General features: G+C 46.6%; 242 protein-coding genes, 1 tRNA gene, 2 pseudogenes, 9 riboswitches and 2 other annotated features (2 of these 256 cut by a window edge). Of the genes and pseudogenes, 166 read left to right on the forward strand and 79 right to left on the reverse strand.

The genetic code is table 11. The features are described from left to right. The 4 genes from ACWJJX_RS01260 to ACWJJX_RS01275 all read left to right on the forward strand — a co-directional run. Positions 1-942: the 3' portion of a carbamoyl phosphate synthase small subunit gene (locus tag ACWJJX_RS01260; protein WP_070081617.1), read on the forward strand. The gene continues 117 nt to the left of window position 1, outside the view; only the last 942 of its 1,059 coding nucleotides appear in the window; its start codon lies off the left edge, out of view; the stop codon is at positions 940-942. Beyond that, positions 935-4,030: a carbamoyl phosphate synthase large subunit gene (locus ACWJJX_RS01265; protein ID WP_454022671.1), complete on the forward strand. Its 3,096-nt coding sequence runs from the start codon at positions 935-937 to the stop codon at positions 4,028-4,030. The genes ACWJJX_RS01260 and ACWJJX_RS01265 overlap by 8 nt, the downstream gene beginning before the upstream one ends. Further along, positions 4,018-4,989, forward strand: coding sequence for an ornithine carbamoyltransferase (gene argF, locus ACWJJX_RS01270; RefSeq protein ID WP_063174200.1), 972 nt, complete (start codon positions 4,018-4,020; stop codon positions 4,987-4,989). The genes ACWJJX_RS01265 and argF overlap by 13 nt, the downstream gene beginning before the upstream one ends. 75 nt (positions 4,990-5,064) lie before the next feature. Continuing rightward, entirely contained in the window at positions 5,065-5,244 is a 180-nt protein-coding gene (locus tag ACWJJX_RS01275; RefSeq protein ID WP_003155070.1) for a YjzC family protein, read from the forward strand. Positions 5,245-5,280: 36 nt separating this feature from the next. Here the strand turns inward: ACWJJX_RS01275 and ACWJJX_RS01280 are convergent, their stop codons facing one another. Beyond that, positions 5,281-5,466 (reverse strand): YjzD family protein, encoded by a 186-nt coding sequence (locus tag ACWJJX_RS01280; protein WP_032874447.1) that lies wholly within the window; start codon positions 5,464-5,466, stop codon positions 5,281-5,283. Between the two features lie 260 nt (positions 5,467-5,726). Between ACWJJX_RS01280 and ACWJJX_RS01285 the strand changes: the two genes are divergently transcribed. From ACWJJX_RS01285 to ACWJJX_RS01300, 4 genes are all read left to right on the forward strand, one after another. Then, positions 5,727-6,461 (forward strand): lipase family protein, encoded by a 735-nt coding sequence (locus tag ACWJJX_RS01285; protein WP_156735203.1) that lies wholly within the window; start codon positions 5,727-5,729, stop codon positions 6,459-6,461. 82 nt (positions 6,462-6,543) lie between these two features. Further along, positions 6,544-7,110, forward strand: a complete 567-nt coding sequence (locus ACWJJX_RS01290) for a hypothetical protein (protein WP_077722051.1) — start codon at positions 6,544-6,546, stop codon at positions 7,108-7,110. 89 nt (positions 7,111-7,199) lie between these two features. After that, positions 7,200-8,153, forward strand: coding sequence for a BMP family ABC transporter substrate-binding protein (locus tag ACWJJX_RS01295; protein ID WP_070081621.1), 954 nt, complete (start codon positions 7,200-7,202; stop codon positions 8,151-8,153). Between the two features lie 12 nt (positions 8,154-8,165). Continuing rightward, positions 8,166-8,357 (forward strand): ComZ family protein, encoded by a 192-nt coding sequence (locus tag ACWJJX_RS01300; RefSeq protein ID WP_003155061.1) that lies wholly within the window; start codon positions 8,166-8,168, stop codon positions 8,355-8,357. A gap of 29 nt (positions 8,358-8,386) precedes the next feature. Here the strand turns inward: ACWJJX_RS01300 and ACWJJX_RS01305 are convergent, their stop codons facing one another. Further along, positions 8,387-8,605, reverse strand: coding sequence for a hypothetical protein (locus tag ACWJJX_RS01305; RefSeq protein ID WP_003155059.1), 219 nt, complete (start codon positions 8,603-8,605; stop codon positions 8,387-8,389). A gap of 167 nt (positions 8,606-8,772) precedes the next feature. Between ACWJJX_RS01305 and ACWJJX_RS01310 the strand changes: the two genes are divergently transcribed. The 9 genes from ACWJJX_RS01310 (at position 8,773) to ACWJJX_RS01350 (ending at position 18,546) form a co-directional block, all read left to right on the forward strand. Then, positions 8,773-9,711, forward strand: coding sequence for a beta-ketoacyl-ACP synthase III (locus tag ACWJJX_RS01310; protein WP_007409122.1), 939 nt, complete (start codon positions 8,773-8,775; stop codon positions 9,709-9,711). A gap of 22 nt (positions 9,712-9,733) precedes the next feature. Continuing rightward, positions 9,734-10,972 (forward strand): beta-ketoacyl-ACP synthase II, encoded by a 1,239-nt coding sequence (gene fabF, locus ACWJJX_RS01315; protein ID WP_003155056.1) that lies wholly within the window; start codon positions 9,734-9,736, stop codon positions 10,970-10,972. A gap of 83 nt (positions 10,973-11,055) precedes the next feature. Next, positions 11,056-11,841: a DUF2268 domain-containing protein gene (locus tag ACWJJX_RS01320; RefSeq protein ID WP_012117278.1), complete on the forward strand. Its 786-nt coding sequence runs from the start codon at positions 11,056-11,058 to the stop codon at positions 11,839-11,841. Between the two features lie 173 nt (positions 11,842-12,014). Then, positions 12,015-13,001, forward strand: coding sequence for an ABC transporter ATP-binding protein (locus ACWJJX_RS01325; protein ID WP_029325950.1), 987 nt, complete (start codon positions 12,015-12,017; stop codon positions 12,999-13,001). Further along, the gene (locus ACWJJX_RS01330; protein ID WP_172614589.1) at positions 12,998-13,987 is read left to right on the forward strand and encodes an ABC transporter ATP-binding protein; all 990 of its coding nucleotides are present in this window, start codon (positions 12,998-13,000) and stop codon (positions 13,985-13,987) included. The genes ACWJJX_RS01325 and ACWJJX_RS01330 overlap by 4 nt, the downstream gene beginning before the upstream one ends. A gap of 77 nt (positions 13,988-14,064) precedes the next feature. Beyond that, positions 14,065-15,693 carry a peptide-binding protein gene (locus ACWJJX_RS01335; RefSeq protein WP_003155052.1) on the forward strand — a complete coding sequence of 543 codons (1,629 nt, stop codon included), beginning with the start codon at positions 14,065-14,067 and terminating at the stop codon, positions 15,691-15,693. 66 nt (positions 15,694-15,759) lie between these two features. Beyond that, a complete protein-coding gene (locus tag ACWJJX_RS01340) occupies positions 15,760-16,710 on the forward strand; it encodes an ABC transporter permease (protein ID WP_071391997.1) in 951 nt (316 codons plus the stop codon). A 21-nt stretch (positions 16,711-16,731) separates the two neighbouring features. Next, positions 16,732-17,646 carry an oligopeptide ABC transporter permease gene (gene opp4C / locus ACWJJX_RS01345; protein ID WP_003155049.1) on the forward strand — a complete coding sequence of 305 codons (915 nt, stop codon included), beginning with the start codon at positions 16,732-16,734 and terminating at the stop codon, positions 17,644-17,646. 147 nt (positions 17,647-17,793) lie between these two features. Beyond that, entirely contained in the window at positions 17,794-18,546 is a 753-nt protein-coding gene (locus tag ACWJJX_RS01350) for a YjbA family protein (RefSeq protein ID WP_014304784.1), read from the forward strand. A gap of 33 nt (positions 18,547-18,579) precedes the next feature. Here the strand turns inward: ACWJJX_RS01350 and trpS are convergent, their stop codons facing one another. Next, entirely contained in the window at positions 18,580-19,572 is a 993-nt protein-coding gene (gene trpS, locus ACWJJX_RS01355) for a tryptophan--tRNA ligase (protein WP_454022672.1), read from the reverse strand. Positions 19,573-19,627: 55 nt separating this feature from the next. After that, positions 19,628-19,839 (reverse strand) — a binding site (T-box leader). Between the two features lie 476 nt (positions 19,840-20,315). Between trpS and ACWJJX_RS01360 the strand changes: the two genes are divergently transcribed. The 8 genes from ACWJJX_RS01360 (at position 20,316) to spx (ending at position 28,476) form a co-directional block, all read left to right on the forward strand. Further along, complete coding sequence (locus ACWJJX_RS01360; RefSeq protein WP_069013066.1) at positions 20,316-21,950, forward strand: peptide ABC transporter substrate-binding protein; 1,635 nt, start codon at positions 20,316-20,318, stop codon at positions 21,948-21,950. 106 nt (positions 21,951-22,056) lie between these two features. Next, positions 22,057-22,992: an ABC transporter permease gene (locus ACWJJX_RS01365; protein ID WP_003155043.1), complete on the forward strand. Its 936-nt coding sequence runs from the start codon at positions 22,057-22,059 to the stop codon at positions 22,990-22,992. Between the two features lie 3 nt (positions 22,993-22,995). Beyond that, the gene (gene oppC, locus ACWJJX_RS01370; protein WP_003155041.1) at positions 22,996-23,913 is read left to right on the forward strand and encodes an oligopeptide ABC transporter permease OppC; all 918 of its coding nucleotides are present in this window, start codon (positions 22,996-22,998) and stop codon (positions 23,911-23,913) included. A 12-nt stretch (positions 23,914-23,925) separates the two neighbouring features. Next, on the forward strand, positions 23,926-25,002 hold the full coding sequence (locus ACWJJX_RS01375) for an ABC transporter ATP-binding protein (protein WP_061890535.1): 1,077 nt from the start codon (positions 23,926-23,928) through the stop codon (positions 25,000-25,002). Next, on the forward strand, positions 24,995-25,912 hold the full coding sequence (gene oppF, locus ACWJJX_RS01380; protein WP_017417453.1) for an oligopeptide ABC transporter ATP-binding protein OppF: 918 nt from the start codon (positions 24,995-24,997) through the stop codon (positions 25,910-25,912). The genes ACWJJX_RS01375 and oppF overlap by 8 nt, the downstream gene beginning before the upstream one ends. 106 nt (positions 25,913-26,018) lie before the next feature. Then, complete coding sequence (locus ACWJJX_RS01385; protein WP_454022673.1) at positions 26,019-27,206, forward strand: putative glycoside hydrolase; 1,188 nt, start codon at positions 26,019-26,021, stop codon at positions 27,204-27,206. A gap of 117 nt (positions 27,207-27,323) precedes the next feature. Continuing rightward, positions 27,324-27,902, forward strand: a complete 579-nt coding sequence (locus ACWJJX_RS01390; protein ID WP_003155035.1) for a GNAT family N-acetyltransferase — start codon at positions 27,324-27,326, stop codon at positions 27,900-27,902. 178 nt (positions 27,903-28,080) lie between these two features. Beyond that, complete coding sequence (gene spx, locus ACWJJX_RS01395) at positions 28,081-28,476, forward strand: transcriptional regulator Spx (RefSeq protein ID WP_003155034.1); 396 nt, start codon at positions 28,081-28,083, stop codon at positions 28,474-28,476. A gap of 57 nt (positions 28,477-28,533) precedes the next feature. Here the strand turns inward: spx and ACWJJX_RS01400 are convergent, their stop codons facing one another. Further along, positions 28,534-29,190: a TerC family protein gene (locus ACWJJX_RS01400; RefSeq protein ID WP_003155033.1), complete on the reverse strand. Its 657-nt coding sequence runs from the start codon at positions 29,188-29,190 to the stop codon at positions 28,534-28,536. Positions 29,191-29,465: 275 nt separating this feature from the next. Between ACWJJX_RS01400 and mecA the strand changes: the two genes are divergently transcribed. From mecA to pepF, 3 genes are all read left to right on the forward strand, one after another. Continuing rightward, complete coding sequence (gene mecA, locus ACWJJX_RS01405) at positions 29,466-30,122, forward strand: adaptor protein MecA (RefSeq protein ID WP_003155032.1); 657 nt, start codon at positions 29,466-29,468, stop codon at positions 30,120-30,122. Between the two features lie 150 nt (positions 30,123-30,272). Further along, positions 30,273-31,433, forward strand: coding sequence for a competence protein CoiA family protein (locus tag ACWJJX_RS01410; protein WP_043866989.1), 1,161 nt, complete (start codon positions 30,273-30,275; stop codon positions 31,431-31,433). A 227-nt stretch (positions 31,434-31,660) separates the two neighbouring features. Then, on the forward strand, positions 31,661-33,490 hold the full coding sequence (pepF, locus tag ACWJJX_RS01415) for an oligoendopeptidase F (RefSeq protein WP_003155028.1): 1,830 nt from the start codon (positions 31,661-31,663) through the stop codon (positions 33,488-33,490). A 37-nt stretch (positions 33,491-33,527) separates the two neighbouring features. On the opposite strand, the gene ACWJJX_RS01420 is transcribed toward pepF, so the two are convergent. The 5 genes from ACWJJX_RS01420 to ACWJJX_RS01440 form a co-directional block, all read right to left on the reverse strand. Beyond that, a complete protein-coding gene (locus tag ACWJJX_RS01420; RefSeq protein WP_003155026.1) occupies positions 33,528-33,695 on the reverse strand; it encodes a hypothetical protein in 168 nt (55 codons plus the stop codon). 285 nt (positions 33,696-33,980) lie between these two features. Continuing rightward, entirely contained in the window at positions 33,981-34,883 is a 903-nt protein-coding gene (gene spxH, locus ACWJJX_RS01425) for a protease adaptor protein SpxH (protein ID WP_003155024.1), read from the reverse strand. Continuing rightward, positions 34,880-35,278 carry a globin domain-containing protein gene (locus ACWJJX_RS01430; RefSeq protein ID WP_003155023.1) on the reverse strand — a complete coding sequence of 133 codons (399 nt, stop codon included), beginning with the start codon at positions 35,276-35,278 and terminating at the stop codon, positions 34,880-34,882. Before ACWJJX_RS01430 ends, spxH begins: the two co-directional genes overlap by 4 nt. Positions 35,279-35,506: 228 nt before the next feature. After that, entirely contained in the window at positions 35,507-36,193 is a 687-nt protein-coding gene (locus ACWJJX_RS01435) for a lytic transglycosylase domain-containing protein (RefSeq protein WP_454022674.1), read from the reverse strand. Between the two features lie 4 nt (positions 36,194-36,197). Next, on the reverse strand, positions 36,198-36,773 hold the full coding sequence (locus ACWJJX_RS01440; RefSeq protein WP_146283634.1) for a CYTH domain-containing protein: 576 nt from the start codon (positions 36,771-36,773) through the stop codon (positions 36,198-36,200). 124 nt (positions 36,774-36,897) lie between these two features. On the opposite strand from ACWJJX_RS01440, the gene ACWJJX_RS01445 reads away from it, so the two are divergent. Genes ACWJJX_RS01445 through ACWJJX_RS01460 form a run of 4 tightly spaced genes read left to right on the forward strand, consistent with a single transcriptional unit; the run spans position 36,898 to position 39,652 of the window. Then, complete coding sequence (locus ACWJJX_RS01445; RefSeq protein ID WP_070081630.1) at positions 36,898-37,263, forward strand: UPF0738 family protein; 366 nt, start codon at positions 36,898-36,900, stop codon at positions 37,261-37,263. A 27-nt stretch (positions 37,264-37,290) separates the two neighbouring features. After that, entirely contained in the window at positions 37,291-37,926 is a 636-nt protein-coding gene (gene yjbM / locus ACWJJX_RS01450) for a GTP diphosphokinase (protein WP_003155019.1), read from the forward strand. A 17-nt stretch (positions 37,927-37,943) separates the two neighbouring features. Further along, a complete protein-coding gene (locus tag ACWJJX_RS01455) occupies positions 37,944-38,744 on the forward strand; it encodes an NAD kinase (protein WP_003155018.1) in 801 nt (266 codons plus the stop codon). A 14-nt stretch (positions 38,745-38,758) separates the two neighbouring features. Beyond that, positions 38,759-39,652 carry an RluA family pseudouridine synthase gene (locus ACWJJX_RS01460; protein ID WP_070081631.1) on the forward strand — a complete coding sequence of 298 codons (894 nt, stop codon included), beginning with the start codon at positions 38,759-38,761 and terminating at the stop codon, positions 39,650-39,652. A gap of 32 nt (positions 39,653-39,684) precedes the next feature. Here the strand turns inward: ACWJJX_RS01460 and prpE are convergent, their stop codons facing one another. Beyond that, positions 39,685-40,434: a bis(5'-nucleosyl)-tetraphosphatase PrpE gene (gene prpE, locus ACWJJX_RS01465; protein ID WP_173612649.1), complete on the reverse strand. Its 750-nt coding sequence runs from the start codon at positions 40,432-40,434 to the stop codon at positions 39,685-39,687. A 228-nt stretch (positions 40,435-40,662) separates the two neighbouring features. Between prpE and ACWJJX_RS01470 the strand changes: the two genes are divergently transcribed. From ACWJJX_RS01470 to ACWJJX_RS01515, 10 genes are all read left to right on the forward strand, one after another. Beyond that, entirely contained in the window at positions 40,663-42,507 is a 1,845-nt protein-coding gene (locus ACWJJX_RS01470) for a monovalent cation:proton antiporter family protein (protein WP_265210072.1), read from the forward strand. 53 nt (positions 42,508-42,560) lie between these two features. Then, a riboswitch (TPP riboswitch) is annotated at positions 42,561-42,669 on the forward strand. An 87-nt stretch (positions 42,670-42,756) separates the two neighbouring features. Further along, complete coding sequence (gene tenA, locus ACWJJX_RS01475; RefSeq protein ID WP_454022787.1) at positions 42,757-43,464, forward strand: thiaminase II; 708 nt, start codon at positions 42,757-42,759, stop codon at positions 43,462-43,464. Then, complete coding sequence (tenI, locus tag ACWJJX_RS01480) at positions 43,442-44,059, forward strand: thiazole tautomerase TenI (RefSeq protein ID WP_061890947.1); 618 nt, start codon at positions 43,442-43,444, stop codon at positions 44,057-44,059. The genes tenA and tenI overlap by 23 nt, the downstream gene beginning before the upstream one ends. Beyond that, entirely contained in the window at positions 44,043-45,152 is a 1,110-nt protein-coding gene (gene thiO, locus ACWJJX_RS01485; RefSeq protein ID WP_454022675.1) for a glycine oxidase ThiO, read from the forward strand. The genes tenI and thiO overlap by 17 nt, the downstream gene beginning before the upstream one ends. Then, positions 45,149-45,352 (forward strand): sulfur carrier protein ThiS, encoded by a 204-nt coding sequence (gene thiS, locus ACWJJX_RS01490; protein WP_103695012.1) that lies wholly within the window; start codon positions 45,149-45,151, stop codon positions 45,350-45,352. Before thiO ends, thiS begins: the two co-directional genes overlap by 4 nt. Then, positions 45,349-46,119, forward strand: coding sequence for a thiazole synthase (thiG, locus tag ACWJJX_RS01495; protein WP_088005363.1), 771 nt, complete (start codon positions 45,349-45,351; stop codon positions 46,117-46,119). The genes thiS and thiG overlap by 4 nt, the downstream gene beginning before the upstream one ends. Further along, positions 46,116-47,126, forward strand: coding sequence for a thiazole biosynthesis adenylyltransferase ThiF (gene thiF / locus ACWJJX_RS01500; RefSeq protein WP_052585700.1), 1,011 nt, complete (start codon positions 46,116-46,118; stop codon positions 47,124-47,126). Before thiG ends, thiF begins: the two co-directional genes overlap by 4 nt. A gap of 22 nt (positions 47,127-47,148) precedes the next feature. Next, complete coding sequence (gene thiD / locus ACWJJX_RS01505; protein ID WP_070081636.1) at positions 47,149-47,961, forward strand: bifunctional hydroxymethylpyrimidine kinase/phosphomethylpyrimidine kinase; 813 nt, start codon at positions 47,149-47,151, stop codon at positions 47,959-47,961. 130 nt (positions 47,962-48,091) lie between these two features. Continuing rightward, complete coding sequence (fabI, locus tag ACWJJX_RS01510) at positions 48,092-48,868, forward strand: enoyl-ACP reductase FabI (RefSeq protein ID WP_003155001.1); 777 nt, start codon at positions 48,092-48,094, stop codon at positions 48,866-48,868. Positions 48,869-48,965: 97 nt separating this feature from the next. Continuing rightward, entirely contained in the window at positions 48,966-49,574 is a 609-nt protein-coding gene (locus tag ACWJJX_RS01515) for a CotO family spore coat protein (protein WP_077722066.1), read from the forward strand. A 58-nt stretch (positions 49,575-49,632) separates the two neighbouring features. Here ACWJJX_RS01515 and cotZ read toward each other — a convergent pair whose 3' ends face one another. From cotZ to ACWJJX_RS01540, 5 genes are all read right to left on the reverse strand, one after another. Further along, on the reverse strand, positions 49,633-50,076 hold the full coding sequence (gene cotZ / locus ACWJJX_RS01520) for a spore coat protein CotZ (RefSeq protein ID WP_003154997.1): 444 nt from the start codon (positions 50,074-50,076) through the stop codon (positions 49,633-49,635). 145 nt (positions 50,077-50,221) lie between these two features. Then, the gene (locus ACWJJX_RS01525; RefSeq protein WP_003154995.1) at positions 50,222-50,704 is read right to left on the reverse strand and encodes a CotY/CotZ family spore coat protein; all 483 of its coding nucleotides are present in this window, start codon (positions 50,702-50,704) and stop codon (positions 50,222-50,224) included. Between the two features lie 150 nt (positions 50,705-50,854). After that, positions 50,855-51,355 carry a spore coat protein gene (locus tag ACWJJX_RS01530; protein ID WP_044802820.1) on the reverse strand — a complete coding sequence of 167 codons (501 nt, stop codon included), beginning with the start codon at positions 51,353-51,355 and terminating at the stop codon, positions 50,855-50,857. Between the two features lie 92 nt (positions 51,356-51,447). Continuing rightward, a complete protein-coding gene (locus ACWJJX_RS01535; RefSeq protein ID WP_003154993.1) occupies positions 51,448-51,762 on the reverse strand; it encodes a hypothetical protein in 315 nt (104 codons plus the stop codon). 37 nt (positions 51,763-51,799) lie between these two features. After that, positions 51,800-52,186, reverse strand: a complete 387-nt coding sequence (locus ACWJJX_RS01540; protein ID WP_003154992.1) for a spore coat protein — start codon at positions 52,184-52,186, stop codon at positions 51,800-51,802. Between the two features lie 170 nt (positions 52,187-52,356). Here ACWJJX_RS01540 and ACWJJX_RS01545 point away from each other — a divergent pair, with 170 nt between their 5' ends. From ACWJJX_RS01545 to ACWJJX_RS01560, 4 genes are all read left to right on the forward strand, one after another. Further along, positions 52,357-52,713, forward strand: a complete 357-nt coding sequence (locus tag ACWJJX_RS01545; protein ID WP_015388440.1) for a DUF1360 domain-containing protein — start codon at positions 52,357-52,359, stop codon at positions 52,711-52,713. A gap of 287 nt (positions 52,714-53,000) precedes the next feature. Next, on the forward strand, positions 53,001-53,198 hold the full coding sequence (locus ACWJJX_RS01550; protein WP_077722067.1) for a hypothetical protein: 198 nt from the start codon (positions 53,001-53,003) through the stop codon (positions 53,196-53,198). A 91-nt stretch (positions 53,199-53,289) separates the two neighbouring features. After that, on the forward strand, positions 53,290-53,448 hold the full coding sequence (locus ACWJJX_RS01555) for a YjcZ family sporulation protein (protein ID WP_070081640.1): 159 nt from the start codon (positions 53,290-53,292) through the stop codon (positions 53,446-53,448). Between the two features lie 166 nt (positions 53,449-53,614). Next, positions 53,615-53,869: a stage VI sporulation protein F gene (locus tag ACWJJX_RS01560; RefSeq protein ID WP_003154986.1), complete on the forward strand. Its 255-nt coding sequence runs from the start codon at positions 53,615-53,617 to the stop codon at positions 53,867-53,869. A 68-nt stretch (positions 53,870-53,937) separates the two neighbouring features. Here the strand turns inward: ACWJJX_RS01560 and ACWJJX_RS01565 are convergent, their stop codons facing one another. Then, entirely contained in the window at positions 53,938-56,223 is a 2,286-nt protein-coding gene (locus ACWJJX_RS01565; protein ID WP_173612652.1) for an ATP-dependent helicase, read from the reverse strand. Positions 56,224-56,343: 120 nt separating this feature from the next. Between ACWJJX_RS01565 and ACWJJX_RS01570 the strand changes: the two genes are divergently transcribed. Both ACWJJX_RS01570 and bla (ACWJJX_RS01575) read left to right on the forward strand, forming a co-directional pair. Beyond that, positions 56,344-56,598 carry a hypothetical protein gene (locus ACWJJX_RS01570; protein ID WP_070081642.1) on the forward strand — a complete coding sequence of 85 codons (255 nt, stop codon included), beginning with the start codon at positions 56,344-56,346 and terminating at the stop codon, positions 56,596-56,598. Between the two features lie 68 nt (positions 56,599-56,666). Continuing rightward, complete coding sequence (bla, locus tag ACWJJX_RS01575; protein ID WP_173612653.1) at positions 56,667-57,416, forward strand: subclass B1 metallo-beta-lactamase; 750 nt, start codon at positions 56,667-56,669, stop codon at positions 57,414-57,416. Between the two features lie 41 nt (positions 57,417-57,457). Here bla (ACWJJX_RS01575) and ACWJJX_RS01580 read toward each other — a convergent pair whose 3' ends face one another. The 6 genes from ACWJJX_RS01580 to ACWJJX_RS01605 form a co-directional block, all read right to left on the reverse strand. Further along, positions 57,458-58,180 (reverse strand): ABC transporter permease, encoded by a 723-nt coding sequence (locus ACWJJX_RS01580; protein ID WP_077722070.1) that lies wholly within the window; start codon positions 58,178-58,180, stop codon positions 57,458-57,460. Then, positions 58,173-58,910 carry an ABC transporter ATP-binding protein gene (locus tag ACWJJX_RS01585; RefSeq protein ID WP_060675068.1) on the reverse strand — a complete coding sequence of 246 codons (738 nt, stop codon included), beginning with the start codon at positions 58,908-58,910 and terminating at the stop codon, positions 58,173-58,175. Before ACWJJX_RS01585 ends, ACWJJX_RS01580 begins: the two co-directional genes overlap by 8 nt. Further along, complete coding sequence (locus ACWJJX_RS01590; RefSeq protein ID WP_070081644.1) at positions 58,911-59,144, reverse strand: AbrB/MazE/SpoVT family DNA-binding domain-containing protein; 234 nt, start codon at positions 59,142-59,144, stop codon at positions 58,911-58,913. Positions 59,145-59,304: 160 nt separating this feature from the next. After that, positions 59,305-59,736: a GNAT family N-acetyltransferase gene (locus ACWJJX_RS01595; protein WP_070081645.1), complete on the reverse strand. Its 432-nt coding sequence runs from the start codon at positions 59,734-59,736 to the stop codon at positions 59,305-59,307. A gap of 4 nt (positions 59,737-59,740) precedes the next feature. Continuing rightward, the gene (locus ACWJJX_RS01600) at positions 59,741-60,256 is read right to left on the reverse strand and encodes a YjcG family protein (protein WP_003154969.1); all 516 of its coding nucleotides are present in this window, start codon (positions 60,254-60,256) and stop codon (positions 59,741-59,743) included. A gap of 25 nt (positions 60,257-60,281) precedes the next feature. Then, a complete protein-coding gene (locus tag ACWJJX_RS01605; RefSeq protein ID WP_060675072.1) occupies positions 60,282-61,004 on the reverse strand; it encodes an esterase family protein in 723 nt (240 codons plus the stop codon). A gap of 174 nt (positions 61,005-61,178) precedes the next feature. Further along, a riboswitch (SAM riboswitch) is annotated at positions 61,179-61,304 on the forward strand. A 69-nt stretch (positions 61,305-61,373) separates the two neighbouring features. On the opposite strand from ACWJJX_RS01605, the gene ACWJJX_RS01610 reads away from it, so the two are divergent. From ACWJJX_RS01610 to ACWJJX_RS01620, 3 genes are all read left to right on the forward strand, one after another. After that, complete coding sequence (locus tag ACWJJX_RS01610) at positions 61,374-62,495, forward strand: methionine biosynthesis PLP-dependent protein (protein ID WP_052585709.1); 1,122 nt, start codon at positions 61,374-61,376, stop codon at positions 62,493-62,495. Further along, entirely contained in the window at positions 62,488-63,663 is a 1,176-nt protein-coding gene (gene metC / locus ACWJJX_RS01615; RefSeq protein ID WP_007409073.1) for a cystathionine beta-lyase, read from the forward strand. Before ACWJJX_RS01610 ends, metC begins: the two co-directional genes overlap by 8 nt. A 137-nt stretch (positions 63,664-63,800) precedes the next feature. Continuing rightward, a tRNA-Val gene (locus ACWJJX_RS01620) sits at positions 63,801-63,873 on the forward strand. Between the two features lie 574 nt (positions 63,874-64,447). Here ACWJJX_RS01620 and ACWJJX_RS01625 read toward each other — a convergent pair. Together ACWJJX_RS01625 and ACWJJX_RS01630 are read right to left on the reverse strand one after the other, a co-directional pair. Next, on the reverse strand, positions 64,448-64,783 hold the full coding sequence (locus tag ACWJJX_RS01625) for a tRNA-Val4 (protein ID WP_096034927.1): 336 nt from the start codon (positions 64,781-64,783) through the stop codon (positions 64,448-64,450). Positions 64,784-64,804: 21 nt separating this feature from the next. Then, the gene (locus tag ACWJJX_RS01630; RefSeq protein WP_454022676.1) at positions 64,805-66,643 is read right to left on the reverse strand and encodes a T7SS effector LXG polymorphic toxin; all 1,839 of its coding nucleotides are present in this window, start codon (positions 66,641-66,643) and stop codon (positions 64,805-64,807) included. Positions 66,644-67,161: 518 nt separating this feature from the next. On the opposite strand from ACWJJX_RS01630, the gene ACWJJX_RS01635 reads away from it, so the two are divergent. From ACWJJX_RS01635 to ACWJJX_RS01645, 3 genes are all read left to right on the forward strand, one after another. Continuing rightward, complete coding sequence (locus ACWJJX_RS01635; RefSeq protein ID WP_167860055.1) at positions 67,162-67,524, forward strand: hypothetical protein; 363 nt, start codon at positions 67,162-67,164, stop codon at positions 67,522-67,524. Positions 67,525-67,766: 242 nt separating this feature from the next. Continuing rightward, entirely contained in the window at positions 67,767-68,687 is a 921-nt protein-coding gene (gene bla, locus ACWJJX_RS01640; RefSeq protein ID WP_454022788.1) for a class A beta-lactamase, read from the forward strand. A 110-nt stretch (positions 68,688-68,797) separates the two neighbouring features. After that, positions 68,798-69,079, forward strand: coding sequence for a putative quinol monooxygenase (locus ACWJJX_RS01645; RefSeq protein WP_003154950.1), 282 nt, complete (start codon positions 68,798-68,800; stop codon positions 69,077-69,079). 99 nt (positions 69,080-69,178) lie between these two features. Here ACWJJX_RS01645 and ACWJJX_RS01650 read toward each other — a convergent pair whose 3' ends face one another. The 9 genes from ACWJJX_RS01650 to lacG form a co-directional block, all read right to left on the reverse strand. Then, entirely contained in the window at positions 69,179-70,591 is a 1,413-nt protein-coding gene (locus ACWJJX_RS01650; RefSeq protein ID WP_060657697.1) for an MDR family MFS transporter, read from the reverse strand. Positions 70,592-70,723: 132 nt separating this feature from the next. Beyond that, positions 70,724-71,197 (reverse strand): MarR family transcriptional regulator, encoded by a 474-nt coding sequence (locus ACWJJX_RS01655; protein WP_003154948.1) that lies wholly within the window; start codon positions 71,195-71,197, stop codon positions 70,724-70,726. Between the two features lie 269 nt (positions 71,198-71,466). Continuing rightward, positions 71,467-72,579: a glycoside hydrolase family 53 protein gene (locus tag ACWJJX_RS01660; protein WP_044053110.1), complete on the reverse strand. Its 1,113-nt coding sequence runs from the start codon at positions 72,577-72,579 to the stop codon at positions 71,467-71,469. Positions 72,580-72,630: 51 nt separating this feature from the next. Continuing rightward, positions 72,631-74,130 (reverse strand): UDP-glucose--hexose-1-phosphate uridylyltransferase, encoded by a 1,500-nt coding sequence (gene galT / locus ACWJJX_RS01665; RefSeq protein ID WP_213403896.1) that lies wholly within the window; start codon positions 74,128-74,130, stop codon positions 72,631-72,633. Between the two features lies 1 nt (position 74,131). Continuing rightward, positions 74,132-75,124, reverse strand: a complete 993-nt coding sequence (gene galE, locus ACWJJX_RS01670) for a UDP-glucose 4-epimerase GalE (protein ID WP_044053112.1) — start codon at positions 75,122-75,124, stop codon at positions 74,132-74,134. Between the two features lie 3 nt (positions 75,125-75,127). Then, positions 75,128-76,297, reverse strand: a complete 1,170-nt coding sequence (locus ACWJJX_RS01675; protein ID WP_069473343.1) for a galactokinase — start codon at positions 76,295-76,297, stop codon at positions 75,128-75,130. Between the two features lie 15 nt (positions 76,298-76,312). Beyond that, the gene (locus tag ACWJJX_RS01680) at positions 76,313-78,019 is read right to left on the reverse strand and encodes a PTS lactose transporter subunit IIBC (RefSeq protein WP_160249425.1); all 1,707 of its coding nucleotides are present in this window, start codon (positions 78,017-78,019) and stop codon (positions 76,313-76,315) included. A gap of 11 nt (positions 78,020-78,030) precedes the next feature. Next, positions 78,031-78,345, reverse strand: coding sequence for a PTS lactose/cellobiose transporter subunit IIA (locus tag ACWJJX_RS01685; RefSeq protein ID WP_007407323.1), 315 nt, complete (start codon positions 78,343-78,345; stop codon positions 78,031-78,033). 63 nt (positions 78,346-78,408) lie between these two features. Further along, positions 78,409-79,809, reverse strand: coding sequence for a 6-phospho-beta-galactosidase (gene lacG, locus ACWJJX_RS01690; protein ID WP_003154938.1), 1,401 nt, complete (start codon positions 79,807-79,809; stop codon positions 78,409-78,411). A 252-nt stretch (positions 79,810-80,061) separates the two neighbouring features. Between lacG and ACWJJX_RS01695 the strand changes: the two genes are divergently transcribed. Next, the gene (locus ACWJJX_RS01695; RefSeq protein WP_003154937.1) at positions 80,062-80,823 is read left to right on the forward strand and encodes a DeoR/GlpR family DNA-binding transcription regulator; all 762 of its coding nucleotides are present in this window, start codon (positions 80,062-80,064) and stop codon (positions 80,821-80,823) included. 18 nt (positions 80,824-80,841) lie between these two features. Beyond that, positions 80,842-81,525: an HAD family hydrolase gene (locus tag ACWJJX_RS01700; protein ID WP_070081657.1), complete on the forward strand. Its 684-nt coding sequence runs from the start codon at positions 80,842-80,844 to the stop codon at positions 81,523-81,525. Between the two features lie 189 nt (positions 81,526-81,714). Here the strand turns inward: ACWJJX_RS01700 and ACWJJX_RS01705 are convergent, their stop codons facing one another. Both ACWJJX_RS01705 and ACWJJX_RS01710 read right to left on the reverse strand, forming a co-directional pair. Further along, positions 81,715-82,062, reverse strand: coding sequence for a DUF3147 family protein (locus ACWJJX_RS01705; RefSeq protein WP_015388376.1), 348 nt, complete (start codon positions 82,060-82,062; stop codon positions 81,715-81,717). Next, positions 82,046-82,471: a MarR family winged helix-turn-helix transcriptional regulator gene (locus ACWJJX_RS01710; protein ID WP_063636830.1), complete on the reverse strand. Its 426-nt coding sequence runs from the start codon at positions 82,469-82,471 to the stop codon at positions 82,046-82,048. Before ACWJJX_RS01710 ends, ACWJJX_RS01705 begins: the two co-directional genes overlap by 17 nt. A gap of 361 nt (positions 82,472-82,832) precedes the next feature. Here ACWJJX_RS01710 and ACWJJX_RS01715 point away from each other — a divergent pair. After that, positions 82,833-83,229, forward strand: a pseudogene (locus ACWJJX_RS01715) (MgtC/SapB family protein); the annotation flags it as partial. A 283-nt stretch (positions 83,230-83,512) separates the two neighbouring features. Here ACWJJX_RS01715 and ACWJJX_RS01720 read toward each other — a convergent pair. The 4 genes from ACWJJX_RS01720 to ACWJJX_RS01735 all read right to left on the reverse strand — a co-directional run bounded on the left by ACWJJX_RS01720 (position 83,513) and on the right by ACWJJX_RS01735 (position 85,094). Continuing rightward, on the reverse strand, positions 83,513-83,695 hold the full coding sequence (locus ACWJJX_RS01720) for a hypothetical protein (protein WP_071543315.1): 183 nt from the start codon (positions 83,693-83,695) through the stop codon (positions 83,513-83,515). 113 nt (positions 83,696-83,808) lie between these two features. Then, positions 83,809-83,982 carry a YjfB family protein gene (locus ACWJJX_RS01725; RefSeq protein WP_012117340.1) on the reverse strand — a complete coding sequence of 58 codons (174 nt, stop codon included), beginning with the start codon at positions 83,980-83,982 and terminating at the stop codon, positions 83,809-83,811. Positions 83,983-84,025: 43 nt separating this feature from the next. Continuing rightward, the gene (locus tag ACWJJX_RS01730; protein WP_015388374.1) at positions 84,026-84,427 is read right to left on the reverse strand and encodes a ribosomal maturation YjgA family protein; all 402 of its coding nucleotides are present in this window, start codon (positions 84,425-84,427) and stop codon (positions 84,026-84,028) included. A gap of 97 nt (positions 84,428-84,524) precedes the next feature. Beyond that, the gene (locus tag ACWJJX_RS01735; protein WP_003154930.1) at positions 84,525-85,094 is read right to left on the reverse strand and encodes a YjgB family protein; all 570 of its coding nucleotides are present in this window, start codon (positions 85,092-85,094) and stop codon (positions 84,525-84,527) included. A gap of 121 nt (positions 85,095-85,215) precedes the next feature. On the opposite strand from ACWJJX_RS01735, the gene fdhF reads away from it, so the two are divergent. From fdhF to ACWJJX_RS01755, 4 genes are all read left to right on the forward strand, one after another. Then, on the forward strand, positions 85,216-88,173 hold the full coding sequence (gene fdhF / locus ACWJJX_RS01740) for a formate dehydrogenase subunit alpha (RefSeq protein WP_139885222.1): 2,958 nt from the start codon (positions 85,216-85,218) through the stop codon (positions 88,171-88,173). Further along, on the forward strand, positions 88,166-88,708 hold the full coding sequence (locus ACWJJX_RS01745; RefSeq protein ID WP_012117344.1) for a DUF1641 domain-containing protein: 543 nt from the start codon (positions 88,166-88,168) through the stop codon (positions 88,706-88,708). Before fdhF ends, ACWJJX_RS01745 begins: the two co-directional genes overlap by 8 nt. A 207-nt stretch (positions 88,709-88,915) precedes the next feature. Further along, complete coding sequence (locus ACWJJX_RS01750) at positions 88,916-90,136, forward strand: cytochrome P450 (protein ID WP_176283272.1); 1,221 nt, start codon at positions 88,916-88,918, stop codon at positions 90,134-90,136. Continuing rightward, entirely contained in the window at positions 90,133-91,317 is a 1,185-nt protein-coding gene (locus ACWJJX_RS01755; RefSeq protein WP_071391970.1) for a macrolide family glycosyltransferase, read from the forward strand. The genes ACWJJX_RS01750 and ACWJJX_RS01755 overlap by 4 nt, the downstream gene beginning before the upstream one ends. A gap of 42 nt (positions 91,318-91,359) precedes the next feature. On the opposite strand, the gene ACWJJX_RS01760 is transcribed toward ACWJJX_RS01755, so the two are convergent. After that, complete coding sequence (locus ACWJJX_RS01760) at positions 91,360-91,545, reverse strand: hypothetical protein (RefSeq protein WP_003154919.1); 186 nt, start codon at positions 91,543-91,545, stop codon at positions 91,360-91,362. 175 nt (positions 91,546-91,720) lie between these two features. On the opposite strand from ACWJJX_RS01760, the gene ACWJJX_RS01765 reads away from it, so the two are divergent. After that, complete coding sequence (locus ACWJJX_RS01765; RefSeq protein ID WP_454022677.1) at positions 91,721-92,539, forward strand: uroporphyrinogen-III synthase; 819 nt, start codon at positions 91,721-91,723, stop codon at positions 92,537-92,539. A 24-nt stretch (positions 92,540-92,563) separates the two neighbouring features. On the opposite strand, the gene ACWJJX_RS01770 is transcribed toward ACWJJX_RS01765, so the two are convergent. The 3 genes from ACWJJX_RS01770 to ACWJJX_RS01780 are packed head-to-tail and all read right to left on the reverse strand — an operon-like array spanning position 92,564 to position 95,073. Further along, the gene (locus tag ACWJJX_RS01770) at positions 92,564-93,325 is read right to left on the reverse strand and encodes an ABC transporter permease (RefSeq protein ID WP_003154915.1); all 762 of its coding nucleotides are present in this window, start codon (positions 93,323-93,325) and stop codon (positions 92,564-92,566) included. A 1-nt stretch (position 93,326) separates the two neighbouring features. Then, complete coding sequence (locus tag ACWJJX_RS01775) at positions 93,327-94,064, reverse strand: ABC transporter ATP-binding protein (RefSeq protein WP_073982149.1); 738 nt, start codon at positions 94,062-94,064, stop codon at positions 93,327-93,329. Between the two features lie 25 nt (positions 94,065-94,089). Then, positions 94,090-95,073 (reverse strand): DMT family transporter, encoded by a 984-nt coding sequence (locus ACWJJX_RS01780; RefSeq protein ID WP_073982150.1) that lies wholly within the window; start codon positions 95,071-95,073, stop codon positions 94,090-94,092. A 129-nt stretch (positions 95,074-95,202) separates the two neighbouring features. Here ACWJJX_RS01780 and ACWJJX_RS01785 point away from each other — a divergent pair, with 129 nt between their 5' ends. The 8 genes from ACWJJX_RS01785 to ACWJJX_RS01820 all read left to right on the forward strand — a co-directional run bounded on the left by ACWJJX_RS01785 (position 95,203) and on the right by ACWJJX_RS01820 (position 104,801). Beyond that, complete coding sequence (locus tag ACWJJX_RS01785; RefSeq protein WP_015388368.1) at positions 95,203-95,700, forward strand: cupin domain-containing protein; 498 nt, start codon at positions 95,203-95,205, stop codon at positions 95,698-95,700. A 386-nt stretch (positions 95,701-96,086) separates the two neighbouring features. Next, on the forward strand, positions 96,087-96,503 hold the full coding sequence (locus tag ACWJJX_RS01790) for a DUF1641 domain-containing protein (protein WP_003154908.1): 417 nt from the start codon (positions 96,087-96,089) through the stop codon (positions 96,501-96,503). Positions 96,504-96,542: 39 nt separating this feature from the next. Next, positions 96,543-97,721, forward strand: a complete 1,179-nt coding sequence (locus ACWJJX_RS01795; RefSeq protein ID WP_003154907.1) for an NAD(P)/FAD-dependent oxidoreductase — start codon at positions 96,543-96,545, stop codon at positions 97,719-97,721. A gap of 186 nt (positions 97,722-97,907) precedes the next feature. Further along, a complete protein-coding gene (uxaC, locus tag ACWJJX_RS01800; protein ID WP_454022678.1) occupies positions 97,908-99,305 on the forward strand; it encodes a glucuronate isomerase in 1,398 nt (465 codons plus the stop codon). Positions 99,306-99,329: 24 nt separating this feature from the next. Further along, positions 99,330-100,721 (forward strand): MFS transporter, encoded by a 1,392-nt coding sequence (locus tag ACWJJX_RS01805; protein ID WP_050569566.1) that lies wholly within the window; start codon positions 99,330-99,332, stop codon positions 100,719-100,721. Between the two features lie 70 nt (positions 100,722-100,791). Beyond that, complete coding sequence (locus tag ACWJJX_RS01810; RefSeq protein WP_204530471.1) at positions 100,792-101,790, forward strand: LacI family DNA-binding transcriptional regulator; 999 nt, start codon at positions 100,792-100,794, stop codon at positions 101,788-101,790. A 75-nt stretch (positions 101,791-101,865) separates the two neighbouring features. Continuing rightward, positions 101,866-103,311, forward strand: a complete 1,446-nt coding sequence (locus ACWJJX_RS01815; protein WP_454022679.1) for a tagaturonate reductase — start codon at positions 101,866-101,868, stop codon at positions 103,309-103,311. After that, positions 103,308-104,801, forward strand: a complete 1,494-nt coding sequence (locus ACWJJX_RS01820; RefSeq protein ID WP_102421811.1) for a UxaA family hydrolase — start codon at positions 103,308-103,310, stop codon at positions 104,799-104,801. The genes ACWJJX_RS01815 and ACWJJX_RS01820 overlap by 4 nt, the downstream gene beginning before the upstream one ends. Positions 104,802-104,834: 33 nt before the next feature. Here the strand turns inward: ACWJJX_RS01820 and ACWJJX_RS01825 are convergent, their stop codons facing one another. Next, on the reverse strand, positions 104,835-105,599 hold the full coding sequence (locus ACWJJX_RS01825) for a sulfite exporter TauE/SafE family protein (RefSeq protein ID WP_015388360.1): 765 nt from the start codon (positions 105,597-105,599) through the stop codon (positions 104,835-104,837). A 148-nt stretch (positions 105,600-105,747) separates the two neighbouring features. Beyond that, complete coding sequence (locus tag ACWJJX_RS01830) at positions 105,748-106,215, reverse strand: DinB family protein (protein WP_017417598.1); 468 nt, start codon at positions 106,213-106,215, stop codon at positions 105,748-105,750. A gap of 204 nt (positions 106,216-106,419) precedes the next feature. On the opposite strand from ACWJJX_RS01830, the gene ACWJJX_RS01835 reads away from it, so the two are divergent. From ACWJJX_RS01835 to ACWJJX_RS01845, 3 genes are all read left to right on the forward strand, one after another. Next, positions 106,420-107,556: a response regulator aspartate phosphatase gene (locus tag ACWJJX_RS01835; RefSeq protein ID WP_454022680.1), complete on the forward strand. Its 1,137-nt coding sequence runs from the start codon at positions 106,420-106,422 to the stop codon at positions 107,554-107,556. Next, entirely contained in the window at positions 107,546-107,680 is a 135-nt protein-coding gene (locus ACWJJX_RS01840) for a PhrA family phosphatase inhibitor (protein ID WP_003154881.1), read from the forward strand. The genes ACWJJX_RS01835 and ACWJJX_RS01840 overlap by 11 nt, the downstream gene beginning before the upstream one ends. 141 nt (positions 107,681-107,821) lie before the next feature. Beyond that, a complete protein-coding gene (locus tag ACWJJX_RS01845; protein WP_003154880.1) occupies positions 107,822-108,775 on the forward strand; it encodes an N-acetylmuramoyl-L-alanine amidase in 954 nt (317 codons plus the stop codon). A gap of 37 nt (positions 108,776-108,812) precedes the next feature. On the opposite strand, the gene ACWJJX_RS01850 is transcribed toward ACWJJX_RS01845, so the two are convergent. Beyond that, positions 108,813-109,190, reverse strand: coding sequence for a PH domain-containing protein (locus ACWJJX_RS01850; protein WP_007610770.1), 378 nt, complete (start codon positions 109,188-109,190; stop codon positions 108,813-108,815). 109 nt (positions 109,191-109,299) lie between these two features. On the opposite strand from ACWJJX_RS01850, the gene ACWJJX_RS01855 reads away from it, so the two are divergent. Further along, the gene (locus ACWJJX_RS01855) at positions 109,300-109,905 is read left to right on the forward strand and encodes a poly-gamma-glutamate hydrolase family protein (RefSeq protein WP_032858666.1); all 606 of its coding nucleotides are present in this window, start codon (positions 109,300-109,302) and stop codon (positions 109,903-109,905) included. Between the two features lie 153 nt (positions 109,906-110,058). Here ACWJJX_RS01855 and ACWJJX_RS01860 read toward each other — a convergent pair whose 3' ends face one another. After that, complete coding sequence (locus tag ACWJJX_RS01860; RefSeq protein WP_003154873.1) at positions 110,059-110,649, reverse strand: ImmA/IrrE family metallo-endopeptidase; 591 nt, start codon at positions 110,647-110,649, stop codon at positions 110,059-110,061. Positions 110,650-110,797: 148 nt separating this feature from the next. After that, a complete protein-coding gene (gene xre, locus ACWJJX_RS01865; RefSeq protein WP_003154871.1) occupies positions 110,798-111,136 on the reverse strand; it encodes an HTH-type transcriptional regulator Xre in 339 nt (112 codons plus the stop codon). Positions 111,137-111,327: 191 nt separating this feature from the next. On the opposite strand from xre, the gene ACWJJX_RS01870 reads away from it, so the two are divergent. From ACWJJX_RS01870 to ACWJJX_RS02045, 36 genes and pseudogenes are all read left to right on the forward strand, one after another. Further along, on the forward strand, positions 111,328-111,507 hold the full coding sequence (locus tag ACWJJX_RS01870) for a hypothetical protein (RefSeq protein ID WP_104843288.1): 180 nt from the start codon (positions 111,328-111,330) through the stop codon (positions 111,505-111,507). Next, positions 111,497-112,324, forward strand: a complete 828-nt coding sequence (locus ACWJJX_RS01875) for a phage portal protein (RefSeq protein WP_165408938.1) — start codon at positions 111,497-111,499, stop codon at positions 112,322-112,324. The genes ACWJJX_RS01870 and ACWJJX_RS01875 overlap by 11 nt, the downstream gene beginning before the upstream one ends. Further along, positions 112,224-113,024, forward strand: coding sequence for an ATP-binding protein (locus ACWJJX_RS01880; protein WP_063174228.1), 801 nt, complete (start codon positions 112,224-112,226; stop codon positions 113,022-113,024). The genes ACWJJX_RS01875 and ACWJJX_RS01880 overlap by 101 nt, the downstream gene beginning before the upstream one ends. Next, positions 113,024-113,191 carry a hypothetical protein gene (locus tag ACWJJX_RS01885; protein WP_095836059.1) on the forward strand — a complete coding sequence of 56 codons (168 nt, stop codon included), beginning with the start codon at positions 113,024-113,026 and terminating at the stop codon, positions 113,189-113,191. Before ACWJJX_RS01880 ends, ACWJJX_RS01885 begins: the two co-directional genes overlap by 1 nt. 97 nt (positions 113,192-113,288) lie before the next feature. Further along, positions 113,289-113,630 carry a hypothetical protein gene (locus ACWJJX_RS01890; protein WP_039251797.1) on the forward strand — a complete coding sequence of 114 codons (342 nt, stop codon included), beginning with the start codon at positions 113,289-113,291 and terminating at the stop codon, positions 113,628-113,630. Further along, the gene (locus ACWJJX_RS01895; protein ID WP_003154859.1) at positions 113,620-113,823 is read left to right on the forward strand and encodes an XtrA/YqaO family protein; all 204 of its coding nucleotides are present in this window, start codon (positions 113,620-113,622) and stop codon (positions 113,821-113,823) included. Before ACWJJX_RS01890 ends, ACWJJX_RS01895 begins: the two co-directional genes overlap by 11 nt. 113 nt (positions 113,824-113,936) lie before the next feature. Beyond that, complete coding sequence (locus ACWJJX_RS01900; protein ID WP_044053122.1) at positions 113,937-114,449, forward strand: sigma-70 family RNA polymerase sigma factor; 513 nt, start codon at positions 113,937-113,939, stop codon at positions 114,447-114,449. A 112-nt stretch (positions 114,450-114,561) separates the two neighbouring features. Further along, positions 114,562-115,359 carry a terminase small subunit gene (locus tag ACWJJX_RS01905; protein WP_025851819.1) on the forward strand — a complete coding sequence of 266 codons (798 nt, stop codon included), beginning with the start codon at positions 114,562-114,564 and terminating at the stop codon, positions 115,357-115,359. Continuing rightward, complete coding sequence (locus ACWJJX_RS01910; RefSeq protein WP_454022681.1) at positions 115,356-116,654, forward strand: PBSX family phage terminase large subunit; 1,299 nt, start codon at positions 115,356-115,358, stop codon at positions 116,652-116,654. Before ACWJJX_RS01905 ends, ACWJJX_RS01910 begins: the two co-directional genes overlap by 4 nt. 48 nt (positions 116,655-116,702) lie before the next feature. After that, complete coding sequence (locus tag ACWJJX_RS01915; protein ID WP_146284607.1) at positions 116,703-118,094, forward strand: phage portal protein; 1,392 nt, start codon at positions 116,703-116,705, stop codon at positions 118,092-118,094. Positions 118,095-118,113: 19 nt separating this feature from the next. Next, on the forward strand, positions 118,114-118,959 hold the full coding sequence (locus tag ACWJJX_RS01920; RefSeq protein ID WP_015417286.1) for an XkdF-like putative serine protease domain-containing protein: 846 nt from the start codon (positions 118,114-118,116) through the stop codon (positions 118,957-118,959). Positions 118,960-118,985: 26 nt separating this feature from the next. Then, entirely contained in the window at positions 118,986-119,921 is a 936-nt protein-coding gene (locus tag ACWJJX_RS01925) for a phage major capsid protein (RefSeq protein WP_007407274.1), read from the forward strand. 16 nt (positions 119,922-119,937) lie between these two features. Next, positions 119,938-120,321 carry a protein YqbG gene (gene yqbG, locus ACWJJX_RS01930; RefSeq protein WP_070081674.1) on the forward strand — a complete coding sequence of 128 codons (384 nt, stop codon included), beginning with the start codon at positions 119,938-119,940 and terminating at the stop codon, positions 120,319-120,321. Further along, complete coding sequence (locus ACWJJX_RS01935; protein WP_454022682.1) at positions 120,318-120,674, forward strand: DUF3599 family protein; 357 nt, start codon at positions 120,318-120,320, stop codon at positions 120,672-120,674. The genes yqbG and ACWJJX_RS01935 overlap by 4 nt, the downstream gene beginning before the upstream one ends. Beyond that, positions 120,671-121,174: an HK97 gp10 family phage protein gene (locus ACWJJX_RS01940; protein ID WP_454022683.1), complete on the forward strand. Its 504-nt coding sequence runs from the start codon at positions 120,671-120,673 to the stop codon at positions 121,172-121,174. The genes ACWJJX_RS01935 and ACWJJX_RS01940 overlap by 4 nt, the downstream gene beginning before the upstream one ends. Further along, positions 121,171-121,617 (forward strand): hypothetical protein, encoded by a 447-nt coding sequence (locus ACWJJX_RS01945; protein ID WP_039251775.1) that lies wholly within the window; start codon positions 121,171-121,173, stop codon positions 121,615-121,617. The genes ACWJJX_RS01940 and ACWJJX_RS01945 overlap by 4 nt, the downstream gene beginning before the upstream one ends. Further along, a complete protein-coding gene (locus ACWJJX_RS01950) occupies positions 121,614-121,823 on the forward strand; it encodes a hypothetical protein (protein WP_003154839.1) in 210 nt (69 codons plus the stop codon). The genes ACWJJX_RS01945 and ACWJJX_RS01950 overlap by 4 nt, the downstream gene beginning before the upstream one ends. Further along, positions 121,823-123,220, forward strand: a complete 1,398-nt coding sequence (locus ACWJJX_RS01955) for a phage tail sheath family protein (protein ID WP_044053125.1) — start codon at positions 121,823-121,825, stop codon at positions 123,218-123,220. The genes ACWJJX_RS01950 and ACWJJX_RS01955 overlap by 1 nt, the downstream gene beginning before the upstream one ends. Before the next feature lies 1 nt (position 123,221). Next, positions 123,222-123,665: a phage tail tube protein gene (locus ACWJJX_RS01960; protein WP_003154837.1), complete on the forward strand. Its 444-nt coding sequence runs from the start codon at positions 123,222-123,224 to the stop codon at positions 123,663-123,665. Between the two features lie 75 nt (positions 123,666-123,740). Beyond that, entirely contained in the window at positions 123,741-124,187 is a 447-nt protein-coding gene (locus ACWJJX_RS01965; RefSeq protein ID WP_032874591.1) for a phage tail assembly chaperone, read from the forward strand. A gap of 41 nt (positions 124,188-124,228) precedes the next feature. Next, complete coding sequence (locus ACWJJX_RS01970; protein WP_015239684.1) at positions 124,229-124,381, forward strand: hypothetical protein; 153 nt, start codon at positions 124,229-124,231, stop codon at positions 124,379-124,381. Then, positions 124,369-129,411, forward strand: a complete 5,043-nt coding sequence (locus ACWJJX_RS01975; RefSeq protein ID WP_454022684.1) for a transglycosylase SLT domain-containing protein — start codon at positions 124,369-124,371, stop codon at positions 129,409-129,411. Before ACWJJX_RS01970 ends, ACWJJX_RS01975 begins: the two co-directional genes overlap by 13 nt. Beyond that, positions 129,404-130,063: a LysM peptidoglycan-binding domain-containing protein gene (locus tag ACWJJX_RS01980; protein WP_077722098.1), complete on the forward strand. Its 660-nt coding sequence runs from the start codon at positions 129,404-129,406 to the stop codon at positions 130,061-130,063. The genes ACWJJX_RS01975 and ACWJJX_RS01980 overlap by 8 nt, the downstream gene beginning before the upstream one ends. Before the next feature lie 13 nt (positions 130,064-130,076). Beyond that, entirely contained in the window at positions 130,077-131,054 is a 978-nt protein-coding gene (locus ACWJJX_RS01985; RefSeq protein WP_146276581.1) for an XkdQ/YqbQ family protein, read from the forward strand. Then, a complete protein-coding gene (locus ACWJJX_RS01990; protein ID WP_146276583.1) occupies positions 131,054-131,320 on the forward strand; it encodes a DUF2577 family protein in 267 nt (88 codons plus the stop codon). Before ACWJJX_RS01985 ends, ACWJJX_RS01990 begins: the two co-directional genes overlap by 1 nt. A gap of 103 nt (positions 131,321-131,423) precedes the next feature. Further along, a complete protein-coding gene (locus tag ACWJJX_RS01995) occupies positions 131,424-131,849 on the forward strand; it encodes a DUF2634 domain-containing protein (protein WP_454022685.1) in 426 nt (141 codons plus the stop codon). Continuing rightward, positions 131,842-132,888: a baseplate J/gp47 family protein gene (locus ACWJJX_RS02000; protein WP_070081679.1), complete on the forward strand. Its 1,047-nt coding sequence runs from the start codon at positions 131,842-131,844 to the stop codon at positions 132,886-132,888. Before ACWJJX_RS01995 ends, ACWJJX_RS02000 begins: the two co-directional genes overlap by 8 nt. Next, the gene (locus ACWJJX_RS02005; RefSeq protein ID WP_007407262.1) at positions 132,872-133,450 is read left to right on the forward strand and encodes a YmfQ family protein; all 579 of its coding nucleotides are present in this window, start codon (positions 132,872-132,874) and stop codon (positions 133,448-133,450) included. The genes ACWJJX_RS02000 and ACWJJX_RS02005 overlap by 17 nt, the downstream gene beginning before the upstream one ends. After that, positions 133,447-133,719, forward strand: a complete 273-nt coding sequence (locus tag ACWJJX_RS02010; RefSeq protein WP_003154822.1) for a hypothetical protein — start codon at positions 133,447-133,449, stop codon at positions 133,717-133,719. The genes ACWJJX_RS02005 and ACWJJX_RS02010 overlap by 4 nt, the downstream gene beginning before the upstream one ends. Before the next feature lie 2 nt (positions 133,720-133,721). Then, positions 133,722-133,985: pseudogene (locus ACWJJX_RS02015) on the forward strand (hypothetical protein); the annotation flags it as partial. Between the two features lie 1,338 nt (positions 133,986-135,323). After that, complete coding sequence (locus tag ACWJJX_RS02020; protein ID WP_454022686.1) at positions 135,324-135,749, forward strand: XkdW family protein; 426 nt, start codon at positions 135,324-135,326, stop codon at positions 135,747-135,749. A 4-nt stretch (positions 135,750-135,753) separates the two neighbouring features. Continuing rightward, on the forward strand, positions 135,754-135,951 hold the full coding sequence (locus ACWJJX_RS02025; RefSeq protein WP_070081682.1) for an XkdX family protein: 198 nt from the start codon (positions 135,754-135,756) through the stop codon (positions 135,949-135,951). A gap of 56 nt (positions 135,952-136,007) precedes the next feature. Next, positions 136,008-136,769, forward strand: a complete 762-nt coding sequence (locus ACWJJX_RS02030) for a phage portal protein (RefSeq protein WP_070081683.1) — start codon at positions 136,008-136,010, stop codon at positions 136,767-136,769. Positions 136,770-136,820: 51 nt separating this feature from the next. Further along, positions 136,821-137,084 carry a hemolysin XhlA family protein gene (locus tag ACWJJX_RS02035; protein ID WP_003154815.1) on the forward strand — a complete coding sequence of 88 codons (264 nt, stop codon included), beginning with the start codon at positions 136,821-136,823 and terminating at the stop codon, positions 137,082-137,084. Between the two features lie 13 nt (positions 137,085-137,097). Then, positions 137,098-137,361, forward strand: coding sequence for a phage holin (locus tag ACWJJX_RS02040; protein WP_003154813.1), 264 nt, complete (start codon positions 137,098-137,100; stop codon positions 137,359-137,361). 13 nt (positions 137,362-137,374) lie between these two features. Beyond that, a complete protein-coding gene (locus ACWJJX_RS02045) occupies positions 137,375-138,253 on the forward strand; it encodes an N-acetylmuramoyl-L-alanine amidase (protein WP_024085195.1) in 879 nt (292 codons plus the stop codon). 34 nt (positions 138,254-138,287) lie between these two features. Here ACWJJX_RS02045 and ACWJJX_RS02050 read toward each other — a convergent pair whose 3' ends face one another. From ACWJJX_RS02050 to ACWJJX_RS02075, 6 genes are all read right to left on the reverse strand, one after another. Continuing rightward, the gene (locus ACWJJX_RS02050; RefSeq protein ID WP_003154809.1) at positions 138,288-138,413 is read right to left on the reverse strand and encodes a hypothetical protein; all 126 of its coding nucleotides are present in this window, start codon (positions 138,411-138,413) and stop codon (positions 138,288-138,290) included. Between the two features lie 96 nt (positions 138,414-138,509). After that, entirely contained in the window at positions 138,510-138,680 is a 171-nt protein-coding gene (locus tag ACWJJX_RS02055) for a type II toxin-antitoxin system SpoIISB family antitoxin (protein ID WP_003154807.1), read from the reverse strand. Further along, positions 138,681-139,427: a type II toxin-antitoxin system SpoIISA family toxin gene (locus ACWJJX_RS02060; protein ID WP_057079950.1), complete on the reverse strand. Its 747-nt coding sequence runs from the start codon at positions 139,425-139,427 to the stop codon at positions 138,681-138,683. 104 nt (positions 139,428-139,531) lie between these two features. Next, the gene (locus ACWJJX_RS02065) at positions 139,532-140,530 is read right to left on the reverse strand and encodes an inorganic phosphate transporter (protein WP_003154805.1); all 999 of its coding nucleotides are present in this window, start codon (positions 140,528-140,530) and stop codon (positions 139,532-139,534) included. A gap of 12 nt (positions 140,531-140,542) precedes the next feature. Further along, positions 140,543-141,160, reverse strand: a complete 618-nt coding sequence (locus ACWJJX_RS02070; RefSeq protein ID WP_003154804.1) for a DUF47 domain-containing protein — start codon at positions 141,158-141,160, stop codon at positions 140,543-140,545. A gap of 285 nt (positions 141,161-141,445) precedes the next feature. After that, entirely contained in the window at positions 141,446-142,762 is a 1,317-nt protein-coding gene (locus ACWJJX_RS02075; protein WP_165408947.1) for an APC family permease, read from the reverse strand. A gap of 323 nt (positions 142,763-143,085) precedes the next feature. On the opposite strand from ACWJJX_RS02075, the gene ACWJJX_RS02080 reads away from it, so the two are divergent. The 3 genes from ACWJJX_RS02080 (at position 143,086) to ACWJJX_RS02090 (ending at position 147,344) form a co-directional block, all read left to right on the forward strand. Continuing rightward, positions 143,086-144,036: a ring-cleaving dioxygenase gene (locus ACWJJX_RS02080; RefSeq protein ID WP_454022687.1), complete on the forward strand. Its 951-nt coding sequence runs from the start codon at positions 143,086-143,088 to the stop codon at positions 144,034-144,036. A 183-nt stretch (positions 144,037-144,219) separates the two neighbouring features. Continuing rightward, positions 144,220-146,361, forward strand: a complete 2,142-nt coding sequence (locus tag ACWJJX_RS02085) for a glycosyltransferase family 39 protein (RefSeq protein WP_454022688.1) — start codon at positions 144,220-144,222, stop codon at positions 146,359-146,361. Positions 146,362-146,372: 11 nt separating this feature from the next. Further along, positions 146,373-147,344: a glycosyltransferase family 2 protein gene (locus ACWJJX_RS02090; RefSeq protein WP_454022689.1), complete on the forward strand. Its 972-nt coding sequence runs from the start codon at positions 146,373-146,375 to the stop codon at positions 147,342-147,344. An 86-nt stretch (positions 147,345-147,430) separates the two neighbouring features. On the opposite strand, the gene ACWJJX_RS02095 is transcribed toward ACWJJX_RS02090, so the two are convergent. Together ACWJJX_RS02095 and htrA are read right to left on the reverse strand one after the other, a co-directional pair. Then, entirely contained in the window at positions 147,431-147,607 is a 177-nt protein-coding gene (locus ACWJJX_RS02095; RefSeq protein WP_014417532.1) for a hypothetical protein, read from the reverse strand. A gap of 100 nt (positions 147,608-147,707) precedes the next feature. Further along, positions 147,708-149,057, reverse strand: a complete 1,350-nt coding sequence (gene htrA / locus ACWJJX_RS02100) for a serine protease HtrA (protein WP_180992940.1) — start codon at positions 149,055-149,057, stop codon at positions 147,708-147,710. 288 nt (positions 149,058-149,345) lie between these two features. Between htrA and ACWJJX_RS02105 the strand changes: the two genes are divergently transcribed. The 10 genes from ACWJJX_RS02105 to ACWJJX_RS02150 all read left to right on the forward strand — a co-directional run bounded on the left by ACWJJX_RS02105 (position 149,346) and on the right by ACWJJX_RS02150 (position 160,427). After that, complete coding sequence (locus ACWJJX_RS02105; RefSeq protein ID WP_454022690.1) at positions 149,346-150,905, forward strand: MFS transporter; 1,560 nt, start codon at positions 149,346-149,348, stop codon at positions 150,903-150,905. A 155-nt stretch (positions 150,906-151,060) separates the two neighbouring features. Continuing rightward, positions 151,061-151,885, forward strand: coding sequence for a M55 family metallopeptidase (locus ACWJJX_RS02110; protein WP_007407248.1), 825 nt, complete (start codon positions 151,061-151,063; stop codon positions 151,883-151,885). A gap of 14 nt (positions 151,886-151,899) precedes the next feature. Continuing rightward, complete coding sequence (locus ACWJJX_RS02115; RefSeq protein WP_044053133.1) at positions 151,900-152,826, forward strand: ABC transporter permease; 927 nt, start codon at positions 151,900-151,902, stop codon at positions 152,824-152,826. Positions 152,827-152,831: 5 nt separating this feature from the next. After that, positions 152,832-153,779, forward strand: a complete 948-nt coding sequence (locus tag ACWJJX_RS02120) for an ABC transporter permease (RefSeq protein ID WP_024085201.1) — start codon at positions 152,832-152,834, stop codon at positions 153,777-153,779. A 5-nt stretch (positions 153,780-153,784) separates the two neighbouring features. Further along, positions 153,785-154,813, forward strand: coding sequence for an ABC transporter ATP-binding protein (locus ACWJJX_RS02125; protein ID WP_021493815.1), 1,029 nt, complete (start codon positions 153,785-153,787; stop codon positions 154,811-154,813). Beyond that, positions 154,810-156,429, forward strand: a complete 1,620-nt coding sequence (locus ACWJJX_RS02130; protein ID WP_454022691.1) for a peptide ABC transporter substrate-binding protein — start codon at positions 154,810-154,812, stop codon at positions 156,427-156,429. The genes ACWJJX_RS02125 and ACWJJX_RS02130 overlap by 4 nt, the downstream gene beginning before the upstream one ends. A gap of 87 nt (positions 156,430-156,516) precedes the next feature. Next, positions 156,517-157,452, forward strand: coding sequence for a S66 peptidase family protein (locus ACWJJX_RS02135; protein WP_146276599.1), 936 nt, complete (start codon positions 156,517-156,519; stop codon positions 157,450-157,452). 36 nt (positions 157,453-157,488) lie between these two features. Then, a complete protein-coding gene (locus ACWJJX_RS02140; protein ID WP_217365440.1) occupies positions 157,489-158,556 on the forward strand; it encodes a dipeptide epimerase in 1,068 nt (355 codons plus the stop codon). Next, the gene (locus ACWJJX_RS02145; RefSeq protein WP_454022692.1) at positions 158,553-159,452 is read left to right on the forward strand and encodes a C40 family peptidase; all 900 of its coding nucleotides are present in this window, start codon (positions 158,553-158,555) and stop codon (positions 159,450-159,452) included. Before ACWJJX_RS02140 ends, ACWJJX_RS02145 begins: the two co-directional genes overlap by 4 nt. 3 nt (positions 159,453-159,455) lie before the next feature. Next, positions 159,456-160,427, forward strand: coding sequence for an ABC transporter ATP-binding protein (locus ACWJJX_RS02150; RefSeq protein WP_007610864.1), 972 nt, complete (start codon positions 159,456-159,458; stop codon positions 160,425-160,427). A 26-nt stretch (positions 160,428-160,453) separates the two neighbouring features. Here ACWJJX_RS02150 and ACWJJX_RS02155 read toward each other — a convergent pair whose 3' ends face one another. Both ACWJJX_RS02155 and ACWJJX_RS02160 read right to left on the reverse strand, forming a co-directional pair. Beyond that, entirely contained in the window at positions 160,454-161,503 is a 1,050-nt protein-coding gene (locus tag ACWJJX_RS02155; protein WP_173612684.1) for a lactonase family protein, read from the reverse strand. 70 nt (positions 161,504-161,573) lie between these two features. Next, positions 161,574-162,434 (reverse strand): dimethylarginine dimethylaminohydrolase family protein, encoded by an 861-nt coding sequence (locus tag ACWJJX_RS02160; protein WP_156735140.1) that lies wholly within the window; start codon positions 162,432-162,434, stop codon positions 161,574-161,576. A gap of 188 nt (positions 162,435-162,622) precedes the next feature. On the opposite strand from ACWJJX_RS02160, the gene ACWJJX_RS02165 reads away from it, so the two are divergent. The 8 genes from ACWJJX_RS02165 (at position 162,623) to ACWJJX_RS02200 (ending at position 168,866) form a co-directional block, all read left to right on the forward strand. Then, positions 162,623-163,141 (forward strand): acyl-CoA thioesterase, encoded by a 519-nt coding sequence (locus ACWJJX_RS02165; protein WP_017417623.1) that lies wholly within the window; start codon positions 162,623-162,625, stop codon positions 163,139-163,141. A 99-nt stretch (positions 163,142-163,240) separates the two neighbouring features. After that, positions 163,241-163,786 carry a GNAT family N-acetyltransferase gene (locus ACWJJX_RS02170; RefSeq protein WP_094247010.1) on the forward strand — a complete coding sequence of 182 codons (546 nt, stop codon included), beginning with the start codon at positions 163,241-163,243 and terminating at the stop codon, positions 163,784-163,786. Between the two features lie 12 nt (positions 163,787-163,798). Continuing rightward, positions 163,799-163,907, forward strand: a riboswitch (guanidine-I (ykkC/yxkD leader). Between the two features lie 66 nt (positions 163,908-163,973). Further along, positions 163,974-164,312, forward strand: a complete 339-nt coding sequence (locus tag ACWJJX_RS02175; RefSeq protein ID WP_071391946.1) for a DMT family transporter — start codon at positions 163,974-163,976, stop codon at positions 164,310-164,312. Next, entirely contained in the window at positions 164,312-164,626 is a 315-nt protein-coding gene (locus ACWJJX_RS02180) for a DMT family transporter (RefSeq protein ID WP_003154765.1), read from the forward strand. The genes ACWJJX_RS02175 and ACWJJX_RS02180 overlap by 1 nt, the downstream gene beginning before the upstream one ends. A 73-nt stretch (positions 164,627-164,699) precedes the next feature. Then, a complete protein-coding gene (purU, locus tag ACWJJX_RS02185; RefSeq protein ID WP_065180414.1) occupies positions 164,700-165,602 on the forward strand; it encodes a formyltetrahydrofolate deformylase in 903 nt (300 codons plus the stop codon). Positions 165,603-165,688: 86 nt separating this feature from the next. Then, positions 165,689-165,901 (forward strand) — a binding site (T-box leader). Between the two features lie 69 nt (positions 165,902-165,970). Next, a complete protein-coding gene (proB, locus tag ACWJJX_RS02190) occupies positions 165,971-167,083 on the forward strand; it encodes a glutamate 5-kinase (protein ID WP_173612686.1) in 1,113 nt (370 codons plus the stop codon). Further along, positions 167,080-168,327, forward strand: coding sequence for a glutamate-5-semialdehyde dehydrogenase (gene proA / locus ACWJJX_RS02195; protein ID WP_454022693.1), 1,248 nt, complete (start codon positions 167,080-167,082; stop codon positions 168,325-168,327). The genes proB and proA overlap by 4 nt, the downstream gene beginning before the upstream one ends. Before the next feature lie 113 nt (positions 168,328-168,440). Next, positions 168,441-168,866, forward strand: coding sequence for an organic hydroperoxide resistance protein (locus ACWJJX_RS02200; protein ID WP_070081698.1), 426 nt, complete (start codon positions 168,441-168,443; stop codon positions 168,864-168,866). 27 nt (positions 168,867-168,893) lie between these two features. On the opposite strand, the gene ACWJJX_RS02205 is transcribed toward ACWJJX_RS02200, so the two are convergent. Next, the gene (locus ACWJJX_RS02205; RefSeq protein WP_070081699.1) at positions 168,894-169,340 is read right to left on the reverse strand and encodes a MarR family winged helix-turn-helix transcriptional regulator; all 447 of its coding nucleotides are present in this window, start codon (positions 169,338-169,340) and stop codon (positions 168,894-168,896) included. Between the two features lie 137 nt (positions 169,341-169,477). On the opposite strand from ACWJJX_RS02205, the gene ACWJJX_RS02210 reads away from it, so the two are divergent. The 4 genes from ACWJJX_RS02210 to ACWJJX_RS02225 all read left to right on the forward strand — a co-directional run bounded on the left by ACWJJX_RS02210 (position 169,478) and on the right by ACWJJX_RS02225 (position 172,229). Then, complete coding sequence (locus ACWJJX_RS02210) at positions 169,478-169,888, forward strand: organic hydroperoxide resistance protein (protein ID WP_454022694.1); 411 nt, start codon at positions 169,478-169,480, stop codon at positions 169,886-169,888. A gap of 140 nt (positions 169,889-170,028) precedes the next feature. Continuing rightward, positions 170,029-170,613, forward strand: a complete 585-nt coding sequence (locus ACWJJX_RS02215) for a hypothetical protein (RefSeq protein WP_217365424.1) — start codon at positions 170,029-170,031, stop codon at positions 170,611-170,613. Between the two features lie 19 nt (positions 170,614-170,632). Then, positions 170,633-171,097 (forward strand): hypothetical protein, encoded by a 465-nt coding sequence (locus ACWJJX_RS02220; protein ID WP_077722112.1) that lies wholly within the window; start codon positions 170,633-170,635, stop codon positions 171,095-171,097. A 4-nt stretch (positions 171,098-171,101) separates the two neighbouring features. Further along, on the forward strand, positions 171,102-172,229 hold the full coding sequence (locus tag ACWJJX_RS02225; protein ID WP_071391940.1) for a glycosyltransferase: 1,128 nt from the start codon (positions 171,102-171,104) through the stop codon (positions 172,227-172,229). Between the two features lie 20 nt (positions 172,230-172,249). On the opposite strand, the gene ACWJJX_RS02230 is transcribed toward ACWJJX_RS02225, so the two are convergent. Both ACWJJX_RS02230 and ACWJJX_RS02235 read right to left on the reverse strand, forming a co-directional pair. After that, a complete protein-coding gene (locus ACWJJX_RS02230) occupies positions 172,250-173,365 on the reverse strand; it encodes a BclA C-terminal domain-containing protein (protein WP_077722114.1) in 1,116 nt (371 codons plus the stop codon). Between the two features lie 297 nt (positions 173,366-173,662). Next, on the reverse strand, positions 173,663-174,847 hold the full coding sequence (locus ACWJJX_RS02235) for an MFS transporter (protein WP_182068807.1): 1,185 nt from the start codon (positions 174,845-174,847) through the stop codon (positions 173,663-173,665). An 81-nt stretch (positions 174,848-174,928) separates the two neighbouring features. On the opposite strand from ACWJJX_RS02235, the gene yeiL reads away from it, so the two are divergent. Then, positions 174,929-175,600 (forward strand): transcriptional regulator YeiL, encoded by a 672-nt coding sequence (yeiL, locus tag ACWJJX_RS02240; protein ID WP_094247004.1) that lies wholly within the window; start codon positions 174,929-174,931, stop codon positions 175,598-175,600. A 48-nt stretch (positions 175,601-175,648) separates the two neighbouring features. Here the strand turns inward: yeiL and metE are convergent, their stop codons facing one another. Together metE and ACWJJX_RS02250 are read right to left on the reverse strand one after the other, a co-directional pair. Further along, entirely contained in the window at positions 175,649-177,937 is a 2,289-nt protein-coding gene (gene metE, locus ACWJJX_RS02245) for a 5-methyltetrahydropteroyltriglutamate--homocysteine S-methyltransferase (protein WP_454022695.1), read from the reverse strand. A gap of 83 nt (positions 177,938-178,020) precedes the next feature. Further along, positions 178,021-178,175, reverse strand: a riboswitch (SAM riboswitch). 139 nt (positions 178,176-178,314) lie between these two features. After that, the gene (locus ACWJJX_RS02250) at positions 178,315-179,274 is read right to left on the reverse strand and encodes a S8 family peptidase (protein ID WP_232213435.1); all 960 of its coding nucleotides are present in this window, start codon (positions 179,272-179,274) and stop codon (positions 178,315-178,317) included. Between the two features lie 219 nt (positions 179,275-179,493). On the opposite strand from ACWJJX_RS02250, the gene ACWJJX_RS02255 reads away from it, so the two are divergent. Further along, positions 179,494-180,327, forward strand: coding sequence for an STAS domain-containing protein (locus ACWJJX_RS02255; RefSeq protein ID WP_146276620.1), 834 nt, complete (start codon positions 179,494-179,496; stop codon positions 180,325-180,327). A gap of 45 nt (positions 180,328-180,372) precedes the next feature. On the opposite strand, the gene ACWJJX_RS02260 is transcribed toward ACWJJX_RS02255, so the two are convergent. The 3 genes from ACWJJX_RS02260 to ACWJJX_RS02270 are packed head-to-tail and all read right to left on the reverse strand — an operon-like array spanning position 180,373 to position 183,332. Beyond that, complete coding sequence (locus ACWJJX_RS02260; protein ID WP_022553447.1) at positions 180,373-181,134, reverse strand: energy-coupling factor transporter transmembrane component T family protein; 762 nt, start codon at positions 181,132-181,134, stop codon at positions 180,373-180,375. Then, complete coding sequence (locus ACWJJX_RS02265) at positions 181,109-182,746, reverse strand: ABC transporter ATP-binding protein (RefSeq protein ID WP_454022696.1); 1,638 nt, start codon at positions 182,744-182,746, stop codon at positions 181,109-181,111. Before ACWJJX_RS02265 ends, ACWJJX_RS02260 begins: the two co-directional genes overlap by 26 nt. Beyond that, positions 182,733-183,332 carry an ECF transporter S component gene (locus tag ACWJJX_RS02270; protein WP_003154744.1) on the reverse strand — a complete coding sequence of 200 codons (600 nt, stop codon included), beginning with the start codon at positions 183,330-183,332 and terminating at the stop codon, positions 182,733-182,735. Before ACWJJX_RS02270 ends, ACWJJX_RS02265 begins: the two co-directional genes overlap by 14 nt. 182 nt (positions 183,333-183,514) lie before the next feature. Beyond that, positions 183,515-183,628: riboswitch (TPP riboswitch) on the reverse strand. Positions 183,629-183,776: 148 nt separating this feature from the next. Between ACWJJX_RS02270 and ACWJJX_RS02275 the strand changes: the two genes are divergently transcribed. The 3 genes from ACWJJX_RS02275 (at position 183,777) to mgtE (ending at position 187,129) form a co-directional block, all read left to right on the forward strand. Further along, positions 183,777-185,039, forward strand: coding sequence for a glycoside hydrolase family 18 protein (locus ACWJJX_RS02275; protein ID WP_070081707.1), 1,263 nt, complete (start codon positions 183,777-183,779; stop codon positions 185,037-185,039). Positions 185,040-185,129: 90 nt separating this feature from the next. After that, the gene (locus tag ACWJJX_RS02280; protein WP_003154740.1) at positions 185,130-185,267 is read left to right on the forward strand and encodes a transcriptional regulator SplA domain-containing protein; all 138 of its coding nucleotides are present in this window, start codon (positions 185,130-185,132) and stop codon (positions 185,265-185,267) included. A 106-nt stretch (positions 185,268-185,373) separates the two neighbouring features. Next, positions 185,374-185,539: riboswitch (M-box (ykoK) riboswitch) on the forward strand. A gap of 234 nt (positions 185,540-185,773) precedes the next feature. Beyond that, the gene (gene mgtE / locus ACWJJX_RS02285) at positions 185,774-187,129 is read left to right on the forward strand and encodes a magnesium transporter (RefSeq protein ID WP_014304888.1); all 1,356 of its coding nucleotides are present in this window, start codon (positions 185,774-185,776) and stop codon (positions 187,127-187,129) included. Between the two features lie 35 nt (positions 187,130-187,164). Here the strand turns inward: mgtE and tnrA are convergent, their stop codons facing one another. After that, positions 187,165-187,497, reverse strand: coding sequence for a MerR family transcriptional regulator TnrA (tnrA, locus tag ACWJJX_RS02290; protein WP_003154734.1), 333 nt, complete (start codon positions 187,495-187,497; stop codon positions 187,165-187,167). Between the two features lie 194 nt (positions 187,498-187,691). Here tnrA and ACWJJX_RS02295 point away from each other — a divergent pair, with 194 nt between their 5' ends. The 4 genes from ACWJJX_RS02295 (at position 187,692) to ACWJJX_RS02310 (ending at position 189,459) form a co-directional block, all read left to right on the forward strand. Continuing rightward, complete coding sequence (locus ACWJJX_RS02295) at positions 187,692-187,847, forward strand: hypothetical protein (protein ID WP_454022697.1); 156 nt, start codon at positions 187,692-187,694, stop codon at positions 187,845-187,847. A gap of 88 nt (positions 187,848-187,935) precedes the next feature. After that, positions 187,936-188,118 (forward strand): Fur-regulated basic protein FbpA, encoded by a 183-nt coding sequence (locus ACWJJX_RS02300; RefSeq protein ID WP_003154731.1) that lies wholly within the window; start codon positions 187,936-187,938, stop codon positions 188,116-188,118. Positions 188,119-188,260: 142 nt separating this feature from the next. Next, the gene (locus tag ACWJJX_RS02305; protein ID WP_007610911.1) at positions 188,261-188,725 is read left to right on the forward strand and encodes a MarR family winged helix-turn-helix transcriptional regulator; all 465 of its coding nucleotides are present in this window, start codon (positions 188,261-188,263) and stop codon (positions 188,723-188,725) included. A gap of 179 nt (positions 188,726-188,904) precedes the next feature. Beyond that, positions 188,905-189,459, forward strand: a complete 555-nt coding sequence (locus ACWJJX_RS02310) for a YkoP family protein (protein ID WP_454022698.1) — start codon at positions 188,905-188,907, stop codon at positions 189,457-189,459. A gap of 9 nt (positions 189,460-189,468) precedes the next feature. Here ACWJJX_RS02310 and ACWJJX_RS02315 read toward each other — a convergent pair whose 3' ends face one another. Then, complete coding sequence (locus tag ACWJJX_RS02315) at positions 189,469-191,304, reverse strand: DNA ligase D (RefSeq protein ID WP_454022699.1); 1,836 nt, start codon at positions 191,302-191,304, stop codon at positions 189,469-189,471. 2 nt (positions 191,305-191,306) lie between these two features. Further along, the gene (gene ku, locus ACWJJX_RS02320; RefSeq protein ID WP_003154722.1) at positions 191,307-192,188 is read right to left on the reverse strand and encodes a non-homologous end joining protein Ku; all 882 of its coding nucleotides are present in this window, start codon (positions 192,186-192,188) and stop codon (positions 191,307-191,309) included. 666 nt (positions 192,189-192,854) lie between these two features. Between ku and ACWJJX_RS02325 the strand changes: the two genes are divergently transcribed. From ACWJJX_RS02325 to ACWJJX_RS02340, 4 genes are all read left to right on the forward strand, one after another. Then, positions 192,855-193,424, forward strand: a complete 570-nt coding sequence (locus tag ACWJJX_RS02325; protein WP_454022700.1) for a DedA family protein — start codon at positions 192,855-192,857, stop codon at positions 193,422-193,424. A 246-nt stretch (positions 193,425-193,670) separates the two neighbouring features. Next, entirely contained in the window at positions 193,671-194,453 is a 783-nt protein-coding gene (locus ACWJJX_RS02330; RefSeq protein WP_025851720.1) for a TerC family protein, read from the forward strand. 276 nt (positions 194,454-194,729) lie between these two features. Next, complete coding sequence (gene sigI, locus ACWJJX_RS02335; protein ID WP_003154719.1) at positions 194,730-195,485, forward strand: RNA polymerase sigma factor SigI; 756 nt, start codon at positions 194,730-194,732, stop codon at positions 195,483-195,485. Further along, complete coding sequence (locus tag ACWJJX_RS02340; protein ID WP_003154718.1) at positions 195,482-196,660, forward strand: anti-sigma-I factor RsgI family protein; 1,179 nt, start codon at positions 195,482-195,484, stop codon at positions 196,658-196,660. Before sigI ends, ACWJJX_RS02340 begins: the two co-directional genes overlap by 4 nt. A 6-nt stretch (positions 196,661-196,666) precedes the next feature. On the opposite strand, the gene ACWJJX_RS02345 is transcribed toward ACWJJX_RS02340, so the two are convergent. Both ACWJJX_RS02345 and ACWJJX_RS02350 read right to left on the reverse strand, forming a co-directional pair. Continuing rightward, positions 196,667-196,861 (reverse strand): alpha/beta-type small acid-soluble spore protein, encoded by a 195-nt coding sequence (locus tag ACWJJX_RS02345; RefSeq protein WP_003154717.1) that lies wholly within the window; start codon positions 196,859-196,861, stop codon positions 196,667-196,669. Between the two features lie 134 nt (positions 196,862-196,995). Next, the gene (locus ACWJJX_RS02350) at positions 196,996-197,697 is read right to left on the reverse strand and encodes a DUF1836 domain-containing protein (RefSeq protein WP_025851714.1); all 702 of its coding nucleotides are present in this window, start codon (positions 197,695-197,697) and stop codon (positions 196,996-196,998) included. Between the two features lie 148 nt (positions 197,698-197,845). Between ACWJJX_RS02350 and htpX the strand changes: the two genes are divergently transcribed. From htpX to ACWJJX_RS02370, 4 genes are all read left to right on the forward strand, one after another. Beyond that, positions 197,846-198,739, forward strand: coding sequence for a protease HtpX (gene htpX / locus ACWJJX_RS02355; protein WP_007407207.1), 894 nt, complete (start codon positions 197,846-197,848; stop codon positions 198,737-198,739). A 159-nt stretch (positions 198,740-198,898) separates the two neighbouring features. Further along, positions 198,899-200,251, forward strand: a complete 1,353-nt coding sequence (locus tag ACWJJX_RS02360; RefSeq protein ID WP_014304894.1) for a TrkH family potassium uptake protein — start codon at positions 198,899-198,901, stop codon at positions 200,249-200,251. A 95-nt stretch (positions 200,252-200,346) separates the two neighbouring features. Continuing rightward, positions 200,347-201,021 (forward strand): DUF421 domain-containing protein, encoded by a 675-nt coding sequence (locus tag ACWJJX_RS02365; RefSeq protein ID WP_326374949.1) that lies wholly within the window; start codon positions 200,347-200,349, stop codon positions 201,019-201,021. A gap of 1 nt (position 201,022) precedes the next feature. Further along, a complete protein-coding gene (locus ACWJJX_RS02370; RefSeq protein ID WP_003154711.1) occupies positions 201,023-201,193 on the forward strand; it encodes a hypothetical protein in 171 nt (56 codons plus the stop codon). Between the two features lie 41 nt (positions 201,194-201,234). Here the strand turns inward: ACWJJX_RS02370 and ACWJJX_RS02375 are convergent, their stop codons facing one another. Next, positions 201,235-202,257: an acyltransferase family protein gene (locus tag ACWJJX_RS02375; RefSeq protein WP_454022701.1), complete on the reverse strand. Its 1,023-nt coding sequence runs from the start codon at positions 202,255-202,257 to the stop codon at positions 201,235-201,237. A 255-nt stretch (positions 202,258-202,512) separates the two neighbouring features. Between ACWJJX_RS02375 and ACWJJX_RS02380 the strand changes: the two genes are divergently transcribed. Further along, on the forward strand, positions 202,513-204,732 hold the full coding sequence (locus ACWJJX_RS02380) for a PAS domain S-box protein (RefSeq protein ID WP_454022702.1): 2,220 nt from the start codon (positions 202,513-202,515) through the stop codon (positions 204,730-204,732). After that, positions 204,729-205,226 carry a methylated-DNA--[protein]-cysteine S-methyltransferase gene (locus ACWJJX_RS02385; protein WP_146276632.1) on the forward strand — a complete coding sequence of 166 codons (498 nt, stop codon included), beginning with the start codon at positions 204,729-204,731 and terminating at the stop codon, positions 205,224-205,226. The genes ACWJJX_RS02380 and ACWJJX_RS02385 overlap by 4 nt, the downstream gene beginning before the upstream one ends. Before the next feature lie 241 nt (positions 205,227-205,467). Here ACWJJX_RS02385 and mtnA read toward each other — a convergent pair whose 3' ends face one another. The 3 genes from mtnA to ACWJJX_RS02400 form a co-directional block, all read right to left on the reverse strand. Next, the gene (gene mtnA / locus ACWJJX_RS02390; RefSeq protein WP_003154704.1) at positions 205,468-206,529 is read right to left on the reverse strand and encodes an S-methyl-5-thioribose-1-phosphate isomerase; all 1,062 of its coding nucleotides are present in this window, start codon (positions 206,527-206,529) and stop codon (positions 205,468-205,470) included. A gap of 6 nt (positions 206,530-206,535) precedes the next feature. Beyond that, positions 206,536-207,720: an S-methyl-5-thioribose kinase gene (gene mtnK / locus ACWJJX_RS02395; protein WP_454022703.1), complete on the reverse strand. Its 1,185-nt coding sequence runs from the start codon at positions 207,718-207,720 to the stop codon at positions 206,536-206,538. Positions 207,721-207,829: 109 nt separating this feature from the next. Beyond that, positions 207,830-207,985: riboswitch (SAM riboswitch) on the reverse strand. A 91-nt stretch (positions 207,986-208,076) separates the two neighbouring features. Further along, positions 208,077-208,856 (reverse strand): carbon-nitrogen family hydrolase, encoded by a 780-nt coding sequence (locus ACWJJX_RS02400; RefSeq protein ID WP_101562952.1) that lies wholly within the window; start codon positions 208,854-208,856, stop codon positions 208,077-208,079. A 92-nt stretch (positions 208,857-208,948) separates the two neighbouring features. Here ACWJJX_RS02400 and ACWJJX_RS02405 point away from each other — a divergent pair, with 92 nt between their 5' ends. The 6 genes from ACWJJX_RS02405 to ACWJJX_RS02430 all read left to right on the forward strand — a co-directional run bounded on the left by ACWJJX_RS02405 (position 208,949) and on the right by ACWJJX_RS02430 (position 213,958). Next, complete coding sequence (locus ACWJJX_RS02405) at positions 208,949-210,121, forward strand: aminotransferase class I/II-fold pyridoxal phosphate-dependent enzyme (RefSeq protein WP_454022704.1); 1,173 nt, start codon at positions 208,949-208,951, stop codon at positions 210,119-210,121. Between the two features lie 60 nt (positions 210,122-210,181). Further along, a riboswitch (SAM riboswitch) is annotated at positions 210,182-210,281 on the forward strand. Between the two features lie 81 nt (positions 210,282-210,362). After that, complete coding sequence (gene mtnW, locus ACWJJX_RS02410; RefSeq protein WP_454022705.1) at positions 210,363-211,577, forward strand: 2,3-diketo-5-methylthiopentyl-1-phosphate enolase; 1,215 nt, start codon at positions 210,363-210,365, stop codon at positions 211,575-211,577. Further along, on the forward strand, positions 211,574-212,278 hold the full coding sequence (gene mtnX / locus ACWJJX_RS02415; protein ID WP_454022706.1) for a 2-hydroxy-3-keto-5-methylthiopentenyl-1-phosphate phosphatase: 705 nt from the start codon (positions 211,574-211,576) through the stop codon (positions 212,276-212,278). The genes mtnW and mtnX overlap by 4 nt, the downstream gene beginning before the upstream one ends. Beyond that, positions 212,236-212,865: a methylthioribulose 1-phosphate dehydratase gene (locus ACWJJX_RS02420; RefSeq protein ID WP_046341248.1), complete on the forward strand. Its 630-nt coding sequence runs from the start codon at positions 212,236-212,238 to the stop codon at positions 212,863-212,865. The genes mtnX and ACWJJX_RS02420 overlap by 43 nt, the downstream gene beginning before the upstream one ends. A gap of 15 nt (positions 212,866-212,880) precedes the next feature. Next, positions 212,881-213,417 carry a 1,2-dihydroxy-3-keto-5-methylthiopentene dioxygenase gene (locus tag ACWJJX_RS02425; protein WP_317461413.1) on the forward strand — a complete coding sequence of 179 codons (537 nt, stop codon included), beginning with the start codon at positions 212,881-212,883 and terminating at the stop codon, positions 213,415-213,417. 280 nt (positions 213,418-213,697) lie between these two features. Beyond that, entirely contained in the window at positions 213,698-213,958 is a 261-nt protein-coding gene (locus ACWJJX_RS02430) for an aspartyl-phosphate phosphatase Spo0E family protein (protein ID WP_003154690.1), read from the forward strand. Between the two features lie 210 nt (positions 213,959-214,168). On the opposite strand, the gene ACWJJX_RS02435 is transcribed toward ACWJJX_RS02430, so the two are convergent. Further along, entirely contained in the window at positions 214,169-215,686 is a 1,518-nt protein-coding gene (locus ACWJJX_RS02435) for an ATP-binding protein (protein WP_454022707.1), read from the reverse strand. Between the two features lie 198 nt (positions 215,687-215,884). On the opposite strand from ACWJJX_RS02435, the gene ACWJJX_RS02440 reads away from it, so the two are divergent. Continuing rightward, positions 215,885-216,331 (forward strand): MarR family winged helix-turn-helix transcriptional regulator, encoded by a 447-nt coding sequence (locus ACWJJX_RS02440; RefSeq protein ID WP_003154686.1) that lies wholly within the window; start codon positions 215,885-215,887, stop codon positions 216,329-216,331. A gap of 35 nt (positions 216,332-216,366) precedes the next feature. Here ACWJJX_RS02440 and motB read toward each other — a convergent pair whose 3' ends face one another. The 3 genes from motB to clpE all read right to left on the reverse strand — a co-directional run bounded on the left by motB (position 216,367) and on the right by clpE (position 220,205). Continuing rightward, on the reverse strand, positions 216,367-217,152 hold the full coding sequence (motB, locus tag ACWJJX_RS02445; RefSeq protein WP_069473375.1) for a flagellar motor protein MotB: 786 nt from the start codon (positions 217,150-217,152) through the stop codon (positions 216,367-216,369). Next, positions 217,124-217,939, reverse strand: coding sequence for a flagellar motor stator protein MotA (motA, locus tag ACWJJX_RS02450; protein ID WP_003154684.1), 816 nt, complete (start codon positions 217,937-217,939; stop codon positions 217,124-217,126). Before motA ends, motB begins: the two co-directional genes overlap by 29 nt. 169 nt (positions 217,940-218,108) lie before the next feature. Further along, on the reverse strand, positions 218,109-220,205 hold the full coding sequence (gene clpE / locus ACWJJX_RS02455) for an ATP-dependent protease ATP-binding subunit ClpE (protein WP_070081723.1): 2,097 nt from the start codon (positions 220,203-220,205) through the stop codon (positions 218,109-218,111). A 401-nt stretch (positions 220,206-220,606) separates the two neighbouring features. On the opposite strand from clpE, the gene ACWJJX_RS02460 reads away from it, so the two are divergent. The 5 genes from ACWJJX_RS02460 to queE all read left to right on the forward strand — a co-directional run. After that, positions 220,607-221,644 (forward strand): YkvI family membrane protein, encoded by a 1,038-nt coding sequence (locus tag ACWJJX_RS02460; RefSeq protein ID WP_167860090.1) that lies wholly within the window; start codon positions 220,607-220,609, stop codon positions 221,642-221,644. 97 nt (positions 221,645-221,741) lie between these two features. Continuing rightward, entirely contained in the window at positions 221,742-222,863 is a 1,122-nt protein-coding gene (locus tag ACWJJX_RS02465) for a hypothetical protein (protein WP_077722133.1), read from the forward strand. 108 nt (positions 222,864-222,971) lie between these two features. After that, positions 222,972-223,016: riboswitch (PreQ1 riboswitch) on the forward strand. Between the two features lie 96 nt (positions 223,017-223,112). Next, positions 223,113-223,772, forward strand: a complete 660-nt coding sequence (queC, locus tag ACWJJX_RS02470) for a 7-cyano-7-deazaguanine synthase QueC (protein ID WP_003154679.1) — start codon at positions 223,113-223,115, stop codon at positions 223,770-223,772. Next, positions 223,773-224,213, forward strand: coding sequence for a 6-carboxytetrahydropterin synthase QueD (queD, locus tag ACWJJX_RS02475; protein ID WP_025650398.1), 441 nt, complete (start codon positions 223,773-223,775; stop codon positions 224,211-224,213). Beyond that, positions 224,206-224,621, forward strand: partial view of a 7-carboxy-7-deazaguanine synthase QueE gene (gene queE, locus ACWJJX_RS02480; RefSeq protein WP_003154676.1) — the 5' portion only. 316 nt of this gene lie beyond the right edge of the window; 416 of the gene's 732 nt are visible here — the first part of the coding sequence; its start codon is at positions 224,206-224,208; its stop codon lies beyond the right edge, outside the window. The genes queD and queE overlap by 8 nt, the downstream gene beginning before the upstream one ends.

Here is a 224,621-nt window from a genome sequence, read left to right on the forward strand (position 1 = left end):
CTTACAGACCCGTCATATAAGGGGCAGATTATCGTCTTTACGTATCCGCTGATCGGAAACTACGGAATTAATGAAAAAGACCTTGAAAGTAAAATTCCTCAAGTCAAGGCTGTTGCCGTCTATGAAGCGTGTGAACATTTTTCTCACCATGAAGCAGTCTCAAGCTTGAGAGAGTATTTAAATAAATGGAACATCCCGCTCTTAACCGAAGTGGATACACGGGCCGTCGTCAAAACCATCCGCTCCGGCGGCACGATGAACGCTGCCGTGTCAACAACAGGAGAAATTCCCGCAGCATCCGGAACACAAAACCCGGCGGAGCTGGCGCAGTCTGAAGACATCACTTCAATGGGGAACGGAGACCGGCATATTGCGCTGATTGATTTCGGTTATAAAAAATCAATCGCCTCGTCACTTGTAAAGCGCGGCTGTAAAGTAACGGTCATTCCGTATCAGCAGATGGACGCCGTTTATGACATTCAGCCTGACGGAATCGTGCTCTCAAACGGCCCGGGCGACCCGAAAGCGATTGCGCCGTACATGAACCGGATTACATCTTTACTCAGTGATTTCCCTGCACTCGGCATTTGCCTCGGGCATCAGCTGATTGCCCTGGCTTTCGGAGGAAATACGTATAAGCTGCCGTTCGGCCACAGGGGTGCCAACCATCCGGTCATTGACCGGAAAACGAAACGGGTGTTTATGACAAGCCAGAACCACAGCTATGTCGTCGATGAAGCGTCAATTGACGAAAACGAGCTGTCCATCAGATTTCATCATGTCAATGACACATCAGTGGAAGGGCTCATTCATAAGCGCCTTCCCGTATTAAGCGTCCAGTTCCACCCTGAAGCTCACCCCGGACCGGCTGAGAGCGAGTGGATATTTGATGAATTTCTAGAGAAAGTGATACCAGCAAGGAGAGAAATCGCTCATGCCTAAAGATACAACCATTTCCAGCATATTAGTCATCGGCTCCGGCCCCATCATCATCGGCCAGGCGGCAGAATTTGATTATTCAGGAACGCAGGGCTGCATGGCTCTGAAAGAAGAAGGATACCGCGTTATTCTAGTCAATAACAACCCGGCAACGATTATGACGGATGAGGCGTTTGCCGATGAAATATATTTTGAACCGCTCACAACCGACAGCATCGAGGCCATTATTGAAAAAGAAAAACCCGACGGTCTGCTTGCCAATTTGGGCGGCCAGACGGCATTGAATTTAGCCGTTAAGCTTGAAGAAGCAGGCGTGCTGAAGAAGCATCACGTCAAGCTCTTAGGAACATCGGTGGAAACCATTCAAAAAGGCGAAGACCGGGAGCAGTTCCGCGCTCTGATGAAAGAGCTCGACCAGCCCGTTCCGGAAAGCGAAATCGTCGATAACGAAGAAGACGCCCTCCGCTTCGCTGAGTCTATCGGATTTCCGGTTATTCTGAGACCGGCGTACACGTTAGGCGGAAAGGGAGGCGGAATCGCGAAAACGAAAGAAGCGTTTCAGACGCTTATTAAACAGGCGCTGTTAGCAAGCCCGATCAGCCAATGCCTCGTCGAGAAAAGCATCGCCGGATTTAAAGAAATCGAATATGAGGTCATGCGCGACAGCAATCATACATGCATCACCGTCTGCAATATGGAAAACATCGATCCCGTCGGCGTGCATACAGGAGACTCTATCGTCGTCGCACCGTCCCAGACGTTAACGGATGAAGAATATCAGATGCTGCGTTCAGCAAGCCTGGCGATTATTTCGGCGCTGGATGTGGTCGGCGGCTGCAACATTCAATTTGCGCTGGATCCGTTCAGCAAACAGTACTATGTCATTGAAGTGAACCCGCGTGTCAGCCGTTCATCGGCCCTCGCGTCAAAAGCAACCGGCTACCCGATTGCCAAAATGGCGGCGAAACTTGCCGTCGGCTATACGCTCGACGAACTGAAAAATCCGCTGACGGGCTCTACTTATGCAAGCTTTGAACCGGCGCTTGATTATGTCATCGTCAAATTCCCGCGCTGGCCGTTTGATAAATTTAAACATGCCGACCGCACGCTCGGAACGAAGATGAAAGCGACGGGAGAGGTCATGGCGATCGAAAGAAATATGGAAGCGGCCATTCAAAAAGCGGCGGCCTCCCTTGAGCTGAAAACGATCGGCACCCGCCTGCCTGAACTCGGCGGCTGTACGATCAATCAGCTGTGGGAATTAGCGGTAACGCCGGATGACCGGAGATTTTTCGTCGTCATGGAACTGTTAAGCCGCGGTGAAACGATAGAAGATATCCATGCCAAAACGAAAATTGACCCGTTTTTTCTCCATGTATTCCGAAATATCATCACATTGGAAAACAAGCTGATGGAAGAAGGGGATCATCTGTCTGTCCCGCTTTTAAAGCAGGCGAAGGTAAAAGGCTTCACGGATGTCATGATCGCATCTCTCACGGGAAAAACGGAAGAAGACATCCGTGCTCTCAGAAAGAAATCAGGCATCGTCCCGTCGTTTAAAATCGTAGATACATGCGCCGCTGAATTTGATGCCAAGACGAATTATTTCTACTCCACCTACCTTGGGGAAAGCGACGGAGATGTCAGCCGAAAAGAGAAAAAACGCGCACTCATCATCGGCTCAGGCCCGATCCGCATCGGTCAGGGAGTGGAATTTGATTACAGCGCCGTCCACGGCGTCCTGACCCTGCAAAAGCTGGGATATGAAACGATTATGATCAATAACAATCCGGAAACAGTAAGCACGGATTATGAAATCGCCGACCGGCTTTATTTTGAACCGCTGACGACAGAACATATTTTAAACGTGGCGGAACATGAAAACATTGATTTTGCCATCGTCCAGTTTGGGGGACAGACCGCGATCAATGCCGCTGAACCGCTGGAAAAAGCGGGCATTCCGCTGCTCGGAACATCCTTTGAAACCCTTGATGCGCTGGAGGATCGGGATCTGTTTTATCAGCTGCTTGATGATCTTGATCTTAAACATGCCAAAGGCGAAACCGCTTATTCAAAAGAAGAAGCAACGGAAAAAGCAAGCCGGATCGGCTACCCCGTGCTGATCCGTCCGTCTTATGTCATCGGGGGGATGGGCATGATCGTCGTTCATTCAGAAGCGCAAATGTCAGAGCTGCTGGAAAAAGAAGCGGGCATGCCGTACCCGATTTTGATTGATCAGTACATTACAGGAAAAGAATTGGAGATCGATCTGATTTCCGACGGACATGAAGTATTCGTGCCGACTTACACAGAGCACATTGAACGGGCCGGCGTCCATTCGGGCGACAGTTTTGCGATTCTTCCGGGTCCGTCTGTCACACCTGATATGCAGCGGAATATAAAAGAGGCCGCCGAAAAAATCGCGGTAAAACTGGCTTTTAAAGGCATTATGAACATTCAGTTTGTCATTGATGACAAAGGGGATATTCTCGTTCTTGAAGTGAATCCCCGGGCAAGCCGCACGGTTCCTGTCGTGTCTAAGGTGATGGGGGTGCCGATGATCCCGCTTGCCGCCAGATTGCTGGCGGGCGCTTCCCTTAAAGACATCAAGCCCGAGGTTCAAAATCAGCACGGAACTGCAGTGAAATTCCCGGTTTTTTCTTCTCACGCCATTCAGGATGTGGACGTAAAGCCCGGGCCGGAAATGAAGTCGACCGGAGAAGGCATGTGTGTCGCGTTTGACGCAGAAAGCGCTCTGAAAAAAATCTACGCGCACGTCTGGGAGAAAAAAGGCAGCATCTATCTGGAAGGCTGTGATGCGGAATTGGAACGTCAGGCTCAAGAGGCGGGTTTTACCGTATGCAAAGATGCGTTCCCGGCATGGGCAGAGCGAAAGGATAAAGCGGTCCATATTAATTTCAATCACTCTGAAGAAGCGCGTAAACAACGGATCGAAGCCATGACGCACGGTGTGACGGTCTTTACTGAATCGGAAACCGTAAAGGCATTTTTAGCAAGCGGCTCCGGCAAACCTCAGCCTGTATCGCTCAAAGATCTTTATCAAAAGGAAGTGGCATCATGCACACAATAAAAGCGGAACACACATTAACCCATTTGTACGGCAAAGATTTTCTTTCATTAAAAGATGTCAGCCCGTCAGACATCAATGCGCTTCTGACAGAAGCTTCATTATTAAAACAACATCCGATACAGCCGATTTTCCAAGGGAAAACATTGGCGATGATTTTTGAAAAATCTTCAACCCGCACACGTGTGTCTTTTGAAGCGGGAATGGCCCAGCTCGGAGGAACGGGACTATTTCTTTCAAGCAGTGACCTGCAGCTTGGGCGGGGGGAGACGGTCGCGGATACGGCGAAGGTGCTGTCCGGCTTCGTTGATGCCATTATGATCCGCACCTTTGAGCATGAAAAAGTCGAAGAGCTTGCCGAGCATGCAGACATTCCTGTCATAAACGGGCTGACCGACCGGTATCACCCGTGTCAGGCACTCGCGGATCTGTTAACGATACAAGAAATAAAAGGAAAATTAAAAGGAGTAAAAGTCGCCTATATCGGTGACGGAAATAATGTCGCGCATTCACTTATGATCGGCTGCGCAAAAATGGGCTGTGACATTGCGGTTGCTTCGCCGAAAGGCTATGAAGCAGAGGAAGAGGCGGTGAATGCCGCGAGAGAAGCAGCGGCTGTTTCCGGAGCGAAAATCACCCTTACCGAAAATCCGCAGGAAGCGGTACGGGATGCAGACGTGATTTACTCCGACGTCTTCACGAGCATGGGGCAGGAGGAAGAGACGCAGCAGCGGCTGAATGTGTTTGCACCGTATCAAGTCAACGCCTCACTCGTCAGTCTCGCCAAACCCGACTATACATTTTTGCATTGCCTGCCGGCGCATCGGGAAGAAGAGGTCACGTCCGAAATTATCGACGGTCCGAACTCGGCGGTATTCCAGCAGGCGGAAAACCGGCTTCACGCGCAAAAAGCGCTCCTGAAAGCTCTTCTTTACAAACAGGATGAACAAAAAAACCGCTGAATCTCATTCAGCGGTTTTTGATATTTCTCCGCATACAAGCGCATACTACATAAAAAAGAAAAAGGAGGAAATGACGTGGGACAGCAGCATCAATTCCGACCGGGGCAAAAAGCGCCGAATAACGGTGTGTACGTTGAAATCGGCGAAACGGGAAGCATGGTCAAAAACCCGCAAAAAATCAAGCTTACGGTGGGAGAAATGTTCCCTGAAACTTCAAACCACAACAGATTGTGGACGTACCAGCGAAAACCGTGAACACAAAAAAACCTGCTGAATAGCAGGTTTTTTTATTTAATGCTGGTTTGCATCCTGTTTGACAGGCATGATCTCCGCAAGAACAAAGACTAGCACCGCAATAACCACGGCAATAACGGATGATTGCTTGAAATTGTACGCCGCGCTGTTCATGGAGGCGATCAAATAACAGGCCATATGTGTTAAAAGGAACGTCCAAATAAAACCGATAACTAACCGCACGTTTCCACCTCGTCCTTCATTTTATTCTACGTTGTATCATACCATACATAAAGCGCGGGCGGAAGGTCATTTTCTCATCAAAAAGCGCGCCTGAAACTGACATGTGCCCGCCTGTCCGGCCGTCTGACGGAAAATTCGGTTCCCGTGCTTGGGATAATAGCCAAAACATAGCAGCAAATAGGAGTTTAACCGATCCGTTTTCATTCTTCTTACATATGATAGCCAATAGAGAGATTAGGAGTAAAAGGAGGCGGGCAGGCATGGGGATAACGGAAAGATTTTTCCAATTCGGATCTGAGCTGAACGTCATCCATCTGCCGTATCGGCCGAACGGCTTCTGTATCTTTATTCTGGGGGACAGAACCCACTTTGTCAGCCGGGACTCGAGCTTTTGGCTCGAACATGAAGGGAGAAACCGGCTGTTAAATACGCTGCTTGACAGAGGGTACACCATTTTCAACAGCAATTTATACGGACGGCATTGGGGTTCGGAAAAAGCCGCCCTTTACGCCAGACAGCTGATTCATTATGTGCTGAAACAAGAAACCCTCAATCCGAAAATACATTTGCTCGCAGAAGGCATGGGCGCCCTCATCGCCGATCAATTGCTGCAGTCTTCACCGGAGCATATCCGTTCAGCCGCAATGTTAGATCCTTGTCTTGATCTTCAAGCCCATTTTGAATCAGAGAAAGAAAATAAGTTTTTTTATAAGCAGTTTCTGAGGGAAACGGCACAAAGCTTCGGTGTTTCTGAAAAAGAGGCAAGCTCACTGAGCTATCAGACCATTACCGGCTGCCGCACCCGCGTGCCGGTACATATATGGCAAAGAACGACCGGAGCGCCGTACCCGTACACCCTGCATGCGAACGCGTATAAAGAAGCCCGGGAAAAGACCGGAAGCAAGACTGATATCACGTATCACCTGCTTGAGAACCCTGCACGTATTTACAGAGCCATCTGCCGGTTTTTCCGCAGTCATGAAAAAGACCTGTAATGAATAGAATACAACAGCCATCTCTTTTCAGAGGGCTGTTTGGCTTGTGTGTGAATGAAAAACCGGAAAGGCGGCAGATGTGATGAAAACAGCGCTGATCATTGGAGCAGATGAATTTCTCGGCCTTTCATTGTGCGAACGGTTGATGGATGAGGGTGTGCACGTTGATGTCATTTTGGCAGAACCGGAGGACAAAACGAGGCAGCTGTATTTAGAAGAACGTTTAATGTGGCTCGCGAGGAACGGGCTTTTTCAAATAATAGGTGAAATCAGTGAAAAGGAATACGATCGTATCTGCGTTCAATACGGGAGCGGGTGTCTGCCCGAAGAAAGGGCTGAGCCTTTATATTGGATTGTTTACAGTGAGGATCAAGGAGACTGGGAAAAAAACGGTCAGCGGGATACGGCAAAAGCGATTATCCTTCCTCCCCTTTACGGTCCGTGGACGGAAGAAAAAGAAGATGGCGAAAGCAGGATCTTTTTAGAAGACGCGGTCTGCGGGCTGATGAATAAGCTGGAGGCTGACGGCACAGAAGACGAAAATCAGATTATTACCCTGGAAATAAAAGAAAAAACGCAAAAAACAGAAGCGGAAGAAAAAATTAAAGAATGGAAAAGACAATTTTCATCAATATTCGACATTTTTTAAGAAATACCTTCCATGTTATGTGCATTACCGCTACAATAAACGTATATCAATTATATATGTTATGAGTTTGAAAAGGGGTTGAACATGGCTTGATCACCAGGCTTGTCATGATCTTTTCTGTTCTCCTTTTATTGAGCGGATGCGCACAAACTCCGTTTAAAGGAAAAATTGAGAAGGTCGGAATGCTTTTTCCCGATACCATCAGTGACTTGGTATGGGGCACAAAAGGTTACAAAGGTTTATTAGCGATACAATCTGAATTTAACGTTGACGTTTATTATAAAGAAAATATCAGATCCGATGAAGATATTTTAAAAGCGATAGATGATTTTCATAAAAAAGGAGTCAATCTTTTATACGGGCACGGAAATGAATACGAGGAAATCTTCAATATGATCAGCAAGGATTATCCCGACATGGAATTCGTCGTCGCAAACGGAACGGCGAAAAGCGATAATGTCACAAGCGTTCACCTTATGGGAGAAGCAATGGGCTTTTTCGGGGGAATGACGGCCGCCCATATGTCAAAAACCAATGAGGTAGGTGTCATCGCCTCCTTTCTGTGGCAGCCTGAAGTAGACGGCTTTATCAAAGGGGCGAAATATGAAAAGCCTGATATCACCGTCAATACTGAATTTACGGACCACTGGGATAACGGCAATGAAGCGCTGCATCTTTACGAGAAGTTAAAAGCGGAAGGCACGGATGTTGTATATCCGGCCGGAGACGGGTATAATGTTCCTGTCATTCAGCAAATCAAAAAAGACGGGCTTTACGCCATCGGCTATGTCGCCGAGCAATCGAATCTCGGCAAAAACACGGTGCTGACAAGCACGGTGCAAAACGTAGATAAAGCCTATACATTAATTGCCGAGCAATATAATAAAGGTACGCTCAAGAGCGGAGATCACGACTTTGATTTCAGGGAAGGAGTCGTTGAAATGGGGACGTTCAGCCCGCTGGTGGACAAAGCGTTTCAAGACAAAATCTCAGACCTTGTAAAAACGTATAACCAAACAAATGAACTGCCGTCAAATGAATAGAGGTGGATACACATGCAGCATGAAAAGTCTCTTGAATTTATGCAGATCGCGATGAAATACCTGCCGGAAGCAAAGGCGGAGCTTGAGAAATCCGGCATAGATCTGTCTATGGAAATGATTCAGCCGTTTATGGACCTGTTTACATCGGTCATGGCGGAAGCGTATGAGCTTGGCAGATCTGATGCCGGGGAGCTGAATAAATAAAGAGAGCCACTTTTTCATGAAGTGGCTTTTCACATGATTTTTTTCTTTATGGCGGACACCATCGGCGCAAAGTCTTTAAATACGGGCTTTAATTGATCCAGGGAGTTCATGATGGACCCCAGCTGATTCAACACGTGGTTGTAATCGATCTCTTCTTCGTTTTCAGCCTGAGGCTGCTCCGGGTTTTCTTCCGGCTCTTTATCCCGGTCTCTGGAATCGCCGAACATCATTTTGGAGAAAATATCCATAGTGAAGCCTCCTTTCGTCTTCCTTTTATTCTATGAGGAGCAGCGTCCGATAGTTTAGACGAATATATTGCCAACAGAAAAAAAATAGGGTAGAATTAGTACCTGATACTAATAATTGATCATAACTAATTAGTTTTAAATTCATTATAAAAAAGGAGTCTTTTCCAATGAAAGCTGGAATTCTTGGCGTCGGCCGTTACATCCCGGAAAAAGTGCTGACAAATCATGATCTTGAACAAATGGTAGATACATCGGACGAGTGGATTCGTACGAGAACAGGTATAGAAGAAAGAAGAATTGCCGCGGAAGATATGTATTCATCCGGCATGGCCGCCGAGGCTGCTCAAAAAGCGCTTGATCAGGCCGGCATTTCCGCAGAGGAGCTTGATATGATCCTCGTGGCGACGGTTACTCCTGACCAGTCTTTCCCGACCGTTTCCTGTATGATACAAGAGAAGCTCGGGGCAAAAAAAGCGTGCGCGATGGATATCAGCGCCGCATGTGCGGGTTTTATGTACGGTATCGTAACCGCCAAACAATTCATTGAATCGCAAACATACAAACATGTCCTCGTGGTCGGCGTGGAAAAGCTCTCAAGCATTACCGACTGGGACGACCGTAATACGGCTGTGCTGTTCGGAGACGGAGCCGGAGCGGCGGTCATCGGACCGGTCAGCGACGACAGAGGCATACTGTCATTTGAGCTCGGAGCAGACGGTACAGGCGGTCAGCACTTGTACTTAGATGAAAAAGGGCATACAATCATGCATGGAAGAGAAGTATTCAAATTCGCCGTCCGGCAAATGGGTGAATCGAGTGTAAATGTTATTGAAAAAGCCGGCCTCTCCAAAGAGGACGTAGACTTTTTGATTCCGCATCAGGCAAACATCCGCATCATGGAAGCGGCACGGGAACGTTTGGAGCTTCCGGTTGAAAAGATGTCTAAAACAGTCCATAAATATGGAAACACATCCGCAGCATCCATTCCGATTTCATTAGTAGAGGAACTGGAAGCAGGCAAAATTAAAGACGGCGATGTCATCGTCATGGTCGGTTTCGGCGGAGGATTGACATGGGGCGCCATAGCAATACGCTGGGGACGATAAAAAAAGGTGAGGTGCACACAAGATGAGTAAAAAAAGAGTAGTCGTTACAGGGCTTGGAGCCTTGTCTCCGCTTGGAAACGACGCCGAAACAAGCTGGAAAAATGCAATCGGCGGCGTATCCGGAATCGGACCGATCACACGTGTTGAATCGGACGAGTATCCGGCGAAAGTAGCTGCTGAACTGAAAGATTTCAATATTGAAAATCACATGGATAAAAAAGAAGCGCGAAAAATGGACCGCTTCACGCAATATGCAGTCGTAGCCGCGAAAATGGCCGTTCAAGATGCCGGTCTGAACATCACAGACGAGATCGCGCCGAGAGTCGGCGTTTGGGTCGGATCCGGAATCGGCGGTCTTGAAACGCTTGAATCCCAATTCGAAATCTTCCTGACAAAAGGGCCGAGAAGGGTCAGCCCGTTCTTTGTTCCGATGATGATTCCGGATATGGCGACAGGCCAAATCTCAATCGCTCTCGGAGCAAAAGGAGTCAACTCCTGTACGGTGACGGCATGTGCGACGGGAACGAACTCTATCGGTGACGCGTTTAAAGTCATTCAGCGCGGCGATGCCGATGCGATGATTACGGGCGGAACGGAAGCGCCGCTGACAAGAATGTCATTTGCGGGCTTCAGCGCAAACAAAGCCCTTTCTACAAATCCTGATCCGAAGACGGCAAGCCGCCCGTTTGATAAAAACCGTGACGGCTTTGTCATGGGAGAAGGCGCGGGGATCGTCGTGCTTGAAGAGCTTGAGCATGCCCTTGCCCGCGGTGCGAAAATTTACGGGGAAATTGTCGGCTACGGCTCAACGGGTGACGCCTACCACATTACCGCGCCTGCCCAAGACGGGGAAGGCGGTGCGAGAGCGATGCAGGAAGCAATCAAAGATGCGGGCATCAAGCCTGAAGAAATTGATTACATCAACGCTCACGGCACAAGCACGTACTACAATGATAAATACGAGACAAAAGCCATTAAGACCGTTTTCGGTGATCATGCGTACAAGCTTGCCGTCAGTTCGACAAAATCAATGACGGGTCATTTGTTAGGCGCTGCCGGAGGAATTGAAGCAATCTTCTCCGTCATGGCAATTAAAGACGGCATTATCCCGCCGACGATTAACATTGAAACACCTGATGAAGAGTGTGATTTAGATTATGTACCGGACAAAGCGCGCGAGCAGGATGTCAACATCGTTCTCAGCAACTCGCTCGGCTTCGGCGGACATAATGCCACTTTGATCTTTAAAAAATATCAATAATACAGTTTTTGACCGGCTGCCTGAAAAAGGTGGCCGGTTTTTTTGTGCGTGCATATGATAACAACAAGAGGAGGCGAACCGGTATGAGCGTCAAGCAGACATATCAATGGATGGAAAAGGCGGCATCCGTAAATGACCTGGCCCCGCATCTTTTGCCGCTTTTTTCAGGGGCCGATAAGAAAGAGTGGAAGCCGATACTCGGGATGCTGCAAAACCACGGCATGTTCCGCCATCTGAAGGACGGCGTTAGGACCAGTAAACGGCTGAAAGAAAAAGGATGCTACAGCCATATACAAAAGGAGGAAGCCTATTTAAAGGAGAAGTGGAACGGGCCGGACGTGCCGATCGTAGTTTTGCCCGTCGATGAACGAAACCGGAAAATCCGTCAGGAATTCGGATCAAAATCCGGTCTGGCCTTTCGGGACAAAATGTTCCTCTTTCTATCGTCGGATAGTTCCAATTCAGCTGTATCCGCCCTTATGACACATGAATATAATCACGTCTGCCGGTTAGAACATGTGACAAAGGACGAAAAAGATGAGACATTTCTTGATACAATCATGATGGAGGGGCTGGCAGAATATGCTGTATATGAGCGGTTCGGCTCAAGTCTTACGGCGGAATGGACGTCCTACTATACGCCTGAGCAGCTTGATTTTCTGTTTGAAAAAAGAGTCAAGCCGAACCTCCGCTTAACGAGAGACAGCAGAATGTTTTCCCAGCTGTTATACGGAAAAGGATACTTCCCCTCAATGCTCGGCTATGCTGTCGGATTCAATATAGTAAAAAAATATTTAACCGATCATCAAAAAACAGTAAAAGAAGCATTGGCCATCCCTTCAAAAACCTTTCTGGAAGCAACGCTTTAATAGATTAAAAGAATGGAAATTATTTAAGGATATTACATTTATCCTAAAAAATTCTTGCTTTTGTAATAATGATGTAATAATATACAACTATAAAATTTTTCGACTATTCTATATTTTGTGATAGCGAAACGTATGTTTCCCTCTGCTTCAGCGGAATGAGAAAGGGGCGTATCATGAGCACACTCTTAGAAGTGAATAATTTAAAGACCTATTTTTTCAGAAAGAAACAGCCGATCCCCGCAGTCGACGGGGTTGATTTTCACATTAACAAAGGCGAAACCGTCGCTCTTGTAGGAGAATCCGGCTCGGGCAAAAGCATCACCTCGCTTTCTATTATGGGACTTGTCCAAGGCTCGGGCGGAAAAATTATGGACGGCTCGATTAAGCTGGAAGGCAGGGACCTGGCCTCCTTCACCGAAAACGAATATTGCAAAATCCGCGGAAATGACGTCTCTATGATCTTTCAGGAGCCCATGACTTCCCTGAATCCGGTGCTGACCATCGGCGAACAAATTACCGAAGTGCTCGAATACCATAAAAAAATGAATAAAAGAGAAGCGGCTAAAAAAGCCGTTGAGCTTCTGGAACTCGTCGGATTCTCCAGAGCGGAACAAGTAATGAAAGAATATCCGCACCGTCTTTCCGGAGGGATGAGACAGAGGGTGATGATCGCCATTGCGCTCAGCTGCAATCCGAAACTTCTGATCGCTGATGAGCCGACGACGGCGCTTGATGTGACGATACAAGCCCAAGTATTGGAGCTGATGAAAGACCTCTGCAAAAAATTCGATACTTCCATTCTGCTGATCACTCACGATTTAGGTGTGGTTTCCGAAGCCGCCGACAGGGTGATCGTTATGTATTGCGGACAAGTCGTAGAGAGTGCGAGTGTGGAGGACTTATTTTTAAACCCTCTTCATCCGTATACCGAAGGGCTGTTAAACTCCATACCGGTGATAGATGGAGAGATTGATACATTAAAAGCGATCAAAGGCAGTGTCCCGACACCGGATAATCTTCCGGAGGGCTGCCGATTCGCCCCGAGGTGTTCAAAAGCGATGGACAAATGCAAAACAGGGCAGCCGGAGCTGATAACGCATGAAAGCGGCCGTTCTGTAAGATGTTTTTTATATGAGGAAGAGGGTGCCCAATCAAAATGACAGCTGCAGGCCAAGAAACGATTTTAGAGCTGAAAGACGTGAAAAAATATTTCCCGATCCGCTCCGGTTTTTTTCAAAGGAAAGTCGGTGATATAAAGGCTGTTGACGGCGTTTCTTTTTCACTGAAGCGCGGGGAGACGCTCGGCATCGTCGGTGAATCAGGATGCGGCAAATCAACGGCGGGAAGGACGATGATCCGTTTATACAAGCCGACAGACGGCCGGATTCTTTTTAAGGGTCAGGATATCTCCGGCTTATCTGAAGAAAAGCTGAGAAAAAGCGTCCGCAAAAACATCCAGATGGTCTTCCAAGATCCCTTCGCATCCCTTAACCCAAGGAAAACGCTGCGTTCCATTATTAAAGAGCCGTTCCAGACTCACCATATGTACAGCATGAGCGAGCGGAACGAGCGAGTGGAGGAGCTGCTGGCGAAAGTCGGCCTTCACCCGAGCTTTGCAAACCGCTATCCGCACGAATTTTCCGGAGGACAGCGCCAGCGGATCGGGATTGCGCGGGCTCTGACGTTGAATCCCGAGCTGATTATTGCGGATGAACCCGTTTCCGCACTCGATGTCTCCATTCAGGCCCAGGTCATCAATCTGATGGAAGAACTGCAGGATGAATTCAACCTGACCTATTTGTTTATTTCTCATGATTTGAGTGTTGTCCGCCATATCAGCGACAGAGTCGGCGTCATGTATCTGGGAAAAATGATGGAGCTGACCGATAAACACGAGCTGTACGGCAATCCGCTTCACCCTTATACGCAAGCGCTTTTGTCTTCAGTGCCCGTCACGAGAAAAAAAGACGCCGTCAAGCGGGAACGAATCATCCTGAAAGGAGAACTGCCAAGCCCGGCAAACCCGCCGAAAGGCTGCGTGTTCCACACGCGGTGCCCGATGGCCAAACCGATCTGCAAAGAACAAGTCCCGGCATTTGAAGAAGCCGCTCCCGGCCATTATGTCGCCTGCCATTTATATGCCTGAAATGACAAGCATCGAGAGGGGGTATGCCGGATTACATAACCAGTTTGCTGCATATATATCACAAAGGGGGAATTGATATGAAATTACGTAAAAGCGCACTGATGATGCTAAGTGTTTTTATGGCGCTCGCCATCTTCCTGTCAGCCTGCTCCGGCTCAAAATCCACAAGCACCGAATCCAAACCGGCAGGAAAACCGCAAAAAGGCGGAGATTTGGTTGTCGGGTCAACCGGGGAACCCACACTTTTTAATCCACTTTATTCTACCGATGTTGCAAGTTCTGATATTGAAGGCATGATTTACAGCACATTATTGGAAACGGATGAGAAATTAAACGTCAAGCCGTCGCTGGCTGAAAAAGTAACAGAAGCTGACGGGGGATTAACGTATGATGTAAAACTGAAAAAAGGCGTTAAATTCCATGATGGGAAAGAGCTGACGGCCGATGATGTTGTTTTCACCTACAGCATCCCTCTTAACAAGGATTACAACGGTGAGCGTGGCTCGGGTTTTGAGTCCCTTAAATCCGTAACGAAAAAAGGAAAATATGAAATTCAGTTTAAAATGAAGAAAAAAGATGCCTATTTCTATAATGTCGTTCTCGACAGTTACGGCATTTTGCCAAAACATATATTGGGTAAGGTGCCGGTTGCAGATCTGGGAGAGAATGAATTTAACCGTAAAAATCCAATCGGCTCCGGTCCGTTTAAGTTTGTTGAGTGGAAAAAAGGCGAGTATGTCAAACTGGAAGCAAATGATGATTACTTTGGCGGCAGACCTTACCTTGATACAGTGACAGTCAAAACAATTCCTGATTCTAACGCGGCCGTGGCCCAGTTAAAAGCGGGAGATATTGATTTCTTCGTTGTGCCGGGCACAGATTTTGATACGGTTAAAACGTTTGGAAACGTGAAGGTCAAATCTGATCTTGGCTTAAACTACAGCTATATCGGCTGGAATGAGAAAAAAGAGCTTTTTAAGGACAAAAAAGTGCGTCAGGCATTGACTTACGCTCTTGACAGGCAGGCAATGGTGGATCAAGTGCTGAACGGAGACGGTAAGGTAGCGGATGTTCCTGAGAGTCCGCTGTCATGGAATTATCCGAAGTCTAAAGTGCCGACATTTGATTATAATCCGAAAAAAGCAAAGCAGCTGCTAAAAGAAGCCGGATGGGAAGACCATGACGGTGACGGCTACCTTGATAAAGACGGAAAAAAATTCTCATTTGAAATTAAAACGAATCAAGGCAATAAAATTCGTGAAGATTTAGCTGTTGTCGTTCAGCAGCAATTAAAAGAAGTGGGAATCGAGGCTAAACCGCGAATTGTTGAATTCAGTGCGTTAATCGAACAGACAAGTGCCCCTAATTGGGATTATGACGCTCTTCTTCTCGGATGGAGTCTTGCAACGTTCCCGGATCAATTCTCTATCTTCCATTCAAGCCAATCGAAAAACGGGCTGAATAATATCTGGTATAAAAACCCGAAAGTCGATAAGCTGCTTGAAGAAGCGAAGACAATTACAGACAGAAAAGAATACCAAAAGAAATATGAAGAGATATACAAATTGATTGCTGAAGATCAGCCGTACAGCTTCTTATTCTATTACAATTACCACAGAGCGATGCCGAATAATTTACAAGGCTATGTATTCCACCCTAAAAATGACTTGTACAATATTGAAAAATGGTGGCTGGATCAAAAATAGCAAAAGCCCTGGAGAGGGAAGGAGGTTCCTTTCCTCTCTTATCCTATTTAAAAAGGGGACAAGAATATGGTTACATATATTTTACGGCGAACATTAATGTCCTTGCCGATTCTCTTAGGCATTACAATTTTGTCGTTTGCCATCATGAAAGCAGCGCCGGGAGACCCGATGTCACTTATGATGGACCCTACAATCAGTCAAGCGGACAGGGCGAAATTCATTGAAAAATACGGGTTGAATGATCCGGAACCTGTTCAATATGTGAAATGGCTGGGGAATATGCTGCAAGGGGATTTTGGGACTTCTATCGTCAAGAAAGGCACTCCGGTTTCTGAACTTATCTTATCCCGCTTACCGAATACGATTGTGCTTATGCTTTTCTCAACCCTTGTCGCTCTTCTTATTTCTATTCCATTTGGTGTTCTGTCAGCGAAACGTCCTTATTCAAAATTGGATTACGGGATAACTGTTACTTCATTTTTAGGGCTTGCCATTCCGAATTTTTGGTTCGGTTTGATTTTAATCATGGTTTTATCTGTAAATCTGGGGTGGTTTCCCACTGGCGGAGTAAGCACTTTGAATTCTGACTTTAACATATTTGACCGATTGCATCACTTGATTCTGCCTGCTTTTGTGCTCGCCACGGCAGACATGGCAGGGATAACGAGGTACACAAGATCCAGTATGCTTGACGTGTTAAAACAGGATTATATACGAACGGCGCGTGCGAAAGGATTCCGAGATAATAAAGTGATTTTTAAACACGGTTTGAGAAACGGACTTCTTCCTGTCATCACTATTTTTGGTTTGATGATACCGTCATTTATCGGGGGAGCGGTAGTGGTAGAACAGATTTTTACTTGGCCGGGTCTCGGCAAATTGTTTATTGATTCGGCCTTTTCGCGGGATTATCCGGTTATCATGGCCATGACGGTCATTTCAGCTGTTTTGGTTGTAGTGGGGAATTTAATTGCGGACATCTTATATGCGCTGGTTGATCCCCGTATTGAATATTAACAAAGAGAGGTGAGAGGTCAAATGTTACAGCCAAATACCGGCACACCCCCCAGCGAAGTGAAATTAAAGGAAAATATTCAATCCAAACCGGAAACAATGACGAAGATTTTTTTCGAAAAGTTCTTTCAAAATAAACTAGCTGTAATCGGAGCCGTTATATTAACCATCATTATCTTGTCAGCTTTATTCGCTTCGGTAATCGCTCCTTACTCTCCGGAGAGTCAATCTCTCATCAATCGTTTGAAGCCGCCGAGCTTAAAACATCTAATGGGAACTGATAAATTCGGAAGAGACATCTTTACGAGGGTTCTGTATGGGGCACGCGTCTCCTTGCTTGTCGGATTCGCTTCTGTGATCGGCGCGATTACAATCGGGACAGTTGTCGGAGCCGTTGCCGGATATTTTAAAGGGTTTGTCGATGCCGTTCTCATGAGAACCGTTGATATCGTATTATCCATACCTGATATATTTTTGCTTATTACACTTGTTACGATTTTTCAGCCCGGAATGGATAAATTAATTTTAATTTTCTCCCTTACAGGCTGGACAACAACGGCACGCCTTGTCCGAGGGGAGTTTTTATCGCTTCGTTCCAGAGAGTTTGTATTAGCTGCAAAGACGATCGGTACAAAAAATCATCACATCATCTTTTCTCATATATTGCCGAATGCGCTCGGACCGATTATCGTCTCAGCCACATTAAAGGTGGGAACGGTTATTTTGGCGGAATCTACATTAAGTTATCTCGGTTTCGGGATTCAGCCCCCGATCGCAAGCTGGGGCAATATGCTTCAGGATGCACAGAACTTTACGCTTATGATTCAGGCTTGGTGGTACCCGTTATTCCCGGGTTTGTTGATCCTTCTTACCGTATTGTGCTTTAACTTTGTCGGAGACGGGCTGCGTGATGCGCTTGATCCGAAAAATGTGAAATGATCTCCCGGACGGAACGGGAGATTTTTTTGTTGCAATGCAGTCGGAAATCCAGCTCCGTAATACGGAAATCTCATATTGAAATGGAATAATTTATCTATCCCTTGCCTATACTGTGGACAACAGTTTTTATAAAGTGAGGGGTCGAATATGTTATTTCTTCATGATGTATGGGTCAATTGGTTTGAAGGGGAAGAAAACGGCTACAATGTATGCCATTTTCATGAATGGCGGAAGGAAGACACGGTTGAGCTTTTGGATCAGACGCCGTTGCTCAGAGTGCCGTCGGTATTATTTCATTACATAGAAAACGACTTATCAGAGCTTCCGAAAGAGCTGCTTGACCAAGTCCACCAGAAGTCATACGTGCGAAAAAATCACGAGCGGACAAAGCTGGAGTACTGTTTTGTCGTGACAGACGGGATCGGCATCATTGCCGTGGATACGATCGGGTATACCATTCCTGTCAGAAAGAGCCGCCTGATTCCGAGACAGGAGCAGCTTGTTTATGAAATGGTAAAGGATGTAGAACCGGAATCGTTTCAATTTGAGCCGTCGCAATTGGAGTCTTCAAAGGAATATCACATTTTGTCATTGGCGCCGGAGCATGTCAGAGGTCTGACGAGAAAAGAGCGGCAGATCAAGCAGCTGATGTTTATGGCGCTCGACCAGCTGAAAGGGCTGAAAAACCGTGCGGAAATTGTGTATTGGTACACGGAATGGAATCCGCATATGTATGAGCAGATCAAACGGATGAGTTTTGAAGAGATCTGGGACATGCTTTACAATGAAACAATTGAAGGCTGGTCGGATAAACATCTTGCGTTCTGTGAAAATTTGATTAAAGGGCAGCCGTTTTTCGAAAAGCTTTGGGAAATGGAACAGGAATCAAAAGTGAACTAAAAAAAGAGGCGGGGATTCTCCCGCCTCTTTTTTTTATCTTCTTTTCCGTCCGAGACCCATGGCGTTTTCCATTTTCTTCACCATTTTGCCGGCCGTTTTGTTTGCGCGCGCCGCCCCTTCGTCGAGAATGCGGTCAAGCTCGTCGCTCTCAATTAATTCACGATAGCGCTCTTGGATCGGTGTCAATGCGCCGATAACGACTTCGGCTAAATCGCTTTTGAATTCACCGTACCCTTTGCCTTCATATTTAGCTTCTAATTCTTCAATTGATGTGCTTCCTAAAATAGAATAGATCGTCAAAAGATTAGAAACGCCCGGTTTGTTTTCTTTATCATACTTTACAATGCCTTCAGAATCAGTCACGGCGCTCTTGATTTTCTTCTCGAGCTGCTTCGGCTCATCAAGCAGCGTGATGAATGCCTTTTGGTTCGGATCTGATTTGCTCATTTTTTTGAGCGGATCAGCCAGTGACATGATGCGCGCGCCTGAATCAGGAATTTTCACCTCAGGAATCGTGAAGATGTCATTGTATTTTTTATTAAAGCGTTCCGCCAGGTTGCGGGTCAGTTCAAGATGCTGTTTTTGGTCTTCTCCGACCGGAACAAGATCCGTTCCGTACAGTAAAATATCGCCGGCCATCAGCGGCGGATAGGTTAACAGTCCGGACACGACGGCTTCTTTGCCCTTTGACTTATCCTTAAATTGCGTCATCCGCTCAAGCTCGCCGATATATGCGACGCATTGGAGCATCCACCCCGCCTGGGCATGAGCGGGAACTTCCGACTGGATAAAGAGGGTCGCTTTCTCGGGATCAAGTCCGACGGCCAGGTAAAGAGCCGCGAGATTGCGGATGTTCTTCCGCAGTTCAAGCCGATCCTGCGGAACCGTAATCGCATGCTGATCGACAATACAGAAGTAGCCGTTGTAGTCATGCTGCAAATCAACAAATTGCTTCATTGCGCCGATGTAGTTGCCGAGGGTAACGGAACCGCTCGGCTGAATGCCTGAAAAAATCGTTTTCTTCATAGTTCTTACCTCATTTCTTAAAACATAATAAAAAAAGCCCATTCTTCCCGTAGAAAAAAGGGACGAATGAACCGTGGTGCCACCCTGATTATTCCATTACAATGGAATCGCTCGAGACGTTGGTAACGGAGGCTGCTCCGGCTGGGCCTACTAACGTTCGGTCAGCTGCTCAGAAGTCCATTCCACATCGCCCGTTACCTGCTCCCAGCACCGCAGACTCTCTTCAAACGGATGAAAATGTGTACTACTCTTCATCATCGCAATCACAACAAATGTATTTGATTGATCTATTATAAATCAATTATAGCCAAATGTCATCAGAGGAATACAAGCTTATTTCCAGTTTGCTTTAGGGGTGGAAATCCTCAAAAAGAACTGAAAATGCTTAAATGATAACGTATATCAACATTTCGTATAACGAATATTATATGTAAAAAGCAATATGAACTGGAAATTACATTAAAAAAATTTAGTTAGGTCATGCTTTAAACTATAGAAGTGTATCACCTTTTTGACAGAAAAACTGACCAAATTTAAATATTTTAAATTGAGAAAATAGTATTGCAATAAATTATTCATTTCATTATAATGAACTTGTTCACTCTATTGTTACAGCTTCTTTACATAAAATAATCAGAAAAGACGGAACACAATTAAAGTTTAGAAAAATATTAAGTTATTTTGTCTGATATTTCTGAGTATTTAGTAGTAAAGGCTGAAAAATTTGATTAGGGGGTTAGTGCATGAAAAAGCGTTGGTCTATTGTAGGTTTGATGCTTATCTTCTCGCTTGTATTAAGTGCGTGCGGCGGATTCAGCGGCGGATCAGGCGGCGGTAAAAAAGACACCAAAGGACAGACTTCACTTAATATCAATATTAAAACCGAGCCGTTCTCACTGCATCCGGGTTTAGCGAATGATTCCGTGTCAGGAGGCGTAATCCGACAGACTTTTGAAGGATTGACACGCGTAAACTCCAAAGGTGAGCCTGAAGAAGGAATGGCATCTAAAATTGAAACAAGCAAAGACGGAAAGACCTATACATTTACGATTCGTGACGGTGCGAAATGGTCTAACGGCGACCCTGTGACGGCGCAGGATTTTGAATATGCATGGAAATGGGCGCTTGACCCGAACAACGAATCACAATACGCTTATCAGCTCTACTACATCAAAGGCGCTGAAGCTGCCAATACAGGAAAAGGCAAGATTGATGATGTAGGCGTAAAAGCCGTAAATGACAAAACATTAAAGGTTGAACTGAATAACCCGACACCTTATTTCACGCAATTAACTTCATTCTATACGTATATGCCGATCAACAAGAAAATCGCGGAAAAACATAAAAACTGGAATACAAACGCGGGCGAAAATTATGTGTCAAACGGCCCGTTCAAAATGACGGCCTGGAAACACAGCGGTTCCATCACGCTCGAAAAGAACGATCAATATTGGGATAAAGACGCTGTGAAATTGAAGAAAATCAATATGGTGATGATTAACAATAACAACACCGAACTGAAAAAATTCCAGGCCGGTGAGCTTGACTGGGCAGGAATGCCGCTCGGCCAGCTTCCGACTGAATCTCTGCCGACATTGAAAAAAGACGGATCTCTTCACGTTGAACCGATCGCAGGCGTGTATTGGTACAAATTCAACACAGAAGAGAAACCGCTGAACAATGTCAACATCCGTAAAGCCCTTGCTTATGCGATCGACCGCTCGTCCATCGTGAAAAATGTAACGCAGGGCGAACAAATCCCGGCCATGGCTGCGGTGCCGCCGTCAATGAAGGGATTCAAGGATAACACAAAAGGTTATTTCAAAGACAATGACGTCAAATCAGCTAAAGAATTCTTAAATAAAGGACTGAAGGAATTAGGCGTCAAGAATGCCTCTGACCTTCCGGCGATCAAACTGTCCTACAATACGGATGACGCGCATGCGAAAATCGCGCAGGCCGTACAGGAAATGTGGAAAAAGAACTTGGGCGTCAAAGTTGAGCTTGATAACTCCGAATGGAATGTTTACATCGACAAGCTGCACAGCCAGAACTACCAAATCGCGCGTATGGGCTGGCTCGGCGATTTCAACGATCCGATCAACTTCCTTGAATTGTTCCGTGATAAAGAAGGCGGAAACAATGATACCGGGTGGGAAGATCCTGAGTTTAAAAAGCTGCTGAACCAATCTCAGCTTGAAACGGATCCGGATAAACGTATCGAAGAGCTGAAAAAAGCAGAAAAGATCTTTATTGACGCAATGCCGGTCGCGCCAGTTTATTTCTATACGGATCCTTGGGTGCAGGATAAAAACCTCAAAAATGTGATCTTGACAGGAACAGGCGAAGTTTACTTCAGAAACGCTTCTTTTGAATAAAAGCCGGTTCTGAAAACAAAAGACCCAAGGTATATGGGGAGGATGTCCCCATATACCTTTCTTACTGATTACGTATAAAATTGTAAAAAACATGGAGGTGTTCACCTTGCTGAAATATATCGGTAAACGATTCATTTACATGATCATCACATTGTTTGTGATTGTGACCGCCACGTTCTTCTTAATGCAGGCAGCGCCGGGAGGACCATTTTCCGGCGAAAGAAAGCTGCCGCCTGAAATTGAGGCAAACTTAAACGAACACTATGGTCTGGACAAGCCTCTTTTCGTTCAATATGTCAGCTACTTAAAATCTGTGGCGATGTGGGACTTCGGGCCTTCTTTTAAATATAAAGGCCAAAGTGTTAATGATTTAATCAATTCAGGCTTCCCCGTCTCATTCACTCTCGGTGCAGAAGCTATTCTCCTCGCTTTAGCGTTCGGTGTGCTTTTCGGGGTGCTTGCTGCCCTGTACCATAATAAATGGCAGGATTATACCATTGCGATTTTAACGATCTTTGGGATCTCAGTTCCGAGCTTTATATTGGCGACGATTTTGCAATATATTTTCTCAATTAAATTAGAACTGTTCCCGGTCGCAGGGTGGGAATCCTGGGCATACACCTTTCTGCCCTCCATTGCGCTCGCTTCCATGCCGATGGCGTTCATTGCCAGACTCTCCCGTTCAAGCATGATTGAAGTGTTAAACAGCGATTACATACGGACTGCAAAAGCTAAAGGACTTTCCCGTCCGTCAGTCACCGTGCGCCATGCGCTGCGAAACGCGCTTTTGCCGGTCGTGACATATATGGGGCCGATGGCGGCATCCATTTTAACGGGAAGTTTCATCATTGAATCCATTTTCGGAATTCCCGGTTTAGGCGCGCATTTTGTAAACAGCATTACAAACCGTGATTATACGGTCATTATGGGAGTTACCGTGTTCTTCAGCGTGCTCCTGCTTTTATGCGTATTAATTGTAGATGTGCTGTACGGATTAATCGATCCGAGAATCAAGCTTTCCAAAGCAAAGAAAGGAGCCTAGACCATGCAGAACATTCCTAAAAATATGTTTGAACCAGCTTCAGCTAATGCCGGCGATGCCGAAAAAATAAATAAAAAAAGCCTTTCCCTCTGGAAAGACGCCATGCTCCGCTTCCGCAGCAATAAGCTTGCGATGGTCGGGTTCGTACTGATCGTTCTTATTATTCTGATGGCGATTTTTGCGCCTATCTTTTCAAGATATGATTATGCCACTACCAATCTATTAAATGCGGATAAAGCGCCGTCGAAAGATCATTGGTTCGGCACGGACGACCTTGGAAGGGATATATTCGTCCGGACATGGGTGGGGGCGCGGATTTCCATCTTTATCGGTGTCGCAGCTGCCGTGCTTGATTTATTGATTGGCGTAATCTGGGGAAGCATTTCCGGATTCCGCGGCGGACGCACAGATGAAGTGATGATGCGCATCGCCGACATTCTGTGGGCTGTTCCTTCATTATTAATGGTTATTTTGCTGATGGTTGTCCTGCCGAAAGGATTGCTCACCATTATCGTCGCCATGACGATCACGGGCTGGATCAATATGGCGAGGATCGTCCGCGGACAGGTGCTGCAATTAAAGAATCAGGAGTATGTGCTTGCTTCACAGACACTCGGTGCCAAAACCGGCCGGCTTTTGTTTAAGCATATCGTCCCGAACGCGATGGGCTCTATACTCGTAACGATGACACTGACGGTTCCGACGGCGATTTTTACAGAAGCGTTTTTAAGTTATTTGGGCCTCGGCGTACCTGCGCCGCTTGCGAGCTGGGGAACGATGGCCTCAGACGGATTGCCTGCATTAACCTATTACCCTTGGCGTCTGTTCTTCCCTGCCGGCTTTATCTGCCTGGCGATGTTCGGCTTTAACGTTGTCGGCGACGGGTTAAGAGACGCGCTGGATCCTAAGTTACGCAAATAAGGAGTGATATGAGTGACACGTTTGCTAGAAGTAAAAGACTTAGCCATTTCATTTAAAACATACGGCGGAGAGGTACAGGCAATCCGCGGGGTGAATTTCCATTTGAATAAAGGAGAGACGCTGGCGATCGTGGGGGAGTCGGGTTCCGGAAAAAGTGTGACCTCCCAAGCGATTATGAAGCTGATCCCGATGCCGCCGGGCTACTTTAAAAGAGGACAGATTCTTTTTGACGGACGTGATATCGTGCCGATGTCCGAAAAAGAAATGCAGACTATAAGAGGAAAGGACATCGGAATGATTTTTCAAGATCCGATGACCTCTCTGAACCCGACGATGAGAGTCGGCAAACAAATTACGGAAGTGCTTTTCAAACATGAAAAAATCTCAAGTGAAGCGGCGAAAAAGCGCGCCATAGAGCTGCTTGATCTCGTCGGAATTCCGATGCCCGAAAAACGGATCGGCCAATTCCCCCATGAATTTTCAGGCGGGATGAGACAGCGTGTCGTCATCGCGATGGCGCTTGCGGCAAATCCGAAACTGTTAATTGCCGATGAACCGACCACAGCGCTTGATGTGACGATTCAGGCACAGATCCTTGAGCTGATGAAAGATCTGCAAAAGAAAATTGATACGTCTATCATTTTTATCACGCATGATCTCGGCGTTGTCGCCAATGTCGCCGACCGGGTCGCCGTCATGTACGCGGGTCAGGTCGTCGAATCGGGCACGGTGGATGAAATCTTTTATGATCCGCGCCATCCGTATACGTGGGGGCTGCTTGCCTCAATGCCCAGCCTGGACAGCACCGATCAGGAAAAACTGACGGCCATCCCGGGCACGCCGCCTGATCTGACGAATCCTCCGAAAGGGGATGCATTTGCGCTCCGCAGCTCATATGCGATGAAAATTGACTTTGAACAGGAACCGCCGATGTATAAAGTGTCTGACACGCATTTTGTGAAATCGTGGCTTCTGCATCCTGATGCGCCTAAGGTCGAGCCGCCTGAAGCGGTGAAGGCTAAAATCCGTCAGCTTCCGAATACGTATCAGCATCCTGTTTTAATGAAGGAAGGTGAAAAAAATGACTGAGAAACTTCTCGAAATCAAACACTTAAAACAGCATTTTTTCACGCAGAAAGGAACGGTAAAAGCCGTAGATGATTTGTCATTTGATATTTATAAAGGCGAAACGCTCGGCCTTGTCGGCGAATCGGGCTGCGGTAAATCAACGACGGGCCGCAGTATTATCCGGCTGTATGAGGCAACCGGAGGGGAAGTTCTCTTTAACGGGGAAAATGTCCATGGGAAAAAATCCCGCAAGAAGCTGCTGGAGTTTAACCGGAAAATGCAGATGATTTTCCAGGATCCGTACGCATCTTTAAATCCGAGAATGACAGTCGCCGACATTATTGCCGAGGGAATAGATATCCACCGCCTGGCAAAAACGAAAAAAGAGCGGATGCAGCGGGTTCACGAACTGCTGGAAACGGTCGGTTTAAATAAAGAGCACGCCAACCGCTACCCGCATGAATTTTCGGGCGGACAGCGCCAGCGTATCGGAATCGCCAGAGCGCTGGCGGTTGATCCGGAGTTTATCATCGCGGACGAACCGATTTCGGCGCTTGACGTCTCCATTCAGGCGCAAGTCGTCAATTTAATGAAAGAATTGCAGAAAGAAAAAGGGCTCACTTACCTGTTTATCGCCCATGATTTATCAATGGTCAAATACATCAGCGACCGCATCGGCGTCATGTATTTCGGAAAATTGGTGGAGCTTGCGCCGGCGGATGAGCTTTACGAAAACCCGCTTCACCCATATACGAAATCATTGCTGTCCGCTATCCCGCTTCCTGATCCGGACTATGAAAGAAATCGCATGCGAAAGAAATACGATCCGGCAGTTCATCAGCTCCAAGAAGGAGAAAAAATGGAATTCAGAGAAGTGAAACCGGGACATTTTGTCATGTGCACAGAAGCTGAATTTAAAACCTATCTATAAACGTATCATCCTCCAAGACTCAGTCTTGGAGGATTTTTTTGCGCACATTCAAGTTTATTAAGCCTGCTCCCGTTTTTCTATAATGGAAAAAAAGGGGGAGATCAGTATGAAAACCATTTTGTGCGCCATTTGTGCGGGACTGTTTATCAGTGCAGCCGCTTATCCGGCCCGCGCCGCTGTGAAAGAGGAGCAGCCGCTTGTAAAAATAGCGCTGGCTGAAAAAGAACTGCCGAAATCAAATGCACGGTTCGCTTATCCGTCAGGGCTGCATTTTACACATCCTGATAAGGTGCGGGGCATTTACGTCACAGGACATTCAGCGGGAGGAAGCAAATTCGGGGAGCTGACAGACTTTGTGGACAAAACGGAGCTCAATACAATGGTGATTGATGTCAAGGACGACAACGGAAACCTCACCTTTAAGCCGGACAGCCATTCTGAGTATGCCAAAATCGCCAAGCCGTACATCAAAGACCCAAAAAAGATGATGAAAAAGCTGGAGGAAAAAAAGATCTATCCGATCGCGCGTATTGTCGTATTTAAAGACAGCGAACTCGCGAACAAAAAGCCCGAGTGGTCCTTTAAAGAAAAAAACGGAAGTGTCTGGAAAAACGGCCGCGGCGAATCGTTCGTCAACCCGTTTATGAAAGAAGTATGGGATTACAATGTAAAGATTGCAAAACAAGCTGTAAAGATGGGGTTTCAAGAAATTCAGTTTGATTATGTCCGTTTTCCTGAAGGATTTGAAAAACGTGATGACGAACTGACATACGGACACGGCGATTACGGAAAAACAGCAGACAGCAATGTGCAAAAACGCGTTCACGCCGTCACCGATTTTGTCGGTTATGCGAAGAAAAAACTCAAGCCGTACGGCGCGGATGTGTCGGTTGATATTTTCGGCTATTCAGCCACGCTGCCGGAAGCGCCTGGTATCGGCCAGAATTTCAGCAAAATCTCAGAACAGGTCGATGTCATTTCATCCATGATTTATCCGAGCCATTGGACAAGCTATTTCGGCATTGATAAACCGGATCTTGAGCCTTACAATGTCGTCAAAGAATATGCGAAGGTGGAAAATAAAAAGCTGTCTAAGCTGAAACACCCGCCTGTATCGCGCCCGTGGCTTCAGGACTTCACGGCATCATATCTCGGCAGCGGAAATTATCAAAAGTACGGGAAACGCCAGGTGGAAGACCAGGTTAAAGCGCTGCATGATGAAGGAATTGACGAATTTTTATTGTGGGACGCGGCAAACCGTTATACCAAAAACGTCGATTACACACCATTTTAAAAAAATTGAAACCATGTTAAGGGATCACACGTCTTAATAGATGTAAGATTGTTTAAACAATCGGAAATGGGGTATATCTAAAAGTGTGAAGACAACGAACCCATAAGGAGCAAATGAATGAACTGGTACGAAAAGCTGAGTGAATATTTTCCGATTGAAGAAATGAAATCAAAAGCGCATATGGAAGCTCTGTTAAAGGAGCAAAGCGATGTTTATCATAAAGAAGAGGGGCAGTACCACGTGCTGATGTATGCGGAATTTGACTCTTTCATCTTTATTGATTACCTGTTTGTGTCAAAGAAATCCAGAGGACAAGGCCTCGGAAGCAAGCTGATCGGCAGACTGAAAAAGAAGAACAAGCCGATTCTGCTTGAGGTGGAGCCTGTTGACGAGGATGACACGGATACACAGAAACGCTTGCGTTTTTATCAAAGAGAGCATTTCAAGCACGCGCAGTCAATCGGGTATCGGCGCCGGTCATTGGCTACGAATGAAGTGAACAAAATGGAGATTCTGTACTGGTCACCTAAGACGGAATCAGAAGAAGAAATATTTGAAGCGATGAAACAGACATATGAAAACATTCACACTTATAAAGATGAAAAATGGTACGGAGAATCATACGAAAAAACGGATGAAGTTCTCAAAGTCATTGATGAGAAAAAACAAAAAAACATTTTCGATCAGCTGAGCTAATTGAGAATGGGGAAAAATCCGCCAGCCGTAAATTTGCCGGATTGACACATTTTTTTCTCAGGAGACTGTTCACACTTACTTTTTTATAGTATAATACCTATAAAGATTCCTTTTTTAAAGTCATTTCAATTTGAGAATACAAACATGTTCATCCTACTAATTAGAGGAGTGAAGATTAATGGTTACATTATACACATCACCTAGCTGTACGTCATGCAGAAAAGCAAGAGCTTGGCTTGAAGAGCACGAGATTCCGTTTGTAGAAAGAAACATTTTCTCCGAGCCGTTATCAATTGATGAGATCAAGCAGATTCTGCGTATGACTGAAGACGGTACGGATGAAATTATCTCTACCCGTTCTAAAGTATTCCAGAAACTGAACGTAAATGTTGAATCTATGCCGCTTCAAGACTTATATACTTTGATCAATGAGCATCCGGGACTGCTCCGCCGTCCGATCATCATTGATGAAAAACGTCTGCAAGTCGGCTATAACGAAGATGAAATCAGACGATTCCTGCCAAGAAAAGTGCGTTCTTTCCAATTAAGAGAAGCACAGCGTCTTGCCAATTGATATAAGCTTACGATAAGCATGGAAAAAGCCCAAAACCATCGCGGTTTGGGCTTTTTGTTATTTTTCAGTCTGCTGGTAAATCATACTGGCGAGGATAACAAAAACAACGGTCAAAATCGGCAGCATCATCTGTATCATGCCGTGTTCTGCCATGAAAAATGACAGCTTGCTGTCTCCGGCAATCATTTCACCGCCGGTAAATGCGAGAAGACCGCTCCCGGCATACATCAATAAAGGCATTTTTTCCATGGCGGCATGAACGAGCTTGCTGCCCCAAATAATAATCGGCACCGAGATGAAGAGACCGATCACTACTAGTGTCAGCTCACCGTGAGAAGCGCCGGCTACTGCGATGACATTGTCAAGCGACATAAAGATATCAGCCAGAACGATTGTGCGGATGGCTTTCCAAAGAGAAGAACTGCTTTTCACATGCTGCGCATCTTTCTTCTCAATCAGAAGCTGATAGCCGAGATACAATAAAAATACCCCGCCTGCGCATTGTAAAAAAGGAACATTCAATAAATAGACCGCAGCGCTCGTCAGAACGATTCTCAAGACGACTGCGATAAATGTTCCGAAGATGATCGCTTGCTGTCTTTGTTTATGGGCCAGATTCCGGCTGGCCATCGCGATGACGACGGCATTGTCACCGCCGAGAATAAGGTCAATCCCGATAATAAGCAGAAGGGACAGCAGGTAATCGTGCGGCATGGTAACACCTCGCTTATAGATCGATTGCTTGTACAGCTAATATATGAAGCAGTGCGCTATTTATGATGGGAACCGGGAGAAAGCCTGTTTTTCGGTGTTAAAATGCTTTTTTATTTCTTTTATAACTGTTTTATCATAAAATAGAAATATAAAGAATTTGCGCTGTCTTCTATAAGGTTAAGATGTGGACGGAATGGGTAAAGTGTAGTAAAGTACTATTCATCGGGAGCTTAGATGTCCCTTCAACATCTTATAAAGAAGGGAAGGTTGGCAAAATGGAAATAGAAAGAATTAATGAGCATACTGTAAAATTTTATATGTCTTATGGTGATATTGAAGATCGCGGTTTTGACAGAGAAGAAATCTGGTACAATCGCGAGCGCAGTGAAGAACTGTTCTGGGAAGTCATGGATGAAGTGCATGATGAAGAGGAATTCGCTGTCGAGGGTCCTCTTTGGATTCAGGTTCAGGCATTGGACAAAGGACTGGAAATAATCGTAACAAAAGCCCAGCTTTCCAAGGACGGACAAAAACTCGAACTGCCGATCCCGGAAGATAAAAAACAAGAGCCGGCAGATGAAAATCTCGATGCTTTACTTGATGATTTCCAGAAAGAAGAGCAGGCTGAGAGCCGGGAAGATAAGGAGCAAAAGCTTCAGTTCACTTTGCGGTTCGATGATTTTGAGGATCTCATCTCGCTATCAAAATTGAATCTTAACGGAATCAAAACGACCTTGTATTCGTTTGAAGACCGATATTATTTATATGCAGATTTTTATGAGCAAACTGATGAAGAGGTTGAAAATCAGCTAAGCATCCTGTTGGAGTACGCGCACGAATCATCAGTCAGCATTCACCGTCTTGAAGAATACGGAAAATTGGTGATCGCTGATCATGCGTTATATACAATAAAAAAACACTTTGCATCGTAACAAACCGATTTCTCTCAGCAGAAATCGGTTTTTTTTGTTCTGAATGACAGGATGAACGGCTGAAAACCGTATAACGGCTCTCATCCGCAAACAGGATTATGCCTTCTTTCTGCTGAATACAACAAGATTCAGGAAAGGAGAAGATGCAACATGTTCAGTGCAGTGACTGCCGGCGGGCGGCTCATTCAGCTGGCCGGAAGCTATTCAAAGGAAAAAGCGGCGGAGCTGAGAAAGAAACGCTGGTTCTGCCCCGTTTGCAAAAGTGAGCTTGATATCAAACTGGGACGCGAGAAACTGCCGCACTTCGCTCATAAAAAAAGCAGGCTGTGTCCCGGGGAATCCGAACCTGAAAGCGAATACCATCTGGAAGGAAAAAGACAGCTTTTTCTCTGGCTGAAGACACAAGGGTGCAGTGTCAGCCTGGAACCGTATCTGACTTCCGCTGGACAGCGGCCTGACTTGACGGCAGAAAGCGGAGAAGAAAGGCTGGCTTTTGAATTTCAATGTGCGAACCTTTCGGCGGACTCTTTAAAGAGCCGGACGGCAGGCCTGAAAAACGCCGGGTACCGGCCGGTCTGGATCATTGGGGCAAAACGGTTAAAACGGATGGCCGCGCAATTTTTCCGGCTTTCTGCTTTTCACTGGCAGTTCTTTGAAGTCAATTCATTTTCCTCCTTAATGTTTTACTGCCCCGACGTCCGCTCCTTTTACAGGCTGCATTCCATCACTCCGTTTTACACCGGCTATTCTTATGCCGGCTTAACCGCAATCCCTCTTCACAAAGCAAACCTGAAAGACATTTGTCATCCGGAAGGGCGGCACAGCGTCAGACTTTCCTCGTGGGGGCGTGCCGTTGCCGGCTTCCGCAACAAAGGCGGGCGGTTTTTATCTGAAGATGCCGGTCTTATCCGGCGTCTTTTTTACGAAAGACATCAGGTTGCATTTCCATTTCTCCCCTCTGAAGTGTTTATTCCCGTTTCAGCAGGCTTTGTGTTTGCAAGTCCCGTTTTTGTGTGGCAGGGCCATTTATACTTGCGGCTTGCGGAACTTTCTAAAAAAGGCGCGCCGATCCGATTATCCGGCATGGTTCATGATTTACGGCAAAAAATCAGGCATAAGGAGATCCGGATGCGGTATGGTTCACAAGACAGCCTTATCGGAATGGCGGTAAAACAATATGCTGATTTCTTATGCTTGCAGGATTTTTTAAGGGAAATTGAGAATGAAGTATATATGCTCTCATCTCAACAGAAGCGCCCTCAAACGGCAGAAGAGCTGCGCCGGCGGGACCTGCTCTTTTTTGGGGAATGAGAATGCTTCATTTCGTTCACCCTAACGTCAAGGTGGTGGCGAATGTGAGGGGCGTACAAGCATTTTGTTTTCGTTTTTTCACTGTATTATTGGTATGCTCGGTCTTATATGCCGCATATGATTTGACAAAAGGCAGTGAAAAGCCGGAAGATAATCACAACACAAGTTTTTGGAGAAACAATCGTTTTTTCAATTGGCTTGAAGTAAAGAAAACGAGGGGGATCACCATGACTGAGGAAAATAAAGCAGCACAGCTGCCTGACAGAAGTGAAGTAAAGGCAGAGCATACATGGAGATTAGAGGATATTTTTCCTAGTGATGAGGCCTGGAATAAAGAATTTCAAGCAGTTAAAGAATTAATTCCGAATTTATCTTCATTTAAAGGCACGCTTGCTCATTCGGCTGATAATTTATACGCGGCGCTTACGGCACAGGATGAAGTGACGAACCGCCTTGGGAAACTTTATGCATACGCACATATGCGCTCAGACCAGGATACGGGAAATTCTTTCTACCAAGGGCTGAACGACAAAGCCGCAAGCCTGTATTCTCAGGCTGCCAGCGCGACTGCTTACATTGAACCGGAAATTCTGGCGATTCAGGAGGACAAGCTGCACCAGTTTATTCTGGAAAAAGAGGAGCTTAAGCTTTACTCCCATGCAATTGAAGAAATTACAAAACAGCGTCCGCACGTGCTGAGCGAACAAGAAGAGGCCCTGCTTGCGGAAGCCTCTGAAGCGCTGTCTTCGCCTTCCAATACATTCAGTGTTTTAAATAACGCCGATATTACGTTTCCGTCGATTAAAGATGAAAACGGCAAGGAAACTCAAATCACACACGGCAACTTTATTAATTTCCTGGAAAGCAGCAATCGTGAAGTCCGCAAAAACGCATTTGAAGCCGTATATAAAACATACGGACAGTATAAAAACACGATGGCGACTACACTCAGCGGCACTGTAAAAAAAGATAATTTTTACGCCCGTGTGAAAAAGTATAAATCAGCACGGGAAGCGGCTTTATCCAATAACAGCATTCCTGAAGAGGTTTACGATAACCTTATCAAAACGATCAATAAACATCTTCCGTTATTACACCGTTACATTGACCTGCGGAAAAAGGTGCTCGGCCTTGATGAAGTCCATATTTATGACCTGTACACACCGCTTGTAAAAGATTCGGGAATGAAGGTCACATATGAGGAAGCGAAAGATTATATGCTCAAAGGACTTGCTCCGCTGGGCGAGGAATACGCGTCTATTTTAAAAGAAGGACTTGAAAACCGCTGGGTCGATGTATACGAAAACAAAGGAAAACGCAGCGGTGCTTATTCGTCCGGTACATACGGCACGAATCCGTACATCTTGATGAACTGGCATGATAATGTCAATAATCTGTTTACGCTCGTTCACGAGTTCGGCCATTCCGTGCACAGCTACTATACGAGAAAATATCAGCCGTATCCGTACGGTAACTACAGCATTTTTGTCGCTGAAGTCGCTTCAACGACTAATGAAGCGCTGCTCGGTGAATATATGCTGAACAGCTTAAAGGATGAAAAACAGCGTCTGTACCTGCTCAACCACATGCTTGAAGGATTCAGAGGCACAGTGTTCAGACAGACGATGTTCGCTGAATTTGAGCATCTGATTCATACGAAAGCGCAGGAAGGCGAGCCGCTAACGCCTGAACTGCTGAACGAACTTTATTATGATCTGAATAAAAAGTATTTCGGTGACAACATGGTGATTGATAAAGAAATCAGTCTGGAATGGTCAAGAATTCCGCATTTCTATTACAATTATTATGTGTATCAATATGCGACAGGCTACAGTGCGGCCCAAGCGCTGAGCAGCCAGATCTTAAAAGAAGGCAAGCCTGCGGTGGAGCGCTATACCGAATTCTTAAAAGCGGGAAGCTCGGAATATCCGATCGACATACTGAAAAAAGCGGGGGTCGATATGACATCGCCTGAACCGATCGAGGCGGCCTGCAAAATGTTTGAAGAGAAACTGAATGAAATGGAAGAGCTTCTTTCGAAAGTGAACCCTTCGTAATTCAAAAAAGCCTGTGCATTAAATGCGCAGGCTTTTTCTAAAACCCCTTAAACGTTTTTCGGTGATTCAGCCGGTACAGGGCAAACAATATGGACAGAAACAGCAGTGGAGATGTAATGTAAATCGGCAGCATGTGCATCATGGCCAGCAGGTTTAAAAAGAAGAAAAACACAATCATTCCGATGATCAATACGGTGCGGAGCATTGATTTCCCTCCTTGTTTATGATTGATATATTCTATGAAAACAAGCAGTCAGTTATGTTTTGTGACAAAAATATGAACATTAATCTTATGGCTTGTCAAAACTCGACAAGATTTGATATGATAAGGATGTGAAATTGATCACAAACAAACATTACCCCTTTGTTTGACCGTGAAAAATTTCTCCCATCCCCTTTGTTGTCGTTAAGACATATGAAACCGCGCTTATCCCGGCGCGGTTTCTTTATTTGCACAAAAAAAGCCGGCTCCGTAAGGAATCAGCTTTTTTTAATGATCACAACAGGTGACATCCTCCTGGGTGCCGGCCAGAGATTTCCAAAACAGACCATGCTTTGCTTCCACTCTGGCGACCTTTTTGGCGAATGCCAGTTTTTTCATTTCTTTTTCAACTTCTTCTAGACTCAAATCATAAACGAGTGCGATTTCTTTCGATGCGACAAACCGGAAATATTCAATGAAACATTCCAAAGGCGGCGTTTCAGAAGGCTTCGGTTCATCCCCGAGCATTTCGAATAGGATCTCTTCGTATACGTCATAAGAATAGTTGCCGGGAACCTTCAGCCCTTCATCATCATGCAGACTGTTAAAGAACGTCAATGTCGGGTTGACGGTGACGTCCATTTCCGCCGCGATTTTCATATCGCACTGAAGCGCTTTTACCGCGCTTTGCGAATGGAGGTCGCGCTTGAATTCTTCAACATCCAATTTCGTCTTTTCGGCAATTTCTAAAAGAACGTCTTCATCCGTAATATTCTGCTTGGAGACAAACAGGCTTTCCTGCATGCTGCGGAGAAACAGAATGCCCGCTTTTCTTCCCTGCAGTTCGGCCGCTTTTAAAGCGAGTGCGGCAAGGTAGGGCGATGAAAGAGGCTGATCCTGCTCAAGCCAAAGGCTTCCGTCACAGGGCATCCCGGAACGGTTCGCAATTTTTTCCCAAGCTTCGGCAAGAAGGTGTTTTTTCCGCTTTTGCTTATTCAGCGATGTAATGCTCGCGGACACAATGATCCGCAGCGTAAAAAAACGTCCGTATTTGATTTTTAATTTTTTTATGGCGGGCTCCAGCGACCAGCATTCAGGACATAAAGGGTCGACAAACATGTAAATTTCGAGCGGTTTTTTTGGATGTCCGTGGCAATGGGCGAAGTATTGCTCATGCTGATAATTCGTCAATATGATCGATCCTCCGCTTCTGACTGGTTTACCATATGCCTGGCCGTCAGTTCCAGACGCCCGTACAGAAATTCACGAATATCGCCCTCCAGCCCGACCTGATCCATCGCTTTGCTCATACAGCTTAGCCACGCATCAGCCCTCTCGTCCGTAATCGGAAAGGGGAGATGCCTTGCCCTGAGCATGGGATGTCCGTGCTCTTCAGTATAAAGAGGAGGTCCGCCCAAATACTGGGTTAAAAATTGCTTTTGTTTTCTGGCCGTTTCAGTCAAATCACTTGGAAATATCGGCTTCAGCAAGGGATGAGACGAGACACGCTCATAAAAAGTATCAACAAGTTGCGATAGAAGTTCCTCTCCAATCGCTTCATATGGTGCGTTAAACGATTGTCCCATGTTGACTACTCCTTTATATGGCTAATAGGAATCATAATTCCCATTGCGAATTTATCTTTCAGTTTTACTATCTTCAGTTACTGTATATTTTAGCAATAACATTTTATTTCTACAAACAAAGTGCCTTTCTGTCAGGCGCTTGTATTTCATATCATATCACATCGCCTTCATTCATGTGTAAGATTTCACTCCGCAAAAAAACCAGAGGGCGAAGGAAGCCTCTCTGGTTTACGCGTAATACTGCCGGGTTATGTTTTTGACATATTGCTGTGTTTCCTTAAACGGCGGAATGCCTCCGTACCGATCTACGTTGCCGGGGCCTGCGTTGTAGGCGGCTAACGCGAGAGATACATTTCCGTCGTATTTCGTGAGCATCTGCTTTAAGTACTTTGTGCCGCCCTCAGCGTTCTGGACGGGATCAAGCGGGTTTGACACCCCGAGTGATTCTGCCGTGGAAGGCATGAGCTGCATCAGTCCCATTGCCCCCGCACCGCTGACCGCTTTCGGATTAAAGCCTGATTCCTGTTTAATAACCGCGCGGATCAGCTTTTCGTCCACTCCGTATTTTTCGGCCGCTTTCTGAATGGCGCTGTCTATTGAAAAGTTTCCGGTGCTGATATCAGAAGCCGCATCCGGAGACTTTATGCCCGGGGAAGCGGTCTGTGAAGCAGCCGCGGTACCGGATGAAACCGGAATTCTCGGTGAATATGAAGCGTGAGCGGTCCGCACACCGTTTAAAATTCCCGATTCCGGCTGCTGCCGGACGGCTGTGTCCGTATACTGGCTGAGCAGCGCGCTGAAATTGGCAAGCGGGCTTTCTGAAGATTGTCCGCCTGAAGCCGTGCTTGTATGAGAGATTGATTGCAGCGCCATTGACTGCAGCTGGAGAAGGGCCGCCCAATTCGTTATATTCACTGTGTCATTCCACCTTTTTTTGTTTCTGTTCATAAAAACGCTGGATTTTATTTTTCGTGATCCGCTCTGGGATGCCGAATTGCTTGAGCAATTGTTCAAACGCCCGTTTTCCTTCATCCCAGTCAGCAGCCTCGAATTCCAATTCAAAGTCTTCTTTCTCTAAATATCGGCTGTGATCTAAAATGATTAAGCCTTTTTCTGATTCTTTTTCCGCGCGTGCGGTCGACAGCGTCCCGAAATAGCAAATGTGTTCTGAACGGATTCCTAGACCGTCCAGCTGCCGTTTGACGGGGCCATCCGGAATCTTGAAGACGTCAAGATCCGGTGCCGCCGCAAGCTGTTGGTGCGTTTCCAGCAGACCGACCGCGGCAGGTTCTTTTAAAGTCAGAACGAACGAGCCGTCTTTTTCTCGGATGCGGAGTGCTGATTTTTTTTGTTTCAGAGAAAAATCTTTCGTGTCGAAATAATGATTGACCTGCTGTTTAAAATCATGTTCTTTCATGCAGAGTGCTTCACTCAGCTTCAGAAATTCTGATTTTGTCAGCAGGTTTTTGAATTCAATTTCTATTTCTTGGGTCATGACAGTCTTCCTTTCAGGACGAAAAATTGTATAATTCCCATTATCTCTTTAGAGGTTACGTTTATCAATATCGACCTTGATATGATAAAATAAATGCTGTACTTTGTTAAAAAAGGAGAACATTATGCAAAAGAGAATTGAAATCCAGAATGCATCATTAACAGAAGACGCGCTCCGCTTGAAGTGCGGAGAAGACTTAAGCGGAGCGGAACGCAAAGCCTCAGGTCAAATGCTTGTTGATTCCGATCACTTTGCTTTTGTATACATACTTGAATCAGCTGACTCTTTTGAATATGTCATTATAAAAGAACATGTCTGGCCGGATCTGAAAGAAGCCTTAGACCAAGGAAAACCGGCGGTCCTTGAGGCCGGCGGGAAAACGGTTGAACTTTCAGGGCTGCATGAAGAACTCGATTATCTTCTTGAAAATATTAAAGATAATGCAAACTACGGAGATATGGAAGAAAAAGTGAAAAACGTATTTCTTTAGAACAGGTTCGGAATTGGGGGATGTACGATGGATGACAAACAATGGGAGCAATTTCTAGCGCCATACCGCCAGGCTGTTGAAGAATTAAAGGTGAAGCTGAAAGGCGTCAGAACCCTTTATGAGTATGAAGATGACCACTCACCGATTGAGTTTGTGACTGGCCGCGTGAAGCCGGTGGCGAGCATACTTGAAAAAGCGAGACGAAAAAGCATACCGCTTCATCAGATTGAAACGATGCAGGATATCGCGGGGCTGCGTATTATGTGCCAATTTGTCGATGATATCCAGATCGTCAAAAATATGCTGTTTGCCAGAAAAGATTTTACCGTTGTCGATAAGCGGGATTACATAGCAGAGCATAAGGAAAGCGGATATCGGTCTTACCACCTTGTCGTTTTATATCCTTTACAAACAACGTCCGGAGAAAAGCACGTTCTTGTGGAAATACAGATTCGGACGCTTGCCATGAACTTTTGGGCAACCATTGAGCATTCACTGAATTACAAATACAGCGGGAACATTCCCGAAAAAGTGAAGCTGAGGCTGCAGCGGGCCTCAGAAGCCGCATCCCGGCTCGATGAAGAAATGTCAGAAATCCGCGGAGAAATCCAGGAAGCCCAAGCCGCGTTCTCGCGAAAGAAAAAAGCGGGAGACCGCCAGTAGGAAAGGAGGGGAATGGCATGAAATTTGCCGTTTCTTCAAAAGGAGACGAGGTTTCAGATACACTGAAAAGCAAAATACAGGCGTATTTACTCGATTTTGATATGACCTTGGATGAAAAAGAGCCGGAAATCGTTATTTCCGTCGGCGGTGACGGAACGCTTCTTTACGCATTTCACAGGTACAGCGACCGTCTTGATAAAACGGCTTTTGTCGGAGTTCACACGGGGCATTTGGGTTTTTATGCCGATTGGGTTCCGCAGGAGATAGAAAAGCTCGTTCTGGCCATTGCCAAAACGCCGTATCATACCGTGGAGTATCCCCTTCTTGAGGTGATTGTCACTTATCATGATGAAGAGCGTGAGGAGCGGTATCTGGCTTTGAACGAATGTACAATCAAAAGCATAGAAGGCAGTCTCGTCGCTGACGTGGAAATTAAAGGCCAGCTGTTTGAAACGTTCAGGGGAGACGGTTTATGTCTGTCCACGCCTTCCGGAAGCACGGCTTATAATAAGGCGTTAGGCGGCGCGATCATCCACCCTTCCATCAGGGCGATTCAGCTTGCGGAAATGGCATCCATCAACAACAGAGTGTTCAGGACTGTCGGCTCGCCGCTTTTGCTTCCCGATCATCATAACTGTGTCATCAAACCGAGAAACGACGTCGACTTTCAAGTCACAATTGATCATTTAACCTTGCTGCATAAGGATGTCAAGTCTATTCTATGCCGTGTGGCAAATGAAAAAGTCAGATTTGCAAGATTCCGCCCTTTTCCGTTTTGGAAAAGGGTGCAGGATTCCTTTATCGGAAAAGGCGAATAGAAAGAGGAAACGGATTGGACAACTTTTTTATCCAAAAGAACATGACTGCCCGGGAAGCCGGCATGACGGTAAAAGAATATACGGCGCAGCTCGGCATTTCAAAGCGGCTTCTCGCTGACATTAAATTCGGCGGGGGAGACCTGCTTGTGAACGGAGAGCATGTAACCGTCCGCACCGTGTTAGCGGAGGGAGACGTGCTTAAGATTGAATTTCCGAAGGAGCATGTGAGTGAAACGCTTTTGCCTGAGCCGGTTCCGCTTGATATTCTTTATGAAGATGACCATGTGCTTGTGGTCAATAAACAGCCGTATGTCTCCTCAATTCCATCAAGAGAACACCCGTCGGAAAGCATCGCTAACGGAGTGATCAGCCACTACCGAAAAAGCGGCGTGCCATCAACGGTTCATCTTGTCACCCGCCTTGACAGGGATACATCGGGGGCGATGCTCATCGCCAAACATCGGCTTTCCCATTCTCTTTTGTCGGCAGCGCAGAAAAAGGGGCTTGTCAGCAGGCGGTATCTCGCTGTCGTACACGGGATCATGCTGCAGAAGGAAGGAACGGTGGACGCGCCCATCGGAAGAAAACACGACAGTATTATTGAGCGGATGGTAACGCCGGATGGACAACGAGCGGTGACGCATTTTCAAACGGAAAAAGCGGGACATGCGTTTACGCTTGCAGCCCTGCGGCTGGAAACGGGGCGGACGCATCAAATCCGGGTGCACATGAGCTACCTCGGCCATCCGTTAGTCGGTGATACACTGTACGGCGGAAAAAATGAGGGAATTGCCCGGCAGGCTCTTCACAGTGAGCGGCTTTCATTCGTACACCCCATGACCGGAGAAACGCTCGTTTTTCACGCCCCGGTGCCTGACGATATGAAAACATTAATTGAACACATGTAAAGCCCGAACCGTTTATCGGTTTCGGGCTTTTTTCATGCCTGCCTGCCGTGATCCTCGCGAAATCGTGAAGCATCATAGGGCATTGAGCTTTCCACAGAGACGGTTTCATGCTCCGGAAAACGAAAGCCTGTCAGCTGATTGCCGAAGACGCAGCCTGTATCAATGTTGATCGTATGGTTGACGATCCGGGGGCGTTTTACCGGGGTATGGCCGTACACAACCCACGCTTTACCTTCATAGTCGGCAGCCCAGTCTCTTCTGACGGGTCTGCCGTCGGGATGCGTTTCACCCGTAATATCGCCGTACAGAACAAATTCTTTTACCATACGCGAGTATTTACCGATATCGTCAGCTTTTATGCCGGCGTGAGCGACAACGAGATCGCCATTATGTAAAATATCATAAAGCGGCGCTGACTCATATAATCGGATAAATTGTCTGGAGACTTCCGTTCTGTCGGCGGGAGACAGCTCTTTCAGTTCGGCTGCCGTCGTTTCCAGTCCGTGCATCACTTTTACGGGGTTTCCTTTTAAGTAACGATACAGTTTGTTGCAATGATTTCCCGGGACATAACGGACGGCTCCTTTTTCATATGCTTTTGCCACAAAACGCATCACTTCTACGGATTTTGGGCCTCTGTCCGTTAAATCTCCCGCAAAGACAAGCGTTCTGCCTTCAGAATGGACGGGCGTTCCGTCTTTCACTTCATATCCGAGCTTTTGCATTAAGGCGATCATTTCGTCATAACATCCGTGTATATCGCTGATGATGTCGTAAGCCATTCGTGTCAGCCTCCTTATTAACGGTTTTTTATTTATTATGGGGCTAATTCCTATACCTAATTACGCTGTTTTTGCACAAATTAAAAAAGAATTAAAGAAATAAAGCCTTATCACTTTTTTTTCGCGTTCAGCCTTGTTAGAATATGCGTTATGTTTTTTAAAAAAAAGTAAGGTTTCGCCCGCTTAAAGCGGGCTTTTATAACCCTTGTTTTAAGGAGGTATTTACAAATGGAACACACATCAGTCGCATCTTTAGTCGTCGTTTTGATCGTCGCTTTTTTGACGCCGCTCCTTTTACATCGGTTTAAGCTCAGCATCCCCGTCGTCGTCGCGGAGATCATCATGGGGCTTATTATCGGAAAAAGCGGCCTGAATCTTGTCGTTCAGGGAGATACATGGCTGGAGACGCTGTCTGTTCTAGGCTTTATCTTTTTAATGTTTTTAAGCGGCTTGGAAATTGATTTTTCTTCATTTGAGAAAGGGAAGAAAAAACAATTCCTTCCGAACGGCAAGGAAGCGCCCAACACGTTTTCTGCCGCACTGATTATCTTTTTCGGCATCTTTATTTTATCATTGCTGCTGTCCTATGCCTTTGTATTAGCCGGTTTTATACAAAACGCATTTTTAATGACGCTTATTATTTCGACGATATCACTCGGTGTGGTGGTCCCGACTTTAAAGGAAGAACGGATCATGAACTCCAATATCGGCCAGATCATCCTGCTTGTCGCCGTTATCGCGGACTTGGCTACGATGATTCTGCTCGCTTTCTTCTCTTCTCTTTACGGAGAAGACAGCGGAAATATGTGGCTTCTGTTGATTCTCTTTGCCGCGGGGGTCGTGCTGTATTTCTTCGGCAGGATCTTTAAACACCGTTCATTTGTGCAGTCGATGTCTAAAGGCACCGTGCAGATCGGCACGAGAGCCATTTTCACACTGATTATCGTGCTTGTCGCTTTATCGGAATCTCTCGGGGCGGAAAATATTCTCGGCGCGTTTTTGGCAGGCGTTCTGGTATCGCTTCTGTCTCCGAATAAAGAAATGGTGGAACAGCTGGATTCCTTCGGCTACGGGTTTTTAATTCCGATCTTTTTCGTCATGGTCGGGGTGAAATTGGACATTTGGACGCTTTTCCAAGATCCGAAAACATTAACGATGATTCCGCTGCTTCTGCTTGCGCTGTTTATCAGCAAAATGTTCCCGGTGTTTTATTTAAAGAAATGGTACGACAAAAGAACCGTGTTTGCTTCGGGCTTTTTGCTGACGTCCACGCTGTCGCTTGTTATCGCGGCGGCTACGATCGGAGAAAGGCTCCACATTATCAGCGCCAATATGTCCGGCGCGCTGACTTTAGTTGCGGTTATTGCCAGCATCATCACGCCGATCGGCTTTAAGAAATTATTCAAACGGCAAAGCGCGCCGCAGGAAAAAAAGCGGATCACATTTATCGGTGCCAACCAAATGACGCTCCCGGTTACGCTGGAATTGCCAGAGGAGGAATATGAAGTACGGGTCGTCCATGTGTATCAGGAAAATGCCGGGGAAACGCTTGCGGAATCCGTTTTTTCGGTTGACACGATTTCTGATTACGAGCCCAGCACGCTTGAGTCGCACGGTATTTTTAAAACGGATATTCTTGTCGTGGCGACGGGAAATGAAGATGTGAACGCTGAAATCGCCTTACTAGCGAAAGAGAAAGGGACTGAGCGTATCATCGCAAGCGTCGGCTCGGTTGAGCATGAAACAAAACTGAAAGAAGAAGGCATCAGTATTTTTTCTATCCTTCTGTCTACAAAAACGCTGCTGCGCGCGTTAATTGAGGCGCCGGGCGTGATGAGCCTCCTGACGAATGAGGAGTCTTCGTTATATCAGATCAATCTGGAAAACCCGGCGTATAACGGCATCATTCTGCGGGAATTTCCGCTGATGGGCGATGTGATTTTCGTCCGGATTTTCAGAGGTGTGGACAGCATCGTTCCGCACGGAGACACGCGGCTGAAAACAGGAGACCGTCTCATCGTCACGGGCTCGCGCAACTACGTGTCGGAACTGAGAAAAATCCTTGAAGCTTGACCAAATTGCAATTCGTGATAATATAGAAGGCATAACAAATAAATCATTAATCGTATGACCACTAGGGGTGTCCTTCATAAGGGCTGAGATAAAAGTGAGACTTTTAGACCCTCATAACTTGAACAGGTTCAGACCTGCGTAGGGAAGTGGAGCGGTATTTTTTTGGGGTTCCTTTTATCCATTTAAATTCCAAACCACTTTTCCGATGCGGGAAAGTGGTTTTTTTATTTTATCAGGGGGGAAGACATGATGACATTTTCTGAAGAATGCAGACAGGCGGCTGCCGAATGGTGGGACGGAAGTTTTGTTCATCCGTTTGTAACGGGAATCGGTGACGGAAGCCTGCCGATAGACCGTTTCTGCTATTACGTGCTGCAAGATTCCTACTATTTGACGCATTTTGCAAAAGTTCAGGCGTTCGGCGCCGCATATGCCGAAGACTTGTTTACGACGGGCAGGATGGCGGGCCACGCTCAAGGGACATATGAAGCGGAAATGGCGCTGCACCGCGAGTTTACGGAGCTTTTAGGGATTACGGAAGAAGAGCGTGCGGCATTTAAACCGGCACCGACCGCCTATTCTTATACGTCTCATATGTACAGATCGGTGATGAGCGGGAATTTTGGAGAAATATTAGCTGCGCTTCTGCCCTGTTATTGGCTTTATTATGAAGTCGGCGAACACTTAAAAGAGTGCAAACCGGAGCATCCGATTTATGAAAAATGGATCGGTACATACGGCGGAGACTGGTTCAGACAGCAGGTCGAAGAACAGATCAGCCGTTTTGACGAGATTGCTGAAAACAGCACAGAGGAAATCCGCGCGAAAATGAAAGAGAATTTTGTGATTTCAAGCTATTATGAATATCAATTTTGGGGAATGGCTTATCAAAAAGAAGGCTGGTCCGAGAAGGACGGAAAAGAGGTGGAATCCTTTGGAGCTGCACGCGGTAACTGATAATCGCAAACCCGTTGCCGAGCTGGCCGAGGATATTCTATCGATTCAGCGCGAAGTGAGCTTTATCCATATCCGTGAGCGGGATAAAACAGCGGGAGAGATTATGCAGCTTTTGTCCCTTTTGAAAAAGGGCGGAGCGGATAAGGACAAATTGATCATCAATGACAGGGCGGATATCGCGCTTTTTGCCAACATACACCGTGTTCAGCTTCCGTCCCGCAGCTTTTCCGTAAAGCAGGTGCGAAGCAGATTTCCCCATCTTCATATCGGACGTTCGGTCCATTCGCTGGAAGAAGCCATCCAAGCTGAAAAGGAAGATGCGGATTATGTGGTGTTCGGCCATATATTTGAAACCGAATGTAAACAAGGACTTGAAGCAAGAGGCATCAGCCTGCTTTCAGAGATCAAACGCACGCTTTCCATCCCCGTTATCGCAATCGGCGGAATGACACTGCAGACGATCGGACACACAAAGCAGGCGAAGCCGGACGGAATTGCCGTCATGTCAGGCATTTTCTCAGCTGAAAATCCCGAGGAGGCGGCAAAACGGTATGCACGCGCGGTAAGGGAGGCCGATTATGAAGAAACACTATGATACGGCGGTGATCGGCGGCGGAATTATCGGGTGCGCCATTTCTTATGAGCTGGCGAAGACGCAGCAGAACGTTGTCTTGTTTGAAGGCGGAGAAGTCGGCCGAAAAACGACAAGCGCTGCCGCGGGAATGCTGGGCGCTCATGCGGAATGTGAAAAACGGGATGCGTTTTTTGATTTTGCCATGCACAGTCAAAGGCTGTATGTAGCGGCGGGGCAAGAGCTTGAGGAAGCTTGCGGCATTGACATCAGGCGCCATAACGGCGGAATGCTTAAACTGGCGTATACCGAAGAAGATATCGCCCGTTTACGGAAGATGGATGATCTGCCTTCCGTCACTTGGCTTTCAGCGGAAGATGCCCTTGAAAAAGAGCCTTACGCTTCAAAAGACATTCTCGGCGCCAGTTTTATAAAAGACGATGTCCATGTCGAACCGTACTATGTTTGCAAAGCGTATGCAAAAGGAGCGCGGCGCTATGGCGCTGACATATGTGAGCATACACAAGTCACTTCCGTAAAACGGGTGAACGGAGAATATTGCATCACAACGTCCGGCGGGGATGTTTATGCTGACAAAGTCGCAGTTGCAAGCGGTGTATGGAGCGGCCGGTTTTTCAGCCGGCTCGGCTTGGGACAGCCTTTTTTTCCTGTGAAAGGAGAATGCCTTTCCGTGTGGAATGACGATACCCCGCTGACCAAAACCCTTTACCATGATCATTGTTATGTCGTCCCGAGAAAAAGCGGCCGGCTTGTCATCGGTGCCACGATGAAACAGGGCGACTGGAGCGATACGCCTGACATCGGAGGAATTGAGGCCGTCATTGCAAAAGCGAAAACCATGCTTCCCGCCATCGAACATATGAAAATAGACCGGTTTTGGGCGGGGCTCAGGCCGGGAACAAGAGACGGCAAGCCGTTTATCGGGCGGCATCCTGAAGACAGCGGCATTATCTTCGCCGCCGGCCATTTTCGGAACGGCATCCTGTTGGCGCCGGCAACGGCTGAAATGGTGCGGGATATGATCATGGAAAGACAGATTAAACAGGAATGGGAAGAAGCGTTTCGAATCGATCGCAAGGAGGCTGTTCATATATGATCCTTCAGCTGAACGGAAAACAAATTGATTGGAATCGAAAAGAGGGGACGGTTCAGGATTTGCTTGAATTGTACCAGCTTGACCAAAGAATCGTAGTTGTGGAGAGAAATAAAGAAATCATTGAAAAAAAGAATTATGAAAATACAAGTTTGTGTGACCGCGATGTCATAGAAATTGTCCATTTTGTAGGAGGCGGATGAGGATGTTAACAATAGGCGGAAAACAGTTTCGGTCAAGATTGCTGTTAGGAACGGGAAAATATCCGAGTTTTGAGATTCAGAAAGAGGCGGTGGCCGTCTCGGAATCAGATATTTTAACCTTTGCGGTGCGGCGGATGAACATCTTTGAAGAGTCTCAGCCTAACTTTCTCGAACAGCTTGATTTGTCTAAATACACGCTTCTGCCGAATACGGCCGGCGCCGCAACGGCTGAAGAGGCGGTCAGAATCGCAAGGCTTGCCAAAGCTTCAGGGCTTTGTGACATGATAAAAGTAGAAGTCATCGGATGCAGCCGGTCACTTTTGCCTGATCCGGTTGAAACGCTGAAAGCATCAGAACAGCTGCTCGAAGAGGGATTTATCGTGCTTCCGTATACGTCGGACGATGTCGTGCTCGCAAGACGTCTTGAGGAGCTCGGAGTGCATGCCATTATGCCGGGCGCTTCGCCGATCGGTTCCGGTCAGGGAATTTTAAATCCGCTGAATCTTTCCTTTATCATTGAACAGGCGAAGGTGCCGGTCATTGTCGATGCCGGCGTCGGATCTTCAAAAGACGCCGCCTACGCGATGGAGCTCGGGGCTGACGGCGTGCTGTTAAATACCGCTGTGTCAGGCGCAGATGATCCGGTCAAAATGGCCAGGGCGATGAAGCTTGCCGTAGAAGCGGGCCGTCTTTCTTATGAAGCCGGGAGAATTCCGGTGAAAGATTACGGAACTGCAAGCAGTCCGCGAGACGGTCTTCCGGTATGACGGACAGATATTCCAGACAGGAGCTGTTTCAGCCGATCGGTCCCACCGGCCAAGAGAAGCTCCGGTCGTCTCATGCCGTGATTATCGGCGCGGGTGCGCTTGGGACGGCAAGTGCGGAGATGCTTGTCAGAGCAGGGGTCGGGAAGGTAACGATCGCTGACAGAGATTATGTGGAGTGGAGTAATCTCCAGCGCCAGCAGCTTTATACCGAAGACGATGTCAGACAGGAAATGCCGAAAGCCGCGGCGGCTGAAAAACGGCTTCGGTCTATAAATAGCGATGTAGAGGTCGAGGGATTTGTCATGGATGTCACTGCGGAAAACGCACCCGGATTGATTCGTGATGCCTCCCTCATCGTGGATGCCGCCGACAACTTTGAAACGAGGCTGATTGTGAATGATGCGGCTGTGCAGAAAGGAATTCCCTTTCTGTACGGCGCCTGTGTCGGCAGCTACGGGCTCTCTTTTACCGTCATTCCCGGTGTCACGCCGTGCCTTCACTGTCTGCTTGAGACATTGCCTTTAGGCGGTATGACATGCGATACGGCGGGAATCATCAGCCCGGCTGTATTGCAGACGGCCGTTTTTCAGGCAGCAGATGCGCTGAAGCTGTTAACGGGCGGATCTATCGAGCATGTTCTCCGTTCCTTTGATTTATGGAAAAATGAACGGTCAGAAATAAGCGTCGCCCGTCTTAAATCGGCTGATTGCCCAAGCTGCGGCACAAACGATTTTCCGTTTTTATCCTATGAAAATCAGACAAAGGCGGCGGTTCTGTGCGGACGGAACACGGTGCAGATCAGAACGGGGATTTCCGAACAGTTTGATCTGCAAAACCTTGCGGGACAGCTCAGACGGGCAGGGCTTGATGTTTCAGCCAACCCGTATTTAATTTCGTTTTGCACAGACAATTTCAAGATGGTACTGTTTCGTGACGGCAGAGCATTAATACACGGCACAAGTGATATCAGCAGAGCGAAATCCTTTTATCATAAATGGATCGGATAATGCGAAAGGAGCGAAAAACATCATGAGCATATGCAAAGCATTGACGATTGCCGGATCAGATTCAGGAGGCGGCGCCGGTATACAGGCGGATCTCAAAACCTTTCAGGAGCTCGGCGTTTTCGGAATGTCAGCCATTACAGCGGTAACCGCCCAGAACACGTTGGGCGTTCACGGCATTTATCCGCTCACCCGGGAGGCGCTGGGCAGCCAGATTGACGCGGTGGCGGAAGATTTGCGGCCTGACGCTGTAAAAACGGGAATGCTGTGGAGCGCGGAAATGATTGCGGAAATTGCGGAAAAAACGGATCAGTACGGGCTTGATCATCTCATCACCGATCCCGTCATGATTGCCAAAGGAGGCGCTTCCCTGCTGCGTGAGGAATCTCAGGCCGCGTTAAAAGAGCTGTTAATTCCGCGCAGCTATGCGGTGACGCCGAATGTTCCGGAGGCTGAGGTATTGACGGGGATGGAAATCCGCACGTTTGAGGACCGGAAAAAAGCGGCCGAACGCCTTTGCAAGCTTGGGGCAAAGCATGTCATCATAAAAGGCGGACATCAGCCTGAACAGGGGAGAATCGTTGATTTATTATTTGACGGTTCATCTTTTACCCAAATCAGCCACGCTTATATTGACACGAAACACACCCACGGAACAGGCTGCACGTTCGCAGCCGCGCTGACGGCGGAAACGGCAAAGGGGAAAAACATTCAGACCGCGTTTGAGACAGCCGTCAATTTTGTGCGGGAAGCCGTGGAACATACGCTCGGCATCGGAGCGGGACACGGCCCGACCAATCATTTTGCCTTTAAAAGGAACAGTCTGCAGACGAGATAAAAAAGAGGCCGCGTCAACATCCGCGGTCTTTTTCCCATGCTTTCAATCTGGACAAGGTTATGATATGATAAAAATTAAGATCAGGTACTAAAACTATGTCTTTAAGACGATTACAGGAGGCTTTATACATATGAATTTCTCACTTGAAGGCCGCAACATCGTTGTGATGGGCGTTGCCAATAAACGCAGTATCGCATGGGGAATCGCCCGTTCGCTACATGAAGCCGGAGCGCGCCTCATTTTCACTTACGCGGGAGAGCGCTTGGAAAAATCAGTTCATGACCTTGCGGCTACATTAGAAAGAAATGATTCCATCATCCTTCCGTGTGATGTGACAAATGACGCTGAGATCGAAACTTGCTTTGCAAGCATTAAAGAGCAGGTCGGCGTGATTCACGGCATCGCGCACTGCATCGCGTTTGCAAACAAAGAAGAGCTTGTCGGCGAATATTTAAATACGAACCGCGAAGGATTCCTGCTTGCGCATAACATCAGTTCTTACTCTCTGACAGCGGTCGCAAAAGCGGCGCGTCCGATTATGACTGAAGGCGGAAGCATCGTTACACTCACTTACCTCGGCGGAGAGCGCGTCGTTTCAAACTATAACGTAATGGGTGTGGCAAAAGCGTCTCTTGATGCGAGCGTGAGATATTTAGCCGCTGACTTAGGAAAAGAAAACATCCGCGTCAACAGCATTTCAGCAGGGCCGATCCGTACGCTGTCTGCAAAAGGAATCAGTGATTTCAACTCTATCCTGAAAGAAATTGAAGAGCGCGCGCCGCTGCGCCGCACGACAACACCTGAAGAAGTGGGCGACACGGCTGCATTCTTGTTCAGTGACCTGTCAAGAGGCATCACGGGCGAAAATCTTCACGTGGATTCAGGATTCCATATTACCGCACGTTAAATAACAAGCAGTCCCTTTCAGGGATTGCTTTTTTCTTTCTTCTGATTTTAATCATTCCGTCATATAAATAAAACATGACAGAATCGGAGGGATGAAGATGTCAAAACAAAACAGAAACGCGGAAAAAAAACCGCTCATGTATATTGTTCAGGCGGATTATTCAGACACGCAATCATCAATGCAGGACATATTAATCAAAAAAAGGAAAGCGCCGCAGCCGCCGGAAGAAGAGCCGATGCATGGAAAGCGGGAGGAAGAATGTAAAACTCAGCCTGAAGGAGCAGTGGCTGTCGAACCAGAAAAGCAAGTACCTGAACAGCACAGCCGGTCAGAAGAAGCCGTTCAAGAAGTTCCGGTGCAAGCGGAGCAGGACACTGCCAAGCCTGACGCCGCTAAAAAAGAGCCTGATGCCGCTGAAAAAGAGCCTGAAGCGGTTCACAATGCCGCCCCAGAGGAAAAGGTTCCGCCAAAGCGCGTGAAAAAGCCGATGAGCAGAATGTCCATTCTTGAAAAAATTGATTTCTTAACGAAGCTGCCGCATAATATGCCGCGGACCCTTTGTCTGATAGAAGCCAACGGAAAAACCTACAGAGGCGTAATCGTCGGCAGAAAAAATAATGCGATCTTCCTGCGGACGACAAGCAACGGAGCGCCGGCAGAACTCGCAATAGACGATATCACCTCGCTGCATCCGCTTGGATTTTAACCATACAAAAAGCTGCCTGAATTCTTTAATCCGGCAGCTTATTTTTATGCTTTTTGATTTAAGAATGTGTGCGGTTGATCAGTCTCGGGTTCAGGCAATTGATGGCGCAGAAGCTATGGAGATCGACTTCAACGCAATAGTTCGTTTTTTCTAAACGGAATACATCGCAGAGAGAGTCTTTATCTGTAAAATCAAGAATGTGCTTATGCTCGTCAAAAGCAATAAGCAGGCTTAATGTGGCACAGCCGTCACAGACCCTTTCAACTCTGAAAAAAACGGTGTTAAAACACGGACCGTTATCCAGCTCGCCGACATTTCCGAATGCGGTAAACGGTGATGATTTAGAAGTGAAAAGCACAAACGGCACTGTATCGCCTAATGAAAAACCCGGCGATAAAAGGTTGGAATAGCATCCGGCCGGGCAATCTTCCTCGACCGCATTTTGCAGGTCTTCAATATTTTCTACCGCTTCACGCACACAGTATGTTGTATGCTTGCTCATAATATCCCTCCTGACTTCACGTTTTATATACCGGATTAAACGATATCGGAGAGTCAGCCGCCCGGAAGTCCGGGCGGGCTGATGATTGCATCTGTAATAGAAGGTTGGAAGGGGATTCTTCTTTAGGAAAGATGCGAATCAATGACTATCCGTGATGCTTTTTCTCTTTGTGCGGCTCAGGCCGGTCAACAAGCTCCGGTGAAAGGCATTGAATGGCGCTGAAGCAGCTCAGATCAACTTCAATGCAAAAATCTGTTTTTTCTAAACCGAAGAAATCCGGGTCACAAGGATGGCAGACGCTGAGGGTGTCGCCGTGCACATCTACGGGGCGCAATACTGAAAGCGTCGCGCAGCAATCACAAACTCTTTCTGCCCGGAAGAAAATAGACTCGAAGCACTGGCTGTCATCCGCAAATCCTCCGACGTTCCCGAATGTGGAGAACAAACCGCCTTTTTTATCAAACAAGAGAAACGGGATGGTATCTTTACCGGTAACCGTCGGGCTTAACAGATTGGTATAGCATCCAGTCGGGCATTGTTCTTCAACAGCCTCTTGTTCTGCTAAAATCTTCTCGACTGCATCGCATACACAACTTTCATCTCGGCCATGGTGTTTTCCGCAGCTCATGGATTTCAGCTCCTTCTTTTAGGGTATTTGACTTTTGTCTTTAACAACATATGTACGCGAGCCTCACTTGGTGTGGGTGAACGTCTATATATTCATCATATGCGGAGAAAATAAGAAAAAGCAGAGCATTTTTAGCTCTGCTTTTTCTTTTTAGAGGACGAGGGTGATGACTAAGACAGCAATCAGTAAATTTGTGGCTGTTGAGATCAACACTGCGATATCGGCATCTACTGTTGTCACGTTTACGCCGCGGGAGTTTTCGATGAGCAGTTTTTGACGGTTGATTTGTTTGTTAGCTGTTAGTTGCAATAAGTCTTGTGCGACCAATTCGGCGATGACTCCGTCAGCAATTGAAGTGAGAGTGGCCGTTACGACTGCTGCATTAATCGCTGTCATGACTGAAGCGACTGCTTGAACGTCTGTTGACGTCACGTTAATATCACAAGAGTCTCTGATAATAATCGCTTCTTCAGAAACTTGTTTGTTGAGATTCGCCTGAGCCAGGTCTTGGTCAAGGAAGGCATTATCTTCGCCAAATCCATGTCCGTTACAGCAAACATTACATCTTCTTCCTTCTTTTTCTTCTTTTTCTTCTCGCGGATGTTCGCATTCAGGATCAAGTGCAACCCAAGAGTATGGTCTGCTTTCCATATCTATTCCTCCTTTTCTTTTACTATTATTAAATGAGCCGGCCTCTTATTTTGACTCAGGCATCTATCCTGATAAAAATCACTATTTTTTAGTTATTGACCGGGATTTTGGCGTCTTTGCCGGAGCTGTTCGATTAATTGTTCTCTGCGGGTTTGCGGATTTGTCTGCTGTTCTTGCGCTTTTTCCTGCTCTTTTTTCTGTTTCTGGCTTTCAAGAAAAGCTTCTGTTTTTGCCTGCATGTCTTTGACTAATGCGATCAGCATTTCTTTTTCTTCATCAGGTATTTCCCGCATTTTATCCTTTGTCACGCCGTGTTTTTTGAAGACATTGCTGACAAGCACCTTTAAAAGCGGATCCACTTCTGGTAGATTTTCGAGTTCTTTTTTTAATTTTTCGTTATCTGCCATTTGTTCTCACCTCTATTTAAATATTTGAAAAGAAAGGTTAAAGGATGTCTAGTTCAGCAAAAAGTATATTTAATAATTGAAACAAAATTTGTACAAAGGCCATGATATCGTCTGCTGTCAGTGTGATTTTAATATTGCGGCTGTTCAGGACTTGAATGACGGTCCTCTTTTTTATTTGGCAATCATCCAGGATCAGCAGTTCGGTTGCGATTTGGTCGGCTGTGTCTTCATCTGCGATCGCGAGCTGTGTCGCGAGGATAATCGCCGTAGTAACTGAGGCTTGTATAGAAAGAGCGGCCGTTATATGTGTTGTATCTATTGTGACATTTTCGCAATCAATCACTTCGATCGTCTGCTCGAATTCGTTGGATAATTGTTCGTATATTTGCGGTTGCAGTGTTTCGACTTTTTCTTCAAACGACATAACCTTCACTCCTTTCTCATTCATACTCTATATAATGCAAATGAAACGCCGAGCGGAATAAGAAAAACAACTAAACCGCACCTATTTTTTTACCGGACAAGGTGCGATTCATGAAGATCAGGGTTTTCGCATATGTATAAAGAGGTCAAGTTTTGAAAAGGAGTGAACAGGTGGTTATCAATTGGCTTTCATTTATTCTGTTATCGTTTGCCGTTTTCCGGCTGGCCAGGCTTTTCGTATTTGACACCATTATGGCGCCGCTTCGGAGCCTTTTTCACGAGGAAAAAACAGAAACCGCACCCGACGGCACGACAGAAACCTACATTGTCATAAAAGGAAAAGGCATCAGGGCATTTATCGGTGAACTTCTCAGCTGCTACTGGTGTACGGGCGTATGGTGCGCCGCCTTTTTAATTGCGGCGCAGATTGTGATCCCCGAGGCCGCGCAATGGCTGATTTTGCTGTTAGCCATAGCCGGCGCGGCCGGGATCATTGAAGCTGCGGTTTCTCGTCTTCTGCAGGAATAAGGCGGTTCCACCAGCAACTTCCCGTCACTTTCGGCATAAACTGGCATATATGACATAAGGAAAGGAAGGATCACCATGAATCAATCAAGCAAACCTTCCCAACACTCTCCATACAAATCAACTGTGCATCAGCCTTACGAAAAAAAAATTAAGAAAAAAGGCTGCGGCTGCGGCCAAAAGAAAAAACCGAAATAGCCGTTTTCTAAAAAACCGGAGCTTCCGGTTTTTTTTGTTTTATGCCGAACGCCTGCCTCTGTCCGGCATAGATCATAGGAGGAGGGGATGTTATGAATATATTTGAATCATTCATAAACGGTAAATACCGCCGGCACAATCAAAAGCAGCGGGAGCATGACAACTATATCTTATCTATTGAAAAACAGCTGTCTGAGTTTGATGAAGCGGGATCGCGCTTTGAGGAATGGATAGATGTGTTTGCCGCCGAAACAGAAGCGAAACTGAAGAAAAATGAGCATTCTCACTAAAATGAATGAAATCCGCACCGGCCCTATGCATTTATCCAAGCCAAACAAGTCGGCTCACATAGAGTATAGAGAGTAAAGGAGGTGCTTAGATATGGGATTCGGATATGGCGGATTCGGCGGCGGCTACGGTTACGGCGGCTGCGGCGGATACGGAGGCGGCTATGTCGGAGGCGGATACGGCTCAACATTTGTTCTTGTTGTCGTATTGTTCATCCTTCTGATCATTGTCGGTGCATCCTTTTTTGGCTAAACCTTAGCAAGACTTTGGATAAGCGCGGGACCGTTCAGTCCCGTGCTTCCCTGATGTATGAAGGAGTATAGAGACGGGGCACTCTGAATTTTTTCCTTGTCTTACGGGCACATGTTCCGCTCTTTATTCATACAATATCGTATTACTCCACAAAAGGAGGCACACCATGGATAATCAATTTTTCAAAAATATTGAGAAGAAAACAGGCGTCAGCATGAAGGATGTCATGAACCTTGCAGGATCATTGCAAAATGCCAATTTCAAAGATGAAAACACGGTGAGAGGCGTCATTCAGAAGGTGTCCCAGCTGGCTAACAAGCGTGTTCCGAAAGAATTGGAAGACAAAATCGTTCAATCGATTACAAGCGGTAAAGAGAAACTTGATTTTGGCACCATTTCTAAAATGTTGAACAATAAATAGGCGTCAGCCGGCCTTGCTAAAAAGGCCTTTTTATGTGAGAAAAACCCGGCAGTGATCTGCCGGGTTCTTTATATCCTGAGTGCGCTCCGTCTGTCCGTCCGGAGAAGGGGCTCGAGAAATCTTGAGCTGCGCGCTGTTTTTCCCCGCCTGTACGCGGGACAAGATACATATAAATGCTGCATGGCCCTTGTCATTGCGACATACAGGAGCCGTCTTTCTTCTTCGAGCGGAGCGGGATCGCCCTGTCTCGCCGTCTCAAGCGCGAAGTCATGGGGGATCGAGCCGTCAGCCGCGCCTAAAATATAGACCGTATTGAATTCAAGACCTTTAGAGCGGTGAATGGTCAGCAGTTCGACGCCGTTTTCATCGGTTTTCTGATTCTCAGCGGCGCGCATATGATCGACATGCGCAAGAAAATCGGGAATGGTTTTGAATTTTTTGGCGGCCACTTTGACATCCCTGAGATCATCAGAGCCTTTTTCCAGTTTGTTTCCCTCATTGCCCCGTTTTTTTAAATACTCGGAAAAACCCATTTTGCTTTCTGCAAAGGTGATGGCTTCAACCGGCTTCATTGTCCGGATGCTTGCGAAAAACGGAACGATCTGCTTGATCTTCCCTATTTGAAAAGGCTTCAGGTCAGGCAGTTTCGTCAGTGCCTTAATCATCGTGCAATCTTCCGTGATTGACAGCGCCTTTAACGTTTGCAGGGCGGATTGCTTTAAAAATAAGGCGGGCAGCAGGTCTTTCACCGCATCCGTATCATCTTCATTCTGACTCGCATATAAATAGGCGAGGATCTGGCGTACGATTCTGCGGCTGTAGAACGTCTGCACGCCACGGTCGGCATGATAAGGAATCGATGATTGGTGCAGTCTTTCATAAATGGCCCGTCCGGCGCTGTTTGTTCGGTAAAGCACGGCGAAATCGTCAGGACTCGCCCCGTTTTGAATTTTCTCTTTCATATCCGAAACGATCATGGTCGCTTCTTCTTCTTCATCGTAAGGATAAAATATCACGGGATTGTGAACGCCGTCTTTGACGGCAGAAAGTGTTTTTTCATACCGTTTTTTATTTTTCTTTACGACGGCATGAGCGCTTGAGACGATCGGATGCGGCGAGCGGTAATTTGCCGTTAAGTAAATGGTCTTTGCTGCCGGATAATCCTTTTGAAAATCAAGAATAAAAGACGGGCTGCTGCCGCGGAACGCATAAATGGATTGGTCGTCATCACCCACGCAGCACAGGTTATTCTCCGGGCTTGCGATCATTTGCATAATGTTGTACTGGACAGGATTAATATCTTGAAACTCATCAATCAAAATATGAGAAAATCTGTTTTGGTACTGCGCGAGAATATCAGGCCGGCTTTGAAACAGTTCATAACAGCCTTGGGCCATGTCATCAAAATCAAATTGCCGTTTTTCCCGCTTCTGCTGTTCGTAACGTTCGTAGAGCCGGTACACTTTTTTCTCCCAGTCGTCCGCAAGCGGAATGGTCTCATGGGGGAGATATGTGTTTTTCCAGCAGCCGATAAGCTGTAGCGCCTGGTCGACGGGAAACTCTTTTTCATCCAAATTTTCTTCATAAAGCGCCTTTTTCACATATTGCTCTTTTTGCCACTCCATTTTTAAAAGCTGGCTACCGTTCCATTTTGAAGAATCATAATGATAGAGTATTTTATAGAAAAAACTGTGGAATGTTCCGGTCACGAGACGGGAGACTTTTCCGGCTGCCAGCCCGTACTCATTCGCCATCCGCTCTTTCATTTCGGCGACGGCTTTTGTCGTAAAGGTCACAAGCAGCATATTCTCAAGTGAAATGCCGAGGTGTTCAATCATATGGGCGGCGCGGGCTGTCAGCACCCTCGTTTTTCCGCTTCCCGCTCCGGCGAGCACCAGCAGGGGCCCGTCCGTTTCAGTAACTGCCCGCATCTGTTCGCGGTTCAGGCCGATGCCGGGGAACAAAGATGTATCAGCCGCCTCGGATGTTGGTGAAAACGGTTCGGCCGCAGGCACTTTTTTCGGGCTTTTCCATTCTGAGACGATCGGTTTCGGATTCTCTGAAATCGCTTTTCCTTTCGGCAGGCGGAACATGCCTGCCTCCTTATACTCTTCTTTTTCTTTCTCCGCTTGTGGTTCCTCGGCCGCGCATGCTTTTTCACAGGCGATGAAGTCTCCCTTTTGCCGATGATAAAATGCCGGCTGCTCTAAAATCGAAAGCCGCATTAAGACAGGCTGGTCACAATGTGCGCAAAAAATATTTCCTTTCTGAGCTTCTTCAAAAAGGAATTGGTAATGTTCTCTAGAATATGTATGTAAATGTATCGTTCGGTTATTCAGTCGGGCGCATTTCAAAAAGGGGTCCTCCCATTAAAAGGTGTTCATCCATTTGATAGACAAAGAATATCATAACAAAAGAACCGCGTTTCAAAAAGTAAGATTAAGGGAAATGAAAAGCGAAGGGGAGGGGTACATATGATTTATGCAGGACGGATTCAAAACCAGCAGTATTCTCAATACGCAAACCGGGCAGCGGGTTATAAGCCTGATTACGCCGGTATTACGAAAGCGGCCGCCCTCGCCAATGACAGGGTGTACAGAGAGGTGGAGCGCCGCCAGGAAAACACCGCAGCCGCAGCAAAGAAAGTGCATGAAGAAAAACGTAAGCGCTCTCTTTCCCGTCTGCCGCAAATCATGGGAAAAGGCCGGTTGATAAATCAATACGTGTGAAAAAACCCGGAAATCTCCGGGTTTTTTTGAGCTGTATATATGAAAGATGCGGAAAGGAATGATTCAATTTGAGAAAGCTTTCATTATTAATTGCGGGGTTATTTCTATTCGGCCTCTTTACTGCCGGAATGAAACCGGCACACGCGGCGGAGAGCTCCGCAGCAAAAGATGTCACTCTCACACAGCTGGCGCCGCATGTCTGGATGCATACAAGCACCGGTACGGCAGACGGAAGTTCCGTCCCTGCGAACGGATTGCTTCTTGAAACTTCCAAAGGAATCGTACTGATTGATACTCCGTGGAATGACAGTCTCACAGAGCAATTAATGACACAAATAAAACAGCGGTTTCCCGGCAAAAGGATGACCGATGCCATTGTGACACACGCCCATGACGATCGCATCGGCGGGCTGAACACACTGTACAAATACGGTGTAAAGGTGCACAGCACGAAGCTGACCGCCGACTTCGCCCGGCAGCAGGGATATCACCGGCCGCTCGGAGATTTGAAAAACGTGACAAAGCTGCAGTTTGGCGATATGAAAATTGAAACGTTTTATCCGGGAAAAGGGCATACGGAAGACAATATTACCGTCTGGCTGCCTGAGGATAAGCTCTTATTCGGCGGTTGCTTAATCAAGGCTTTAGAAACAAAGGAAATCGTGCCAACTCCGGGCTTTTATCCGGATCAGTGGCCGCGCGCCGTCCGCAAAGTCATGAAAAGATATCAGGACATCAGCATTGTCGTTCCGGGCCATGGCAGTCCGGGGGATGACCGTCTGCTGCCGCATACGATAAGCCTTCTGAAAGAAACGTAAAAAAGAAGACCGGCGCTCCCATTACGGAGTGCCGGCTTTTTTTATCTCTTCCTGATTTTCATAAAACTGAGGAAAGCAAGTGCAAGCGCCAAAACGGTATATCCCGCTATCGGCCAAATATGCTGATGAAAGGAAGAATAATCTCCGGATATGACTTCCTGGGCCAGCTCGATCGAGTGAACAAACGGTAAGGCATAAGCGATATGTTTGAATGTGTCACCGAGCAGGCTCACCTCCATCCAAGCTCCGCCCAGAAATTGCACGAGTGTAATATAAATCGTTCCGATACCTGAAATTTGTTTGTCCGTAAACACAGCCCCTAAACATAAACCGAAGAAAACGGACATCATCGCAATCGGCAGCAAGACAGCGATACCTGCGAGAAGATTCATCCACTCGGCGGATAAACCGGCAGCAGCAGCTGCGATAAAACAAATGATGATTTGTAAAATGGCTAACGGCAGCATCGGCATTGCGTAACCGATAACATAATCGGCTGTTTTTAAAGGGGAAGCAAACAAACGGGTCAAAAGGGCGGTCTGTTTGTCTTTTGCGATCAGCAATGCAGAGAACATCGTAAGGAAAGCGAAACCGAAAACAATGAGTCCGGGTGCTAAGTGCTGAATTTTAAAGGTATCAAGTGGCGCATTTTTTTCAATTGCCGTAAACAGAAACAATAGAATAACAGGCAGTGCGATTCCAAGGATAATAGACAGGGGGTCACGAAAAATCTCTTTGCGGTTGCGAATGGCGAAATCAAGCATAAAGACCCGCCTCTCCGTCACAAATCGCTAAAAAGGCATCTTCAAATGTGGCTGAATGAGTTTGTTTTTTCAGATCCTCCGCCGTGCCCAGTGCTTTTAGAGTCCCATTTTCTAAAATGCAAATACGGTCTGCCAGGGCTTCAGCCTCTTCTAAATAGTGTGTTGTTAAAATAATCGTCATGTCTCCCTTTAATGTCTCAAGATTTTTCCACAACTCGCGGCGTGAACGGACGTCCAGCCCTAATGTCGGCTCATCTAAGAAATAAATATCCGGTTTTGTAATCATGCCCATTGCGATGCTGAGGCGGCGCTGCATTCCTCCTGATAAGGTTTTGGTTTTTGCTCTTTCTTTCTCTTTTAATTGAAACAATTCGAGCATCTCATCTGTTCTTTTTTTTGCTTCTTTTTTCGGAATTCCGTAGACTCCGGCTATAAACTCTAAGTTTTCCCGTACGGTTAGATGAGGAGCGATGGCTGTTTCCTGCGGGGACATGTTCAATTTCGGTTTTATTTTATCCAAATCAGTCAAAATACTGTGTCCAAGCACTGATGCATCACCCTCATCCGGAGAGAGGAGTCCGCAAAGCATACTGATTAATGTCGTTTTTCCGGCTCCGTTCTCACCGAGTAAAGCGAAAAATTCCCCTTTCTCAACTGAGAACTCAAGACGGTCAACGGCGGCGGTTTCTTTATAATGTTTCGTTAATTGCTTCAGCTCAATCGCGTGCATTTACTCGTTCTCGCTATCTGCGTCGATTTGCTTAGCGTTTAAAATATCTTTTGCAAACTCGAAAAAGAGTTCTTGTTTAACAAGTGCGATACCTTGCTGGTCATCCCCAAGCATAAGCAGTGAATCCCCCGGATTTATATCGAAAACATCTCTTGCTTCTTTAGGAATGACAATCTGTCCTTTTGTGCCCACTTTAACAGTCCCGAATATGTGTTTTCCTTTTGGTGCCGTCATGTTTATCCCTCCGAAATATGAATTATATTTTTTGTATGAATTGTAATACTTCGTATACTAAACATACATTAACCTTCCATAAAATGCAATAAATTTCATGAAATAGTATGATTTTCATAAAAAAAGCACTCCTGCCATATCAACAGGAGTGCTTTTGATTTTATTGTTTGTATTCCTTTATCATTTCCAGATGGGGGATGCCCGCATCGAGAAATTCTTCGCCGGAAGTGACGCGGTATCCTTGTTTTTCGTAAAACGGAACCGCCTGCGTCTGCGCATGTAAGATAAAGCTGCCGGCGCCCTTGGCTGCCGCCGCTTTTTCAAGCGCCTGCATTATGATGGCTCCGACGCCTAAAGAACGATGGCTTTTCATTACGCAGATGCGCTCTAATTTTCCATGCCCGTCTTTCAAGCGCCATCTGCCGGCTCCGACCGGCTGGCCGCCGTCATATATGACTATATGCTCTGACGTGTCTTCGAATTGATCAATTTCCTCTTCTTCCGGAACATGCTGTTCTTTCACAAAGACCTCTTTTCTGACGAAAAAAGCGTCGTTCAGCTGTTTTTCAGTTTTTGCGATGATGGATTCCAAGCAGTTATTCTCCTCCGCCTAATAAAAATGTTTCGTACACAGTCCATGAGCCGTTATCCAGCTGATAGAGCAGGTGAAAACGGTCGATGACTTCTTCGTGGGAAATGTCCTGCATTTTCAGCTGTCCGAGTACGTCGGAATGTTCATCTGACGACAGCTTCTGGCCGACCGTGACATGCGGAACGAAGCTGTATTCCGGCTCGCCGGATAATGCTCCTGAGTAGCATTTCTCACTCAGAGATTTTAATTCCTCCGTCGGCTCTGCTTTCATATATATCACATTATTCACAGGAGAAAACGAGCTGTATTTTGTAATTTTCAGAACGAGCGGATGCGACTCTTTCGCCGTCTGTCTCAGCTGTGATACGACCTGCTCGATTTCCTGTTCTGTCGCTTCAAACGGATCTCTTACCGTCAGATGCGGCGGAATGAGCGCGTAGCTCGGGTCGTAGCGTTTCCGGTACGAATTTGCGAGATCCTGTAATTTTTTTGATGGAAATAAAACAATACCGTATTTCATGAAAGTTCCCTCCTTAAATGAATGGTTACAGCATTTTTTTCAGCGCCGGCGTGATGAGCGGCTGCCAGTATGTCCATTTATGATCCCCGTCAAAGGTTTCATACGTGTATTCAGACTGTTTGCTTTCCAGCAGCTGTTTGAGCTCTTCGTTCGGCGCGGTGAAATCAAGCACCTGGCCGTCCGTCGTGTGGACGGCGGTTTCTTTTTCTCCGATTTGATGATAAACGGAAATCTGTTTGAGATCCTCCGACTGCCGGACGGCATCCAGCACGTGCCCGTCAACATACGGAGACTGCATGATGACGTTTCCAAACATGTTCGGATAGTCAATCGCCGTCATGAGCGAGACGGTTCCGCCGAGGGAATCCCCGATCATGGTGCGGCCGTATCCGACTTGATAAGTCGGGTATTCTTTGTCGATAAAAGGAACGAGCTCATTTGCGATAAACCGTTTATATGAGGCGAACTTAGAGCCTTCGGGATGGTATGTGTTTCTTCGCTCCCGCACATTTTTATATGGGACGCCGATAATGATGCAGCGGTCAATTTCCCCTTTTGACATAAGCTCTTCCGCCTGACGCCCGATTCTCCCTAATCTGAAATAATCATGGCCGTCCTGAGCGATGACCGTATGATATTTATACAGGGGGGAGAAGGTGGCGGGCAGATAGACCAAAACGGTCATTTCCTCTTCAAGCTCATGGGAGAAAAGTGTTTTCTCATGAATGATTCCGTTTTTTGATGCCACTTCGCATTCCTCCAGGCCGCGTCTTGTCTTGATGGTTTTTTCCTATTGTACCATGAATTATTAGAAATTTCTTTCTTCAGATGCACTTCTTGCGAGAGTTCAGATAAATAAAAAGTTGTTGAAATCCATTTTATAGTGCGTTAATATAGAACAATCAGAAAATACAAAACAATATTCTTATCACGAGAGGTGGAGGGACTGGCCCTTTGAAACCTCAGCAACCGGTTTGCTTTGCCGCGGGAAGGCAAAGTGCCAAGGTGCTAAATCCAGCAAGCGATTCACATGCTTGGAAGATAAGAGGAAGAGAAAAGCTCCTTCTTCTTATGAAGAGGGGGCTTTTTTATTTTTGAAAAAGGATGGTGCTTACTGATGACGCAGCATGTTGAAACAAAATTAGCCCAAATTGGAAATAGAAGCGAAGAAGCAACGGGAACGGTCAGTCCGCCGATTTATCTGTCCACCGCTTACCGCCATAGAGGAATAGGAGAATCTACAGGTTTTGATTACGTGCGCACGAAAAACCCGACACGCCAGCTCGTCGAAGACGCCATCGCCGTGTTGGAAAACGGTGCGAGAGGATTTGCTTTCAGCTCGGGAATGGCAGCCATTCAAACCATTATGGCTTTATTTAAAAGCGGGGATGAATTGATTGTATCCTCCGATTTATACGGAGGCACGTACCGTTTGTTTGAAAACGAATGGAGAAAATACGGCTTAAGCTTTATTTATGATGATTTCAGCGATGAAGACTGTTTACGCTCCAAAATAACGGAAAACACGAAAGCGGTATTTGTTGAAACGCCGACAAACCCGTTAATGCAGGAGGCGGACATTGAAAAAATCGCCCGGATTACGAAAGAAGCCGGCCTGCTTTTAATTGTGGATAATACGTTTTATACTCCGGTGCTCCAGCGCCCGCTTGAACTGGGAGCGGACATCGTCATTCACAGCGCCACAAAATATTTAGCGGGGCACAATGACCTCCTTGCCGGTCTGGCTGTCGTTAAGGATGAAGAGCTCGGCGACATCATGTTTAATCACCAAAATGCGATCGGCGCCGTTCTCCCGCCGTTTGATTCGTGGCTTTTAATGAGAGGGATGAAAACACTCGGACTCAGAATGCGCCGTCATGAAGAAAACGCCCGTGAACTTGCAGAATTTTTAGAACAGGAAGAGGAAATCGCCGACGTGTTATATCCCGGAAAAGGCGGGATGCTGTCTTTCCGGCTGCAAAAAGAGGAATGGGTCAATCCGTTTTTAAAGGCGCTGAAAACGATCTGTTTCGCAGAAAGTCTCGGCGGGGTGGAAAGCTTTATTACATACCCCGCGACACAGACGCACATGGACATTCCGGAAGATATCCGTATCGCAAACGGCGTCTGCAACCGCCTGCTGCGTTTTTCAGTGGGCATTGAACATGCAGAAGATTTGAAGCGGGATGTAAAGCAGGCATTACAGCAAGTAAAAGAGGGGGCCGTGTCATATGAGTAATCACAATTGGACGCTGGAAACCCAGCTCGTGCACAATCCATTTAAAACAGACGGAGCCACCGGAGCCGTCAGCGTGCCGATCCAGCATGCTTCGACATTCCATCAGTCTTCATTTGAAGAATTCGGGACATATGATTACAGCCGCTCCGGCACACCGACAAGAACAGCGCTTGAAGAAACGATCGCAGGTCTTGAAGGCGGAACGAGAGGTTTTGCTTTCAGCTCCGGTATGGCGGCGATTTCGACGGCATTTCTGCTCTTATCCCAAGGCGACCATGTTCTCGTCACGGAGGATGTGTACGGCGGAACATTCCGCATGGTGACTGAGGTTCTGTCCCGTTTCGGAATCGAACATACCTTTGTCGATATGACGGACACAGAAGCGGTCGCCCGCGCCATCCGTCCGAACACGAAAGCCATTTATATGGAAACACCGTCAAACCCGACGCTCGGCATCACGGATATTAAGGGCGTCGTCAAACTGGCAAAGGATCACGGCTGTCTGACATACCTTGACAATACATTCATGACGCCTGCTCTGCAGCGTCCGCTTGATCTCGGTGTAGATATCGTGCTTCACAGCGCGACGAAATTTTTAAGCGGCCACAGTGACGTGCTGTCAGGCCTTGCCGCCGTAAAAGATGAAGAGCTCGGCAATCAGCTGTATAAGCTGCAAAACTCGTTTGGAGCGGTGCTCGGTGTTCAGGACTGCTGGCTCGTATTGAGAGGCTTAAAAACATTGCAGGTCAGACTGGAAAAAGCGAGCCGGACGGCTGAGCGGCTGGCTGCCTATTTTGACGGGCATCCCGCCATCAAAAACGTTTACTATCCCGGCCTTGCCGGACACCCGGGAGCCGATACCCATAAACGTCAAGCGAGCGGAGCGGGCGCCGTCCTGTCCTTTGAATTGGAAAGCAAAGAAGCCGTCAAAAAGCTGGTCGAAAACGTATCGCTTCCGGTATTTGCCGTCAGCCTCGGCGCCGTTGAATCCATTCTCTCATACCCTGCAGCCATGTCGCATGCCGCCATGCCGAAAGCAGAGAGGGAGAAACGCGGCATCACAGACGGCCTTCTGCGCCTGAGCGTCGGAGTCGAAAACGCCGAAGATTTAGAACGCGACTTCGAACAGGCATTGAAAAAAATAACCCCCGCCCAAGTGAGATCATAAACGAAAAGGGCGCCGCCAATTGAGCGCCGCCCCTTTTTTTATTTTTGATAAAAAAAGTGTTGACGAACAGCTAAGCAGGATATATAATTATAAATGTCAGAGAGACAACAACATACCCAGCAACACATACATATCATGATTCCGTAGCTCAGCTGGGAGAGCGCTACCTTGACAGGGTAGAGGTCGCTGGTTCGAGCCCAGTCGGAATCATCCACGGCGGTTAGAGGCGTTATATCAACGTTTCTAGCCGTTTTTTATTGCGTTGACTTAGTCGTATTAAGGCGCAGGGTAGCGGTTCTACCAACGACAAGGTAGCGGTTTTTATTTCGGTAACTTAACCGAAATGGAGGCGGTAGTATGTCCGCAAATAGAACAGGAAAACGCCTCAAAAAGGAACGTACTTTACGGAAGACTACGAGTAATTTCGATGTGCTTTTCTACGGACTGAAGACAGTCTATCCTATTGAAAACATAGATAAAGCCCTTCTCATAAGAGAAGGGCTTTCTTTTATCTTGAGGGATTCAATGTGTTGTTTTATTTGTTCTGTAACTTGTTTAAGGCATTAGGAGGTCTACTATCAGGATTAGAGAGCCCTTTTTTTATTTTACTAATGTTTTTTGGATCACTCAGAACAGAACTATACTTTCCGACCTTTTCGGCAAGTGCTGTCTGACATGTTACTCAGATTTCACGCACTATATAAGCCCATCTCTTATGAGAAAGGCTTTCATATTTTGGTCTTCTGGGAAATTTGAATACCGGCTCGTAGAATAATGAATGTACTTAATCTTTGAATATCTCAGGAATTTTATTTCTCCATATTAATAATAGCTCTTTAAATTGGTCTGTTTCTATTGAGTTTTTATAAGGGTCATCGATCAAAAAAGGGTTTTCAACATCGGTAACATCTTTTTTTATCAATACACTTATCCCGTTTAAATCAATTTCAAAATCCTCATGTATCCCCTTTAAAACATTTTGAATGTATTCTATATACTCATCAGTTTGTTCTATTGTTGTAATATTTTCAATGAAGTCAGAGAAAAGACTGATTTCTTCTGGTAAAACTATTTTTATATCACCAAATGGATCTTTATCAAACCTGTATGAATATTTCATGTATCACGTTCACCTTTTAGATTATTTTTTATATAACGGATATGCTGTTGCTATTGTTCCGTCACTATTTAAATACATTTCAATTTTAATTCCTGTTGAAGTGATTCCCCTATACTTATTTGAACGTACTTGTTTTCTAGTATGATAAGCTTCGTCAATTGCTTTTAATACATCAACGCGGTTCCATTCCCTTGGAAAGAAACTTGAATCCGCTATCTTTTTTACAGACCCGACTTCAACTTTCGCCATATACACTCCATTTTTGTCAGGTTTCTTTTCTGTACCTGGTATAATCTTCCCGCCCATCATGCTTTCATGGTGGTAGCCAACTGCTTTACCGCGTTTATTAACTTCTCCATGATAAATATGTTTCATTGTACCGGCGGTATACTTGCTTTTTCCTGTACTAAAATTTGAAGTCACAGATTTACTGAGAACACTTTCTTTCTGATCTTCAATAATACTTTTCAATAAAGGCGTATTCTTCACATTGTGAGTATTTTCAATATCCTGTGCTATTCCGGCAAGCGCGGGTTGGTACTTATTTTTCGAAACGGAATTGATATAATTTTTTCCTTTTTCAATCCCGGTTTTTACATGTTTTGCAGCCGCTTTTTCACCGGCTTCCAAGACGTTATCCACTTTGGCGGCGCCTGTTTTGGCGAGCTTGCTTGATACTTTTACAGCTGAGCCGGAACCTTTTAGTCCGACGATGCTCCCGATGGCGTAGGTGATGTAATGGGATCTTGAATACGCATCCCCATTAACCATTTTATCATTCCATGAATCCGCCAGGTTTGTCCATATGATTTTTGCGTAGGAGGGTGTGTTCAATACAGCAGATATGGTTTTAGCGACTTTTTGTTCATCAGAGAGATGGTAAAAATCCCATGCGCCGACAGCGAGATCTTTGACGCCTGTTATGGTGTCTTTTCCCACATCATAAAGGCCGACGCCTATTCCTTTGACGATATCCCAAGCTGTTTCTCCGACTTCTTCAAGCTGTTTTGCTTGTTCGAGCTGCATCACATATTGCACCTGAGCGGGTTCAAGGTTTTCATAGCCGATCTTCTTCGCGATTTCCAAATACTCATCCGGATCGGTTACACCATCAGCCAGCTTTTTCTTCAGATCCTTGATTTCACGCTCTTTCGCCTCTTCCTTTTTAATCGTCAAATAAGCATCCGAATGTCTTGCAATCTCGCCTTTCTTCTTATGGATGTCGCTTTCACGGTACCCCTTGGCGTTGTAGTGAAGCGGCGTGGCGCTTTTTCCTTTGCCCGTGGCGTTTTGAAGCTGCTGGAAGTCAGCTTGGATGAACTGTTCGTTCGCTTCCGTTTCTGCGTATTCTTTCGTTAGATCGTGATCAAGCTTGCCGAGCTTATGTATGGTTTCGCTTCTTTTTTTGTCAGCTGAAGACAGCTTCTGATCCGTGCTTTCCGTTGAAAACAGATCAAGCGAGATGATGTCTTCGATCTCTCTGAGGATGGACCCCATGTCCTTTTTTTGCCCTTCCATAATCGCCTTTGATTTACTGAGGGCGTGGGTGAGTTCATGCTCCAGGAAAGATTCCTCCACATGCGAACTGGAAAGTCCGGCATCTTCGACCTTGCCGGGAAGGCTTGTGAGAAATGCGATTTTCATGTCGATCAGATCAAGCCAGCTGTCTGTGACGCCGGCGTGGTCCTGGAAAAAGGCTTTGATGTTATCTGCGCCCCGACCAGAGAAATCGCCGTCACCGAGGTCAGCCATGCCTTGAAACGCTTTTTTCAGATTAACCATCTGGCCGCGCAGTTTTTTGTATTCACCCGCGCGCTGTTTGGCGGCGGCCAGGAGGGTGGTTGCTTCGAAAACTTTCATGACCATATCCTTTCATGCGAAATACTTCAACAAGATATTACCATGGAAGAATGAAGGAAAAGCCAAATAAGTATTTTGAAAGTGCAAAATGATTAATTTGTTCTGGGTAAATTTACTTATTTTAAGATCGGGAATTGGAGTAGAGTTAGCTTTGGGTTGAATCGGTTGTTAGAACATCATGTGACGCACCTCCTTTGAAAAGCATACACACATATTAGAGGGCTGAAATTCACCCGAATGAATTAGGATACGACGGTCAAACCGCTTTTCGCATGGAACTAACATGGGCAACTGGTCAACAGCTTTAAAAACTTCATCATAACAGGGAAATGCGGCGGGCATTGGGAATATAAAGGAATATAGGCTTACAGCTATGAAAGATGTATGAAAATCCGTCAGACGGCGAAGGAAAGGCAATCTCCATGTGTTGTGACAGTTCGAATGCGGGTGTATGGAACTTCCCATTCATCCGAGTTATGTCAGAGGGACGAAAAGACTTTTTTTGAGGAGGAAGCGGAATGATTGAATTTACACGGCCATCGCCTATGAAGAAAACATGCACGATGCACCCGGGAAAGGAATCTGTCAGATCGGTTTCGTTTACTGATTTTAACGGCAATTCTGTAACAGTAACCCTTTGTCAAATGTGTCTGGCTGAATTAAAAATGAAAGCCGCGGCTGAATACAGGAGCATGACAGAGGAGCGGGCCAAACTGAATCGTTTCAAGATTGGTGATCATGTGTATTTAGAGCATTTGGGAGTCGTCAGCGAGATAAAAAACATGGAAGGCGTTCAAGTAGCAAACAGGACAGACACAGACGGAGTCCGAAAGGCTACCCCTAAGGAAATCGCAGAATACAAAAAACAGGGGAAGCAATGACGGTGAAAAAACGATTCAGTCAATTATTTATCAATTGTGTTACTTATGAGAGCGGCGGGGCGGCTCCGGCAAGAAATCAAACGCTGTATCACATGGGTTCTTCTCGAAATATCTGCCGGAAATTAAAATTTCAGCTGCTTTCCTAACTGTCACGGAAAACATCTCACAGGAAATATATTGACTTTCATCCTGTTTGTAATGTTAATTAGAAGATGTATACAAAAACATTATAATGAGGAGGCCTGAGTGTGAAAAATAAAGCGAGAATACAAGTTGGACTATGCATTGGACTTTTATGTTTAAGCTTTACCGGTTTCAGCCCTTTATTCGGCTCTACGCACGCTGAAGCAAAATCCATAGAAAACACAAAAATGTCAAGCTGTATAACGATTCAAAAATTTGTTCAGCTTGAGAAAAAATTTGATGCCAGGCTTGGGGTTTATGCGATTGATACGGGGTCAAACAAGACAATTGCCTATCGGCCGAATGAGCGGTTTGCTTACGCATCAACTTATAAAGTTCTGGCCGCAGCTGCTGTTCTGAAAAAAAGCTCAAATGAAAAACTTAATGCCATCATCCGCTACAGCAAAGACGATTTAGTTACATATTCTCCAATCACAGAAAAACACCTGGATACAGGCATGAGCCTGAAAGAAATCTCAGAAGCCGCTGTCCGTTACAGCGATAATACCGCCGGGAACCTATTACTGCAGCAGCTTGGCGGCCCTAAAGGTTTCGAAAAATCACTGAAACAGATTGGGGATCATGTAACGAAAGCGGATCGATTCGAGACGGATCTAAACTCTGCGATTCCCGGGGATCGTCGTGACACAAGCACAGCAAAGGCACTGGCAACCGATCTTAAAGCGTTCACTTTGGGTAACACTCTCACGACTGACAAGCGCACGATCTTAACGGATTGGATGCGGGGCAACGCTACCGGCGACGAACTGATTCGGGCAGGCGCTCCTGCAGGATGGGAAGTCGGCGATAAATCCGGAGCCGGAAGTTACGGGACGCGAAACGACATTGCGATCGTGTGGCCGCCTGACAGAGCTCCGATTGTTTTGGCAATCCTGTCAAACCGATTTACGGAAGATGCCGATTATCATAATGCTCTTATCGCTGAGGCTGCAAAAGTCGCTCTTCATGATCTTAAATAAACATTGCCGTTCATTTTTTATGGACGGTTTTTTATATGTTGAGAATGCGGTATGCGGGTTTCGATGTTATAATGTAAAGCCATAAAATGATGGGAAGAGGGGGAGTTTCGATGCATTACATAACGGCATGCTTAAAAATCATCAGTGATAAAGACCTTAATGAAATAATGAAGGAATTCAAAAAACTTGAGGAAGAAACGAACAAAGAAGAAGGCTGTATTCAGTTCCATGCTCATCCGCTCGAACCATCAGAACGCAAAATTATGCTTTGGGAGATTTGGGAAAACGAAGAAGCTGTTAAAGTCCATTTTACGAAAAAGCACACAAAAGACGTTCAAAAACAAGAATTAACGGAAGTAGAATGGTTAATGAAAAGCAATGTGAATGAGTAAAAGGCTTTGTCTGTTGTTGGCTGACTCTGCCGGCAACAATCATCAGTTTCATTCATTAAAACCCTTGCTGCGCAAGGGTTTTTTACTTTGAAAAGTTCTTTATATCGCAGTCTTTTTATGGGTAAGGAACAGACTTGGAATGAAGATGGCCGCAAGGATGATGACGGATACTAAGAATCCGGCATGGTAGCCTTTTAAACTGTTCGGAATCGTTGGCTGCAATCCTTGTATGACAGTTGCGGTAACGGTTGCGATCACAGCTGACCCAAAGCTGGAACCGAGGTTTTCAATCATATGAATACCGACACCTGCTTCCGGAAGCTGTTTGCTGTCAAGACCTGTATAAGCGTCACTCATTAATGGGAGCATAATTCCTCCAAAACTGGTGCCGCGGATAAATAATACGACGGAAATCCAAATCATACTTGTGTTATCGGTGATAAGAATAAGCGGGATAGATCCAATCAGCGAGAGAACAAGACTGACCGTAACCACGTATTTCGCACCGATCTTATCAATCATTTTTCCGATCAGCGGACGAGTCACGAGCATTCCGACTCCTTGAGGGATTAAAGCGAGTGCTGCTCCGACTGCCGTGAAATGACGAATGTCTTGAAAAAACAGCGGAAGTATTAACATCGGCCCCATGATGGCAACATTCGCTAAGAACAACCCGATCGAAGATGCTAAGAAGCTCTTGTTTGCAAACAAATTCATAGGCAGCACGGTTTGGTTTTTCTTGATCAGATTATATACAAGATAAATGACTGCTGAAACAAGACCGATGCCCGCCCATAAAATGGTGTCGCTATTGTTAAATGATGCATGATCCGCCGCTTTCGTAATACCGTACATCAATGCCGCGCTCATTAATGACAAATTGATAATCCCGAAAATATCGAGTTTACGAACTTTGTTGAATGGTTCAAAGTCTGGAATGGTTTTCATCATAAGCGGTGCGGCAACCAAAATGATGAACACGTTGATGTAAAAAATCCAATGCCATGAAGCGCCTTGGACGATGAAGCCTCCGATGACAGGTCCTAAGATCGGGCCGAAGATCATAGGGGTGCTGACGATTGCCATCACTTTTCCCAGGTTTTCCGGACCTGCCGTTTTAACCAAGAGTGTTGACATAAGCGGAGTGATAATGCCGGCGCTGAATCCTTGAAGCAAACGGAAGAAGATGAAGCTGGAAATGTCCCGGCTCATTCCCGCAAAAACAGAAATGACACCAAAGGCGATGACTGAGCCGATGAAGATTTTCTTACCGTTATATTTATTCATAAGCCAGCCGGATACGGGTACTGCAATCGCAAGTGCTAACATATAGCCTGTAACGGACCACTGAATGGTATCCAATGTCGTGTTGAAGTCTTTGGTCAGTTTGTCGATGGCGATGTTTACCATCGTAGAGTCAAGCATGGGAGCAATTGCTCCCAGTGCAATAGCCCAGGCGGCTGTGAGAACTTCTTTTGGCAGCAAAAGTTCCTTTCTTTTATGTGTTGACATATTATTCTCCTCTCAAAATTGCTGTATTTGTTTCCTTGTCAACAAAATAATAGAGTGATTTTGTTTCTTTGTCAACAATAAGAAGGATATAAAAAGGCAGCCCGTTTTCATGGAGCGGGGCTGCCTATGGTTTTATTCCGATTTCATGTCTGCACCAAGTTTCTTTATTTCTGAATCCAAATGCCTGCTGTATGTTTCCACGAAGCTCAGCATCGTGTCAAATTGTTCATCAGTTACTTGTTCAAACACGATTTTGTCCCGTTCTTGAAACTCTTTGTGCAATTCCTCGTGAATTTTATAAATGACTTTTCCTTGCTCGGTAAGCCTGAAATAGATTTCTTTCTTGTTAAGCGGCTTCTGATAGCTTTCGATAAGGCCTTTATTGATAAGCTTCTTCGTTAATTTACTTATAGCGCCTCTTGTCATATAAAGGGACTCCGCAAGTTTTGTCACATTGGCGTCTTCAATTTTTTCGATGAATTCGATGCAATGCACTTCAGAAGGTTTATGCCCCTTAAGGCTTTCTTCCATCTTCAGCCTATTCAGCCACACCATCTTGTTAAAAAAGTCCCTGAAATCCGTGAGGAGCTGTTCTTTTTTGTCCATGACCCGTCCTCCTGCTCGGTGGTGCTTACACAATATTATAAAATGTTTGTTTCTTTTTCAACAATCGTAAAGTTATTATTTAGGAACTGAGAGATAGTGCGCAGAAATAAGAAGGAGGGGGAACAGAAGAAGTATCCTATTTTTAACCGAAATGTGTTTTTTCGAGTATGTTTCTTTCCGTATTCGTTATTAGCTCTTCATAACAGGCTAACTCTGCAGCCTTACAAAAAAGCAGGCTGCGAAAAGAGCCTGCTTTAGAATTGCATCAATCATTTTCCTGTTGCGGCATCATAAAAAGCGTCAATTGCGGTTGTGTATTTCAAGACGTTTTTAGACACTTTTGCGGTTGCGCCTAGTGGATACGCATCTGACAGAACGCTGGAGTGAGCTTCGGGTTCCCAGTAAAATACGCCGGTTCCTTTGCCGTTCGGAACGGCTTTCACCAGTTTTATGGTGTCTTTTATGGTCCAGTAGGAATCTTTCGGATTATTTTCATCTCCGCCCAGTTCAACCACCATGACTTCCTTGTTGTAGCGTGAGGCGATGTCATTCAAATTAGATGATAAATGGCCGGTGAGCTCCCAGTACGGCTTACCTTCCCAATAGGGATAGAACGAAACGCCGATGATGTCGGTTTTCCCTCCGTTTTTAAAGAATTGATCAAACCACCATCTGAATAGGCTGTTGTCCGTGCCGTGTGCTAAATGGCTGATTACCTTGGTGGCCGGGCTGACGGATTTCACGGCGTCATAGCCTTTGTTCAGTAAGCCGGTCAATTTGCTGAAATCGCTCGTGCTGCCGTCGGGCAGTAAAATTCCTGAATTCATTTCATTCCCTACTTGCACCCAATCAGGGGAGATACCGTGATTTTTAAGTTCTTTCATGACATCGTACGTATGGTTATACACGGCTGCCTGAAGCTGGCTGTTTGAATAGCCGGTCCATTGGTTCGGCTTGATCTGGTGGCCGGGATCAGCGAACACATCACTGTAATGGAAGTCAACCATTACTTTCATTCCTAACGCTTTTGCCCTTTTGGCCGCCGCAAGTACGCCTGCTTTGTCACTATAGCCGAGCATGGTCCATGTTGTGCCGTCTTTCAGCCAATAATAGCTGCTTGGCGGATTCACAAACACTCTCAGTCTCACGGCATTTATTCCGTGATCTTTAAGAATCTGCAAGGCATCTTTCTGTTTCCCGCCGTCATCCAGCCAGCGCACACCTTCATCCTCCATTTGTTTCAGCCATCCTATATCAGCGCCATAGGCAAACGGGGCATCCGCTCTTGCTTTAGGAGACTTCTCAAGAATTGTAAAAGCGGTGAAAATGAGAGAAAGACAGATTGCGTTTACAAATACACGTTTCAATCGGTTTTTGAACATCACAATACCTCCTGATAAAAAAGATTGTTGATTGATTTCACTCTGAATGTTTCAGCTGTCATTCTCCAATAACGTCGTGAAACGCTGAAACGCCTGAATTCCTTCGGGTGTCATTTTAAAAACGCCTGCATCGGTCAGCGCGCGTAAAAATACATTCGCGGTTTCTTTTTGTAAAACAGCGGCTGCATTTTCCGGTGTCACGTCTTTATCCGCTTTGATGTTTTCAGCCCACGGAAGATGAATGTCCTTGATGTCATGAGATTCATTCAGTAAATACTTTTTCACTTCTGCCAGCTCATCTTTCAGGCGGGGAGGTAAAACGGCGAGCCCCATCACTTCAATCAGACCGATATTTTCTTTTTTGATGTGATGAACGTCTTGATGCGGGTGAAAAATGCCATCCGGATAATCTTCGGAGGTGCGGTTGTTTCTGAGAGCGAGATCGATTTCAAAATCCGTTCCCCTGCGTCTGGCAATCGGGGTGACGGTATTATGGGGTTCATTTGTCTTCGCGATGATGCTGACGGTTTCGTCTGAATATTCCCGCCACTTTTCAAAAACATAGGCAGCGGCATCTGTCAGCAAATCCGGATCTTTTGCGCGAAGGCGGATCACTGATACCGGCCACTTTACGGCTTCGGCCTGAACGTCTGGAAAATGACGCATATGAAAAGGGTAGAGGGAACCCGCTTTTGCCATGGGAAACTCATGGGCGCCGCCTTGATAATGATCGTGTGAAAGAATGGAACCTCCTACGATCGGCAAGTCTGCGTTTGATCCCGCGAAATAATGCGGGAAAATTTCCGTAATGGCCAGAAGCCTTCTGAAGCTGTCGCGGCTGATGTTCATCGGCTTGTGTACGCTTGAAAGAAAGATGGCATGCTCGCTGTAATACGCATAAGGAGAGTATTGAAAACCCCACTGTTCTCCCGCTAAGTCAAGCCTGATGATGCGGTGGTTTGAACGGGCGGGGTGATGCGGTGTTCCGGCATACCCCTCGTTTTCCATACAGAGCAGACATTTCGGATACCGGTTTTCCGGACTGTTTTTTACCGCGGCGATGTCTTTAGGGTCTTTTTCGGGCTTTGATAAATTAATGGTGATGTCCAATTCTCCAAAAGGTGTTGTTGAGCGGTACACGATATTTTTTCGAATGGCCCGCGTCTTAATATAGTCGTTGTTTTGACTCAATCTATAAAAATAATCTGTTGCTTTTTTCGGGCAATCTGATAACAATTTGCTGAATGCGGCATTGATCAGAGAAGGGGCCGGTGTGATTACGTCCATGATTCTGCTTCCCAGCATGTCTCTTTCAGCCGGCGTATCGTTTATGATTGACCGTTTTACCGCGTCTTTCACCATTTCGTCCACATAGTGAAGCCTGTTTTGTTTCTTGATACGTTTCGGTTCTGCATAATCCGTCAGTCCGAGCAGATCGAGAAGTCTGTTTCTTGTATAAATCACATCTGTTTCATTTATGTCGCCTAAGACAGTGCTTTCTTTCAGAAACCCTGCCACTGATTCAAAAACGTCAATGACCGCCGCCTCCATTTCATTTGTCCTTGTATCCGTTAGGATGATGCCGATGCCAATTCCATGCTGACGCAATGATTTCCGATATGTCCGTTTGTTTCGGATTCCAGCCGAGAATGTTCCGCGCTTTATCGCTGGAAGCGATGAGGGCGCTTGGATCACCGGGTCTTCTTGCGGACGCTCTTACTTTTATGTCTCTTTCGGTCACTTGCCGGGCCGCTTCCGCCATTTCTGATACGGAAAACCCGCTGCTTGATCCTAAATTGAAAATGCCGCTGTCTCCGCCGTTTTGCAAATATTCCAGAGCGAGAATATGGGCATCGATTAAATCGGAAACATGAACATAATCGCGGATGCACGTGCCGTCTTTTGTATCATAGTCAGTGCCGAATATCAAAACCTCCTCGCGCTGACCGAGCGCGGTTTGTAAAAGGATAGGGATAAGGTGGGTTTCCGGATGATGATCTTCTCCGATGGAACCGTCCGTTTTCGCGCCGGCAACGTTAAAATACCGAAGTGAGACATATTTTATGCCGCAGGCGGTATCGCACCACTTCAGCATTTTTTCTGCCATGAGTTTTGATTCCCCGTATGCGCTTTCCGGCTTTTCCGGCATGTCTTCTGTGATGGGCGCTTTTTCAGGTTCGCCGTAAACAGCGGCGGATGAAGAAAACACAATGTGTTTCACTTCGAATTCCTGCATGACCTCCAGCGTAATTTGCGTACCGTACACATTATTATTGAAATATGAAAGAGGGTCTTTCATTGATTCGCCGACAAGGGATTGAGCGGCAAAATGGAGAACGCCTGTTACGTTCTCCTTCGCAAATACAGAGCGAAGAAACGGTTTGTCACGGATATCTCCATGGTAAAAAACGGCTTTTTCATGAACGGCTTTCCGGTGGCCTGTCTGGAGATTATCCACAGCTATCGTTTCAAATCCTTTGTTTACTAATTGATCAACCGCATGAGAACCGATATAGCCGGCTCCGCCGAGAACGAGAATCGCCATGATTTATTTTTCCCTCCATTCAGCCGCGCCATCGCTTATATCCGCGATGTAGAAAGAAGCTTCAAGACCTGTCCTGCTGCGGTAGTGAGATGAAACGGCCCGGATAAAGCCGGCGGTTTCTTCACTTTCCACAATGGCTATGGCGCAGCCGCCGAACCCCGCGCCCGTCATCCGCGCTCCGAGTGCTCCTTCTTTCCAGGCTGCTTCAGCCAGCGCGTCTAATTCGTCACCGGTCACTTCGTAGTCATCACGTAACGAACGGTGCGACGCATTCATCAGCTCCCCGAACGTTTTCAAATCATTCGATTTGAGAGCTTCCGCCGCTGAGAGGGTCCGCTCGTTTTCATTGACCGCGTGCCGGGCTCTTTTACGCAAAGTTTCACGGGAGAGAAGAGGTTCGAGTTCGTTGAATTCTTCTCCCGTCAATTCCGCAAGTGATGCGATATTTTGATATTGCCGCAGTTCCGTGAGAGCCGCGTCGCATTCGCTGCGGCGTTCATTATACTTTGAAGCCGCCAGCTCCCGGCGCTTGTTCGTATTCATAATGACGATTTTATATCCGTTAAAAGCAGCCGGAATCATTTCGTGCTCAAGCTTATCGCAGTTTAACAGAATGGCCATGTTCTTTTTGCCTTTTTGCACTGCGAATTGATCCATAATCCCTGAATTCACGCCGATAAATTCATTTTCGACTCTTTTTCCGATAAGCGCCAGTTCAGTATCGGAAACATTCAGGCTGAATAACTTTCTTAAAATGGAACCGGTTAACATTTCAATGGAAGCAGAGGAGCTTAAACCGGCTCCGTTTGGAATCGTACCGTGAAAAAGAATATCCATTCCGCTGTCTATTTGGCCGCCGGCTTCAAGAAGGTAATGGATCATCCCCTTCGGATAATTGGCCCAGCCGTCTTCTTTTTTGTATGCAGTGGCGGAAAGATCAAGGCAGACAATGCCGCTGTCAGGAAAGTTTTCTGAGTATAACCGGATCTGGTGATCTTCGCGTTTTGCGCATACGGCATATGTTCCGATCGTGATCGCGCATGGAAGAACGTGACCGCCTATATAATCCGTATGTTCCCCGATCAGGTTGATCCGGCCGGGTGCGAAAAACAGTTCTCCGTTACTTCTCTTGAAAATGTCTTCGAATCTTGATTTCAAAAGTTTGGCATCCATGGTAAACCTCCGATTCTATTTTGAGGTATGCTCCAGTATGAACTGAATGGCTTTTTGTGAATTTCTGGTGAGACTGATATATTCCGCTCCTTTCGTTGCGATGAGTTTCACATGCAGGCGGTCCGCATCTTCTTTAATGTCATCATAATAAGAGCCGACTTGCGGAGCCAAAATGATCATATCGAAGTCTTTCATGATGTCGTAATGGGATCCGTAGGCGCCTGCTGAGGCGGTGATCGGCACGTTGTATTCTTCGGCTCCTTCGGTCAGTGCGTTCGCAAGCATAGCGCTCGTTCCCGCTCCGGCGCACAGCACTAACACATTGGTGCCGTGTTCCAAGGCGGATGAGGATTCCTGAAGATTTGTGCTGATGACGGTGGCCGCGTCTTCTGAGGCGCCGGCCATTACGGGCTGTATCTCCCGGGATTTTTGCGGCGCGGTTTCAGGTTCGGTATGTTGGGCTTCTTCCGCCGCTAATACTTTGTCATAAGCTTTACAGAATGGCAGGTATATCAGGAAATCGACAATAATTAATACAGCCGTCAGAACAAAAGCCGAGAGCCCCATGCCGGTTCCGAGAATCAAGCCGGCGGGCGCCGGGGTGGCCCACGGAAGAACATACATAAAACTGTTCATTCCGATGACATCCACGAAAAATTTAAACAGACAGACATTCACCATCGGCGTTACAACAAACGGAATGAAAAAATAAGGATTTAAAATGATCGGCGCAGCAAAGAGAAGAGGTTCGTTTACTGCGAAAGACACCGGAACCGCGGATGCTTTTCCGACTGCTTTCAATTGCTTGGATTTTGCGAAAAGCAGAAAGATAAACGGAACAACAAGGGTTGCGCCGGTTCCTCCCATTGTGCCGACGAAGTTCCCGAGTCCGACGGTCAGCACGTTGGACGCCTGCTCGCCGGCATTATGAAGCTGAAGGTTCGCCTCCACATTTGCGTAAATAATAGCTGCGATGGCCGGCTCTACAATAGAAGGCCCGTGAACGCCGACAAACCAGAACAGCGCCATCATTCCCCAAATGACACAAATCCCGAGATAACCGTCTGCGGCGGTAAAAAACGGCGATAAGAGAGAGGAGAGAGCCTCCGCAAACGATACATTCAGCGTATTCCTGATCAATAAATCAACGATCACCATGGCCAAAACGGAAAAAGCGAACGGAAAAACATCTTTAAATGTTTGTGAAATGGTACCCGGTACTTCTTTAGGCATTTTAATCGTAATATTTTTCAGCACGCAGAATCTGTAAACGTTCACCGTTATGAAAGCGGATACAAAAGCGGCTAAAAGACCTTTTGTGCCGAGATATTCCGTGGAGAACCCGCCGTCGATTTGAGTGACGCTTAAAATGAGAAACCCGACGACTGAAGCAAGCATCGCTGAAACGGGGTTGATCCCTTTGTTTTTCGGCATTTTTCGGTTCATTGATTCACTCAGGCATTTCGCACTTGTTGCCGCAACGATCAGACCGAGGGCGCCCATTGAATAGTTATAAACTTTCCAAAGCCATTCAGAAACTCTTTTAGGCCAAGTGAAACCCAACACTTCCGGCACAGCGGCGGTGAGGATGAAAATGCTGGCGAATAAAATAACAGGCATGGCAGTTAAGAAGCCGTCGCGGATCGCGCCTAAATAAATGTTTCTTGAGATTTTTTCGAAAAACGGTTTTCCCTTTTCGATTTGCTTGATGATACCGTTCATTTTTCCACTCCTTATCGGCGGCTTCGGTAGAGTTCTATAAAATCCTGAATAAGATCACGGAGCAAAAGGGTTGTCATCAAGTGGTCCTGGCCGTGAACGAAAATAAACCCTAATTCCATGTCCTTGCCGTCAGCTTCTTCAGCTAACATTTTCGTTTGCGCATTGTGGGCGAGGGTTAAATTTTCATCGGCGCTTTTCAATGCTGCTTCCGTGTTTTCGAAGTTTCCGGCACGGACTTCTTTCAGGACTTTCAATAAAGTGCTCCTGGCGTCGCCGGCATAGGCGACGATTTCAAAACCGAGCATCTGCAATTCTTCCTTTGTCATGAAAAAAACCTCCTAAAGACGGCACACATGATGAAAAGAGATTCTTTTCATCATGTATGATCGTTAAATGATTGTTTTTGTTTCACTTACAAGTTTGTACCAGTAGGCCGATTCTTTCGGATACCGTTTTTGGGTGTCGAAGTCGACGTAAAAAAGACCGTAACGTTTGTTGTAGCCGTTGGTCCATGAAAATAAATCCATTAAGGACCATAAGAAGTACCCCTTTACATTGACTCCGTCGGTAATCGCTTTACTGACGGCTTCTAAATATACTTTTAAATAGTCGATTCTTGCCTTATCCATAATGATGCCGTCTTCAAACTCATCTTTATAGCCCATGCCGTTTTCGGTAATGTAAATTTTGTTATATTGCGGATAGTCCCGTTTGATGCGCATCAGCATGTCATACATGCCTTCAGGGTAAATGAGCCAGTCCCAATCGGTCCGCTTCAGGCCTTCTTTGTAAATTCGTTCGCCGATTCCTTTTACTTTATAGACCGAAGTGCCCTTATCGCCCGTTCCGTTATGGTGAATAACGGTTTCTCCGTCGTACGCTTTGACGAAATGGCATTGATAATGATTGATGCCGAGATAATCATTGCGCGTCGAGGCTTTTTTCATCACGTCAAAGTCACTGTCTGAAAACTCGTATGAAGCGCCGTTTGCCTCACAGATTTCATCCAGAGCACGCATGGTTTCCTCAGAATAATAGCCAAGGTAGGTGGCATCGAGGAGGAATCTCACTGATAACGCGTCATCCAGAAAACAGGCGTGGCGGTCTTCTTCTGTGCCGCTGGCGGGATATTTTGTTTCCAATGAGTGGACGACCCCGATTTCTCCCGGATAACCGCCGTCTTTAAAAAGGTTGACGGTCATCGCATGCGCTACCATCATGTGATGGAGGCATTGAATGACTTTTGTGATATCACTTTTAACAGATGGCGGGAAAACCCCGAGTAAATACTGGTTGGTGGCTGTGGGATAAATTTCGTTAAACGTGCTCCAATATCTGATTTCGCTGAATTCTTTAAAGCAAAACTCCGCATAGCTGACGAACGCTTCTATTGCAGCGCGGTTGAGGAAATCTCCCTGATCAAATAATCCTTTCGGTGTATCGAAATGATGCAGCGTGACAAAAGGGGTGACGTTGCGTTTATGGCACTCTGAGAAAATACGATGATAGTAATCAACACCTTCCTGATTGATTTTGCCCGTGCCGTCAGGGAAAATTCTCGTCCAGGCTATAGAAAGGCGGATGCCGTTTATTCCGAATTTTTCACATAGTTTAATATCTTCCGGAAACTGGCGGTAAAAATCACTTGCCGGATCAGGGCTGAATCTTCCCTGTTTTTCAAGAAATTCATCCCAGGCCACAGGCCCTTTGCCGCCTTCTTTTGTGGCGCCTTCCGCTTGATATGCCGCAGTCGCCCCGCCGAAAATAAAGTCATGAGGTAATTTGAGCATTACTGAATCCTCCTTCGCCAATGTGTGAATTGGAGTTTGTTAATGTTTGTAATTGTTATCTTTTGTTTAATAGTAAACGCATACATTTTTGTTGTCAATAGCTTCATAAAGAAATAACATCTGTGTTTATAGAGGTTATATAAGTTTTTCGTTGTTTTACATGTTGATTATGTTGTTTGTTAATGTTTATTTTTGTTGACCGGATTGCCGCAGTATGTTAGATTGTGTGTAAAGTTGAGGGGATGATTGAACATGTTAAAAAAAGAGCGACTTTTAAAAATCATCGATATCGTAAACTCGCGGGGGTTTATTACGGTGAGTGATATTATCGATGAACTGGAAGTTTCTGATATGACAGTGAGAAGAGATCTGGACGAGCTGGATAAGGCCGGAAAAATCGTACGTATTCACGGAGGCGCACAGAGCATATCTTATTCCATTGATCACGAATTATCGCATAATGAAAAACTCGGTGTTCAAATGGAGGAGAAGGGGAAGATCGCGGAACTCGCAGCTTCCTATGTAAATGACGGCGATACCGTTTTTTTAGGGCCCGGCACGACGATTGAACTTTTAGCGAAACACCTGCTGCATAAGCGAATCAGGATTATCACAAATAACTATCCCGTATTTGATATTTTGAAACATGGTGACACTGCGGATACCATCCTGATTGGCGGCGACTTCCGAAAAAATACCGGTGCCTTCGTCGGCCCCATCGTGAACGGCAATCTGCAGAAATTCAATTTTACGAAGGCTTTCATCAGCGCCAACGGCATACATAATGATGAGATTTCTTCTTACAGCATTGAAGAAGGGGAAGCTCACCAAATCGCGCTGAATAATTCGCGGACGAAATTTTTGCTGGCGGATAATAAAAAATTCAACCGGGAAGATTTTTACGTGTTCTATAACTTGCACGATATGGACTATCTGATTACGGATGATAAAGTCATGAAAGATGTTCAAATTCATTACGAGCAATATGTAGATGTCAAAATCGCAAAAAAATAAAAAAAGGCGGGCGGTTCGATGAAAGGGGTTATTTTTGATTTCAACGGCACGATGTTTCAAGATTCGCATCTGCACGAAAAAGCATGGTTTTTCATGGTGAAAAAATACGCACCGAAAACCATTTCTGATGAAGACATTTTCGTTAACATTCACGGGAGAACAAACAGTGAAATCCTGACGTATTTTATTTCCGGCGATTTAACAAATGAAGAAATCAAGAAGCTGTCTTTTGAAAAAGAAGCCTACTACAGAGAATTATGCCTTGAAAACAAAGACGAGTTAAAGCTGACGAAGGGACTGACCGGCGTATTGAATCATCTGAAAAAATCGGAAACGCCGATGACCATCGCCACGGCTACGGTAAAGGAAAATGTCGAGTTTTACTTTGACGTTTTTCATTTGGATCAGTGGTTTGATTTTGACAAAGTCACGTTTGATGACGGGAGCTTCCCGGGAAAACCGGCGCCGGATATTTTTCTCATCGCATCGGAAAAATTAGGCCTCAAACCTGAAGAATGCTTAGTCATTGAAGATGCCTTTTCAGGGCTCACAGCGGCAAAAAAAGCAGGTGCGGGCAAGATTATGGCAATTGACCCGCTCGGAAAAAACCGCGCGCTATTTGAAGAAAAACAGCTGGCGGGTGACGGGATACTGACAGATTTCACCTCGTTTTTTGAGGTGATTGCCGGACATTCTGTTTGAGAGATCAGCCGGTTTTCATGCGGGTATGGCTGTACAGGCTGCAGACTCCGTTCGCAACACGGGATGTTTTTGTGTTTGGCGCTTCTCGTGAAGAAAGGAGTTTCGCTTTTTATTCGGAGTCACTTTTAAGACAGGGATATCCCTGTCTTTTTAATTCCTCGTATTTCTTCCAAAGAAGCGCCAAGGTGCCTATTGCTGACTGTTTATATGTTTCACGATAAAATCCTGAGCATACAAGAAAACCAGCCATCCTGTAAGTCCAAGCCCTGATGCGGCAATGAAAGACAGTGAATGGCGAAGGGCGATGCCGATAATGACCAGCATAATGACTGTAGAGGGGATGCCGGAAGCCACGCTGAATGCAAAATGACTTAATGTCTCCTTCGTTTCGCCTTGGATGTACAGCCAAATCATGCTCAGCATACTGACAATTGGTAAAGCCGCTATAATACCTCCATAACTCGGGCTTCTTCTTGATATTTCAGTGATAACCCCAATAATAGCAGCGGAGACAATGATTTTAACGATCGTAAACATCTTCAGCACGCTCCTTCATCAAACTGAATGCTTTTAAGACAAGTGTTCGTTCTTCATTATTCATGTTGTCAAAAAGAAGCTGTTTAAGCTTTTCTTCATCAAGACCGGAATGCCGGTAAAGGACATCCGCCCCCAAACTGGTAAGTTTTAAAATGACTTTCCTCTCATCTTCAACACTTCTGGTTTTATAAACATACTTTTTCTTCAGTAACCGCTTTATATGTTCCGAAGCGGTATTATGCGATACTTGAATCGCTCCGGCAATGTCTTTTATTCCGACTGCCTTCTCTTTTTGAATGACTTGCAGAATCCGTACACCTTGGTGAGTGATTTTTTCATGGTGCTGATAACGGAGCCGATAGTAAATATCTGTCCAGAGGTCATTTAATCGTATTATTTCGTTAGACATCATCATCCACCTTCTATCGTTTATTAAGATTATATCTTATATTACGATATATTTTCGCGGATTGAAAGCAATTTTTGAGCATGAGGGAGCGGCATTCGTTCTGTTTTTAGAAGATTGGAAGAGACAAGCAGCCGCAGCTTCAACGAATAAACTTATTTAATATACTCTCAATAAGTCATTTTCCTTATTTTAAGAAACGGCAGCTTAATACCTTCCGCATATAAATAAGAGTACTGACAATATGATAAAGAACCAAAGTATATATTCAAATGCAGTTTTTTTCAGCAGGCAGTCCTGTGCTGATTGAAAAAGATACGGGGGGTAAAAAGCGGGTAAGAAGATAAGGAAAGGAGAGAGACGGATGGAACTTGATTTTGTGATTCGTCTGGCGGTTGCGGGTCTGCTTGGGGCTCTTATTGGATTGGAGAGAGAATTCAGGGCAAAGGAAGCCGGTTTGAGGACGCATTTTTTAGTGGCCGTCGGCAGCGCCTTGATGATGATCGTTTCCAAATACGGCTTTTTTGATTTGTTATCCAACAGCCATACGTCCTTTGATCCGAGCCGGGTGGCGGCGCAGGTCGTCAGCGGCGTCGGATTTTTAGGAGCCGGCACGATTATTTTGCAGCGGCATGTCGTGCGGGGGCTTACGACGGCCGCGGGGATTTGGGCTACGTCGGGGATCGGGCTGACGATCGGGGCAGGTATGTATGTCATCGGCATCAGCGGCACGATTTTGGCGTTAATCGGGCTTGAACTGTTAAATTTTCTGTTTAAACCGGCGGCGCATTCTTTGTCTGTCAGTTTCAGGATTGAAGAGAAAGCCGTCATGCATGATATTTTAACTTCTCTTGAGGAAAAAGGAATTCTGATTACGTCCTATGAATTGAATAAGGCGGTGCTTGAAGTGAAGGGAAGGGTGAAAAGCAAAAGCGGGAAAGCAGCGGTAATGGAGAAAGTTCAAGCCCTCCCGTATATCCTGTCGGTCAAAGTTGAATAGCAGACAGGGGAAGCCTCCTGTCTGCAGTCATTTCTTTTCAAACATTAATACCAAGGATAGAACGGGATATACGGCCGCGGATAGTATGGGTATGGTCTGGGGTAATAATAAGGCGGCCGCGGATAGTATGGATATGGTCTGGGGTAATAATAAGGCGGCCGCGGATAATGATATGGCACCCGTTCGTGGCTCTCGGCTGTGTATTCATGATCGAAAGGATCGTACAAGAGGAAAACCTCCTTTTCAAATGTTGGTTCCGTTTACCTTATTCCTGTATGCCCGGTACGGTGTATGTACAATGGGCAAAAAAAAGACGCCGGTTATCATCCGGCATCTTTTTTTACACTTTCACATCAATTGAATGGCCGGCAGTCGGGTGCTGGGACGGCAGCATTTTCACTGTTTCTTCCGCCGCAGCCTGTGCATGCTGCATGACCGTTTTTGTTAAAGCGATATTTACATTCTGCGCCAGAGATGCCTGATGCATTGCGATTGATAACGCAGGGATATCCATAGCTTCCACCTCCTTATCCCTTCATATCGGCGGCGTGCTCCGATTATGAAGAGGGCTGGCGGTTTCTTTTTACGGCCCATTCTAAAAGTGCGGCAGCGCATACCCCGAGGGTATAGGCGAAAATGTCACTCCAGACAAATTGCCAGCCGAGGATCAGCCCGCCGAGCGTGCTGCTTCTGATCGCGTCAATCCATGGCGCGTGATACAGCTGGCTGCATTCAATCAGACAGCAAAACGAGAGGCTCAAAATTGCGGCTGTTTCCGTCCGGATGTGCCGTAAGAAAAGCCCGAATCCTGTAAAAATCATGGCCGCCCACAAGGCATCTCCTAAATAAGCGTTTATGATGCCGGGCAATAGGGCGGTGATGTATGCGGTTCTGGACAGCAAACCGAGGGCGATGATAAAAACGGTACATATTCCGTATGTCAATGGATGTCTATTCACTTCACACTGTTCCCCTTTTTTTGTACTCCCATGTATTGTAAGGAACGACGGAGAAGCTGTCTATGAAAAAAACGGCCCGGGAGGCCGCTTTTTTGCGTTATCTGGCTTTTAGGTTGACATGATCTGCTTTTTGATCACTGCCGATGACGAAGCGGAGCTCATACTGCCCCGTATGGTAGACGTAATCTGTTTCGCCCGTTTCTGGCACTGTCAGGATTTTGTCAGCGCTGCCGATTTGTTTGCTTAAGACGTCAGGTGTGACGCTGCCGAGGTTTAAGCGCCGCTCGACCCCCGTTCCAAAATAGCGTATTTCCGAGATTTTTCCGTTTTTATGATAGGAAAATCCATACCCGGGGTTTCCCATGTTCCAGCTGTATAAATCAAATGGATTGCGGCTGTCTGCTTTTTGTTCCGGCTCGCCGATTTTATTATAAACGTCCTGTCTTGTGCTTTGGTTGATTTTCAGGCCTTTCACATTTTGCGGCATTTCCCCTTTAAATGCCGATTGGTAAAGGCTGTTCACCAGTTCTTGTGCACGCTGGTTTTCCGTTTTTGAAGCGGCTGCGGCATGGACGGGCTGTGTATCCGAAAATGCTTCTGCTCCGAAAGCGCATCCCGTGAGCATCACTGCCGATAATCCCGTGACGAGTGTTTTTTTCTTCAACATGTGAACGCCTCCTTTTTACCGCTCATACCCGTATGTTTCCTGAGATAAACGAGATGTTTTAGTGAAAGGCCGGTTGGGAATCATAGAGGATGTATAGAGGGGTACAGAAAGGGGAAAGAAAATGGCTGATACAAAGAAAGTTACAATCAATGGGGTTGAAATGGAAGCGCCGGACGGCCAAACCGTTTTGCAGCTTTTGAACAATAGTTCAATTGACGTGCCGCACGTGTGTTATCACCCGAGTCTCGGGCCGATTGAAACGTGCGATACCTGTATCGTCAATGTTAACGGGGAACTGGTGCGTTCGTGTTCCGCGCAAATAAAGGACGGAGATGTCATTGATACGCTTTCGTCCGATGTAAAAAAAGCGCAGGTTATCGGCATGGACAACATTTTGCACAACCATGAATTGTACTGTACGGTCTGTGATTACAACAATGGGAGCTGCGAAATACATAATACCGTAAAGGAAATGAAAATCAATCATCAAAGCATTCCGTTCGATCAAAAACCGTATCCTAAAGATGAATCAAATCCGTTTTACCGATATGATCCCGATCAGTGCATTTTGTGCGGACGCTGCGTCGAAGCCTGTCAGGACGTACAGGTAACCGAAACGTTAAGCATTGATTGGGAGCGGAAACGCCCGCGGGTCATTTGGGATCAGGATGTGCCGATCAATGAATCATCATGTGTTTCCTGTGGACATTGTTCGACGGTATGTCCGTGCAATGCCATGATGGAAAAAGGCATGGAAGGCGAAGCTGGGTATTTAACAGGCATCAGCCAAGAGACGCTTCGGCCGATGATTGATATCACAAAAGGCGTCGAAACCGGATACGGATCAATTTTAGCCATATCGGATATGGAATCGGCCATGCGGGATGAAAGAATCAAAAAAACGAAAACCGTATGCACATACTGCGGTGTCGGCTGCAGTTTTGATATATGGACGAAAGGAAGAGACATTTTAAAGGTCGAGCCTCAGGCTGAGGCGCCCGCAAATGGAATTTCGACGTGTGTGAAAGGGAAATTCGGCTGGGATTTCGTCAATAGTGAAAAGCGCCTTACCAAACCGCTTATCCGGGAAGGAGACTCGTTTCGGGAGGCGGAATGGGATGAAGCGCTGCAGCTGATCGCTGATAAATTTACCGATATAAAAGAACATTTCGGCCCGGACGCGCTTGCGTTTATCACATCTTCCAAATGCACGAATGAAGAATCATACGTGATGCAGAAGCTTGCAAGAGCCGTTATCGGAACAAATAATGTCGACAACTGCTCACGCTACTGCCAGTCTCCCGCCACGGCCGGATTGTTCAGAACGGTCGGATACGGCGGTGATTCAGGGTCGATTACAGATATAGAAAAAGCTGAGCTCGTGCTGATTATCGGTTCAAATACATCTGAGTCTCACCCCGTCCTGTCCACACGCATTAAACGTTCTCATAAGCTGCACGGACAGAAGCTCGTCGTTGCTGACTTGCGAAAACATGAAATGGCCGAGCGCTCCGACGTGTTTTTCCAGCCGCGTGCCGGATCAGATATTGTCTGGCTGAATGCCGTATCGAAATATCTGCTTGATCACGATTTGGCGGATACTGCATTTCTGAAGGAGAGAGTGAACGGATTAGATGAATTCGTGAAAAGCCTTGAACCTTATACGATGGAATATGCGGAAAAACATACCGGTGTGGACAAGGATACCTTAATTAAAGTGGCCCGGATGATTCATGAAGCCAAAAGCGTATGCGCACTGTGGGCGATGGGGGTCACCCAGCATATCGGAGGAAGTGATACGAGCACGGCCATTTCCAACATGCTTCTTGTGACCGGAAATTACGGCAAGCCCGGCGCAGGCTCATATCCGCTTCGGGGCCATAATAACGTGCAGGGAGCCAGTGATTTCGGCAGTATGCCTGACAGCTTCCCCGGCTATGAAAAAGTAACGGATGAAAAAGCCCGCAAAAAGTATGAACAGGGCTGGGGAACAGACCTGCCGAAAGAAATCGGAATGACAAATCATGAAATGATCGAGGGCATCCACTCGGGAAAACTGAAGTGTATGTATGTAAAAGGGGAAGAAATGGGACTTGTCGACTCCAATATCAACCATGTTCATGCCGCCTTTGAAAAGCTTGATTTCTTCGTTGTGCAGGATATTTTTCTCTCGCGGACGGCCGAGTTCGCCGATGTGGTGCTCCCGGCAAGCCCGAGCCTTGAAAAAGAAGGGACGTTTACGAATACGGAACGGAGGGTGCAGCGCCTTTACAAAGTGTTTGAACCGCTGGGCGATTCAAAGCCTGATTGGCAGATCATTACGGACATCGCCAACCGGCTGGGCGCTGATTGGCGCTATGAACATCCGGCAGACATTATGGAAGAAGCGGCAATGCTTTCGCCGCTCTACGCAGGCGTCACTTACGAACGTCTCGAAGGCTACAATTCACTGCAATGGCCGGTAGCAGCGGACGGAACCGATTCACCGCTTTTATTTACGGACAAGTTTCCGTTTTCAGACGGCAAAGCGATTCTATATCCCGTTCAGTGGACCGAGCCGAAAGAATTTGATGAAGAATATGATATCCATGTGAATAACGGGCGGCTGCTCGAGCATTTTCACGAAGGGAATCTGACTTACCGATCAAAAGGAATATCCGAAAAAACACCGAGTGTGTTCCTTGAGGTCTCGCCCGAACTCGCCGAAGAAAGAGGGCTGGAAGACGGAACGCTTGTCCGTCTGACATCACCGTACGGAAATGTGAAAGTCAAATGCGTCATCACAGACAGGGTAAAAGGCAAACAAGTCTATCTCCCGATGAACGATTCAAAAGACGCTGCCATTAACCTTTTGACAAGCAGCTATGCGGATAAGGATACCGATACACCGGCTTATAAAGAAACATCAGCGAAGATGGAGATTTTGAAAAAAGAAGGCGTTAATCCGCTTCCGAAAATCAATTTCCGTTACGGAAACCCGCAGCCGCAGATCGGTGTCCGGGTTGATCGGAAATGGGCGCGTCAAGATTATGTATTTCCGGGAGACGCCGTAAAAAGGGGGAAACAGCAGAATGGCTAAAGCAATCAGCGGCATCCGAAAACAGACCGTCACAGAAGAAGACAAACGAAAAAAGGACTTAGAAGAGATCGAGACGGCTCTTTTACGAAATAAAGACGCGATTTTGGAATCTCTGCACATTCTTCAGCACATGAACGAGCGCGGCGTTTTGGCGCTTCTGCGCGGGCTCTTCGGCCAAGGAGACAAAGTGATGGATATCCTCGTGAAGAAGGCGAATACGCCGGAAACGGCCAATATGCTGAAAAATCTCCTGCTGTTAAGCGGCGTTCTCGGCATGCTCGATGTAAAACAGCTTGAGCCGTTTATCGTTAAAATCAATGCGGGCGTCACAAAGGCCGTCGAAGAAAAAGACAGCGGCAGGAAGACGGGGTATTTTGATATCGTCCGCGCTTTAAAAGACCCGGAAATCAACAAGGCCGTCACTCTGCTGTTTTCTTTTCTGAAAGGCATGGGCGCTGATACGGACGATATGGAAAGAAATACGCAGCCTCCTGAAGACCAAAAGCAGCACCAGAAACCGCAGACGAATGAGTGAGCATTTCTCCCGAGCCTGGCCGAAGGCTCGGGTTTTTTGTGCACTTCTGCTGTTTTCTTGGGAGAAATTTCACCTCCGGATTCATGACTTTTGTTGTGTTATGTTAATAGTTAAGGTTATGAATAGAAAAAAATTGAAAATATGTGCTAGGATAAAATTCAAGGTACGTCAACTATTCAAATATGAAACAATCAGGAGTGATGTAACATGAGTAAGCTGAGGAGCACGAGACAAGCCATCCAAAGAACCCTGATGAAAGGAAAAAACGGCCTGGACGTATACAACCCTTTTCCTTGGTATGAAAAAATGAGACGGGAAAGCCCTATATACTTTGATGAAGAGACGAAGGTTTGGAGTGTGTTTTTATACGATGATGTCAAAAAAGTCATCAGTGATAAAGAGACGTTCTCAAGCCGCATGACTGATGTGAAAAGCTCGATTGCAAAGTCCATGCTGAATATGGACCCGCCGAAACATACCCAAATCAGATCTGCCGTCAATCGCGCTTTCACTCCCCGCGTCTTGAAGGAATGGGGGCCGAGAATTAAAGACATTACCGATCATCTCCTGAAACAGGCAAAGAACAAAGGGCGGATTGATATCGTTAAAGATCTCTCTTACCCTTTGCCGGTCATGGTGATTTCAGAATTATTAGGCGTTCCGTCCGAACGTATGGATCAGTTTAAAAAATGGTCGGATATTCTCGTCAGCATGCCGAAAGATGCGAGTCCTGAAGCGGCGGAGAAAAATCAGCAGGAACGTGACCAATGTGAGGCGGAGCTGGCGGCGTTTTTTGCGGGAATAATAGAAAGCAAACGAAAACAGCCCGGCCAAGATATTATTTCTATTTTGATAAAAGAGGAAGAAGAGGGAGAGAAGCTCACGCCAGAAGATCTGATCCCGTTTTGCAATCTGCTTTTAGTGGCGGGAAATGAAACAACGACTAATCTCATTTCAAATGCGGTTTACAGCATATTAGAGACGCCCGGCCTTTATGAAGAGCTGAGACAGGACCCTTCTCTCATCGCGCAAACGGTGGAAGAAACGCTGCGTTTTCGCGCTCCCGCTCCGTTTGTCAGAAGGACGGTCCGGCACGACACTGAGCTGCGCGGACGCCGCTTGAAAAGCGGAGAGATCGTTCTCTGCTATGTTGCATCTGCCAACCGTGATGAAAACAAATTTGAGAAGGCGGGCGTATTTGATATTCATCGCCAATCGAATCCGCACCTTTCCTTCGGATTCGGCGTACACTTCTGCTTAGGCGCTCCGCTTGCCAGACTTGAAGCGGAAGCCGCGCTGAAAGGAATTGTAAAAACCTTTTCACACCTTGAGCCCGTCCGGATTGAGCCGATCCGAAACAGTGTCATGTACGGGCTGGAGTCTTTAGAAGCGGAGATAAACGAAAATGAAGGAGAAGAAAAAAGATGAGAAAAACACACATCGCCATTATTAATGTGGCCGCTCACGGTCATGTCAATCCCACGCTGCCTGTGGCTGAGGAACTTGTCAATCGCGGGTATAAAGTGACATTCGCTACGACTGAGGAATTTGAAGCTTCCGTTGCCAAAACGGGTGCTATTCCCGTTTTATACCGCACAAGCATAAAGGCGGACCCGAAGACGATAAAAGAACGGGTAAATAAAAGTGACGCGTTTGTAATGTTTCTGGAAGAAGCGGTTGAAGTGCTTCCGCAGCTGGAAGAGCTGTACAAAGACGACCTTCCTGACATCGTCCTGTTTGATTTTTTAGCGCTTGCCGGAAAATTGTTTGCGGATAATGGCGGCATCCCGGCCGTAAAGTTCTGCCCAAGCTATGCAATGAATGAGTATTTTCAATTAGGAAGAGACGAAGAAACGATGGAAGCGGCCAAACAGGCGATAGAAGAATATCAGGAGAAAATTGAAAATGAACAAGTGAAACGGATGACAATGGAAGAATTTTTCATGCCTGAAAAATTGAATATCGTCTTTATGCCAAGGGCCTTTCAGCCGAAACAGGAAACCTTTGATGAACGATTCTGTTTTGCGGGTCCGTCTCTTGGAGAACGCACAAATACGGGAAGTCTGGAAATTGATGCAGCCGATGACCGTCCGCTTATGCTCATCTCACTGGGAACAGCGTTTAACGCCTGGCCTGAATTTTACCGGATGTGTATTGACGCGTTTCGGGACTCGGACTGGCGGGTTATTATGTCAGTCGGCACAACAATTGATCCGGAAAGTTTTTCGGATGTGCCCGATCACTTTATCATCCGCCAGCACGTTCCGCAGCTTGATGTGCTGGAGAAAGCAAAGCTGTTCGTATCTCACGGCGGGATGAACAGTACAATGGAGGCGATGAATGCGGGTGTTCCGCTCGTTGTCGTTCCGCAAATGCACGAACAAGAGGTTACCGCAAAGCGTGTGGATGAATTGGGGCTTGGCGTGCATCTGCCGCCGAAAGAAGTCACTGTGGCCCGTCTGCAAAAAGACGTTCAGAACGTATACGGCGATAAAAACATCCTCAGCCGCGTGAAAAGCATGCAGCAGAAAATAAAAGAAACCGGCGGCCCTAAACAGGCTGTTTGCGCCATTGAAGAATTTTTGAAAAAGGCGGCCGTCGAAAATTGATGGAGAAACAGGCAGCGCACCGGAAGACCGCTGCCTGTTTTGTTATATATTTTTCTTCATGCCGCATCTCCGGCATTCCCTCAAAAATTTTCCGCCCTTCACTGAGCTTTTAAACAGCGTGTAGTCGCAATTGTCACATCGGCCGCTGTGAACATCAGGATATTCATTGAACTCATAAATAACCGAAGTATCGTATCCTTTTGTCTCGAACTCTTTTTTTGTTTCCATGATTGAAAGTCCCTCCGCGAATCAAATCGTTCTGCCCGGTTAATGATACAGCAACTGCACGGGGGATTCAACGGGAGCATAGCTTGATTTTCCCGGCTGATTGCGTAACAATAATAGAAATAAATGACGGCCTGCCATAGGGCGCCCGGCATCTGAAGGGAAGAAGAAAACAGCGATGGGAAAAGGATTGAACGGGAAACGGATTGCCATCGGCGGTTCGCGGAAAACAGAAGAGATCACAAAATTAATAGAAAAGCAGGGCGGAACGGCGGTCATCCGTTCCCTCCAAGGAACCGTATACCTGGCGGAGGATCAAATGGAACCCGACGTAAGAACATTTGCCGAGCAAAAAGCCGACTGGGTGATATTCACCACAGGCATCGGTACGGAAACGTTATTGTCGGTATCGGAAAAAATCGGTCTGAAAGAAGAATTTTTAGCGGCCGTTCATGAAGCGAAAATCGGCTGCAGAGGCTATAAAACATATGCGGCCTTAAAAAAGCTCGGCATCACGCCGCATGCCTCAGATGAAGACGGTACAACAAGAGGGCTGATCCGCTCCTTGGAACGATTTGACTTTAAAGATAAAAGAGTCATGATACAGCTTCATGGCGAGAAAGCGCCGGTTTTAACGGAGTTCCTTGAGAAAAACGGAGCGGAGGTATTCCCTGTTCTGCCGTATCAGCATATTCCGCCTGAAAGAGAGACGGTCGATAAACTGCTGGGAGAGCTGTTAAACGGAGAGGTCGATGCCGTATGTTTTACGACAGCCATTCAAGTGCGCTCTCTCTTTGATTATGCAAAAGAAAAAGGATCCGCAAAGGAATTGCAGCAGGCATTCGAAAAACACGTGCTTGCCGCCGCAGTCGGCAAAGTGACGGCTGAAGCGATCCGGGATGAAGGGGTAAAGAGGGTCCTTGCTCCGGACATTGAGCGGATGGGAGCGATGATTATTGAATTATCCCGTTACTATGAATCTCTGACCTTGTCATAAACCATCATTCAGCAGGGAAAAAGCTTACGCTTCCCTGCTGAATTTTTTTAATTGCCAGTGTTCCGTGAAAAGGGAAGGATATGTCAAGGCGCTGAGTATGATACACGTAAGAAGAGCGGAGGCCATCGTTGTAAAAACGATCAGCAGCTGAAAGCGCACCGCCTGTATCGGATCAGCCCCCGCTAAAATCTGCCCCGTCATCATGCCGGGAAGCTGAACGAGACCCAATGTTTTCTGGCTTTCAAGCGTCGGGATCATACTGAGCTTCATACTGGACGTCAATATCTGCCGGACGGCCTGCTTAGGCGTTCCTCCGAGAGAGAGAATCAGCTGGATTTCTTCTTTCCGCAGGTCTGCTTCCGAACTGAGCCGGCTTAAAAACAGGCTTGAGAGCACCATGGAGTTTCCGATGACCATGCCGCTTATCGGAATGACATATCTTGAAGTGAACGGAATGATGTGAAGGGTCAGTAAAAGTCCCTGCGTCACGGTTTCCGCGATCGCCAGTGTCAGAAAAACGCGCCAAAATGAGCCGATCCGCATTTTTTTCCGTTTGGCGACATTGTGCGAAGCGGCCGTGAGCATGAGAAGCACCATTAATATGATAAATATCGGGTGATCACCGCGAAAAATCAGCGACAGCACATAGCCGATGATGAGAAGCTGAATGACGGCCCTGACGGTTGCGACGATCATATCCTTTTCGACGCCGGCTTTAAAAGATTTAGACAGGAATAAAGCGATAATGACAAATATACTTGTTAGTAACAGTGAAAGATCATTCATATCAGCACCCGCTCCCTTGTAAAAGCGCCCGGGCTTTTTCGTGTTTCGGTTCCTTAAAGAACGTTTTCGTTTCCGCGGTCTCTAAAAGCCGTCCCTCAGCCATAAACCATACCGTATCGGATAATCGTTCCGCTTGTTCAAGGTTATGGGTGATCCACAGGATTGTCAGCTGTTTTTGCCGATGGAGTTTCGTAATCAGTTTCTCAATGGTGAGAACGGATGAGGGGTCGAGCGCCGAGGTGATTTCATCCAGCAGCAGGATGGACGGCAGTACGGCGAGAGTTCGCGCTAATGAGAGTTTCTGCCGCTGACCTCCGGATAATTCTTTCGCATTCCGATCCAGAAGCCCGCGCGGAAGGTCTGTAAAATCTGCGAGCTCTTCAGGGGTATAGTGCTGCGCCCCGTGGAGTTTTTCTGCGAGCAGAAGGTTGTCCCGCACCGTGCCCTCCGTGACGGGAGCTGATTGAAATGCAAGGCCCGCGGTTTTTCTGAGCTCCCTGATATCCCAGCGCCTTATTTCTTTTCCGAATACAAGCACTTCCCCTTCATCAGGCGTATTCATCAGATTGCAAAGTGACAGCAATGTGCTTTTTCCCGCGCCGGAAGGCCCTATCAACGCCGTGATAGAACCTTTTTGAATATGTCCGGTTACACGGCTTAGGACATCAAAGGACGTATTGTTTTGTTCAAAGCGTTTGCCGGCTGACAGAAAAGATATTGCCGGAATTTCTTCTTTCATATAGGATGACACCTTTCGTAAAAAATCAGGAACCGGTGAGATTGGCTGACGTTTGCTCCGCCTTTTTCTGGTCTGTCTGCCGGGAAGCGAATGTATGCATGACCATTCCCGCAATAATAATGAACAGTCCGGCAAATGAAAGAAGTGACGGAAACGCCGCGGATAAAAAGACGATTTCGCCGATCAGTGCAAAAAGAACCTCTCCGGATTGCGTCGCTTCAACAGCAGCGAGCTTCTGCGGCTCATTCCTCACCATATCGGTGGCGCGGAAAAATAATACTGTTGCGATAACGCCCGAGCTGAGTGCGACGATAAAGGATTGGAATGTCTGTCCCATTGAGGGAAGCCCGTCTCTATACCAGCCGAAAGCGGCGATCAAAAGCCAAAACGGAAGGCTTGCGAGCGTCATGCCGAGCACCCGCTGAAACGTATCGAGTTTTCCGCCGTATTGTTCCAGCATTTTGCGGTTGCCGAGCGGATAGGCAAACGCCGCGACGACGACCGGCGCCACGCTGAATAGTATCGTGCGGCCGGACAGAGAACCCGCATGCTGAAGCTGAATCAGCCCGGCTCCGATCAGGATGATGACGGAAGTAACCAGCGAAATCAGCGGGATCTTTTGTCTGACGGAAACCGGGCCCGCCGGTGAATTTTTTGTTTCGCAGAAAAACGGCGACAGAAGCACACCCGCGACAATTGTAATCTGCCACGTGCCGGCGATCAGCCAGCCCGGCCCATATGCCGCCGCAAACGTAATCGGGGCATAAAAAAGCACGAACCCGGTAAAACTCCACTTCAGCCAAAAAAACGGCTTTTTCCGGATTTCATGCCAGAGCGGCGCCCATTTTCCTTTCGCATAAACGATCAAAAATAAAAACGGAATCATAAAAAGAAAACGCAGGGAAGAGCTCCACATCCAGCTTCCGCCGGAAAGCTCCATCGCCCTGTTTAAAATAAATGTGACTGCAAAAAACAGAGATGCCAATATTCCGATCACGATGGCTTTCATTAAATCCCTCATTTTGACACATATTTTTTTATACTATACTATTCACCGGCAGGCTTCGCAATGGAATATGAGAAAATAGCGTTTTAATAAATGATGAATGGGAAACAGACATATACGGAGGTGAACACAATGCAGAAAGAGGATATTCAAGTGCTTTATTTCGAAGATGACGGCCGCATTCCGAATAACCCGAATCTTCCGCTTGTTATTTATAAAGCGGTATTTAATGAAGAAACGGTACAGAAAGCAGAGTCCGTCCTCCGCCGGCACGATTGGTCTAACAGCTGGACGGGCGGAGTATTTCCGTATCATCATTTTCACAGCACCACGCACGAAGTTCTTGTCGCGGTAAAAGGAACCGCGGTTTTGAGGTTCGGCGGGGAACAAGGGGCGGACGCCGTTCTTCAAACGGGAGACGCAGCGGTCATTCCGGCCGGCACCGGACATAAAAAACTGTCGGGCAGTTCTGATTTTACCGTGATCGGAGCTTATCCGGGCGGCCGGCAGTACGATACAAAAACGGAGAAAAATGATAGAACTTCAGAAGAAATCAGCCGCGTCCCGCTCCCGGAATGTGACCCCTTTACGGGAAAAACGGGCCCGCTTTTAAAATTGTGGGAAAAATGACAGGGGAAAAGCGGACGGTCTGTAAAAAAATAGCCTAAAAGAAACGTTATTACACCCCCGCCATATAAATAATTTCATAAACGAAACAATTCACGTTCAAATTTTGTTCAAAAAGTGTTATTATATAAGAGTAAATCAAATTGGGGTTTTTTATGTTTGCTATTTTCAGAGAGGAAAAAGAAATTTTGACTTATTCAATTGTTTTTGTTGATATAAAAATAATACTGGATATGGCAAAGTGAAAAACTGGGTAGTAAACATTTATTTTTGTAAATGATTGTGCATGAATTCACAATCTTGCTTTTTCATGCTTTTCTGCATGAAGGGGGAAAGGCTACCCTTTCCAAAAAAATCAGCATACTGCTTATAGTAAAGGAGAATCGGATATGCCAGAAACAATCGATCAAACAAATGCATCTGTCAGCCAAGGCCAACGCGATCTTATTGATCAGCTGCTAAAACCTGAAGTTCAAGAATCACTGACTGTTTTAGTGGATCAGCTTCCAAAACTGACTGAGTTAGTAAATATTTTAACGAAGTCTTATGATTTTGCACAGTCTGTAGCGACAGACGAAGTATTGAAGAGCGATACAGTGGGTGCGCTTACAGAAATTCTTGAGCCGGTGAAAGAAACAGCGAAAGAAGTTGCGGCTACTGCGATCGAAGCAAAAGACCGCGCGGATGCAAGCAATGAAACGATCGGACTTTTCGGCCTGCTGCGCATGCTGAAAGATCCTCAAGCTCAAAAGCTGTTCCGTTTTGCTAACAGCTATCTTGAAATCATGAACGAAAAACAAAAATAATCTCAGATTCAAATTGATATAAAGGACGGAGGATATACGATGTCAAAACATATTGTCATTTTAGGCGCTGGTTACGGCGGAGTTCTTTCTGCTTTAACCGTTCGCAAACATTACAGTAAAGATGAAGCACGCGTAACCGTTGTGAACAAATACCCGACTCACCAAATCATTACGGAACTGCACCGCCTTGCAGCCGGCAACGTGTCTGAACAGGCTGTTGCTATGCCGCTTGAAAAACTTCTGAAAGGAAAAGACGTCGACATTAAAATCGCAGAAGTCAATTCTTTCTCAGTTGATAAGAAAGAAGTTGCCCTTTCTGACGGTTCTAAGCTGACTTATGACGCGCTTGTTGTCGGACTTGGTTCTGTTACGGCTTATTTCGGCATTCCTGGACTTGAAGAAAACAGCATGGTGCTGAAATCTGCTGCTGATGCCAACAAAGTATACAAACACGTGGAAGACCGTGTGCGTGAATACTCTAAAACGAAAAACGAAGCTGATGCAACGATCCTTATCGGCGGCGGCGGCTTAACAGGCGTCGAGCTTGTCGGTGAGCTTGCTGACATCATGCCGAACCTTACGAAAAAATACGGCGTAGATCCGAAAGAAATCAAACTGAAATTAGTAGAAGCAGGTCCGAAAATTCTTCCTGTTCTTCCTGATGACCTTATCGAACGCGCGACAAAAAGCCTTGAAAAACGCGGCGTTGAGTTCTTAACAGGTCTTCCTGTTACAAATGTTGAAGGAAACGTTATTGATCTGAAAGACGGTTCAAAAGTCGTTGCCAACACATTTGTATGGACAGGCGGCGTACAAGGCAACCCGTTAGTCGGCGAATCCGGCCTTGAAGTGAACCGCGGCCGTGCGACGGTTAACGATTTCTTACAATCTACTTCTCACGAAGATGTATTCGTTGTCGGAGACAGCGCTGTATACTTTGCGCCGGACGGCCGTCCGTACCCGCCGACAGCGCAAATCGCTTGGCAGATGGGTGAACTTGTCGGTTACAACCTGTTCGCTTACTTAGAAGGAAAAACGCTTGAAACATTCAAGCCTGTAAACTCTGGTACGCTTGCAAGCCTTGGACGTAAAGACGCGGTTGCCATCATCGGAGCGAACTCTACTCCGCTGAAAGGCCTTCCGGCATCTTTAATGAAAGAAGCAAGTAACGTACGTTATTTAACACATATCAAAGGATTATTCAGCCTCGCTTACTAATCCTTAAGATCACACAGAAGACATTGCCGGACTTTTCTCGGCAATGTCTTTTTTGCATGAAAATGTTAACGGATGCAATTTTCTGAAAAATAAAATAAAAATAATTGATATGTGAGAAAGAGGAAGCTAAAATAAAAAAGAACCATTTTGTTAACGTTAACATTTTTTAAGAGGGAGGATGAGAGTGTGAAAGCTTTTATGGGTGATGACTTTTTACTGGATAGTAAAACGGCCGTAAAGCTGTACCGGGAATACGCAGAAAACATGCCGATCATTGATTATCACTGTCACTTAAGCCCAAAGGAAATCTATGAAAATAAAACCTTCGCAACCATTACGGAGGCATGGCTTTACGGTGACCACTACAAGTGGCGGATCATGAGGGCCAACGGCATTGAAGAGCGCTGCATTACCGGAAACGCTTCAGATGAAGAGAAGTTTTTCGCCTGGGCAAAAACGGTGCCGATGGCGATAGGCAATCCGCTGTACAGCTGGACGCATTTAGAGCTGCAGCGCTGGTTCGGCATTTATGACGTATTGAATGAAAAAACGGCCGCGGCAATTTGGAAAAAAACGAATGAGCTCCTGCAGGGAGACGGGTTTGGCGCAAGGGATCTCATTCTGAAATCAAATGTCAAAGTCATTTGCACAACCGACGATCCTGCCGATGCGCTGACATACCACGAACTGTTGAAAGAAAGTGATTTTCCGGTTCAAGTGCTGCCCGGATTTCGGCCTGACAAAGGACTGGACATCAGCAGCCCGGGTTTTGCCAATTGGGTCCGTTCGCTGGAGAGCGCTTCCGGAATGGCTGTCACCACCTACCAATCGTATTTGGATGCGTTGGAATCCCGCGTCCGCTTTTTTCACAATGCCGGGGGAAGAGTGTCGGATCATGCATTAGATCAAATGGTTTATGCCGAGACGACCGAAGAGGAAGCGGCCCGGATTTTTGCCGCGGGATTAAGCGGAGAGCATGTGTCTTTTGAAGATGAAAAGAAATTCAAAACACGGACGCTGCAATATCTTTGCGGTCTTTACGCCGAACTGGACTGGGCGATGCAGTTCCATATTAACGCGTTAAGAAATACCAATACAAATAAGTTCAGCAGCCTCGGTCCTGATACGGGATATGACTCAATTAATGATGAACGTATCGCAAAGCCGCTTGCACGGCTGTTAGATTCCGCCGAAAAAAAGCGGCAATTGCCTAAAACGATTTTGTATTCTCTGAATCCGAATGACAACTATATTATCGCCAGCATGATCAACAGCTTTCAGGATGGGAAAACACCGGGGAAAATTCAATTCGGCACAGCCTGGTGGTTCAATGACACGAAAGATGGAATGCTTCAACAAATGAAAGCGTTATCAAACACAGGCCTGTTCAGCCGTTTTATCGGGATGCTGACGGATTCAAGAAGTTTCCTGTCCTATCCCCGCCATGAATACTTCAGGCGGCTTGTCTGCACGCTGATCGGCGGCTGGGCGGAACAAGGCGAAGCGCCCTGCGATATGGAGCTTTTAGGGAGGATTGTCGAGGGAATTTGTTACCGGAATGCTGAGGAATATTTCCGCTTTTAAAAAATGGAATGAAAGAGGTGGCCTATGAGTAATGTGCCTGTCGTGACAGCACCTGCCGCAAAAGTGAAGGAGCATAAGCTGAGTCTGAAAGAAAAAGTATCCTATGGTTTCGGAGATTTTGGGAACGGATTTATGTTTGATCTCGGGCAGATCTATTTGCTGAAGTTTTTCACAGATGTCGCAGGCATTCCGGCAGCGTTCGCCGGCAGTATTTTTTTGGTCAGCAAGCTGTTTGCGGCTTTGACTGATCCGATTGTCGGCTCGGCCATTGACTACAGAAAAAAGATCGGACCCCGGGGTAAATTCAGGCCGTACTTATTATTCGGAAGTATTATTCTTGCGGTCATGACCGTATTGATTTTTGTGTCACCGGACGTGAGCGTCACCTGGAAGCTTGTGTACGCCTATGCTTCTTACATGCTGTGGGGGGTCGCTTATTCTTTCGTCAATATTCCGTACGGCTCCCTCGGTGCAGCCATTACACAGGATGCGGAGGACAGAACGGCGCTTTCCGCATTCCGCCAGATCGGCTCTCTCGGCGCGCTGCTCATTACAAGTGTCATCGTCATCCCGATTCTCGTTCATTTTGATAACGTTCACATCGGCTACCCGGCAGTCATGGGAATGATGGCCGTAATCGGAATCACGGGATTTATGATCTGCTACCGAAACTGCAAAGAAAGAATTATCGTCCGTGAAGCGCCGAAAGAAAAGCTGTCCGTCATGTCGGTTTTCAAATGCTTTATCGGCAACAAACCGCTTCTGACTGTCGTTTTCATGACGATTTTCTCAATATCGGCATATAACATTAAATCCGCTATGCTTGTTTACTTCGCCCAATACAATCTCAACAATGCGGAGCTGATGTCCTACATGAGTTTTATCATCATCGGTTCTTCATTTTTAGGTGTGTTGTTTATGCCGAAACTCGTCAAACGCTTCGGAAAAAAGCAAACAGTGATGATCGGTTTTGCCGTCAGCGCCGCGGCTGATGCGCTGAATTTCTGTCTCCCGTCAAATGTATATATCTTTACGGCGTTAGCGAGCATTGCTTTTATCGGGATCAGCATACCAAACGGCATTACGTGGGCGCTTGTGTCGGACATTATTGATTACGGAGAGTGGAAGACGGGTGAACGGAAGGAGGCGACGACATATTCGCTTTTTAACTTCTCCAGAAAACTCGCCCAATCTTTATCAGGTTTTCTTTCAGGCATCGGGCTGAGCGTTATCGGCTATATCCCGAATGCATCTCAGACAAAAGGCACGTTAATCGGGATTAAAGGGCTTCTGCTGCTGTACCCGGCTTTCGCTTTAGCGTGCGCCATGCTGATTATCGGTTTAATGTATAAACTGACGGACCGGCAGCATGCCGAGCTCGTTCAGGACTTACATCATGCAAAACCTCAACTTTAGTGATTTTATGGACTGTCCGTTAATGGTACAATAGAAATAAATGCCAGCATACAGAAAGAAAGGAAAAACGATGGTAACCATAAAAGATATCGCAAAACTCGCCAACGTATCCCACACAACCGTATCCCGGGCACTTAACGGCAGCCCCCACATTAAAGAGCATACAAAACAGAAAATATTAGAGCTCGCTTCACAGCTGAATTACACACCGAATGTAAATGCAAAAAGCCTTGCCATGCAAAAGTCCCATACGATCGGACTGTTTTTTACAAGCATCACCAACGGAACCTCACACAGCTTTTTTTCCGATACCATCAAAGGTGTAAACCGCACAATCAGTGAGGAATACAATTTGTTCGTCCGCGCGATTGACGATCTGAAAAGCTTTGAAACCATTACGCCCATGAGATATGACGGAATCATTTTAATGAGCCAAAGCGACAGTGATAATTCATTTATTTATCATATCCGCGAGAAAAACATCCCGCTCGTCGTGCTGAACCGGGACATTGATGACCGGAGCATCACGAATATCCTGTCAAACGATAAAGAAGGCTCCAGACAGGCGGTCGACTGCCTGATCGCAAACGGACACAGAGATATCGCGATCATTGAGGGAAAGGAAGGATTCAGGTCAGCTTCGCAGCGGAAAGAAGGCTATTTGACATCTTTAATTGATCATTCTATCCCGATTAAGCATGAATACAGTGTAAAAGGCCGCTATGATATGGAAAGCGGCAGTCAGGCGATGGAAAAACTTTTGGCGCTTCAATCACCGCCTACGGCTGTTTTTTGTTCAAACGATGATATGGCGATCGGGGCGATGAATACCATTTTCGCCAAAGGCCTGAACGTTCCGGAAGATATATCCGTTATCGGGTTTGATGACATCGGCATTTCTCAATACATGACACCGAGGCTTTCGACAGTAAAACGCCCGGTTGAAAAAATCAGCATACTCGGCGCAGAGAAGATTTTGGCGCTTATCACCGACCCGGATACGGCGGCGGAAAAAATATACGAAAACACCGAGGTGATGATAAGAGACTCAATTAAAAAACTCACATAACAGCCCGTCTGAATATCCGGGTTTTCGTACGGGAAAATGTTAACGTGTGCATAAATGCAGAAGGAGGCGGACAGCTTGCGGCAGCTGAATAAAAAGATGTGCATTGAATACATTCAATATCCTGAAAAAGTCCTTCAGTTCGGCGAAGGCAACTTTTTGCGGGCCTTCGCTGACTGGCAGATCGATCAATTGAATCAATTGACGGATTTTAACGGAAGCGTTGTCGCCGTACAGCCGAGAGGCTCTGAGAAAATCAAACGTTTAAACGAACAGGACGGTTTGTTTACGCTTTTTTTGCAGGGGATAAAGGACGGAAAACCGGCTGAAGAACACATGATCGTCAAATCCATCAGCCGCGGCATTGATCTTTTTTCTGACTATGATTCCTTTAAACGGCTGGCAGCACAAGAGGAGCTTCGTTTTATCATTTCCAATACGACAGAAGCGGGAATTACGTTAGAGAAAGGCGACCGGCTTGAGGATAGACCTCAAAAAACATTCCCCGGGAAATTAGCGGCGTTCCTTTATTTCCGCTATAAGGCATTTGCGGGTGACGCCGAGAAAGGGTGCATTGTGCTTCCATGTGAACTGGTCGAAGAAAACGGACGGAAACTGAAGGCGGCCGTGCTTCAATATGCCGGGCTGTGGGAGCTGGAGCCTGATTTTACTCAATGGATTCATGATGCGAACATCTTCTGCAATACCCTCGTGGATCGGATTGTTCCGGGATTTCCTGTTGATACCGCGGAAGAACTTACCGATTTTCTCGGATACGAAGACCGTCTGCTTGTGGTCGGTGAGCATTATTATTTGTGGGTGATAGAAGGGCCGGAACAGCTTCAGAATGAGCTTCCTTTTGCTGATGCCGGGCTGAACGCACTGATCACGTCTGACCTTACGCCTTACAGGACAAAAAAGGTGAGAATCTTAAACGGCGCTCATACGGCATTGGCGCCAGTGGCTTTATTATACGGACTGCTAACCGTCCGGGAAGCGGCTGAGCACGAGGTGACGGGCAGATTCATCGAAGAGCTGATCAATGAAGAAATCCTTCCCGTGCTGCAAATGGAGGGTGTCACCCAGTATGCGGCAGATGTGTTACACCGGTTTAAAAACCCTTATATCCAACATTATCTGCAAAGCATCACCCTTAACGCCGCCGCGAAATTCAAAACAAGAAACCTGCCGACGCTGAAGGCTTATATCGAACAGGAGGGCCGGCTTCCTGAGAGGCTGGTATTTTCATTCAGCGCCATGATCTATTCATACTGGAACGGGCTGAACAAACCGGCAGATGGCGAGGAGGTTCTGAACCGTTTTCAAATGGCGCGGTCCCGTTGCAAAGATGATATGTTTCAAGCGGCATTTTCTATATTAGGAGAAGAGCGATTGTGGGGAAAGAATCTGAACCATCTTCCGGGGCTGACTGAACGAACGGCTTTTTTTCTCTCTGTCATTCATAAGCGGGGGATGAAGCATGCGTTACATGAATGCTGCGGCAATAAGGGGGAAGTGAAATGAAAGAGGTCATAAAAATCCATAAAAACGATAACGTGCTTCTCGCTATGCGCCATTTTAACAAAGGGGAGCGGCTGCATACAGACGGACTGACGATTGAAGTGAAGGACCTTGTAAAGCGGGGGCATAAAATCGCGCTGCAAACCATTGAAGAAAACGGCAGCATCATTAAATACGGTTTTTCGATCGGGCGTGCGATAAGGCGGATTTCGGCCGGCGAGCATATTCATACCCATAATCTGCAAACGAATTTATCCGATGTGCAAGAATACACGTATTCACCGCGCTTCGAGGACAATCCTTTTACAAATGAGAACCGGACATTTCAAGGCTACAAAAGAGAAAACGGTACATCCGGCGTCCGGAATGAACTGTGGATCGTGCCTACAGTCGGCTGCGTAAACGGCGTCGCTGAGAAAATCCTGCAGCGCTTCGTAAAAGAGGCGAAAGACATTGCCCCCTTTGACAATGTGCTGGTTTTAAAACACCAATACGGCTGCTCCCAGCTTGGCGATGATCATGAGAATACGAAACAAATACTGATTAACGCCATTCGCCATCCAAATGCGGGCGGTGTGCTGGTTTTAGGGCTGGGCTGTGAAAATAATGAGCTGGCGGCAATTAAGGAAACGCTTTCTGAAGTGAACGGAGATCGGGTGAAATTTCTCGAATCACAGGCTGTCACAGATGAAATTGAAGCGGGGACAGCGCTTCTTAAAGAGATACACCTTGCGGCAAAGGGAGATAAACGTGAGGAGATTCCGCTGTCAGAATTGAGCATCGGATTGAAATGCGGCGGGTCGGACGGTTTTTCCGGCATCACCGCAAACCCTTTATTAGGGAGATTTTCAGATTACTTGATTGCACAGGGAGGGAGCACGGTCTTAACGGAGGTGCCTGAGATGTTCGGCGCTGAGACGATTCTCATGCAGCGTGCGGCGAGTGAAGAAGTGTTTCATAAAACAGTCCGATTGATCAATGATTTCAAGCAATATTTTATGAAGCACGAGCAGCCGATTTATGAAAACCCGTCACCAGGGAATAAGGAAGGCGGCATTTCAACGCTCGAAGACAAGTCGCTCGGCTGCACCCAAAAAGCCGGTCTTGCACCGGTTTCTGATGTGCTGACATACGGTGAAACACTGAAAACAAAGGGATTGACACTGCTCAGTGCGCCCGGCAATGATTTAATCGCTTCTTCAGCGCTCGCCGCGGCTGGCTGTCACATCGTGTTGTTTACAACCGGAAGAGGCACGCCGTTCGGCACATTTGTCCCGACTGTGAAAGTATCAACAAATACCGATTTATTTCAATCAAAACCGCATTGGATTGATTACAACGCGGGGAGATTGGCGGAAGACGAAACAACAGAAGATCACATTGTAAGAGATTTTATTCAATACATTATTAACGTTGCAAGCGGACAATTCGTCAATAACGAAAAAAACGATTTTCGGGAGCTTGCAATCTTTAAGTCCGGTGTGACGTTATAAGGGAAAAGGCGATCTGACAACAGACCGCCTTTTTTAGATTAATTTTATCCCGCTGATTAAAATAATCGCCGCCATCACAAACTGCAGCGGGCGCGGTGAGAATTTCGGCGAAAAGAAGCTGCCGAGAAGCACACCCGGCACAGAGCCGATCAACAGATTCAATACAAGCAGGTAATCGACGCTTCCGAAGCTTGCGTTTAACAGACCGGCAACAGTTACGAGCAGAAAGGCATGTGCGATATCCGTTCCCACCACTTCTGCCGTTTTCATTCTGAACAGGTATAACATGGCGATCGCAAATAATGAGCCGGACCCAATAGATGTCAGGCCGACGATGAAGCCGAAAATGACGCCGATCAGTATCATGAGTGTCCGCTTTTCTTCAAGTGTTTTTTGCTGCCAGCGGTTCGGCCGCAGTTTTTTATCGAAAAAAAGGCGGGCGATAATGGAAATAGCGACAAGGGTCAGCACGTAGCCGAGCGCCTGTTTGATAATCTGCTCCTGATGCTGGTGAAAAGCGGGAAACAAGTGAAGAATACCGATGGCGGCTGTTGCGCTGGGAATGCTCCCGAGCGCCAAGTAGCCGACAAGTTTAAATTGAACGGTGCGCTGTTTCCAATGAGAAACGACACCGAACAGTTTGGTGATGGAATTATATAAAAGGTCAGTGCCGACGGCGATTGAGGGGTTGATCCCTAAAACGATCAGTAAAGGAGTCAAAAGCGCCGCTCCTCCCACACCCGTCAATCCGACCAGCGTTCCGACAAAGAAACCCATAAACACAATGCTTACAGTCATCTGTGTGCCTCCTGAATAATCCTACTATTTTTATCAGATTATATATGATTAAGAGGCGGTAATCAATTAAATTTTCGGAAAATTTTATACAGAACAAAAAAATCCGCCTGCCTGCTGTTATTTCGCAGATCGGCGGATGATGGCCGGATTATGATTTTTGCTGATAAAACGGAAGTTCCGTGTGGCCCATTTCTCTGACATACACGAAAAGATTGCCTTTATGATGAATTTCATGCTCCATGGCAAGCTGAAGGAGAGCCGCGCCGGTTATTTTTCTGCCGAAAGAGGCAGTCAGGTCAATTTCGCGGTTCAGCTGCTCTTCAGTCAGCTGTGACAGGATGTTTGTCGTTTTTTCAGTACATGCTTCAGCCAGTTTGACGAGGTCTGTTTCCGCTTCTTCTTTCGGTTTGTTCTGGATAGCTGATCCGTTTCCGTCGTTAATGACGTTTGCAAACATAAGAAAAGAATAAACGATGTGTTTTACAAGTTCCTGAGCGGACATTGATGTCTCCGCCGGCTTGTAGTCGTAATGCTCGCGGCTGATTTTTTCTGCCAGCTCAATCGTCACGTTTCGATGTGACAGAAAGTGGCTGACCAATTGATTTTGTGCTGTCATGTGAAAACCCCCATTTAATACAGAATAAAAGCTGCAAGGATATGCTATATCAACGGCACGGAAGAAACAAGCAATAAGCTTGTGATGAAGATAAATCGTTGCGGATATCCGAAATTCGACAATTGCGGTCTTTTTGCGTTCTTCTTTTTCTAGCAATTATGATAAAATATGACATATCTCGGTCATTCCAAAAGGGGGGATTTATTGAGGATGAAGCAGACTATTCCGTCCTCTTTTGTCGGGCTCAAAATTAATGAATGGTATACCCATATCCGGCAGTTTCACGTCTTTGAGGCGGAGCGCGTCAAACGTGAAGTAGAGAGAGAGATTGAGGATATGGAAGAAGATCAGGATCTGCTGCTGTATTATTCATTAATGGAATTCAGACACCGCGTCATGCTGGATTACATCAAGCCCTTAAAGGAGGACCCTTCTCAGCCTGAGTTTTCAGAATTATTGGAAGACATTGAAGGCAACCAGTATAAACTGACAGGACTGCTTGATTACTACTTTAATTTTTTTCGAGGAATGTACGAATTTAAACAGAAAATGTTCCTAAACGCCATGATGTATTACAAACGGGCTGAAAAAAACCTTGCACTCGTTTCTGATGACATCGAGAAAGCTGAGTTTGCTTTTAAAATGGCCGAGATTTTTTACAACCTGAAACAAACCTACGTCTCCATGAGTTATGCCGTTCAAGCCCTTGAAACGTACCAATCGTATGAGACGTACAACGTCCGCAGAATCCAATGTGAATTCGTTATTGCAGGGAATTATGATGACATGCAGTATCCAGAAAGAGCATTGCCCCACTTAGAACTTGCTTTAGATCTTGCAAAACAAGAAGGCAATCCCCGTCTTATCAGTTCAGCCTTATATAATCTCGGAAACTGTTACGAAAAAATGGGAGACCTCTCTAAAGCAGCCGAATATTTTGAGACATCCGTTTCCATTTGCAGGTCAGAAAAGTTCGATAATCTTCCGCATTCTATTTACTCATTAACACAGGTTCTTTATAAACAGAACACTACAGCCGAAGCAGAGAAGCAATATCGCCTCGGGCTCAGTATCGCCCGCGAATACAATGATGAATTGTTTGTCAATCTGTTCCAATTTTTGCATGCGTTATACGGCAAGGAAATGGATAACGCATCCGTCAGGCACACGTTTGATTTTCTGGAAGAACACATGCTGTATCCGTATGTGGAAGAATTGGCGCATGACGCTGCCAAATTTTACATGAAACACGGACAGCCTGAAAAAGCGCTCACGTTTTATGAAAAAATGGTGCACGCCCAAAAACAAATCCAGAGAGGAGATTGTCTATATGAAATCTAAACTATTGTCAGGATTGCTGCTTGTTGCTGTCGGGTTCAGCTTTACACAGGTGATCGGCCATGAAAGCCATTTGGAAAACCAAGCGGACGGCACATTCCATATTGCCGCGCGCAACCAAACATAACATAAAGACCCTTCTTTGGAAGGGTCTTATTTTTTGTATGCGTATCCATTCCATTTTTATCCGAATGCAGGGTCTATATACTCAGTTATCTGTCCTACGAATGCCACCTATTGATGAAAAAGGCATAAGGAGAGATGAAGAGTGGGGATTGAAGTGAAAAAACGGCTCGTATCGGCTGATAAATATGCGTTAAAATGTCCGAATCCGATGACGCCGGAGTATATTACCATTCATAACACGGCAAACGACGCATCCGCCGCTAATGAAATCAGCTATATGACGGGAAACAGCGAATCAACGAGCTATCATTTTGCGGTTGATGACAAAGAAGTGATCCAGGGAATTCCGTTGGACCGGAATGCCTGGCATTCGGGAGACGGCACGAACGGCACCGGAAACCGAAAGTCGATTGCTATAGAAATCTGTTACAGCAAGTCAGGCGGCGAACGGTACAGAGCCGCAGAAGAACTGGCGATTGCGTTTGCGGCGCAGCTTTTGAAAGAACGGGGCTGGGGGATTGACAGAATCAGAAAGCATCAGGACTGGAACGGAAAGTACTGCCCGCACCGCATTTTGTCTGAAGGCCGCTGGGATGAAGTGAAGGCAAAGATTGAAAAGAAATTAAGCGGAAGTATGCCGGCGAAAAAAGCCTCTATTTCTTCTTCTGCGTCTGAATACCATGTGAAAAAAGGCGACACCTTATCGGAAATCGCCGCATCGCACGGTGTCAGCGTAAAATCGCTGCAAAGCATCAACCATATCACCGATCCGAATCACATTACAGTCGGACAAGTGATCAAGCTCGCTCAGACGGGTTCTTCTTCAAAAAGTCAGGCTGTGTCTTCCTATCCGCTTCCATCCGGTGTGATCAAAGTGACGAAACCGCTGACGAAAGGGACAAACGTAAAACAAGTGCAAAACGCTTTATCCGCTCTTTATTTTTATCCCGATAAAGGAGCAAAAAATCATGGGGCGGACGGCGTTTACGGCCCGAAAACGGCAAATGCCGTAAAACGTTTTCAATCCGTCAGCGGATTAACGGCAGACGGAATTTACGGCCCGAAAACGAAGGCGAAAATTGAAGAAAAACTGTAATCAATAAAACGGAAGCTCCCCGGGCTTCCGTTTCTTCTTACATACAAACTGCGGCAAGGGCCTTTTGAATATCATAAATGCTTTCATCTTTTTTAAACTGCTTTGAGACAGCGGGAAGTTCCGCGCCTGAAATCCAAATTTTCAGCTCTGAATCAAGGTCAAAGCGGCCGGCGGTTTCTACGCTGAATCTGGAAATGCTCTTGTACGGAATGGATTGAATCTCCGTTTTCTTCCCCGTGAGTCCCTGTTTATCAACAAGAATAAGACGCTTATCCGTAAAGACAATGATATCTCGGACAAGCTTAAATGCGGCGTTGACATTCTCACCTTCCAGCAAAATACGGGCCAGTTCTGCTTTTGCTTCAGCCGTCGATATTGTCGACGCATTGCCCAGCAATCCATTGATGAACCCCATAATATCTCCCCCTTGATACGTATTCTATCAAATCATACTATAAAAAGGTTTCCATTCCCAGATGAGTAGAGTAAACTGGTGCTGACTGGAAAAGGAGAGCATGTTACACATGAAAGATAGATATGACAATTTCGCAGCTCTTTCCGCTGCTGAATCGGAATACAGAATTATTTATGAAGAAAAAGAGGGAAGTAAATGTATCGTCCTCGCTCCCCACGGCGGCAGGATTGAGCCGGGTGTCAGTGAGCTGGTGCAGGCATTTTCTGACCAAAGCTCAATTTATTTATTTGAAGGGACGAAGCGGTGCGATAACCGTTCTCTCCACTTGACAAGCACACGCTTTGACGAGCCTCTGGCTTTAGAAAAAGTGACCGCCCATCATTACGCATTGGCTTTTCACGGGTATCATGATCTGAAAAAGGCAAATACACTCGTCGGGGGCGCGGATCTGGAAAAAGCAAGACTGATTTGTGATCTGCTGCGTGAAGCGGGATTTGATGCCGAGCTGACAGAGAAGAATGATCGGCTGGCAGGTGTAAATCCCGGCAACATTGTCAATCGGACAAAAAGGAAAATGGGACTGCAATTGGAAGTGAGCACGGCGCAGAGACACGCGCTGTTCAGCAATTTTGGCTGCCGGGGAGAAAAATATACGCCAACCGATCTGTTTTTTCGGTATGTAGAAACCGTGAAGGCCGGTTTTTATGATAAATGAACAGGGGCCCGTTCTTACATTCACTGGAGCTAGGCGGCGCATGAAGTGCTTGGCGGGCAGCACGGTGATTACAGCGTCATGATGCAAAAACCTTTCCTCCGATGTCAAAATGATGACATTCTGCCGGCTGCGTTTTAAGCCGGCGGAGAATCGCTAATTTTCAATAAAATACGGCGTTTTTTCTTCAGCGGCATGCAAGTGTGTCTGTCCGCTTCCATAATACACATTCGGCCGCTTGTCGGATAACAGACAAGCGAGCCGCTTCTGAAATTGAATACCTGCTTTACGCCGTTCAAACAGCTCGAGCCTTTTTTCCGCAAATGATGCCGTCACCCGGAAAGCGGCTGCGATTAAAATAACGGCGTGGCTCCTCCGCTGGGGAAGCTCCATGTTTAACAGCATAAAGGTCGGTACACAGAAGTGGTACATAAAATGGTTGGCCTGAAATTCCTGCAGTTCCCTGAACAGCTTGTTCATATGAAAATGGTTCCCGGTATGCTTCAGCACATGGCACAGTTCGTGCGCAAAATCCTGCCATTGCTCTTCGGGTGACTTTTTTTGATTCAGGACGATGCTGTACATACCGTCCCGCTTCAGCATCATACTGTGCGTATCTTCAAAATGAATCCAAATGTCAAGCTCCTTGGCAATCATCTGCATATCAATATGGAGAGGGGCGGTCATTCCCATGCGGCAATATAAGTTTTTGACGTATTCCTCAAGATGTGTTAAAAAATCGCCCAATTGAATACACCCTTTCGAACATATGTTCTTTTTTAAGCGAGAAAGAAAAGCCCTGATCGGACTTTGAATCAATTCCCTTTTCTTTTAAAAATAAACATTCAGCTTTTATATCGGCTGAACGTTAAGCAGTTTAAAGGAAAAGAGCGGATTATTTATGTTTCGGCCTGCGGTTTTTCTCTTTTTCTTTTAAATAATTAATGAATTCAATGGCCTGCTGCTTGCTTTCCGGGGAAAAGTCCTGCATGTCCCGATATGCGATCTGCAGGTCGGGATCGGCAAACATGTCTTCATCTGAAGGTTCTTTTCCGGTTAACAAATAATCAGTCGACACTTTGAAATAATCCGCAAGCTTTTGCAGCGTGTCGTAATCGGGTTCAGATCGGCCGTTTTCATAATGAGAATATCTGGCGCGCGAGACACCGATATGATTTGCGACTTCTTCCTGCGTTTTCTTACCTCTGAGACTCTTTAATCTTCCGCCTATCATCCGAAATGACCTCTCTTTTTTCAACACCCTAAGTTACTTATGATTATAGATACAAAATGTATCAAAAGAAAGAGATGATAAAAAAAGTATCAAAAAGGTCTTGATGATACGAAATGTATCGTATATAATCAACATCATAGGGATACAAAATGTATCAAAATACGATAAGAAATTGATCAGGAGGGTGAGAGATGCAGGCGATAATCATCCGTTTCAGCAGCAATCCGGCTGACCAGAGATGTTTAGGAAAAGCAGGAGGTTCGATATCTTTTACCGCTTGCGGACTACCGGTATTCCGATTTGATAACCGATTGCAGTATGAACGCTATATAGGTCTGAAGAAAAATGGAGATGTCCCTTATGAATCGTAAAAGCTACCCGTTTTTCATCTATTCCGGATTATTGAATTCAGAACATTATGACAAAATAGGGTCCGCCATTTGGCTGTTTTTATGGTTCATCAGCTCAACGACAAAGGAACATGTAAAAGACGGCGTAAAGTGGGGGATCGTCCTCGGACATAAGCCCGTAAAAGCAAGAGAAATGGCCGATGTATTCGCGGTCAGTGAAAAAACCGTCAGGCGGTGGCTTGAGAGTTTGGAACAGCATGAGTATATCAAAACCGTCCGCGCCCCTTACGGACTCATCGTCTCCGTAAAGCACTCGAAAAGATTCACCCCAAAAAAGACATTGACCCGCCCGGAAGTTACAGACCGGACAATATCGGCGGATCATCGGGACAAAAATGTCCGGAGAGAAATAGATATAACAAAAAATCATACTGCTGAAGAAGCAATTAACGACATTGCCGCCCATTTTATCAGATTAAGGTCTGCACAGGAGGGGCGGAGCGTATACCCGTCGCCCCGGGATTATCAGGCCATCGCCCGTATTGTTTCCCTCGGTGCGTCAGCACAAGAAGCAATCAAATGGCTCGGCGAATGCTTTACCGCTTTTGAACAGCGGCGCACCTCTTCAGCTGAAACGATCAAGGCTTTCAGCTATTGCGCCAAGTTTATGGAAGACCGCTTGAATGCACGAATTGCGGGAAGGACAATCACAACAAAAAAAGAGAGGAATACGATACATGACAAAACGAACGATCGAGCAGATTCTTGCCGACCTGAAAAACGGAAAACGTCCATTACTGGCGGACAGACCGGAAGAATCAGACAAAAGCCGCTTTGACTGCCCGCTCTGTAAAGATCAGGGCGGTTATCTCAAAAACCAGCTGGGAATGGAAGTATGGGTTAAGTGCCGCTGCGCCGCCGAACGGAAAGTAGAACGCATTCTCGGCGCAAGTGAGATTACAGATGCCTTTCGGAAGCTGGATTTCAAAGGATTTATCACGCGGGGCAAGCCTCAGGCAGTCGTCGACGCATATGAGTGCGCCCTTGAATATGTTGAGAACTTCGACAAGATGAAAAACTGCCGGAAAAACAGCATTGCCCTTTTAGGGCGTCCGGGATCGGGAAAAACCCATCTTTTGACCGCTCTCAGCAATTATGTCATGAGACAGAAGCAGACACCGGTGCTGTATTTTCCTTTTGTGGAGGGCTTTACGGATTTAAAAAATGATTTTGATCTGCTCGATGCAAAGCTTGGCCGTATGAAACAGGCGGATGTGCTTTTTATTGACGATCTGTTCAAACCGCTGAACGGAAAACCCCGGGCGACCGATTGGCAGATTGAACAAATGTACGCCGTCGTGAATTACCGCTATTTAAATCATAAGCCGGTTCTTATCTCGAGCGAGCTGGCCTGTGACGGATTGGTGCAGGTTGATGAAGCCTTGGGCACAAGAATTTATGAGATGTGCAGCGATTATTTAGTCATCATTAATGGCAATTCATTTGACGTAAACCACAGATTAGAGGGGGCGAGATAATGTGTAAGCTGTGCGGGCCGAAGAAGGTCATTGTGATGGAAACGGGTTTCGGCGCTGTCTTTCACCCTTGCCCGAACTGCAAAACAGGCACTGATTTAACGCCGGTCATTAAACGGCTTGAACGAATGGTTCAAGACGCAAAAGCGAGGCTTGATGCACGTGTGTAAATATATCAAATGGCTTTTTTGCCTGCTGTTCAGGGCAAAACGGATAGAAAAGCAAATTGAAGCATGGCATGAGGCTGATGGAAAGTGAGGATCACCATTGCAAGAAAAACACAGCCCCGCTCCATGGCGGGCCGTACACAGCGGAGAAGAAAAACCCATTTACATTTATTCCGCTTACAGCGAAGCGGATAAAGAGAAGTTCCCTTATTCAAACGGAAGGCTCATCGCGGCCGTTTTCAACTTAAGTTCATACTCACAGCAGATCAACGCGGCATTGATGGCGAAAGCCCCGGAACTCTTTGAGGCGGCCGAAACGGCTCTCCGCCTGCTCCGGGGAGAAAGTTCTGAAGAAAAAGAAGCGTTCATAAATAAGCTCGGAAGCCTCATACATGAAGTGAACATTTTGAAAAAGACGGAGGACGTAAAACATGAATCCTAAAAAACTGACTGACATTGAACATACAACATTAAAAAGCCAGCTGGAAGAAGGCAAGGTTCGGGTGATTATAGTAGACGGACTGAAGAAGGAAGCATGGCTCGCCGAAGCGCCGGAGCACGGCAAAACGCTTGTCGAAACGCGAAAAGGGGATCTGGCCCGGGTCGAATATGAAATCGGCTTTAAATTGAATTAATCGAAAAAAACAGAATACGTCCAAGACGGAAAGCCTGCGGACACTGATCAATCGCGCACATGCTGCGCATTGGTTGGTGTCCTTTTTTTGTTCCGAAAAAGAGGAGGATCTACATGGAAGACTTACTATTTGACTATAAACGCACGCTGAAAGAGACGAAAAAGTGGTACAAGCAGCTGGAGGAAGCCGATGAAACGGTGCTTACTTCAGAAGAACTGAAAGATAAAAAAATCATCAGAACGATTATTACAGATTTGGAGTATGTCATCGAATGGCTTGAAAAAGGCCGGCAGCCCGGCATAAGAAGAGCGATAGACCGCAGAGACGCTTATCAGAGAATGCTCATTAAAGATCCGAGAATCATAGAAACCTATTCGCAGGCGCTGATGTTTGAACCGTCCGCAAATGTGACTGAAGAAGACAGAATCAGACTGCGGGACGCATTAGCCGTTTTAACGGATAGAGAAAAAGAAATGCTGCTGCTCCACAAAGCGGAATGCTTTTCGTATGAACGGATCGCCGCCTTGCTGAATGTAAAGAAATCAACCGTACAAACGACGGTCAAACGGGCGCTTCTAAAAATTCAAAAACAGCAGGAACAAAGAAATCAATCGCCTGCTTCATAAGTTGTCATACGTTTGCCACCTAGAAGTGAATAGACGATCACAAAAAGCGGCCCGATTAGAAGCCGCTTTTTATTATAGACAATCATGTCGGAGGTGGCGGTGATGCCGTAGCATGAAAAACGCAAAAAGAGAACAGGCATTTACAATCTATCAGTCTCATAAAGGCCGCATCACAAATCGCGCCCTTGCCGGCAAATCAGGCGTATCCGCAAGAACGATCGGCAGATGGAAAAAAGAAGGGCGCTGGGACGAGGCGCTCAATAAGAACGCGGAAAGCGGCGGAAAAAACACCCCGGGCGAAGGTGATGAGTTAAACGAACGCCAGCGGCTGTTTTGTCTTTATTATGTGAAAAGCTTTAACGCCACCCAATCTGCGATAAAAGCCGGGTATTCACCGGAAAGCGCGCATGTGACGGGAAGCAGGCTGTTAAAAAACGAAAAAGTCGCTAAAGAAATCAGCCGCATGAAAAAGGAAATGGTCAATAAAGTGTTTGTCGAAGCGATGGACGTTCTTCAAGTCTATGTGAAAATCGCTTTCGCCGACATTACCGATTATGTAACCTTCGGAAAAAAAGAGGTTCAGGCCTTCGGAAAATCAGGGCCGCTCTTTGACGAAAATGATAATCCGATTATGCAGGAGATCAGCTACGTTGACGTTAAAGATTCGCACCTTCTGGACGGAACCATCGTCACGGAAGCAAAACTCGGGAAAGAAGGCATTGCAATAAAGCTTGCCGACAAGATGAAGGCTCTTGAAAAGCTGTCCTTGTACTTTGACCTTTTCCCCGATCAATTTAAACAAAAAATCGAAAATGAAAAATTAAAGCTGGCTCAGCAGAAGATGGAAAAAACAGAAGACAGCCAAAAGCCGATTGACATTGTCATTACGCGGAAAGAGGAACGGTCATGATTGAAAAAGCGGTCAACCCGCGCTTTGAAGATTATTTGTTCAATTGGAATGAAACGTACCAATTTCTCGTTGGAGGCTACGGCTCGTCAAAAAGCTATCATACCGCGCTGAAAATCATCCTGAAGCTGCTTCGTGAAAAGCGGACGGCCCTTGTCGTGCGGGAAGTATTCGATACGCACAGGGATTCTACGTTTGCCTTGTTTGAAGACATTATCGGGGAGCTTGAGCTGGGACATGCCGTAAAGGCCGTTTCTTCGCCGATGCAGCTGAGATTTTCAAACGGAAGCCGGATTATGTTTAAAGGGATGGACAACCCGGCCAAATTGAAATCCATTCATCATATTTCACTGATTTGGATTGAAGAATGCTCTGAAGTGAAGTATGAAGGCTTTAAGGAGCTGATCGGCCGTCTGCGTCATCCCGAGCTTTCGCTGCATATGATATGCACCACAAATCCCGTCGGCACCTCCAATTGGACGTACCGGCATTTTTTTCGTGATGACCAAAAAAAACGGTTCGTATTGGATGATCAGACGCTGTATGAAAAAGGCACCGTCGTTAAGGGAGATACGTATTACCACCATTCCACAGCGTGCGATAATCTGTTTTTGCCGAAAAGCTATATTAAGCAGCTGGACAGCTTACGGCATTACGATCCTGATTTGTACCGGATCGCCCGCAAAGGACAGTTCGGCGTCAACGGCATCCGCGTGTTTCCGCAGTTTCAGGTCATGGAGCACAACGAAGTAACGGAGCGGATTGCGTCCATCAGGCGCCCCCTGTTTCGGACGGGCATGGATTTCGGTTTTGAAGAGTCATACAATGCGGTCATTCGGCTTGCCGTCGATCCGGATCAAAAAGAGCTTTATATTTTCTGGGAGTATTACAAAAACAAAATGACCGATGATCAGACAGCTGAGGAGCTTCAGGAATTGGCGGATCAAAAAGAGCTGATCAAAGCGGATTCGGCTGAGCCGAAAAGCATCCAATATTTCCGCAGGCAGGGATTTTGCATGGTCGCGGCCAAAAAGTTTCCGGGCTCAAGACTTCAGTATACAAAAAAGCTGAAACGGTTCAGACACATCTATTGCTCAGACAGCTGTGAAAATACGATCCGCGAATTGCAGAACTTAACGTACGCAAAAAACAAAAACGGCGCTCTGTCGGAAGATGAGTTTTCAATTGATCCCCACACACTTTCAGCCATTTGGTATGCGCTGGATGACTATGACGCGGCGGATCTGAAAGATGCATCACAAAAACGGAGACGTCCGAATCGGGGAAGGAGGAGATAGGCGTTGCCGAACTATCAAAACGTTAGAGCCACCGTCTTTAAATCAAAAATGGCCGCGCCGCAGGCAAGGCAGATGAACGAAGATCAATTTGCCGATCTGTACGGCGAAGACATCATTTCACCGCCCTATAATCTCATTGAACTGAAAACAATCGCCGAATACTCGACGATTCTTCAGCAGTGCATTGACGCGTATCGGGTCAATATTACGGGTTTTGGATTCGATGTGGAATATACCTTTGATGTAAATAGCCCAGATTGCTCCCCGTCAAAAAAGGCCCGGGCCGAAAAAAACTGGATGAAGCTGGAGAGCTTTTACAAATGTCTTCATTTTGATGAATCGGCCGAGACGGTCCTCGGATATGCGATAGAAGACCGCGAAAAAACGGGCAACGGTTTCCTCGAAGTGCTTCGGGACGGCGCGGGAAAACCGGCGGGGATTGAATATCTGGATGTAAAACATATGCGCGTCTGCGGTGTGACTGATCCCGTTGAAGTTACATTTTCATATGAAGAAAACGGCGCATCCAAAACGATTAAAAGGCAAAAACGGTTCCGTAAATATGTTCAGATGCTGAACGGACGGAAAGTGTTTTTTAAGGAATACGGCGATCCCCGCATGATGGACATGAGAACCGGCGATTACGTAAAGACCCTGTCTGAAGAATACCGGGCAAATGAAGCCATTCACTTAAAAATCGGCAGCGGCACTTACGGAATTCCGCGCTGGGTCGGCAATATCGTCAATCTGTACGGCGCCCGGAAAGCGGAAGAACTGAATTTTATGTATTTCAAGCAGGGCCGTCATGTGCCGGCCGCCATTACGGTTGAAAACGGCATGCTGTCAGAAACCTCGTACAAAGAGCTTCAGGATTATATGAATGACCTGGAAGGGGTGGAAAACGCCCACAAATTTCTGCTGATTGAGGCGGAAGGCATTGCGAAGGAAAAAGACCTACACGGAGGCGAAGACATTACGCCCGTGTCTGTGGAAATTAAATCACTTGCGGAAATTCTGCAGGATGATGCGCTGTTTCTTGAATATGACGACAAAAGCAGAAATAAACTCCGTTCCGCTTTCCGTCTCCCGCCGCTTTATACGGGCGAGGCGCAGGAATACAACAAAGCCACAGCCGATACGGCACGGAAAATCACGGAGGAGCAGGTGTTTCAGCCGGAGCGGAAAACGCTGATTAATAAGCTCAACACGTTATTTTTGCCTGAACTGGGTCTCCACGATGTACAGCTCACATTAAAAGGGCCTGATTTTCGCGATCCGCTTGAAATTGCGAAGGTGCTTACGCCATTTATTTCCGCCGGCGCGGTCTCTCCTAATGACCTCCGTGATCTGGCGGGAAGAGTGCTCGGCAAGACGCTTGAGGAATGGCCTGAAGAGTACTACAGCAGGCCGGTGCTGAAAGGGAAAAAGGAGCAATCCTGAAAGGGGGTGAAAACATCTCGTGCCGAGAGAATTGAGAAATGCCGTCATCAGTTTTGTGAGCTATGTCGATAAGGCGGCGAACCAAACGGAATTCTTTTTTACAAAATCAGCCGGAGGCCTTCCGTCATTTGAAAAAAAGGTGCAGGTGTTTACAAAAAACGAATCGGATGAGCAGAAGCTTGTTTACGGCATCGTTTACGAGCCGGATGTCCCCGATGCACATGGCGATTATATGACGGCTGAAGAGATTGAAAAGGCCGCTCACGGTTTTTTGGCGGACGCCCGCAACATCGATACAAATCATAACTTTGAAGGCGGGACCGGCGAGGTGGTGGAGTCGTACGTCGCCCCGGATGACTTTGAAATCGGGAATGCTGTGATCCGGAAAGGATCTTGGGTGCTTGTCACCAAAGCTTCCGATGAAGTATGGGATCAGATTAAAGCCGGTATCATTACGGGCTACAGCATGGCGGGAACCGCTGACGTTTACGAAGAGCCGGCAGAAAAGCAAGCCGGCTTATTCGGCGCGGTCAAGCAATTTCTCGACCGTGACCGCAAATCAAGAAACCGCAAGGGAGAGGACTTGAACAAGATGAGAAAAGAAGACGTAAGAGAATCGATTGAACACGCGCTGCACCCGCTTTTAAAGCGGCTTGACAGTTTGGACCAGAACACGGAAGACAAAGACGGGGCGGCTGCGCCGTCTGATGAAGAAAAGCTGAAAACGCTTGTTGAGGACATGCTGGCGCCGATTATTAAACGCATTGAAGCGCTTGAAAAAGTAAGAGGCGCATCAAAGCAGCCGGAAGAAGAGACGGGCGGGCAAGAGCCTGTTAAAAAATCCATTTGGAGCGGACTGCTTTAAGCCCAGTCAGAAGGAGGAACTGTAGAGTGAGAAATCAAGATATCATCAGAAAGGCGGAAATGTCACTTTCCGCTTTAAAAAGCGGCGGTTTAATGAACCCCGCACAAGCTTCAGCATTTATCCGCATGGTGCAGAACACGCCGACCATTTTCAGCGAATCGCGTGTGATTCAAATGGAAAATGACTCGCAGAAATTTGAAAAAATCGGTTTCGGCCAGCGTATTCTGCGTGCCGCTGAGGAAGGAAAAGCTTTAACTGACGATCAGCTGACCGTCCCGGCAACAAGTACGGTGCAGCTGAATACGAAAGAAGTCATTGCGGAAATTAATATCACCTATGACACGCTTGAAAACAATATTGAAAAAGACGGCCTGCAGCAGACGATCATGCAGATTTTGGCGGAGCGGGCGGCAGTCGATATTGAGGAGCTTGTCGTAAACGGCGATACATCTTCTTCTGATCCGTACTTGGCACAGCTTGACGGAATCCGTAAGCAGACTGTATCTCACGTCATTGACGGAAACGGGGAAGAGCTGTCCAGAGCGACATTTAAAAAAGGCTTAAAAGCCATTCCGGCAAAATATTTGCGCCTGCCTCAGGAATTCAGATTTTACACATCTCAAGGCATGGAGATTGAATGGAAAGACCGTGTGGCTGACCGTCAGACCAATCTGGGAGATCTTGCGGTGCAGGGCGGTTTGTCTTCAGCATTCGGCGTTCCGGTCAAAGGAGTGTCCAATCTGCAGCCGTACTCAGTCGGAGAAGGTGATTCCCAGTACGATGCGTCTGACATCATTCTGACTCACCCGAAAAATATCATTCTCGGTTTTTCACGGAATATCCGAATCGAAGTAGATAAAGATATTCGCAGCCGCAAATTTATTATCGTACTGACGGCTAAACTTGACAGCAAATTTGAAGAAGAAGATGCAAGCGCCAAAATCGTAAACGTTAAAGAATAAGACGGGGGTGGCAGTTATGTTAATTCAGCCGTCTGACGTTGTTTCATATTCAGTTTATGATCAAGTCAAAAACAGGCCGGAGGCGCTTCTTATACAGGACATTCTGGAGGCGGAGGCGGAAGCGGCCAGAATAGCGGGGCATTCGTTCACTGACCCTGTTTACTCACCGCTTCCCGAAAAGATTAAGCTTGCGTTATTAAAGCTTTCTCAATATTTTGCGCTGATCAACCAGAATGAAGCAGCCGCTTCCGCCTATCAATCTGAAAAGATAGGCGACTACTCGTATACGGTGGCAGGTGAAGGCGGAATCAGAAAACCGGCGGTGCACCATCTGCTCTGTGAATATATCGCGCCGGGTTATTCCCCGGTTTCTGCACACGCAAAGGTGAGACCTTTATGAGCTACGAACGGCTGCTCACTGACAGATGCGATATTTATCATGAGACGGTGTCAGTTCCGAAGGCCGGACGCTTCGGGATTCCCGCCGAAAAGCTCCAGCTTGTCTTTTCTTATCCGGAAGTGCCCGATGCTGAAGACGTGCCGTGTCTGTTTGTTGAAAAACAGCAGCAGCTTATTCAGCTTGAGCCTGATCATAAGGTATATCAGCGGTTTCTCGTTCATTTTCCGAAAGAGGCCGTTGTGCGTGTCAATGACAAAATCATTTGGGAAGGACAGGCGTATATTCTGGAAATGCCGAAGAAAGCAAGACAGCACCATTGGGAGGTTATCGCTGTGAGAGATGACAGACTATGAACATAAAAAAACTTGAACAATGGAGTCGGTCGCTGCAAAAGGCGTCATCCGGAGAATTTGCCCGTCAGGCAGGCGAATGGCTGGAACAGTCAGGAGAGGATTTTCTCGACTTGGTACGGGAGGAGCTTATTCATTCGGGCGGGATTGATACAGAAAGCCTGCTGTCTTCTTTCCGAAAAGGAGCGCAGAATCACGTATGGATCATTGAAAACGGGGGACTGACCCTTGAAATCGGCACTAATGTAGAGTATGCCTCATTCATAAATGACGGACATTGGACCGTCTCAGATGAAAATGTCAGATGGGTGCCCGGGTATTTTCAAGGCTCCCGGTTCATCTATGATCCGTCAGCTTCAACGGGAATGGCGCTCAAAAAACAGTGGATCAGCGGAAATGGGTTTTGGGACAAAGCCCTTCTTTTGTATGAAACACTCTTCGCCGAATCGCTGGATAAGCGTTTCAATCAGTGGCTTAACACGTTGGGGGGAGATATCGGATGAATCGCGAAACCGGTTCAATCGCCGCTTTTTTGTATCAGCAATGCGGCGTGCCCGTATATGAAAATGAACTGCCTGAACAATTTCAGGTGCCGTCACTTTACATCCCGCCCCCGTACGCTTTTGACGAGAATGACACAGTCTCCACCTTTAAGAAGACATACAGTCTGAATGTGAAGCTGTTCCATGCCGACTCGGTGCAGGCGCTCTATGCAGCCGACCGGATCGCCGATGCGGTGAGAGAATCAAGACAGCTGATCCCGCTGCTTACGGAATCAGGGGAGGATACCGGTGATTTCGTCCGCATCAGCCGTATCGAAACAAGAGTCGGAGACAAAGGCGAGGCAGTGATCACCATCCGCTGGACGAGCCGCTACTACTATCAGAAACAAACATCTCCCGCACTGCGGGATGTGGACATTAACAGCGGGGTGAAACAAAAGTGAAACAATATAAAAAGAAAAACGCCGCAACTGCGGAACGAGCGGTTCTTTATGACACGGCGGATTTAACAAAGCACGCGAAGGAGCTTTTCGGCGTAAAACCCGAGATTCTCCAGGGGGCTTTATTCGGCGTGAAGCAAAAACAAATGACAAAAGCGCAAGCCAAGTCTTACATTGAAGCATTTTTAACCAAGGAGGTCATGCAATAATGAATGGCGGAACATTTACGCAAGGAAAAGAAAAAGAACGTGCCGGAATCTATTTTAACTTTAAAACAACCGCCCAGGAGCGGGTATCGATCGGTGAACGCGGGATTGTCGCCCTTCCCGTCGCATCCGGCTGGGGGGAAGCGAAAACATTCGTTTCCATTTCAAGCGTTGAAGATTTGAATAAAAAAGTGGGGCTCAGTATTGAAGATCCGTCACTGATTCTGCTTCGTGAGGCGAAAAAGAAAGCAAAAACCGTTTTGATGTACCGTCTGACAGAGGGAATCAGAGCGAGCGCAGATCTTTCGCAAGGTGTTAAAGCAACCGCTTTGTACGGGGGTTCAAAAGGAAATGACATCATCATCCGCATCAGTGAAAATGTCCTTGATCAGACCGCTTTCGATGTGACCACTTACATGGATGAAGCGGAAGTTGACAAACAAACGGTGAAAAAAGCCGAAGAATTAAAAGCAAACGGCTATGTCACATTTACGGGAACGGGCGAACTGTCGGCTTCCATCCCGCTGACAGGCACTGAGGAAGAATCCGGGGAAACGTTAAACCCGCAGGCAGGCATCCGTCTCGCGGGAGGAACTGATAAAGCACCGGTCAACTCAGACTATACGGATTTTTTAGCTGCGGCTGAAACGGAGAATTTCGATGTCATTGCTCTTCCTGTCGCGGAAAACGATCAGCTGAAAGCGACATTTGCCGCATTCATTAAACGCCTTCGCGATGCACAGGGACAGAAAGTGCAAGGGGTGACTGCCCATTACAGCGGAGATTATGAAGGCATTATCAATGTGACTGAAGGTGTGCTGCTGGAAGACGGAACTGAGATTAAAGCTGAAGATGCGACCGCCTGGGTGGCAGGCGCAAGTGCCAGCGCCGCATTTAATCAATCCTTAACATTCGTTGAATACGAAGGCGCCGTCGATGTGCTGCACCGCCTGACTCATGATGAAGTGATCGAACGTCTTTCCAAAGGTGAATTCCTTTTCTCTTATGATGCCCGTGATAAGTCAGTCAGCGTTGAAAAAGATATCAACTCATTGGTGACATTTACGGCAGAGAAAAACAAAAAGTTCGCGAAAAACAAAATCGTCCGTGTGCTTGATGCGGTGAATAACGATTTGACACGTGAACTGAAAGCCTTAATTAAATCGAAAAAAGGCACCGGAAGCGATCTTCCAGCGACAAATGACGGCCTTCAATTCGTCAAAACGATGATTATTCAATATTTGACAACGCTTCAGGATGCGGGCGGCATCGCTAACTTTGATTCAGACAAAGACATTACAATCGGCCTTAATGAAGACCGCGACGGCTTTTTAATCGATCTCGCCGTGCAGCCTGTGGATGCGGCAGAAAAATTCTACTTTAATGTGGAGGTAAACTAAGATGGCATTAAAAGCGCAAAACACAATTTCAGGAAAAGAAGGCCGTTTATTTCTCGACGGAGAAGAGATGGCGCATATTAAAACGTTTGAAGCAAACGTGGAAAAAAACAAATCAGAAGTAAACATCATGGGCCGCCGCATGACGGGACATAAAACAACAGGCGCCAACGGAACGGGCACGGCAACATTCTATAAGGTCACATCCAAATTCGCTGTGCTTATGATGGATTACGTGAAAAAAGGCAGCGACCCGTATTTTACGCTGCAAGCCGTTCTTGACGACAAATCATCAGGCCGCGGAACAGAACGCGTCACCCTGTATGACGTCAACTTTGATTCTGCAAAAATCGCCGGACTGGACGTAGACTCAGAAGCGCTCGAAGAAGAAGTGCCGTTTACCTTTGAAGATTTCGATGTGCCGGAAAAGCTTTCTGAAACGTTTTAATCAGGATCATTATGAGTGAAACAGGCCTTTAACAGGCCTGTTTTTTATAAAAAAAAGAGTAAGGGAGTTTTCATCATGAGCGAAAAAAACGAACAAGTATTTGATCTGTCATTCTTTATGCCGGGTAAAACAGTCGAGGCTGAGGAGATTCGGGTTCCGCTTTCAAAGCGTTTTGTCGATAAAAAAGGAAACATCGTGCCTTTTATTTTTAAAGCCATTACGACTGAGCGCATTGACGAACTGGAGAAGGAAAGCACGACATATAAAAATGTGAAGGGCAGAGGCCGCGTAAAAGACTTAGACAGCCAGCGCTTCTATGCGCGGATCGCGGTTGAATCTACGATTTACCCTGATTTCCGGTCTAAGGAGCTCCGCGACGCTTACAAAACGGCAGATCCGGTCGAGGTGGCAAAACGCGTTCTTTCAGTCGGCGGTGAGTATGCAAATTGGCTGAATAAAGCGATTGAGATCAACGGTTTTGAAGATGAATTAGAAGATCTGGAGCAAGAAGCAAAAAACTGATAAAAGATGGGAATAAGGAAGCCGTGTATCTCTATTACGCGATGCATGAGCTTCATTATTCTCCATCAGAACTGAAAGAGTTATATGAAGCACCGAGACATTTTAAGGCGCTGTTGTACGGTTTAATCGGTTACAAGCTGGACATTCTTGAAAAACAAGCGAAGAAAGGGGGAGCGACATCATGGCAAAGCTGACCGCTCGTTTTGAATTGGAAGATCGGGTTTCAAAGAAAATAAGGAAAATCCAAAATGGCTTCAGAGCGCTTGAGAAATACAGGAAAATGACAAAACGCCAAAGTGAAATTGATATACGCAAAGAGAGTAAATCTGTCTTAAGAACAATTGACCGCATCCAGCGCTCTATGAAAAGAAAGCTGGGCGCACAAACGATCTCTATTTCAGCTGAAGACGGAGCCAGTGCCGTCATTCAAAAGGTGCAAGCCCAATTAGCGGGTCTGCCTGCGTCTTTAACCGTTAAAATAGGAGCAAAAGACAGCGCGACAGCGGCATTTGAGAGATTGCGGGATCTGGCTGCCGGTTTTAAAGGATTTACCGTTTCACTGTATGCGTCAGACGAAGTGACTCCTGCCATGGAACGTATCAAACGCTACATGCAATCTGCGTTAAAGAACGGGTACTCTGTCACCATACGCGTCATAGATCACGTCATGAAAACAGTCGGCCGAATTTCAGCGGGGATTGATTCGCTGACGGGGAAAAACAATGTCATTCAATTATCGTTAAACGAAACGGTGACAGCACAGCTGGCTGCAATGCAAAAGAATATGCCGGACGTCGGAAACGCTTCTGCATCTGCTGCTCCTGCTTCGCCGAAAAATGATTTTTCAATGCTTGACTCCATTGCAGACATCTTCATGAAAAAAGTCAATGACATCGCATCCAAATTTTATCCGGAAACAATCATAGCGGAACTGGATAAATTCGCTGCAAGCTTTATGAAGAAAGCGGACGAAATCGCAAGCAAATTCAGTCCGGCAACGATTTTAGCTGAACTGGATAAGTTCACGACCTCATTCATGGGGAAAGTGGACGAAATCGCAAGCAAATTCAGTCCGGCAACGATATTAGCCGAACTGGACAAGTTCACGACCTCATTCATGGGAAAAGCGGACGAGATTGCAAGCAAATTCAGCCCGCAAACGATATTAGCAGAGCTGGACAAGTTCACGACCTCATTCATGGGGAAAGTGGACGAGATTGCGAGCAAATTCAGCCCGGCAACGATATTAGCCGAACTGGACAAGTTCACGACGTCATTCATGGGAAAAGTGGACGAGATTGCAAGCAAATTCAGCCCGGAGACGATATTAGCAGAGCTCGATAAGTTCACGACCTCATTCATGGGGAAAGCGGACGAAATCGCAAGCAAATTCAGCCCGGAGACGATATTAGCCGAGCTGGACAAGTTCACGACGTCATTCATGGGGAAAGCGGACGAAATCGCGAGCAAATTCAGCCCGGAGACGATATTAGCCGAGCTGGACAAGTTCACGACCTCATTCATGGGGAAAGCGGATGAAATCGCGAGCAAATTCAGCCCGGCAACGATATTAGCAGAGCTGGACAAATTCGCTGATTCGTTTATGAAAAAGGTAGACGGGGTCGTGAGTAAATTCAGTCCGGAAGCCATATTGAAAGAACTGGATAAATTCACTGATTCATTTATGAAAAAGGTAGACGGGGTCGTGAGTAAATTCAGTCCGGAAGCCATATTGAAAGAACTGGATAAATTCACTGATTCATTTATGAAAAAGGTTGATGACGTTGTCAGCAAATTCAGTCCGGAGACCATATTGAAAGAGCTGGATCATTTTACTGATTCGTTTATGAAGAAAGTCGACGACGTTGTCGGTAAATTCAGTCCTGATAAGCTAATCGACCGCGCCGAACAATTTGTAAATGACACGATTGACCGAATTTCTGAGAAATTCGATTTTCTCAATCCGGATAAGATTCTGGAAAAAGTGGAGCAGTTTACATCATCACTGTTCGGAGGCATTGATAAAAAGTTCGGCAAGTTCAGCCCTGATGCGATCATCGAAAAAGCCGAGGCATTTGTTGATAAAATTGTCAGCAAGATTGCCAAGAAATTTGAGAAATTCAGCCCGGACAAAATCATCGAAAAAGCCGGGGAATTAATAGAAAAAATATTTTCAGGAATCGCTGAAAAATTAGGCAAACTCAATGTCGGCGGATTATTAGGAGGCGGCACGAAAAAAGAAAAGAGTAAGGGGAGCCTTTCTGCCGGCGGCACCAACAGCCCGAAGCGTCCTGATCTGACAAAGGGTCCGCAGCGCACGGGACCATCACCGAAATCTTCAGGAAGGTCAGCCAAAAAAACCGGCGGGGCTTTGGGGGGCTGCTGCTGCTGTACCGGAGTGACGAGAGGTAAAAGCAGTAAAGTCGAAGGGCGGAATAAATCTTCGAAAAGAGGTTCCTCCGTAAAGGAAAGCAAACAGGCATCCGTAAACACGCCGAAAACAAAAGGGGCAGGTAAAGGCATCGGCGCGCTTTTGAAAGGCTTAGGGAATTCAAAGGCGCTGAAAGGCGGTATGAAAGGGTTAAAAGGTGCCGCTAAAGGAATTCCCGGCATAGGTGAATTGTTATCACTTACTGATTTAGCCGGCATCAATAAAGATAATGCAGGAGAGAAGGTCGGCTCAGCAGGCGGCGGTCTTGCAGGAGCCGCGGCCGGAGCGGCAATCGGCAGCGTTGTTCCCGGAGTGGGCACATTAATCGGCGGCGCGGTAGGCGGCATCGCCGGCAGTCTAGGCGGTTCCAGCTTGGGAGAGGCCTTTGATTCAGGGGCTTTGAAAGACACATGGAATGATATTTCCGAAGCGGCGCAAAGTGCTTGGACAACAATACAAGATACTTGGGGAAGCGTTTCATCCTGGTTCATGGAAAATGTATGGACGCCGGTTTCATCGGCTGTCGTCGGAGTGGCGACAAGCATTTGGTCAAATATCGTGAATGCGTGGACAACGATTCAAGGGATTTTCAGCACGGTGTCATCCTGGTTCATGGAGAATGTATGGACGCCGGTTTCAACGGCTGTCGTCGGAGTGGCAACAAGCATCTGGTCAAATATCGTGAATGCGTGGACGACGATTCAAGGTGTCTTCAGCACAGTATCCGGCTGGTTTATGAGCACTGTCTGGGAGCCCGTAAAATCGGCTGTCGTCGGAGTAGCGACGTCCATTTGGAGTAAAATCACAGGAGCTTGGGATAAAATTAAATCTGTTTTCAGTACGGTATCCGGCTGGTTCATGGATATTGTCTGGAACCCGGTGAAAAACATGGTGGAAAAAGTCGGAAAAGGAATATCAGACGCTTTCACGACTGCTTTAGATACGGTAAAGGATATATGGAAAGGGTTAAGCGGCTGGTTTGAGAAACATATAAAAGAACCTCTTGTCAAAGTGGGAACAGCCATATCAGATGCTTTTTCTGCAGCATTCGACTGGGTGAAAAAGATTTGGGATAAAACCGGCGGCAAATTGATTTCAGGCGTAATGGACTTCGTCACAGGCGGCGGAGATAAAAAGAAAAAACCGGACAAAAACGCCACGGGCGGCTACATTACAAAGCCGACCATTTCCTGGATCGGTGAAGCCGGAAAAGAATTTGTCATCCCCGTCGACAACAATCGCGGCCGCGGGAAGATGCTGCTTTCACAAGCTGCGTCTAAGCTCGGCATGCGTGTTGTCGATGATATGGGTGCGGCTTCGGCTCAGTCTTCTGCTGTGCCGGCGGGAGCGGGCGGTGTTTCTTCTTCTGCATCTGTATCGGCCGCAGCGTCTGTAGAAGCATCCGGACTTGGCGGGACGGCTTCATCACTCGGCAAACAGTTTACTGAAGGCTTTGACAGCGGAATCAGCAATAAAGCGGTGGATATGGACGGCTGGAAGGAGAAAAACATCGGAACGCCGTTCAATGCCCTCATTTCGTCTTCATCCGGTTACGGAAAGCAAGTTGCTGCGGGCTATGCCAAAGGTCAGAATACATCGCCGACGGGCACCGATTCATTTTTAAAAACAAAGGTGAAAACACCTTATCAATCGGCGGTTAATCAATCGTCATCATGGGGCGCCGCCACAGTGAAAGGATATTCGGCCGGACAGAATGCAAAAGATACGGGAACGTCGCAATACGTAAGCACACATATCAATAAACCGTTTGTTCAATCAAGAGATTCCGCGAACGGCTGGGGATCAGGCCTGATCGGACACTTCGTATCAGGAATGACTGCAAAAGGAAGCGAAGTCAAACAGGCGGCCAAAGATATGGCCAAAAAAGTCGAGGACGCATTCAGGGAAGAGCTTGATATTCACTCTCCTTCCCGTGTCATGATGAGTCTCGGACGCTTTGCTTCAGTCGGCGTCGTCAAAGGCCTCAGCTCAGTTGACGTGAAAAAATACGCCGAAAAACAGGCAGGCTCGCTTGCAGCAGCCTTTTCCGGCATGGGTGCAGCGGGAGGAAGCGTCAAAGAATGGCTTTTGGCCGCAATGAAAGCAACCAATACGCCGATCAGCTGGCTTCCGGGATTAATGACGATCGCACAGCATGAGTCAGGCGGCAACCCTAATTCCATTAATCTATGGGACAGCAACGCCAAAGCCGGACACCCGTCACAGGGGCTTATGCAGACGATTCCGAGCACCTTTGAAGATCACAAAGCGCCGGGCATGAATGATATCAGAAATCCAATCCACAACGCCGCTGCCGCTATCGGCTATATTAAAAGCCGATACGGCTCGATCAGCAATGTCCCCGGGATTAAAAGTATGGCTCATGGCGGCCCGTACGTCGGTTATGCCAATGGGGGTCTGATTACCAAGGAGCAGATCGCCCGTGTCGGCGAAGGGAACAAACGGGAGTGGATCATCCCTGAAGAGCGGGGCATCCGCGGCCGTTATCTGCTGCAAAAAGCGGCTCAGGCGCTCGGCATGGAAGTGTCCGATCCGTCCCAGACGGAACCGGCGGCGCTTTCAGCCGGCACGGTATCCGCAGCCGTTAAAGGCGGCGGACAAACCGTTCAAAAAATGGGAACAAAAGAAATTAAAATCGAATTCAGCGGCGATCAGCATTTCCATAACGGACAGGACGCCGACAGCCTCGCCGCCAAAATCAAACAGGCGCTGATTGATGAACTGCAAAAAGACATTTATACCGGAGCAAAGGGGGCCGTTGCTTTTGACTAAATCTGTTTACGAATTTTGGCTGTCTCAGGGGAAGGACAAGCTCCGGCTTCCCGTTCTGCCTGAAGCGATTGATATCGCAAACAGCGTGCAGAATGATTCCGTGAAAGTCACCGGACTTGGAGAGGTGACGTTTATCGAAGAACCGGGAGCGAAAGAAATTTCGTTCTCTTCTTTTTTTCCGAAACGGTACAGCCCGATTGTCGAATATCAAAGCATTCCTTCACCGGAAAAAGCCATTTCAGCCATTGAAGCATGGATGAAAGCGAAAAAACCCGTTCAGTTTTTGATTACAGGGACAAAAATCAATGTCACATGCAGTATTGAAAGCTTTAATTACAGCGAAGGTGACAATGCAATCGGCGACCGGAATTTTGATATCGTACTGAAAGAATATAAAACCGCTTCGCCAAGAAAAATCAAACAAAAGAAAAAAACGAAAGCGAAGCGCCCGTCCAAAGCTTCACCCAAAACATATACCGTCAAAAAAGGGGATACGCTTTGGGACATCGCCGGCAGGTTTTACGGAAAACACACAGAGTGGCGGAAAATCTGGAACGCGAATAAAACCGCCATGATTAAGCGCAGCAAACGGAATATCCGGCAGCCTGGGCATTGGATCTTCCCGGGGCAGAAGCTGAAGATACCGCAATGAAACGGGTGAAAAGATGATTGAACTATTTGTCATAAAAGAAACGGAGTGGCTTGAGCTTGTCACAGAAAGCGTAACGCTGGAAGGACACAGATATCAGGCGCCCCGCTCCATCGAAGCGACGATTGTCGTAAAGCAGGGCAGCCAGACGTATTACGGCGTATCAGAAGGGGATACGGTTTTGTTCAAATGGAACGGAAAAGAGCTGTTCCGCGGCATTGTTTTTGCAAGAACGCCCGATGAGCATACCGTCGCCTTCACCGCATACGATATGCTCCAATACCTTGTGAAAAACCAGGACGTTTACGTGTTTTCCAACAAGCGCGCCGATCAAATATTAAAAAGGATCGCCAGCGATTTTCAAATTCCCGTCACATCCATTGCCAACACAGGCCATACCATTAAATCACTCGTTTTTAAAAATGATACAAGCCTTTACGATATGATGATAAAAGCGTTAAAGCAGACAAAAAGCCAGACGGGGCGCAATTATCAGCTCTATTCAGAAAAAGGCAGGCTCGGCTTGCGTGAATGGCCGGAGCCGTCTGACATATGGGTGCTGGAAACAGGAGTTAATATTACAGGGTATCAATACAGCACCTCAATTGATGACACCGCAACCCGTGTCGTCATGCGGCTGCAAAAAGACAATAAAACGATAAAGGCTTCTGCCTCAGACAGCGCCGGCATGAAAACATTCGGCGTTTTGCAGTATACCGAAACAGTTTCTGACGACATTAACGAAGCCCAGCTGAAACAGCGCGCAAAAGTGAAGCAGGCTGAGAAAAAAGGCATTAAGAAAGAGCTGAAAAATATACAGGCGATCGGTATTCCTGGGTTGGAAAGCGGATTGCCCGTCTATATTTCAATTCCGGAAATCGGGCTGAAGAAAACCTATTATGTAGATACGGACCGCCATGAATTCCAAGGAACAAAACATACCATGACGATTGACGTCACGGAGAAAAATTCACTTCCGGAGGGGACAGCCTGATGAGATTAAGTGATGCCATTAAACATTTAGCCGTCGGAGCGGTTGACGCTGAAGCGCCGGTGGAGCTGATGCCGGCCGAAGTGACCTCCGTTTCGCCGCTCGAGCTGAAACTGAAAGATCACGACAAACTTTTGATTCCGTCTGATGCACTCATTGTGCCGAAGCGGCTGAGAGCCGGGGGAGAGGATCAGCTCCAGGCGGGTGATCGGGTGATGACCGCCGCTTTAACAGGAGGACAGTCTTTCTTTGTACTGGACAAAATTTAACCGTCATCCGGACGGAGATATACGAGAATATCAGCCTATTAAAGCCGCTTCATCTGCCGAAGAGGGCTTTTTTACATGAACAAATCTAAAAGGAGCGGGTGCAATGGCCCTGACACCGGAAATCGAATTTGAAGATTTGGAGGATGCGAGTGAGGCCGTTGAGACTTCACAAACCTACCGAATTGATTTTGAAAACAACCGGATTACCAATGAACTGATTAACGGACTGGACGCAATCAGACAATTCGTCTATATCGCTCTTCACACAGAACGGTATTCATATTCGGTTTTCAGCCATGATATCGGAAACGAACTTCAGGAAGTGCTTTCAGATCAGAACACGACGGATGCTTATAAAAAAATGGAGATTCCAAGACTGATAGAAGAAGCCTTGCTGTATGATGACCGGATTTTGGCCGTTACCAATTTTGAGATTGAGAAAAAAGATGATGCCTTCACCGTCTCTTTTACCGTTGAAACTGATGAGGGCATGCTTGAGATAAAGGAGGTGCTGGGTGAGGATGTTTGAAGCTCAGACGTTTGACGACATTATGGACAGAATGCTGGCGCGCGTTACGGCGGACATTGATACGAGAGAAGGCAGCGTCATTTACAATGCGCTCGCGCCTGCGGCCGCTGAGCTCGCAAAGTCTTATATTTGGCTGGATACCGTGCTGGAGCTCGTGTTTTCCGATACGGCTCAGGGAGAATTTCTGGACAGGCGTGCTGCTGAAGCGGGAATTGAACGAACACCTGCCACAAAAGCGGTCAGAGCCGGAGAATTCACAGCGGGCATCACCATTCCGCCAGGCTCCCGTTTCTTCGTTGATAACCTGTATTTTCAATATACGGGGGATGGAACGCTTGAATGTGAAACAGCCGGTGAAGCGGGCAATGCCGGCATTTCAGGGCAAAACCTGCTGCCGCTTGATACGATACCCGGGCTTGAGAAAGCAGTCGTGCGCGATATATTGATTCCCGGCCGTGAGGAAGAAGACGACAACAGCTTAAGGGCGCGCTATTTTACCCGTGTCCGCCGGGAAGCAGTCAGCGCAAATAAACAGCATTATAAACAATGGGCCGAAGAGGTTGACGGCGTCGGCAGGGCGAAAATCTTCCCGCTTTGGAACGGAGACGGAACGGTGAAAGTTGTCATCACAAATGCGAATTTGGAACCGGCATCAGATATTCTGATCAAAAAAGTAAAGGATTATATTGATCCGGACGAAGGGCAGGGAGAAGGACAGGCGCCGATCGGAGCGGCAGTAACGGTGGAAAGCGCCGTATGGAAAGAAATCGAAATCTCCGCTTCCGTGCTGCCTGAGCTGAACAGCTCGATCGATGACGTAAAAGCGGAGATTGAAAAAGGCGTCCTGAATTTATTTAAGAAAATGGCCTTCGAAGAAAACACCGTCCGTTTATCACAAATTAACAACATCGTTTATAACTCGGCATCCGTCAGTGACTACGCCGATATCAAAATGAACGGTGCGGCGGAAAACCTCGTGCTCAGTGACGTGGAAATTCCTAAACTCAAAGAGGTGAGAATCCTTGAGCAGACTCGATGAGATGACGGCGTACCTCCCGCCGTTTTTAACCCGATTAAAAGAGATGGCACAACTGCTTGAGGCGGAAGCTCCTGAGTTTGAGCGGCAGAATAACGATATTTTCGATTTGACCGATCAGCTCTTTATCACGACGGCGACATGGGGGCTTGACCGCTGGGAAAAAATATTAAAAATACCGCGGGAATCAGGTGACACGGAGGATATGAGACGGCTCAGGCTGATTTCGAAGATGTCGAATATTCCGCCCATCACCCATCAAGCGATCGAGCAGGCGCTAAACCGTTTTTTAAAACATCCGTCAGCTTATGTTCGGATGTTCCCGGGGCAGTATCGTTTTTATGCCGATATCGGGCTTGATGACCTGCAGCACATGAACGAGCTGATTGAAACGCTTGAAAAAATCAAACCCGCTCATTTGGCGTATACACTGAGAGCCGCATTAAACGAAACACTGGAAATCAAAGACCGGGTCATTCTCAACAATCGGAGATACCGAAAAGTCAGTGAACTGAAGGTCGGTTATTCCGTCACACTCAACAATAACGAGGTGGTCTTACCATGATATCAGCCGCTTACAGACAGCGTGCCGCAGCCGATCTGAAAAACAGGATCACGAAAGTGCTGTTAAACGGCAAAGAAACTCCGATTGCGGACATTTCCGTAAAAGATGCCGCAGTCACCGTTCTCACACGCAGAGAAGAAGACGTCAAACACATTGAAACCGTGCAGATGCTTGACGAAACAGGAAGCGTCATTACAGAACGAAAAACAAATTTAGATCTCAGCAATAACAGAACGCTTGATTTAAGATTTACCTTTGAGGTGGTGTAACGATGGCTTACGAAGAAAAAACAGACTGGCTTCCGGACGATCCGATTAATGAAGATGATGTCAACCGCTGGGAAAAAGGCATAAAAGACGCCCACACGGATCTGGCGGCCCATAAAAACGACATGAACAACCCGCACAAAACGACAAAGGCGCAAATCGGCCTCGGAAACGTGGACAACGTCCAGCAGGCAGCAAAAAAAGATTTCGACCGGCACAATCAAGATCTGGACCGGCATGTGACGAAAGAAGAGCGCCAGAAGTGGGATAACGGGCAATTAACAAAGCTGACGGATGATTCAGGGAAATATTTAATAAGTATACAAGATGGCTTGGATTTTCATCAAATTGTAGACCAGCTTAATCAATCTTTTTTCTTTTACACAAATAACACGGGAGTTCATACTCCTCCGCTTTCCACCAGAGGCTTATATATCGGATTCAAGTCTTATGGTGAGGCTCTGGCAATGGATTATGAAGGAGGCACATGGAGAAAAACCCTTAAAGCTTCCGGCTGGACCGATTGGGTTCAGTTAGAAACTTCGGAAGGCGCCCAAAAAAAAGTCGATGCCCACACAAATCAGACTGATATCCATGTAACGAAAGCTGAGAAGGATACATGGAATGCAGGGCAGCTGTTTAAAATCACCGCTGATAACGGCACGCAAAAAATCAATTTAACTTCCGGCTCGTTTTATGACTCGTTAAAAGATGTTGGTTCTGTAACTTTTTACGGAACCAATGCAGTAACAGACAACCCGTCAAATACGAGTCTGCGCGGTATGCAGTTAGTGGGGCAGCCGGGAATAGGTAATGGTTATGCTGTAGACGTGAAGGGTAATGCATGGTGGTTTTATTATAACTCTAATCAAACAGCAATCAATTGGTATCCAATTGAATCCATAGCTGGAGCGCAGTCAAAGGTCGATGCACATGCGATAGATTCATCAATTCATATAAGCCCTATCGAAAGAGACAAATGGAACGGCGGCCAGTTGGCGAAGTTGACAAAGGATGATGGGAGACGGACACGATTAGAAAACGGATCAGACATACTGGCGCTGAGCTCGGGGTTTTATTGTGGAATGGGTGCTCAGCTTAAAAACAATCCGGTTGAAAATGATAATTCCTGGTTTAACTATGATGTGGTTGAGGGGGAGTCAGGGAGGAAGTCGATTTTAGCTTGGAGAAGTTACGATAACAATGTATGGATTGCAACTGTTCATACAGACGGTGTTTTTAAGGGGTGGAAACGTCTATTTACTGAAGAAGATTTTAATAAAATAACTTGGTATGATTTAACGCTAATTAATGGACATAAGGTTGGCGGAAGAAAACCTCAGTATGCAGTGTGGGGCAACCAAGTATTCACCCGTGGTGAAGTGGTTCCTCCAGACTTCGATAGTGTTTTTGCTGTACTCCCTGCTGAAGCTCATCCTTCAACACAGAAAGCAATGGCTGCCACTTTCTTTGGAACAACGGGGGTAACAAAATATTATGCCGAACCAACGGGTGAACTGAGATTTAGCGGAAAATTCGCTAAAATAGAGGAAAATATTACAGGGATTTCAATAGATAATAATTTCACTTTGTAATGAGGGATGAATATGCAAGTCTTTTTGTATGATGAGAATTTTTATTTTCAAAGGCCTGAAATCTTAGACAGTATATCAAGTACAATGCCGCAAAACTCAACAACCATAAAACCTCCGGACGGCTTATGGAGACCGCAGTTTGATGAAGTAAATAAAATTTGGAACGAATCTGCTGATCAAAAATATAAGGAAAATCAAAAAAACAAGTATCAGGATGTGGTGGAGCCGGATCCCATTGTGGAACAGTTGAAAGAAATCGGACAGCAACTGGCAGATGAAAAACTAGCGAGAAAACAAGCAGAACAAGCTCAAAATGCTTTAGGTGTACAATTGTCTGCCGAAGTGGTAGCAAGGGAGAAAACAGAGATGTTGAATAAAGCTTTAGGTGAAAAATTAGCGTCTTTAAAACTGGAACTCTTACACGTAAAAGGAGAATGAAAAAATGAAAAAACTTAACTTTTGGGTTTACGCCTTGTTTTATGAGTGGGCCTCAACAGAAATGGTAAAACAGGCTATGGGCTATGATGACTGCTCTGCCGAAGATCTGGCTGAAGGTGTGGCCGCGAAGTATGTCACACCTGAGGAATTTCAAGAAATAACGGGTGAAACATACGAAAACTATAAAAATGCTGTGTCATAAGCCAAACGGCTTTTTTTATTTGTCATTTTTAATAAATGAGAAAAGGAGGACGGCCGATGAAAAAGCATTCATTTGAATTTCCCGCCGATCAACTTGGCAGGCCCGGCGCCGTAAAAGCTTATCGCGGTAACAAAAACGATTATGTCACACCGGTTGCTGATTTGTCCGGAATGGCAGAGCTTCTTACCAATACGCCGCTAGAAGCGATTGAAGTTTACAGCCAATTCGGACAAGACCGTTTAGGAGCCGTCTTAATAAACAGAGCACAGGGGTGGGCTTATTCGGACCGCAGCGGAACTCTTTTTATCGAAGAGAGCGAGGATAACAATTCGTGGACAGCTTCACATTCTGTCGCAGTAAAAGGCGGAGTGCTGACCGCTTCGGGGTGGGTCTGCCTGACAAAAAGATATTACCGGTTCCGTTTTGAAAATGGAAATCAAAAACAGTCCGAATTTGTTTTATACCAATCTGTCGGTTCGGGCGGTGATATGGCGTTTTCATATACAGACGTGATTTTTCATGAAAATGCAGCAGAGGCGGGCGTGGGAAGCATCTTCTCAGCGGGCGCTTGGAAAAAACTTCTCGTCGAAATCACCGGCACGGCCGAGTCGGGCCATGTCGCGTTTTGGGGGAGATCCGTCTCGGGAAAAAATGTGCCGATCAGAGGAATCAGGTCTGATGACGGGACATCAGCCGCCGGTACGTCAGGCACAGAAGAAGTGTGGTCGTTTGATATTGCCGGCTTTAAGGAAATCGTCATGGAAATCAAGAGCATTTCCGGCGGGAGCCTTTCTGTCAAAGGCACGGCATTTTCTTAAGAATGAAGCTTCCGAAGGGAGGTGAGAACAATGTAAGAGGGGGGAGCGGAAGTGCTTCTGGATGAACAAGCGGTGCAAAAAGAATTCGCAGGCATCAAAGGTGAACAAAAGGTGCTTGAACAGCGGGTAGCCGCATTAGAGCGGGTATCAGACCGGCAGGATCAGCAAATCATGACGCTGAATGAAAAACTGAACAAAATTGACGAAAACACAACATGGATTAAGCGGACCATTACAGGAGCGATCGTGACAGCAATCTGCACGGGCGTCATTGGCGGAGCCATCGCCATCATGTACAATCTGCTGCAAAAGTAAGGGGGAAACCGATATGAAATTCGCGGACAAAGGCACGGTCGTCAGGACGGTGCTTCTTTTGCTTGCTTTATTGAATCAAACTTTGCTGATGTTCGGCAAATCGCCGCTGAATATTCAGGAGGACCAGGTCAGCCAGCTTGCAGATACGCTGTATGCCGCCGGGTCGGCCGTTTTTACAATCATAACGACTGCCGCCGCCTGGTTTAAAAACAATTATGTTACAGCAAAAGGGAAAAAACAGCAGGCTTTATTAAAAATAAACAATTTATCGAAATAGGAGAGATGAGAATATGGTAAAAATCACACAGGATTTTATCCCGGCAGGAAACAATAACCGCCCAGGCTATGCAATGACACCGATTTACATTACGGTGCACAATACAGCCAATACCGCAGTCGGAGCTAACGCCAAAAGTCACGCAAGCTATGTGAAAAATCCCGATACACCGACAAGCTGGCATTTCACAGTCGATGATACGGAAATTTATCAGCATCTTCCGCTGAACGAAAACGGCTGGCATGCCGGTGACGGAAACGGGGACGGCAACCGTAAATCCATCGGTATTGAAATTTGTGAAAACGCAGACGGCAACTTTTCACAGGCCGTGGCAAACGCCCAATGGCTCATCCGCACATTAATGACGTCGCACGGCATCCCGCTTGCGAATGTCGTTGCGCACAAGCATTGGTCAGGAAAGCTTTGTCCGAGAAGACTGCTGGATACATGGGATGAGTTTAAAGCGGGAATCGGTTCTGAGGAAAGACAGACGTATACCGTCCAAAAAGGAGATACGCTGTCGGCGATCGCGCGGAAATTCGGCGTCAGCGTGGCCGATCTGCAGAAATGGAATAACATCGCTGACCCGAACCTGATTAAAGTCGGACAAGTGCTGATCGTCAGCCCGCCGGTTGAAGCACTGTATTCTCTTCCGGACGAGGTGATCAAGCTGACAGAGCCGTACACGTCCGGTGAAAAGGTATACCAGGTGCAAAACGCGCTCGCAGCGCTTTATTTCTATCCTGAAAAAGGAGCTGTCAATAACGGCATTGACGGTATCTACGGTCCGAAAACGGCAGATGCCGTGGCCCGCTTCCAATCTGTAAACGGACTGACGTCTGACGGCGTCTACGGTCCCGCTGTAAAAGCGAAAATTCTGATGCAGCTTTAACAAAAAAGGCTGAGTCCCGTTCACATTGCGGGATTCAGCCTTTTTTCTTTTTTAACCGGTTCAATAGCCCGAGATTCCTCGCCCGCATCCTCAGCGAATAAGCGGAAAGCCCGAAGCGTCCGTAATCCACAAACTTTACACGCCTGACAATTTTCTTCACATCATCACCTGTCGCATCTCTTTGTTGGTTTTATTATATGAAAGATAAGGAAAAAAGGAATAAGGACAAGAGCCGTGTCTCCTGTCCTTAGTGTAATCAAGCTTTTTTTTGTTTATACTTGTCAATCAGCCGCTCGTTTTCTTTGAAAATTCTGGCGGTATGAGGGCTGACCTGGTAACTTGCGATACTTGTCATTGAACGTTTTTTAAACATTTTGAACGGTTTCGCTCTTTGTTCCGGCTGCCCGTTTTGAAATGCCTGCTCCATTTAACCGTCACCTTCCTCTTCTATTGGCAGCATTAAATCATAAATGCTCGTTAGCGATGTGAAAAGCAAATAATCGAATTCCGTCAACAGGTTTTCCGACGTGAGTTTGATCACGTAATGGCGGTTCTGGACTGTAAACGGAATAAGCACAAGCCTGCCTTTTTGATCATAGTAGACGTCTTTACGGTTAAGACGGGACTGAACGTCCGCCGCATCAGGCATATGCTCCGTCAAGCGGTCCTTATCCGATTGTGCGGAATAGTCGCACAAGGAAGCCGTGACATTCATTTTTTCTCCATAAGCGGCCAGCAGTCTGCTGATGCCTTCCGCATAAGCTTCTGTACTTCCATAATATACATGGATCGGTTCATTTTTCAACAGATATTGATAGGTTTTCAGTTTTTCAAGATAGGAGTGAAGCATTTCGTTATTTTCTTCTAAAATTTCCCGCGTATCCGTCTCTAATTCATTGCCGGCGAGCTTTTTGATATACGCGCTCAAAAAGATAAACGCATCAATAAGGGCAAAGCAGACGGCAACAATCAAATATTGTCTCCATGCGGCAAAGAGCGATTCGGGATCATATGTCCAATAGACCATGGCGCCTACTACAAATAGTAAATACCACGTTTTACGGATGGCAAACATTTTTTCTTTTACCTTTGCCTCATACCGCCAGGATGCGTACACATATAAAATGAGTGCGGCCGCCATCGTCCACACCATGATCTGAAAAAACAAAAGCATGAGCATCCCTCACAATTCGAAAAATGGTCTGCTATGTTCATTCTATGTCATGACATCATTTTCCTGTCACAAAAAAAACCGCTTCTGTAAAGAAGCGGATGTCATCAGAAAAAGAGATCTAAGATGAAAAAGGCGATGGCGCCGAGTGTACCTGCAATCGGCAGGGTGATGACCCATGTAATAAGCATCCGTTTAGCCGTTCCCCAGTTTACGCCTTTTACGCGGTGGGAAGCGCCCACACCGAGAATGGAAGACGAAATGACGTGCGTCGTGCTGACAGGGAGATGAATAAACGTGGCCCCGAAAATAATGGCTGCGCCGGTTAAGTCGGCAGATACGCCGTTTACCGGACGGATTTTCATAATTTTTCCGCCGACGGTTTTAATGATTTTCCAGCCGCCGATGGATGTGCCGAGACCCATTGCCAGGGCGCAAGAGAGCTGCACCCAAAAAGGAATGGCATCACTTTTATGTAAATTGGCCGTCATAAGCGCCATGGTAATGATACCCATCGCTTTTTGCGCGTCGTTTGTTCCGTGTGTATAGGATTGAATGGCAGCCGTCAAAATCTGCACTCTGCGGAAGCGTTTATTTGTTTTCGCCAGATTGCTGTCTTTAAAAATCAGCTTCACGATCGAATATACGATAAAGCCGAGAACAAAGGCGATAATCGGCGATAAAATAAGTGCTTCGATAATCTTAATGAACCCTTTATAATTAAGCGTCGCAAAACCTGACGCTGCAATGGCCGCTCCGGCGATCGCTCCGATAATCGCATGTGAAGAGCTGCTCGGAATGCCGAAATACCATGTGATCAAGTTCCAGGCGATTGCGGCGAGTAGAGCCGCCAGAATGACGACTGACCCGTTGTCTAATGTATAAGGATTCACAATGTCCTTCGTAATGGTTTTCGCCACACCGGTAAATGTCATCGCTCCGAGAAAGTTCATGATGGCGGCCATGACGATTGCGTGCCGCGGCTTCAGCGCTTTTGTCGAAACTGAGGTGGCGATTGCGTTTGCGGTATCGTGAAATCCGTTAATGAAGTCAAATACCAAAGCGCATATGACAATTAATATCGTTAAAAGTAATAGAGTATCCATTATAACCCCTCGTTACGCGTTTTTCATAATAATGGTTTCAAGGTTATTGGCAACGCTTTGGCAAGAGTCGGCAATTTCCTCAAGCGTTTCGTAAATCTCGCGGTACTGAATCACTTTAATCGGATCGGTTTCTGTGCCGAACAGATTTTTTAATGATTTACGGTGCAGGTTATCACAGCTGTGCTCGTATTCCTTAATTTTAATGGCGTGAGGGTGAATGTCCTTCAATCGGTTTTCTGCAAGCAGCTCAATCGTGATTAAAATTTCCTTCGCGCACTCTCTGATGTATCCGCTGAACTTATCGATATGCTCATCTGAAGAAGTGATCGAGAAAATCTCCATCATTGCTGAAAAATGTTCGATTCCGTCAAGCACGTCATCGAGGCTGTTTGTCAGCTCAAGGATGTCTTCACGTTCAATGGGAGTGATAAAAGCTTTGTTCAGCTCTTTAATCATGACATGAACATGATTATCTCCTTTTGTTTCAAACTCTTTTAACGTATCGGCAAATTCCTTTAAAGTCGTCTGGTTCGTCACTTTAAAGTTGACAAAGTATTCTGCGGTTTCGTCTATGTTTTTTGCGATTTCTGTTAAAAGGAGTGAGAACTTATCTTTTTTTCTTTTTATCATTAAAAACCCTCCATTGTTTGAATGAGACAATGCACACATCAAATTATTATATAGCCTTTTGTCGAAAAAAAACAGATAAAGTCGAAAAAAACGCCTCTTGATTTTTTCGTAAAAACGTGTCTCATCCTGTTTTTCTTATGTTACCCACTTCGCCAAAAAAACGTAACATACTTCGAATTCAGACATCTTGCTTAAAAAGTATAACAAAAGATGTGAATTTGCTGTCAACTTTTGCACGTGATTTTGCCAGAAAAAAAACGGCTCCCGTAAAAGGAACCGTTTTTGTCAGTTTTTTCTGCCGTTTTTCAGCCAAAAATAAAGCGGCAGCCCGGCGAGGCCGATCAAGAGGGACAGCGCGCAGCTCAGTGTATCTGTAATGATCGTGCTGATCAGCACAAACAGTGAACCCGCGATGGCCAAAACAGGAATGATCGGATACAAAGGCACGCTGTAGGCGCGCGGTTTTCCTCCGCTTTTTTTTCTGAGGATAAACACGGCGAAAAAAGCCATGACGTAAAAAATATAAATCATGAAAATAGAGATTTCAGACAGCTTATCGGGATTGCTGGCGATCATGAAAATAATGGCCAGCGCGATCTGAAATGACACGGCAATCCACGGGGTGCGGAATGTCGGATGCACCCGCGAAATCTGTCCGGCAAACGGCAGCTGTTTCCGTTCCGCCATCGCAAACGAGACACGCGGAAAAGCGAGAATCTTTCCGTTTAAACAGCCGAAGATGCTGACGATGATTCCGACGCTGATCAATTTTCCCCCGATGTCGCCAAACAGCATTCCGGCAGCTGTGCCGGTCGCATTTTCACCGAGTTTGACGATGTCGGTCGCAGGAAGAATGTGCAGCAGCGCAAAGTTAATGAAAAGATAAATGGCGGTGACGACCAAAAGTCCGCCCGTCATCGCTCTCGGGAGCAGCTTTTCCGGATTTTTCATTTCGCCGCCGAGTGCCGCAAGCAGAATCCATCCGTCATAAGCAAACAAGGTGGCCAGTATGGCAGCGCCGAAATTCATTTCCGACATGCTGCTTGTGACGGCTGTGAAAATATGCTGATCGCCTTTCCAAAGGCCGAACACGATCATGCAGATAATCGGAATCAATTTGCCGACAGTCGTAATTCCCTGTACGATGCCGCCATATTTCGTTCCGATAATGTTAATGATGCTTAAAAACAAAACGGCTGAAATCCCGATCAATTTAGACCAGCCGGAATCCCAGCTGAACAGATGGGCCATCAAGGAGCCGAAATACAAGCCGATTGCTCCGATAATGGCGGGGCCGTAAATGATAATTTGAACCCATCCGCACAAAAAGCCCCAAAATTCGCCGTACACTTCTTCGAGATATGTATAAAGTCCGCCCGTTTTCGGAATCTGAGTGCCGATTTCCGCAACGGTCAAGCCGCCGGCAAGCGTCAAAATGCCTCCTAACAGCCACGCGATAAGCGCGGTTTTCGCATCACCGGAGTAGGCAAGCACGGCGCCTGGTTTCATAAATACGCCGGAACCGATGATGGTGCCGATAACAAGTGAGAGGGCGATGGTAAGGCCGATCTCTTTTTTAAGTCCATTCTCTTCAATCTGCATATCCTTTCCCTCCAGATGTAAAATCGTTATGCTGAAAAAACTATTTTCCATATTGTAAACCCTAATTGCTGAAACACGAATAAAATAAATTTTCTGATTTTGGTGTTTTGCCTAAAAGATAAAGGTTTATGCTTTTGAGAAGGAAAAAATACTGTTTTAAAAGCGAACGTTAATGGTTTTTTTAATATCAAAAGTTCGTTATTTTGAGAACGGCAGTCTGCAGACCGTCTGTGAAGCAGATGGGTTGACTTTACGATCCGGATAACATAAATTGTATATATAAAATATCTCGAAATCGAGATAATTGACTGGAGGATAACATAATGAAAGTTAATGGAATACACCATGTATCAGCATTGACGGCTGATGCGCAGAAAAATTTAGATTTTTATCGAAATATCCTGGGGCTGAAGCTTGTGAAAAAATCGGTAAACCAGGATGAACCGACGATGTATCACTTATTTTACGGTGATGAATCAGCCAATCCGGGATCGGAATTGACGTTTTTCGAGATTCCTCGGATCGCGCCGTTCCATGCGGGGACAAACAGTATTTCTTCAATCGGCCTGCGTGTTCCGGATGCACAAGCGCTTCAATATTGGAAAAAACGATTTGAAGAGCATCAGGTCTCTCACAGTGAGATCGTGAAAATAGCGGGCAGGGACACACTCGCTTTTCAGGATCATGAAGGACAGCGGCTTGTGCTGACAGCTGACGAAAAAGGAAAAGACATCGGTGAAGCGGTGAAGCAAAGCGGCATACCGGAAGAATATTCTTTCCGCGGTCTTGGTCCCGTTGAATTGACCGTCCCGTACCCAGAACCGACGCTGCGTGTGTTAACCGATGTGCTGGGCTTCACTGAAATCGGGAAAGAAACACATGAAGACCGGGGCACGGTTACGGTGCTCGAATCCGGAAACGGTGGCGCGCGTACAGAAGTCCATCTCATTGAAAGAAACGATCTTCCGCGCGAGCGTCCTGGAAAAGGCAGCGTGCACCATGTGGCCTTCCGTGTTCAGAATGAGGAGGAGCTTGCTTTATGGCACCGCATCATTACGAAAGATGGTTTCAGCAACTCAGGCATTGTAGAGCGTTATTATTTCAAAGCGCTGTACTTCCGGGAACCGAACGGAATTCTGTTTGAATTGTCAACGGACGGTCCGGGATTTATGGTTGATGAAAAACCTGAAGAGCTAGGCAAAACGGTTGCGCTCCCGCCTTATCTCGAACACCGCCGTTCTGAAATAGAAGCGCGGCTGAAACCGATTCAGTAAATCAGAAATAATGAAAGATGCCTTCCGGCTTGACGGGGGCATCTTTTTTTTGCTTTTTTACCCGTTTTGTCATTCTTTTTACCTATTTGTAAACGGCAAAATAATTGTCTTTGTTTATTAATAAATTTTTCACATTTGGTTGTTACACTTGTTCAAAGTTAAACAAAAGGAGTGAAAACACAGGTGAAAATGAAAAAACGCGAGATAGACGCGGTCTTAATCCTCATTTTACTCGCTTCCGCATTCTTGAATATGTACAACATCTGGAATGACGATACGGTGAATCCTTATTACACCGCAGCGGTAACGAGTATGCTTCAAAGCTTTCATAATTTCTTTTACGCTTCATTTGACGCAGCCGGATTTATCACGGTAGATAAACCGCCTGTTACATACCAGATTCAAACGATCAGCGCGCTGATATTCGGTATGCACGGGTGGAGTGTCATCCTGCCTCAGGCATTGGCGGGGGTAGGTTCAGTTCTATTCATGTACTTATTAATAAAGCCGACGTTCGGAAAAACGGCGGCGCGCATCGCTTCGTCTGTCATGGCGTGTACGCCGATTGCTGTAGCCGTAGCGCGCACAAACAATGTCGATGCGTTACTGGTCTTTTTCCTCTTGTTCGCCACATGGCTTCTCTTTAAAGCGATTCGAAAAGGAAAACTGATCTGGCTTTTGGCGGCATTTTTTGTCGTCGGAGTAGGCTTTAACACAAAAATGCTTCAGGCTTATATGATCTTACCGGCCTTCTTGCTGTTCTATATGATGGCGGCAAATACCACGATTAAGAAAAAAATCATTTCACTGGTAAGCGCGCTGGCCGTATTAGCAGCCGTTTCATTGTCATGGCCGCTCATTGTTGACAATATTCCTGCCGGCAAAAGGCCATATGTCGGAAGCAGCCAGACAAACTCCGTATTGGAATTGGCTTTCGGATATAACGGGATTCAGCGGCTGACAGGGCAAAGTTCCGGCGGCGGCCAGGGCGGGCCCGACGGAAACGCATCGAAAGAGATGTCTTCTTCCGGCGGTTCTTCACAAATGCAAAAACCGCCCGGCCAGTCAGCAAGCGGAGACAAATCGCAAACCGGCAGTATGACGGCACCTCCATCTAACGGACAAATGCCAAGCGGCGGTCAAGGAGGCCCTCCAAGCGGCGGAGACGGCGGCAAAGGCGGTCCTGGCGGAGGAAAAAGCGGTACAGGCACCGGCTCGAAAATGCAGTCAGGGTCAGGAATGTTCGGTACGGGAACACCCGGTCCGCTGAGACTCTTCCAACAAGAATTATCTGATCAGATCAGCTGGCTCCTGCCGTTTGCGATTTTTGGATTGGCCGGTTTATTGATCGCCGGAGCGAGAGAAAGAAGAAGATTATCAGCAGAACAGAAGGAAACGATCTTTTGGGCAGCGTGGCTTGTGCCGATTGCCGGATTCTTCAGTGTGGCGGAATTTTTCCACCATTATTATCTCATTATGCTGGCGCCTCCGATTGCTGCTCTTACCGGTGCGGGATGGGTCGCCCTCGTTCGTCTGTACCGCAAGCAGGCGGGATGGAAAACTTGGCTATTGCCGGCCGCTATTCTTGTGACAACCGGATTTGAGCTGTTTATCCTTAGAAACTACAATGATCAAATCGGCGCAGGCTGGAGCATCGGCGCAGGCGTTCTCGGCGCAGTGGCAGCAATCGCCCTGTTCGTATTCAAACAGCGCCAAAAACCGCTCAGTTACTATGTTTCACTTGCAGCCCTTCTCGTCTTGATGGTGATGCCGATTTATTGGGCGAGCACACCGCTTCTGTACGGAGGCAACAGCTCATTGCCTGAAACAGGCCCTCAGCTTGCGTCAGCAGGCGGAAAAGGCATGGGAATGGATAACGCATCTGTCAATACAAAACTGATCAACTATTTAGAGAAACATAACGCCGGAGCGGATTATCTATTTGCTACAACCGATTCCAACACAGCGGCGCCTTACATTATAAAAACGAAAAAAGCGGTCATGGCGATCGGCGGATTCAGCGGGTCTGACCCGGCCATTACGCTGACTCAATTTAAAAAGCTCGTAAAAGAAGGGAAAGTAAAATACTTCTTAACATCCGGAATGGGCAAAGGCGGAAACAACGATATTGTTGAATGGGTTGAGAAAAACGGAAAGAAAGTATCTTCAGACAAATGGCAATCAAGCACAGATCAGAAAACGAAAAATCATGATGCAGCTGATACAAAAAGCAGCAGGGCCGCGGGTAAAAACAGCCGGATGAGCGGCGGGCCGGGCGGAATGAATCAGTCAGCTTCACTATACGAACTTCAATCTGATGAATAGGAGGAAAAAACATGAGCAGACATATTCAATATTCAATAGTCGTCCCGGTTTATAACGAAGAACTCGTCATTCAGACAACCTATCAGCGCCTGAAAGAAGTCATGGATCAAACAAAAGAGCATTATGAATTGATCTTTGTCAATGATGGGAGCAAAGACCGCAGTATTGAGATTTTAAGAGAGCAAAGTCTGATTGATCCGAGAGTGAAAATTATTGATTTTTCCAGAAACTTCGGACATCAGATCGCGATCACAGCGGGCATGGATTATGCAGAGGGGAATGCAATCGCCGTCATTGACGCCGATTTGCAGGACCCTCCTGAATTAATCCTTGATATGATTGAACAGTGGAAAGAAGGCTACGATGTGGTGTACGCCGTCAGAACGAAACGAAAGGGAGAAACCTTTTTCAAGAAACAGACGGCTTCTCTGTTTTACCGGCTGCTGCGGAGCGTGACTGATATTGAAATTCCGCTCGACACCGGGGATTTCCGCCTGCTGGACAGAAAAGTCTGTGATGAGATGAAAAGATTAAAAGAAAAAAATCCTTTTGTCAGAGGACTCGTCAGCTGGGTCGGCTTTAAGCAGACTGCTGTAGAATATGAACGAGATGAGCGGCTTGCGGGGGAAACGAAATACCCGCTTAAAAAAATGCTGAAGCTTTCCATGGACGGGATCACAACGTTCTCTCATAAACCGCTCAAGGCGGCAAGCTATGCGGGAATGCTCATGTCCGGAGCGGGTTTTCTCTATATGTTTATCGTTTTATACATGAAGCTTTTTACAGACAGCACCATTACGGGCTGGTCCTCTCTGATTGTGATACAGCTGTTATTCAGCGGCATCGTTCTATTAATGCTCGGAATGATCGGCGAATATATCGGAAGGATTTATGACGAAGCAAAAGACCGTCCGCTCTATATCGTGCAAAAAGCGTACGGTATGAAAAACGAAAAGATTTATCGGGACCAGCATATGTCTTAACAAACACCCTGTCCGGCCAGCGGGCAGGGTGTTTTTATGTAAAATAAAAGCCGCGGGATGACAGAATGTCCCGCGGCTTTTTTCATTCATCTGCGGCCGGTCTGCGTGTGCAGAGAGCGCATGATCAGTCCGGTTCCCGAAAGGTTCAGTAAAATGCTTGCACCAAGCGTCATTCCCCAAGCAGCGTTTTGCTGAGGAAGCTGAATGCTCAGCTGGAGCAAGATCAGGCCGGTAACGACCAGCAAAAGTCCAGTTTGTTTCATGTGTATGTATCCTCCTTTGTACACTGAGTCATACGGCTGATCCAGGCCTAAAGTTTCAGCTGTATATAAAAAAATCCAAGGCGGCTGCCTTGGATTTTTGTTAAGAAGATGTTTCTTCTTTTTGAGTCAGTTTCATTTTTTTCGTCATTTCCTTGCCGTTTCTGATAATCTTCACGTCAACGGTGCTGCCGACTTTCGTATTCTTGTAGAGAATATTGCGAAGTTCGCTGCCCGTGTCAGTTTCTTTCCCTTTTAAGCTGATAATGATGTCTTCTGCTTTTAATCCGGCTTTGGCAGCAGGGGATCCCTGCGCCACTTCGCGAATGTAAACCCCTTTATTCAGCTGTTTGCCGAAGAGGCCGAGTGTGCCTTCCTGATAGTTTTGCGGCACTTGTTCCAAGTCGATCATGCTCACGCCGATATAAGGGCGCTCCACCTGTCCTTTCGTGAGAAGCTCTTCGGCGATCGGTTTTACATCGTTGCTCGGAATGGCAAAGCCGATGCCTTCTACATCATTTTCGCTGATTTTCATGCTGTTGATGCCGATGATTTTGCCGTCTGTATTCAAGAGCGGTCCGCCGCTGTTTCCGGGATTGATGGCGGCATCGGTTTGGATGACGTTGATGCTTGACTCACCGGCTGACGTGGAGATCGAGACGGTTCTGTTTAAGCCGCTCACGATGCCCTGTGTGACGGTGCGGGAAAGGTCTTTTCCGAGCGGATCACCGATGGCGATGACGGATTCACCCGTTCTGAGAGCGGATGAGCTGCCGAAGCTTGCCGTTTTTGTTACGTGTTTATCACTGATTTCTAAAACGGCCAAGTCTGTCAGAGAGTCGCTGCCGACGAGTTTAGCTGTTACATCGGTGCCGTCATATAATGACACTTTAAGGGAAGAGGCGCCTTCGACCACGTGGTTATTCGTAATGATATACGCTTTGCCGTTTGCTTTCTTAAAAATAACGCCTGAACCCGATCCCGTTTCCGCATCATCACCCGATGCATTAGAGTTTGAATCTGAGCTTGATCCGAATCCGAATAAATCGGAACTGCTTTGCTGCTTTTGCAGATTGGTGATTCCGACGATCGCCGGTGAAATGTCTTCCACCATATTCGAAATGCTGCTTGAATTTGCCGATGAGCTGTTTGCCGATTTGCCGCTGCCGGATTCAGAAGATGTCTGCTTAGCGGTTACCGATGACGTTTCCTGAGCGGGAGCCGGATTGGAAGTATCTTGAGTCTGATGGTCTCCAAGCGGTGTAAATGTATAGATGCCGAGGGCGAGCCCTCCGCCGATCACTCCGCCGAGAAGCGGTCTGAACCAGCCGAAGCTTCGTTTTTTCTTGTCCTCATCCGGCGCGGAATATCCGGCCGGCTGCGGGTTTTCTTTTACTAAAAGGACTTCCTGTTCTTTTTGGTCTGTCCGATTTTCATCACGATAGTTATCCATCATGTTCACTCCGTTTCTCTATTTCATCATAGCATGATTTGCCTATTATTACTGACTCCATCTTAAACAAAAAGTGTGGGATAATAATGAAAAGATTGTGGGAAATTGTGAAAAAGACGAAATCGGACGGCGGCGCTTTATATTGACAATTTCCATCGGATTTGAAATAATAAATGGGATATTATGTTCAATCCTTCACATGAAAAGATATAAAAAATTCTGTCAAGCTAATGGGGGAAATCTGTTAGCTTTTTCACTTTGTCAAATAGTTAAGAAAGGAGCTGTCAAATGAAAGAAAAACATCACTGGATCATTTCTCTGCTTGCTGTGCTGGCGGTCGGGCCGGGGCTGATGTCGAATACGGCTCTTTCGGCTGTCCAAAGCCTTGTCCGGCAGACGGTCGGCGGGGAAAACTTTGACTCTTTTCATCCGATTATTATCGGTAATATGGCATTTGCCTTATTCGTGCCGGCGGGGCCGTATTTAAGAAAAAGATTCGGCTCCCGGCCTGTCTATATGATTTCGATGGCCGCGGGTGTCATCGGAGCGCTGCTTGCTGCTGTGACAAATGATATTTATCCGCTCGCCGCGGGCCGTTTTTTACAGGGAGCTGCGGCGGGCACTATGCTGATGATTATGATTCCGATGCTGGTGCTTTCGTTTCCGATTGAACGCCGGAATTACGCATTATTTGTGTTAATCGGCGGATTTTACGGGTCCGTCATTATGGGGACCGTTTTAGGCACGGCGGCGGCAAGCGCCGGCCATTGGCATTGGCTGTTCGGCATTTTTGGCCTGCTGTCTTTTTTCGGCCTCATTTTCAGTTATATGTGGCTGCGGGATGACGCTCATAAAAATACTGAAAAATCTCCATTTGACGGCATCGGTTTTCTGTTAGCGGGTGTATCAGCCGTGCTGACCGCCTATACATTTATTCATCTGCCGAAATGGGGCTTTTCATCATGGCAGACATTGGCGGGATTTGGAGGAAGCATCGTCATTCTTCTGATCTTGCTGATCATGCAGTATAGAAACGAACATGCGCTGATTTCGATTAAACTTATGCTGATTCCAAAGCCGATTCTGGGTGTTTTCATGATCGCTGCGGGCAGTATTTCCATAGCGGTCAGTCTTTCTGCATTTCACGGGGAGCTTCAGACCGCATATCACATGTCACAAACTCAACAGGTATTCCTATATGCGAGCCTTTTGGGAGGCGTGGCCATCGCCGCTGTTATCAGTGCATTAGCATATGATAAAGTCGGTCCGGGCATGCTCGGCATAACAGGCTCTGTTATACTGGTGTTCGTGAATTTCCAATGGATGACGGCGGATCATCATATACCCCTTATTCTATTTGCGGGGCTTTTCGTGATGCTGGCGGCCGGGACAGGGCTTATCGTAGCAGCCGGACTGATGGGCGCCGCGTTGGGCGGACCGCTTCCGGAACTGGTAAAACGCATGACGGCCGTTCAGTTTTTAAGGCTGTTCATTTATATGGGCGCACCTGTTTTAATAGGGTATTTTACGAAAAGAGATGCTTCCGGCATGCTTCGGGGCGCGCGCGGCACACAATCGCCGCATGACCTGCTGATGGGGACATACAGCGATTTGTTTCTTATTGCTTTCATCTTAAGCTTGCTTTTAGTGTGTTTATCATTTGTCATGAATGCGACCGGCATGGGACATAAGCTGGCGCATAAACCGCATGCCGTCTGTAAGCAGGCGGCTGAAGAGCCTTCGCCGCAGGCTCCTGGACCGATCAGGCATCAGGTCATTCCCGATCGCGAATACAGAAGTGCGGTCAGACAGTTTCGGGGTCACCCTATAAACAAAAACGGTATGTAACTTTTTCTACCAGCAAACCCTTTTCCCGGTGAAAAGGGTTTGTTTTTTCCCATAATGGCAGAATGGTATATTGCATGTTTCATCCTTTTTTAATATAATTTGTTAGAATATTCATAATTTAATATCGAAATTTTAAGTAAAAAAGGAGGCATTACATGAAACTGTATCTATCTGTGGATATGGAAGGGATTTCCGGACTGCCTGATGAAACATTTGTCAATTCCCGCATGCACAATTATGAGCGCGGCAGGGTTCTGATGACCGAAGAAGCAAACTGGTGCATCGCAGAAGCGTTTAATAACGGATGCACGGAAGTGACCGTGAATGACAGCCACTCAAAGATGAATAATCTGCTCGCGGAAAAGCTTCACCCTGAGGCAGAGCTGATTACGGGGGATGTCAAGCCGTTTTCCATGATGCAGGGGCTTGATGAATCGTATTCAGGTGTGATGTTTATCGGCTATCATGCGAGAGCGTCGATGCCGGGCGTCATGTCGCACAGCATGATATTCGGCGTCCGCCACTTTTACATAAATGATAAGCCGGTCGGTGAACTGGGGTTAAATGCCTATCTCGCCGGATTTTACGATGTACCGGTCATCATGGCTGCCGGAGATGATTGCGCCGCAAAAGAGGCGGAGGAGCTGATTCCGAATGTGACGACTGCCGCCGTCAAACAAACCATTTCAAGAACTGCGGTCAAATGCCTGTCTCCTCAAAAAGCCGGACGGCTCCTGACGGAAAAAACAGCCTATGCGCTCAAAAATAAAGATAAGGTCAAACCGCTGACTCCGCCTGAAAGACCTGTATTAGGCATTGAATTTGCCAATTACGGACAGGCTGAATGGGCCCATTTAATGCCGGGCACAGAAATCATCCCGGGAACGACAATCGTTCAATTTCAGGCAAAAGACATGCCGGAAGCCTATCAGGCCATGCTCGTCATGACAGAACTCGCCATGAGAACAACATTCTGTTAAAGGGGTGAACGGCATTGCTGCGGTATTTTATCAAACGTTTTATCGCCATGATTATGACCGTCCTCGTCATCACCACTCTGACATTTGTCATGATGAAAGTGATACCCGGCTCGCCTTTTAACGAAGAGCGGGGCACAAACGAAGCGGTCCAGCGAAATCTTGAATCCTACTACCATCTGAACGAACCTCTTATCACTCAATACGCCATCTATCTAAAATCCATTCTTACCTTTGATTTCGGTCCTTCAATCAAAAAACCGTCAGACAGTGTAAACGCCATGCTTGAACGCGGATTTCCGGTTTCCTTCGAGCTTGGGATAACGGCGATCATCATCGCTGTGATTTCCGGACTCGCGCTCGGCATAACGGCCGCTCTCAGGCGCGGCGGCTTTCTCGATTATGCGGCCATGAGCCTTGCGGTGCTCGGGATTTCCATTCCGAATTTTATTATGGCTACGCTGCTGATTCAGCAATTTGCGGTTCATCTGAAATGGTTTCCGGCAGCTACCTGGACGAGTCCCGTTCACATGGTTCTGCCGACTGTTGCGCTTGCCGTCGGTCCCATGGCCATTATCGCGCGGCTGACAAGATCAAGCATGGCCGAAGTGCTGACTCAGGATTACATCCGCACGGCAAAAGCAAAGGGGCTTTCTCCCGTCAAAATTGTGATCAAACACGCATTGAAAAACGCACTTATGCCTGTTGTGACCGTCCTCGGGACGCTTGCCGCAAGTATTTTAACGGGCAGCTTCGTCATCGAGAAAATATTTGCCATACCGGGAATGGGCAAATATTTCGTAGAAAGCATCAATCAGCGCGATTACCCGGTCATCATGGGAACGACCGTATTTTACAGTGTGATTCTGATCGTCCTGCTGTTTCTGGTTGATTTGGCATACGGCCTGTTAGATCCGCGCATAAAACTTCATAAGAAAGGGTGATCCTGATGAATCTCCCGCAAGAAACGGTAAAACACACAGAAGTGCCTGATGACTGGTTTCAGCCGGGCGCGGAAAGAAAGGGTGAAACCGAGTCGGTCAAGCGTCCGAGCCTGTCTTACAGTCAGGATGCGTGGCGGCGGCTTAAAAAGAACAAATTGGCGATGGCCGGACTTGTGATATTATGCTGCCTGTTTCTAGCGGCTGTGTTCGGCCCGCTGATATCACCGCACAGCGTGACAAGGCAGACGCTCGCCGAGCAGAATCTTCCGCCGTCTTTTTCACACTGGTTCGGAACCGATGAACTTGGCCGGGACGTGTTTACAAGAACGTGGTACGGAGCGAGAATCTCTTTATTTGTCGGTGTGATGGCGGCGCTGATCGACTTTTTGATCGGCGTTATCTACGGAGGCGTCGCGGGCTACAAAGGGGGCCGGACAGACAGCGCCATGATGAGAATCATCGAGGTTCTCTACGGATTGCCGTATCTGCTCGTTGTCATTTTGTTAATGGTGCTGATGGGGCCGGGGCTCAGTTCCATTATCGTCGCTCTGACCGTGACGGGATGGGTCGGCATGGCGCGGATTGTGAGAGGGCAGGTGCTGAGGATGAAGCATGATGAACACGTATTGGCATCGAAAACGTTTGGAGCGAAAACATTTCGGATCATTAAGAAAAATCTGCTGCCGAATACGATGGGAGCCATTATTGTCCAAATGACGCTGACGGTGCCGGCGGCGATTTTTGCGGAATCATTTTTAAGTTTTCTCGGACTCGGCATTCAGGCGCCGTTTGCAAGCTGGGGAGTCATGGCAAATGACGGGCTTCCGGCGATTTTATCAGGCCATTGGTGGCGGCTGTTTTTTCCCGCTTTTTTCATTTCCTTAACGATGTACGCGTTTAACGTGCTTGGAGACGGCTTGCAGGACGCGTTAGACCCGAAACTGAGGAGGTAGGAAAAATGGCGCAGCAAGTTCTTTCCGTTCAAAATCTGCATGTTACTTTTTCAACATACGGAGGCACTGTAAAAGCCGTAAGAGGCGTCAGCTTCGATTTATATAAAGGTGAAACGTTTGCGATCGTCGGTGAATCGGGATGCGGAAAAAGCGTGACGTCACAAGCCGTGATGGGTCTTCTTCCGAAACATTCGGCAAAGATTGAATCCGGAAGCATACAATTTAAACAGAAAGACCTTTGCCAAATGTCGGATCGGGAAATGCGGGGAATCCGGGGGCGCGATATTTCTATGATCTTTCAGGACCCGATGACGGCGCTCAACCCGACTTTGACCATAGGGGATCAGCTCTCAGAAGCGCTGTTGGAACACCGCGCCATGACAAGAAAACAAGCTGAATCCGAGGTTCTCGCCATGCTGGATCTGGTCGGTATCCCGGACTCGAAATCCCGCCTGAAGCAGTACCCCCACCAATTAAGCGGGGGCATGCGGCAGCGGATCGTGATCGCGATGGCTCTGATCTGCGAGCCGGAAATTATGATCGCCGATGAACCGACAACGGCTCTTGATGTGACAATTCAAGCACAAATCCTTGAATTATTTAAGAAGATTCAAAGAAAAACAGGCGTGTCTATTATTCTGATCACCCATGATCTCGGCGTCGTCGCTCAGACCGCCGACAGAGTCGCCGTCATGTATGCGGGGAAAATCGCCGAAATCGGCACGAGGCATGATATTTTTTACCGCCCGGCTCATCCATACACAAAGGGGCTGCTTCGTTCAGTGCCGCGGCTGGATATGGAGGATAGTGAGCTTTCGCCGATTGACGGGACGCCGCCTGATTTATTCGATCCGCCGCCGGGCTGCCCGTTTGCCGCCCGCTGCCCGGACAGGATGATCGTCTGTGAAAAGGTATACCCGGCAACAACCGTGAAATCCAAAAGCCATATCGTCAACTGCTGGCTTCAGGATCACCGTGCAGAGCGGCTGAAGCAGCAGCTGACGGCAGCAGAGGAAAAAGGGGGATTGAAATGAAAAAGAGATGGGCGATCGGTGTGATTGCTGTTGTTTCGTTTGCTCTGATGGGCTGTACAGCCAATGAACAGGCGGGGACAGAACCCGGCAAAGCAAAAGAACAGGGGGGTGAGACGGTGCTGCGGCTCAATAACGAAAATGAGCCGACCTCACTTGATCCGCCGATCGGATTTAATAATGTTTCCTGGCAGCCGCTGAATAACATCATGGAAGGATTGACGAGGCTCGGAAAAGATAATAAGCCCGAACCGGCCATGGCGGAAAGCTGGAAGGTGTCCGCTGATAAGCTGACATATACCTTCAATATCCGTGATAACGCCGAATGGACAAATGGCGATCCCGTCACGGCGGAAGATTTCGTGTACGCCTGGAAGCGGATGCTCGATCCGAAAACGGGCGCATCTTCCGCTTTTCTCGGCTACATGATCAAAGGCGGAGAAGAATTTAACAGCGGAAAAGGCAAACGAGAAGACGTGAAAGTCACGGCAAAGGATAAAAAAACGCTTGTCGTCACATTGGCGGCCCCGCAGGATTATTTTTTGAGCGTCGTGTCCAATCCGGCGTATTTCCCGATTAATGAGAAGGTCGCCAAGGCTGATCCGAAATGGTTCACTGAAGCAAAAACTTTTGTCGGCAACGGGCCGTTCAAACTGACGGAATGGAAGCATGACGACAGCATGACGATGGTCAAAAACGAGACGTATTGGGATAAAAAGACGGTGAAACTGGATAAAGTGACATGGGCGATGGTCAGTGACCGGAATACCGACTATCAGATGTTCCAGTCGGGGGATTTGGATACCGCCTTTGTGCCGGCAGAGCTGAGCGAGCAGCTGATGGGAGGAAAAAATGTCCGCACGTGGGATCAGGCCGGACTCTATTTCTTTCGTTTTAACGTTAAAATGGAGCCGTTTCAAAATGAAAAGATCAGAAAAGCGTTCGCTGCAGCGATTGATCAGAAAGAAATCACGGATTATGTGACCAAAAACAGTGAAAAGCCGGCACATGCCTTTGTATCCCCGGGATTTACTCAGCCTGACGGGAAAGATTTCCGCGAAGCGGGCGGCAGTTTACTAACTCCGGATGAATCAGAAGCCAAAAAACTGCTGGAAAAAGGCATGGCGGAAGAGCATTATGACAAGCTGCCCGCCGTTACATTGACATACAGCACAAAACCGGAGCATAAGAAAATAGCGGAAGCGATTCAGCAGAAGCTCAAAAGTGTGCTCGGTATAGACGTTAAGCTCGCCAATATGGAATGGAACGTCTTTTTAGAAGAGCAGAAAGGACTGAAGTTCCAGTTCTCTCAAAGCTCATTTTTACCGGATTACGCAGATCCGATCAGTTTTCTTGAGGCTTTCCAAACGGATAATTCCATGAACCGCACCGGCTGGGGCAGCGCGGCATACGACGGCTGCATCAAGCAGGCAAAACAGGAAGCCGATGCCAAAAAACGTTTTGCGCTCATGCATAAAGCGGAAAAGCTGCTCATGAACGAGGTTCCGATCATTCCGATTTACTTTTACAATCAGGTGCATCTGCAGAACAGCGGCGTGAAGGGCATTGTCCGGCACCCCGTCGGGTACATTGATCTGAAATGGGCGGAAAAGTCCTGATCTTACAGCGGAAACATATGCCGCTCTTTTGCCGTTAAAGGAGCGGCGTGTTTCACTTTTCAATCCGGAAAGGAGATTGAAAAAGTCATGAACCATAAACCGAAAGCACTGCAAAAAGGCGACACGGTCGGTGTGATTGCGCCCGCAAGCCCGCCTGAGAGCGGGACGCTGCAAACCGCGCTGCTGTTTTTAGAGAATGAGCTTGGCCTTCAAGTGAAACTCGGCCAGGCGCTGAAGACCCGTCACGGCTATTTGGCGGGAGAAGACCGGGCGCGCCTCGATGATCTCCATGACATGTTTAGTGATCAGAATGTCAAAGCGGTGATATGCGCGTGCGGAGGATTCGGCACGGGCCGCATTGCCGCCGACATCGATTTCGGCTTAATCCGCCGCAATCCGAAAATTTTCTGGGGATACAGCGATATTACGTTTTTACATACCGCCATTCATCAAAATACGGGGCTCGTCACATTTCACGGCCCGATGCTGAGCACGGATGTCGGGCTTGAAGATGCTGATCCCCTGACAAAAGCGTCGTATCATCAGCTTTTTACAGAAACGGAATTCACCTATACGGAGGACATTTCTCCGCTGGAGGTGCTGACAGGCGGAAGGGCCGAGGGAGAGCTTGCGGGCGGCAATCTGTCGCTCATTACATCCACACTCGGCACGCCGTTTGAAATTGATACGAAAGACAAATTGCTGTTTATCGAGGATATTGATGAGGAGCCGTATCAAATCGACAGGATGCTGAATCAATTAAAGATGGCCGGAAAACTGTCAGACGCAGCCGGAATACTGGTCTGTGATTTTCACCAATGCGAACCGAAGCATAAAGAAAAGTCGCTTACTTTAGAGCAAGTGCTGAACGATTACATTGTCAAATCAGGGAAGCCTGCGCTCAAAGGCTTTAAAATCGGCCATTGTTCACCGAGCTTCGCCGTTCCGATCGGAGCCCGCGCAGTTATGGATACGGCGGCCAAAGCGGTAACGATTGAATCGGGGGTTTCCGGAAGGGAGTGATCAGGCGTGAGGATTACAGATATTCAAACGGGACGGATGTCCGTGCCGCTGAAAAAGCCGTTTAAGACCGCTTTGCGCACGGTTTACAATGCTGAATCGGTCATTGTGAAGCTCACTTTTGACAACGGTCTGACCGGCTGGGGCGAGGCGCCGCCGACGGTTGTTATTACAGGCGACAGCACGGACGGTATTGAAAGCGCCGTCCGCGATGTGCTGAAGCCTGCTCTCTTGGGGCGGAGCCTTTCCGGCATGGAAGCTGTTTTGTATGATATCAGCCGACTGTTGGAAAGAAATCAAAGCGCAAAAGCCGCGGTGGATATGGCTGTATATGACGGATGGGCGCAAATGCACGGACAGCCGCTTTACCGGCTTCTCGGAGGCTATCGGAATACACTGGAAACAGATTTTACCGTCAGCGTCAATTCTCCTGAGGAGATGGCGGGGGATGCAGACCGCTATGTGAACAAGGGATTTCATATTTTAAAGATAAAAGTCGGCATAGGTGACATATCGGACGATGTTGCCCGGATTCAGGCGATCAGATCACGTGTCGGCGGAAACGTCAAACTGAGATTGGACGCCAACCAAGGCTGGACGCCGAAAGAAGCCGTGACTGCGATCCGAAAGATGGAAGACGCCGGCCTCGGCATTGAGCTGGTCGAGCAGCCTGTTCATAAAGACGATATCGCCGGGCTGAAGCAGGTCACCGATGCCGTAGACACGCCGATTATGGCGGATGAGAGCGTCTTTACCCCCCGTCAGGCCTTTTGCGTGCTGCAGACGAGAAGCGCCGATTTAATCAATATTAAGCTGATGAAAGCGGGCGGCATAAAGCAGGCGGAAACAATCAATGCGATGGCCGAAACATGCGGCGTGGAATGCATGGTCGGCAGCATGATTGAGACCAAGCTCGGCATCACCGCCGCGGCTCATTTTGCCGCGGGCAAACGGAATGTGACAAGGTTTGATTTTGATGCGCCGCTTATGCTGAAAGATGATTTGATTAAAGGCGGCATCACATACAGCGGCAGTCAGATTACGATTCCCGATGAACCGGGTCTCGGCATTATCGGTGTGTCGATACAAGAGGAGGCGAAAAGATGAGAGCAGCCGTTACAGCGGCGGCAGCCAACGTATGGACGCTGCCGTCATCTCCCCGTTCGTATGATGCGCCGATGCTTGAAAACCCGCCGCAGATCAGAAAATGGTTAGCGTCTATGGGATATGAAGAGCGGCTGCAATTATGCACAGACAACCTTGTCCAAACGCAAGCGCTTTTCGGGGAAGAGGTGATCATTCTCAAAGAGGAAGGGGAATGGGCTTTTGTTGCCGTTCCCGGCCAGCCTTCAAACAAGGATGCCCGCGGATATCCGGGCTGGATGAAAAAAAGCCAGCTTTCAAAAGACGGCTTTTATACATCTTCCCCCGCCGTATGGATTACCAAACCGACAGCTTTTTTATATCACACAAACGGCGAACCGGACTTGGAAGTAAGTTTCATAACGCGTCTTCCGGCATCAGGACGTGAGAACGGCTTTTTTCGGGTTGTGACGCCTCTCGGAGAACGGTTCGTAAATGAAGCTGACGCAGACGAGTGCCGGCATACGGAAGGACGGGCAGCCGATGTCATCGAAACGGGCATGATGTTTCTCGGGCTTCCGTATTTATGGGGAGGACTGAGCGGTTTCGGGTTTGACTGTTCCGGGTTTATGTATTCGATATTTAAAGCAAACGGCTATACCCTTCCCCGTGATGCAAAGGACCAAGCAAAAGCCGGGTGCGGCGCGGCGGTAAACGATATCCGGCCGGCTGACCTTTTGTTTTTCGCCTATGGAGAAGGAAAAGGCGCGATTCACCATGTCGGTTTGGCGCTGGGAGACGGCCGAATGCTGCACTCCCCGAAAACGGGAAAAACAATCGAAGTGCTGTCTTTGGAAGGAACCGTCTATGAAAAAGAATTATGCACCGTACGCCGCTGTATAAGCGAAAAGGGGGAATAGAAAATGACGGCATCTCCGCTCCTTGAAGTCAGCGGGCTGAAAATGCATTTTGACGCAGGAAGAAAGAAAGCCGTAAAAGCAGTCGACGGTGTCAGTTTTCACATTAAAAGAGGGGAAACATTCGGACTTGTCGGAGAATCGGGATGCGGTAAATCGACGCTCGGAAGAGTTATTCTCCGTCTGTATGACCCGACGGCCGGTTCGGTATCATATGAAGGGACGGATATACACCGTGCCGCGGCAGAACAGCGGTCGGTCTTCTTCCGCAAGCTGCAGATGATTTTCCAAGACCCTTACGCCTCGTTAAATCCGCGCCTGACCGTAAGGGAAATTATTATGGAGCCGATGGAAATCCACAATCTTTACAATACAAGAAAAGCCCGTCTGATGATGGCGGATGAACTGCTTGAAGCTGTCGGGCTCCATCCCGATTTCGGCAGCCGGTATCCCCACGAATTCAGCGGCGGACAGAGGCAGAGAATCGGAATTGCCAGAGCGCTCTCTCTGCATCCTGAATTTATCGTGGCGGATGAGCCGATTTCCGCGCTGGATGTGTCGGTACAGGCTCAGGTCGTCAACCTATTAAAAAGGCTTCAGAAAGAGAAAGGGCTGACATTTTTATTCATCGCCCACGATTTATCAATGGTCAAGCATATCAGCGACCGGATCGGCGTGATGTATTTGGGCCGCATGATGGAAATTACAGAAAGCGCTGCGCTTTACCGGGAACCGCTTCACCCTTATACGAAGGCCCTTTTATCCTCAATCCCGATTCCTGATCCGCTTCTTGAGGACAAGCGTGAACGGATTATTCTGAAAGGGGAGCTGCCGAGCCCCCTTAACCCGCCGAGCGGCTGTGTATTCAGGACGCGGTGTCCTGAAGCGATGGAGCTCTGCGGTAAGATAACGCCTGAACTTGAAGAAGTGAAGGCGGGGCGTTTTGTCGCCTGCCATTTATACAAAAAAGAAAGCTGACAATATAATGTCAGCTTTCTTTTTGATTAAACCTGATGCAGAAATGACACGCAGACCGGATACGGAACCGGAATGTCAGATTGAAGCAGAGTCAATTTGCCTGTTTCCGGATCGCGTTCAAACAAAACCAGATTTCCCGTTTCTTCGTTTGACGCGACAAGGAATGTCTCGGAAGGGTCAAACGCGAAATCACGCGGCCAGTTGCCTTCTGTCGGCACCCATTCAATAAGAGACAATTCACCGGAATATTGGTTGATCTTAAAGATGGCGATGCTGTCATGTCCGCGGTTGGCGGCATAAAGAAATCTGCCGTCTTTAGATATTCGGATCGCGCTGCCTTGCGATTTGTCCGTAAAGCCTTCAGGCAAAGCGGAAATGACCTGCAGCTCTCTGAATTCACCTAAGGTCGGGTTGTATTCAAGCGCGATGACTTCATTACTGATTTCCGTCATGACATAGGCGTATTTTTCCGCCGGATGGAAAACGATGTGGCGCGGCCCTGAACCCGGTGCGAAAGAGTGAGTTTTCACCTCTGTGAGCGAACCGTTTTTCATTTGGTACGTATACAGCGTATCCGTCCCTAAATCGACGGCTGCAATGTAGTTATGCTCAGGTGTATAGCCTGCGAAATGGGTATGCGGTTTCTCTTGTCTTTCATGAGGACCTGTTCCCGTATGAGCGGCTTCGGCAGCCGGCTCCTGCAGACTTCCGTCCTCATTGACGGGAAAGGCGTGCACTTTTCCGCTGTGGTAATTAGCGGTTAACACATATTCATGTTTATCATCAATGCTGACGTGGCATGGAGACGGGCCTTCAATCAGCTGGTGGTTTACAAACGTTAATTCCCCGCTGTTCTGATGAATCTGATAGGCTGCGACGCCGCCTTTTCTGTCTGCCTTTTCAATGGAATACAGCATGCTGTTATCAGAATTCGGAGTGACGTATGTCGGGTTGCCGAGCTTTGCTGCCAGCTTCGGTCGGCTGAGCCTTTTCGCTTCTGTATCAAGTTCAAAACAATAAATGCCTTCGCTTCCGCCTTTTGTATATGTTCCCGCGTATCCTATGTACTTAGCCATTCGGTTTCCCCCTTTAGAGTCTTGTCTTCTCTATATTAACGTATCTTGAAGGAAACTGCCTTGTAAATGTTTAAGATGTTCTGACAAGCGGCAAGGTGCAGCAGCGGAAGGAACCGCCTGATTTGATAATTTCGGAAAACTCGGTTTCGATGACCGTATAACCTCTTTTTCTGAGCTCGCGGTTCGTATGACGGTGCTGCGGCAGGCTGATAATTGTCTGATTCCCGATGGACAGGATATTCGGGCCGAGCGTGAATTGCTCTTCTTCAGGCACTTCTATCATCTCAAAACGTTCGGCGAGAAGATCAATTTCTTTCTGCCGCAAGCCATTTTTGCAGTATAGCGCTTCCGTTTCCGAGATCATATTAAATACACAGTCCAAATGTAAGAAATCCTCCTTGAGAGGGATCGGCACAACATTCATCTCCGGCAGCGCCTCCCGCAGCTCCCGGACAGCCGCTTTATCCGTGCGCTTGCTCAGCCCGGCGTAAACGGTGCCGTCTGCGATCAAGATGTCGCCGCCTTCAATGTTCGCTTTTTTCAGTTGCGTATAAGGGATTTTCTTATCGTCAAGCAGGTCTTGAAACACTTTTTCTTCTCCCTGCCGGACTGAAGCCGCCATGTTTGAAATAAACGCCGTCTCGCCTAAGACAAATCCGATATCCCGGGTGAATACCTGCTCAGGCAATGCGGGATCGGCAGGCAGCAGGACGACTTCAATCTGATGAGATCTTAAAATGTCAATAAACTCACTATGCTGTTTGAGGGCAACGGGTATGTTAATATTTTCTTGTTTGAAATGTTTCTGCGTTCCGTTAATAATATCCTTGATGGTCATGTGTTCCGGCCGGCATAAGATGACTGTCTGCAAAGCATCAAACTCACTGCGGCAAGCCGGTTTCCGCGTGGATTTGGGAATGGATACGTCCATGTGATATCCTCCTATCGGTATTCAATGTGCGTTTATTATTCCCGGATGTGATAAATAATGAAACATTTCTGATAGAATATCTAACCAACTTAATATTTAAAATTTTAGACAAAACGAGCAAAGTATTGTTTAATAGGGTACAGATGAAATGTCAAAACGACCAGACACCAAAGGGGAGTTTAAATAATATGAAGTTGCCAGAATCAAGATTTTGCAAAGAAACAAGGGTTGTCAAGACAAGCAGGGTTTTTCCGCTTGATACGAATAATCACAATACGCTGTTTGGCGGAAAGCTGATGAGCTATATTGATGATATCGCTTCAATTTCCGCGGCCCGCCACTGCCGGTGTGAAACAGTCACGGCCTCAATGGATTCTGTAGATTTTTTGCGCCCGATCGGCCAACAGGATTCCGTATGTCTTGAATCCTACGTCACATGGGTCGGCACATCGTCTATGGAGGTGTTTGTCAAAGTCATTAAAGAACATCTGATGACGGGTGAACGCGAGCTTGCGGCAACGTCGTTTCTGACATTCGTCGCGCTCGATTCAAATGGGAAATCGGTGCGCGTTCCGCGAATCGTGCCGGAAACCGAGGAAGAAATCATGCTTCACAATACGGCCGTACAGCGCGCCGGAGAACGAAAAAACCGCTTAAAACACAGCAAGGCCCTGGCCGAGGCGCTCGGAACAGATAAGCCTTGGTAATCGTCAAACCGCTTTTTTAAAAAGCGGTTTTTTTATGCTGAAAAAGGACTTTTCCTGCCGGATCCATAATCTATTACAGGGAAAGGAGACGTGGCGTGCATGATGAAACATAAGTCTTCCGGCACCATCCTGACAACCGGGCGTATCCGTCTGCGGACTATGCGGGATGACGATGAAGACAATTTGTACGGGCTGTTTACCGACAGAGAGGTCATGAAATATTATCCTTCTCTTAAAAGCAGACGGGAAACGAAGGAATGGATTGCCTGGAACAAACGATTGGCCGCAGGATACGGCGTCAGTCTTTGGATCGCAGAGGATAAAGTGTCGGGTGCATTTCTCGGTCAATGCGGAATCGTTCCGCAGACGATAAGCGGAAACACTTTGATGGAAATCGGCTATATGTTTGCCCGCCGCCGCTGGGGCTGCGGCTATGCGACAGAGGCGGCGAACGCCTGTCTGGACTACGGTTTTCATACGCAGCAATACGGACGCATAGCGGCGCTGATTGATCCGGAAAACGCTGCCTCCGTCCGCGTCGCGGAAAAAATCGGCATGGTGCCCGGTGAGACCGTTACCAAATGGGGGAGGCGGCTGACGGTATTTGACATCACATCTGACGTTGAACGTTTCGGCGAAATGTAGTATGATACGAACAGACATGTTTTCTAGGGTTCCGCATGTTCATACATGGCCTGGTCCGAGAGAAAACACATATGCGGACATATCCCGCATATGCACACGGAGGGAAAAAAGCCCGGGAGAGTCAATCTCATGTGAGACGACTATTCTGGGCTTTTTGTATTGTCCGGAAACAGAAAGGATGAAGAACATGAAATGGGGTTTAGTGGTCATAGCGGCCGTATTTGAAGTGGTATGGGTCACCGGCCTGAAACATGCTGATTCAGCACTGACGTGGAGCGGTACGATTACGGGAATCATCATCAGTTTTTATCTATTAATCAAGGCGACGGACAGCCTGCCCGTAGGAACGGTATATGCGGTCTTTACCGGACTCGGGACAGCGGGCACCGTGCTCAGTGAAATCCTGCTTTTCAAAGAACAGGCCGATCCGGTGAAAATCGTGCTGATCGGCGTTTTGCTGATCGGCGTCATCGGATTAAAGCTGGTCACACAGGATAAGCCTGAGACGAAGGAGGAGAAGGCGTAATGCATTGGATCAGCCTGATAGCCGCGGGTCTTTGTGAAATGCTCGGGGTCATTTTAATGAATCAATTTCAAAAAGAAAAGAAAGTCAAGTGGATTCTCTTCATAATCGTCGGATTTGCGGCTTCTTTTTCCCTGCTTTCTTATGCGATGGAGACGATTGCGATGGGCACGGCCTATGCGATCTGGACTGGTATCGGCACGGCGGGCGGCGCTTTAGCCGGCATTCTTTTCTACGGCGAGCAGAAGGATGCGAAGCGCATCTTTTTCATTGCGCTTATTTTGTGCGCAGCCGTAGGGCTGAAAATTCTTTCGTAAATTGATTTTTATCAAATTTTCAGTATAATCTATAATAAGTTACGAATTATGAAGATACGAGGGATTAAAACAGATGAATTCATATATGACACAGCGGCTGAAAGAATACCGCCGCGGGAATGAGGAAAAAGGGCGCCTGCTTGTCAGCTGCCCCGATCAGCCGGGAATTGTATCGGCTGTGTCCGCGTTTTTGTTTGAACACGGCGCGAATATTATTGAATCAAATCAATATACGACTGACCCTGAAGGCGGACGTTTTTTTCTCAGGATCGAATTCGACTGCAAGGGCATTCGTGAGAAAAAAGAGGATTTAAAGCAGGCGTTCGCCTCAATCGCCCAGACATTCGGCATGACATGGAGCCTCTCTCTGGCAAGTGAGCTGAAGCGAGTGGCGATCTTTGTATCCAAAGAGCTGCACTGCCTTCATGAACTCATTTGGGAATGGCAAAGCGGCAATATGATGGCCGAAATTGCGGTCGTCATCAGCAACCATGAAGAGGCGAAAGAAGTGGTCGAGCCGCTGAATATTCCGTTCCATTACATGAAAGCTAACAAAGACATCCGCGCTGAAGTGGAGCGGCGCCAGCTTGAACTGCTGGAGCAGTATAAGATTGATGTGATCGTTCTTGCCCGCTACATGCAGATTTTGACGTCTGATTTTGTATCTGCCCATCCGAATCGGATTATTAACATCCACCATTCATTTCTGCCGGCCTTTATCGGCGCTAATCCGTATAAACGGGCTTATGAGCGCGGAGTGAAATTAATCGGCGCGACCTCTCACTATGTGACGGACGATCTTGACGAAGGGCCGATTATTGAACAGGATATTGAACGCGTCGATCACAGAGATCACGCAGAGGATCTGAAGAATATCGGCAGAACGATTGAGCGGAGCGTGTTGGCAAGAGCCGTAAAATGGCATCTGGAAGACCGCGTCATCGTTCACGGAAACAAAACGATCGTATTTAATTAATGACGGTCCGCCGGGAAGGCGGGCTGTTTTTTATGGATGAAAATGTCTTGACAAGAACCTGTTTTCTTTGCATAATATAAAAAAATCATTGAGCGTTGAAGAGGATCAGTACGCAGAACTTTCTGTGACAGAGAGCAAAATGGCCCGCTGAAACATTTTGCCGCATGAAACCTGCCGAACCTGCCTTGGAGTCCTGAGGGGAAAACTCAGGCGCGATACCTGGCGTTACAGGAAAGCGGGACGCGTGAAAAACGCGTTCAAACAAGGTGGTACCACGGAAAGCCCATTTCGTCCTTATTTTTCAGGATGGAATGGGCTTTTTTTATTGACGAGAGCCGGTTTGGATTGATTGCCACGGAGGAGAAACGATGAAAAAACAAAGAATTGTTGTGAAAATCGGGAGCAGCTCGCTCACCAACAGTAACGGAAGTATTGATGAAGCAAAAATCAAGGAACATACGGAAGCCATTTCTTTATTAAAAGAAAACGGGCATGAAGTGATCCTCATTACCTCAGGCGCGGTGGCAGCGGGTTTTTCCGCTCTCGGCTATCCGTCGCGACCCGTTACGATAAAAGGAAAGCAGGCAGCTGCCGCAGTCGGCCAGACGCTTTTAATGCAGCAATATATGGACCATTTAAAAAGATACGGTCTGACGCCGGCACAAATTTTATTAACAAGAAATGATTTCTCAAAAAGAGAGCGGTACAGAAATGCCTATGCCACTGTAATGGAACTGTTGGAGCGCGGCGTCGTGCCGATTATTAATGAGAATGATTCCACATCAGTCGAAGAGCTGACGTTCGGTGATAACGACATGCTGTCGGCGCTTGTAAGCGGTTTGATTCATGCAGACCAATTAATGATTCTCACCGACATTAACGGGCTGTACGATGCCAATCCGAATGAAAACCCGGACGCAAAGCGGTTTGACTATCTGAATGACATCACACCTGAATTGCTCGGATATGCCGGGTCAGCAGGCTCAAAGGTCGGCACCGGAGGCATGAAGTCAAAACTTCTCGCCGCCCAGACCGCATTGTCGCTCGGGGTGAAGGTGTTTATCGGAACCGGCTCCGGACGTGAAAAACTGATGGTGATTTTAAACGGAAAAGGCGACGGCACTTATATCGGCGATAAAGATCTGTCCTCAGTGAATAATACACGGCAATGGATCATGTTTCATTCTCCGATATCAGGGGAAATCATCATTGATGGGGGAGCGGAGCAGGCGATGATCCATAACGGGTCAAGTCTACTCCCGGCCGGCGTCGCCGATGTCTGCGGCAGTTTTCCGAAAGGAGCCGTAGTGGAAGTCAGAGGGCCCGGCGGCATTATCGGCAAAGGCCAGACGCTTTACTCATCCGATGAGATTTTAGAAGCCAAAGGGAAGCGGAGCGACCAGCTTTCAGGAACGAAGCAGGTGGAAGTGATTCACAGAGATGATTGGGTGAATTTATTTGACGAGGGGGAACACAAATGAGTGAAGTATTGCAAAAAGCGGCTTTGGCAAAAGAAGCGGCTGCCGAAATGGTCATGAAAACGACGGCTGAAAAAAACGAAGCGCTCCAATGTATTGCAGACGGCCTCAGAAATGAACGGCAGCTGATTTTAACAGAGAATCAGAAAGATATTGAAGCAGGACAGAAAAGAGGATTGACACCTGACATTATTGACAGGCTGACGCTTGATGAAAAACGCCTGCTCGATATCGCGGACGCTGTGGAACTGTTAATCGGTCTTGAAGATCCCGTCGGTGAATCATTGGAGACCATTCAAAAAGAGAATGGATTATTCATTGAAAAAATCCGCGTGCCTCTCGGAGTAGTAGGCATGATCTATGAAGCCAGACCGAACGTTACCGTAGACGCGGCCACACTCTGTCTGAAAACCGGAAACGCGGTTGTGCTCAGAGGAAGTTCTTCCGCCATCCACAGCAACATAGCGCTTGTCAGTGTGATGAAGCGCGCACTTGGGCTGTCAAAGCTTCCGATTGATGCCGTTCAGCTCATAGAAGATACAAGCAAAGAAACCGCCAAACAGCTCTTTACATTAAATGACGGGCTGGATGTATTGATCCCGCGCGGCGGTAAAAATTTAATTGATCTTGTGGTCAGGGAATCAACCGTACCCGTTTTAGAAACCGGAGCGGGCAATTGCCACGTGTACATAGATGAGTCAGCAGATCCTCAAATGGCAAGCGAGGTCGTCATCAATGCCAAAACACAGCGTCCTTCGGTCTGCAATGCGATTGAATCTCTTTTGATTCATGAAAAATGGGCCGAAGAACACGGACGAAAGCTGCTGAATCAGCTGACAGAAAAAGGGGTGGAGCTCCGAGGAGATCAGGTGATATGCGGGCTGGAGCCTCAAGCGAAACAAGCAGAAGAAGCCGATTGGGGAGCGGAGTACCTGGCGCCGATTCTCAGTGTGAAAACGGTGCAGGACGTACAGGAGGCGGTCCGCCACATTCAGCAGTACGGCACAAACCATTCAGAAGCCATTCTGACGGAGAACGCCGAGCATGCGGCTTACTTCCAGACCGCCGTGGACGCCGCCGCCGTGTATCATAATGCTTCAACCCGGTTTACGGACGGTTTTGAATTCGGATACGGAGCCGAGATCGGCATCAGCACGCAAAAGCTTCACGCGAGAGGGCCGATGGGGCTTCCGGCGTTAACATCTACAAAAATCATCATCAAAGGAAACGGACAAATCCGGGTATAATCTTTTAAGCTTATCCTTCAAAAAGGGTAAGCTTTTTTTATGCGGAAAGATTGACGGCTTCTATTATATTTTGTAAAATTAAGTTGTACACAATATAATAGAGGTGAATTTACATGACAAAACCATTATTTACTGCAACCGTTTCAGCCGCAGGCGGACGTGAAGGGAAAGTCACGTCTTCTGACGGGGCGCTGAATCTTGATGTTGCCATGCCGGGAACGCCAAGAGCAAAAAAGCTCGAACAAGCTACAAACCCTGAACAGCTGTTTGCCGCAGGATATTCAGCCTGCTTTGACAGCGCTCTTCAACTCGTAGCAAGAAAAGAGCGTCTGAGTATTGAAACAGAGGTCACTGCGCATGTCAGTCTGCTGAAAGATGAAAGAGACCAAGGATATAAACTCGGCGTTACGCTTGAGGTTAAAGCTTCCGGCATTGAGAAACCGGAGCTTGAAGCCCTTATCCAAAAAGCGCACGGTGTCTGCCCGTATTCAAAAGCGACAGCGGGAAATATTGAAGTGAAGCTTCTGGCAGCAGAATAAAAATAAGGATGCCCATTCGGGGCATCCTTATTTTTTGCCGTGCAGCGTTTTCAAAACCTCATAAAGCGACTGTTTTACCTGCTTTAATTCCTCTTTTGACAGTCCCGTCTGTTCCAGCATGGCAATGGGGATATCCGCCGCTGTATTCTGCAAGGCCCGTCCTTCATCTGTGAGCCTGATCGTCACGGATCGCTCGTCTTCAGCCGACCGCTTTCTCATGATGATTCCGTGCTGCTCCATCCGTTTCAGCATCGGTGTCAGCGTTCCGGAATCCAGGTGCAAAAGCTCACCCATCCGTTTCACATTCAGTTCTTCGTGCTCCCATAATAAAAGCAGCGTCAAATACTGGGGATAAGTTACGTTGAGCTTATCAAGCAGCGGTTTGTACCGTTTCGTCATTTCCCTTGAGCTTGCGTACAGCAAAAAACAAAGCTGATTCTCCAGTTTCATATGTTCAAAATCTTTTTCTGCCATTACTTCTTTCACCAACTCTTTTTTGTTAACGTTACCCCTATTGTAGCCGAAAAACGGCCCATTTCCTATTGCAATCATGTTTAAAAATATGAGCAGGGGCAATATATACAGTAAGTACAATGAGGAGGCTGATAATAATGGCATTATTTACTTCAAAAGCGATCGCAGTCGGCGGACGAGCAGGACATATTAAATCCGAAGACGGGGTGCTGGATTTTGACATCATCATGCCGAATGCAAAAAAAGACGGAGAAACCGGCACAAACCCTGAACAGCTCTTTGCGGCAGGATATGCCGCCTGCTTCGGGGGAGCGCTTGAGCTCGCCGCCCAAAAACAAAAAATCGACATGACCTCTGAAATTGAAGGACAGGTCAGCCTTTTAAAAGATGAGAGTGACGGAGGTTACAAAATCGGCGTAACGCTCGTTATTGATACAAAAGATCTTGATAAAGAAACGGCGGAGAAGCTAGTGCACGCCGCTCACGAGTTCTGTCCGTATTCAAAAGCAACAAGAGGAAATGTAGACGTCAAACTTGAATTGAAATAAAGAAACGAACGAATATCCCGGATTTCATATCCGGGATATTTTATTAACGAAAACATCAGTAATGATCTCTTCCCTCCCGGAATAAGAATACGATATAGCACTTTTGCATAATGACACCAAGAGAAAAGAGGGAGAAATCGATGTCTCTTCCAAACATACCGAACATCACCCCCGACATTACACTCTCCAGATGTGAGACCCTGAACCTCCTTCTTTCATCCGTGGCTATGGAAGAAATCGGACTATCCCATATTCTGCAGACGGAAGCGGAAAGGATTCAAATGTTTCTCAGCGCTTCCGGCGATCCCTCCTTAGGGGAATTATCATCAATCAATAGAAGCACTGAACGGCTCCTGCGCACCGTCATGAAATCACAACTCCTTTTGCAGACGAAGCTTGAAGACATTATCTACTTACAGGATGCTGAAGCCTGTATAGAACCGGACGATCCAAGTAATCCGAGTGATCCAGGCGATCCTGATGACCCGTGGAATCCGGATGATCCAAGTAATCCGAGTGGTCCGGGTGATCCTGATGACCCGTGGAATCCGGACGACCCAAGTAATCCGAGTGATCCGGGTGATCCTGATGACCCGTGGAATCCGGACGATCCCAGTGATCCGGAAGATCCGTGTGACGACCTGTTTTACGGCCGCATTGGCTGCTGTGAGTGCGGGGATTGTGAGGAATGCGATTGGAAGAAAAAAGGCGGGGAGCGTTCATAAAAAAAGACGGGTGAAGCATATGCCGTATCCAAGCATCTCAAAAGCGAAACAGACATCTTTTGAAGCCTTGCATTGTCTCACGATGGCGCTGTTAAATATATTATCTGTGACCGTGGATAAAAGAAGGGGTTCAAATTACAAAGAAGAAATCAGGCTGTTCTCCGCATTGTGCCGCTGGCAGATGGAAACAGGCGGCCGGCTGTTTTTAATGATCAGCTTGGAAGAAGAACAGAAGCAGATGTATGAGCGGCACTTTCATGAAATGAAGACAGTGACGGAACGAACGAAAAAATTCATTTTTGAAAGCCCGCGCGAATTTCGGGCGCATCCCATTACGAAGCGGGCTGTCAGGCAGCTTCAGGAATGGGATGCAGAATCAACTGCCGAACCTGCCGTCAGATGGGTGCGGCCTGTCATCATAACGATGAACGGCACTCCTGAACGGCCTTGGTTCAATCAACAACTCCAAAATCGGGAAAGGTGAGAAAATGAGCGGAAATGCTGAATGTAAACTGACTCTTTGCATGATTGTGAAAAACGAGGAGAGATACATCTCCCGTTGTTTATCAAGTGTACAAGACATCGCTGATGAGATCGTCATCGCAGACACCGGATCACAAGATAATACAAAAGATATATGCAAAAGCTTTCAGGCAAGAGTGTTTGATTTCGAATGGGAGAATGATTTCGCAAAGGCCAGAAATTACGCCCTGCAGCATGCCGAAGGGGATTGGATTTTAGTGCTTGACGCGGATGAAGAGCTCGATCAGGAGACGGGCCGTTTTTTAACTTCGCTGCTTCATGACGGATTACCGAGCCGGGGACTTTTGAAAATCATCAATTATACGGGGAAGCAGCTCGATGAAAACGAAGCGTTTGAAAGCATGCAGCCGAGGCTGTTCCGCAATCATAAAGGCCTTCTGTATCAAGGCAGAATTCACGAGAATATCTCGGCTCCCAATGAGGAAGAAAACAATGCTTTTTTCACGCTCCCATGTGTGATTCATCACTACGGCTACTTGGAGCAGGAAGAAAAAATCAAGCAAAAACATAAACGGAATATCAGCATATTAAATGAAGAACTTTCAGAGGAAAATCCTGATCCGTGGCTAGTCTATCATTTGGCAAGTGAATGTTACAGAATAAAAGACTATGAAAAAGCATTACATCTTGTCAACGGCTCGATATTTCAATTTTTAAGTGAGAAACGAATGCCTCCGTCTCTTCTGTATTTTCTAAAATATACAATATTGCTTGAGCTCAAGCGATATGAAGAAGCCGAACAAGGGATTGAAAAAGTGCTCAAGCTTTATCCTGATTACAGCAATCTTCATTATTATAAAGGCCTTGTATTATATCATTTGGAAAAGTACAGAGCGGCAATCAAAGCATTTGAAGCCGGAACTCAGGTTGAAGGAGAAAACGCTGATCACTTCATTTTAAAAGGTGCCGGCGATTTCAGAGCTTTTTATTATATGGCGAAATGCCATGCTGCATTAAACCATGATATGACGGCCATCGCTTACGCCAAAAAATCCGTGAAATTCAATCCGCAATTTAAACCCGCGCAAGAACTTCTGTCTCAATTAAAAAAGGATCAGCGGACAAACGCCTGATCCTTTTTTTGCATGTTCCATTAAGATAATCGAATAATGTTTAAAGCTGCGCCGGCACTTCCTCCAAGCAATGTGGCCGCACCCAATAATCCGAACAGCTGGAGCTGAATGGTGCTGCCTGCTGTCAAAGTCACAATAAAGGAGTTATTGAAGTTTGCCAAAGACGCGACCGGGGCAATAATCGAACTTGCAGCCGGAGTGCCGTTGATTAAGATGCGCGAACTTACTAGCAGGCCGGCCGTTAAATTAATATGGTAGGAAATATAGTACCGTCCTGCCGGAGCAACGGTGAATACAGTATTTGCGGCATTAGCGGTAATATCCGCTGAGAGGTTTTGTTCATTCGGTAAGGAAATGGCCGTGCCGCCGTTAATAACTGCGACAACACCGCCGCCCGTATTGCTCGCATAGCCGGAAGTGGCTGTCAGACTTGTTCCGGTGCTTCCCGGAGGCCCTGTAATGCCGGTAGCCCCGGTAACACCGGTCGGTCCTGTAACGCCAGTAATTCCAGTTGATCCAGTACCGCCAGTAACCCCGGTAACTCCGGTAGGTCCTGTGGAGCCAGTAGCGCCGGTGCTTCCCGCCGCAGCTAAAAGTGTATAGTCAGCTGAGGTTTCAGGGGTTCCCGACGGGCTGTTTACGTTTGCGACATAAGAGCTGCCGTTATACAAGACAACCTGTCCGGTCGTGTAAGTAGGGGCGGTCAGCGGATTAAAAGCAACAATCCCTTGAAGACCCGCACCGGTGACCCCTGTCGGCCCGATCGGTCCGGTTGGCCCCGTCGCTCCGGCCGGGCCGATTGCTCCCGTCGGCCCCGTGGCACCAGTCGGCCCCGCCAGTGTAGGGATATTTGAGATACTGTCCAATTTTGAACCGAGAAGAAGCTCCTGTTTCATTAAGCTGTCAAGCGTATCCCGGACGCTCTCATTCAGATTAAGAATATCCGCAAGACTTGACGGGGGTCCTGTTAATCCGGGAATCGTTCCGAGCGCGTACTGGATTTTTTCCCCTTCCGCATTCAGAATATGTGCCATTCCCAGCTCTTCCATGGCAATTGACGAAAGAAGAAGGTTAATGGTATCGTCTCTGGAAAGTGTAACGACAGGGGTGATATTGGGCAAATTAGGCTGTGACACAATGTCCCTCCTTATGAGTTGGCTGAAAATCATTTTATTACGAACAAAGTTCCCCCAAATGAGCGTAAGCAGTACTGTATCATTATATTCACTGATTCTGTCCAAGTTTCTGAATGGATTCCCTTAATAAACCAATTAAGCATACAAAAATAAACCTGCAATTGAGCAGGTTATACCACTGTTTTTGATTTCATCATATATGAAGGAAATACTTTAAATATAGAGAAAATACATCGTACAGCATTCGCAAATCGGTCAAAATGACAGCGGGGCATGTGATCGTCTATAAAGCGATGGCTATATATCTTGTGCGTTTCCTGCAAAAACGCTCTTTTTCATTTCAAGTTTTCTGTATAAAAGGGCGAGAAGCATGGACGGTATCGTACAAACAATCATTCCGATAAAGGCATACCGGGGTTCAATTTCATATAAAAAACCTCCGAAAATAGTAAATACCGCAGTGCTCCAGCTGAGAGCAAGCGCTGAATATATGCCTTGGGCTTTCGGGATTTGCGCGGGTGAAATATTTTTAATTAAGTATTTCATAAATGCATAGTGTCCCATCGCGAATGAACAGGCATGCAGCGTCTGCGCAATACAGAAAATGATGACATGCGGAAAGGCAAATACGAGTATCCAGCGTACGGTAGCACCAAGCGCCGCCAGGGCGAGCAAAGAGCCTGCCGTAAATTGATGAAAGTATCGGTCAGCGATTGCAAAGAAGATAATCTCCGCGATAACGGCGATGTTGATGATGATTCCGATGGCATATGCGGGTGCATCGATTTCCTGCAAAAAGAGATAACCGTAATTGTAGTAAGATGCATGTGCCGCCTGCAGTAAGATAACGATTGCGAGCACCAGACCGAAATATTTGATGCGAAATAAGGCAAACATGCCCTCTTTTCTTGCACGGTCTGTTTCCGGCCGTTTTGAAAGAACAGCTGGCGCATGCATAAAGCTGAGGCATGCGAATATCAGGGCGCCCAAAAGCAGTGCCCATAAAATCGCTTGATCTCCGAATATACCTGTAAAGACGGACAGGATGACGCCGGCTGAAACAAAACCCGCGGACCCCCACTGCCGGCTTGTCCCATAAGCCTTTAATTCGTTATGCTGTACAAGGACGCCGCAAGCGCTGTCTAAAGCAGGCATTAAAGCCGGGTAAAACACATGCAGCACTAATGTGACAAGAAGCAGGCTTTGAAAAGAATCAGCGGGAATATAACATAAAAGTGCGAGAAGCGTCCCGATTCTGGCGCCGTTTAATAAGGCTTTGCTGCTGAATTTTCCTGATAAATAAGGGAAGAAAAATAATGTGGAAATCCCTCTTGCCGCCAGGCCCAGACTCATAATGAAACTGGCTTCGGATACGGAAACCCCTTTTATATGCACCATCCATCCCGTCCAATAGGGCAGAAAAACACCCCATGTCATAAAAAAACAAAAAAAATGCAGACTCATCCAGCGATATGCTTTCATTCCCGTTCCTCCTTTCATTGGCATGTTATCATGTAAGGACATAAAGACAATATGAGATATCTCATATTTTTGGGGTGGACGATGGAAATTTATAAAGGCGAGAAAAAGCGGCATCAGTTAAAAAAACACTCAATCGCGCATTTATTCTCTTTCCCCGCTGAAGAGTTTATGGAAGTGCGCGAATATGAGCGGGACGAATGGATTATTCAAGAGGGCAGGAGACCTGACTTCCTGTTTTACGTGATTGAAGGAAAAGCGAAAATATATGTAACCCACCAAAACGGGAAAGTCTCTTTAATTAATTTTATCAACAAAAATGATTACATCGGAGAGATGGAACTATTACATGAAGGGTATTACACAAAAGGAATTCAAGCCTCAGCGAAGACTGTTTGTTTTGCTCTGCCTATTTACCGCTGCCGCGCGCAATTGCTGCAGGATGCGAAATTCCTGCGTGAGCTGGCTAAGTTTTTAAGTGCTAAGGCAACGCTTATGGCTTCGAAATATTCACAAAGTCTGGCGTTCCCGCTTGAAAACCGGCTTGCTGATTTTATTTTGCAGACGGCTTATAAAGGGGTTTATAAAGAGAAGCACGTAACGGTCTGTGATTATTTGGGTGTATCTTACCGTCATCTCTTGCATGTGCTGACGCAATTCTGCCAAAAAGGGTATTTGCAAAAAGAGGGGCGGGGCTATCAAATGAAGCAGTATGATTCATTGTATGAACTTGCAGAAGCGCTGCAGAATAAGTAGCATGCCCAGAAAAAACAGCCACCCGCAATTTACGGATGGCTGTTTTCATTATACAAGCTGAGCTTGTTTTTTTCGTGCCTGTTTCGCGGCGTCGACCATATTTTTTAATGCCGCAACGGTTTCTTCCTGCTGTCTTGTTTTCAGTCCGCAGTCCGGGTTTACCCAGAAGCGGTCAGTCGGACACACTTCAAGCGCGTCATCAATAATTTGATAGATTTCTTCAGTTGCCGGCACACGCGGGCTGTGAATGTCGTATACACCGAGTCCGAGGCCTTTCACGTAAGGATGTTCTTTCAGGTACTCTAAAAATCCTCCGTGGCTTCTGCTGTGTTCGATTGTAATGACATCCGCGTCAAGATCATTGATCGTATCTACGATATCTTCAAAGTTGCTGTAACACATATGCGTATGAATCTGCGTCTCGTTTCGCACAGAAGATGTCGTTAACCGGAATGCTTCTGCGGCCCAAGTTAAATATTCATCCCAATCCTGCGTTTTTAACGGCAGACCTTCGCGGAGCGCGGGTTCATCCACTTGGATAATCTGAATACCGGCATCTTCAAGCGCTTTTACTTCTTTTCTGAGGGCAAGCCCGATCTGGAAGGCGATTTCTTTTCTTGAAATATCCACACGCGGGAATGACCAGTTTAAGATGGTGACAGGTCCCGTCAGCATGCCTTTCATGTGTTTTTCCGTCAGCGATTGGGCGTAGACCGTATCTTTTACCGTCATCGGTTCGATAAATTCGACATCTCCGAAAATGACAGGCGGACGTACGCAGCGTGAACCGTAAGACTGCACCCATGCATATTTCGTAAAGGCGAATCCGGCCAGTTTTTCACCGAAGTATTCGACCATATCCGTCCGCTCAAATTCTCCGTGAACGAGCACGTCTAAGCCGATTTCTTCCTGAATGTCAACCCAGCGCTTCGTTTCCGCATTAATAAAGGCTTGGTACTGTTCATCCGTCCAATCTTTTTTCCGCCATTTTTGCCGTGCGCTCCGCACCTCGGCAGATTGAGGGAAGCTTCCGATTGTCGTCGTCGGCAGAAGAGGAAGACCGAGTGATTCATTCTGCAGCGCCAATCGTTCTTCAAAGCTTGCCGGACGGGAGAAGTCTTTTTCCGTCAGCTGATTCAGCTCTTCTTTTTGAGCTGAGTTCGCTCCTGTTGCGAATGCTTTTAAAGCCTTAAGTGCCGCTTTTGATTCTTCGATCTGCTCACTGACGGCCGCTTTGCCGGACAGAAGCCCTTCTTTTAAGACGCCGAGTTCCGCCAGTTTTTCTTTAGCGTATGACAGGCCGTTCAGCAAATCCTTTTCAAGATGCTCGTCAGGGTGTTTCGCCACCGGCACGTGCAGAAGGCTGCTTGAAGGCTGAATCCATAACTCCTCAACATCAGCGTGGCTGAGGATATCCAAAGCCGCATCAAGGCGTTCTTCAACATCAATTTTCCAAATGTTCCGGCCGTCGACCACACCGGCTGCCAGCACTTTATCTTTCGGGAAGCCGTGCTTTTTCAATTGCTCAAGGTTTCTGCCTTTATCATGCACGAAATCAAGTCCGATTCCCTGTACAGGATAAGAAACGAGTTCTTCATATGCATCAACCGAATCAAAGTATGTCTGCAGGAGGACATTCAGCCCTGAGAGCTCTTTTGTGATCGCTTCATAGAGGTCTTTGGCGGCGCGGACGTCTTCAGAAGAAGCTGTCACAAGGGCAGGCTCATCAATCTGAACCCATTTGACGCCTTCTGCTTCAAGTTCTTTCAGCAGCTGCACATAAAGAGGAACAAGGCGTTTTTGAATCGCTTTCGCTTCTGATTCTTCGTATCCTTTCGCAAGCGTGACGAATGTATACGGACCGACGATGACAGGTTTCGTTTCCGCTCCGAATTCTTCTTTGATCCGGCGGTAGTCATCAAGCTGTTTATTTCTCGTCAGACGGAATTCAATGCTTTCGTCATATTCAGGAACGATGTAATGGTAGTTGGTATTGAACCATTTCGTCATTTCACTGGAAACGGCGTCTTTTACACCGCGGGCAATCGCGAAATATGTATCAACGGTATCCGTGATGCTGCGGAATCTCTCCGGAATCCAGTTAAAGCTGACGGCGGTATCAAGCACATGGTCATAATGGGTGAAATCAGAGACCGGCACGATATCGATATGTTGGTCAAGCTGGGTTTTGACAGCTGATAAGAATAAGCCGTCAAGCTCTTTAAGAAACGTTTCTTTATCAGTGTTTCCTTTCCAATAAGCCTCAAGTGCTTTTTTCCATTCTCTGTTCAAGCCGATTCTCGGAAAACCGAGGTTCGAAGTTTTGATTGTTGTCATTAAGTCTCCTCCTTTAAGTGAGATGTAACAAAAAAGCCTCTTTCTCATGAGAGAAAGAGGCTTTAACTTCAAAATGCAAGCCTCTCTTATCTCTCAGATCACGTCTGATGGAATTAGCACCGTGCCTTATGAGACAATTGTCTCGGCGCAAAAATCACGCGCCCCATTTCACAATGGAATTACGGTCGGTTGCTGTTGGGGTCAAAAGGCCAATCCCTCGCCCAACTCTCGATAAGAGAAAGTATTTCAATTTTTTTGAAAAGTTACATCATTTGTTGGTTATCTTATCAGCTTATTCAGATCACTGTCAATAGAAAATCTCACAATTTAAAAATTGGTGATGTGACAAACTGATCAATCATTATACGAGAAAAATATCAGAAAGACAGCAGCTGCGCCTGTTCGGCTCTTTCCATCAGCACTTCAGGCGCGTCTAAATACAGAAATCCGTTCCCGGCCAATGTTTTGGCGATGTCCAAAGGAAGGGTCCGCCGCACGAGCTGGGCGTAGACTTCAGCCTCAGAAAGCGTCCGCTGAAACGCGTCCTGTTCAAGCCCTTTTATTAAGGCAAGCGCTCCGCTCACATGCGGGGCGGCCATTGAAGTGCCCGTCAGCTTCCCGTATTTATGGTTGGGAAGGGTGGAGAGAATATTTTCTCCCGGAGCCACCAGGTCAATCTCTTTATTGGCGTTTGAAAATTCAGACGATTTACGGGCGATTGAGACTGATCCGACTGCGATTACTTCGTTGTAAGCGGCCGGATATGACAGTTCCTCTGTACGCTCGTCTCCGTCGCCTTCGTTTCCTGCCGCGCAAACGACCAGAACACCGCTGTTTACCGCATTTGTGACGGCTTCTTTCAATTCAGGCACATCGTTCGGCCCGCCGAGTGACATGGAAATAATGTCCGCCTTTTGTTCAACGGCGTAGTTGATGCCGTTAATGATCCATTCGTATTTGCCGCTGCCGTTTTGACCGCCGAGAACTTTAACGATTAAAAGGCTTGCTTCCGGCGCGACACCCGAAATTCCGCCGTTTGAATCATTGGCGGCAATCGTTCCGGAAACGTGTGTCCCGTGTCCGTTGTAATCGGAAATCACGTCTTCTTTGCCTGCGTCATCATCGGTGAAGTTTTTCCCGCCGACAATCCGGTCTTTCAAATCAGGATGATTGATGTCGCAGCCTGTGTCAAGCACCGCGATTTTAATATCCTTGCCTTTAAACCCTTTTGCCCACAACTCTGGCGCCTTAATCACTTTAATCCCCTCAGGAAGCTCGTTCACATCCATGATCTGTTCATCCGTGACATAAGGAATCAAATGCATTTCACCATTCATAAAAAAGCCCTCCTTTTTTATGCTTGCGAGTGGATACAAGGGTGTTGCTACTATTTTATGGCAGAGCATGCCGGCCGGAAAGAGTCATTTGAAGCATTTTCATAAAAAAGGCGTAATCTATCGTACTAAAAAATTTCAAATAAATGGATAGTTTAACAGCTTTCATTTTCATTCATGACCCGCTGACGCTATAATTGGAAATGGGAAAGGAGAAGAGATATGAAGATAAGTGAAGCATTATACAGCTATTTTTCAGAACAAGTGGATCAAATTGCGAAAGAGTGGATCGAAACGATGGAAGATTCGGATCCTAATTCGATTTATTCTTTGACAAATCCCGTCATCACAGAAGAACTGACGGAGCAGGATAAAGAATTTTACCGGCATATTAATAAAATGTATATCATGCCGGAAAAAGAATTTTTAGAAGAGTTCGAGCGGTGGGTGATTGAGCTTGCGAAAGACCAGAAGCATCTGGATACTCCCGTCCAGTATGTGGTCCGTGAATTCATGAGAAACCGGAGACTATACATCAGTTATTATGATGCGTTTGCCGATAAACATGAATCTTCGTTTGCTCAGGGAGAAAGGAAGAAATGGGAGAATTTAATTGCACAAGTATTTGATTTTACGATTTACACGTTTGTCGATCATGCTGAGCATAACTCAAAAATGCAGCTGAATGCGCAAAGAGAAATGATTTTGGAGTTAAGCTCGCCGGTTATCACGCTGAGCAAACGGACGGCGCTGCTGCCGCTTGTCGGCGATATTGACACGGAGCGCGCCAAATTCATTCTTGAAAATACGCTGAGCACATGTGCAAAACGGCTGATTGAACATCTGTTAATTGACCTGTCGGGTGTAGTGGTTGTCGATACGATGGTGGCGCATCAGATTTTTAAATTAATTGAGGCGCTGAAATTGATCGGCGTCACGTCCACTTTATCCGGAATCAGGCCGGAAATCGCTCAAACCGCCGTACAGCTCGGCATTAATTTCTCAGATATTACGGTCAAGTCCAATCTCGCTCAGGCTCTCAATTATCATCAATAACATACATAACAAAACAGGCTGCCGAATCACTCCGGCGGCCTGTTTTTATACAAACAACAATGAAATGAGCCAGCTTGCGCCGAATAACAGAAGCACGAGCAGGAAAAAGCACCAGTCGGCGCGGCGCACAGTAACAGTTCTGTAAAACGTGCGGTTTCGGCTCCCCGTAAAGCCTTTAGATTCCATCGCGATCGCCGTGCGTTCCGCCTTTCTGATTGCGCCTGCCAATAGCGGAATGGTGAAGCGCCTGAAGGCGGAGAGCTTTCCTTTCAGCCCGGAATCAGACGCCGCACCCCTGATTCTGTGCGCCTGCCGGATGATCAGGATTTCATCTTTCAGAAGAGGGAGAAACCGGAATCCCGCGATAACGCCGTATGCAAGCTTGGGCGGCAGCTTACACTGCTGAATCAGACTGAGCATGAACAGAATCGGATCGGTTGTAAAAAGAAACATCATCGACAAAGCGGAAAAACATAAAATACGAAACGCGATAGAAATCCCGAGCGCCGCATTATCACTGTTGACGGCAATCGGCCCGAGCTTAAACAGCAGATTGCTTCCGGTTGTCGGGACGTTTCCGAATACGGCGGCTGTCCATAAAGAACCGAAGGCCAGAATGACAAACGGAATCGTGAACAGCAGCCATTTTTTCAGCGGCACACGCCCCGCCGAGAGGACGCCTCCCGCAATGATGATATAAAACAAAGCAGGGGTGTACGGATTATAAATAAACGACAGCATAATGACGCATAACAATACAGCCGCCGCCTTTATTGACGGGTTAACAGCCTCCAGCCGCAAGTTCATTTCTCCGCCTCCTGTCGTGTTTCATCCATTCATACCGCAGCGGCAAAGCCAAATGTGCCTGCTCGGCGATCCCGATGTTATCAGAAAACAAAGCGTCGGGAGTTCCCCGGAATACCAGTTTCGTGCCGCAGAGCACAAGGATCGTGTCGGCATAATCCGAGACGAGTTCCATATCGTGTGTCACCATCAAAACAGCCGTTCCTTCCTTTTGAATCTCACGGAGCATTTGCATACACTCCTGCGCCGTTTTGGCATCCTGTCCGAAAGTCGGTTCATCAAGCATCAAAACGTTCACATTGTGCATAAGCATCGTCGCGACGCTGAGCCGGCGTTTTTGTCCTTGGCTTAAAGAAAACGGATGCTGTGAGGCATGGCGTCTCAAGCCGAATCGGGTTAACAGCTGAAGAGCTTTCTCCTTTGCGGCTCTGTTGCTTTCAAAACCGAACATCAGCTCTTGAATGACGGAATCTGTGACAAACTGGTGTTCAGGATTTTGGAAAACATATCCGATCTGTCGCCGCAGCTCTTTTTCAGAATAGGAATCAATCGGTCTGCCGTCTATTTTGATGTCTCCGCCCAGCGGACGGATGAGCTTGGCCGCGGCAGAAAGGAGCGTGGATTTTCCTGTTCCGTTAGGGCCGGCAATCGCGGTGATTGATCCTTTTTTTACGGAAAAGCTCACATCCTGAAAAATGACGTCTGCTCCTCTTGAGAATGACAGCTCGTGAACGCTCAGCGCGTCTTCTGCCGAAAGCGCGGCGGGCCGGGGTTCGGGCAGAGATGGTACAGGTTCGTGAAACAGATTTTCTTTACACAATGTAAAAGGAATGCTGACGTGCTCCTGCAATGAGATCACACGCGGAATCGGAATGCCGAGCTGCATCAGCTCTTCAATCTTGGTTTCAAAGATAACGTCCGTCTCTCCGTCCATCACCTTCTGACCCGTTTCGTCAAGGACAATTGTCCTATCCATCCACGGCGCCCAGTGATCAAGCTGATGTTCGATAACGAGAAGGCCGAAGCCTTTTTTTGCTTGAAGATCTTTGATCAGCCGCACTAATTCACGTGCGGAATATGGATCAAGCTGTGCCGTCGGTTCGTCCAAAATAATGAGTTCCGGTTCCATCGCAATGATACAGGCAAGCGCCACTTTTTGTTTTGAACCGCCTGACAGAGAAGCGATCGCTCGCGTTTTCAGATGAGTGATCTCTAATTTTTCTAAAACGTCATCGATAATCGCGTCCATATCTTCTTTTGTATATTGCAAATTTTCCAGACCGAAGGCGATTTCATCTTCAACCGACAGCATGCAAAACTGCTGGTCCGGATCTTGAAACACGACGCCGATGGATCTGGCGGCGGGTTCTGTCAGATGTGAAAGAGGTGTTCCGTATAAAGAAACGGTTCCCGATTGAACCCCATCGCATGCTTCCGGGTACAGACCGTTTAAACAGAGAGCGAGCGAGCTTTTGCCGCATCCGCTCGGCCCGAGCAATAAAGCCCGCTCTCCTTTGCGGAGCTGAAAGGACACGTTTTGAAAAATCGGCTTTTCATCCTGATCATAAGAAAAGGTAAGACAGCTGGCCGATAGAAGGGGTTCAGATGCCTGCATCTTGGTTCACCTGTTTCTTTTTCTTCTTGAATTGTTTTCCGAGCGCCATGCCGTTCAGCACTCCTGTGTAAGCCAGCGCATCACTGATTGCTTTGCCGAGAAGGCCGGCAAGAAGCGCACCTGAGACCAGACGGATGAGAAGCATGACGGCTAATAAACCCGGATTCAAAACAGAGTATCCGGAAACGAACAAGTCATAAATGAAGCTTGTCACAGAAGACCCCATACCGGATAAAAGAAGCACGGGCAGGGTATACACCCGCCAGCGTGTCGCTAAAAAGACCGCTTCCGCACCGATTCCCTGTGCGATCCCGATCAGAATCACCATCGGTCCTGACGGATTTCCGAGTAAGCACTCCACAAACGCGGCGATGATTTCAGAAACGAGAGCCGCTCCCGGTTTTTGAATAATGTACGCGGCAATCACCGAGACGATAAACCAGATACCGTAAATCGGTTCATAACTCATCCGGCCGAAAAATCCTGCCGCTATATTGCTTGCATGAGTTGATACTAAATAAATGACAGCAAATACAACACTGATGACGGACATGACGACAATTTCTCTCATTTTCCAATTTTTCATTGTGATCTCCTGCTTTCTTATCGGATAGTTGTTTGTATGAAAGAGTTGATTTTACGAAAGACGATTGATCGTAAGTTTCATATTGCGGTGTCCTCCCCCGTTTTTTAATGGAAAATAAAAAACTGCATATCCGAGGGAATATGCAGCAGCAGAACGAAAACGCATGGGGAAAAACCCTGCGCTCCGGTCAATCTGCACTTCCCCACGCTGGTATTATCCAGATCGGGTTATAAGGGATCAAAACACGCTTGCCGCATGTTTTATCTCAGCCGATAACAGCACCCCTAGTGCGTTTCCTATACAGTTTTTTATGATGACATCATCATAGTTGATCATGTCTGATTTGTAAACAGCCTTTCTCCGAACAGAGTTTGGAATCGGACCGGAGGATCATTCATAAAGATAAGAAGACCCCTTTTGATCAAAAGGAAACGGAGGACATCTATGTTTGTTCATACAGTCCAGTCTGGCGACTCGTTATTTTCCATCAGCAGAAAGTACGGATATCCTGTTGACAGCATCAGAAGTGTCAACGGGCTTGAGGAAACGAATATCGTGCCGGGGCAGGCGCTTTTAATCCCCATTAATGAATATACGGTTCAGCCGAATGATACGTATGCCGTTATCGCAGGTAAGGCTTATGTGCCGCAGATGCAGCTGATGCAGGCAAACCCGGATATTCCGCCGAACCGGCTGCGGACGGGTATGAAAGTGAAGATCCCTGATATCTCTAACTATCTTGCGGGAACCCTGCAATTTTATGTCATTCGGACGCCTGAAGCGGATAGAGAGCTCATTAATGATTTTGCGCCGTATTCTTCGGCGATTTCTTTGTTTGAATATCATTTCGGCCCGAACGGAGATATCATGAACGATTTAAACGACAGAACCGCAATAGAAACCACATGGCAGAACAGAGTGCGCCCGCTTGCCGTCATTACGAATCTGACAGAAGGGGGATTCAGTCCGGAATTAGCCCATCAAGTGCTGCAAAATCCGGCGGCAAGAACGAATCTCGTCAACAATATCGTCTCCTTAACCGTAAGAAAGGGATACGGCGGTGTAAATATCGATTTTGAACGGGTCAGAGAAGCTGACAGGGATCTCTTCACAGGATTTCTCCGGCAGTTAAAAACCCGGCTTTCAGAGCATCAGCTCGCGTTAACGATATCGGTTCCGGCGAAAACAAGTGATGCAGTGCCGTGGCTGAGGGGATATGATTACGGCGGAATCGGAGCCGTCGTCGATTATATGTTCATTATGGCGTACGACTGGCACCACGCCGGCAGTGAGCCGGGACCCGTGGCGCCTTTAACAGAGGTCAGGCAAACGATCAATTTTGCCATCAGCAGGGTGCCGAGAAGAAAAGTGATTCTCGGTGTTCCGCTGTACGGGTATGATTGGGTGATTCCGTACCGTCCGGGAACGATCGGATCCGCCATCTCCAATCAGCGCGCCATGGAAACGGCGATGAAGCATCAATCAATGATCCGTTATTCCCAGCAGGAGCGTTCCCCTTACTTCCGGTATACTGATGAAAATGGAAGAACGCATGAAGTGTGGTTTGAGGATGTACGGAGCATGAGTGAAAAAATGGTACTCGTTCGGGAGTTCGGACTGCAGGCGATCGGCGCGTGGCAATTAACGCTCGGTTTCAAACCGGGCCCGTGGCTGCTTAGGAACTTTTTCACGATCCGAAAAATATAGCTGCATGTCCCGCCCCGCAAGTGATTTTTTCTTTCCTATGATAACGGAGCTTCTTTTGGACAATCTAAAATTGAAAAGGAGGTCTGTCATATGAAGAAAAGGGAAGAGCAGTATATCAACGAGGCTGAGTATGTACCGCACCCGACGAAAGAAGGGGAATACGCGCTCATGCTGCATGAATCCTATCATTTCCTTTCAGAAGAGGATGAAAGCGATTTGCCGGAATAAGGGTTTTATGCCTTTATTCCGTTTATTTTATAGGCATGTGCTGAAATCACAAATTTAAGGTTGACACATTCCTTTTTTTTCTGTAATCTCAGTGTGTCAATTCAAATAAGAACTTCGTTAGGTGAGGCTCCTGTATGGAGATACGCTGCTGCCCAAAAATGTCCAAAGACGCCAATGGGTCAACAGGAATCATCGACATAAGGTGATTCTTAACGCAGCTGGATGGCTGTCCTATGCCATACAGTGCTAAAGCTCTACGATTGGAGGCCCCGCACGTTTATTTGCCGTGCTTGTTTTCGCCTTCATATCGGAAGGTTTTTTTTATGCCTCAAAACGTACACGACTGAGCATGATAAGGAGGTGCGGAGTATGGATTCTCCCCATTCGAGTATGTCAGAAGAAGTACCCATATACAGCCAGATAACCAGTGACGACATGATGAGGAGACAAACCGCCGCACTTCCCTTGACGGACGGCGCGTCTCCGTAAAGGAGGTACGAGTCCCGATGGTCCAAAACATGACCTATGACGAACTCATATTACGCATTATCATTTTATTGCGGGACGGAAAAATAAAAGAATTCCGAAACATGATAGATGAGCTTCAGCCCTATGACATGGCATTTTTATTTAAAGAAATGCCGGAAAAGCACCGGGCCCGCTATCTGTCATATATGACGGTTGATGACATCACCGACATGATCGGAGAGCTGGAGCGGGAATTTCAGCTTGCCGTTTTGCATAAAGTCGGTAAAACGAAAGCCACTCTCGCAATGAATAAAATGGATAACGACGATCTCGCCGCATTGCTGGAAGAGATGGATGAAGAACTGAAAGAACAGCTTTTATCCAGTATGGAGGCTGAGGAATCAAAGGCCGTACAGCTTTTGATGAACTATCCGCAAGAATCGGCGGGCCGGATGATGACGAACCGCTTCGTCTGGATTCCGCAGCATTATACAGTAAAAGATGCGGTCGTGAAGCTGAAAAGCTTTGCGGAAATCGCAGAATCAATTAACTACTTGTACGTGATTAATGACAGCAAGCAGCTTGTCGGGGTGCTCTCTTACAGAGATTTAATTCTCGGCGAGCCTGACGATAAAGTGCAGGATCTCATGTTTACGCGTGTCATCTCGGCCGGGGTGCTCCAAGACCAGGAAGAAGTCGCCCGGCTGATCCAGCGGTATGACTTTTTAGCCATTCCCATCGTGGAAGAAAATAATGTGCTTGTCGGTATTGTCACTGTCGATGATATTATTGACGTCGTGATTAAAGAAGCCGATGAAGATTACGAAAAGTTCGCAGCCTCCGGTAAGGCGATTACATTTGATACGAAAGCATACGTGGCGGCGTACCGACGTTTGCCGTGGCTCATTCTGCTTTTGTTTATCGGATTGATTTCCGGAAGCATTCTGAATTATTTTGAAGATACATTGCAAAAAGTAGTCGCCCTCGCGTTTTTCATGCCGATGATCGCGGGAACGACGGGTAATACAGGCACACAGTCACTCGCCGTCGTCATCAGAGGACTGGCTAAAGAAGAAATGAATAAAAAAACCATTTTTAAACTGATTTTCCGTGAATTAAGAACCGGTATCTACATCGGCATCGTCTGTGCGATCGCGATAACGATTGTCGCAACCGTCTGGCAGAAAGACTTAACGCTCGGTTTTGTCGTCGGTTCATCGCTGCTTGCAACGTTGATTATCGGTACGATGGCCGGAACGATCGTCCCTATTATTCTTCATAAACTGAACATTGACCCGGCGATTGCGTCAGGCCCGCTGATTACGACGCTGAACGATATTTTGTCCTTATTAATTTATTTCGGCATTGCAACTGCATTTCTTCATGCTTTATAAAAAAAGTCCGTCTCACAGGAGGCGGACTTTTTTGATCAGCGGTTTTTATACTTAAAATGAGCATTAAGCTGTCCTTCCAGCATTTTTTTGCGGAGCTGCGGGTCGTTTTTGAGAGCCTGTTCTTTTTTCCGCATGTCTTTTAAAATCTCAGCCGTCTGCACGCCGTCTTCCCGCTTGTTGGCAATATCCATCAGCCGCTCAACGTCCGCGAAGGAATACTTTCTCGTTCCCCGTGATGATCGCTGCGGGTAGATTAATTTCCGTTCTTCATAGTATCTGATCTGTCTGACTGACAATCCGGTTAATTCGCTTACAATGCCGATCGAGATTACTTTTTTATCTTTGTAAGATTGTTCGTCTGTCGTCATTTTTCCACCCCTGGATGTCTTTTACTCATATTATATAAGAAAAAAAGAGAAAAAACCTGACGCTTGTCAGGTTTTCTGACGCGAAATAGAAAATTTTAGAAAAAAAGCGGCAGAAAAATTGACAAGGTTAATGCATGGTCCTGTGCCCCGTTTTATTCTGTATTATACAGACACAATGAGGAGGAAGGATAGGAATGGAGAAAGAAAAAGCGGTTTCGCTGGCAAAAGAAATCATTGAATTAGATATGAAACGCGATGAAATGCTGGAGGCGTTCATGGAGCTTGCCGGGGAACACGCTTTTCCGCTGCTCAGAGCCGTCCAGAACGGTCTTTACCGAAAAACATCATAATCTACAGAAGTTTTACAATGGCTTTATACGTCTTTGATATAAAAGCGTTATTCTGATCATAGAATAACGGAAAACAAAGGAGGCCGTCATGAGTCGTTTGCTTCAAAATGCATTGGACAAAGAGAGAAACCATTATTCCAAAAAGCTTCTGCAGATCGGAGTCTATACGAAAGAAATACTCAATTCCATGACAATTACGGAGCTGAGAAAGGAATACGCGTATTTTTTTCGGAACATTCCCTATAAAGAACGGAACCCTTATACAAATTAAATGATGTATAAGGGTATTTTTTTATATAAAAAAGAAGGAATTCTGAAAAACGGCACGAATAGAATATAAAACAAAGAACGACTCTTATGAATTGTAAGGGTTTACATTATTTTTTTATAAAAATCTTAAATACGGGGTAGATATGATGAGATTATCATTTAACGAAGAAGAAGTGATGCGTTCGATGAATTTGTACAAAGTTTTTGCAAGGGCTTTCAAGAGTGTGTCTGAACACAGTATCCGCGACAGTAAAGAACACGGTTTTAATCCGACTGAATTTGCCGTTTTGGAGCTGCTCTATACGAGAGGACCGCAAAAGCTTCAGCAAATCGGGTCGCGTCTTTTGCTTGTCAGCGGGAATGTCACCTATGTCATCGACAAGCTTGAAAGAAACGGGTTTTTGGTCAGAGAACAAGACCCGAAGGACAAACGGTCTGTTTACGCCCATTTAACTGATAAAGGAAACGAGTATTTGGATAAAATTTATCCGATTCATTCATTGAGAATTGCGAGAGCGTTTTCAGGACTTATGCCTGAGGAACAGGAACAGCTGATAGCCTTACTGAAAAAAGCGGGAATTCACAGCCAGCATTTGCTTTTCCGTTAAAAGAAAGCGGATACAGACACTCTTCTTCACGAAGAGTGTTTTTTTTATGTTCCGGACAGTAGAGCCTGACGCGGTTTTTGCATAAGCTGATACAGGGCGGCATCATTATTTACCAATCATAATGTGACATGCCCCATGCCAAAATATGAGGGTGCTTTGAATATAAAGAAGGTGAACATGTGAGAAGCTGTCTGCTGTCTATATGGTACTTACTTGATCCGCTTTATTTCTTCTTTACCCGGCTGACGCTGATTGATAAACGGCAATCGAATGTATTCCGCGTCCGTTTGACTAGATATAAAGGAAAAGAAGTCATCCTGAGCGACGGAACCAGAATTAAAAAAAACGACGTGTTAGTTAAGATTCATCTTCATAATGTCAAACTCCTGAAAGAGCTGCAGCCTATTGAAAGCGCGGTCAGAAGGGGGATTATGCTATATCAGAAGGTATATCAATCCATGCCTCATTTAGCGGATTATATTAACCAGCATAACCGGAAAGACGAGATTAAGGGAGTCGTCGGCATTACAATGCTTCATAAAGGAGCGGCGAGACTCGGTTTTGATGTGATAAAACCGTCCAGCGGCTGCTACAGGCTGTTTAAGAAAGCGGCCCATATTCCCATTTTATACTTTACTGCAAAACAGCTCACCCTCAAAAACATTCCTTACTCCTGCTATTTATTTATTTCCAAAGAAAAATTGATGTGCACGTATCAGACTGAAAAGAGCTGACAAAAAGCGTCAGCTCTTTCTCTTGATTTGCTCAAGCACGATTGAAAGCGGGCCGTCCTGCGGATTCCGGTAAAAATCATAAAACGGATCTCCCTCTGTCCTGACGCGGTTCACTACTGTATCGATCGTATAATCATCAGGTGTTAAAGAGGAGTTGACTTCGCTCCAATAAAGGGGAGCCGCAACCGTTCCCAATTCGTTGCCCCGGGTCGAATAGGGGGCGATAATGGTTTTCCCTTCGGCATGCTGCAAATAATCTAGGTAGAGCCTGCCGTTTCGGTTTTTGATAAACCGCTCTGTCGTAAAAAGATCCGGGCGCGTCCTGACGCAATAATCGGCGATGAGCATTGTGAACGCACGGGTTTCTTCATAGGTGAATGCTTCCGGTGAAAGCGGGATGTAGAGCTGAATGCCTTTATTTCCGGAGAGCTTCGGGAATGACGTCATGCTGAATGAGTCAAACAGCTGTTTCAGCACATGCGCAGCCTCCACTGCCATGGGAAAATCATTCCTTGACGGAGGATCAAGATCAATGACGATTTCTGCGGGCCTTTCAGAATGCACTGTCTGAAACGGAACGTGAAATTCAAGCGCCAGCTGATTAGCCAGCCATAGAAGTGACGGTATGCTGCTGCATACGATGTGCTCGTGGCTCCCGTCAAACACGCTTGAGACAAAGTCCGGCGTGTAGTCCGGTTTGTTTTTTTGAAAAAAAGATTCGCCAGGCGCGCCGTGCGGATAACGGATCACCGTGACGGCCCGATCTTTAAGAAAGGGCATAAGAAAATCGCTCATTTTCACCATATAACTAAGGAAATCTGCTTTCGTTTTTTCATGTTTTTTAAAAACGATCTTATCCAGGCTTGTGAACTGCAGCTTCGGCGGCAGCGTTTTAGAGCGGAGGATAAGCTGCTGATACGTGCATTCCGTCCAATCCATTTCAAACTGAAAAGAAACAAAAGATACTTCACGCAGCGTGTCCTGCATTATGGTTAAATACTGCACGGTCATGCAGATAGAAGGCTCAAGTGTATACTCGCCGCTTTTTTGTTTTTTTCCGTAGGTCTCCATAATGGTTCTGACGGCGTTTTTTTCTTCCGCCTGCATTCCGTGGGAAACGGAAGCGATCGGGACGACGGTGCCGCCTTTTAAAACAGAGGCCGTCACATACCCGTTCTTCGGATTGAATCCGGTTAATAGCACGTGAGCCGTTTTCATATGTTTATACTTCTGCCAGTCGGGAGACCGTTTATTTTCCGACCAGCCGCTGGAAGCCCTTTTGGCTACGATACCTTCTCCGTCATGGCGGACGACCTTGTCCCAAAGCGCATCAAAGTCAGTGTGCTCCGGAATGTATTGAATCGCTTCTTCCGCTAAGTGATGAGGGCAGGCGGGAAGATTTGCTTCTTTAAGCAGCTTGGAAAGGGCGCGCTTCCGTTTCACATACGGTAATGAGACGGTGCCGGCGCCTTCCAGAACGAGGAGATCAAATGCCAGAAAGCGGCACGGCCGTCTATCAGCGGTGCTTTTAATTGCTTCGGTCCGTTTTAAACGTCCGCGGATTTGAAGATGCTCAAAGTCCGCCCTGTATGGATTGATTAAATAGACAAGCTCTCCGTCAAGCGTAATGGGGAACCTGTCTTTCATGTGCTGAAAACACCGGGCCGCAAAAGCCGTGATTTCCGGAAATTGATTCGTCAGCGTCTGTCCGTTTCTGCTGGTTAATGTAACGCCGTTTTCGTCTATGCGGAGAAGACAGCGGAATCCGTCATATTTTACCTCATAGCGCCACTCACTGCCTTCAGGCGGTACAGAGGTCAAAATCGGCTGCATCGTCAGCGCCATGATTAAGACGTTCCGGCTTTTTGTCTGGTCGTCTTCTGCTTTTTGCCTCCGCCGCCAGCTGACGCTGTGTCTTTTGTCCGTGCCGGTGCAGCCTGTTCGCGATTCGGCCGCTTCGTCCGGTCAATGCTTGCCTGAAGCGCGCTGACAAGATCAATGACATCTTCTCGCGGGCCGGCAGGAGCAGGTGTCACGCCCGCTTCTTCATGTTCGAGCTTATCGTTAATTTTGGCGAGAAGGGCTTTCCGGTATGTGTCTTCGTATTGTTCCGGGTCAAACTCGGTTGTCAGCTCATTAATTAACGTGATCGCCGTCTGCAGCTCTTTTTCATTAACGGCTGTCTGCTCAGGAACGCCCGGCACATGTCCGGCATTTCTGACTTCATCCGGATAATGAATGGATTCCATCACGATGCAGTTGTCATACACGCGAAGAATCGCAAGCTGCTGTTTAGAGCGGATCGTAATGGAGGCAATCCCGATTTTACCCGTCGTCCTCAGCGCTTCCCGCAGAAGTGTATAGGCTTTTGTGCCGTTATCTCCCGGCCCGACATAATATGATCGGTTAAAATAAATCGGATCAATTTCCTGCAGCTGGACAAAGTCAACAATCTCAACCGCTTTTTCTTCATGTTCCTGTTTTACGTCTTTCAAGTCTTCGTCAGTCATAATGACGTATTTCCCTTTTACATACTCATAGCCTTTCACGATTTCATCAGGCTCCAGACTCTTTTCACATCCGGTGCAGATTTTTTCGTATTTAATCGGCGCATGGTCTTCTTTATGAAGACTGCGGAATTTTATATCTTTATCTTCAGTGGCCGCAAAGAGCTTGACCGGGATATTGACGAGGCCGAAACTGATCGAACCCTTCCACATCGTGTGCATGAATAAAAACTCCTTTTTGTCTTTATTGTGGATAAACGGGTCCGTTCCATGTGTAGCAACTTATGGGTGATGCGGCGCTTCATGGAGCGGCTGTTCCATTTCCTCATGCGGTAATGGCCGGCTGAAAAGGAAATCGCATTCTTATTCATCTATTTACAATCAGTGAATCGGTAAGTTCTTTAAAGCGCTGAAGTCCCCGAAAATCATCAATGATAATCAAAAAGAGTATACAGAATCATTCCCCGGGAAATGCCCACGCATTTCCATGTAGTGACTGAGAGAATTTCCCGCTCCCATAAAACAGATTCGGTGATGGCAAAGATCCCGGCAAAACGCACTGCCCATATGAACTGAATTCCGGTCAGCCGCCGCTTACCGCGAAGGGTAACTTTTCCGGAGATCTTAAGTGATGTAACCGCCGCCAGGAGCAATCAGGAGAAAGGCGGGATGTTGTATTGCGCATGTCATTCCCTCCTTGCTATACCGATCCGAAACGACTCACATTTATAAAGGGCATGTCTAAAAGATATTTCAGCCTCAAGGTTTTGTGTTAAAATCATTCTTAAGTTTCAGAATATAGACGTAAGCCGGGAGTGATAGATCATCGAAGATTTCATCATATCAATAATTGAAGCGTTTAAAAGCTTATCTTACGCCGGAATTTTTTTGGCGCTCAGTATAGAATTCATCCCGGCGGAAATTGTTCTTCCGCTTGCGGGCTATTGGGTCTCAAAAGGGGATATGACGCTTGCCGGAGCCGTGTTTGCCGGTTCACTCGGCGGTGTTTCAGGTCCGCTTGTCTTATATGGGATCGGCAGGCTGGGCGGTCGGCCGTTTTTGCTGAAATATGGAAAGTATATATGGATAAAATCCGAATCCCTGGAGAAATCAGATGATTTCTTTCAGAAGCACGGAGGTTTGGTAGCGTTCATCGGCCGTTTTATACCGGGGGTCAGGACGCTGATTTCTTTGCCGTGCGGCATTGCAAAGATGAATATCTGGGTGTTCTCTCTCTATACATATGCAGCGATGCTGCCGATTACATTTGCTTACGTATACCTCGGAATGAAACTCGGGGAAAATTGGAAAAGCGTCGGTTCCATTCTCGATCAATATACGCTGCCGCTAGGTATATTCATTGTGTTGCTTCTCGTTCTTTGGATGTTTTTGAAGAGAAGAAAACAGCGGATCAAAACAGAAAAAATTTCTCAATTTGTTAAAAAAGTTAAGCGTTGACAAATGATGAAACAGGCTTTATCATGAGCGTATAAACAAATATTTCTTGAAATCCCAAAGGGGAGTAGCGTCCGGATATTCCGGAAACAAAGTCGTCAATTCATGGATCATATCCATCGGCTTTGTTGGCATGCCAATCATTCATGTCTAGCAAGACCTTTGCCTTATATCGGCAAAGGTCTTTTTTGCGTAAAAAAACCGCCGGTATAAGCTCGGATGATAGAAAAAAGAAACGGAGGGAATGGATTGGACTTTGCATTATTATTGGAGTATGGATGGGTTCTTCTCGTTTTAATCGGGCTGGAAGGGATTTTGGCGGCGGATAACGCGCTGGTGATGGCTGTGATGGTGAAGCATCTTCCAGAAAAACAAAGGAAGAAGGCTTTATTTTACGGATTGGCGGGCGCATTTATTTTGCGTTTCGGGTCGCTGTTCGCCATTTCATTTCTGGTGAATGTTTGGCAGGTCCAGGCCGTCGGCGCTTTATATCTGTTTTACATTGCGGTCAGCCATTTGCTGAAGCGGTATGTATTCAAAGATAACGCCGGTCAGAAAAAGCAGAAAGAAAGCGGGTTTTGGCAGACTGTCTTGAAAGTGGAGCTCGCAGACATCGCTTTTGCCGTTGACTCCATTTTAGCGGCGGTCGCGCTTGCCGTAACGCTCCCGGGAACACGGCTTCCCGCCATCGGCGGCTTGGACGGCGGTCAGTTTCTCGTTATTTTAGCCGGCGGCGTAATCGGTTTAATCATTATGCGTTTTGCGGCATCAATGTTCGTATCCTTACTGAAAACCAGGCCGGGCCTTGAAACGGCGGCATTTGTGATTGTCGGATGGGTAGGCGTGAAGCTCGCTCTTTATACGTTGGCCCATGAGGAACTCGGTATAATTCCGGCAGATGTCATCCATTCGGCGGCCTGGAAAATCATTTTCTGGGCGGTTCTGGCTGCCATTGCGGTTTGCGGATGGTTTATGTCAGGAGCAAAACAAACAGAGTCCGGCGCGGCATCGGAAAAAAGAGAACACGCGTAAAATGATCAAAAAGGGAGTCTGGCTTTTTAAAAAGCAGGTTCCCTTTTTTGTTTGAAACGCTTACATTTAAGACATATGATAACAATTTTATAACAGCATTGTTACAAAAAACACAGAGAAAACCCCCTTAATTCTGCATGGGGGCACGAAATCATGTATAGTACGTCTTATTGGCTTGTCATAATTGAGACAAATGAAATCGATTTCTCTTTTTCTTCCTTTGCGAATCCCTACTAAATTAGCTATGATTATGAGTAGTTATAGGGAGGAACTGAGGTGAAACCAGTGCTTAGCCTTTTGTTTAAATTGGGAAAAAAGAAGCAAACGCTTGAAACATCTGTTGAAAAAATACAAAAAGGCGACAAAGATCTGCAGAACGATTTAATACAGCAATATAAGCCTTTTATCGCGAAGACGGTTTCATCCGTTTGTAAACGATATATAGATGAAAAAGACGACGAATTCAGCATCGGGCTGATCGCGTTTAACGAAGCCATTGAAAAGTATTCGGCTGAAAAAGGTAATTCGCTGCTTGCATTTGCAGAGCTGATTATAAAAAGAAAAGTGATAGACTATATCAGAAAAGAAGCAAGAACCGCTCAGCATATCAATATGGATGTGCAGGAGGGCGACGATCAGGAATCTTCGCAGAGCCTTATCGAAGCGGAGCTTTCCATTGATGAATACCGCAAACAGATAGAACAGGAACAGCGCCGGGAAGAAATTCTTTTTTTTCAGAAGCAGCTGAAAGAATACGGCCTGTCTTTTAAAGAGCTGCTGGAACAATCGCCGAAGCATACAGATGCGAGGCAGAATGCGATTAAGGTAGCCTACACGCTTGTTGAAAATGAAGAGCTGGCGTCCATTTTGCACCAGAAAAAACAGCTTCCTGTCAAACAGCTGGAGCAGCTCGTGTCGGTCAGCAGAAAAACGATCGAACGGAACCGAAAATATATCATCGCCATGAGTATTATTATTACAGGTGATTATATTTATTTAAAAGATTATCTTAAAGGGGTGTTGCACTCATGAGAAGAGGGATCATAGTAGAGAAAAATAAAAAATTCGTCACGTTGCTAACCCCTGACGGACAATTTTTAAAAACAAAAAATGATCACCGCACTTGTGAAATCGGAGAGGAAATTACGTTCGAAGGCGAAACGCGTATGGGAAGAAGGGCCAGCTTTTTTGATTTTCTGAAACTGCGCCCTTTTAAATTGGGAGTGTTTACGATGACTGCTATTATTTTGTTTATTTTAATTTTGCTCCCGGTTTTTTCTGATAACAAAGCTTACGCGTATATGACGCTTGACATTAATCCCAGCATTGAAATGGCTTTAAACAGCAAATATGAAGTCATTGAACTGACACCGCTGAACCATGACGCCAAACAGGTCATCAGTGACATCGGAGATTGGAAAAGCAGCGATTTTAAGGAAGTCATCAGTAATATTATTACCGATTGCAGCAAGCATGGATATGTAAAGGAATCAAAAGAGATTTTAATTTCCACGGTTTATGAAAATACAGATGACAATACATATAAAAAAGGCGTTAAAAAACAGCTGGCTGACATGACTGAAAAATATAAGGGCACCTACCAGGTACAATCGCTTGAATCTGATATGGAAACAAGAGAAAAAGCAAAACAGGAAGGGATGTCAACAGGCAGCTACATAAGAAGAAACGAAAAGAAAACAGAAGAAAAACAGTCTGAAAAGCAAACCGACGGCAATGAAACAGATCAGAAAGATACCGAAACAGACGCTGATCAAAGCAAGCAGCCGGACACAGAAAAGCCGGCGGCTGATGAAAAGACAGCTCCTGATGAAGAAAAGGCAGCAGAGAAGCCGGAAAACAATGAAACGACGCCCGGCACGGAAGAAGCGAAGCCGGACAGTCAGGACGGCAGTCAGCAAACCGACAAAAATGCAGCTTCCGGATCAGAAGAAAACACACAGAAGGAACAAGATGGGGAAACAGAGCAGCCCCCAACACAAAATCCTCAGGAAAACGGAAATGACAAAGAGCCTAAGCAAAAGTATTACAATCATTACTGGAATCAGCGGAATCATGATCGCAATGAACATTGGGACTCCTATCGGCATCATGAAGATTCATCAGACCGCAGGAATCCGAACGGCTACCGGCACGGAAAGGAGAATGCCGATAAATATCAAAATTCGCCGAGAAGTCCCGGCGAATAAGCTGCATTATTGATTTTTCCCGTTTAATTGTGATTGAGCCTGCTGTACAAGACGTTTTGTCATTTCCCCGCCTACAGAGCCGTTTGCGCGTGCTGCTGTATCAGAGCTAAGGTTCACGCCGAATTCTTGAGCCACTTCGTATTTAAATTGGTCAAGTGCCTGCTCAGCCCCTGGAACTAAGAGTTTATTTCTGCTCGCCATCTTTTTCATCTCCTTTTCTCTGGCAAGATGTGTTTACGCATTTTAGTTTCAAACGGAACGGTATTGATTATGCTGGCAATTGTTGTACAGCAAAAAAACCCGGCGCAGACACCGGGGCGAAGAAGCGTTATGAATTATAATAAATGGCTGGTCATTTTGTAGGCTGAGGCTTGAATATGGAAAGTCAAAACGGAGAGCACCGTGACCGCGATGATGGATCTGATATCGTTCCATTGTCCGCTTCCGAGTTCTTTAAAGCAGCCTTTGAGCTTGTCCGTCTGCTCTTCAACGAGCTCCTGCAGGCTCGTTTCCTTCATCGGCGGGTTTGCCTTATGATGAAGATAATCAATCACTTGGGCGCAGCTTTCATAGTAGCTGATCGGGCTGATGACGTCGTCTGATCTGTCTGTGATCGTGTTAAAAGCGATTTTTAATATGCCGCGTATATGTTCGAAGTCATAAATTGATTTTAAATCACGTACAATGAGAAGGATGACAGCTTGTTCAATTGTATATTTTTTGCCGAGTAAGGGGTGGCCGATTAAATCTTTAATATCGCGCTTCACCCAGTTTTGGACGGCGGTTGATTTTAAAGACGTCAGCTCGCACAGATTTCCCAGCTCGACAATCTCGTTAGTTGAAAGCCCGTATTCCTTTTTCTCTTTTTTTCGTTCGAATCTCGTCAGAAATTCAGGGATATGCAGACGGCTTTCCGCTTCATCCAATGTCATATCCGCTGATTGCAATAAGATTTGGAGAGGAGTTGCGTCTCCTTGGCCTTTTAACGCGTAAAGAAGCCGGACCATATCAGTTCGGGTCAGTTTAAACGTGTTCATGGTTCACCTCTGATTGATTACGTGTTCACTTTCTGATATCACTGAGAATTACATTAACATCATACGTCGAAATTGTTGCATTTTCAAACAGATCATTTATAATTTAATTAAATAAGTTCTTTTGATCTTAAAAAAGACGGAGGTAATTATGGCGAAAAGAATATTTCTGTTTATTTTAACGAACCTTTTGGTCATTACGACAATCGGAATTGTGCTTACGATTATTACAAGCGTTACCGGTGTCGGCTCGTATATACAAAATGGCCGCATTGATCTGATGGCATTGCTCGTGTTCAGTCTTGTCGTCGGTTTTGTCGGTTCTTTTATTTCTCTCGGAATGTCCAGATGGATGGCCAAAACGATGATGGGCGTCCGGGTGTTAAATCCGAAGAAACAGTCACTCAGCTATGAAGAACAGCAATTGGTTGACCGTGTGCACAGATTGTCCCGTGCCGCAGGGATGACGAAAATGCCTGAAGTCGGCATTTATCATTCCCCGGAAGTCAATGCTTTTGCGACCGGACCTTCTAAGCGCCGTTCGCTTGTCGCGGTTTCTTCAGGTTTATTGCAGCAGATGGATGATGCTGCGGTGGAAGGGGTTCTTGCCCATGAAGTCGCACACATCACAAACGGTGATATGGTCACGATGACGCTGCTGCAGGGAATCGTCAATACGTTCGTCGTATTCCTTTCCCGAATCGCGGCATGGGTTGCAAGCCGCTTTGTCAAAGAAGACCTCGCACCGGTCGTGCATTTTATCGCGATGATCGTATTTCAGATTATCTTTTCCATTCTCGGCAGTCTTGTCGTCTTTGCCTACTCGCGGCACAGAGAGTTTCACGCTGACCGCGGCGGTGCAGACCTTGCCGGCAAGGATAAAATGATTCACGCTCTGCGTACGCTGAAGTCTTATACAGGACATGTGAATGAAGAAGACCAGACGGCGGTGCAGACGTTAAAAATTAACGGCAAAAAGCATTCGTCACTGTTCTCCACACACCCTGATCTCGATGAGCGTATCCGCAGGCTGGAAGCAAAATAATAAACAAAACCTCTGACAATCGTTTCAGAGGTTTTTTTGTTTAAAGATCGGCAAATTACATAAGGTAATGAAAAATCTTTCTAAAAAGACCTTTAAAAATTCTCCCAATATCATTAGAATAATTACGTACTACATTTGAGAGGCAGAAGGAACTATCTTATGAAATTAAAACTGAAAAAATTCATACAGATCTTGTCGCCTGCACAGCTGATTGCATTATATTATTTTCTTGCTGTGACGGTGGCATTTATTTTGCTAAGTCTGCCGGCCGCCCACAAACAAGGGGCCAGCTGGTCGTTTATAGACGCGCTGTTTACGGCTGTCAGCTCAGTCAGTGTCACCGGTTTAACGGTCGTCAACACGGCTGATACATTCAGCACGGCCGGGATTGTCATTTTGGCTTTCGTGCTTCAATTCGGCGGAATCGGCATTATGACGCTCGGAACATTCGTCTGGCTCATTATGGGCAAACGGATCGGTCTGCGGGAACGGAAGCTCATTATGGTGGATCAGAATCAATCGCAGTTTTCCGGTATCGTCAACCTGATGAAACAAGTGCTGTTTTTGATTTTATTAATCGAGTTTTTAGGCGGCATCATCTTAGGAACATATTTTTTAACGTATTATGATTCGTTTGAACAGGCGTACTTGCACGGATTCTTTGCGAGCGTCAGCGCCACGACAAACGGCGGTTTTGATATTACGGGAAATTCACTCGTCCCGTTCAGACATGACTATTTCGTGCAGTTTATTACGATGCTTCTGATTATTTTCGGTGCGATCGGTTTTCCGGTGCTCGTAGAAGTAAAAGACTTTTTGTTTTCAAAACAGCGCAGATACTCATTCACGCTGTTTACGAAAATTACGACCGTTACGTTCGGAATGCTCGTTTTGTTCGGAGCCGTGGGCATTTACGCGCTTGAAGCAAGCCATGTTATGAAGGGGAAAAGCTGGCATGATGTTTTATTTTTATGTCTCTTTCAATCAACCGCTACGCGAAGCGGCGGGCTTGCAACAATTGATATCAGCCAGCTGTCGGCGCCGACATTATTTTTCATCTGTGCCCTCATGTTTATCGGCGCATCACCGAGCTCGGTCGGCGGCGGAATCCGTACGACGACGTTTGCGCTTAACCTTCTTGCTCTGTTTCATTTTGCCAGAGGGAATAAAGCGGTCAAGGTCTTTAAACGCGAGCTTCATCAGGCTGATGTCATGAAGTCGCTGGTCGTTACGATGATGGCGATTCTGCTCGTGTTCGGGTCGACGCTGATTCTTTCCGTGACGGAGACAAATCAGACGCTGCTCGGGCTGCTTTTTGAAGTGTGTTCCGCTTTCGGAACGACCGGCCTGTCGCTCGGGATTACTCCGCATTTAAGCGACATCGGAAAATGTGTGATCATGATTGTGATGTTTATCGGCCGGATCGGCATTTTGACGTTCCTTTATTTGATCGGCCGAAAAGAAATCGAAGCAAATTATCATTATCCGAAGGAAAGAATGATTATCGGCTGACACCGCTTTTCAGAAAGCGGTGTTTTTTTATTGCCGTAAAATGGATGAGTGGAAACAGTTTCTTTGGAGATTCTACTTGTAAAGAGGTGACGTCATTGTTTGCCGTATTTTGGAAGTCGGTAGTTATGATAGCGGTCGGTACCTTTTTATTGCGGATTGCCGGACGGAAATCAATCAGCCAGCTGTCGGTGACCCAAACAGTCATCATGATTTCGATCGGCTCGATTATTATTCAGCCGTTTATTGAACATAATTTATGGGAAACCATTTTCGCGGCGGCGATTTTTATTGCGGTACTGATCCTGATGGAATATTTAGAAATCAAATCAAGCTTTTTTGAGTTTTTATTTTCAGGAAAAACCGTCGCCGTTGTCAGAAACGGAAAAATCATCCCGGAAAACTTAAAAAAAATGCGTTTTACCGAAGACCAGCTGTCAATGAGGATCAGGCAGGAAGGCCTCGGAGACATTCAAGATTTTAAATATGTGCTGCTTGAGCCGAACGGACAGATCGGCTATGAACTCATTGATGAGGCCAAACACGTGACAGTGCGCGACTTAAAAAAAATGCTTAATGAATTCAAAACAGATTTGCTGACAGAAGGAGGAAATCAAATGAAACGCAAAGCAGCGAAGAATGAAGCTTTGACCAACAACAACACACCGACTGAGAGCATGGATAAAAATGCATACAAAACACAATACGACGGTGATCCCGGACTGAGAGGCGCAAACCGCAAATCAAAACACGGCAAACAAGGAGGCGAGTAACATGACGAAAAAAAACCGCCACAGCAAAGACATGCAAAACCATAAAAAGCCGATGGACCCTAAATTGCTTGAAGAAGAGTTTTCAAGCGAGCTCGGTGATTATAACGCCGGAAAATGGATTGAAACGCTTGAACAGACGAAGCCGAAGAAAAAAGAAGACGGCAAAAAATAAAAAATACCTCTTAGGCGGCAACGCTTAAGAGGTATTTTGCATTATTTCGAATAAGCACCGTTTCTTGTTCCTTTCACCGCTTGAAGCAAGCCTGTTATCCGCAGCTCAATAAATGGCTGTGCGGCCGTTTTCACCGCATTGCTGGAGAGAATGGACGTAAGGGCGGCCGTTAACATTAAGAGTATGACTAAATTCTGATAATCAGACAAGTGATCTTCAAGCCCGATCTGCCGCAGCGTTTTTATAATGAATCCATGCAGCAGATACACGTAAAACGTTCTCGTACCCCATTTCGTAAAGAAATAACGCTTTTGCGGAACGAGCGCCAAAAAGCTGAAAGTGGCGGCAAAGGCCAAAACATACCAGCCGATCCGTGACAGACCGCTCAACAGCGACACTGTGCCGAATGTAGAATAAGGCTCCGATCCGAACAGCCACGAGTAATCAAAATCAATGCACCAGCATAAGAGGAAAACAATCCCCAGTACGCCCGCGGCAATCTGCCTGCCCCTTTTAGCCCGAAGTAAATCAAAGTGCTGTTTTTTCAAATAAAACCCGACGAGGAACATCGGAAGAAAGACAAACGTCCGTGAAAGACTCAGCGTGCTGCTGATAAAATCAAGATACCCAATCATGACGGCAAGCCCGCAGCTCACACCAAGCGCCCACATTTTCGGCAGCTTCGTAAAGGGATAAAGCAGCAGATTCCAAAAGAATAAGCTGACTAAAAACCAGAGAGACCACTGCGGATCAATCGGATTGACGCTTGCCATGCTTTCATCCTGAATCAAATAGTAAAAAACCGAGTAAATGCCCTGAAAAATCAGGTACGGAATAATCAGCTTCACAGCCAGCTTCTTCACATAACCTTTCCGCTTAAAGTTTTTTGCGAAATAGCCGGAAACCAGGATAAAGGCCGGCATATGAAAAGTATAAATGAATTTGTAGAGATGGAGCATAAACTCATTTCCGTTAATAAATGACCGGAGGATATGGCCGAACACCACCAGAAAAATCAAGATAAACTTGGCGTTGTCAAAGTAACTGTCTCGCGATTTTGTCATAGCATCACCTTCTCTTCAAAAATCATCCACTGCATGATTATTTCCTGTTGGTGTTCATTTTAAAATAAAAAACAAAAAATTGAAGGAGGACAAAAGGGATTGTTAGGATGATGTAACGGGGAGGTAAGGATCGTAGAAAAAGACTTTAACTTGTCATATCATTGAAATTTTCTGAAATGTATAGGGCGAATGAAGGAAGATGAGGTATTTTGTAGAAATATTGAAGGATAGGTTTTTGAAGAAGGAGTGTACTGAATGGCTGAAACTCTGGATTTGCAAACAAACGAGTCGCTGAAAGAGCAGCTGAAGCGGATGAAAGAGGAAAATGACCGCCTGAAGAGTGAATTGAACCGGTATCATGTGATTATGAATAACACGCTTGATGCCATTTTTATATGCCGTAAGGAAATGAAAATCGTCCAGGCGAACGAGGCTGCGGCCCGGATGATGCAGATTGAGGCAGAGAGCCTTATTAACCGCTCCGTCCTGGACTTTTTATATTCCGTGCCTCAGGAAGAACTGAATAAGGCCGTGAAAAGGTTTTTAAAAAAAGGCCATCTGTGGAAAGAGGTGCCGATTAAGCTTGACAGCGGCGCGACGAAATACATTGAATTCCTCGCCAGAGACGGAATTGGGGAGGATTATTTTTTTGTGGTGATGAGGGACATCTCCTCTAAAAAAATATTAGAGCGCGAATTCTCCATGAACGAGCAGCTGTTTAAAGATTTGTTTGACAGGGCTGTCGACGGCATCGTGCTGTTTGATAAGGACGGCGGGTTTATTGATGCGAACCTCTCTTTTTGCAAAAGCTTTGAGATCGGCCAGAATGAATTGTCCCATCTGTCGCTCCACCATTTTACCGACGGAGAAAACAAAAAGCATCTGAAAGAAATCTGGGAAACCCTCCGCAGAAAAGGAAACGCCAAAGGAGAACTGCCCGTCAAGCTTCGGTCCGGTGAAGAGAAGCTGTTTGAATTTACGATTACGTCCAACTTAATCAGCGGGTTCTACATGTCCATTATGAGAGACATAACAGAGAAACGGTTGATGGAATTGAAACTCTTTAAAAGCGAAGAGCGATTCCGCGAAATTTTTGAAAACGCCATGGACGCGATTGTCATTTGGTCTGATGACGGAAAGATTGCCAAAGCAAACGAATCGGCTTGCCGCATTTTCGAACTGCCGATGGATAAGCTGGTGGAGACGAATTTATGTACGTTTATCGTTGATCCGCAGAAAAAATACAAGCAGATTAAGAAGAAATATGAAAAATACGGGGAAATCCGTGAAGAAATGCTGTTTCAGATGGCAAACGGCCAATTTAAAGAGCTTGAGTTCACATCAAAACGAACCATACTTGAAGGTCAGCATTTAACCATTTTAAGAAATGTCAGCGATCGTAAGCGGATGGAAAAAGAATTGCGGGAAAGCGAGCTGAAATTCAGAAAAGTATTCAACGGCTCAATGGACGGCAAGGTCTTATTTGACAACCAATTCCGTATTATTGACGCGAATCCTCTCGCAAGCCGTATACTCGGTATGCCGGATGAGGAGCTGAGAGCGTACACCGTTCCGGATATTCTTTCTTTATTTGATATTGAAAACGCTGGTGCTCCCGCCAGAAAGATTGATTTAGAAGGAATGGATAATGAAATCCCCTTCCTGTTAAGCAGCAGTGACAGCCGCAAACTGGAATTCTCCTTCAAAAGAAATATCATTCAAAATATGAATCTGGCCATCTTTAAAGATGTCACAGAGGCCAAAGAGCTTGAAGAGAGGCTGCGGAAATCCGACACTCTTCATGTTGTAGGGGAGCTGGCGGCGGGCATCGCCCACGAAATCAGAAACCCGATGACGGCGCTGAAAGGGTTCATTCAGCTTCTTCAAGGAAGCATTGAAGGCGAATATTCCCTGTACTTTAACGTCATTACCTCAGAATTAAAACGCATCGAGTCTATCATCACTGAATTTTTAATTTTAGCGAAACCTCAGGCGATATTATATGAAGAAAAAGACGTGACGCAGATTATGAAAGACACGGCTGATCTTTTGAATGCCCAGGCCAATCTTGTCAATGTGCAGATTCATCTGAACCTGACCGGAAACATCCCGCCGATTTACTGTGAACCGAATCAATTAAAACAGGTGTTTATCAATATTTTAAAAAACGCCATTGAAGTCATGCCGGGCGGAGGCAATATCTATGTGACCATCCAGCCTTCTGATCAAGACCACATTTTGATTTCTTTTCAAGATGAAGGAACAGGCATTTCCGAAGACAAATTAAAACGTCTGGGCGAGCCATTTTACACGACAAAAGACAGGGGAACGGGCCTCGGTCTCATGGTCAGCTATAAAATCATCGAAGAGCATCAGGGACGCATTCATGTGGAAAGTGAAGAAGGGAAGGGCACGGTTTTTCATTTGACACTTCCGATCCGGCAGAATACGGAAGAAAGAAGGAGCGGGGAATGATCTGTTTTACAAGTGTAAAAGCGCCGTTTGGAACCGTTATCGTAACAGAGGAAGAGGGCTTTATTACCGGCCTGTTTCTCACCGGGGAAGATTTTGAGGAATGGCAAAAAGACGCACCCGGCGTAAAGCCGTGCGAAACCGCTTTGCTGTCGGAGGCGAAACAGCAGCTGGCATCATATTTTTCAGGAGAAAGAAAGCAATTCTCTCTGCCTCTTAGACAAAAAGGCACACCCTTTCAGGAAAGGGTGTGGAACGCGCTGACGATGATTCCTTACGGGGAATCCCGAAGCTACGGCGATATGGCTGAAGCGATCGGAAAACCGAAAGCGGTGCGAGCCATCGGACAAGCCAATAAACGAAACCGGCTGCCGATTTTTGTCCCGTGCCATCGGGTAATCGGCAAAAACAGCGCCTTAACGGGATACGCGGGCACGAAGACGGATGTAAAAGCGGTGCTGCTGAACATCGAACAAATATCCTATAAAGAAAAATAAAACATATGGCACGTTCCGTTTTTTCGCGTCCGACATATCATTTTATTAAGTGAAAAAAGTTGGTCTGGTGAAAAAGGAGGACGAAGCCTGATGAAAATGAGCCGTCCGCAAAAGATAGCCGGTTATGCAGAGCTGTTTTTTAAAATGCATCTCATTACAGCCGCCCAAAAAGATGAAGTGATTACATTGTGCAGACAAAAAAACCGCTGACATTGCCTGAGGCAACATCATCAGCGGTTTTTCAGCTCAACTGGCAGTCAGCGAATAATTGTTCAATTTCTTCCGTGTAAGAACCGGTCACAATTCCTTTCTCGGTGATAATGCCTGAAATCAGGCTGCCCGGTGTGATGTCAAAGGCCGGATTGAAGACCGGCACATCTTCGGGAGCGGTGCGTATGCCTGAGATCTGTCTGACTTCATCCGGATCTCTTTCTTCAATCGGAATCTGATCGCCGTTTTCAATCTGCAAGTCAAAGGTCGAAAGCGGTGCGGCCACAAAAAACGGAATCTGAAAGGCGTTTGCCAAAATAGCGAGGCCGTACGTTCCGATTTTATTGGCCGTATCTCCGTTTTTAGCAATTCTGTCAGCGCCGACAATGACTGCTGAAATATGTTTTTCCTTCATTGTATGGGCGGCCATGCTGTCCGTAATGAGGGTGACATCAATTCCGCCCTGCATCAGCTCCCACGCCGTCAGCCGTGATCCTTGGAGAACGGGTCTTGTTTCACATGCGTAGATATGAAGGCCGAGGTCTTTTTGTTTCGCTAAGTAAAAGGGAGCAAGCGCCGTACCGTACCGGCTTGTAGCAATCGAGCCCGCATTGCAGATGGTCATGATCTGGTCGCCTTTTTTAAAAAGGTGCAGCGCATTTTGGCCGATCATTCGGCAAGTTTCTTCATCCTCAATCTGAATTTGAATGGCTTCATGAACGAGCGTTGTCTTCGCTTCATTGATTGAGATCGCATCCCTGATGGAATCCGTCAGTCTGTCAAGCGCCCACGCGAGGTTGACGGCAGTGGGCCTCGAACTGTTTAAATACGCTTTGACATCCGCGAACTGACGTCGGAAATCTGAAAGGTCGCGTGCTTCAAATGACTTGGCGGAGAGCGCGAGTCCGAACGCCGCAGTTATACCGATGGCCGGGGCGCCCCTTACTTTCAGCGTGACAATCGCGTCGAATACATCTTCCTTTGTTTCAAGTTCCACATATTCAGTGACGTCGGGAAGCTTTTGCTGATTTAAAATGCGGATGTAGGTTTCTTTCCATTCCACAGAACGGGGGATGGCAAATTCATTGGTCATGCTGCATCATTCCTTTACACGGAGCTTAAATTGGTCCAGAACCTCGGTGATATGCTTCAGTTCTTTTCTGTTTTCGATATAATAGGCGCCGATGTCAAGCGCCAGTTTCTTCCGTTCGATTCGTTTGTCAAACGGAGTGATTTCATCTAAGTCAGCCACATGGGCGAGTCCGATCGTGCGCCGGATCAATTCGCATCCCGCAAAACCGACCGCTTCTTCAAACGCGTTTTTCAGTGTGTCTTCCAGCAGGTGTCTGCGGGAAGGCAGGCAGTCTTTCTCCCATGCTTCACTGAATGTTTTCACAAATGTATCCCATACGGCGGCAGTATGGTCATATAACGGCTGTCTGTCGTCACCGTCGCGGCTGAGGGCGTTTAACAGCAGATTGGCGATAAATTGGCCGATGTCAAACCCGATCGGTCCGAAGAAAGCAAACTCGGGATCAATCACCTTTGTTTCATGTTCATCGGCGAAGATGCTTCCCGTGTGCAGATCGCCGTGAACCAATGTTTCCGCGGAATTCAGAAAGATGGCTTTCAATTCGTCAGCGCCTTCTTTCAGCCGGGAATTGTTCCAAACTTCTTCTGCGTATGGGCGCAGCTCCTCTTCAAAATCGTTTGTCTCATGGTCGAGAAACGGTTCTGTAAACACAAGCCTTTCTGTAATATTGCAAAGCTCAGGATTTGTAAACTGCTTTGCGAGCTGCTGCTTTACTTTCGCATCGAGCGCATAATCGGATGAGTAAAAAAGCGTTTTCCCTAAAAATTCACCGATATGAACCGATAAGTTCGGATAATGCTGCCCTTCCAGCAGCCCTTTTCTTGAAATCTGCAAATGTGAGAGGTCTTCCATTACCGTGACGGCCATTTCAGTATCGGAATAGTAAACGGCCGGAACGAGGTGCGGCACGTGTTCGCCCTGGCGGATGAGGGCGCTGCTTTCGATTCTCGCCCGATCAATTGTAAGCGGCCAGCTTTCACCGACGACTTTCGCGTAAGGAATCGCCTGTTTGATAATCAGTCCTTTTTGGTTTTCTTTATCGTAAACATGGAAGACGTAATTTAAATTGCCGTCGCCGATTTCACGGCATGTCAGAGTGCTTTTGCTTTGGAATAAGCCGAGCTTGACGGCTAACGCGGCGGCGGAGCTTTCTGTTAATTGTTCATAAAGACTTGTTTTAGTTGCTGACATGGATTTACCCTCCAATTATGTAGTGGCAGTAAGAGATCGTGACGGAGAATACGCCCGAAAAAAAGCCTCCTTCTCTGAAAGAGAAGGAGGCTGAAACAGTGCAGTCCGCCTCTTATCTCTCAGATGACATCTGATGGAATTAGCACCGTGCCTTATGAGACAATCGTCTCGGCGCAAAATGTACGCGCCCCATTTCACAATGGAATTACGGTCGGTTGCTGTTGGGGTCAAAAGGCCAATTCCCTCGCCCAACTCTCGATAAGAGAAAATATATTGATTTGTATCACAATTCGGATTAATCAGTTGATGAAAATATTAGCAGGTGCCGGATATTCTTGTCAACGTTTTTTTGAAAATTAATATAAATCACGCCGCAAGTCTTGGAAAACCGGAATGGTTCCGCGGACGGCCGCGCTTTCTGACACATCAATTTCCGCCCGGACTGCGCCTTCCGTCCGGTCTCCTTCGGCTAAAATCCGGCCCCACGGGTCAATAATCAGGCTGTGGCCGGCAAATTCATTATCGGGATTGGACCCCGTGCAGTTAGAGGCTGCGACAAAACATTGGTTTTCAATTGCTCTGGCGACAAGCAGGCTTCGCCAATGATCAAGGCGGGGCAGAGGCCATTCCGCAGAGATAAACAGGACATTCGCGCCCTGGGACGTATGCTTTCTGATCCATTCGGGGAAACGGATATCATAGCAGATCAGCCCGGCGCACTTGACACCGTCAAGCTCAAAGGAACCGTCGCTGTTTCCTGCTGACAAGTAAAGGTGTTCATCCATCAGCTGAAACAGATGGGCTTTCTGATACCGCTTCACGATCTGTCCGCTGTTATCGGCGATGTACATGGTGTTATAGACATTTTCGCCTTCTTTGACCGCAAAAGATCCGGCAACGAGGTGTACGTTGTATGTTTTTGCCGTTTCTTTAAGCCACTGTTCCGAAACTTTGCCGTTTTCATCCGCCAGCTGGTCTAGCCGTGTGAGATCATAGCCGGTCGTCCACAACTCAGGAAGCACGATTACATCCGCATGGCGGCTTTCTTGCTCAATCAAAGATTCTGCTTTTTTAAAATTTTCTGAAGGATTTCCGTATGAAATATCAAATTGCAAACAGGAAACGGTCCATTTCATTTTTTAACACCTCAAGTTTCTCTTTACTTTTTTTATTTAACCATATATGATGATGGACTATCATTTCAAGACATTTTTAGAAGGTGAAAAATATGAACTTTGAAATCTCAGATGTACTCAAACAGCTGCCGGAACAATTTTTCGCATCATTGGTGCAAAAAGTGAATCAAAAGCTGAAAGAAGGCAGAGACGTCATCAATTTAGGGCAGGGAAACCCTGATCAGCCGACGCCTCAGCATATCGTTGAAGAAATGAAGCTCGCCGTCGAAAGGCCGGAAAATCATAAATACTCCTCATTCCGGGGCGCTTACAGCTTCAAAAAAGCAGCCGCTGCATTTTATGAAAGGGAGTACGGGGTCACGCTTGATCCGGAAACGGAAGTAGCCGTGCTGTTCGGAGGCAAGGCGGGACTTGTTGAGCTTCCGCAATGTCTTTTAAACCCGGGAGATACCATTCTGGTGCCTGATCCCGGATATCCTGATTACTGGTCGGGCGTCGCCCTTGCGAAAGCGAAAATGGAAATGATGCCGCTGACGGAAGAAAGAGGGTTTCTCCCTGATTACAGCGTAATTCCTGAAAAGGTGCGGAGCGAGGCGAAGCTGCTGTATCTCAATTATCCGAATAATCCGACCGGTGCTGTGGCGACAGAGGCGTTTTTTGAGGAGACGGTCGGTTTTGCGGAACAAAACGGCATTTGTGTCGTTCATGATTTCGCGTACGGAGCCGTCGGTTTTGACGGGCATAAACCGCTGAGCTTTTTGCAGACGGAAGGCGCAAAGGAGACGGGAATCGAAATCTATACCTTGTCCAAAACGTATAATATGGCGGGCTGGCGGGTCGGATTTGCCGTCGGAAACGCTTCTGTTATCGAAGCGATCAACCTTTATCAGGATCATATGTTTGTCAGCCTGTTTCCCGCGGCGCAGCAGGCGGCCGCAGCCGCTCTTTTAGCGGATCAGGCATGCGTCGCAGCGCAAAATGACAGATATGAATCGAGACGCAATGCATGGATTGAAGCCTGCCGCGGTATCGGCTGGGATGTGACGGCTCCGGCGGGCTCCTTTTTTGCATGGCTCCCTGTGCCCGACGGTTATACGTCACAGTCGTTTTCAGATCTGCTGCTCGAGAAAGCGGATGTCGCCGTCGCTGCCGGAAACGGGTTCGGAAAATGGGGGGAAGGCTATATAAGAGTCGGTCTTCTGACAAGTGAAGAAAGACTTAAAGAAGCTGCGGAACGGATCGGGAAACTGAATCTTTTCACCTGAAAAAGCATTGACATATCAGGATAACAATGCGATAATTCAAAATACTTTATAAAATCATTATTCTTATCAAGAGCAGGCAGAGGGACGAGCCCGATGAAGCCCGGCAACCGACTGATAAAGCACGGTGCTAATTCTTGCAGCAGGAGCTGAGAGATAAGATTCGGACATAACACGAAGCCTCTTTCTGCTCATACGGAAGAGGTTTTTTTATGTTTTGTGAAAGAAAGAGAGGCGTTCACGCATGAGCGAAGTATTGGCAACATATCTTCTGACAGACACAACGGACAGTGAAAAGCGGGCGGAACAGATTGCGGCGGGGCTGACGGTAGGCTCCTGGACTGACCTGCCCCTGGTGAAGCAGGAACAGCTCAGAAAACATAAAGGCCGGGTCGTAAAAGTTGAGGAGAAAGAAGGAACCTCAGAAAACGAAACACAATCCGTCATCACCATCGCCTATCCTGAGGCGAACTTTTCAAGAGATATTCCGGCCGTCCTGACGACGGTATTCGGAAAGCTGTCACTGGACGGAAAAATAAAATTGACTGATCTTGAATTTTCCGAAGGGTTTAAACGCTCCCTTCCCGGGCCGAAATTCGGTATATACGGCATCCGCAAACTGCTGGGCGAATTTGAAAGACCGCTTCTGATGAGCATATTTAAAGGCGTGATCGGACGGGATCTCGCCGACATTAAAGAGCAGCTCAGACAGTTGGCGCTCGGCGGCGTGGATCTGATTAAAGATGACGAAATTTTCTTTGAAAATGAACTGGCTCCGTTTGAAACCCGCATTATCGCAGGAAAACAAGTCCTGAAGGAAACCCGGGAGGAGACGGGGCATAAAACGCTGTATGCCGTAAACCTTACGGGAAGGACCGCTGAACTGCGGGATAAAGCGAGGCGCGCGGCAGAACTCGGGGCGGACGCGCTTTTATTGAATGTGTTCGCTTACGGTTTAGATGTGATGCAGAGCCTTGCCGAAGACAGGGAAATCCCGCTTCCGATCATGGCGCATCCGGCAGTCAGCGGCGCGTTCACATCATCTCCCGTTTACGGCTTGTCGCATGCGCTTTTGCTCGGCAAGCTGAACCGCTATTGCGGCGCTGATTTCAGCTTATTTCCGTCACCTTACGGATCCGTTGCTCTTCCGAAGGAGTCCGCGCTTGCAATCCATGATGAATGTGTAAAAGACGATGTCTTTCATCCGTCGTTTGCCGTCCCGTCAGCAGGCATTCACCCCGGTATGGTGCCATTGTTGATGCGCGATTTCGGCATCGATCACATCATCAATGCCGGCGGTGGCATTCACGGCCATCCGAAAGGAGCCGAGGGCGGCGGAAAAGCGTTCCGCGCCATCATTGATGCGGTGCTTGAAGCGCAGCCGATTGAAGAAAAAGCCGCGTCGTGCAAAGATCTTCAGCTCGCATTAGACAAATGGGGAAGGGTGGAAGCCGTATGACCCGCACACCGCTGATTATTTGTGATTTCGACGGCACGGTCACCGTGAACGACAACATTGTCAGCATGATGAAAGAATTCGCGCCTCCTGAGTGGCTTGAATTAAAAGACGGTGTTCTGTCTAAAAGCATATCAATCCAAGAAGGAGTCGGCCGGATGTTCGGACTGCTGCCGAGCAGCTTAAAAGAAGAACTGACCGGCTTTATTCTGAAGGATGCGAAAATACGGGACGGCTTTTTGGATTTTGTCTCGTTTGTCCGGTCAAACGGCCTCCCGTTTTATATCGTAAGCGGAGGAATGGACTTTTTTGTGCATCCGCTTTTGGAAGGGATCGTAGAAAAGGAGCGGATTTTCTGCAATCATGCATCCTTTGACAATGAATATATTCATATAGACTGGCCGCACGCCTGTGACGGAGGCTGCACCAATCAATGCGGCTGCTGCAAACCGTCAGTCATCCGGAAGCTGTCCGATCAGCAGAAATTTCTCATTATGATCGGTGATTCGGTCACGGATGTCGAGGCTGCAAAGTTATCCGATATGTGTTTTGCAAGAGATTATCTTTTGACTGAATGCAAAGAACTCGGCCTCCGGCATCTGCCTTTTCAAGATTTTCATGAGGTGAAAACAGGCATTGAAAACATCGGGGAGGTGCAGGCATGGCTGCAAAAGAAGAACGCTGGCGCGAACTTGCCGAGGTAAAGCGCGAGCTGGCCGAAAGAGACTGGTTCCCGGCAACGAGCGGGAATCTTTCCATCAAAGTATCCGACGCGCCGCTGACTTTCCTCGTTACGGCGAGCGGAAAAGACAAACGAAAAGAAACAGACGAAGATTTTCTCTTAATCGATGAGAACGGGAAGCCCGCTGAGACCGGCCATTCTTTAAAACCTTCAGCGGAAACGCTTCTCCATACTTACTTATACCAAAAGACAGACGCAGGCTGCTGTCTGCATGTCCATACCGTCAATAATAATGTCATCTCAGAGCTTTACGGGGATGAAAAACAAATCACTTTTCAGGGGCAGGAGATGATTAAGGCGCTCGGATTATGGGAGGAAAACGCGTCCGTGACCGTTCCGATCATTGACAACCCGGCGCACATCCCGGCATTGGCCGAAAACTTCGCGCACCATGCGGACGCCGGCTCAGGCGCGGTGTTAATCCGCAATCACGGCATTACGGCATGGGGGCGGACCGCATTTGAAGCGAAAAGGGTGCTGGAAGCCTATGAATTTTTATTCAGCTGCCACCTCAAGCTTCTGTCACTGCGGCCGCAGCTTGTAAAATAAAAGGAGGAATAGAAAATGGCGACCATCAGAATTCATGACGAAAAGAATACGCTCATTGAAAAACAGGAAGAAGTAGCGCGCTTCTTAGACGAACAAGAGGTGATCTATGAGCAGTGGAACATTGAAAAACTTCCGTCTGAGCTTTCGGAGAAATACAATCTGACAGAAGATGAAAAAGAAAGGATTCTCGCAGTGTTTGACAAGGAGATTCAGGATATTTCAGCCCGGCGCGGATATCAGTCTCAGGATGTCATTTCTTTATCAGATACCACGCCGAATCTTGATGAATTATTAAAAAATTTCCAAAGAGAACATCACCACACGGATGATGAAGTCCGCTTTATCGTCAGCGGACACGGCATCTTCGTCATTCAAGGCAAAGACGGCACATTTTTCGACGTCCGTTTAAATCCGGGAGATTTGATTTCAGTTCCGGAGAACATCCGCCACTACTTTACGCTTCAGGAAGACCGCCGGGTCGTCGCAATCCGAATTTTCGTGACGACAGAGGGCTGGGTGCCGATTTACGAAAATGAAAGTATGCAAAACTGATAGACGCCCGAACCTCTCATGCCCCCGCCGGCATGAGAGGTTTTTTATTGTAATATAAAGTCAGCTGTGGCTGTTTTTTAAATCTTGAATATGCCGCATTCTGTTTATATCATTACCTGAATGGGTATTATTCTCGTATTCATGCTAAAGATTCCAATATGAAATGAAAAAATAAGTTATTTAGTAAAAAAATGTTTACAAATAAAGTATAATCTGTAATAATGCTCAATAACCCAATCAAACTTGTTTCCTATTCTTTTAGCGGTGAGGGGTGAAGTGAATGGGCAGTTATTCTGAACAAGAAAAATTGCTTGTATCTATTGATAAAAAAAGAAAAATGATGATAGATGCGGCTAACAGGCAAGGGTTTACAGGATATGACACGATCAGGCACAGCCAGGAACTGGACTGTCTGATGAACGCGTATCAGCAGCTGGTAAACCGTGATCGTACACATCACCAAGGAATACAGGGCCTTGTGAAGAAAATAGGCTTGTTCTCCCGCGGTGACGTCATGCCTGCATATGAAGCAAACAAATGATTGATGATAAAACAGATAACGAAGACTGAATGCGCTTCCTGATCAAGCGCCGCATCCGAAAGATGACCGCGTACAGTCAGCAGATTTTTCCGCTGGCACGGCTCACGAAGCGCCTCGTACTATCTGCCGGCTATGATGCCGTTCCTCTGGTATATCCTCTTACACATATTCTTCTTTAAATAAAAAACACCCCGATCCAGGGTGTTTTTTTCATCGTGAAGCGGCAGGGAGGGTAATGGTGACCTCTGTCCCCTTATCGACTTCGCTTTGAATGTCAATCGAACCGCCGTACATCAGCATGATTCGTTTACATACGACAAGGCCGAGGCCGGTGCCTTTTTCCTTTGACGTTACAAACGGAAGAAAAATGTGTTCAAGCATATCTTCAGAAATGCCCATTCCGTTGTCGGCCACCTTAATGACTGCTTTATGGTCGCGGGCTTCTAAATAGATGGACAGCCGGCCGCCTTCCTGCATGGATTCCAGTGCGTTTTTTGCGACATTTAAAATCACCTGTTTAATATGGTCTTTCGTACAGTTGACCTTGAGCGGCCGATTGACGAGAATCTCCACATTCACTTCCACATTATACAGATTCCCTTCAGAATAAATAATCGGCAAAATTTCATCAAGAATATCCTGCAGCGAGTTCACTTCCAACCGTTCAGCAGTAGGTTTACCGAGCACTAAAAACTCACTGACAATCTGATTGATCCGTTTAATCTCCTGCTCAATAATTGAGAAATACAGCTGATCTTCCTCCGATTTGTATTTTTTCTGCAAAAGCTGAATGAAGCCGCTGATCCCTGTAAGCGGGTTGCGGATTTCATGGGCGGTGCTGGCGGCAAGCGTTCCGATCAGCTCCAATTTCTGCGCTTCATTTTGAGCGCGCTCCAGCTGGGTCTTGCGCTTAAGCAGATAATATTGAACGAGGATGAACAGAATATTCAGCAGCACGGCAATACTGGACATCGGCAGCAGCACGCTTTTGGTCAGCTCGTTCAGCTCAACCGGTTTCGGATAAACATTGATATTCCAATTAATATCATCCAGATAGCCGCTGACCGGTTGAACCCCTTCTGATTGATCAGCCCGTCCGCTGGCAAATATCACTTTATTCTGATTGGTTGCCTTGACATAAACGTCAGGGCTCAGCATATTGATCATATTTCTCAAATAATCGACTTGGATGGCGGCTACTAAATAATCCGTGACTTCCCGTTTTGCGTCTAACACCGGCACGCAGATCGTGAAGATGCGCTGGCCTGTAATTCTGCTGGAGTAGTCATTTGTGATAACCGTTTTTTTCGTCTTTTTCGCCTTCGTAAAATACGGTCTGTCGGCCAAATTCACCTTTGATTTCAGATCAGTCGTGCTTGCGATGACATCACCTTTGGAATTCAGCATATACAGACCGCTGAATCTGGGTTCATCCTCAAAAGCCTGATCGAGAATATCAATGATCTTTTCTTCATTGACAGGCTTATCGACAGCGATCGCAAGTGTTGTCATCCGGGCTTTTGTTTCACCGATTAAATAATTGAGCTTATTGCGGTGAAGGTTGAGCATCATACTGGCTTCCTGTATGTGTTTATCGGCTATTTTCTGCTTTTCTTTTTCATAAATGAAAAAGCTGATAATAAGTGCCGGGATGATCACCAATATGAGATAAAGCTTGATCTTTCCCCGGGCACCTTTAAATGTATTCACTCTGCATCGCTCCAACATTACACTTGAATAGAGGTATTATATCATTTTTATACTTCTTTAATAAGAAAAAATAACCAAAATGATAGAAAAACAAATTATTTTATTAAGGCCAGACAAAAAGAAGAGAAATTTTGGAAACATTTTTGTTGACATTTTTCATTTTGTTTATTAATGTTTCTCTGTAACGGTTTCTTTTGTAAAAGGATGATTGAATGTATGACGGATAAAACAGAAAACTCATTGAAATTATTTATTGTACTGTCACGTGCGTACCGATCTATTAACGACCATATGAATAAACATATTCATAAGCACGGTCTGAACCCGACGGAATTTGCGGTGCTTGAGCTGCTGTACCACAAAGGCAACCAGCCGCTTCAGCAGATCGGCGACAAAATTTTATTAGCGAGCGGAAGTATTACATACGTTGTTGACAAATTAGAGAAAAAAGAACTTCTCATCAGAAAAGCCTCGCCGACTGACAGAAGAGTGACTTTCGCACAAATTTCCGAAAAGGGAATCCGTCTTTTGGACGATATTTTCCCTGATCATGCTGAAGAAATTAAAGAAATGATCAGTGTGCTGAGTGATGAAGAGATAGAAATGTGTACGGAAATGCTGAAAAGAGTGGGGTTAAACGCTAAACATTTTCATCAGAAATAAAAAAGGAAGCCGTTTGAAAGGCTTCCTTTTTTATTTTACTGATTTTGGTCAGTCGCGGCGTTTCTAGGCTGTATCAATACCTCGACGCGCCTGTTTTTGCTGCGCCCTTCAGCGGTTTTGTTCGACACGGCCGGTTTATACTCTCCGAAACCTTTGGCGCTGAATACTTTTGCGTCAAGTTTCGGGTTTTCCGTGAGAATAGCCATGAAGTTGACGGCCCGCATGACGCTTAAATGCCAGTTAGATTGATATTGTGAGTTTTTAATCGGCACATTGTCCGTATGTCCGCTGATGATAATGTTCCTCGGCGGATTCAGCACAAGGAGATTCGAGATTTCCTTGGCAAGCGGAATATCTTCCTGACGGATATCCGCCCGTCCGGAATCAAAAAAGATACTGTCTTTAATGGTAATTAAGAGCCCTTCTTTAGTCATCTTTGTTTCCAGCTGAGTTTCAAGCTTTTTGTTTTTTATAAATTGATTGACTTGCTTTTGCACGCCTTCAAGTTCTTCGCGGTCGGCTGCTTCTCTTTCTTTCTTTTTCTGTTCTTTATCTTTTTCCTTGTCTTTTTTTAACTGATCAATGCCGTCTTTTTCGTTTTCAGGAGGGGTGACGCTTGAATATTCAAGAACACCCGTGCCTCCGGTAAACACGGCGTTAAATGATTTAGACAGCATTTGGAATTTCGCCGCATCGACCGAGCTCATGGCGAACAATACAATGAACAGAGCCAAAAGAAGGGTGAGCAAATCCGCGTACGGGATCAGCCAAGACTCATCCACATGCTCGTCATCATGCTTCTTCTTCTTTTTTCTCGCCATTGTTTGCCTCTCCTTCTTGTTCAGCGACTTTTGCGCGTTCATTCGCAGGAAGATACATGAGAAGTTTTTGTTCGATCACTTTCGGGGCCTGTCCTTCAAGCACTGACAGAACGCCTTCGATCATGATTTCACGCAGTTTGACTTCCTGCTTTGATTTGCGTTTCAGTTTGTTGGCGAAGGGATGCCAAAGTACATACCCTGTGAAAATCCCGAGAAGGGTGGCGACAAACGCCGCACTGATGGCATGTCCGAGCGCCTCGGTATTGTTCATGTTGGAAAGAGCGGCGATAAGGCCGATGACCGCACCCAAAACGCCGAGTGTCGGCGCATATGTGCCGGCTTGTGTAAAGATGGCTGCGCCGGCCTGGTGTCTGTCTTCCATCGCTTCAACTTCCTCAGTCATAATATCTCTGATAAATTCTGCGCTTTGTCCGTCAACCGCCATGCTCAGGCCGTTTTTCAAAAATGCGTCATCCACGTCTTCAATGCTTGCTTCCAATGCGAGCAGACCTTCACGTCTGGCGATTTGCGCCCATTGAGAGAACATAGGAATTAATTGCGCAATTGTCAGCTGTTTGTTTTCTTTAAACAGCACTTTAAAAAGGGCAGGCACTTTTTTGATTTCTTTTCCGGGGAATGCGATGATCACCGCAGAAATCGTACCGAACAAAATAATCAGAATAGCTGCCGGGTTAGCGAGTGCGCTTAAGCTGACCCCTTTCAGCACCATGCCCACGCTTAAAGCAATCACGGCGAGGATGATACCGATAATCGATGTTTTATCCATAGTTTTCACCAAATCCTTTATACTAGCTTTCTATGGTTAATATCGGTGGCAGTGCATGGAACTTTAGGGTGATTGAGAAATTGTTCCCGAATTCTTCACAGTTTCTCCCTTCCGGCATGGAGAAAGAAACAAAAAAGCGGCTCCCCGCGAGGAGGGAACCGCTTTTTTGTTATTGTGCCCGGACTTTGATGCCGTCCTCTTCCATTACGACATGGAAGGCTTTGATTTCGTTGTCATCCAATAGAAGATCTGTCATTTCGTCCTCGATCAATTCTTGGATGGTTCTTCTGAGCGGGCGTGCTCCGAAAGCGGGGTGGTAGCCGATTTCAGCGATTTTTTCTTTCGCATCATCGGTGACGCTCAGGCTGATGCCGCGCTCTTTTAACGTGTCTTCAAGCTCTGTGAGAAGCAGGCTGACGATTTTCACGAGATGTTCTTTTTTCAGGGATTGGAATTCAATAATGCTGTCAAACCGGTTTAAAAACTCCGGTTTGAAGAACGCGCTCAGTGAATCAATCAGCGTTTGTTCTTCCATGACGCTCTCTTCAGATTGGAATCCGACTTTCACCTGTTTTTCACCGGTTCCAGCGTTGCTAGTCATAATCAAAACGGTATCTTTGAAGCTGACCGTTCTGCCCTGGCTGTCTGTCAGACGGCCGTCCTCCATAATCTGCAGAAACATATGCTGGACATCAGGATGGGCTTTTTCAATCTCGTCGAGCAGCACGATGCTGTACGGATTGCGGCGAACTTTTTCCGTTAATTGACCGGCTTCATCGTGTCCGACATATCCCGGCGGTGAACCGATAATTTTTGATACGGCGTGTTTTTCCATGTATTCACTCATATCGAGACGGATAATGGAATCTTTTGTACCGAACAGTTCATCTGCGAGTGTCTTTGATAACTCGGTTTTTCCGACTCCGGTCGGTCCGACAAAGAGGAAGGAGCCGACAGGTCTGTTTTTGGATTTTAAGCCGGCGCGGCTTCGTCTGACCGCTTTCGCCACTTTTTTCACGGCTTTTTCCTGACCGATGACACGCTGATGAAGATGCTCTTCAAGTTCCTTCATTTTGACTTGTTCATCAGCCTGGAGTTTTCCGACCGGAATGCCTGTTTTCTGTTCAATGATGGCTTGAATATGCTCCGCCCCGATTTCAGGTGAAGAGGTCGGTGTTTCATGCGCCAGCTGCTTTTCCAATGCCGCTTCTTCATCACGCAGTTTCGCGGCAAGCTCATAATTTTCTTCATGAAGCGCTTTTGTTTTCTCCGCGTCAATTGCTTTGAGTCTCTCAGCCGCATCTTCTTCATTTACGGTATCAAGCTCCAGGTTCGCCTTAGAGCCGGCTTCATCTAATAAGTCGATCGCCTTATCCGGCAGGTGGCGGTCCTGAATGTAACGGGATGAAAGCGTAACACAGGCGTTTATCGCTTCATTGCTGAATGTGACGCCGTGATATTTCTCGTATTTATCTTTAATGCCTTCCAGAATGCTGATGGCTTGTTCTATTGTAGGCTCGTGAACCATGACAGGCTGGAAGCGTCTTTCAAGCGCCGCATCTTTTTCAATCTGGCGGTACTCTTTCAGCGTTGTCGCCCCGATGACCTGCAGCTCGCCTCTGGCAAGGGCCGGTTTCAGGATGTTCCCGGCATCCATTGATCCCTCGGCAGAGCCGGCGCCTACGAGAAGGTGAATCTCATCAATGAACAAGATGACGTTTTTCCGTTCTTTTAATTCGTTCATTAATTGTTTCATTCTTTCTTCAAACTGGCCTCTGATCCCTGTATTGGCGACGAGAGAAGCGACGTCAAGCAGGTAAAGTTCTTTGTTTTTCAATTTGTTCGGCACATCGCCTTCAGCGATTTTAAGCGCGAGGCCTTCTGCAATAGCCGTTTTACCGACGCCCGGCTCACCGATCAGCACCGGATTGTTTTTATTCCGGCGGTTCAAAATTTCAATTACGCGCGCCACTTCATTATCGCGGCCGATCACAGGGTCAATCAGACCTGCTTTTGCGCCGTTTGTGACGTTTTGAGCGAGCTCGTCGAGCAGGCCTTTTTCAGGGCCGGCCTGCTGTTTATTTTGATTGGGAGCGAAACCTTGCTCAAACGGGAATCCGAATGATTGCGGCCCCATGCTCATAGACGGTTTTCGGGTTAATTCTGTATAACATGTTTCACATAAAACGAATTGTTTTTGAATGGAATTGACTTGCATGTTCAGGCGAATCGTCGCCTCGTTTTTCTGACAATGTTGACAACGCATTTGCCAAAACCTCCTCGAAAAATGTTTGATCATCTTTGACCAAATGGATTAGAAAATAAGGCCGAAACTTTGACCTTCTTTGATTATTAGTATACTCTGACCTTCTTTGACTTTCAAGTATTTTGTTTCAAACCCCGAAAAATAAATGTTTACAGCATGATAAGTGATATTCGTGAGGTTTGATTATTTTTGACCAATATAGTCAGAAAGGAAATGAAATGATTTGACCTTTCTTGATGAAGAGTATACGCCGGCCCTTTTTTTCTTTCAATATTTTTGCTTAGAGGAGAGAGCTGAATCTGTTTTCTCCGGGGAAGGACGATTTGTTCGTCTTTTCGGGAGACTTGTCTCATAAGCATATATAAAGGCCTGGACAAATATGCGCTTAGCCGGAGGGTGAAATGGGACAAACAAAAGGTTCTGCAAGTCAGCTTGCATTTGTATACGTAGGCACGGTTGTAGGAGCCGGTTTTGCCACGGGACGGGAAATCGTTGAGTTTTTTCTGAAGTTCGGCTGGATCGGTCTGTTCGGTATCGTGGTAAGCGGTCTGATGTTTACATATTTAGGCGCCAAAATCATGATTATTTCCAAACGGATTCATGCAGCATCTTATCAGGAATTGAACACATATTTATTCGGCCAGTCCATCGGCCGCGCCGTGAACATGTTTATGATGTTTATATTGCTGGGAGTGACCTCTGTCATGCTGTCCGGAGCTGGAGCGCTGTTTCATGAACAGCTTGGCTGGCCCGCACAAGCGGGGATCCTACTGACGATCGTACTGAGCCTTGCCGTCATGACAAGCGGTGTTAAAGGTGTGGTCGGCGTCAATATATTGGTTGTGCCGCTTTTAATTTCTTTCTCTTTTATCGTGACAGCTGATTCATTTGTATTTACAAGCACGAGAAACGCGGACGAATGGGTATGGCCTGATAAGTGGAACTGGCTTTTGTCCGCCGTCTCTTACGGCGCGTTAAATTTATCGCTCGCCCAAGCCGTCCTTGTGCCGCTTGCGAACGAAATGTCTTCAGAGAAGGTGATCAGAAGGGGAGCTTATTTAGGCGGCGTTCTGTTGACACTGGTGCTTGCCGCGAGCTTCTTATCATTATCGGTGCTGCCGGATGTGCTGGAGTTTGACATTCCGATGGCTCAAGTCGTCTATTCGTATTCGCGTTCGCTTCATATCATTTATTTGTTTATTATTTTCGGGGAAGTGTTTACGTCGGTTATCGGCAATTTATACGGATTGGAAAAACAATTAAACAGTTTTCTTCATATAAAAAGTACATATATTTACGGCGGCATTTTGGCGTTTGCTTTCATTATCAGCCAAATCGGTTACGGTCAGCTGATTTCCACCGTTTATCCGGTGTTTGGGTATGTGAGCCTCGCTTTCATCGGCGCATTGATTTGCAAAAAAATCCCGAAAGAAAAATAAGGATATAAGGAAAATGTCTGTATTTTTTGGGAATTCCCCTTCTTTTTCCCTGCCATTTCTGTATAATGAATTGGGAAATGATGGGGAGGAGTAAGAGATGAAGGATCGACGTGTATTATTGGGATTTATTTTTATTTGTATCGGCATTGCGTTTTTTTTACAGAAGGCGGGAGTTATACATATATCCGCAGGTTCGGCGTGGCCGTTTCTTTTCATTATAATGTCCGCAGGATTTCACGCCGGATTTATTTTTGCGAAAAAAACGCCTGAACAGGCGGGACTGCTCGTTCCCGGCGGTATGTTTCTTGTGCTGGGCTGCCTGTTTTGTTTTGAGACCGCAACGGGATGGACGTATTCAGGCGTGACGTGGCCTGTTTATATATGGGCGCCTGCTCTCGGTCTGTTTGAGCTGTGGTATTTCGGCGGGAGAAAGATCGGCGTATTGATTCCTGCTTTCATCCTGACAGCCGCGGGAGCACTATGCTTTGCCGGAATGCTGATGACGGGGCTGTGGCCGCTTTTGATCATCGCAGCCGGGCTTTTGTTTCACGCCGCTGCCTTTATGCAGCCGAAAAAAAGATCGGGCCTTCTTATTCCGGGCGGCATTTTGCTTGTGACGGGCGGCTTGTTATGGTTTGAAACGCTGACGGATTGGACATACGCAAATGTGACATCGCCTGTCTACCTCTTTGCCGTTGCGTTCGGCCTGTTTGAAGCCTGGCTGTTCGGCAGAAGGCAAAGAGGGCTTTTGACTGCTGCGGCGGTTCTGTGCGCCGCGGGCATTTTCGGCATATTCACCAATGCAAATGAAGTCATCAGCGAACGCGGCTGGCCCGTTCTCATTCTGTTGCTGGGCGCCGCTTTTCACATTCCGATTTTCGGCCCGAAACCTGTCAAAAACGCGGGGCTTCTCGTACCGGGCGGCATCTTATTGATTACGGGGTTCTTGTTTGTCTTTGAAACGGCAACCAATTGGTCCTACTCCGATGTGACATGGCCTGTTTACCTGTTGGCAACGGCATTCGGTTTATTTGAGCTGTGGCTGTTCGGCGGGAAACAGAAGGCGCTGCTCATCCCGGTTGCGGTGCTGACCTTGACAGCACTTTGCTTTATGATGACGTATCAGCCGATCATTCCGGTTTCTGTTTTCTGGCCTGCTCTATTTGTTCTGATCGGGATTGCGCTGATGGTATTTCCGGGGAAAAAACGCGGGGCTTAAACCCGCTTTTGCAGCCTGACACAGGTTTCAGGCTGTTTTTTTATTGTCACGGGAAACAATATTATGGTATGATAGCAAAAGTGAAAAAAGAAGAAAATCCGTATTGATGCGGGAGAGGTTCTAGCTACACCCTCTATAAAAAACTAAGGACGAGCTGTATCCTTGGATACGGTTTTTTTATGTTTTTTAGGGCGCCTTCTCCGAAAAAGGCGCTTTTTTTATGGAATGATAGATAAGGGAGAGAAAGACATGAAAAAAGAAAAAGCGGTTGTGGTGTTCAGCGGAGGCCAAGACAGCACGACTTGTTTATTATGGGCTTTACAAAACTTTGAAGAAGTGGAAACTGTTACATTCCATTATAATCAGCGTCACCAAGAAGAAATCGATGTGGCAAAATCGATTGCCGAAAAGCTCGGTGTCAAAAACCACTTGCTTGATATGTCTCTTTTAAATCAGCTTGCGCCGAATGCGCTGACAAGAGATGATATCGAAATTGAAGCGAAGGACGGGGAATTGCCGACAACCTTTGTGCCGGGACGCAACCTTGTATTTTTATCCTTTGCATCGATTCTTGCATATCAAATCGGCGCGCGCCACATTATCACCGGTGTTTGCGAGACTGATTTCAGCGGCTACCCGGACTGCCGTGACGAGTTTGTCAAATCCTGCAATGTCACCGTCAATTTGGCGATGGAAAAGCCGTTCGTCATTCATACGCCGCTTATGTGGCTGAACAAAGCAGAAACGTGGAAACTTGCGGATGAGCTCGGCGCGCTTGATTTTGTAAAGAATAATACACTGACTTGCTATAACGGCATCATTGCGGACGGATGCGGCGAATGCCCGGCATGCCTGCTCCGCAATAAAGGATATGATGAATATATGAAAATGAAAGGAGAGCGGAACTAATTGCTTTCTCAAATTTACCCGCAGGTTCAGCATCCTTATTCGTTTGAGTTGAATAAGGACATGCACATTTCAGCCGCGCACTTTATTCCCCGCGAAAGCGCCGGAGCGTGCAGCAGAGTCCACGGGCACACGTATACGGTAAATATTACAGTTGCGGGGGATGAACTGGATGATTCAGGCTTTCTCGTGAATTTCAGCGTGCTGAAGAAATTGGTGCACGGCGCTTATGACCATACATTGCTGAATGACCATGAGGAATTTTCTGAAGATGACAGATATTCACTGCCGACGACCGAGGTCGTGGCCAAAACGATTTATGATAAGGTGCAGTCCTACCTCGAAACACTGGAGAATCAGCCGGTCTGCGTGCAGGTTTTTGTCAGGGAAACCCCGACAAGCTATTGCGTATACCGCCCGAAAAAAGGTGATAGGAATGGCTAAAGGAATTCCGGTATTAGAAATTTTCGGACCGACGATACAAGGGGAGGGCATGGTTATCGGCCAGAAAACCATGTTCGTCCGCACGGCGGGCTGCGACTACTCCTGCAGCTGGTGCGACTCCGCTTTTACATGGGACGGCTCAGCCAAAAAAGATATCCGCTGGATGACGGCGGAAGACATTTACCGCGAGCTGAGAGAAATCGGCGGAGACGCCTTTTCCCATGTCACCATCTCAGGAGGAAACCCGGCGCTGTTAAAGCAGCTTGACGCGCTGATTTTGCTGCTGAAAGAGCACGGGGTGCGCGCCGCTTTAGAAACGCAGGGAACGGTCTATCAGGATTGGTTCACAATGATTAACGACCTGACGATTTCACCGAAGCCGCCAAGTTCGGGGATGACAACCGATTT

It is taken from the genome of Bacillus sp. YH3-2-B2, from assembly GCF_053663335.1.

What these genes read in the sequence shown, in the direction of transcription:
- ACWJJX_RS02305 (WP_007610911.1), top strand. Translation starts at nt 188,261, where the DNA reads ATGATGAGATTATCATTTAACGAAGAAGAAGTGATGCGTTCGATGAAT.
- ACWJJX_RS01855 (WP_032858666.1), top strand. Translation starts at nt 109,300, where the DNA reads ATGAAAGATAGATATGACAATTTCGCAGCTCTTTCCGCTGCTGAATCG.
- cotZ (WP_003154997.1), bottom strand. Translation starts at nt 50,076, where the DNA reads ATGAGCAAGCATACAACATACTGTGTGCGTGAAGCGGTAGAAAATATT.
- ACWJJX_RS01555 (WP_070081640.1), top strand. Translation starts at nt 53,290, where the DNA reads ATGGGATTCGGATATGGCGGATTCGGCGGCGGCTACGGTTACGGCGGC.
- ACWJJX_RS01700 (WP_070081657.1), top strand. Translation starts at nt 80,842, where the DNA reads ATGAAAGGGGTTATTTTTGATTTCAACGGCACGATGTTTCAAGATTCG.
- lacG (WP_003154938.1), bottom strand. Translation starts at nt 79,809, where the DNA reads ATGCTCAAATTACCTCATGACTTTATTTTCGGCGGGGCGACTGCGGCA.
- ACWJJX_RS02375 (WP_454022701.1), bottom strand. Translation starts at nt 202,257, where the DNA reads ATGACAAAATCGCGAGACAGTTACTTTGACAACGCCAAGTTTATCTTG.
- ACWJJX_RS02200 (WP_070081698.1), top strand. Translation starts at nt 168,441, where the DNA reads ATGACAAAACCATTATTTACTGCAACCGTTTCAGCCGCAGGCGGACGT.
- ACWJJX_RS01970 (WP_015239684.1), top strand. Translation starts at nt 124,229, where the DNA reads ATGCATGAGCTTCATTATTCTCCATCAGAACTGAAAGAGTTATATGAA.
- ACWJJX_RS01360 (WP_069013066.1), top strand. Translation starts at nt 20,316, where the DNA reads ATGAAAAAGCGTTGGTCTATTGTAGGTTTGATGCTTATCTTCTCGCTT.
- ACWJJX_RS01550 (WP_077722067.1), top strand. Translation starts at nt 53,001, where the DNA reads ATGAATATATTTGAATCATTCATAAACGGTAAATACCGCCGGCACAAT.
- ACWJJX_RS01655 (WP_003154948.1), bottom strand. Translation starts at nt 71,197, where the DNA reads ATGGACAAAAAAGAACAGCTCCTCACGGATTTCAGGGACTTTTTTAAC.
- thiF (WP_052585700.1), top strand. Translation starts at nt 46,116, where the DNA reads ATGACGGACAGATATTCCAGACAGGAGCTGTTTCAGCCGATCGGTCCC.
- motA (WP_003154684.1), bottom strand. Translation starts at nt 217,939, where the DNA reads ATGGATAAAACATCGATTATCGGTATCATCCTCGCCGTGATTGCTTTA.
- mecA (WP_003155032.1), top strand. Translation starts at nt 29,466, where the DNA reads ATGGAAATAGAAAGAATTAATGAGCATACTGTAAAATTTTATATGTCT.
- queC (WP_003154679.1), top strand. Translation starts at nt 223,113, where the DNA reads ATGAAAAAAGAAAAAGCGGTTGTGGTGTTCAGCGGAGGCCAAGACAGC.
- ACWJJX_RS02135 (WP_146276599.1), top strand. Translation starts at nt 156,517, where the DNA reads ATGAACCATAAACCGAAAGCACTGCAAAAAGGCGACACGGTCGGTGTG.
- ACWJJX_RS02025 (WP_070081682.1), top strand. Translation starts at nt 135,754, where the DNA reads ATGAAAAAACTTAACTTTTGGGTTTACGCCTTGTTTTATGAGTGGGCC.
- proA (WP_454022693.1), top strand. Translation starts at nt 167,080, where the DNA reads ATGAGTGAAGTATTGCAAAAAGCGGCTTTGGCAAAAGAAGCGGCTGCC.
- ACWJJX_RS02215 (WP_217365424.1), top strand. Translation starts at nt 170,029, where the DNA reads ATGTCTCTTCCAAACATACCGAACATCACCCCCGACATTACACTCTCC.
- motB (WP_069473375.1), bottom strand. Translation starts at nt 217,152, where the DNA reads ATGGCGAGAAAAAAGAAGAAGAAGCATGATGACGAGCATGTGGATGAG.
- ACWJJX_RS01905 (WP_025851819.1), top strand. Translation starts at nt 114,562, where the DNA reads ATGAAAAACGCAAAAAGAGAACAGGCATTTACAATCTATCAGTCTCAT.
- thiS (WP_103695012.1), top strand. Translation starts at nt 45,149, where the DNA reads ATGATCCTTCAGCTGAACGGAAAACAAATTGATTGGAATCGAAAAGAG.
- ACWJJX_RS02120 (WP_024085201.1), top strand. Translation starts at nt 152,832, where the DNA reads ATGAATCTCCCGCAAGAAACGGTAAAACACACAGAAGTGCCTGATGAC.
- ACWJJX_RS01985 (WP_146276581.1), top strand. Translation starts at nt 130,077, where the DNA reads ATGATTGAACTATTTGTCATAAAAGAAACGGAGTGGCTTGAGCTTGTC.
- ACWJJX_RS01635 (WP_167860055.1), top strand. Translation starts at nt 67,162, where the DNA reads ATGATTGAATTTACACGGCCATCGCCTATGAAGAAAACATGCACGATG.
- ACWJJX_RS01900 (WP_044053122.1), top strand. Translation starts at nt 113,937, where the DNA reads ATGGAAGACTTACTATTTGACTATAAACGCACGCTGAAAGAGACGAAA.
- ACWJJX_RS01675 (WP_069473343.1), bottom strand. Translation starts at nt 76,297, where the DNA reads ATGGATGCCAAACTTTTGAAATCAAGATTCGAAGACATTTTCAAGAGA.
- ACWJJX_RS01975 (WP_454022684.1), top strand. Translation starts at nt 124,369, where the DNA reads ATGGCAAAGCTGACCGCTCGTTTTGAATTGGAAGATCGGGTTTCAAAG.
- ACWJJX_RS02110 (WP_007407248.1), top strand. Translation starts at nt 151,061, where the DNA reads ATGAAACTGTATCTATCTGTGGATATGGAAGGGATTTCCGGACTGCCT.
- ACWJJX_RS01420 (WP_003155026.1), bottom strand. Translation starts at nt 33,695, where the DNA reads ATGCTCCGCACCGTATTGATCATCGGAATGATTGTGTTTTTCTTCTTT.
- ACWJJX_RS01780 (WP_073982150.1), bottom strand. Translation starts at nt 95,073, where the DNA reads ATGAAAGCCATCGTGATCGGAATATTGGCATCTCTGTTTTTTGCAGTC.
- ACWJJX_RS01935 (WP_454022682.1), top strand. Translation starts at nt 120,318, where the DNA reads ATGAGCTACGAACGGCTGCTCACTGACAGATGCGATATTTATCATGAG.
- ACWJJX_RS02345 (WP_003154717.1), bottom strand. Translation starts at nt 196,861, where the DNA reads ATGGCGAGCAGAAATAAACTCTTAGTTCCAGGGGCTGAGCAGGCACTT.
- ACWJJX_RS02055 (WP_003154807.1), bottom strand. Translation starts at nt 138,680, where the DNA reads ATGGAGCAGGCATTTCAAAACGGGCAGCCGGAACAAAGAGCGAAACCG.
- ACWJJX_RS01850 (WP_007610770.1), bottom strand. Translation starts at nt 109,190, where the DNA reads ATGGGGTTCATCAATGGATTGCTGGGCAATGCGTCGACAATATCGACG.
- ACWJJX_RS01990 (WP_146276583.1), top strand. Translation starts at nt 131,054, where the DNA reads ATGAGATTAAGTGATGCCATTAAACATTTAGCCGTCGGAGCGGTTGAC.
- ACWJJX_RS01775 (WP_073982149.1), bottom strand. Translation starts at nt 94,064, where the DNA reads ATGAAAGAAGAAATTCCGGCAATATCTTTTCTGTCAGCCGGCAAACGC.
- ACWJJX_RS01400 (WP_003155033.1), bottom strand. Translation starts at nt 29,190, where the DNA reads ATGCCGCACGATTACCTGCTGTCCCTTCTGCTTATTATCGGGATTGAC.
- xre (WP_003154871.1), bottom strand. Translation starts at nt 111,136, where the DNA reads ATGATAGGCGGAAGATTAAAGAGTCTCAGAGGTAAGAAAACGCAGGAA.
- ACWJJX_RS02030 (WP_070081683.1), top strand. Translation starts at nt 136,008, where the DNA reads ATGAAAAAGCATTCATTTGAATTTCCCGCCGATCAACTTGGCAGGCCC.
- ACWJJX_RS01945 (WP_039251775.1), top strand. Translation starts at nt 121,171, where the DNA reads ATGAATCGCGAAACCGGTTCAATCGCCGCTTTTTTGTATCAGCAATGC.
- ACWJJX_RS01440 (WP_146283634.1), bottom strand. Translation starts at nt 36,773, where the DNA reads ATGACCCAAGAAATAGAAATTGAATTCAAAAACCTGCTGACAAAATCA.
- spx (WP_003155034.1), top strand. Translation starts at nt 28,081, where the DNA reads ATGGTTACATTATACACATCACCTAGCTGTACGTCATGCAGAAAAGCA.
- ACWJJX_RS01770 (WP_003154915.1), bottom strand. Translation starts at nt 93,325, where the DNA reads ATGAATGATCTTTCACTGTTACTAACAAGTATATTTGTCATTATCGCT.
- htrA (WP_180992940.1), bottom strand. Translation starts at nt 149,057, where the DNA reads ATGGATAACTATCGTGATGAAAATCGGACAGACCAAAAAGAACAGGAA.
- ACWJJX_RS01350 (WP_014304784.1), top strand. Translation starts at nt 17,794, where the DNA reads ATGTTATTTCTTCATGATGTATGGGTCAATTGGTTTGAAGGGGAAGAA.
- ACWJJX_RS02295 (WP_454022697.1), top strand. Translation starts at nt 187,692, where the DNA reads ATGGAGAAAGAAAAAGCGGTTTCGCTGGCAAAAGAAATCATTGAATTA.
- ACWJJX_RS02265 (WP_454022696.1), bottom strand. Translation starts at nt 182,746, where the DNA reads ATGCAGGCATCTGAACCCCTTCTATCGGCCAGCTGTCTTACCTTTTCT.
- metC (WP_007409073.1), top strand. Translation starts at nt 62,488, where the DNA reads ATGAGTAATCACAATTGGACGCTGGAAACCCAGCTCGTGCACAATCCA.
- ACWJJX_RS02235 (WP_182068807.1), bottom strand. Translation starts at nt 174,847, where the DNA reads ATGAAAGCATATCGCTGGATGAGTCTGCATTTTTTTTGTTTTTTTATG.
- ACWJJX_RS01840 (WP_003154881.1), top strand. Translation starts at nt 107,546, where the DNA reads ATGAAATCTAAACTATTGTCAGGATTGCTGCTTGTTGCTGTCGGGTTC.
- ACWJJX_RS01410 (WP_043866989.1), top strand. Translation starts at nt 30,273, where the DNA reads ATGTTCAGTGCAGTGACTGCCGGCGGGCGGCTCATTCAGCTGGCCGGA.
- ACWJJX_RS02405 (WP_454022704.1), top strand. Translation starts at nt 208,949, where the DNA reads ATGAACTTTGAAATCTCAGATGTACTCAAACAGCTGCCGGAACAATTT.
- ACWJJX_RS01645 (WP_003154950.1), top strand. Translation starts at nt 68,798, where the DNA reads ATGCATTACATAACGGCATGCTTAAAAATCATCAGTGATAAAGACCTT.
- ACWJJX_RS01820 (WP_102421811.1), top strand. Translation starts at nt 103,308, where the DNA reads ATGAAAGAGGTCATAAAAATCCATAAAAACGATAACGTGCTTCTCGCT.
- ACWJJX_RS01915 (WP_146284607.1), top strand. Translation starts at nt 116,703, where the DNA reads ATGGCCGCGCCGCAGGCAAGGCAGATGAACGAAGATCAATTTGCCGAT.
- ACWJJX_RS02430 (WP_003154690.1), top strand. Translation starts at nt 213,698, where the DNA reads ATGGGCAGTTATTCTGAACAAGAAAAATTGCTTGTATCTATTGATAAA.
- ACWJJX_RS01810 (WP_204530471.1), top strand. Translation starts at nt 100,792, where the DNA reads ATGGTAACCATAAAAGATATCGCAAAACTCGCCAACGTATCCCACACA.
- ACWJJX_RS02420 (WP_046341248.1), top strand. Translation starts at nt 212,236, where the DNA reads ATGGCTGCAAAAGAAGAACGCTGGCGCGAACTTGCCGAGGTAAAGCGC.
- ACWJJX_RS01960 (WP_003154837.1), top strand. Translation starts at nt 123,222, where the DNA reads ATGGCATTAAAAGCGCAAAACACAATTTCAGGAAAAGAAGGCCGTTTA.
- ACWJJX_RS01300 (WP_003155061.1), top strand. Translation starts at nt 8,166, where the DNA reads ATGCAGCATGAAAAGTCTCTTGAATTTATGCAGATCGCGATGAAATAC.
- ACWJJX_RS01310 (WP_007409122.1), top strand. Translation starts at nt 8,773, where the DNA reads ATGAAAGCTGGAATTCTTGGCGTCGGCCGTTACATCCCGGAAAAAGTG.
- yjbM (WP_003155019.1), top strand. Translation starts at nt 37,291, where the DNA reads ATGGATGACAAACAATGGGAGCAATTTCTAGCGCCATACCGCCAGGCT.
- argF (WP_063174200.1), top strand. Translation starts at nt 4,018, where the DNA reads ATGCACACAATAAAAGCGGAACACACATTAACCCATTTGTACGGCAAA.
- ACWJJX_RS02460 (WP_167860090.1), top strand. Translation starts at nt 220,607, where the DNA reads ATGGGACAAACAAAAGGTTCTGCAAGTCAGCTTGCATTTGTATACGTA.
- ACWJJX_RS02270 (WP_003154744.1), bottom strand. Translation starts at nt 183,332, where the DNA reads ATGAAAAATTGGAAAATGAGAGAAATTGTCGTCATGTCCGTCATCAGT.
- ACWJJX_RS01650 (WP_060657697.1), bottom strand. Translation starts at nt 70,591, where the DNA reads ATGTCAACACATAAAAGAAAGGAACTTTTGCTGCCAAAAGAAGTTCTC.
- mgtE (WP_014304888.1), top strand. Translation starts at nt 185,774, where the DNA reads ATGGTCCAAAACATGACCTATGACGAACTCATATTACGCATTATCATT.
- ACWJJX_RS02425 (WP_317461413.1), top strand. Translation starts at nt 212,881, where the DNA reads ATGGCGACCATCAGAATTCATGACGAAAAGAATACGCTCATTGAAAAA.
- ACWJJX_RS02150 (WP_007610864.1), top strand. Translation starts at nt 159,456, where the DNA reads ATGACGGCATCTCCGCTCCTTGAAGTCAGCGGGCTGAAAATGCATTTT.
- ACWJJX_RS01910 (WP_454022681.1), top strand. Translation starts at nt 115,356, where the DNA reads ATGATTGAAAAAGCGGTCAACCCGCGCTTTGAAGATTATTTGTTCAAT.
- ACWJJX_RS01750 (WP_176283272.1), top strand. Translation starts at nt 88,916, where the DNA reads ATGAGTAAGCTGAGGAGCACGAGACAAGCCATCCAAAGAACCCTGATG.
- ACWJJX_RS01535 (WP_003154993.1), bottom strand. Translation starts at nt 51,762, where the DNA reads ATGGCAGATAACGAAAAATTAAAAAAAGAACTCGAAAATCTACCAGAA.
- ACWJJX_RS01895 (WP_003154859.1), top strand. Translation starts at nt 113,620, where the DNA reads ATGAATCCTAAAAAACTGACTGACATTGAACATACAACATTAAAAAGC.
- ACWJJX_RS02370 (WP_003154711.1), top strand. Translation starts at nt 201,023, where the DNA reads ATGACGAAAAAAAACCGCCACAGCAAAGACATGCAAAACCATAAAAAG.
- ACWJJX_RS02165 (WP_017417623.1), top strand. Translation starts at nt 162,623, where the DNA reads ATGAAGTTGCCAGAATCAAGATTTTGCAAAGAAACAAGGGTTGTCAAG.
- ACWJJX_RS01290 (WP_077722051.1), top strand. Translation starts at nt 6,544, where the DNA reads ATGAAAACAGCGCTGATCATTGGAGCAGATGAATTTCTCGGCCTTTCA.
- ACWJJX_RS02145 (WP_454022692.1), top strand. Translation starts at nt 158,553, where the DNA reads ATGAGAGCAGCCGTTACAGCGGCGGCAGCCAACGTATGGACGCTGCCG.
- ACWJJX_RS01580 (WP_077722070.1), bottom strand. Translation starts at nt 58,180, where the DNA reads ATGCTTGATTTCGCCATTCGCAACCGCAAAGAGATTTTTCGTGACCCC.
- ACWJJX_RS02010 (WP_003154822.1), top strand. Translation starts at nt 133,447, where the DNA reads ATGATATCAGCCGCTTACAGACAGCGTGCCGCAGCCGATCTGAAAAAC.
- galE (WP_044053112.1), bottom strand. Translation starts at nt 75,124, where the DNA reads ATGGCGATTCTCGTTCTCGGCGGAGCCGGCTATATCGGTTCTCATGCG.
- ACWJJX_RS01470 (WP_265210072.1), top strand. Translation starts at nt 40,663, where the DNA reads ATGGAACACACATCAGTCGCATCTTTAGTCGTCGTTTTGATCGTCGCT.
- opp4C (WP_003155049.1), top strand. Translation starts at nt 16,732, where the DNA reads ATGTTACAGCCAAATACCGGCACACCCCCCAGCGAAGTGAAATTAAAG.
- tnrA (WP_003154734.1), bottom strand. Translation starts at nt 187,497, where the DNA reads ATGACGACAGACGAACAATCTTACAAAGATAAAAAAGTAATCTCGATC.
- ACWJJX_RS01995 (WP_454022685.1), top strand. Translation starts at nt 131,424, where the DNA reads ATGGCCCTGACACCGGAAATCGAATTTGAAGATTTGGAGGATGCGAGT.
- ACWJJX_RS01795 (WP_003154907.1), top strand. Translation starts at nt 96,543, where the DNA reads ATGTCAAAACATATTGTCATTTTAGGCGCTGGTTACGGCGGAGTTCTT.
- ACWJJX_RS02400 (WP_101562952.1), bottom strand. Translation starts at nt 208,856, where the DNA reads ATGAAATGGACCGTTTCCTGTTTGCAATTTGATATTTCATACGGAAAT.
- ACWJJX_RS01265 (WP_454022671.1), top strand. Translation starts at nt 935, where the DNA reads ATGCCTAAAGATACAACCATTTCCAGCATATTAGTCATCGGCTCCGGC.
- ACWJJX_RS01630 (WP_454022676.1), bottom strand. Translation starts at nt 66,643, where the DNA reads ATGAAAGTTTTCGAAGCAACCACCCTCCTGGCCGCCGCCAAACAGCGC.
- ku (WP_003154722.1), bottom strand. Translation starts at nt 192,188, where the DNA reads ATGCACACGATGTGGAAGGGTTCGATCAGTTTCGGCCTCGTCAATATC.
- ACWJJX_RS01585 (WP_060675068.1), bottom strand. Translation starts at nt 58,910, where the DNA reads ATGCACGCGATTGAGCTGAAGCAATTAACGAAACATTATAAAGAAACC.
- ACWJJX_RS02070 (WP_003154804.1), bottom strand. Translation starts at nt 141,160, where the DNA reads ATGATAAAAAGAAAAAAAGATAAGTTCTCACTCCTTTTAACAGAAATC.
- ACWJJX_RS02060 (WP_057079950.1), bottom strand. Translation starts at nt 139,427, where the DNA reads ATGCTTTTGTTTTTTCAGATCATGGTGTGGACGATGGCGGCCGCACTC.
- ACWJJX_RS01790 (WP_003154908.1), top strand. Translation starts at nt 96,087, where the DNA reads ATGCCAGAAACAATCGATCAAACAAATGCATCTGTCAGCCAAGGCCAA.
- ACWJJX_RS01660 (WP_044053110.1), bottom strand. Translation starts at nt 72,579, where the DNA reads ATGTTCAAAAACCGATTGAAACGTGTATTTGTAAACGCAATCTGTCTT.
- ACWJJX_RS01760 (WP_003154919.1), bottom strand. Translation starts at nt 91,545, where the DNA reads ATGGAAACAAAAAAAGAGTTCGAGACAAAAGGATACGATACTTCGGTT.
- ACWJJX_RS01885 (WP_095836059.1), top strand. Translation starts at nt 113,024, where the DNA reads ATGTGTAAGCTGTGCGGGCCGAAGAAGGTCATTGTGATGGAAACGGGT.
- ACWJJX_RS02075 (WP_165408947.1), bottom strand. Translation starts at nt 142,762, where the DNA reads ATGCAGATTGAAGAGAATGGACTTAAAAAAGAGATCGGCCTTACCATC.
- ACWJJX_RS02225 (WP_071391940.1), top strand. Translation starts at nt 171,102, where the DNA reads ATGAGCGGAAATGCTGAATGTAAACTGACTCTTTGCATGATTGTGAAA.
- oppC (WP_003155041.1), top strand. Translation starts at nt 22,996, where the DNA reads ATGCAGAACATTCCTAAAAATATGTTTGAACCAGCTTCAGCTAATGCC.
- ACWJJX_RS02045 (WP_024085195.1), top strand. Translation starts at nt 137,375, where the DNA reads ATGGTAAAAATCACACAGGATTTTATCCCGGCAGGAAACAATAACCGC.
- ACWJJX_RS02080 (WP_454022687.1), top strand. Translation starts at nt 143,086, where the DNA reads ATGAAAGTTAATGGAATACACCATGTATCAGCATTGACGGCTGATGCG.
- ACWJJX_RS02020 (WP_454022686.1), top strand. Translation starts at nt 135,324, where the DNA reads ATGCAAGTCTTTTTGTATGATGAGAATTTTTATTTTCAAAGGCCTGAA.
- ACWJJX_RS01785 (WP_015388368.1), top strand. Translation starts at nt 95,203, where the DNA reads ATGCAGAAAGAGGATATTCAAGTGCTTTATTTCGAAGATGACGGCCGC.
- ACWJJX_RS01695 (WP_003154937.1), top strand. Translation starts at nt 80,062, where the DNA reads ATGTTAAAAAAAGAGCGACTTTTAAAAATCATCGATATCGTAAACTCG.
- thiD (WP_070081636.1), top strand. Translation starts at nt 47,149, where the DNA reads ATGAGCATATGCAAAGCATTGACGATTGCCGGATCAGATTCAGGAGGC.
- trpS (WP_454022672.1), bottom strand. Translation starts at nt 19,572, where the DNA reads ATGAAGAAAACGATTTTTTCAGGCATTCAGCCGAGCGGTTCCGTTACC.
- ACWJJX_RS01525 (WP_003154995.1), bottom strand. Translation starts at nt 50,704, where the DNA reads ATGAGCTGCGGAAAACACCATGGCCGAGATGAAAGTTGTGTATGCGAT.
- ACWJJX_RS02175 (WP_071391946.1), top strand. Translation starts at nt 163,974, where the DNA reads ATGAAATGGGGTTTAGTGGTCATAGCGGCCGTATTTGAAGTGGTATGG.
- ACWJJX_RS02340 (WP_003154718.1), top strand. Translation starts at nt 195,482, where the DNA reads ATGAGAAGAGGGATCATAGTAGAGAAAAATAAAAAATTCGTCACGTTG.
- ACWJJX_RS02140 (WP_217365440.1), top strand. Translation starts at nt 157,489, where the DNA reads ATGTCCGTGCCGCTGAAAAAGCCGTTTAAGACCGCTTTGCGCACGGTT.
- ACWJJX_RS02040 (WP_003154813.1), top strand. Translation starts at nt 137,098, where the DNA reads ATGAAATTCGCGGACAAAGGCACGGTCGTCAGGACGGTGCTTCTTTTG.
- ACWJJX_RS02300 (WP_003154731.1), top strand. Translation starts at nt 187,936, where the DNA reads ATGAGTCGTTTGCTTCAAAATGCATTGGACAAAGAGAGAAACCATTAT.
- ACWJJX_RS02130 (WP_454022691.1), top strand. Translation starts at nt 154,810, where the DNA reads ATGAAAAAGAGATGGGCGATCGGTGTGATTGCTGTTGTTTCGTTTGCT.
- ACWJJX_RS01765 (WP_454022677.1), top strand. Translation starts at nt 91,721, where the DNA reads ATGGGAAAAGGATTGAACGGGAAACGGATTGCCATCGGCGGTTCGCGG.
- thiO (WP_454022675.1), top strand. Translation starts at nt 44,043, where the DNA reads ATGAAGAAACACTATGATACGGCGGTGATCGGCGGCGGAATTATCGGG.
- ACWJJX_RS02155 (WP_173612684.1), bottom strand. Translation starts at nt 161,503, where the DNA reads ATGGCTAAGTACATAGGATACGCGGGAACATATACAAAAGGCGGAAGC.
- ACWJJX_RS01600 (WP_003154969.1), bottom strand. Translation starts at nt 60,256, where the DNA reads ATGAAATACGGTATTGTTTTATTTCCATCAAAAAAATTACAGGATCTC.
- ACWJJX_RS01710 (WP_063636830.1), bottom strand. Translation starts at nt 82,471, where the DNA reads ATGTCTAACGAAATAATACGATTAAATGACCTCTGGACAGATATTTAC.
- ACWJJX_RS01390 (WP_003155035.1), top strand. Translation starts at nt 27,324, where the DNA reads ATGAACTGGTACGAAAAGCTGAGTGAATATTTTCCGATTGAAGAAATG.
- ACWJJX_RS01880 (WP_063174228.1), top strand. Translation starts at nt 112,224, where the DNA reads ATGACAAAACGAACGATCGAGCAGATTCTTGCCGACCTGAAAAACGGA.
- ACWJJX_RS01685 (WP_007407323.1), bottom strand. Translation starts at nt 78,345, where the DNA reads ATGACAAAGGAAGAATTGCAGATGCTCGGTTTTGAAATCGTCGCCTAT.
- ACWJJX_RS02160 (WP_156735140.1), bottom strand. Translation starts at nt 162,434, where the DNA reads ATGGACGTATCCATTCCCAAATCCACGCGGAAACCGGCTTGCCGCAGT.
- ACWJJX_RS01830 (WP_017417598.1), bottom strand. Translation starts at nt 106,215, where the DNA reads ATGACAGCACAAAATCAATTGGTCAGCCACTTTCTGTCACATCGAAAC.
- ACWJJX_RS01285 (WP_156735203.1), top strand. Translation starts at nt 5,727, where the DNA reads ATGGGGATAACGGAAAGATTTTTCCAATTCGGATCTGAGCTGAACGTC.
- ACWJJX_RS01825 (WP_015388360.1), bottom strand. Translation starts at nt 105,599, where the DNA reads ATGACTGTAAGCATTGTGTTTATGGGTTTCTTTGTCGGAACGCTGGTC.
- ACWJJX_RS02250 (WP_232213435.1), bottom strand. Translation starts at nt 179,274, where the DNA reads ATGAATGGTGAAATGCATTTGATTCCTTATGTCACGGATGAACAGATC.
- ACWJJX_RS02210 (WP_454022694.1), top strand. Translation starts at nt 169,478, where the DNA reads ATGGCATTATTTACTTCAAAAGCGATCGCAGTCGGCGGACGAGCAGGA.
- ACWJJX_RS02465 (WP_077722133.1), top strand. Translation starts at nt 221,742, where the DNA reads ATGAAGGATCGACGTGTATTATTGGGATTTATTTTTATTTGTATCGGC.
- ACWJJX_RS02380 (WP_454022702.1), top strand. Translation starts at nt 202,513, where the DNA reads ATGGCTGAAACTCTGGATTTGCAAACAAACGAGTCGCTGAAAGAGCAG.
- ACWJJX_RS01445 (WP_070081630.1), top strand. Translation starts at nt 36,898, where the DNA reads ATGCAAAAGAGAATTGAAATCCAGAATGCATCATTAACAGAAGACGCG.
- ACWJJX_RS02440 (WP_003154686.1), top strand. Translation starts at nt 215,885, where the DNA reads ATGACGGATAAAACAGAAAACTCATTGAAATTATTTATTGTACTGTCA.
- fdhF (WP_139885222.1), top strand. Translation starts at nt 85,216, where the DNA reads ATGGCTGATACAAAGAAAGTTACAATCAATGGGGTTGAAATGGAAGCG.
- oppF (WP_017417453.1), top strand. Translation starts at nt 24,995, where the DNA reads ATGACTGAGAAACTTCTCGAAATCAAACACTTAAAACAGCATTTTTTC.
- ACWJJX_RS01530 (WP_044802820.1), bottom strand. Translation starts at nt 51,355, where the DNA reads ATGGAAAGCAGACCATACTCTTGGGTTGCACTTGATCCTGAATGCGAA.
- ACWJJX_RS01430 (WP_003155023.1), bottom strand. Translation starts at nt 35,278, where the DNA reads ATGGGACAATCGTTTAACGCACCATATGAAGCGATTGGAGAGGAACTT.
- galT (WP_213403896.1), bottom strand. Translation starts at nt 74,130, where the DNA reads ATGGAGGCGGCGGTCATTGACGTTTTTGAATCAGTGGCAGGGTTTCTG.
- proB (WP_173612686.1), top strand. Translation starts at nt 165,971, where the DNA reads ATGAAAAAACAAAGAATTGTTGTGAAAATCGGGAGCAGCTCGCTCACC.
- ACWJJX_RS02260 (WP_022553447.1), bottom strand. Translation starts at nt 181,134, where the DNA reads ATGAACTTGCGGCTGGAGGCTGTTAACCCGTCAATAAAGGCGGCGGCT.
- ACWJJX_RS02315 (WP_454022699.1), bottom strand. Translation starts at nt 191,304, where the DNA reads ATGGCGCTGACGATGCAGCCGATTTTGACCTCTGTACCGCCTGAAGGC.
- ACWJJX_RS01965 (WP_032874591.1), top strand. Translation starts at nt 123,741, where the DNA reads ATGAGCGAAAAAAACGAACAAGTATTTGATCTGTCATTCTTTATGCCG.
- ACWJJX_RS02125 (WP_021493815.1), top strand. Translation starts at nt 153,785, where the DNA reads ATGGCGCAGCAAGTTCTTTCCGTTCAAAATCTGCATGTTACTTTTTCA.
- ACWJJX_RS01745 (WP_012117344.1), top strand. Translation starts at nt 88,166, where the DNA reads ATGGCTAAAGCAATCAGCGGCATCCGAAAACAGACCGTCACAGAAGAA.
- ACWJJX_RS01320 (WP_012117278.1), top strand. Translation starts at nt 11,056, where the DNA reads ATGAGCGTCAAGCAGACATATCAATGGATGGAAAAGGCGGCATCCGTA.
- ACWJJX_RS02255 (WP_146276620.1), top strand. Translation starts at nt 179,494, where the DNA reads ATGAAGATAAGTGAAGCATTATACAGCTATTTTTCAGAACAAGTGGAT.
- ACWJJX_RS01560 (WP_003154986.1), top strand. Translation starts at nt 53,615, where the DNA reads ATGGATAATCAATTTTTCAAAAATATTGAGAAGAAAACAGGCGTCAGC.
- ACWJJX_RS01755 (WP_071391970.1), top strand. Translation starts at nt 90,133, where the DNA reads ATGAGAAAAACACACATCGCCATTATTAATGTGGCCGCTCACGGTCAT.
- ACWJJX_RS01340 (WP_071391997.1), top strand. Translation starts at nt 15,760, where the DNA reads ATGGTTACATATATTTTACGGCGAACATTAATGTCCTTGCCGATTCTC.
- ACWJJX_RS01515 (WP_077722066.1), top strand. Translation starts at nt 48,966, where the DNA reads ATGTCAAAACAAAACAGAAACGCGGAAAAAAAACCGCTCATGTATATT.
- ACWJJX_RS02065 (WP_003154805.1), bottom strand. Translation starts at nt 140,530, where the DNA reads ATGGATACTCTATTACTTTTAACGATATTAATTGTCATATGCGCTTTG.
- fabI (WP_003155001.1), top strand. Translation starts at nt 48,092, where the DNA reads ATGAATTTCTCACTTGAAGGCCGCAACATCGTTGTGATGGGCGTTGCC.
- ACWJJX_RS01305 (WP_003155059.1), bottom strand. Translation starts at nt 8,605, where the DNA reads ATGGATATTTTCTCCAAAATGATGTTCGGCGATTCCAGAGACCGGGAT.
- purU (WP_065180414.1), top strand. Translation starts at nt 164,700, where the DNA reads ATGAATTCATATATGACACAGCGGCTGAAAGAATACCGCCGCGGGAAT.
- ACWJJX_RS01680 (WP_160249425.1), bottom strand. Translation starts at nt 78,019, where the DNA reads ATGAACGGTATCATCAAGCAAATCGAAAAGGGAAAACCGTTTTTCGAA.
- ACWJJX_RS01725 (WP_012117340.1), bottom strand. Translation starts at nt 83,982, where the DNA reads ATGGATATCCCTGCGTTATCAATCGCAATGCATCAGGCATCTCTGGCG.
- ACWJJX_RS01455 (WP_003155018.1), top strand. Translation starts at nt 37,944, where the DNA reads ATGAAATTTGCCGTTTCTTCAAAAGGAGACGAGGTTTCAGATACACTG.
- pepF (WP_003155028.1), top strand. Translation starts at nt 31,661, where the DNA reads ATGACTGAGGAAAATAAAGCAGCACAGCTGCCTGACAGAAGTGAAGTA.
- ACWJJX_RS01335 (WP_003155052.1), top strand. Translation starts at nt 14,065, where the DNA reads ATGAAATTACGTAAAAGCGCACTGATGATGCTAAGTGTTTTTATGGCG.
- prpE (WP_173612649.1), bottom strand. Translation starts at nt 40,434, where the DNA reads ATGGCTTACGACATCATCAGCGATATACACGGATGTTATGACGAAATG.
- ACWJJX_RS01805 (WP_050569566.1), top strand. Translation starts at nt 99,330, where the DNA reads ATGAGTAATGTGCCTGTCGTGACAGCACCTGCCGCAAAAGTGAAGGAG.
- ACWJJX_RS02385 (WP_146276632.1), top strand. Translation starts at nt 204,729, where the DNA reads ATGATCTGTTTTACAAGTGTAAAAGCGCCGTTTGGAACCGTTATCGTA.
- ACWJJX_RS01540 (WP_003154992.1), bottom strand. Translation starts at nt 52,186, where the DNA reads ATGTCGTTTGAAGAAAAAGTCGAAACACTGCAACCGCAAATATACGAA.
- ACWJJX_RS01735 (WP_003154930.1), bottom strand. Translation starts at nt 85,094, where the DNA reads ATGTTGAAGAAAAAAACACTCGTCACGGGATTATCGGCAGTGATGCTC.
- ACWJJX_RS01940 (WP_454022683.1), top strand. Translation starts at nt 120,671, where the DNA reads ATGAACATAAAAAAACTTGAACAATGGAGTCGGTCGCTGCAAAAGGCG.
- yqbG (WP_070081674.1), top strand. Translation starts at nt 119,938, where the DNA reads ATGTTAATTCAGCCGTCTGACGTTGTTTCATATTCAGTTTATGATCAA.
- fabF (WP_003155056.1), top strand. Translation starts at nt 9,734, where the DNA reads ATGAGTAAAAAAAGAGTAGTCGTTACAGGGCTTGGAGCCTTGTCTCCG.
- ACWJJX_RS01610 (WP_052585709.1), top strand. Translation starts at nt 61,374, where the DNA reads ATGACGCAGCATGTTGAAACAAAATTAGCCCAAATTGGAAATAGAAGC.
- htpX (WP_007407207.1), top strand. Translation starts at nt 197,846, where the DNA reads ATGGCGAAAAGAATATTTCTGTTTATTTTAACGAACCTTTTGGTCATT.
- clpE (WP_070081723.1), bottom strand. Translation starts at nt 220,205, where the DNA reads ATGCGTTGTCAACATTGTCAGAAAAACGAGGCGACGATTCGCCTGAAC.
- mtnK (WP_454022703.1), bottom strand. Translation starts at nt 207,720, where the DNA reads ATGTCAGCAACTAAAACAAGTCTTTATGAACAATTAACAGAAAGCTCC.
- ACWJJX_RS02205 (WP_070081699.1), bottom strand. Translation starts at nt 169,340, where the DNA reads ATGGCAGAAAAAGATTTTGAACATATGAAACTGGAGAATCAGCTTTGT.
- ACWJJX_RS01570 (WP_070081642.1), top strand. Translation starts at nt 56,344, where the DNA reads ATGATTTATGCAGGACGGATTCAAAACCAGCAGTATTCTCAATACGCA.
- thiG (WP_088005363.1), top strand. Translation starts at nt 45,349, where the DNA reads ATGAGGATGTTAACAATAGGCGGAAAACAGTTTCGGTCAAGATTGCTG.
- ACWJJX_RS01325 (WP_029325950.1), top strand. Translation starts at nt 12,015, where the DNA reads ATGAGCACACTCTTAGAAGTGAATAATTTAAAGACCTATTTTTTCAGA.
- ACWJJX_RS02280 (WP_003154740.1), top strand. Translation starts at nt 185,130, where the DNA reads ATGAAGAAAAGGGAAGAGCAGTATATCAACGAGGCTGAGTATGTACCG.
- ACWJJX_RS01330 (WP_172614589.1), top strand. Translation starts at nt 12,998, where the DNA reads ATGACAGCTGCAGGCCAAGAAACGATTTTAGAGCTGAAAGACGTGAAA.
- ACWJJX_RS01625 (WP_096034927.1), bottom strand. Translation starts at nt 64,783, where the DNA reads ATGAAATATTCATACAGGTTTGATAAAGATCCATTTGGTGATATAAAA.
- ACWJJX_RS02360 (WP_014304894.1), top strand. Translation starts at nt 198,899, where the DNA reads ATGAAATTAAAACTGAAAAAATTCATACAGATCTTGTCGCCTGCACAG.
- ACWJJX_RS02435 (WP_454022707.1), bottom strand. Translation starts at nt 215,686, where the DNA reads ATGTTGGAGCGATGCAGAGTGAATACATTTAAAGGTGCCCGGGGAAAG.
- ACWJJX_RS01385 (WP_454022673.1), top strand. Translation starts at nt 26,019, where the DNA reads ATGAAAACCATTTTGTGCGCCATTTGTGCGGGACTGTTTATCAGTGCA.
- ACWJJX_RS02170 (WP_094247010.1), top strand. Translation starts at nt 163,241, where the DNA reads ATGATGAAACATAAGTCTTCCGGCACCATCCTGACAACCGGGCGTATC.
- ACWJJX_RS02090 (WP_454022689.1), top strand. Translation starts at nt 146,373, where the DNA reads ATGAGCAGACATATTCAATATTCAATAGTCGTCCCGGTTTATAACGAA.
- ACWJJX_RS01955 (WP_044053125.1), top strand. Translation starts at nt 121,823, where the DNA reads ATGAATGGCGGAACATTTACGCAAGGAAAAGAAAAAGAACGTGCCGGA.
- ACWJJX_RS02220 (WP_077722112.1), top strand. Translation starts at nt 170,633, where the DNA reads ATGCCGTATCCAAGCATCTCAAAAGCGAAACAGACATCTTTTGAAGCC.
- mtnX (WP_454022706.1), top strand. Translation starts at nt 211,574, where the DNA reads ATGACCCGCACACCGCTGATTATTTGTGATTTCGACGGCACGGTCACC.
- tenA (WP_454022787.1), top strand. Translation starts at nt 42,757, where the DNA reads ATGACATTTTCTGAAGAATGCAGACAGGCGGCTGCCGAATGGTGGGAC.
- ACWJJX_RS01875 (WP_165408938.1), top strand. Translation starts at nt 111,497, where the DNA reads ATGAATCGTAAAAGCTACCCGTTTTTCATCTATTCCGGATTATTGAAT.
- ACWJJX_RS02095 (WP_014417532.1), bottom strand. Translation starts at nt 147,607, where the DNA reads ATGAAACAAACTGGACTTTTGCTGGTCGTTACCGGCCTGATCTTGCTC.
- metE (WP_454022695.1), bottom strand. Translation starts at nt 177,937, where the DNA reads ATGACAACAATCAAAACTTCGAACCTCGGTTTTCCGAGAATCGGCTTG.
- ACWJJX_RS01705 (WP_015388376.1), bottom strand. Translation starts at nt 82,062, where the DNA reads ATGTTTACGATCGTTAAAATCATTGTCTCCGCTGCTATTATTGGGGTT.
- ACWJJX_RS02180 (WP_003154765.1), top strand. Translation starts at nt 164,312, where the DNA reads ATGCATTGGATCAGCCTGATAGCCGCGGGTCTTTGTGAAATGCTCGGG.
- mtnW (WP_454022705.1), top strand. Translation starts at nt 210,363, where the DNA reads ATGAGCGAAGTATTGGCAACATATCTTCTGACAGACACAACGGACAGT.
- ACWJJX_RS01870 (WP_104843288.1), top strand. Translation starts at nt 111,328, where the DNA reads ATGCAGGCGATAATCATCCGTTTCAGCAGCAATCCGGCTGACCAGAGA.
- ACWJJX_RS02105 (WP_454022690.1), top strand. Translation starts at nt 149,346, where the DNA reads ATGAAAGAAAAACATCACTGGATCATTTCTCTGCTTGCTGTGCTGGCG.
- ACWJJX_RS02350 (WP_025851714.1), bottom strand. Translation starts at nt 197,697, where the DNA reads ATGAACACGTTTAAACTGACCCGAACTGATATGGTCCGGCTTCTTTAC.
- ACWJJX_RS02275 (WP_070081707.1), top strand. Translation starts at nt 183,777, where the DNA reads ATGTTTGTTCATACAGTCCAGTCTGGCGACTCGTTATTTTCCATCAGC.
- ACWJJX_RS02000 (WP_070081679.1), top strand. Translation starts at nt 131,842, where the DNA reads ATGTTTGAAGCTCAGACGTTTGACGACATTATGGACAGAATGCTGGCG.
- yeiL (WP_094247004.1), top strand. Translation starts at nt 174,929, where the DNA reads ATGGAAATTTATAAAGGCGAGAAAAAGCGGCATCAGTTAAAAAAACAC.
- mtnA (WP_003154704.1), bottom strand. Translation starts at nt 206,529, where the DNA reads ATGACCAATGAATTTGCCATCCCCCGTTCTGTGGAATGGAAAGAAACC.
- ACWJJX_RS01590 (WP_070081644.1), bottom strand. Translation starts at nt 59,144, where the DNA reads ATGACGGCACCAAAAGGAAAACACATATTCGGGACTGTTAAAGTGGGC.